Origin of the sequence: Frigoribacterium sp. CFBP 8754, assembly GCF_014841815.1 — a bacterium.
GTDB lineage: Bacteria > Actinomycetota > Actinomycetes > Actinomycetales > Microbacteriaceae > Frigoribacterium > Frigoribacterium endophyticum.
In genome coordinates, this window is record NZ_JACYUO010000001.1 from 1,218,116 (window position 1) to 1,416,317 (window position 198,202).

Annotated in this window: 168 protein-coding genes, 1 tRNA gene and 2 pseudogenes (1 of these 171 only partly in view); 61 read left to right on the top strand and 110 right to left on the bottom strand. The window is 73.8% G+C overall.

Going from position 1 to position 198,202, the window contains the following annotated elements:
* From dnaE to IFT72_RS05700, 21 genes and pseudogenes are all read right to left on the bottom strand, one after another.
* A protein-coding gene (dnaE, locus tag IFT72_RS05600; RefSeq protein WP_056055946.1) for a DNA polymerase III subunit alpha crosses the window boundary here: on the bottom strand, positions 1 to 2,728 show its 5' portion. It extends 737 nt beyond the left edge of the window; 2,728 of the gene's 3,465 nt are visible here — the first part of the coding sequence; the start codon lies at positions 2,726 to 2,728; its stop codon lies off the left edge, out of view.
* A gap of 98 nt (positions 2,729 to 2,826) precedes the next feature.
* Complete coding sequence (locus tag IFT72_RS05605) at positions 2,827 to 3,750, bottom strand: RluA family pseudouridine synthase (RefSeq protein WP_192045740.1); 924 nt, start codon at positions 3,748 to 3,750, stop codon at positions 2,827 to 2,829.
* Complete coding sequence (gene lspA / locus IFT72_RS05610; protein WP_197981077.1) at positions 3,747 to 4,367, bottom strand: signal peptidase II; 621 nt, start codon at positions 4,365 to 4,367, stop codon at positions 3,747 to 3,749. Before lspA ends, IFT72_RS05605 begins: the two co-directional genes overlap by 4 nt.
* Before the next feature lie 4 nt (positions 4,368 to 4,371).
* Complete coding sequence (locus IFT72_RS05615) at positions 4,372 to 5,184, bottom strand: DivIVA domain-containing protein (RefSeq protein WP_185232747.1); 813 nt, start codon at positions 5,182 to 5,184, stop codon at positions 4,372 to 4,374.
* Between the two features lie 160 nt (positions 5,185 to 5,344).
* Positions 5,345 to 5,635 carry a YggT family protein gene (locus tag IFT72_RS05620; RefSeq protein ID WP_056055064.1) on the bottom strand — a complete coding sequence of 97 codons (291 nt, stop codon included), beginning with the start codon at positions 5,633 to 5,635 and terminating at the stop codon, positions 5,345 to 5,347.
* Between the two features lie 78 nt (positions 5,636 to 5,713).
* Positions 5,714 to 6,250, bottom strand: coding sequence for a cell division protein SepF (locus tag IFT72_RS05625; RefSeq protein WP_056055069.1), 537 nt, complete (start codon positions 6,248 to 6,250; stop codon positions 5,714 to 5,716).
* Positions 6,251 to 6,288: 38 nt separating this feature from the next.
* On the bottom strand, positions 6,289 to 6,944 hold a 656-nt coding region (locus tag IFT72_RS05630; protein WP_206758282.1), incomplete at its 5' end, for a YggS family pyridoxal phosphate-dependent enzyme.
* Between the two features lies 1 nt (position 6,945).
* Positions 6,946 to 8,081 (bottom strand): annotated as a pseudogene (gene ftsZ / locus IFT72_RS05635) (cell division protein FtsZ); the annotation flags it as partial.
* 137 nt (positions 8,082 to 8,218) lie between these two features.
* Positions 8,219 to 9,370: an FtsQ-type POTRA domain-containing protein gene (locus tag IFT72_RS16590; protein ID WP_371741181.1), complete on the bottom strand. Its 1,152-nt coding sequence runs from the start codon at positions 9,368 to 9,370 to the stop codon at positions 8,219 to 8,221.
* Positions 9,367 to 10,797, bottom strand: coding sequence for a UDP-N-acetylmuramate--L-alanine ligase (gene murC, locus IFT72_RS05645; protein WP_192045742.1), 1,431 nt, complete (start codon positions 10,795 to 10,797; stop codon positions 9,367 to 9,369). Before murC ends, IFT72_RS16590 begins: the two co-directional genes overlap by 4 nt.
* Complete coding sequence (locus IFT72_RS05650; protein ID WP_192045743.1) at positions 10,794 to 11,957, bottom strand: glycosyltransferase; 1,164 nt, start codon at positions 11,955 to 11,957, stop codon at positions 10,794 to 10,796. Before IFT72_RS05650 ends, murC begins: the two co-directional genes overlap by 4 nt.
* Complete coding sequence (gene ftsW, locus IFT72_RS05655) at positions 11,954 to 13,153, bottom strand: putative lipid II flippase FtsW (RefSeq protein WP_235491181.1); 1,200 nt, start codon at positions 13,151 to 13,153, stop codon at positions 11,954 to 11,956. The genes IFT72_RS05650 and ftsW overlap by 4 nt, the downstream gene beginning before the upstream one ends.
* A 145-nt stretch (positions 13,154 to 13,298) precedes the next feature.
* A complete protein-coding gene (gene murD / locus IFT72_RS05660) occupies positions 13,299 to 14,870 on the bottom strand; it encodes a UDP-N-acetylmuramoyl-L-alanine--D-glutamate ligase (protein WP_371741182.1) in 1,572 nt (523 codons plus the stop codon).
* On the bottom strand, positions 14,867 to 15,970 hold the full coding sequence (mraY, locus tag IFT72_RS05665) for a phospho-N-acetylmuramoyl-pentapeptide-transferase (RefSeq protein ID WP_056055088.1): 1,104 nt from the start codon (positions 15,968 to 15,970) through the stop codon (positions 14,867 to 14,869). The genes murD and mraY overlap by 4 nt, the downstream gene beginning before the upstream one ends.
* Positions 15,967 to 17,373 (bottom strand): UDP-N-acetylmuramoyl-tripeptide--D-alanyl-D-alanine ligase, encoded by a 1,407-nt coding sequence (gene murF / locus IFT72_RS05670; RefSeq protein ID WP_192045745.1) that lies wholly within the window; start codon positions 17,371 to 17,373, stop codon positions 15,967 to 15,969. Before murF ends, mraY begins: the two co-directional genes overlap by 4 nt.
* The gene (locus tag IFT72_RS05675) at positions 17,370 to 18,923 is read right to left on the bottom strand and encodes a Mur ligase family protein (RefSeq protein WP_056055090.1); all 1,554 of its coding nucleotides are present in this window, start codon (positions 18,921 to 18,923) and stop codon (positions 17,370 to 17,372) included. The genes murF and IFT72_RS05675 overlap by 4 nt, the downstream gene beginning before the upstream one ends.
* A gap of 14 nt (positions 18,924 to 18,937) precedes the next feature.
* Positions 18,938 to 20,767, bottom strand: a complete 1,830-nt coding sequence (locus tag IFT72_RS05680) for a penicillin-binding protein 2 (protein ID WP_235491182.1) — start codon at positions 20,765 to 20,767, stop codon at positions 18,938 to 18,940.
* A 76-nt stretch (positions 20,768 to 20,843) separates the two neighbouring features.
* Entirely contained in the window at positions 20,844 to 21,497 is a 654-nt protein-coding gene (locus tag IFT72_RS05685) for a hypothetical protein (RefSeq protein ID WP_192045746.1), read from the bottom strand.
* Entirely contained in the window at positions 21,494 to 22,444 is a 951-nt protein-coding gene (gene rsmH / locus IFT72_RS05690; RefSeq protein ID WP_082514472.1) for a 16S rRNA (cytosine(1402)-N(4))-methyltransferase RsmH, read from the bottom strand. The genes IFT72_RS05685 and rsmH overlap by 4 nt, the downstream gene beginning before the upstream one ends.
* 103 nt (positions 22,445 to 22,547) lie before the next feature.
* Positions 22,548 to 22,979: a division/cell wall cluster transcriptional repressor MraZ gene (gene mraZ / locus IFT72_RS05695; protein ID WP_056055098.1), complete on the bottom strand. Its 432-nt coding sequence runs from the start codon at positions 22,977 to 22,979 to the stop codon at positions 22,548 to 22,550.
* A gap of 364 nt (positions 22,980 to 23,343) precedes the next feature.
* Complete coding sequence (locus tag IFT72_RS05700; RefSeq protein ID WP_056055956.1) at positions 23,344 to 23,748, bottom strand: DUF3040 domain-containing protein; 405 nt, start codon at positions 23,746 to 23,748, stop codon at positions 23,344 to 23,346.
* 96 nt (positions 23,749 to 23,844) lie between these two features.
* Between IFT72_RS05700 and IFT72_RS05705 the strand changes: the two genes are divergently transcribed.
* A complete protein-coding gene (locus tag IFT72_RS05705) occupies positions 23,845 to 24,966 on the top strand; it encodes a polyprenyl synthetase family protein (protein ID WP_056055101.1) in 1,122 nt (373 codons plus the stop codon).
* Positions 24,967 to 25,012: 46 nt separating this feature from the next.
* Here IFT72_RS05705 and IFT72_RS05710 read toward each other — a convergent pair whose 3' ends face one another.
* The gene (locus tag IFT72_RS05710) at positions 25,013 to 25,369 is read right to left on the bottom strand and encodes an Rv2175c family DNA-binding protein (protein WP_369814257.1); all 357 of its coding nucleotides are present in this window, start codon (positions 25,367 to 25,369) and stop codon (positions 25,013 to 25,015) included.
* A 179-nt stretch (positions 25,370 to 25,548) separates the two neighbouring features.
* On the opposite strand from IFT72_RS05710, the gene IFT72_RS05715 reads away from it, so the two are divergent.
* Together IFT72_RS05715 and pknB are read left to right on the top strand one after the other, a co-directional pair.
* Complete coding sequence (locus IFT72_RS05715; protein WP_082514372.1) at positions 25,549 to 26,904, top strand: LysM peptidoglycan-binding domain-containing protein; 1,356 nt, start codon at positions 25,549 to 25,551, stop codon at positions 26,902 to 26,904.
* A gap of 105 nt (positions 26,905 to 27,009) precedes the next feature.
* Positions 27,010 to 28,968, top strand: coding sequence for a Stk1 family PASTA domain-containing Ser/Thr kinase (pknB, locus tag IFT72_RS05720; RefSeq protein WP_197981281.1), 1,959 nt, complete (start codon positions 27,010 to 27,012; stop codon positions 28,966 to 28,968).
* Positions 28,969 to 29,045: 77 nt separating this feature from the next.
* On the opposite strand, the gene IFT72_RS05725 is transcribed toward pknB, so the two are convergent.
* Genes IFT72_RS05725 through IFT72_RS05735 form a run of 3 tightly spaced genes read right to left on the bottom strand, consistent with a single transcriptional unit; the run spans position 29,046 to position 32,146 of the window.
* Positions 29,046 to 30,419 carry a class II 3-deoxy-7-phosphoheptulonate synthase gene (locus tag IFT72_RS05725; protein WP_371741183.1) on the bottom strand — a complete coding sequence of 458 codons (1,374 nt, stop codon included), beginning with the start codon at positions 30,417 to 30,419 and terminating at the stop codon, positions 29,046 to 29,048.
* Positions 30,420 to 30,471: 52 nt separating this feature from the next.
* Entirely contained in the window at positions 30,472 to 31,161 is a 690-nt protein-coding gene (locus IFT72_RS05730) for a 1-acyl-sn-glycerol-3-phosphate acyltransferase (RefSeq protein ID WP_056055110.1), read from the bottom strand.
* Between the two features lie 34 nt (positions 31,162 to 31,195).
* Entirely contained in the window at positions 31,196 to 32,146 is a 951-nt protein-coding gene (locus IFT72_RS05735) for an ROK family glucokinase (RefSeq protein ID WP_056055112.1), read from the bottom strand.
* A gap of 99 nt (positions 32,147 to 32,245) precedes the next feature.
* Between IFT72_RS05735 and IFT72_RS05740 the strand changes: the two genes are divergently transcribed.
* Complete coding sequence (locus IFT72_RS05740; RefSeq protein ID WP_192045748.1) at positions 32,246 to 34,099, top strand: AMP-binding protein; 1,854 nt, start codon at positions 32,246 to 32,248, stop codon at positions 34,097 to 34,099.
* A 28-nt stretch (positions 34,100 to 34,127) separates the two neighbouring features.
* Here the strand turns inward: IFT72_RS05740 and IFT72_RS05745 are convergent, their stop codons facing one another.
* Positions 34,128 to 36,548: a hypothetical protein gene (locus tag IFT72_RS05745; RefSeq protein ID WP_192045749.1), complete on the bottom strand. Its 2,421-nt coding sequence runs from the start codon at positions 36,546 to 36,548 to the stop codon at positions 34,128 to 34,130.
* Between the two features lie 145 nt (positions 36,549 to 36,693).
* The gene (locus IFT72_RS05750) at positions 36,694 to 37,191 is read right to left on the bottom strand and encodes a peptide deformylase (protein ID WP_056055118.1); all 498 of its coding nucleotides are present in this window, start codon (positions 37,189 to 37,191) and stop codon (positions 36,694 to 36,696) included.
* Positions 37,192 to 37,294: 103 nt separating this feature from the next.
* Between IFT72_RS05750 and IFT72_RS05755 the strand changes: the two genes are divergently transcribed.
* Positions 37,295 to 38,107, top strand: a complete 813-nt coding sequence (locus tag IFT72_RS05755) for a ParA family protein (protein ID WP_056055961.1) — start codon at positions 37,295 to 37,297, stop codon at positions 38,105 to 38,107.
* A gap of 84 nt (positions 38,108 to 38,191) precedes the next feature.
* On the opposite strand, the gene IFT72_RS05760 is transcribed toward IFT72_RS05755, so the two are convergent.
* The 3 genes from IFT72_RS05760 to IFT72_RS05770 all read right to left on the bottom strand — a co-directional run bounded on the left by IFT72_RS05760 (position 38,192) and on the right by IFT72_RS05770 (position 40,120).
* Positions 38,192 to 38,740: a MerR family transcriptional regulator gene (locus IFT72_RS05760; protein WP_056055120.1), complete on the bottom strand. Its 549-nt coding sequence runs from the start codon at positions 38,738 to 38,740 to the stop codon at positions 38,192 to 38,194.
* A 157-nt stretch (positions 38,741 to 38,897) separates the two neighbouring features.
* Positions 38,898 to 39,596 carry a MerR family transcriptional regulator gene (locus tag IFT72_RS05765; protein WP_056055123.1) on the bottom strand — a complete coding sequence of 233 codons (699 nt, stop codon included), beginning with the start codon at positions 39,594 to 39,596 and terminating at the stop codon, positions 38,898 to 38,900.
* Positions 39,596 to 40,120 (bottom strand): FHA domain-containing protein, encoded by a 525-nt coding sequence (locus tag IFT72_RS05770; protein WP_056055126.1) that lies wholly within the window; start codon positions 40,118 to 40,120, stop codon positions 39,596 to 39,598. Before IFT72_RS05770 ends, IFT72_RS05765 begins: the two co-directional genes overlap by 1 nt.
* Positions 40,121 to 40,344: 224 nt before the next feature.
* Between IFT72_RS05770 and IFT72_RS05775 the strand changes: the two genes are divergently transcribed.
* Entirely contained in the window at positions 40,345 to 41,829 is a 1,485-nt protein-coding gene (locus IFT72_RS05775) for a S1C family serine protease (RefSeq protein WP_192045750.1), read from the top strand.
* Positions 41,830 to 41,944: 115 nt separating this feature from the next.
* Here IFT72_RS05775 and IFT72_RS05780 read toward each other — a convergent pair whose 3' ends face one another.
* Positions 41,945 to 42,877: an NUDIX hydrolase gene (locus IFT72_RS05780; protein ID WP_235491183.1), complete on the bottom strand. Its 933-nt coding sequence runs from the start codon at positions 42,875 to 42,877 to the stop codon at positions 41,945 to 41,947.
* 239 nt (positions 42,878 to 43,116) lie between these two features.
* Positions 43,117 to 44,070, bottom strand: coding sequence for a nuclease-related domain-containing protein (locus IFT72_RS05785; RefSeq protein WP_185232781.1), 954 nt, complete (start codon positions 44,068 to 44,070; stop codon positions 43,117 to 43,119).
* A 130-nt stretch (positions 44,071 to 44,200) separates the two neighbouring features.
* Between IFT72_RS05785 and IFT72_RS05790 the strand changes: the two genes are divergently transcribed.
* The gene (locus IFT72_RS05790; RefSeq protein ID WP_192045751.1) at positions 44,201 to 45,346 is read left to right on the top strand and encodes a glycerol dehydrogenase; all 1,146 of its coding nucleotides are present in this window, start codon (positions 44,201 to 44,203) and stop codon (positions 45,344 to 45,346) included.
* Positions 45,347 to 45,424: 78 nt separating this feature from the next.
* On the opposite strand, the gene IFT72_RS05795 is transcribed toward IFT72_RS05790, so the two are convergent.
* The gene (locus IFT72_RS05795) at positions 45,425 to 45,757 is read right to left on the bottom strand and encodes a PGPGW domain-containing protein (RefSeq protein WP_056055136.1); all 333 of its coding nucleotides are present in this window, start codon (positions 45,755 to 45,757) and stop codon (positions 45,425 to 45,427) included.
* 152 nt (positions 45,758 to 45,909) lie between these two features.
* Between IFT72_RS05795 and IFT72_RS05800 the strand changes: the two genes are divergently transcribed.
* The 3 genes from IFT72_RS05800 to IFT72_RS05810 are packed head-to-tail and all read left to right on the top strand — an operon-like array spanning position 45,910 to position 48,309.
* Positions 45,910 to 46,881 carry an aldo/keto reductase gene (locus IFT72_RS05800; RefSeq protein WP_192045752.1) on the top strand — a complete coding sequence of 324 codons (972 nt, stop codon included), beginning with the start codon at positions 45,910 to 45,912 and terminating at the stop codon, positions 46,879 to 46,881.
* Between the two features lie 13 nt (positions 46,882 to 46,894).
* Positions 46,895 to 47,773 (top strand): aldo/keto reductase, encoded by an 879-nt coding sequence (locus IFT72_RS05805; protein WP_056055142.1) that lies wholly within the window; start codon positions 46,895 to 46,897, stop codon positions 47,771 to 47,773.
* Positions 47,770 to 48,309, top strand: a complete 540-nt coding sequence (locus IFT72_RS05810) for a YbhB/YbcL family Raf kinase inhibitor-like protein (RefSeq protein ID WP_056055145.1) — start codon at positions 47,770 to 47,772, stop codon at positions 48,307 to 48,309. Before IFT72_RS05805 ends, IFT72_RS05810 begins: the two co-directional genes overlap by 4 nt.
* 37 nt (positions 48,310 to 48,346) lie before the next feature.
* On the opposite strand, the gene IFT72_RS05815 is transcribed toward IFT72_RS05810, so the two are convergent.
* Positions 48,347 to 48,853: a hypothetical protein gene (locus IFT72_RS05815; protein ID WP_192045753.1), complete on the bottom strand. Its 507-nt coding sequence runs from the start codon at positions 48,851 to 48,853 to the stop codon at positions 48,347 to 48,349.
* 128 nt (positions 48,854 to 48,981) lie between these two features.
* A complete protein-coding gene (locus tag IFT72_RS05820) occupies positions 48,982 to 50,310 on the bottom strand; it encodes an MFS transporter (protein ID WP_192045754.1) in 1,329 nt (442 codons plus the stop codon).
* A gap of 53 nt (positions 50,311 to 50,363) precedes the next feature.
* On the opposite strand from IFT72_RS05820, the gene IFT72_RS05825 reads away from it, so the two are divergent.
* The 3 genes from IFT72_RS05825 (at position 50,364) to manD (ending at position 53,449) form a co-directional block, all read left to right on the top strand.
* Complete coding sequence (locus IFT72_RS05825; protein ID WP_192045755.1) at positions 50,364 to 51,233, top strand: aldo/keto reductase; 870 nt, start codon at positions 50,364 to 50,366, stop codon at positions 51,231 to 51,233.
* Between the two features lie 70 nt (positions 51,234 to 51,303).
* Positions 51,304 to 52,146, top strand: coding sequence for an EI24 domain-containing protein (locus tag IFT72_RS05830; RefSeq protein WP_192045756.1), 843 nt, complete (start codon positions 51,304 to 51,306; stop codon positions 52,144 to 52,146).
* 64 nt (positions 52,147 to 52,210) lie between these two features.
* Positions 52,211 to 53,449 (top strand): D-mannonate dehydratase ManD, encoded by a 1,239-nt coding sequence (manD, locus tag IFT72_RS05835; protein ID WP_192045757.1) that lies wholly within the window; start codon positions 52,211 to 52,213, stop codon positions 53,447 to 53,449.
* A gap of 22 nt (positions 53,450 to 53,471) precedes the next feature.
* On the opposite strand, the gene IFT72_RS05840 is transcribed toward manD, so the two are convergent.
* From IFT72_RS05840 to IFT72_RS05870, 7 genes are all read right to left on the bottom strand, one after another.
* The gene (locus IFT72_RS05840; RefSeq protein WP_056055159.1) at positions 53,472 to 53,954 is read right to left on the bottom strand and encodes a VOC family protein; all 483 of its coding nucleotides are present in this window, start codon (positions 53,952 to 53,954) and stop codon (positions 53,472 to 53,474) included.
* A 70-nt stretch (positions 53,955 to 54,024) separates the two neighbouring features.
* Positions 54,025 to 55,512, bottom strand: a complete 1,488-nt coding sequence (locus IFT72_RS05845; RefSeq protein ID WP_192045758.1) for an NCS2 family permease — start codon at positions 55,510 to 55,512, stop codon at positions 54,025 to 54,027.
* Between the two features lie 65 nt (positions 55,513 to 55,577).
* The gene (locus IFT72_RS05850; protein ID WP_192045759.1) at positions 55,578 to 57,248 is read right to left on the bottom strand and encodes a biotin carboxylase N-terminal domain-containing protein; all 1,671 of its coding nucleotides are present in this window, start codon (positions 57,246 to 57,248) and stop codon (positions 55,578 to 55,580) included.
* Positions 57,245 to 59,020 (bottom strand): carboxyltransferase domain-containing protein, encoded by a 1,776-nt coding sequence (locus tag IFT72_RS05855; RefSeq protein WP_371741185.1) that lies wholly within the window; start codon positions 59,018 to 59,020, stop codon positions 57,245 to 57,247. Before IFT72_RS05855 ends, IFT72_RS05850 begins: the two co-directional genes overlap by 4 nt.
* Positions 59,017 to 59,808 (bottom strand): LamB/YcsF family protein, encoded by a 792-nt coding sequence (locus tag IFT72_RS05860; RefSeq protein ID WP_192045760.1) that lies wholly within the window; start codon positions 59,806 to 59,808, stop codon positions 59,017 to 59,019. Before IFT72_RS05860 ends, IFT72_RS05855 begins: the two co-directional genes overlap by 4 nt.
* Positions 59,809 to 59,955: 147 nt before the next feature.
* Complete coding sequence (locus IFT72_RS05865; protein ID WP_192045761.1) at positions 59,956 to 60,393, bottom strand: hypothetical protein; 438 nt, start codon at positions 60,391 to 60,393, stop codon at positions 59,956 to 59,958.
* A 79-nt stretch (positions 60,394 to 60,472) separates the two neighbouring features.
* Positions 60,473 to 60,874 carry a hypothetical protein gene (locus IFT72_RS05870; protein WP_192045762.1) on the bottom strand — a complete coding sequence of 134 codons (402 nt, stop codon included), beginning with the start codon at positions 60,872 to 60,874 and terminating at the stop codon, positions 60,473 to 60,475.
* An 87-nt stretch (positions 60,875 to 60,961) separates the two neighbouring features.
* Between IFT72_RS05870 and IFT72_RS05875 the strand changes: the two genes are divergently transcribed.
* Entirely contained in the window at positions 60,962 to 62,011 is a 1,050-nt protein-coding gene (locus IFT72_RS05875) for an LLM class flavin-dependent oxidoreductase (protein ID WP_192045763.1), read from the top strand.
* A 134-nt stretch (positions 62,012 to 62,145) separates the two neighbouring features.
* Here IFT72_RS05875 and IFT72_RS05880 read toward each other — a convergent pair whose 3' ends face one another.
* From IFT72_RS05880 to IFT72_RS05890, 3 genes are all read right to left on the bottom strand, one after another.
* A complete protein-coding gene (locus IFT72_RS05880) occupies positions 62,146 to 63,006 on the bottom strand; it encodes a hypothetical protein (RefSeq protein ID WP_192045764.1) in 861 nt (286 codons plus the stop codon).
* A 91-nt stretch (positions 63,007 to 63,097) separates the two neighbouring features.
* Positions 63,098 to 63,763: a response regulator gene (locus tag IFT72_RS16595; RefSeq protein ID WP_192045919.1), complete on the bottom strand. Its 666-nt coding sequence runs from the start codon at positions 63,761 to 63,763 to the stop codon at positions 63,098 to 63,100.
* A complete protein-coding gene (locus IFT72_RS05890; RefSeq protein WP_192045765.1) occupies positions 63,760 to 65,154 on the bottom strand; it encodes a sensor histidine kinase in 1,395 nt (464 codons plus the stop codon). Before IFT72_RS05890 ends, IFT72_RS16595 begins: the two co-directional genes overlap by 4 nt.
* Positions 65,155 to 65,232: 78 nt before the next feature.
* On the opposite strand from IFT72_RS05890, the gene IFT72_RS05895 reads away from it, so the two are divergent.
* The 3 genes from IFT72_RS05895 to IFT72_RS05905 all read left to right on the top strand — a co-directional run bounded on the left by IFT72_RS05895 (position 65,233) and on the right by IFT72_RS05905 (position 68,590).
* A complete protein-coding gene (locus tag IFT72_RS05895; protein WP_192045766.1) occupies positions 65,233 to 66,264 on the top strand; it encodes an NADPH:quinone reductase in 1,032 nt (343 codons plus the stop codon).
* Positions 66,265 to 66,363: 99 nt separating this feature from the next.
* Positions 66,364 to 67,395 carry an MBL fold metallo-hydrolase gene (locus IFT72_RS05900; protein WP_192045767.1) on the top strand — a complete coding sequence of 344 codons (1,032 nt, stop codon included), beginning with the start codon at positions 66,364 to 66,366 and terminating at the stop codon, positions 67,393 to 67,395.
* A 46-nt stretch (positions 67,396 to 67,441) separates the two neighbouring features.
* On the top strand, positions 67,442 to 68,590 hold the full coding sequence (locus tag IFT72_RS05905; protein WP_192045768.1) for an ATP-dependent DNA ligase: 1,149 nt from the start codon (positions 67,442 to 67,444) through the stop codon (positions 68,588 to 68,590).
* Positions 68,591 to 68,649: 59 nt separating this feature from the next.
* Here the strand turns inward: IFT72_RS05905 and ligD are convergent, their stop codons facing one another.
* A complete protein-coding gene (ligD, locus tag IFT72_RS05910) occupies positions 68,650 to 69,696 on the bottom strand; it encodes a non-homologous end-joining DNA ligase (RefSeq protein ID WP_192045769.1) in 1,047 nt (348 codons plus the stop codon).
* 162 nt (positions 69,697 to 69,858) lie between these two features.
* Here ligD and IFT72_RS05915 point away from each other — a divergent pair, with 162 nt between their 5' ends.
* From IFT72_RS05915 to IFT72_RS05930, 4 genes are all read left to right on the top strand, one after another.
* Positions 69,859 to 71,082 carry a glycosyltransferase gene (locus IFT72_RS05915; RefSeq protein WP_371741186.1) on the top strand — a complete coding sequence of 408 codons (1,224 nt, stop codon included), beginning with the start codon at positions 69,859 to 69,861 and terminating at the stop codon, positions 71,080 to 71,082.
* Between the two features lie 116 nt (positions 71,083 to 71,198).
* The gene (locus tag IFT72_RS05920; protein ID WP_056055189.1) at positions 71,199 to 71,678 is read left to right on the top strand and encodes a heme-degrading domain-containing protein; all 480 of its coding nucleotides are present in this window, start codon (positions 71,199 to 71,201) and stop codon (positions 71,676 to 71,678) included.
* Positions 71,679 to 71,730: 52 nt separating this feature from the next.
* On the top strand, positions 71,731 to 72,237 hold the full coding sequence (locus IFT72_RS05925; protein ID WP_192045770.1) for a hypothetical protein: 507 nt from the start codon (positions 71,731 to 71,733) through the stop codon (positions 72,235 to 72,237).
* Between the two features lie 317 nt (positions 72,238 to 72,554).
* A complete protein-coding gene (locus IFT72_RS05930; protein WP_192045771.1) occupies positions 72,555 to 73,154 on the top strand; it encodes a hypothetical protein in 600 nt (199 codons plus the stop codon).
* A 66-nt stretch (positions 73,155 to 73,220) separates the two neighbouring features.
* Here the strand turns inward: IFT72_RS05930 and IFT72_RS05935 are convergent, their stop codons facing one another.
* Complete coding sequence (locus IFT72_RS05935; protein WP_056055197.1) at positions 73,221 to 73,730, bottom strand: DUF427 domain-containing protein; 510 nt, start codon at positions 73,728 to 73,730, stop codon at positions 73,221 to 73,223.
* Positions 73,731 to 73,844: 114 nt separating this feature from the next.
* Here IFT72_RS05935 and IFT72_RS05940 point away from each other — a divergent pair, with 114 nt between their 5' ends.
* On the top strand, positions 73,845 to 74,888 hold the full coding sequence (locus IFT72_RS05940; RefSeq protein ID WP_192045772.1) for an NAD(P)-dependent alcohol dehydrogenase: 1,044 nt from the start codon (positions 73,845 to 73,847) through the stop codon (positions 74,886 to 74,888).
* A gap of 58 nt (positions 74,889 to 74,946) precedes the next feature.
* Here IFT72_RS05940 and IFT72_RS05945 read toward each other — a convergent pair whose 3' ends face one another.
* Together IFT72_RS05945 and IFT72_RS05950 are read right to left on the bottom strand one after the other, a co-directional pair.
* Positions 74,947 to 75,651 carry a prolyl oligopeptidase family serine peptidase gene (locus IFT72_RS05945; RefSeq protein ID WP_192045773.1) on the bottom strand — a complete coding sequence of 235 codons (705 nt, stop codon included), beginning with the start codon at positions 75,649 to 75,651 and terminating at the stop codon, positions 74,947 to 74,949.
* A 10-nt stretch (positions 75,652 to 75,661) separates the two neighbouring features.
* A complete protein-coding gene (locus IFT72_RS05950; protein WP_192045774.1) occupies positions 75,662 to 76,288 on the bottom strand; it encodes a helix-turn-helix domain-containing protein in 627 nt (208 codons plus the stop codon).
* Between the two features lie 80 nt (positions 76,289 to 76,368).
* Here IFT72_RS05950 and IFT72_RS16485 point away from each other — a divergent pair, with 80 nt between their 5' ends.
* On the top strand, positions 76,369 to 78,156 hold the full coding sequence (locus tag IFT72_RS16485; RefSeq protein WP_192045775.1) for an FAD-dependent oxidoreductase: 1,788 nt from the start codon (positions 76,369 to 76,371) through the stop codon (positions 78,154 to 78,156).
* A 138-nt stretch (positions 78,157 to 78,294) separates the two neighbouring features.
* On the opposite strand, the gene IFT72_RS05960 is transcribed toward IFT72_RS16485, so the two are convergent.
* The gene (locus tag IFT72_RS05960) at positions 78,295 to 81,429 is read right to left on the bottom strand and encodes a glycoside hydrolase family 2 TIM barrel-domain containing protein (protein ID WP_371741187.1); all 3,135 of its coding nucleotides are present in this window, start codon (positions 81,427 to 81,429) and stop codon (positions 78,295 to 78,297) included.
* Positions 81,430 to 81,625: 196 nt separating this feature from the next.
* Between IFT72_RS05960 and IFT72_RS05965 the strand changes: the two genes are divergently transcribed.
* Complete coding sequence (locus tag IFT72_RS05965; protein WP_185232821.1) at positions 81,626 to 82,282, top strand: TetR/AcrR family transcriptional regulator; 657 nt, start codon at positions 81,626 to 81,628, stop codon at positions 82,280 to 82,282.
* Positions 82,283 to 82,340: 58 nt separating this feature from the next.
* Positions 82,341 to 84,476 carry an ATP-dependent DNA helicase RecQ gene (locus IFT72_RS05970; protein ID WP_185232823.1) on the top strand — a complete coding sequence of 712 codons (2,136 nt, stop codon included), beginning with the start codon at positions 82,341 to 82,343 and terminating at the stop codon, positions 84,474 to 84,476.
* Between the two features lie 87 nt (positions 84,477 to 84,563).
* On the opposite strand, the gene IFT72_RS05975 is transcribed toward IFT72_RS05970, so the two are convergent.
* Together IFT72_RS05975 and IFT72_RS05980 are read right to left on the bottom strand one after the other, a co-directional pair.
* Positions 84,564 to 86,183: a molybdopterin-dependent oxidoreductase gene (locus IFT72_RS05975; protein ID WP_192045777.1), complete on the bottom strand. Its 1,620-nt coding sequence runs from the start codon at positions 86,181 to 86,183 to the stop codon at positions 84,564 to 84,566.
* A gap of 76 nt (positions 86,184 to 86,259) precedes the next feature.
* Entirely contained in the window at positions 86,260 to 86,541 is a 282-nt protein-coding gene (locus tag IFT72_RS05980; RefSeq protein ID WP_185232827.1) for a hypothetical protein, read from the bottom strand.
* A 62-nt stretch (positions 86,542 to 86,603) separates the two neighbouring features.
* On the opposite strand from IFT72_RS05980, the gene IFT72_RS05985 reads away from it, so the two are divergent.
* From IFT72_RS05985 to IFT72_RS05995, 3 genes are all read left to right on the top strand, one after another.
* Positions 86,604 to 87,734: an NAD(P)-dependent alcohol dehydrogenase gene (locus IFT72_RS05985; RefSeq protein ID WP_192045778.1), complete on the top strand. Its 1,131-nt coding sequence runs from the start codon at positions 86,604 to 86,606 to the stop codon at positions 87,732 to 87,734.
* 2 nt (positions 87,735 to 87,736) lie between these two features.
* Positions 87,737 to 88,231, top strand: coding sequence for a MerR family transcriptional regulator (locus IFT72_RS05990; protein WP_192045779.1), 495 nt, complete (start codon positions 87,737 to 87,739; stop codon positions 88,229 to 88,231).
* Between the two features lie 101 nt (positions 88,232 to 88,332).
* The gene (locus tag IFT72_RS05995) at positions 88,333 to 88,689 is read left to right on the top strand and encodes a hypothetical protein (protein WP_056055223.1); all 357 of its coding nucleotides are present in this window, start codon (positions 88,333 to 88,335) and stop codon (positions 88,687 to 88,689) included.
* 284 nt (positions 88,690 to 88,973) lie between these two features.
* Here IFT72_RS05995 and IFT72_RS06000 read toward each other — a convergent pair whose 3' ends face one another.
* The 4 genes from IFT72_RS06000 to IFT72_RS06015 form a co-directional block, all read right to left on the bottom strand.
* Positions 88,974 to 91,478: a glycoside hydrolase family 65 protein gene (locus tag IFT72_RS06000; RefSeq protein WP_192045780.1), complete on the bottom strand. Its 2,505-nt coding sequence runs from the start codon at positions 91,476 to 91,478 to the stop codon at positions 88,974 to 88,976.
* Complete coding sequence (locus IFT72_RS06005; RefSeq protein WP_192045781.1) at positions 91,475 to 92,305, bottom strand: HAD family phosphatase; 831 nt, start codon at positions 92,303 to 92,305, stop codon at positions 91,475 to 91,477. The genes IFT72_RS06000 and IFT72_RS06005 overlap by 4 nt, the downstream gene beginning before the upstream one ends.
* A 444-nt stretch (positions 92,306 to 92,749) precedes the next feature.
* Entirely contained in the window at positions 92,750 to 93,346 is a 597-nt protein-coding gene (locus IFT72_RS06010) for a hypothetical protein (protein ID WP_192045782.1), read from the bottom strand.
* 55 nt (positions 93,347 to 93,401) lie between these two features.
* Positions 93,402 to 94,547, bottom strand: coding sequence for an alcohol dehydrogenase catalytic domain-containing protein (locus IFT72_RS06015; RefSeq protein ID WP_192045783.1), 1,146 nt, complete (start codon positions 94,545 to 94,547; stop codon positions 93,402 to 93,404).
* Positions 94,548 to 94,751: 204 nt separating this feature from the next.
* Here IFT72_RS06015 and IFT72_RS06020 point away from each other — a divergent pair, with 204 nt between their 5' ends.
* The 3 genes from IFT72_RS06020 (at position 94,752) to IFT72_RS06030 (ending at position 99,750) form a co-directional block, all read left to right on the top strand.
* Positions 94,752 to 98,216, top strand: a complete 3,465-nt coding sequence (locus tag IFT72_RS06020) for a DEAD/DEAH box helicase (protein WP_192045784.1) — start codon at positions 94,752 to 94,754, stop codon at positions 98,214 to 98,216.
* 64 nt (positions 98,217 to 98,280) lie between these two features.
* Positions 98,281 to 99,039, top strand: coding sequence for an MBL fold metallo-hydrolase (locus tag IFT72_RS06025; protein ID WP_197981080.1), 759 nt, complete (start codon positions 98,281 to 98,283; stop codon positions 99,037 to 99,039).
* A 159-nt stretch (positions 99,040 to 99,198) separates the two neighbouring features.
* Entirely contained in the window at positions 99,199 to 99,750 is a 552-nt protein-coding gene (locus IFT72_RS06030) for a hypothetical protein (RefSeq protein WP_192045785.1), read from the top strand.
* Positions 99,751 to 99,976: 226 nt separating this feature from the next.
* Here the strand turns inward: IFT72_RS06030 and IFT72_RS06035 are convergent, their stop codons facing one another.
* The 12 genes from IFT72_RS06035 to IFT72_RS06090 all read right to left on the bottom strand — a co-directional run bounded on the left by IFT72_RS06035 (position 99,977) and on the right by IFT72_RS06090 (position 112,731).
* Positions 99,977 to 100,822, bottom strand: coding sequence for an HAD family hydrolase (locus IFT72_RS06035; protein WP_192045786.1), 846 nt, complete (start codon positions 100,820 to 100,822; stop codon positions 99,977 to 99,979).
* The gene (locus IFT72_RS16490; protein ID WP_371741188.1) at positions 100,819 to 103,716 is read right to left on the bottom strand and encodes a phosphoribosyltransferase domain-containing protein; all 2,898 of its coding nucleotides are present in this window, start codon (positions 103,714 to 103,716) and stop codon (positions 100,819 to 100,821) included. The genes IFT72_RS06035 and IFT72_RS16490 overlap by 4 nt, the downstream gene beginning before the upstream one ends.
* On the bottom strand, positions 103,713 to 104,954 hold the full coding sequence (locus IFT72_RS06045; RefSeq protein WP_192045787.1) for an HpcH/HpaI aldolase/citrate lyase family protein: 1,242 nt from the start codon (positions 104,952 to 104,954) through the stop codon (positions 103,713 to 103,715). The genes IFT72_RS16490 and IFT72_RS06045 overlap by 4 nt, the downstream gene beginning before the upstream one ends.
* A gap of 6 nt (positions 104,955 to 104,960) precedes the next feature.
* Positions 104,961 to 105,761 (bottom strand): hypothetical protein, encoded by an 801-nt coding sequence (locus IFT72_RS06050; protein WP_192045788.1) that lies wholly within the window; start codon positions 105,759 to 105,761, stop codon positions 104,961 to 104,963.
* 2 nt (positions 105,762 to 105,763) lie between these two features.
* Positions 105,764 to 106,315 (bottom strand): TerD family protein, encoded by a 552-nt coding sequence (locus IFT72_RS06055; RefSeq protein ID WP_056055253.1) that lies wholly within the window; start codon positions 106,313 to 106,315, stop codon positions 105,764 to 105,766.
* The gene (locus IFT72_RS06060; protein ID WP_192045789.1) at positions 106,315 to 106,854 is read right to left on the bottom strand and encodes a hypothetical protein; all 540 of its coding nucleotides are present in this window, start codon (positions 106,852 to 106,854) and stop codon (positions 106,315 to 106,317) included. The genes IFT72_RS06055 and IFT72_RS06060 overlap by 1 nt, the downstream gene beginning before the upstream one ends.
* A 3-nt stretch (positions 106,855 to 106,857) precedes the next feature.
* On the bottom strand, positions 106,858 to 108,102 hold the full coding sequence (locus IFT72_RS06065) for a toxic anion resistance protein (protein WP_243861375.1): 1,245 nt from the start codon (positions 108,100 to 108,102) through the stop codon (positions 106,858 to 106,860).
* Positions 108,103 to 108,155: 53 nt separating this feature from the next.
* Positions 108,156 to 108,734, bottom strand: a complete 579-nt coding sequence (locus tag IFT72_RS06070) for a TerD family protein (RefSeq protein WP_056055259.1) — start codon at positions 108,732 to 108,734, stop codon at positions 108,156 to 108,158.
* A 97-nt stretch (positions 108,735 to 108,831) separates the two neighbouring features.
* Positions 108,832 to 109,413 carry a TerD family protein gene (locus tag IFT72_RS06075; RefSeq protein WP_167259317.1) on the bottom strand — a complete coding sequence of 194 codons (582 nt, stop codon included), beginning with the start codon at positions 109,411 to 109,413 and terminating at the stop codon, positions 108,832 to 108,834.
* A 59-nt stretch (positions 109,414 to 109,472) separates the two neighbouring features.
* Entirely contained in the window at positions 109,473 to 110,066 is a 594-nt protein-coding gene (locus IFT72_RS06080; protein ID WP_056055264.1) for a TerD family protein, read from the bottom strand.
* A gap of 177 nt (positions 110,067 to 110,243) precedes the next feature.
* The gene (locus IFT72_RS06085) at positions 110,244 to 111,374 is read right to left on the bottom strand and encodes a DUF475 domain-containing protein (protein ID WP_056055266.1); all 1,131 of its coding nucleotides are present in this window, start codon (positions 111,372 to 111,374) and stop codon (positions 110,244 to 110,246) included.
* Between the two features lie 202 nt (positions 111,375 to 111,576).
* Complete coding sequence (locus IFT72_RS06090) at positions 111,577 to 112,731, bottom strand: NAD-dependent epimerase/dehydratase family protein (RefSeq protein WP_192045790.1); 1,155 nt, start codon at positions 112,729 to 112,731, stop codon at positions 111,577 to 111,579.
* 252 nt (positions 112,732 to 112,983) lie between these two features.
* Between IFT72_RS06090 and IFT72_RS06095 the strand changes: the two genes are divergently transcribed.
* The 5 genes from IFT72_RS06095 (at position 112,984) to IFT72_RS06115 (ending at position 118,725) form a co-directional block, all read left to right on the top strand.
* Positions 112,984 to 114,612: a threonine/serine exporter ThrE family protein gene (locus IFT72_RS06095; protein ID WP_255465449.1), complete on the top strand. Its 1,629-nt coding sequence runs from the start codon at positions 112,984 to 112,986 to the stop codon at positions 114,610 to 114,612.
* A 226-nt stretch (positions 114,613 to 114,838) separates the two neighbouring features.
* Positions 114,839 to 115,330: a GNAT family N-acetyltransferase gene (locus IFT72_RS06100; protein ID WP_192045791.1), complete on the top strand. Its 492-nt coding sequence runs from the start codon at positions 114,839 to 114,841 to the stop codon at positions 115,328 to 115,330.
* Positions 115,331 to 115,488: 158 nt separating this feature from the next.
* Positions 115,489 to 116,271 (top strand): excalibur calcium-binding domain-containing protein, encoded by a 783-nt coding sequence (locus IFT72_RS06105; protein WP_244634148.1) that lies wholly within the window; start codon positions 115,489 to 115,491, stop codon positions 116,269 to 116,271.
* 140 nt (positions 116,272 to 116,411) lie between these two features.
* Positions 116,412 to 118,214, top strand: coding sequence for a DEAD/DEAH box helicase (locus IFT72_RS06110; protein ID WP_192045792.1), 1,803 nt, complete (start codon positions 116,412 to 116,414; stop codon positions 118,212 to 118,214).
* 115 nt (positions 118,215 to 118,329) lie between these two features.
* A complete protein-coding gene (locus IFT72_RS06115; RefSeq protein WP_192045793.1) occupies positions 118,330 to 118,725 on the top strand; it encodes a hypothetical protein in 396 nt (131 codons plus the stop codon).
* Between the two features lie 31 nt (positions 118,726 to 118,756).
* Here the strand turns inward: IFT72_RS06115 and IFT72_RS06120 are convergent, their stop codons facing one another.
* The 3 genes from IFT72_RS06120 to IFT72_RS06130 form a co-directional block, all read right to left on the bottom strand.
* Complete coding sequence (locus IFT72_RS06120; protein ID WP_056055280.1) at positions 118,757 to 119,101, bottom strand: hypothetical protein; 345 nt, start codon at positions 119,099 to 119,101, stop codon at positions 118,757 to 118,759.
* 151 nt (positions 119,102 to 119,252) lie between these two features.
* Entirely contained in the window at positions 119,253 to 120,176 is a 924-nt protein-coding gene (locus IFT72_RS06125; protein ID WP_192045794.1) for an SseB family protein, read from the bottom strand.
* A gap of 97 nt (positions 120,177 to 120,273) precedes the next feature.
* Entirely contained in the window at positions 120,274 to 120,798 is a 525-nt protein-coding gene (locus tag IFT72_RS06130; protein ID WP_192045795.1) for a hypothetical protein, read from the bottom strand.
* 425 nt (positions 120,799 to 121,223) lie between these two features.
* Between IFT72_RS06130 and IFT72_RS06135 the strand changes: the two genes are divergently transcribed.
* Genes IFT72_RS06135 through IFT72_RS06145 form a run of 3 tightly spaced genes read left to right on the top strand, consistent with a single transcriptional unit; the run spans position 121,224 to position 123,436 of the window.
* The gene (locus tag IFT72_RS06135; protein WP_192045796.1) at positions 121,224 to 121,778 is read left to right on the top strand and encodes a hypothetical protein; all 555 of its coding nucleotides are present in this window, start codon (positions 121,224 to 121,226) and stop codon (positions 121,776 to 121,778) included.
* Between the two features lie 5 nt (positions 121,779 to 121,783).
* A complete protein-coding gene (locus IFT72_RS06140; protein WP_305798362.1) occupies positions 121,784 to 122,284 on the top strand; it encodes a very short patch repair endonuclease in 501 nt (166 codons plus the stop codon).
* Between the two features lie 57 nt (positions 122,285 to 122,341).
* A complete protein-coding gene (locus IFT72_RS06145; protein WP_192045798.1) occupies positions 122,342 to 123,436 on the top strand; it encodes a type I restriction endonuclease in 1,095 nt (364 codons plus the stop codon).
* Between the two features lie 240 nt (positions 123,437 to 123,676).
* Here the strand turns inward: IFT72_RS06145 and IFT72_RS06150 are convergent, their stop codons facing one another.
* Positions 123,677 to 126,979, bottom strand: coding sequence for a TM0106 family RecB-like putative nuclease (locus IFT72_RS06150; RefSeq protein WP_371741189.1), 3,303 nt, complete (start codon positions 126,977 to 126,979; stop codon positions 123,677 to 123,679).
* A 285-nt stretch (positions 126,980 to 127,264) separates the two neighbouring features.
* Between IFT72_RS06150 and IFT72_RS06155 the strand changes: the two genes are divergently transcribed.
* Positions 127,265 to 128,200, top strand: coding sequence for a hypothetical protein (locus IFT72_RS06155; RefSeq protein WP_192045799.1), 936 nt, complete (start codon positions 127,265 to 127,267; stop codon positions 128,198 to 128,200).
* A 180-nt stretch (positions 128,201 to 128,380) separates the two neighbouring features.
* Here IFT72_RS06155 and IFT72_RS06160 read toward each other — a convergent pair whose 3' ends face one another.
* The 3 genes from IFT72_RS06160 to IFT72_RS06170 are packed head-to-tail and all read right to left on the bottom strand — an operon-like array spanning position 128,381 to position 131,582.
* Positions 128,381 to 129,403 (bottom strand): LacI family DNA-binding transcriptional regulator, encoded by a 1,023-nt coding sequence (locus IFT72_RS06160; protein WP_192045800.1) that lies wholly within the window; start codon positions 129,401 to 129,403, stop codon positions 128,381 to 128,383.
* On the bottom strand, positions 129,400 to 130,155 hold the full coding sequence (locus IFT72_RS06165; protein ID WP_192045801.1) for a creatininase family protein: 756 nt from the start codon (positions 130,153 to 130,155) through the stop codon (positions 129,400 to 129,402). Before IFT72_RS06165 ends, IFT72_RS06160 begins: the two co-directional genes overlap by 4 nt.
* 2 nt (positions 130,156 to 130,157) lie before the next feature.
* Positions 130,158 to 131,582, bottom strand: a complete 1,425-nt coding sequence (locus tag IFT72_RS06170) for an amidohydrolase (protein WP_192045802.1) — start codon at positions 131,580 to 131,582, stop codon at positions 130,158 to 130,160.
* Positions 131,583 to 131,764: 182 nt separating this feature from the next.
* On the opposite strand from IFT72_RS06170, the gene IFT72_RS06175 reads away from it, so the two are divergent.
* From IFT72_RS06175 to IFT72_RS06195, 5 genes are all read left to right on the top strand, one after another.
* Positions 131,765 to 132,808, top strand: a complete 1,044-nt coding sequence (locus tag IFT72_RS06175) for a BMP family protein (RefSeq protein WP_167259332.1) — start codon at positions 131,765 to 131,767, stop codon at positions 132,806 to 132,808.
* A gap of 4 nt (positions 132,809 to 132,812) precedes the next feature.
* On the top strand, positions 132,813 to 134,348 hold the full coding sequence (locus tag IFT72_RS06180; protein WP_192045803.1) for an ATP-binding cassette domain-containing protein: 1,536 nt from the start codon (positions 132,813 to 132,815) through the stop codon (positions 134,346 to 134,348).
* Complete coding sequence (locus tag IFT72_RS06185; protein ID WP_192045804.1) at positions 134,348 to 135,451, top strand: ABC transporter permease; 1,104 nt, start codon at positions 134,348 to 134,350, stop codon at positions 135,449 to 135,451. The genes IFT72_RS06180 and IFT72_RS06185 overlap by 1 nt, the downstream gene beginning before the upstream one ends.
* Positions 135,451 to 136,770, top strand: coding sequence for an ABC transporter permease (locus IFT72_RS06190; RefSeq protein WP_192045805.1), 1,320 nt, complete (start codon positions 135,451 to 135,453; stop codon positions 136,768 to 136,770). Before IFT72_RS06185 ends, IFT72_RS06190 begins: the two co-directional genes overlap by 1 nt.
* A gap of 70 nt (positions 136,771 to 136,840) precedes the next feature.
* Entirely contained in the window at positions 136,841 to 138,088 is a 1,248-nt protein-coding gene (locus IFT72_RS06195; protein ID WP_192045806.1) for an amidohydrolase family protein, read from the top strand.
* Between the two features lie 43 nt (positions 138,089 to 138,131).
* Here IFT72_RS06195 and IFT72_RS06200 read toward each other — a convergent pair whose 3' ends face one another.
* Entirely contained in the window at positions 138,132 to 138,998 is an 867-nt protein-coding gene (locus tag IFT72_RS06200; RefSeq protein ID WP_192045807.1) for an AraC family transcriptional regulator, read from the bottom strand.
* Positions 138,999 to 139,090: 92 nt separating this feature from the next.
* On the opposite strand from IFT72_RS06200, the gene IFT72_RS06205 reads away from it, so the two are divergent.
* The 10 genes from IFT72_RS06205 (at position 139,091) to IFT72_RS06250 (ending at position 155,547) form a co-directional block, all read left to right on the top strand.
* Positions 139,091 to 142,513: a DUF5107 domain-containing protein gene (locus tag IFT72_RS06205; RefSeq protein WP_192045808.1), complete on the top strand. Its 3,423-nt coding sequence runs from the start codon at positions 139,091 to 139,093 to the stop codon at positions 142,511 to 142,513.
* Positions 142,514 to 142,522: 9 nt separating this feature from the next.
* Entirely contained in the window at positions 142,523 to 143,545 is a 1,023-nt protein-coding gene (locus IFT72_RS06210; protein WP_185232880.1) for a substrate-binding domain-containing protein, read from the top strand.
* A 79-nt stretch (positions 143,546 to 143,624) separates the two neighbouring features.
* On the top strand, positions 143,625 to 145,169 hold the full coding sequence (locus IFT72_RS06215; RefSeq protein WP_197981082.1) for a sugar ABC transporter ATP-binding protein: 1,545 nt from the start codon (positions 143,625 to 143,627) through the stop codon (positions 145,167 to 145,169).
* 14 nt (positions 145,170 to 145,183) lie between these two features.
* On the top strand, positions 145,184 to 146,230 hold the full coding sequence (locus tag IFT72_RS06220) for an ABC transporter permease (protein WP_192045809.1): 1,047 nt from the start codon (positions 145,184 to 145,186) through the stop codon (positions 146,228 to 146,230).
* 3 nt (positions 146,231 to 146,233) lie between these two features.
* On the top strand, positions 146,234 to 147,406 hold the full coding sequence (locus tag IFT72_RS06225; RefSeq protein ID WP_197981083.1) for a zinc-binding dehydrogenase: 1,173 nt from the start codon (positions 146,234 to 146,236) through the stop codon (positions 147,404 to 147,406).
* Positions 147,403 to 148,374, top strand: a complete 972-nt coding sequence (locus tag IFT72_RS06230) for a DUF4380 domain-containing protein (protein WP_192045810.1) — start codon at positions 147,403 to 147,405, stop codon at positions 148,372 to 148,374. The genes IFT72_RS06225 and IFT72_RS06230 overlap by 4 nt, the downstream gene beginning before the upstream one ends.
* A 346-nt stretch (positions 148,375 to 148,720) precedes the next feature.
* Positions 148,721 to 150,388 (top strand): DUF3375 family protein, encoded by a 1,668-nt coding sequence (locus tag IFT72_RS06235; protein ID WP_192045811.1) that lies wholly within the window; start codon positions 148,721 to 148,723, stop codon positions 150,386 to 150,388.
* Positions 150,385 to 151,299, top strand: a complete 915-nt coding sequence (locus IFT72_RS06240) for a DUF4194 domain-containing protein (RefSeq protein WP_192045812.1) — start codon at positions 150,385 to 150,387, stop codon at positions 151,297 to 151,299. The genes IFT72_RS06235 and IFT72_RS06240 overlap by 4 nt, the downstream gene beginning before the upstream one ends.
* On the top strand, positions 151,296 to 154,892 hold the full coding sequence (locus IFT72_RS06245) for an ATP-binding protein (RefSeq protein WP_192045813.1): 3,597 nt from the start codon (positions 151,296 to 151,298) through the stop codon (positions 154,890 to 154,892). The genes IFT72_RS06240 and IFT72_RS06245 overlap by 4 nt, the downstream gene beginning before the upstream one ends.
* 409 nt (positions 154,893 to 155,301) lie before the next feature.
* A complete protein-coding gene (locus IFT72_RS06250) occupies positions 155,302 to 155,547 on the top strand; it encodes a hypothetical protein (RefSeq protein ID WP_192045814.1) in 246 nt (81 codons plus the stop codon).
* 41 nt (positions 155,548 to 155,588) lie between these two features.
* On the opposite strand, the gene IFT72_RS06255 is transcribed toward IFT72_RS06250, so the two are convergent.
* The 11 genes from IFT72_RS06255 to IFT72_RS06305 form a co-directional block, all read right to left on the bottom strand.
* Positions 155,589 to 155,951 carry an SdpI family protein gene (locus IFT72_RS06255; RefSeq protein ID WP_192045815.1) on the bottom strand — a complete coding sequence of 121 codons (363 nt, stop codon included), beginning with the start codon at positions 155,949 to 155,951 and terminating at the stop codon, positions 155,589 to 155,591.
* An 83-nt stretch (positions 155,952 to 156,034) separates the two neighbouring features.
* Entirely contained in the window at positions 156,035 to 156,271 is a 237-nt protein-coding gene (locus IFT72_RS06260; protein ID WP_192045816.1) for a hypothetical protein, read from the bottom strand.
* Positions 156,272 to 156,281: 10 nt separating this feature from the next.
* Complete coding sequence (locus IFT72_RS06265; RefSeq protein WP_192045817.1) at positions 156,282 to 156,761, bottom strand: hypothetical protein; 480 nt, start codon at positions 156,759 to 156,761, stop codon at positions 156,282 to 156,284.
* Between the two features lie 113 nt (positions 156,762 to 156,874).
* A complete protein-coding gene (locus tag IFT72_RS06270; protein WP_056055353.1) occupies positions 156,875 to 157,309 on the bottom strand; it encodes a G5 domain-containing protein in 435 nt (144 codons plus the stop codon).
* A 180-nt stretch (positions 157,310 to 157,489) separates the two neighbouring features.
* The gene (locus tag IFT72_RS06275) at positions 157,490 to 158,140 is read right to left on the bottom strand and encodes a TetR/AcrR family transcriptional regulator (protein WP_371741190.1); all 651 of its coding nucleotides are present in this window, start codon (positions 158,138 to 158,140) and stop codon (positions 157,490 to 157,492) included.
* Entirely contained in the window at positions 158,137 to 160,140 is a 2,004-nt protein-coding gene (locus IFT72_RS06280) for a CocE/NonD family hydrolase (protein WP_371741191.1), read from the bottom strand. The genes IFT72_RS06275 and IFT72_RS06280 overlap by 4 nt, the downstream gene beginning before the upstream one ends.
* Positions 160,141 to 160,262: 122 nt before the next feature.
* Positions 160,263 to 162,020, bottom strand: coding sequence for a dipeptide ABC transporter ATP-binding protein (locus IFT72_RS16600; protein WP_371741201.1), 1,758 nt, complete (start codon positions 162,018 to 162,020; stop codon positions 160,263 to 160,265).
* Between the two features lie 83 nt (positions 162,021 to 162,103).
* On the bottom strand, positions 162,104 to 163,102 hold the full coding sequence (locus tag IFT72_RS06290; protein WP_244634150.1) for an ABC transporter permease: 999 nt from the start codon (positions 163,100 to 163,102) through the stop codon (positions 162,104 to 162,106).
* On the bottom strand, positions 163,099 to 164,175 hold the full coding sequence (locus tag IFT72_RS06295; protein ID WP_192045819.1) for an ABC transporter permease: 1,077 nt from the start codon (positions 164,173 to 164,175) through the stop codon (positions 163,099 to 163,101). Before IFT72_RS06295 ends, IFT72_RS06290 begins: the two co-directional genes overlap by 4 nt.
* On the bottom strand, positions 164,172 to 165,713 hold the full coding sequence (locus tag IFT72_RS06300) for an ABC transporter substrate-binding protein (RefSeq protein WP_371741192.1): 1,542 nt from the start codon (positions 165,711 to 165,713) through the stop codon (positions 164,172 to 164,174). The genes IFT72_RS06295 and IFT72_RS06300 overlap by 4 nt, the downstream gene beginning before the upstream one ends.
* 677 nt (positions 165,714 to 166,390) lie before the next feature.
* Positions 166,391 to 167,011 carry a G5 domain-containing protein gene (locus tag IFT72_RS06305; protein WP_192045821.1) on the bottom strand — a complete coding sequence of 207 codons (621 nt, stop codon included), beginning with the start codon at positions 167,009 to 167,011 and terminating at the stop codon, positions 166,391 to 166,393.
* A gap of 292 nt (positions 167,012 to 167,303) precedes the next feature.
* On the opposite strand from IFT72_RS06305, the gene IFT72_RS06310 reads away from it, so the two are divergent.
* Together IFT72_RS06310 and IFT72_RS06315 are read left to right on the top strand one after the other, a co-directional pair.
* Positions 167,304 to 167,819, top strand: a complete 516-nt coding sequence (locus IFT72_RS06310) for a GNAT family N-acetyltransferase (protein ID WP_192045822.1) — start codon at positions 167,304 to 167,306, stop codon at positions 167,817 to 167,819.
* A 417-nt stretch (positions 167,820 to 168,236) separates the two neighbouring features.
* Positions 168,237 to 170,279: a nuclease-related domain-containing DEAD/DEAH box helicase gene (locus IFT72_RS06315; RefSeq protein WP_206758283.1), complete on the top strand. Its 2,043-nt coding sequence runs from the start codon at positions 168,237 to 168,239 to the stop codon at positions 170,277 to 170,279.
* A gap of 45 nt (positions 170,280 to 170,324) precedes the next feature.
* Here the strand turns inward: IFT72_RS06315 and IFT72_RS06320 are convergent, their stop codons facing one another.
* From IFT72_RS06320 to IFT72_RS06330, 3 genes are all read right to left on the bottom strand, one after another.
* Positions 170,325 to 172,100, bottom strand: coding sequence for a DUF2075 domain-containing protein (locus tag IFT72_RS06320; RefSeq protein WP_192045824.1), 1,776 nt, complete (start codon positions 172,098 to 172,100; stop codon positions 170,325 to 170,327).
* Positions 172,090 to 172,410 (bottom strand): nucleotide pyrophosphohydrolase, encoded by a 321-nt coding sequence (locus IFT72_RS06325; RefSeq protein ID WP_192045825.1) that lies wholly within the window; start codon positions 172,408 to 172,410, stop codon positions 172,090 to 172,092. The genes IFT72_RS06320 and IFT72_RS06325 overlap by 11 nt, the downstream gene beginning before the upstream one ends.
* Before the next feature lie 127 nt (positions 172,411 to 172,537).
* Positions 172,538 to 172,614: transfer RNA gene (locus IFT72_RS06330), tRNA-Pro, on the bottom strand.
* Between the two features lie 68 nt (positions 172,615 to 172,682).
* Here IFT72_RS06330 and IFT72_RS06335 point away from each other — a divergent pair.
* The 4 genes from IFT72_RS06335 to IFT72_RS06350 all read left to right on the top strand — a co-directional run bounded on the left by IFT72_RS06335 (position 172,683) and on the right by IFT72_RS06350 (position 176,872).
* Positions 172,683 to 173,720 (top strand): HNH endonuclease, encoded by a 1,038-nt coding sequence (locus IFT72_RS06335; RefSeq protein WP_192045826.1) that lies wholly within the window; start codon positions 172,683 to 172,685, stop codon positions 173,718 to 173,720.
* 277 nt (positions 173,721 to 173,997) lie between these two features.
* A complete protein-coding gene (locus tag IFT72_RS06340) occupies positions 173,998 to 174,813 on the top strand; it encodes an ABC transporter ATP-binding protein (protein WP_192045827.1) in 816 nt (271 codons plus the stop codon).
* Positions 174,814 to 174,893: 80 nt separating this feature from the next.
* Complete coding sequence (locus IFT72_RS06345) at positions 174,894 to 175,961, top strand: aliphatic sulfonate ABC transporter substrate-binding protein (RefSeq protein WP_192045828.1); 1,068 nt, start codon at positions 174,894 to 174,896, stop codon at positions 175,959 to 175,961.
* Positions 175,962 to 176,011: 50 nt separating this feature from the next.
* Complete coding sequence (locus tag IFT72_RS06350) at positions 176,012 to 176,872, top strand: ABC transporter permease subunit (protein ID WP_192045928.1); 861 nt, start codon at positions 176,012 to 176,014, stop codon at positions 176,870 to 176,872.
* 48 nt (positions 176,873 to 176,920) lie between these two features.
* Here IFT72_RS06350 and IFT72_RS06355 read toward each other — a convergent pair whose 3' ends face one another.
* The 20 genes and pseudogenes from IFT72_RS06355 to IFT72_RS15955 form a co-directional block, all read right to left on the bottom strand.
* On the bottom strand, positions 176,921 to 177,415 hold the full coding sequence (locus IFT72_RS06355; protein WP_371741202.1) for a hypothetical protein: 495 nt from the start codon (positions 177,413 to 177,415) through the stop codon (positions 176,921 to 176,923).
* A gap of 107 nt (positions 177,416 to 177,522) precedes the next feature.
* The gene (locus IFT72_RS06360; RefSeq protein WP_192045829.1) at positions 177,523 to 177,981 is read right to left on the bottom strand and encodes a hypothetical protein; all 459 of its coding nucleotides are present in this window, start codon (positions 177,979 to 177,981) and stop codon (positions 177,523 to 177,525) included.
* A 71-nt stretch (positions 177,982 to 178,052) separates the two neighbouring features.
* Complete coding sequence (locus tag IFT72_RS06365; protein WP_192045830.1) at positions 178,053 to 179,861, bottom strand: hypothetical protein; 1,809 nt, start codon at positions 179,859 to 179,861, stop codon at positions 178,053 to 178,055.
* Entirely contained in the window at positions 179,858 to 180,199 is a 342-nt protein-coding gene (locus IFT72_RS06370; protein ID WP_156369946.1) for a hypothetical protein, read from the bottom strand. Before IFT72_RS06370 ends, IFT72_RS06365 begins: the two co-directional genes overlap by 4 nt.
* Positions 180,200 to 180,341: 142 nt before the next feature.
* On the bottom strand, positions 180,342 to 181,850 hold the full coding sequence (der, locus tag IFT72_RS06375) for a ribosome biogenesis GTPase Der (RefSeq protein ID WP_056055401.1): 1,509 nt from the start codon (positions 181,848 to 181,850) through the stop codon (positions 180,342 to 180,344).
* Between the two features lie 8 nt (positions 181,851 to 181,858).
* Positions 181,859 to 182,536, bottom strand: coding sequence for a (d)CMP kinase (gene cmk / locus IFT72_RS06380; RefSeq protein WP_056056002.1), 678 nt, complete (start codon positions 182,534 to 182,536; stop codon positions 181,859 to 181,861).
* Between the two features lie 137 nt (positions 182,537 to 182,673).
* Positions 182,674 to 183,786 (bottom strand): prephenate dehydrogenase, encoded by a 1,113-nt coding sequence (locus IFT72_RS06385; protein WP_192045930.1) that lies wholly within the window; start codon positions 183,784 to 183,786, stop codon positions 182,674 to 182,676.
* Positions 183,787 to 185,195: 1,409 nt separating this feature from the next.
* A pseudogene (locus tag IFT72_RS15950) lies at positions 185,196 to 185,987 on the bottom strand (pseudouridine synthase); the annotation flags it as partial.
* Positions 185,977 to 186,570: an SMC-Scp complex subunit ScpB gene (gene scpB / locus IFT72_RS06395; RefSeq protein ID WP_192045831.1), complete on the bottom strand. Its 594-nt coding sequence runs from the start codon at positions 186,568 to 186,570 to the stop codon at positions 185,977 to 185,979. The pseudogene IFT72_RS15950 and the gene scpB, both read right to left, overlap by 11 nt.
* Entirely contained in the window at positions 186,560 to 187,354 is a 795-nt protein-coding gene (locus IFT72_RS06400) for a ScpA family protein (RefSeq protein WP_371741203.1), read from the bottom strand. The genes scpB and IFT72_RS06400 overlap by 11 nt, the downstream gene beginning before the upstream one ends.
* 85 nt (positions 187,355 to 187,439) lie before the next feature.
* Positions 187,440 to 188,348: a ParA family protein gene (locus IFT72_RS06405; protein ID WP_192045832.1), complete on the bottom strand. Its 909-nt coding sequence runs from the start codon at positions 188,346 to 188,348 to the stop codon at positions 187,440 to 187,442.
* A gap of 58 nt (positions 188,349 to 188,406) precedes the next feature.
* On the bottom strand, positions 188,407 to 189,342 hold the full coding sequence (xerD, locus tag IFT72_RS06410) for a site-specific tyrosine recombinase XerD (RefSeq protein WP_192045833.1): 936 nt from the start codon (positions 189,340 to 189,342) through the stop codon (positions 188,407 to 188,409).
* Positions 189,343 to 189,364: 22 nt separating this feature from the next.
* A complete protein-coding gene (locus tag IFT72_RS06415; protein WP_056055410.1) occupies positions 189,365 to 189,934 on the bottom strand; it encodes an NUDIX hydrolase in 570 nt (189 codons plus the stop codon).
* The gene (locus IFT72_RS06420; protein WP_192045932.1) at positions 189,934 to 191,691 is read right to left on the bottom strand and encodes a CTP synthase; all 1,758 of its coding nucleotides are present in this window, start codon (positions 191,689 to 191,691) and stop codon (positions 189,934 to 189,936) included. Before IFT72_RS06420 ends, IFT72_RS06415 begins: the two co-directional genes overlap by 1 nt.
* 89 nt (positions 191,692 to 191,780) lie before the next feature.
* Positions 191,781 to 193,487, bottom strand: coding sequence for a DNA repair protein RecN (recN, locus tag IFT72_RS06425; protein ID WP_192045834.1), 1,707 nt, complete (start codon positions 193,485 to 193,487; stop codon positions 191,781 to 191,783).
* Positions 193,484 to 194,446 (bottom strand): NAD kinase, encoded by a 963-nt coding sequence (locus IFT72_RS06430; RefSeq protein ID WP_185232930.1) that lies wholly within the window; start codon positions 194,444 to 194,446, stop codon positions 193,484 to 193,486. Before IFT72_RS06430 ends, recN begins: the two co-directional genes overlap by 4 nt.
* Positions 194,410 to 195,237 (bottom strand): TlyA family RNA methyltransferase, encoded by an 828-nt coding sequence (locus IFT72_RS06435; protein WP_185234027.1) that lies wholly within the window; start codon positions 195,235 to 195,237, stop codon positions 194,410 to 194,412. Before IFT72_RS06435 ends, IFT72_RS06430 begins: the two co-directional genes overlap by 37 nt.
* A 59-nt stretch (positions 195,238 to 195,296) precedes the next feature.
* Entirely contained in the window at positions 195,297 to 195,506 is a 210-nt protein-coding gene (locus tag IFT72_RS06440; protein ID WP_192045933.1) for a hypothetical protein, read from the bottom strand.
* Between the two features lie 13 nt (positions 195,507 to 195,519).
* Positions 195,520 to 196,524 (bottom strand): HAD-IIA family hydrolase, encoded by a 1,005-nt coding sequence (locus IFT72_RS06445; protein WP_371741193.1) that lies wholly within the window; start codon positions 196,522 to 196,524, stop codon positions 195,520 to 195,522.
* On the bottom strand, positions 196,517 to 197,479 hold the full coding sequence (locus IFT72_RS15955; protein ID WP_371741194.1) for a hypothetical protein: 963 nt from the start codon (positions 197,477 to 197,479) through the stop codon (positions 196,517 to 196,519). Before IFT72_RS15955 ends, IFT72_RS06445 begins: the two co-directional genes overlap by 8 nt.
* Between the last annotated feature and the right edge of the window lie 723 nt (positions 197,480 to 198,202).

Genomic DNA, 198,202 nt, shown 5'->3' on the forward strand with positions numbered 1-198,202 from the left:
TGACGGCGGCCTCGACCGCGGACTCGTGGATCTCGACGAGCGCGCGGCGGGTCGATCCGAGGCTGTCGAAGGCCCCGGCCTTGACGAGGGACTCCACCGTGCGCTTGTTCGCGACGGGCAGCGGGACCTTGCGCAGGAAGTCGTGGAACGACGAGAAGGCGCCCTCCTTCTGCCGCGCTGCGATGACGTGGTCGACGACGTTGAAGCCGACGTTGCGGACGGCGCCCATGCCGAAGCGGATGTCGTCGCCGACGGCGGCGAAGAACCCGATCGACTCGTTGACGTCGGGCGGCAGCACCTTGATGCCCATGCGCCGGCACTCGTTGAGGTACAGGCCGAGCTTGTCGCGGGAGTCGCCGGTCGAGGTGAGCAGGGCGGCCATGTACTCGGCGGGGTAGTGCGCCTTGAGGTAGGCCGTCCAGTACGAGACGACGCCGTAGGCCGCCGAGTGGGCCTTGTTGAAGGCGTAGTCGGAGAACGGCAGCAGGATGTCCCAGAGCATCTTCACGGCGTCGGGTGAGAAGCCGTTGTCGAACATGCCCTGCTCGAACCCGGCGTACTGCTTGTCGAGCTCCGACTTCTTCTTCTTGCCCATCGCGCGGCGGAGGATGTCCGCCTGGCCGAGGGAGAACCCGGCGACCTTCTGCGCGATCGCCATCACCTGCTCCTGGTAGATGATCAGGCCGTAGCTCGTCGAGAGGATCTCCTTCAGGGGCTCCTCGAGCTCGGGGTGGATCGGTGTGATCTCCTGCGCGCCGTTCTTCCGCAGCGCGTAGTTGGTGTGCGAGTTCGCGCCCATGGGCCCGGGGCGGTAGAGCGCGATGACGGCCGAGATGTCCTCGAAGTTGTCGGGCTTCATCAGCCGGAGCAGCCCCCGCATGGGGCCGCCGTCGAGCTGGAACACGCCGAGCGTGTCGCCGCGGCCCAGGAGGTCGTAGGCCGCGCGGTCGTCGAGCTCGAGGTCCTCCAGGACGAGGTCGAAGCCGCGGTTCGTCCGGATGTTGTCGAGGGCGTCGTTGATGATCGTGAGGTTGCGCAACCCCAGGAAGTCCATCTTGATCAGCCCGAGCGACTCACAGGCCGGGTAGTCGAACTGCGTGACGATCTGGCCGTCCTGCTCGCGCTTCATGATCGGGATGATGTCGATCAGCGGGTCGCTCGACATGATGACGCCCGCGGCGTGCACGCCCCACTGGCGCTTCAGCCCCTCGAGCCCCAGCGCCGTGTCGAACACCGTGCGGGCCTCGGGGTCGGTCTCCACGACCGTCCGGATGTCGCCCGCCTCCTTGTAGCGGTCGTGCTGCTTGTCGAAGATCCCCGTGAGCGGGATGTCCTTGCCCATGACGGCGGGCGGCATCGCCTTGGTGAGCTTCTCGCCCATGCCGAAGGGGAAGCCGAGCACCCGACTGCTGTCTTTCAGGGCCTGCTTCGCCTTGATCGTGCCGTAGGTGACGATCTGCGCGACGCGCTCGTCGCCGTACTTCTCCGTCACGTACTGGATGACCTCGCCCCGGCGACGGTCGTCGAAGTCGACGTCGAAGTCGGGCATCGAGACGCGGTCCGGGTTGAGGAAGCGCTCGAAGATGAGGCCGTGACGGAGCGGGTCGAGGTCGGTGATGCGCATGGCGTAGGCGGCCATCGAGCCGGCGCCCGACCCGCGGCCGGGGCCCACCCGGATGCCGTTCTCCTTCGACCAGTTGATGAAGTCGGCGACGACGAGGAAGTACCCGGGGAACCCCATGCCCGTGATGACGCCGATCTCGTACTCGGCCTGCTTGCGCACGTCGTCGGGGATGCCCGCGGGGTAGCGGTACACCAGGCCCTTCTCGACCTCCTTGATGAACCAGGTCTCTTCGGTCTCGCCCTCCGGCACGGGGTACCTCGGCATGTAGTTCGCCGAGGTGTTGAACTGGACGTCGCACCGCTCGGCGATGAGCAGGGTGTTGTCACAGGCCTCCGGGTGGTCGCGGAAGAGGTGGCGCATCTGCTTCGCGGACTTCAGGTAGAACTCGTCGGCGTCGAACTTGAAGCGGTTGGGGTCGTTCAGCGTCGAGCCGGACTGGACGCAGAGCAGCGCGGCGTGGCTGGTCGCGTCGTGCTCGTGCGTGTAGTGCAGGTCGTTCGTGGCGACGAGGGGCAGACCGAGGTCCTTCGCGAGGCGCAGCAGGTCGCCCATGATCTGCCGCTCGATGCCGAGGCCGTGGTCCATGATCTCGGCGAAGTAGTTCTCGCGGCCGAAGATGTCGCGGAAGTCAGCCGCGGCCTTCACCGCCTCGTCGTACTGGCCGAGGCGGAGGCGCGTCTGCACCTCGCCGCTCGGGCAGCCCGTCGTCGCGATGAGGCCCTCGGAGTACTGGGAGAGCAGCTCGCGGTCCATGCGCGGCTTGAAGTAGTAGCCCTCGAGCGATGCCCGGGACGACAGCCGGAACAGGTTGTGCATGCCGGTCGTGTTCTCGGAGAGCAACGTCATGTGCGTGTACGCACCGGCGCCGGAGACGTCGTCACGCCCGCCGTCGCCCCAGCGCACGCGCGTCTTGTCGCCGCGGTGCGTGCCGGGCGTGATGTAGGCCTCGGTGCCGATGATCGGCTTCACGCCCGCCTCGGTCGCGGTCTTCCAGAAGTCGTACGCCCCGAACACGTTGCCGTGGTCGGTGACCGCGACGGCCGGCATGCCCTGGGCCGCGGCCTCCGTGATGAGCGGCTTGACCCTCGCCGCCCCGTCGAGCATCGAGTACTCGCTGTGCACGTGCAGATGGACGAATGAGTCTTCGTTCGAGGCCACTCGGCTCCCCGTCTCCTGGTGTTCCTGACTACTGGAGGAACAGCCTAACCGGCACGGAGGACATCGAGCGCGTGCTGCAGGTCGGCCGGGTAGGTCGACCGGTAGACCACGGACTCACCCGTGCCGGGGTGCCGGAACCCGAGCTGGACGGCGTGCAGCCACTGCCGCGTGAGGCCGAGCTTGGCGGAGAGCGTCGGGTCCGCCCCGTAGGTGGCGTCGCCGACGCAGGGGTGCCGCTGGGCGGCCATGTGGACGCGGATCTGGTGCGTGCGACCTGTCTCGAGGTGGATCTCGAGGAGGGACGCGGAGGGGAAGGCCTCCACGGTCTCGTAGTGGGTGACCGACGGCTTGCCGTCGACCACGACGGCGAACTTCCAGTCCGACGACGGGTGACGCCCGATGGGCGCGTCGACCGTGCCGGTCAGGGGGTCGGGGTGCCCCTGCACGACCGCGTTGTAGATCTTCTGCACGGTGCGTTCGCGGAACGCCTGCTTCAGCTCGGCGTAGGCGCGTTCGGTCTTCGCGACGACCATGAGCCCGCTCGTGCCGACGTCGAGGCGGTGGACGATGCCCGCACGCTCGGCCGCGCCCGAGGTGGCCACGGTGAAGCCCGCGGCGGCGAGGCCGCCCAGCACGGTCGGCCCCATCCAGCCCACGGACGGGTGCGCGGCGACGCCCACGGGCTTGTCGACGACGACGATCTCGTCGTCGTCGTGCACGATGCCGAGCCCGGGCACGTCGACCGGGACGACGGACGGCGCCTCCTTCGGGGCCCACGAGACCTCGAGCCACGCGCCGGCCTCGAGGCGGTCGGACTTGCCGACGGTGCGGCCGTCCACCTCCACGCCGCCGCTCGAGGCGACCTCGGCGGCGAAGGTCCGGCTGAAGCCGAGGAGCTTGGCGAGGGCGGCGTCGACGCGCTCACCCGCGAGGCCGTCGGGGACGGGCAGGGACCGCTGCTCGCTCATCGGGGCTCCGTCGTCGGGGTGGCCGCGACGTCGGCGTCGCCCGGGGAGGCGGTGGCCTGGCCCTCGACGGCGCGGTCGTCGGCCTCGGTGTGGCCCCCGCGCGGCGTCCGGCTGCCGTCGAGGCCGACGCCGAGCAGCGTCAGGAGGACGAGGAGGCCCATGCTGGAGACGATGAAGATGTCGGCGACGTTGAAGATCGCCGGCAGCAGCTTCGGGAAGTACAGGAAGTCGACGACGTGCCCCTGCCCGAACGACGGCTCCCGGAAGAGCCGGTCGGTGAGGTTGCCGAGGGTGCCGCCGAGCAGCATCCCCAACATGATCGCCCAGGCCACCGACCTGATGCGCTTCGCGAAGACGACGATGGCGACGACGACGGCCGAGGCGGCGAGGGAGAAGACCCACGTCGTGCCGCTGGCCAGGGAGAACGCCGCGCCGGGGTTCTTGACGAAGAGGAGCTGGAAGAAGGAGCCGAGCACGTCGACCGCCCGGCCCTCGACGAGGTCACGCGTGACGAGGTGCTTGGTGCCCTGGTCGAGGGCGTAGGCCACGACAGCGACGAAGGCCAGCGCCGCGATGACGCGGACGCTGACCTTCGCAGCGGGATCTCGAGGTGCCAAGACCCTAGTTGGAGCCGAAGCCCTGCGCGCTGGCGGGCTGGGGCTCAGAGGCGCCCTCGCCGTCGAGCTCGTGCAGCTGGCCCTCGATGTAGCTCTTCAGCTTCTGGCGGTAGTCGCGCTCGAAGGTGCGGAGGTCGTCGATGCGACGCTCCAGGCCCGTGCGCTCACCGTTCAGCTGCTCGAGGACCTCGCGGCGCTTGGTCTCGGCCTCGCCCACGACCTCCCGCGAACGGGCCTCCGCGTCGGCGACGACCTCCCGCGAGCGGTTCTCGGCGTCGCCGACGAGCTCCGCGGAGCGCGCCTCGGCCTCGGCCACGACACGGGCGGCGGTCGACTGCCCCTCGGCGATGAGCGCGTCGCGCTTCTCCGCGCCTTCGCGGACGTGCTCCTCGTGGAGGCGACGTGCCAGCTGGAGCAGGCTGTTGGTGCTCTCGGTCTCGTCGGCCGACGGGCCGGCGAAGGCCGGGACGGGCGTGACGGCGGCGGGAGCCGCGGCGACCGGAGCGACGGGCTCCGGGGCTGCCACCGGCTCGGCCTTCTCGAGGACCGGCTCGGGCGCGGACGCCGGCTCGGGCACCGACGCGGGGGCCGGAGCGCTGGCGACCGGGGCCGCGACGGCGGCGTCACGCTGACCGTCGCCGGCGGCGGACTCCGCCGAGGCGAGGCGCTGGCGCAGCTCGTCGTTCTCCGCGCCCAGGCGCCGGAGCTCGGCGACGACCTCGTCCAGGAAGTCGTCGACCTCGTCCTGGTCGTAGCCCTCGCGGAACTTGGTCGGCTGGAACCGCTTGTTGACTACGTCTTCCGGCGTCAAAGCCATTGCCGTCACCTCGTGAATCTGTTGGATCGTGTGATCGTGGTCTGGGTCGTGCACTACACCGTAGCGAACGATCGCCCGTCGGGACGGGGAGGGGCACCGAGGCCCCGCGGAGAGCCTACCCTCTCGGGCGGCGACGACGGGCGTCGCGCGCGGCGCCGTGTCAGATGCGGGCGAAGACGCCCATCAGGACGACGACCGCCAGCATGATGAGGCTCCAGCCGAAGTCGAGCGCGACCGAGCCGAGCCGGACCGGGGGCAGGACCTTGCGGACGGCCTTGATCGGCGGGTCGGTGACCGTGTAGGTCACCTCGGCGAGCACGAGCACGGCCCCCCGGGGCCGCCAGCCCCGGCTGAACGACTGGGCGAGGTCGAAGACGAACCTCGACCACATGAGCAGGAAGAAGACCAGGAGCGCGTAGTACACGATCGAGGAGATCAGGGAGACGATCATGGGGGTGTCATCAGCTCGCACGAGTCGGCGCGGCGGAGGCCGCGGGAGGGGGGCGGACGGCGGCTCGGCCGCACCCGGTCAGGACTGCGAGAAGAACGACGCCTCGATGTCGGATTCTACCTCAGCCTGCTCACCGCTCACTGCGATGTGGGCGGGCGACAGCAGGAACACCTTGTTCGTGACGCGCTCGATCTTGCCGAAGAGCCCCTGCGAGAGGCCGCTGGCGAAGTCGACGAGGCGACGAGCGTCGGCCTCCGTCATCTGGGAGAGGTTGATGATCACGGGGATGCCGTCGCGGAAGCTCTCGGCGATCGCCTGGGCGTCCTTGTACTCCCGGGGGTGGACGGTGAGGATCTCGTTCATGTCGTGGGGCACCGTGTTCTTCGTGGTCGGGGTCGTGGCGCGGCGGAGCGGCGTCACGGGGGCGCGAGTGGGGGTCGGGGCGGAGGCGGCGGCCGGCACGGCGACGGGGGCGACGGGCGACGGCGCGGCGGCGGGCGCGGCCGACCGTGCGGCAGGCTGGGCAGCGGCCTGCTGGGCTGGCTGCTCGTCGTACTCGAGCTCTTCGTCGGCGAGGCCCAGGTAGACCATCGTCTTGCGCAGGGGGTTGGCCATGGGGGTGTCCTCCGGATCGTGGATCGTCTAGACCGACATTAACCAGCGTCGGGCCGAGAACCCGTGATTGCCGTGCCGATGCGGAGGTGTGTCGCGCCCTCGGCGATCGCGTCGGCGAAGTCCTGCGACATCCCGGCCGAGATCTGGTCGGCGTCGGGCGCCACGGCCCGGACCCGCTCCGAGACGAGCCGGAGGCGCTCGAAGGCCGGGCGGGCCGGTGCGTCGAGGGGCGCGACGGCCATGACGCCCCGGAGCCGCAGGCCCGGGGTCGCGAGGACCCGCTCGACGAGCGCGTCCACCTCCGCCTCGGCGACGCCCCCGCGGCCGGGGTCGTCGGTGAGGTTCACCTGCACGAAGCCGTCAACCCACGTGCCGTCGTCCGACCCCAGCGCGTCGACGACGCTGGCGCGGTCGAGCGAGTGGACCGCCGCGGCGTAGCGCCGCGCCTGCCGGGCCTTCTTCGACTGCAGCTGGCCGACGAAGTGCCAACGGAGGCCCTCGAGGTCGGCCGTCTCCGCCGACTTGGCCTGCGCCTCCTGGTGTCGGTTCTCCCCGACGTCACGGACGCCGAGCGCGTGGAGCTCACGCACAAGCGACGCGGGGTGGAACTTGGTCACGACGATCGTCGTGACCGAGGCCGGGTCGCGCCCGGCCGCCCGAGCCGCGTCGGAGACGCCGGAGGCGACACGGGCGANTCGTCGTCGCCGTCGTCGAAGGCGGGGTCGGAGGCGCGGGTGGCCGCGGGCTCCTCCGGACGACGCCACGAGTGCGAGTCCGAGCCGGCACCGCTGTCGGCGATGGCCGAGACGCCGGGCACCGCGGCGGACGAGGAGCCCTCCGACTCGACGAAGCTCGAGCGACGCTCCTTCGACTTGGCCTGGGGCTCTCCGCCGTCGAAGCCCGCGGCGATGACCGTCACGCGGACCTCGTCGCCGAGGGTGTCGTCGATGACGGCGCCGAAGATGATGTTGGCCTCGGAGTGGACGGCCTCCTGCACCAGGCGAGCCGCGTCGTTGATCTCGAAGATGCCGAGGTTCGAGCCGCCCTGGATGGAGAGCAGCACGCCGTGTGCACCGTCGATGCTGGCCTCGAGCAGCGGCGAGGCGACGGCCAGCTCGGCCGCCTTGATGGCCCGGTCGGCACCGCGCGACGAGCCGATGCCCATCAGGGCGGAGCCCGCCCCCTGCATGACCGACTTGACGTCGGCGAAGTCGAGGTTGATGAGGCCGGGGGTCGTGATCAGGTCGGTGATGCCCTGGACGCCGGCGAGGAGTACCTGGTCGGCGGTGCCGAAGGCCTCCACCATGGAGATGCCGCGCTCGGAGATCTCGAGGAGGCGGTCGTTCGGGACGACGATGAGGGTGTCGACCTCGTCCTTCAGGGCTGCGACGCCCGCCTCGGCCTGCGCCTGACGACGCTTGCCCTCGAAGCCGAAGGGCTTCGTGACGACGCCGATCGTGAGCGCGCCGATCGACTTCGCGATCCGGGCCACGACGGGTGCGCCGCCGGTGCCCGTGCCGCCGCCCTCGCCGGCCGTGACGAAGACCATGTCGGCCCCGGCCAGGGCCTCCTCGATCTCCTCCGCGTGGTCCTCCGCCGCACGGCGGCCGACCTCGGGGTCGGCGCCGGCGCCGAGGCCCCGGGTGAGCTCGCGGCCGACGTCGAGCTTGACGTCGGCGTCGCTGAGCAGGAGCGCCTGGGCGTCGGTGTTGATGGCGATGAACTCGACTCCGCGGAGCCCGAGCTCGATCATGCGGTTGACGGCGTTGACGCCACCGCCGCCGACACCGACGACCTTGATCACGGCTAGGTAGTTGTGGTTCGTTGTCACGTCCGGGCCTCCGCTGGAACCTTAACTCTGTGATTGAAGGTCAAGGTTGTACATTGTATTCGAGTGGGTCAGTCACAAGGTATGGGTCGCGCCTCACCGCCGACCACTCCGAGACGGGCGTGTCGCGAAGGCCGGTCTCAGCGAGTGCGGATGATGCCGTTGTCGGGCGCTGAGACGTCGTACTCGACCGAGGCCGCCGGGTCGCGCTTCGCCTGGTCGGCGACGAGGCCGGCGAGCACCTGCGCCTTCTTCTCCGAGTGCTCGGCGCTGCCCCAGACGACCTGCTCCCCCGAGGTGAGGGCGAGCGTGACGTCGTCGGCCGTCGACGCCGTGACCGTGTCGACGGTGCTGCGGAGCGTGAGCGGCAGGGCGAGGAGCACCTCCGCCGCCGACCGGAAGGCCGTGCCGTCGAGGGGCGCGCCGCCGACGTCGACCTGCGGCACGCCGTCCTGACGACCGTCGAGGCGCTGCACGACGATGCCCGCGGGATCGACCAGGTCGACGCCGTCGGCCGTCGCCACCGTGGCGATCGGCTGGCGCTCGGTCACGCGGATGACGAGGGTGTGGGGCGGGGCGGTCTCGGTGACGTAGCTCGCGATGAGGGGGAACTGCTCCAGCTCGCCGGTGATGCGGTCGAAGTCGACGAGGGCCAGGGGCGTGCCGAGCTGGTCGTCCACGGCGGCCGTCACGGCGCTCGCGTCCACGCGGCTCGTGCCCTCCACCCGGATCTCCTGCAGGGAGAGGAGCGGCGAGAAGACGGCCACGGTCACCGACGCCACGAGGACGACGACGACCGCGCCGACGGCGGTCCAGGTGGCCCGCCGATGGCGCGAGCGGCGCGTGAAGCGACGCACCTCGGACTTCTCGACGCGGCGACGCTGACGCGAGGCCCGCCGGGCCGCACGACGCGCCTCCGCGGCTCTCTCGCGCGCGGCGGCCGCCGTCGTGTCGGCCGGCCCGATGCGCGGGGGCTCGGCCGGGCGCACGGCCTCGGGGCGACCGTCCGCCGGGCGGGCGTCCGCAGGCCGAGCGACCTCGGGGCGCGCCGCCGCAGGGCCGGCGGCCGCAGGTCGGCCAATGCGGGCCGAGCGGGAGGCGCGGGGAGGCCCGGTGACGACGGACACGGGGCCCGTGTCGACGTCGTCCGAGGCCCCGGGGGCCGACGCCGACGTCTCCGCGCCGCGGCGGCGCCGCGCCAGCCGGTCGGCGAGGGACGGTCGGCCGTGGCCGTCCGCCGGCGGCTCGGGGGCGGGCTCCGGGGGCGGCTCGAAGCCCTCGGGGCGCTTCACGCTCCGGTCTCCTCCGCGGTCGACGGGTCGGGGGCGGTGGCGGCGTCGAGCGCGCCGAGCAGCTGGGGCACGATGCGGTAGACGTCGCCGCAGCCGAGCGTGATGACGAAGTCGCCCTCCCGAGCGACCTCCGCCGTGCGGACCGCCGCGGACTGCCAGTCCGGCACGAAGTCGACGCGCTCGGGGTCGCGGAAGGCCCCCGAGACGAGCGCGCCGGTGACGCCGGGCTCGGGGTCCTCACGGGCCCCGTAGACGTCGAGGACGATCGTGTGGTCGGCCAGGCGCTCGTAGGTCTCGGCGAACTCGCCGGCCATCATCCGCGTTCGGCTGTACAGGTGCGGCTGGTGCACGGCGATCAGGCGCCCCTCCCCCACGACCGACCGGGCGGCCTGCAGCGCCGCGGCGACCTCGGTCGGGTGGTGGGCGTAGTCGTCGTAGACGCTGACGCCCCGCACGGTGCCGTGCAGCTCGAAGCGTCGCTCGGTGCCGCCGAAGGCCTCGAGCCCGCGGACGGCGGCCTCGGCCTCGACGCCGAGGCCCACGAGCACCGCGAAGGCGCCGGCCGCGTTCACCGCGTTGTGGTGGCCCGGCACGCGCAGCTGGACGGGCAGGCTGCGGCCGTCGTGGTGGAGCGTGAACGACACCGGCCCGCTCGACGCGACGTCGGTGATGCGGACGTCCGCCGACCCGTCGAGCCCGAAGGTCACGACCCGCGGGTGGTCGAGCGCCTCCGTGACCCGCCGGGCGCCCGCGTCGTCGCTCGAGATGACGATGAGCTCGGAGGCGGCGCCCGCGAACTCGACGAAGGCCCGGTCGAACGCCTCGTGCGACCCGTAGTGGTCGAGGTGGTCGGCGTCGACGTTGGTGACCAGCGCGATCGCCGTGTCGTAGAGCAGGAAGGAGCCGTCGGACTCGTCGGCCTCGACGACCACCAGCTCCTCCGAGCCGCCGGCGGCGCTCACGCCGAGCGACTGGATGACGCCGCCGTTGACGAAGCTGGGGTCGCGCCCGGCGGAGAGCAGCGCCGTCACGATCATCCCGGTCGAGGTCGTCTTGCCGTGCGCGCCGGCGACCGAGACCAGGCGCTGGCCGCCGATCAGGGAGGCGAGGGCCTGCGACCGGTGCAGCACGGGCACGCCGTCGGCGAGGGCCCGCTGGTACTCCGGGTTGTCCTGCCAGAGGGCGCCGGTGACGACGAGGGTGTCCGCGTCGCCGACGTTCGCGGCGTCGTGGCCGATCGCGATCTCGGCGCCGAGCTCGCGCAGGGCCGAGACCGACGCCGACTCGCGGATGTCGGAGCCGGTGACGCGGTGGCCCGCGGCCAGGAACACCCGGGCGATGCCGCTCATGCCCGAGCCGCCGATGCCGACGAAGTGGACGGCCCCGAGGTCGGAGGGGATCTGCTGCTGGAGGTCTGGCTTGATCATGCGTTCTCGGCGTCCGTCTCGGAGGGGATGGTCGGGGTCGCCGTCGATCGGCCGCGCGCGTGGGCGGCGGGGCGAGACGACGAGGAGGCGCGGTCGACGGCGTCGAGGACGAGGTCGACCGTGCGGTCGGTCCCGTCCAGCACCCCCACCGTGGCCGCGCGGACCGCCATGTCGGCGATCGCGGCGCGGTCGAGCAGCAGGCGCACGAGCTCCCGGTCGACCCACTCCGGCGTGAAGTCGGCGTCGGCCACCAGCAGGGCGCCGCCCGCCTCGACGACGTCGGTGGCGTTGAAGCGCTGCTCGCCGTTGCCGACGGGGTACGGCACCAGGACGGAGGGCAGGCCGAGCGCGGTGAGCTCGCTGACGGTCGCCGAGCCCGACCGCGACACGACGAAGTCCGCGGCCGCGAGGGCGAGGTCCATGCGGTCGCAGTAGCGCAGCAGGTGGTGCCCGGCCAGCCCGGTCGACCGGAGGTCGGACTTCTCGCCGGTGATGTGGAGCACCTGCCAGCCGGCGCCGACGATGCTGGCGGCGGACCGCGCGACCGCCTCGTTGAGGCGACGGGCTCCGCTGGAGCCGCCGGTGACCAGCACCGTGGGCAGCGCGGGGTCGAGGCCGAACTCGGCCAGCGCCTCCTGACGTCGTGCCCGGCGGTCGAGCGTCTCGATCTCGTCGCGGAGCGGCATGCCGACGCGACGTGCCCCTCGGAGCTTCGTCGACCGGAAGACGACGCCGACGTGGGGCGTGAGGAACGAGCCCAGCACGTTCGCCATGCCGGGCTTCGCGTTCGCCTCGTGGACGACCAGCGGGACGTGCTCGCGACGCGCGGCGACGTAGGCGGGTGCCGAGGCGTAGCCGCCGAAGCCGACCACGACGTCGACCGCGTGCTCGCGGAGCAGGCGACGGACGCCGTCGACGGCGCCCTTGAGCGCCCCCGGGAAGCCGAGCGCCGCCCGGGAGGGGCGTCGCGGGAAGGGGAGCCGCGGCACGGTGAGCAGCTCGTAGCCCCGCTGCGGGACGAGCCGGGCCTCGAGGCCCTCGGCGGTGCCGAGGACGAGGATCGTCGCAGTGGGCTCGCGACGCCGCAGACGGTCGGCCACGGCCAGGAGCGGGTTGACGTGCCCGGCGGTGCCGCCGCCGGCGAGGAGGTACGTGGTCATCGGAGAGACCCTACCCGCTGCCCGACGGGGGGCATGGGCACGGTCGGGTCCTCCGGTCGGCGGGCGAACGACAGCACCACGCCGATGGCGGCGAGGGTGACGATGAGCGCCGAGCCCCCGGCGGAGATGAGCGGCAGGGGGACGCCGAGCACGGGCAGCAGCCCGAGGACGACCGCGATGTTGATCAGGGCCTGGCCGATGATCCACGCCGTGACCGCACCCGTGACGACCCGCACGAACGGGTCGTTCGTGCGGCGGATGATCTTGACGAACCCGACGGCGAGCACGACGAAGAGCGCGAGGACGACGATCGCCCCGATGAGACCGAGCTCTTCACCGACGATGGCGAAGATGAAGTCGTTGTCGGCCTCCGGCAGCCACGACCACTTCGATTTCGAGTTGCCGAGGCCGACGCCGAACAGGCCGCCGGAGGCCAGGGCCCAGGTGCCGTGCAGCGACTGCCAGCAGGCGGCCTGGTAGTCGCTCGAGTCGGTGCAGCCGGACATCCACGCGGCGATCCGCTCGTTGCGGGAGTCGGAGCCCGAGGCGATGATCGGCACCACGGCGAGCAGGAAGAGCACGGGCACGGCGAGGAAGCGGAGGCGCACCCCGGCGAACCAGACGGCCGCGAAGACCAGGAGGAGCATGACCATCGTCGTGCCGAGGTCGCCGCCGAGGATGACGAGGCCCACCGACACCCCGACGACGGGCACGAGCGGGATCGCCAGGTGCTTCCAGTCGTCGAGGAGGTCGCGTTTGACGCTGAGGATCATGCCGAGCCAGACGGCCAGGGCGAGCTTGACCGCCTCGGACGGCTGCGCGCTGAAGGAGGAGCCGAGCTCGATCCAGTTCCGGTTGCCGCCGACCTCGTAGCCGAGGGGGGTGAAGACCAGGAGCTGGAGGACCACGGCCGCCAGCAGGATGTGCCAGGCCCAGCGCTTCCAGAACCAGATCGGCACGCGTGAGGCGATCAGCATGAGCGGCACGCCGATCGCGGCGTACATGCCCTGGCGGATGAAGGCGCCGAAGAAGGAGGTGTGCTTCGACGAGATGTACTGCTCGACGCTCGACGAGGAGAGCACCATGACGAGGCCCAGCACGACCATGAAGAGGGTCGTGCCGAGGATCAGGAAGAACGAGCCGGTCTCCGCGGCGAAGAGCTTCTTGACCGCGACGACGGCGGCGGCCTGCCGCACGTCGTGCGGGTGCGCGCCGTGCTCGCCCTCGCCGTGCCCCCGAGCCCCGCGCACGCCCGGGGGGCGGGCGGACGGCGGGGCTGCGGCGGGGGCCGACGGGGCGGCGGACCGGGTGCGCGGCGTCGCCGCGCGGGGACGCGACGCGTCAGTCGGTCGCCGGCGCGGGAGGCTGGACGGCAGGTCGGCCATCGGCGTCACCCCTCAGGTGCTCGTGGACGGCGGCGGCCCAGGCTCGGCCGCGTGCCGTGTAGTCGGTGAACTGGTCGAAGGACGCCGCGGCCGGTGCCAGCAGCACCGTGTCGCCCGGGAGCGAGGCCTCCGCCGCGAGGCGGACCGCCGTCGGCATCACCCGCTCAGTGTCGGCCTCGTCGACCTCGAACACGGGGACGTCCGGCGCGTGTCGCCGGAGAGCCTCGAGCACGACCTCGCGGTCGACGCCGATCACGACGACGGCACGGAGGCGGTCGGCGACGTCGGCGACGAGCGGGGCCGGGTCGACTCCCTTGAAGGTGCCGCCGACGACCCAGACGACCGAGGGCGCCGACGTCAGCGAAGCCCGGGCCGCGTGCGGGTTGGTGGCCTTGGAGTCGTCGACGAAGCGGACGCCCCCGGCCTCGGCGACGAGCTCCGTGCGGTGGTGGTCGACGCGGAAGCCGAGCACGGCCTCGCGGACGGCCGCGGGGTCGACGTCGACGGCCCGCACGAGGGCGGCGGCGGCGAGGACGTCGGCGACGAGGTGGTCGGCGCCGAGGCCGACCGCGTCGAGCTCGGTCGTGGTCGCGAGCTCGAGGGCCCGGTGACGCCGGTCGTCGAGGAACGCCCGGTCGACGAGGACGCCGGCGTCGTCGTCGCCCGCGACGACCCCGAAGTCGCTCGGGCCCGGCGCGGAGAGCCCGAAGCCCACCGCGCGGCAGCCCTCCTCGACGTCGGCCTCCTCGACCATGCGCAGCGTGGCGTCGTCGGCCTTGTTGTAGACGCAGGCCACGACCGTGTTCTCGTACACCTTGGCCTTGGCGTCGCGGTAGGCGCGGGCGCTCCCGTGCCACTCGAGGTGGTCGTCCTCGAGGTTGAGGCAGACGGAGGCGCGGGGCCGGAGGGCGCCCGGGCCGGCGGTCGGCAGCTGGTGCAGCTGGTGGCTCGACAGCTCGACGACGAGGACGTCGAACCCGTCGGGGTCGCGGACGGCGTCGAGCACCGGCACGCCGATGTTGCCGCACGCGGCGGCCCGGCGACCGCCCTGGGTCGCCATCGCGGTGGCGAGCTGCGTCGTCGTCGTCTTGCCGTTCGTGCCGGTGACGAGCAGCCAGTCGGCCACGCGCTCCGTCTTGTCGCGCAGGCGCCAGGCGAGCTCGACGTCGCCCCAGACGGCCGCGCCGCTGGAGGCCGCCCAGCGCGCGAGGGGGTGGTGCGGGGCGAAGCCGGGCGAGATGACCACGAGCTCCGGGGCGAGCTCGACGACGGCGGCCGGCGGCTCCTCCATCGCGGGGTCGAGCACCAGCTCAGCGCCGATGAGCGACAGCAGCTCGGCCCGGTCGTCGTCGACGGTCGGGGCCAGGACGACGACGCGCGCGCCGAGCTCGGCGAGCGTGTCGGCCACGGCGAAGCCGGTCACGCCGAGGCCGAGGACGAGCACGCGGAGGCCCCGCCAGTCGGCGTGCCAGCTGCTCAGGCCGTCGAGGCGCGCGGCCAGGGCGGGGTCGAGGGTCGCGTCGCTCACGAGGTGCGCGAGATCCACTCGAGGTAGAACACGCCGACGCCGGCCGCGACGAACAGGCCCGCGATGATCCAGAACCGCACCACCACCGTGACCTCGGCCCACCCCTTGAGCTCGAAGTGGTGGTGCAGGGGGCTCATCAGGAAGATCCGTTTGCCCTTGGTGATCTTGAAGTAGGCGCGTTGCAGGATCACCGAGCCCGTGACGACGAGGAAGAGGCCGCCGATCAGGACGAGGAGCAGCTCGGTGCGGCTGAGGATGGCGAGGGCGGCCAGTGCGCCGCCGAGGCCGAGCGAGCCGGTGTCGCCGAGGAAGATCTGCGCGGGCGAGGTGTTCCACCACAGGAACCCGATGAGACCGCCGCAGATCGCGGCCGCCACGACCGCGAGGTCGAGCGGGTTGGCCACCGTGTAGCAGGCCGACCGCGTGGTCTCGTCGAGGCGCGTGCTGAAGCACGACTGGTTGAACTGCCAGAAGCCGATGAAGATGTACGACGCGATGGCGAGGATGGACGACCCCGTCGCGAGGCCGTCGAGGCCGTCGGCCACGTTGACGCCGTTCGAGGTGCTCACGGTGATGAGCACGACCCAGATGAGGAAGAGCCCTCCGCCGATCACGCTGCCGAACACCATGAAGTCGAGCCACGAGATGTCGCGGATGCCGGAGATCGCGGTGGAGGCGGGGGTCAGGCCGTTCGCGTTGGGGAACGACAGCGCGAGGACGGCGAAGACGGCCCCGACCACGACCTGGCCGGCGATCTTCGCCCAGCCGCCGAGCCCGAGGCTCCGCTGGTTGCGGACCTTGAGGAAGTCGTCGAGGAACCCGACCGTGCCGAGCCCCACCATCATGAACAGCACCAGCAGCCCGCTGAGCGTGAGCTCGTCGCGCGCCACCAGGTGGCCCAGGAAGTAGCCGATGACGGTGCCGAGGATGAGGACGATGCCGCCCATGGTCGCCGTGCCGCGCTTGGTGTGGTGCGACTGCGGGCCGTCGTCGCGGATGAACTGGCCCCAGCCGAGGCGGTGGAAGAGCCGGATGAACAGCGGCGTCATGAGCAGGGTGAAGACCAGCGAGAACCCGCCGGCGATCAGCAGCGCGATCACTCGGTCACCCCCGCGAGGCGGTCGCCGAGGAAGCGCAGGCCCGCCGACTTCGACGACTTGACGAGCACGACGTCGCCCGGGCGCAGCTGCTCCCGGAGCAGCTCGTAGGCGGCGTCGACGTCGTCGACGAGGACGGACTCGCCGTCCCACGAGCCCTCGAGCCCGGCCGCGGTCGAGATGTGGCGGGCGGCGTGGCCGACCACCACGAGCTGGCTGACGTTGAGCCGCACGACGAGGCGACCGACACGGTCGTGCTCCTCGCGCGCGGCGTCGCCGAGCTCGGCCATCTCGCCGAGGACGGCGATCGAGCGGCCGCCCTCGGGAACGATCTGGACGAGGGTCTTGAGCGCGGCGGCCACGGAGTCGGGGCTCGCGTTGTACGCGTCGTTGACGACGGTGACGCCGTCGCCGCCGTCGAGCACCTCCATCCGCCAGCGCTCGGCGCGGGCGACGCCCTCGAGCACCGTCGCGGCGCGGTCGAGGTCGAGGCCCCACTCCCCCGCGACCGCGAGGGCGGCGAGGGCGTTCATGACGTGGTGCTCGCCGAGGATGCGCAGCGACACCCGTCGGGTCAGGTCGCCGTGGGCGAAGGTGAAGGAGGTGCCCTCGGCCGTCACGTCGACGTCGGAGGCACGGTAGTGCGCCGACGAGGAGAGCCCGAAGGTCACCACGCGCGCGGCCGTGACGGACGCCATCCCGGCGACGCGGTCGTCGTCGGCGTTGAGGATGGCCGTCCCGGTCTCGGGGAGGTCGGTCACCATCTCGGACTTCGCGGCACGGGTGCCCTCGATGCCGCCGAAGCCGCCGGCGTGGGCGAGGCCGACCTTCAGCACGACGCCGGTGTCGGGGCGGGCGATCTCGACGAGGCGGGCGATCTCGCCCGGGCCGGAGGCCCCCATCTCGACGACGAGGTACTCGGTGTCGTCGTCGATGCGGAGCATCGAGATCGGCGCACCGACGTGGTTGTTGAACGAGCCCTGGGGAGCGACCGTCGCGGCGACGTCGCCGAGGACGGCGCGGAGCATGTTCTTCGTGCTCGTCTTGCCGTTCGAGCCCGTCACGCCGACGACGCGCAGGGCGCCGCGGCGGCGGACCCGCTCGACGACCGCGGCGGCCAGGCGGGAGAGCGCCGTGACGCCGTCGTCGACCACGACGACGGGCACGTCCACGTCGACGGCAGCCTCGGCGACGACGAGGGCGGCGCCGCGCTCGACGGCGGACCCGACGAACAGGCGGCCGTCGGTGACCTCGCCGCGCAGGGCGACGAAGACCGAGCCGGGCTGGACCAGACGGGAGTCGGTCTCGACCGAGCCGGACACGACCTGCTCGGCCCGCGACTCCTGCCCGGGGGCGAGGGAGCCGCCCGTGATCTCGACGATCTCGGCGACGGTGAGGGCGATCACTCGGCCCACCCGGCCTCTCGCAGCGCCGCTCGCGCCTCGTCGCGCGCCGAGTACGGCGTGCGCTCGCCCCGGATGTCGCGGTAGTCCTGGTGGCCGGGCCCGGCCCAGAGGATCGAGTCGCCCTCGTCGGCCAGGCCGACGGCGGTGCGGATCGCGGCCTCGGGCGGGCTGACCTCGTGGATCTCGTGCTCCGGGAAGGCGGCCCGGGCGGCCTCGACGAGCGTCGTGCGGATCGCCTGCGGGTCCTCGAAGCGGGGGTGGTGGTCGGTGACGACGAGGACGTCGGAGCCCGCCGCCGCCACGCGCGCCATCTCGGCCCGCTTGGTCTTGTCACGGTCGCCGTCGGCGCCGAACAGCATGATGACCTTGCCGGGGGTGAACCGGCGCACCGCCGCGAGCGTGGTGAGGAACGCGTCGGGGCTGTGCCCGAAGTCGACGTAGACGCTCGGGCCCCGGTCGCCGGAGACGCGCTCGGTGCGGCCGGGCAGGTACGCCACGATGCCGTCGTCGGCCGCGAGGGCCTGCTCGATGGCACCGAGCTCGAAGCCGGCCTCGACCAGCATGACGAGCGCGAGGGCCGCGTTGGCGACCATGTGCCAGCCGATCAGCGGCACCCGGGTGACGAGCTCGCGGGACTCGGGGCCGGTGAGGCGGAACTCCGTCCACGCGGCCTGCTCGTCGAGGATCTCGACGCGCCAGTCGGCCTCGACCTCGGGGAGGATCGTGATCGTGGTCAGCGGCACGCGCGCGCTGTCGACGACGCGCTGCCCCCACGGGGAGTCGAGCGAGATGACCGCGCGGCGCGAACGGTCGGGCTGGAAGAGCGGGAGCTTCGCCTGGAAGTACTCCTCCATGTCGGCGTAGTCGTCGAGGTGGTCGTGGCTGAGGTTCGTGAACGCGGCCACGTCGAAGACGAGACCGTCGACCCGGTTGCGGCTGAGCGCCTGGGCGCTGACCTCGACGGCGACGGCGCGGACCTCGCTCTCGCGCATGCGGGCCAGCAGGGCGTGCATCTCGCTCGCCTCGGGGGTCGTGAGACGGCTGACGACCGTGAGGTCGCCGATGTGGCGCTCGGCGGTGCTGCTCAGCCCCGTCACGAGGCCGAGCTGACGGAGGACGCCCTCGAGGAGGTAGGAGGTGCTGGTCTTGCCGTTGGTGCCGGTGACGGCGAAGAGGAGGGGCGAGTCGGTGCCCTCGCCCGTGCGGTAGATCCAGGCGGAGACGTCGCCGAGGGCCGCACGCGGCGAGTCGACGAGCACGACCGGGAGCCCGACGTCGCGCGCGATCTCGAGGCCGCGGCGGTCGGTCATCAGGGCGACGGCGCCGCCGTCGCGGGCCTGGGCGGCGAACTCGGCGCCGTGCCGGTGCTCGCCGGGCACGCCGACGTAGAGGTCGCCCGGGTGCAGGTCGCCGGTGCTCAGCGTCACGCCGGTCACCTCGACGCCGTCGAGGGAGCCGTCGTGCTCGAGTCCGAACTCGCTGACCAGCTGGCCGAGCGACCTCGCGGACGGATGTTCCGGTCGGAGGACCGGGGGGATCCGGGCGTTCAAAGAATCCTCTTCTCTCACCAGGTCTGGGGGATGACCGGTGCGGGCTCCGTCGACGGAGGGACGCGGTACATCTCGAGGACCTGGGACATGATCTTGTTGAAGGTCGGAGCCGCAGCAGCCGACGTCTTGATGGTACTGGGCTTGGTGAACGTCACGACGACGACGTACTGCGGGTCCTCCGCGGGGGCGAGGCCGGCGACCGAGACGATGCGGTCGGAGCCGTACCCCGTGCCGTCGGACTTCGCGACCTCGGCGGTGCCGGTCTTGGCGCCGACGCGGTAGCCGGGGATGGTGAGGACGTCCTTGAGGTCGCCGTCGCTGACGACCTTCTCGATCATGTTCACGGTCGAGTCGGCCGCGGCGGGAGAGACCGCCTGGACGCCCTCGGTGCTCGGGGCCATCGTCACGGTGCCGTCGGGAGCGGTGCAGCCCTCGACGAGGGAGGTGGGGAGGCGCAGGCCGTGGTTGCCCAGGGTCTGGAAGATGCCCGCGACGTGCACGGCCGTCGTCTGGACGCCCTGGCCGAACATCGTGTTGATGCTCGTCTGCTGGTCCCAGTCGGAGGCGGGGCGGACGCCCGAGGTCGGCTCGCCGAGGAAGCCCACGGCGGTGGGCTCGTTCAGGCCGAACTTCACCATGTAGTCACGGCGCTGCTCCGCCGACAGGTTCTGGCCGAGCAGCGAGATGCCGACGTTCGAGGAGTCGCGGAGCACGCCCGTGAGGGTCAGCTGCTCGGTGGGGTGGAAGGTCGCGTCGTGGATCTCGCCGCCCCACGGGAAGGTGCGCGAGTAGGGCACGGTCACCCGGCTGGTGGGAGCGGCCTTGCCGGAGTCGAGGAGCATCGCGGCCGTCATCGCCTTGAAGGTGGAGCCGGGCTCGTAGGACGACGTGAACGCCTTCGAGCCGAGGTCCGCGACGTCCTTCGTGAGGTTCACGTCGTTGGGGTCGACCGCGGGCCAGTCGGCCACGGCGAGCAGCTTGCCCGTCTTGACCTCCTGGACGACCGCCGTGGCCGACTCCGCGCCGATCGCCTGGGCCTGCTCGGCGACGGCCTGCTGCGCCATGTACTGGAGGTCGGAGTCGATGGTGAGCGCCAGGGTGCCGCCGGGGGCCGCCTCCTGCGTGGTCACCGTGCTGCCGGGCAGCTGCACGCCGTCCGCGCCGCGCTCGTAGGTCTGGAGGCCGTCGGTGCCGGCCAGGCACTGGTCGGCGCTCAGCTCGAGCCCCGCCTGGGGGCCGTCCGTGCCGATGAAGCCGGTGAGGTTGCCGGCGACGGAGCCGTTCGGGTACGAGCGGGCCGACTGGCGCTCGTAGTAGAGCCACGAGACACCGCTGTTCTTCAGGTCACGGACCGCGCGGAAGGCGTCGACGTCGACGCCCTTCACCAGGTAGGCGAAGTTCGCCTCGGGGTCGTCGGAGATGCTCTTCTGCATCGCGGCCTCGTCGCCGCCGGTGATGTCGGCGACGCGCGCCAGCACCTGCTCGACGGTGAGGGGCTGCTTGGAGGTCGTCCCGTCGGCCGCGGTCTCCGTGACCGTGACGTCCTCGGCGAAGGCCGGCGCGGCCGTGATGTTGTAGCGGGTGACGCTGCCCGCGAGGACGGTGCCGTCGGAGGAGACGATGTCGCCCCGGTCGCCGTAGGTGACCTGACGGATCTCGCGCTTGTTCAGCGACTGGGCATTCAGCTCGGAAGCCTGGACGATCTGGATGTCGGCCAGCCGGACCACGAAGACGCCGACCAGCGCGATCACCACGGCCATCGCCAGGGTCGCGCGGAGTCGGCGGCTGCGGAGCTCGCTGTGCGGTCGGCCGCGACGGCCGCCGGTGCGGGGAGCAGGGTTCACGAGAGGTTCCTCACCGCGGACGGGCCGTCGTGCACCCACCGCTGTCGTCGTCCGGCACGCCCTCGCGGGCGCGCCGCTAGCGGGTCTCGGGAGCCGCCAGCTGGTTCGGGGCCGAGGCTACCGACGCATCGGCGTTCTGCGCGCCCGCCGCGCCCGGCGCGGCGGAGTCGGCGGCGGGAGCCGCGGCGGCGCCCGTGGCGTCGGCCGGGTCGGCCGTCGACGAACCGGCGGCGGCGCCGTCGGCGGCCTCGGCGGGGGCACCCGCCGGCGGCTGGGTGACGAGCGGGACGCCGTCGAGCAGCGTGTTCGGGATGAGGTTGTCGGTGCCATCCGCCGCGCCGTCGGCGGGGGCGGGGACGCCGTGCACCGCACCGGTCGTCGGGTCGAGGTAGACCGGGTTCGAGTTGCGCACCATGCCGAGGCGCTCGGCGTTGTTCGCCACGTTCTGCGGCGACGACAGCACGTCGAGCTGCTCGGAGTACTTCTGCTGGTCGCGGGTCAGCTCGGACTTCTCGGCCTGCAGGTCGGAGATCGTGTAGGCGCCGTCGCTCAGGGCGATGCTGATGGCGAGCTGACCGAGCAGCAGGACGAAGAGCGCCGCCGTGGCCACGAGCGCGTAGGCGATGCGCGGGCGGGCCCGGCGCTGCGCCCGGGTGGTGACGATCTCGACCGGAGCCCGGCGGGGGGCGCGGGCGGGCTGCGGGATCGGGCTGACGGCCGCGGTGCTCATGCTGCTCTCCGGATTCGTTCTGCGGCGCGGAGCCGCACGGGTCGTGCTCGGGGGTTCTCGTCGATCTCGGCGTCGGTGGCCAGCTCGGCACCCCGCACGAGGAGCTTGAACTCGGGGCGGTGCTCGGGCAGCTCGACGGGCAGCCCCTGGGGGGCCGTCGACGTCGTCCGGGCCGCGAGCTCGCGCTTGACGAAGCGGTCCTCGAGCGACTGGTACGCGAGGACGACGATGCGCCCGGCCTCGGCCAGGCGGTCGAGGGCCGCCGGCACCGCGGCCTCGAGCGAGGCCAGCTCGCCGTTGACCTCGATGCGCAGCGCCTGGAACACGCGCTTGGCCGGGTGACCGGCCCGCTGCAGGGCCATGGGCGTCGCCGCGATGAGGAGGTCGACCAGCTGGCCGCTGCGGACGAGCGGCGCCTCGAGGCGCTGCTCGACGATGCGGCGGGCGTAGCGCGGGGCCAGCTTCTCTTCTCCGTACTGGTAGAAGATGCGCCGCAGCTCGGACTCGGGGTACTCCGCGAGGATCCGCTCGGCCGTCACCGGGGCGGTCGGGTCCATGCGCATGTCGAGCGGGGCGTCCTTGGAGTAGGAGAAGCCGCGCTCGACCCGGTCGAGCTGGAGGGACGAGACGCCGAGGTCGAAGAGGACGGCGTCGACGGTGTCGTAGCCGAGGCCGTCGAGGGCGTCGGCCACCCCGTCGTAGCGGGTGTGGACGAGGCGCGCCCGCCCGCCGAAGCCGGCGAGCCGCTCCCCCGCGATGGCCAGCGCCTCGGTGTCGCGGTCGAGGCCGACGACGGTCAGCTCGGGGAACCTCTGCAGCATCGCCTCGCTGTGCCCGCCCATGCCGAGGGTCGCGTCGACGACGACGGCGCCGGGGCGCGACAGGGCGGGGGCGAGGAGCTCGAGGGTGCGCTCGAGGAGGACGGGGGTGTGGATCTGTTCTGCCATGGCGACGACGGTCTCGGGCTCCCGGGGCCTGATCCCCATCCCTCACGACCTGGCACCGGGGAAGGTGCGCCAGGGCGGACGGCTGGGAGTCAGGCTCGAGGAACTAGAAGAGGCCGGGGATCACCTCCTCCGTGGTGTTGGCGAACGCGGCCTCCTGGGCCTCGTAGTAGGCGTCCCACGCCTCGGTGGCCCAGATCTCGGCACGGTTGCCCGCGCCGATCACGGTGAGCTCACGGCCGAGGCCGGCGTAGTCGCGCAGCTGCGCGGGGACGGTGACGCGGCCCTGCTTGTCGGGGACCTCGTCGCTGGCACCGGAGAGGAAGAGGCGCATGTAGTCGCGGCCCTCCTTGCTCGTGATCGGTGCCTGTCGGATGCGGTCGTGCATGCTCTCGAACTCGGCCTGGCTGAAGACGTAGACGCAACGCTCCTGGCCCCGGGTCATGACGAGGCCGGAGGCCAGCTCGTCACGGAACTTCGCGGGGAGGATGATGCGGCCCTTCTCGTCGAGCTTGGGCGAATAGGTGCCGAGGAACATGCCCTCTCCCCCTTCGCCCCCGCACCCGGTGGCACGTGCCTCCACTTTACTCCACATCGCACCACTCAGCAACGAGAAACGGCCCCGGAGGCGCGGGTCGCCCCCTCCGATCCGCTCCAGTTCGGGGGTCACGAGAGTGGAGGACATCGGGCGTGCCCTGGGCGCGGCGGCGGGCCGGGAGCCCTCGAGCGGCCGCGGGCGCGCCCGCCGCAGGCGTCGGTGGAGCGAAGTGGAGGCGGGGTGGACGCGACGTGGAGACCCGTGGCCGGAGGCGACGCTCGCGACGACACCCCGGACACGACGAAGGGGCCGGCCCGGAGGCCGACCCCTGAGGTCGTGGTGCGCCGCGTGCGCGGGTGGGGCGTTACCGCCGGTCGCCGTCCTGTCGACGGTCCCAGCGGTCGGAGAAGCGGTCCATCATGCTGCCGCCACCGCCGCGCTGCGGGCGAGCCGCCGACGGACGAGCCGAGGTCGTGGGGGCCGGGGCGGGCGCGCCCCTGCGGCGAGGAGGTGCGATCGCGAACAGCGCGCCGGCGACGAGGATGACGAAGCCCAGGACGCCGACGAGCGGCCCGATCGGCGGCGTACGGAGGATGACACCGGTGACGATGACGGCGATGCCGACCAGAGCTGCGAGGACGCCCACGACGACCATCGTGTAGTTGGGACGGCCGCGGCCGCCGACCGTCGCCACGAAGTCGGAGTCGTTGCTGTAGAGGCTCCGCTCCATCTCTTCGAGGAGGCGCTGCTCCTGCTCGGAAAGCGGCATGGTGTTGTTCCCTTCGAACACAGGCCCCTCGGCCTCGGGATCGGCGCGATCGGTACGTGCGAGTCTATGCCTGGCCCCTGTGGCTAGGCTAGGCGCGTGGCTGAGAGTACGCGGTTAGTGGACGTCGTCCAAGAGCGCATCGACGCGTTCCTCGAGGGGCAGCGTCCTGCGCTCCGGAGCATCGCTCCGGACCTCGACCCGTTCGCCCTCTTCTCGAGCGATCTGCTCCGGGGCGGCAAGCGGTTCCGCGCGCTGTTCTGCTACTGGGGGTGGCAGTCGGTCGCCGGGCTCGACGTGGGCTTCGACCCGCTCGCCCGCAGCGTCGACGAGCGCTCCCTCGACGCCGTGATGGCCGCCTCCGTCGGCCTGGAGTTCTTCCACGCCGCCGCCCTCGTCCACGACGACATCATGGACAACTCCGACACCCGGCGCGGGCTGCCCGCGGCGCACCGTCGGTTCGAGGCCCTGCACCGCGACGGCGCGTGGCTCGGGTCGCCCGGGGCGTTCGGCACCTCCGGCGCCCTGCTGATGGGAGACCTGCTGCTCGCCTGGAGCGACGAGCAGGTGAGCGCCGCCCTCGACTCCCTCGCCTCCCGCGACGCTGCACGCTCGGCTCGCCGCGAGTTCAACCGGATGCGGACGGAGGTGACGGTCGGCCAGTACCTGGACATCCTCGAGGAGGGCGCGTGGCGGAGCGTGCCCGACGCGGAGCTCCTGCCGCGCGCCCAGCGCGTCATCGTCTACAAGTCGGCCAAGTACAGCGTGGAGGCGCCCCTCACGATCGGCGCCGCCATGGCCGGCGGGAGCGACGAGGCCCTCGCGGGCCTGCGCGCCTTCGGCCTGCCGCTCGGCATCGCCTACCAGCTGCGGGACGACATGCTGGGCGTGTTCGGAGACCCCGCCGTCACCGGGAAGCCCGCCGGGGACGACCTCCGCGAGGGCAAGCGCACCGTCCTGGTGGCGACCGCACGGCGCGAGCTGCCGTCGTCGGCGGTGCGGCTGCTCGACGAGCTGCTCGGCGACCCCGACCTCGACGACGACCAGATCGGCGTGCTGCAGGCCACGCTCCGCGAGAGCGGGGCGGTCGACGCGGTGGAGCGATCGATCTCGGACCAGGTGGAGCGGGCCCTGCAGGCCCTCGACCGCGCCGACCTGGCGCCGTCCGCCCGGTCGCAGCTGGCACGTCTCGCGGAGACGGTCACCCGCCGCGACTACTGAGCGTCCGTCGCCGACCGGGAGGGCCCGCCAGCCGGGCGCGGCCGCGCTAGAGCAGGCTCTGGGCGACGCGCCGCACCTCGGCCTTCCGGCCGGCGCGCAGCGCGTCGACCGGGCTGGTGCCGAGCGACTCCTCGACGGAGAGCATCCAGTCGATCGCCTCGTCGTCGGTGAAGCCGTTGTCGGCGAGGACGGTCGCGGTGCCGCGCAGCTCGTGCATCGGCTCACCGTCGACGACGAAGACCGCGGGGACCTTCGTGACGCCGCCGACCTTGGTCGCGAGCAGCACGTGCTCCTCGACGAGGCGGTGCACGCGGCTGACGCTGACGCCGAGCATCTCGACGAGGTCGGGGACGGTCAGCCACTCGGCGTCGGCGAACCAGGGCTTCTGGGAGAGATCTGTCACGTCACAACCTTGCCACGGCCGAGCCGCGGAGGGGAACGTCGTGCGCGCCGAGTCACATCCGTCACTCCCGTCACACTGATTGACTTGGTTCTCCTTCTGTGTCAGCTTGGTGCGATCGAGACATGTCGCCGGGGGCCAGGCCACGGCCGTGTCGGACTCCCCGAGCCGAGGATCACCTCATGAACGACAACGCCCCGACCGGCACGACCGCCGCCGCCACGACCACGGCGGGCACGGCCTTCGCGCGGCCCGCGCTCGTGCCCGACGACGGCCGCGCGATGAGCAGGGTCGCCCGCTCGATGCTCAACACCGTCCCGATCGTGCTCGCGGGCTCGATGGCCCTCGGGCTCACCGGCCCCGTCGCCTCGGTCGACCACGCGCCGCGCCCCGTGAAGGAGCCTCACGCGACCCCCCGCCCCACGCTGCCGACGACTCCCCCGGTGGCCGAGGCAGCGCAGGAGGCGGTGGTCCAGACCGCGGCCGCGACCGCCCCGTCGAGCTACACCGTGAAGTCCGGCGACACCGTCGCCAGCATCGCGGGCTCGTTCGGCCTCAGCACGGCCAGCGTCCTCGCGCTCAACGGCCTGAGCTGGAAGTCGACCATCTTCCCCGGGCAGACGCTGAGCCTGGTGGCCGGCGCCGTCGCGGCCCCCAGCGTCCCCGTGAGCAGCACCCGCGCCTCCTCGTCACCGACCCGCTACACGATCGCCCGCGGCGACACCCTCAGCTCCATCGCGGGAGCCCACGGCGTCAGCACGAGCGCGCTCCTGCAGGCGAACGGGCTCTCCTGGTCGAGCATCATCTACCCCGGCCAGCAGCTCGCCCTGCCCGGTGCCGCCGCCCCCGCACGCAGCACGCCGGCGCCGACCACCTCGACGCCGCCCGCCGCGTCGACGGGCTCCTCGTCGTACATCATCCGGTCGGGCGACACCGTGGCGTCGATCGCGGCCCGGACGGGCGTCAGCACGAAGGCGCTCCTGGCCGCCAACGGCCTCAGCTTCACCAGCACGATCTACGCCGGGACGACGCTGACGATCCCCTCCACGAGCAGCACGGCGAGCGGCACGACGTCGGCCCCCGCGACGACCGTCGTCGCCACGTCGGCGACGCCCCTCACGGTCGGCACCGCCCTCACCGCCGAGCAGCAGGGCAACGCCCGCACGATCATCCGCGTCGGCCGGGAGCTGGGCGTGGGCGACCGCGCGATCGTCGTCGCCCTGGCCGCGGCGGCGCAGGAGTCGAGCCTCCGGAACATCGACTGGGGCGACCGCGACTCGGTGGGCCTCTACCAGCAGCGCCCCAGCACGGGGTGGGGCACGGTCGCGCAGCTGACCGACCCCGTCCACGCGACCAAGCTCTTCTTCGGCGGCCGCACCAACCCCAACGTCGGCAAGACCCGGGGCCTCCTCGACGTGAAGGGCTGGTCGGGCATGTCGCTCACCGCCGCGGCCCAGGCCGTCCAGCTCTCGGCGCACCCGACCGCGTACGCCAAGTGGGAGGGGCCCGCCGCCTCCTGGCTCGCGACCCTGGGCTGAGCCCCGCCGACGCGCGCGTTCTTGCTGCCCCGCCGGTGAGTCCGCGCTGCCCGCGCCGGGCGAGTCCGTAGAATCTGCGGGGTGAGCGTGAACCAGACTGACCCGATGATCGGCCGTCTCATCGACGATCGTTACCAGGTCCGCTCACGCATCGCCCGGGGCGGCATGGCCACCGTGTACCTCGCCACCGACCTGCGGCTCGAACGTCGCGTCGCGATCAAGATCATGCACGGCCACCTCGCCGACGACGCCTCCTTCAAGGAGCGCTTCATCCAGGAGGCCCGCTCGGCCGCCCGGCTCGCCCACCCCAACGTGGTCAACGTCTTCGACCAGGGGCAGGACGACGACAGTGCGTACCTCGTCATGGAGTACCTGCCGGGCATCACGCTGCGCGAGCTGCTCCAGGACCACTCCGTGCTCACGAGCGAGCAGGCGATGGACATCCTCGAGGCGGTGCTGGCCGGCCTCGCCGCCGCGCACCGCGCCGGCATCGTGCACCGCGACCTCAAGCCCGAGAACGTGCTGCTGGCCGACGACGGCCGGATCAAGATCGGCGACTTCGGGCTCGCTCGTGCCGCCACCGCGAACACCGCCACCGGTGCGGCCCTGCTCGGGACGATCGCGTACCTGTCGCCGGAGCTGGTCACGCGCGGCATCGCCGACACCCGCAGCGACATCTACGCCCTCGGCATCATGCTCTACGAGATGCTCACCGGCGAGCAGCCCTACAAGGGCGAGCAGCCGATGCAGATCGCCTACCAGCACGCCAACGACACGGTGCCCGCACCGAGCCTCGTCGCACCGGGCGTGCCGGTGGAGCTCGACGAGCTCGTGCTCTGGGCCACGGCCCGTGACCCCGAGCACCGCCCCCGCGACGCCCGCGCGCTGCTCGAGCAGCTCGTCGACGTGCAGCGGGCGTTGGCCGACCCGGCGGGCGCGAGGCCCCCGCAGCGCACGATGGTGCTGCCGCCCGCCCCCGCGACGTCGCCGACCTCGGCGACGTCCGTGCTCCCCCACGGTGCGACGGGCGAGACGCACGTCCTCCCTCGGGCGCGCCACCGGACAGGGCCCGTCCCGCCCCCGCAGGCCGCCAACGTCGACAAGCTCGCCGCGGTGGCTGCCCGTCGTCGTCGCCGGGGCGCCGTGTGGCTCTCTCTCGTCGTCGTGCTCGCCCTGCTGGCCGGCGGCGCCGGCTGGTGGTTCAGCGCCGGACCCGGCGCGCAGGTCGCCGTCCCGGACGTCGCCGGCCAGGACCCGGCCACGGCGACGAGCGCCCTGGAGGCCGCGGGCCTCACCGTGGCGGGCGACCAGCGGCCCGACTTCTCCCCCACCGTCCCGGCGGGCCAGGTCACGGGGACCGATCCGTCGGCCGCCTCGCGCATCACGCGGGACCGCCCCGTCACGCTCCTCGTCTCGCAGGGCCCCGAGCAGCTGGACTTCCCCGTGGTCGTCGGACTGTCCGAGGACGACGCCCGCTCCGCCCTCGGGCAGTTCACCGTCCAGGACTCCGCCCGGCAGTTCGACGACTCCGCCCCGGAGGGCACCGTGCTCGCCGTCAGCGGCGTGGACGCCGCCGGCGCGCCCGTCGATCTCGCCGCCGCCCCGCAGTACGGCGATCAGCAGCCGGTGACCCTCACGGTCTCCGCCGGCGCCGTCCCGGACGTCAGCGGCCAGCCGCTGGCTGATGCCCAGGCGGCCCTCGCCGCCGTGTCGCTGACCGGGGTCGAGGCGGGCACCGAGTTCAGCGACACCGTCGCCTCCGGCTCGGTCATCCGCAGCGCGGCCCAGGGCGAGGGCGCCGTCGTCCCCGGCGCCTCGATCGACCTCGTCGTCTCGAAGGGGCCGGCACCGGTCACCGTCCCGGACGTCACGGGCAAGACCATCGACGACGCCGTGGCCGACCTGCGTGCCCTCGGCCTCCGCGTGACCTACGACAAGTGCACGAACTTCACCTGCGCCTTCTTCGACTGGGAGGCGCGCCTCACCGTCACCGCGACGGACCCCGCCGCGGGCGGCACCGCCTCTCGCGGCTCCACCGTCACCCTGAGCTACCGGGTCGAGTAGCTCGCCCCCGACACCTGACGCCCCGCCCTCTCGAGGAGGACGGGGCGTCAGGCGCAGGGGGATGCGGGAGGCGCGGGTCAGACGGCCGCCAGCTCCTCCGCGACGAGGAAGGCGAGCTCGAGCGACTGCATGTGGTTCAGGCGCGGGTCGCAGAGCGACTCGTACCGCGTCGCCAGGGTGGCCTCGTCGATGTGCTCGGACCCGCCGAGGCACTCGGTCACGTCGTCGCCGGTCAGCTCGATGTGGATGCCGCCGGGGTGGGTGCCCGCGGCACGGTGCGACTCGAAGAAGCCCTTGACCTCGTCCATGATCTCCTCGAACCGACGCGTCTTGTAGCCCGTCGGCGTCGTGAGGCCGTTGCCGTGCATCGGGTCGCTGACCCAGAGCGGCGTGGCGTCGGCGGCCGTGATGGCCTCGAGGAGGGGCGGCAGGGCGTCACGGATCCTGCCCGCGCCCATGCGGGTGATGAAGGTCAGGCGGCCGGGCTCGCGGTCGGGGTCGAGCACGTCGATCAGCCGCAGCATGTCGTCCGGGGTCGTGGTCGGGCCGAGCTTGACGCCGATGGGGTTGCGCACCCGAGAGAGGAAGTCGACGTGGGCGCCGTCGAGGTCTCGCGTGCGCTCGCCGATCCAGACGAAGTGGGACGAGAGGACGTAGGGCGTGCCCGTGCGGCTGTCGATGCGCGTCATGGGGCGCTCGTAGTCCATCAGGAGGCCCTCGTGGCTGGTGTAGAACTCGACGCGCTTGAGCTCGTCGAAGTCGGCCCCGGCGGCCTCCATGAAGCGGATGGCCTTGTCGATCTCGCGGGCGAGGTTCTCGTACTGGGCGTTGGCAGGGTTCCGGGCGAAGCCTTTGTTCCAGCTGTGCACCTGACGGAGGTCGGCGAAGCCGCCCTGCGTGAAGGCCCGGATCAGGTTGATGGTCGAGGCGGAGGTGTGGTACCCCTTCACGAGGCGTGCCGGGTCGGCGCGCCGGGACTCGGGCGTGAAGTCGTAGCCGTTGACGATGTCTCCGCGGTACGCGGGCAGGGTCACGCCGTCACGGGTCTCGTCGTCGCTCGAGCGGGGCTTGGCGAACTGGCCGGCCATGCGGCCCATCTTGATGACGGGCATCGACGCGCCGTAGGTCAGCACGACCGCCATCTGGAGGATGGTCTTGACCCGGTCGCGGATCTGGTCGGCCGTGGCCCCGGCGAAGGTCTCGGCGCAGTCGCCGCCCTGCAGCAGGAACGCCCGCCCCTGCGCCGCGGCGGCGAGCCGCTCGCGGAGGGTGTCGACCTCGCCGGCGAAGACGAGGGGCGGCAGCGTGGCGAGCTCGGCCGAGGCGGCCTCGACGGCCGCGCCGTCGGGCCAGCGGGGCTGCTGCTTGATCGGCAGGGTGCGCCAGTGGTCGAGGCCCTCGAGCACGTCGGCGTCGGCGATGGCTGCGAACGGTTCAGGGGGCTGGACCACGGTCGTCCTTGCGTCTCGGCGGGGCGGAGCCAGTCGGTTCCGACGAGCGAGCTTATCGCGAAAGGGCGGCGCGCTTCTCCTTGACGGAGGAGGCGTAGACGTCGGCGTACTCCTGGCCGCTGAGGGCCGCCAGCTCGTACATGATCTCGTCCGTGATCGACCGGAGGATGAACCGGTCGCCCTCCATGCCCTCGAACCGGCTGAAGTCGAGCGGCTCGCCGAAGACGACCCCGACCCGACGGATCTTCGGGATCTTCGTGCCGGTCTGCATCACCTTCTCGGTGTCGATCATGGCGACCGGCACGACCGGCACGTGCCCCTCGAGGATCATCCGGGCGACGCCGGTGCGGCCCCGGTAGAGGCGGCCGTCGGGGCTGCGCGTGCCCTCGGGGTAGATGCCCAGCTGCTCGCCCCGCGCCAGGACCGCCAGGCCCGTCGCGAGCGACGCCTCCGACGCCTTGCCCCCCGAGCGGTCGATGGAGAGCTGGCCGGTCGCGGTGAAGAAGAGCCGCATGGCCCAGCCCTTGACGCCGCGCCCCGTGAAGTAGTCGCTCTTGGCGAGGAAGGAGATGCGGCGCTCGAGGGCCAGGGGAAGGAAGATCGAGTCGACGAACGACAGGTGGTTGCTCGCGAAGATGACGGCACCGGTCGCGGGCACGTTCTCGAGGCCGCGCACCCACGGGCGGAAGACCGTGAGGACGAGCGGGCTCGCCACGAACGTCTTGAGGAACCAGTACAGCATCGGGCGGAGCCTCTCTTCTCTGAGCGGTCGGAGCCTAGCGGCTCGCGGCGTGCACCCGCGCGAGGTCGGCGGCGCCGACGACGCCCGCGTCGTTGACGAGCTCGGCGATGACGAACTCGGGCTCGGGGTGGTAGCCGCGCGCCGGCAGGTGCTCGAGGTAGGCAGCGCGGACGGGGGCGAGCAGCAGCTCGCCGGCCTGGGCGACGCCTCCGCCGAAGACGAAGACCTGGGGGTCGAGGATCGCGCTCAGCGACGCCGCGGCCTGGCCCAGCCAGGTGCCGAGCTGGCGGAGGGCCTCGAGGGCGCCCGGGTCCCCCGCCGTGAGCAGGTCGCTCACGTCGTGGCCGGTGAGCTCGCCCTTGCGCGTGCGGACCTCGGCGAGGGCGCTGCCCACGCCGCCCTGGTCGGCGACCTCGCCGGCCATGCGGAGGAGTGCCCGGCCCGAGCCGTACTGCTCGATGCAGCCGCGGGCCCCGCAGCCGCAGGGCAGGCCGTCGGGGACGATGCGCATGTGGCCGAGCTCGCCGCCCGTGCCGAAGCCTCCGCGCATGAGGCGGTCCTGGGCGACGACCGCCCCGCCGACGCCGGTGCCGATGGTGAGCATGGTCATGTCGCTGGCGAGGCGCCCGGCGCCGAACCGGAACTCGGCCCAGCCCGCGGCGTTCGCGTCGTTGTCGATCGTGATCGGGAGGTCGATGCGCTCCGCCAGGCGGGCGCGCAGGGGCTCGTTCCGCCACGCGATGTTCGGCGTGTAGTAGACGGTCGACTGCGAGGCGTCGATGAAGCCGGGGGCGGCGACGCCCGCGGCGACGACGTCGGGGTGGGCGGCGCGGAGGGCGGTGATCATCTCGACCACGGCGTCCACGATGGCGGCGGAGTCGCCGGCCGGGGTCGGCACGCGACGCTCCTCGACGATCTCCCCGAGTTCGGTGACGACGCCACCCGCGATCTTCGTACCACCGATGTCGATTCCGATTGCCTGCACGAACAGGGAGTCTAGCCTCGCCCCGCCCCCGGGCTCGCCACCGGACGGGCCGGTCCGGCTAGGGTGTGGTGACCGTCGTTCGGTACCGAAGGAGCTGCCGTGAACGAGCACACCACCCCCCTGGCCGTCGAGCCGGACCCCGCTGCCAACGCCACCGACCTCCTGGTCGAGCGAGCGGCCCTCACCCCCGACGCTGCCCTCTTCGCCGTCCCCGACGGCGTCGGCGGCTGGCGTGACGTCACCGCGGGCGACTTCCTCGCCCAGGTCCGGGCCCTCGCGAAGGGCCTGGTCGCCGCGGGCGTCGAGCCCGGCGAGAAGATCGGGCTGATGTGCCGCACTCGCTACGAGTGGACGCTGGTCGACTTCGCGACGTGGTTCGCGGGCGCCCTGCTCGTGCCCGTCTACGAGACGAGCGCGCCGAGCCAGGTCCACTGGAACCTCAGCGACTCCGGGGCCACCGCGGTGATCGTCGAGACCGCCGACCACTTCGCCAAGTTCGACGAGGTCCACCCCGAGCTGCCCGACGTGCGGCACGTCTGGCAGATCGACCTCGGCGACCTCGAGAAGCTCGCGGCGTCGGGCGGGGGCGTGCCCGACGAAGAGATCGAGCGGAGGCGACGCCTGGCCACCGCGGCGGACGTCGCGACCATCATCTACACGTCGGGGACGACGGGCCGACCCAAGGGCTGCGTGCTGACCCACGGGAACTTCGTCGAGACGAGCCGCAACGCCGCCGTCGCCATGGGCGAGGTCGTCGCACCCGGGTCGTCGACCCTGCTGTTCGTCACCACCGCCCACGTCTTCGCGCGCTTCATCGCCGTCCTCTCCGTGCACGCGGGGGTCAAGGTCGGGCACCAGGCCGACACGAAGCAGCTGCTCCCCTCCCTCGCGTCGTTCCGGCCGACCTTCCTCCTCGCCGTGCCGCGGGTCTTCGAGAAGGTCTACAACTCGGCGGAGCAGAAGGCGGAGGCCGGCGGGAAGGGCGGGGTGTTCCGGCGGGCCGCGGCCGTCGCGGTGGCCCACAGCAAGGCGCTCGACGCCGGCGAGGTGCCCCTCGGCCTCAAGCTCCGCTTCGCCCTGTTCGACCGGCTCGTCTACAGCAAGCTCAAGAAGGCGATGGGCGGCCGGATCCGGTACGCGGTCTCCGGCTCCGCCCCGCTCGGCACGCGCCTCGGGCACTTCTTCCGCAGCCTCGACATCCGCGTGCTCGAGGGCTACGGCCTCACCGAGACGACGGCCCCGGCGACGGTCAACCTCGTCTCGCGCTTCAAGATCGGCACGGTCGGCCCGGCGCTGCCGGGGGTCTCCGTCCGCATCGACGACGACGGGGAGGTGCTCGTGCGCGGCGAGAACGTCTTCGCCGGCTACTGGCGCGACGAGGCGGCGACCGCCGAGGTGCTGCGCGACGGCTGGTTCCGCACGGGCGACCTCGGCAGCCTCGACGACGAGGGGTACCTGACCATCACGGGTCGGAAGAAGGAGATCATCGTCACCGCGGGCGGGAAGAACGTCGCCCCGGCGGCCCTCGAGGACCCGATCCGGGCGAACCCGCTCGTCGGGCAGGTCGTCGTCGTCGGCGACCAGAAGCCGTTCGTCAGCGCCCTCGTGACCCTCGACGCCGAGATGCTGCCCGTCTGGCTCAACAACGCGGGCGAGGCGGCGGACATGCCGCTGGCCGAGGCCGCCCGGCACCCCAAGGTGCTCGCCGAGGTGCAGCGGGCCGTCGACGTGGCGAACGACGCCGTCTCGAGGGCCGAGTCGATCCGCAAGTTCGTGGTGCTGCCGGTGGAGCTTACCGAGGCCGCGGGCCACCTGACGCCGAAGATGAGCGTCAAGCGCGCGGTGGTCGTGCGCGACTTCGCCCAGGAGATCGCCGACCTCTACACGGTCTTCCCGACCACGGAGTCCGTGCGCACCGTCCCGGACGCCCCGACGGGGCGCCGGGGCCGGTGACCCCGGCGCACTCCCCCGCCGAGGCTCCTCAGACCGCCCGACAGGACAGCGTCGGGTTCTCTCCTCCCGCGTCGTCGATCGCGTAGACGCACACCGTCGATCCAGGCCGTGCCGTGACGGTCCGCTCGAAGCCGTGCGCGCCGCCCCACTCCGGGTAGGCGCGAGCGATGTCGGTTCGCTGAACCGACGCGGAGGTCGTCCCGGCGGCGCGGCCGTCGACGTAGACGTGCACGTCGATCGAGCGCGCCGTGTCGGGGTCGAGCGCCCAGCCCCGTACGGTCACCTGGTCGCCCGAGCGGACGGCTGTGTCGAACGCCCCGAGCGGGCGTGGGTCGAGGGTCACCGTGCGGCAGCCGAGGGCGGTGTTGGTCCCTCCGGCCGTGTCGATGCCGTAGGTGCACGCCTGGTACGTCCCGGCCCCCCTGGCCATGTCCACGCGGTAGCCGTGGGACTCGCCGTAGGACGGCCACGAGCGTGCGACGTCGGGGCGTGGGCGGTCGGCGGTGCCCTGCACGCCCTTCGCGCCCGCGTACAGGTGCACCGCGATGGGATCAGCCGCGTCCGGGTCGAGCGCCCAGCCCTCGGCCCGGAGTCCCCCGGGGATGCGCACGACCGTGTCGAGGGCACCCACGGGAGCCGAGGTGACGTCCACGTCACGGCAGCCCAGGTCGACGTCCTGGCCCGGCCCGACGTCGACCGCCACCGCGCACACGCTGTGCCGTCCGGAGGCGAGGGCCACGGTGGCGGTCCACCCCGTCCCGAGCGGCGCCCTCGGCACGGACCGTTGGACGTCCGGGCGGGGCTGCCCGGTCGTGACCGTCGTGAGGAGACCACCGCCGCGACCGTCCGTCAGACGCACCTGCACGGGCTGGGTCGTGTCGGGGTCGTGAGCCCAGCCCCGCAGGGTCGCTCCGCCGGGCCCTCGGACGATCTGGTCGACGCTGCCGCGCGGATCGCGAGCGACGTCCCGGAGCATCGTCACCGCCGTCCGGGAGAAGGCGAGGGCTCCCCCACCGGCGGGGTGCCGGAGGACGACCTCGACGCGGTACGACCCCTGGGGGCGACTGCCGAGGTCGAACGGGACCGAGTTGACGCCCTGCGCGACCGCGACCCCGGACGCGATCGTCTCGTAGGGCGTCCCCGGCGCACCCGTGCCGACCTTGACGTCGGCCGTCGTGCCCGGCACCCACGCCGCGTCGTGGAACCGCACGGTCGTCGCCTGCCGTGCCTCGGGATCGGCGCGCAGCGAGAAGGACCGCAGGTTCCACGTCGCCGCGCCCGGGTCCTCGTTCGGATCGAACCGGAGCGACGTCACCGTCTGACCGGCCCAGCCCACCCGCGGCCCGCCGGACTCCGGGTCCGTGACGTCACCGGCGGCGAGGTCGAGCGAGACGGTCCTCCCGTTGGCCCGCGACCACGTGAGGATGTCGTCGCTGACCTGGGGAGTGGTCGTCGAGGCGGTGTTCCAGATGACCCGGGCCATCTTGCCCCCGCCAGGGGTCTCCTCCAGCGAGAACGGCTCGTCGTAGGTGAGGTCGAAGCTCAGGTGGTGGAAGCGCGACGCGTCGAACGGCGAGACCGGGAAGAGCACCTGCGGGTCGTTCCGCACCGGAGACCCGTTCGTGGCCGTCATCCCCCGGGTGCCGTAGCCCGACACGCCGGCGTTGACGACCCGCACGCCCGGGACCGCGGACGTGAACGTCCACGGCGCCCCGCGCTGGGCACTGGCGAGGTCCTGTCCCTCGGACGGGACCGGGCTGTCGACCACGGGGATCGGGATGGGGTCGATGGTGACGTCGGGCCAGGCGCCGGGCGGGAGGCTCCCGTGCGGCCTCTCGGGCGCGAACAGCCGCATCCAGTCGAACGACGCGGAGACGGTGGCGGCGCCGTCGGGGAGCACGACGGGCTGCACCACGAGTCCCGTCACCTTCGTCGACGTCCACGGCACCTTCGCCGCGAGGACCGACGACGCGTCGAGACGGACGTCGTACACGTGGTCGCCGGGCACGAGCGGGAAGGTGAGGCCACCTCCGCACGCGGCCGAGAGCGATCGGCAGGTGAACCAGTACACGGCGCCGATGCCCCGGGCGGGCTGGTCCATCCGGAAGGACAGGTGCCGGTACCGGGACGAGTCGACGGGGGCGACCGCGCCGTCGCGGCCGTAGGGGAGCGACCCGGCGACGCTGGCGACGGGCTGGAACGTGGTCCCCGGACGGATCGCGATCGACATCCGGCCCCCGGAGACCGACAGGGACGGGGAGTTGGTCAGGTCGGTGTTCTGGTCCTCGGCGTTGGAGTAGTCCCACGGATCCCCGTAGGCCTCCGACGCGAAGTCCGGCGACTCGACCTCGACCGGGACCGCGGCGCTGGCCGGGCTGACGACAGCCACCTCCGGGACGAGCACGAGGGGCACCGCCAGGGCCGCCCCCGCCACCCACGCAGCGATCACCCGACCGCGTGCCGTCTTCCGTGCGTTCCCGCTGTTGTTCGCAGACCTCATGACAGGCTCCCTGATCCTGGACGTCGTCGCCCCCGGCCCCACTGTAGGTGGCGGTGCCCGCGGACCGGAACGCCCCGTGCGGGGTGCATCCGCCCTACGCGCGCCACCAGTCGCTGGCCCGGATCTGGCGCATCGCGTCGCGCTTCGTCTCGGGCTCCAGGGTCATCACGTAGAGGGTGCCGGCCAGGTGGTCCGTCTCGTGCTGCAGCGCCTGGGCCATCAGGCCCGTGCCCTCCAGCACCACGCGGTCGCCGGCGAGGTCGACCCCCTCGACCCGGGCGTACGACCACCGCGGGGTGGGGAACCAGAAGCCGGGCACCGAGAGGCAGCCCTCGTCGACGAGCTCCCGCTCGCCGGAGGCCTCGACGACCACGGGGTTGAGCACGTAGCCGACCTCTCCGTCGACGTTGTAGCTGAAGGCGCGCAGGTCGACCCCGATCTGGGGCGCGGCCACGCCGGCGCGCCCCGGCTCCCGCACGGTGTCGAGGAGGTCGGCGACGAGGGAGTCGAGCCGGGGGTCGCCGACGACGACGGGGTCGGCCGGGGAACGGAGGACGGGGTCGCCGAAGAGGCGGATGGTTCTGACGGTCACCCCCCTACTCCACCATGCCGCGCCCCCTCCGCGCGTCCACCCGCCGCGTGCCGCGCGGACGACGTGCAGGCGTCTCGACGCCGGGGACGGTATCGTCGTGGTCGTGCATGTACTCAGCGTCAGTTCTCTCAAGGGCGGCGTCGGCAAGACGACCGTGACGCTCGGGCTCACATCGGCGGCCTTCGCCAAGGGCCTCCGTACCCTGGTGGTCGACCTCGACCCGCAGTCCGACGTCTCGACGGGCCTCGACATCACCGTCGCGGGCCACCTCAACGTGGCCGACGTCCTCGCCTCCCCCAAGGAGAAGACCGTCCGCGCCGCGATCGCGCCGAGCGGCTGGACAAAGGGCCGCCAGGGCAAGATCGACGTCATGATCGGCAGCCCGTCGGCGATCAACTTCGACGGCCCGCACCCGTCGATCCGCGACATCTGGAAGCTCGAGGAGGCCCTGGCGAACGTCGAGGCCGACTACGACCTCGTCCTGATCGACTGTGCCCCGTCGCTCAACGCGCTCACCCGCACCGCCTGGGCCGCGTCCGACCGCGTCACCGTCGTGACCGAGCCCGGCCTGTTCAGCGTGGCCGCGGCCGACCGCGCGCTCCGGGCCATCGAGGAGATCCGTCGCGGGCTGTCACCGCGCCTCCAGCCCCTCGGCATCATCGTCAACCGCGCGCGCGTGCAGTCCATCGAGCACCAGTTCCGCATCAAGGAGCTCCGCGACATGTTCGGCCCCCTCGTGCTGAGCCCCCAGCTGCCGGAGCGCACCTCCCTGCAGCAGGCCCAGGGCGCCGCGAAGCCGCTCCACGCGTGGCCCGGCGAGAGCGCCCAGGAGATGGCCCGTAACTTCGACCAGCTGCTCGAGCGCATCATGCGCACGGCGAAGATCGGCGACTACGCGGAGCCCGCGGCCCGCTGATCGACGGCGCCCCTCCACGACGACGGCCCCCTCGCCCTTCACGGTGACGAGGGGCCCGTCTCGACGTGGAGGCCGGCGGGCCGGTCAGCTGGCGCGGGTGCCGCGACGCGCCGCGAGCTCGTCGGAGGGGTCGGCGGCGGGCGTGCTGTCGAGCTCGACGAGACTGGTCTCCACCTCGCGGAGGACCTTGCCCACGGCGATGCCGAAGACGCCCTGGCCGCGGCTGACGAGGTCGATGACCTCGTCGTCGGACGTGCAGAGGTAGACGCTGGCGCCGTCGCTCATCAGCGTGGTCTGCGCGAGGTCGTTGACCCCGGACTCACGGAGCTGGTTCACGGCCGTCCGGATCTGCTGCAGCGAGATGCCCGTGTCGAGGAGGCGCTTCACGAGCTTGAGCACGAGGATGTCGCGGAAGCCGTAGAGGCGCTGCGAGCCGGAGCCGGCGGCGCCGCGGATGGTGGGCTCGACGAGCCCGGTGCGGGCCCAGTAGTCGAGCTGGCGGTAGCTGATCCCGGCGGCGCGGGCGGCGACGGTGCCGCGGTAGCCGCTGTCGGAGTCGAGCTCGGGCAGGCCGTCCGTGAACAGGAGTCCCAGCTCGTAGCGGGAATCCTCGGGGGACCCTGACTCACTCATGCAGCTGCCTTCCACTGTTCTTCGTCCAGACCCGTAACGTTCAACATCGGGTTGATGGTTTGACCAAGACCCAAGGTACCCACACGAGGCGTCGGACGAGGCGACATCCGCCCGGAGCAGTCGGCGTGTCGAGGATATTCCTCCGCCGCCCCGCCGTCTACGTGTCGAGGCGCTCGAGGGCGGTGCGGAGCAGCGCGCCGCGGACGACGTCGAGCTGCTCGGTGATCTCGCGCGAGAGCTCGGCGACACGGGCACGGCCGGCGGCGTCGCGGCGACGAGCGACCGACGAGAGCGCGTTCTCGACGAGGCCCAGGTCGCGTTCGACGGAGGATCGGACGCCCCGGAGGTGCCTCGGCTCGATGCCCGACCGCGACAGCTCGACGAGGGCGGAGAGCATCGTCACGGCGTCGTCGCCGTACACGTCGGACGGGGCCACGAGGGAGGCGCTGATCGCGTCGTCGAGGAGGCCCGCGGAGGCGCCGGTGCGGTCGAGGAGCTCGTCGCGCGTGACGCGGCGGGGGTGCGACACGATCGACACGGGGGCCGAGCCGGTGGGCAGCGAGGTGGGGCGGCCGGCGTCGAGGTCGTCGAGGTGCTGGCGGATGACCTTGAGCGGCAGGTAGTGGTCGCGCTGCAGGCCGAGGATGAAGCGCAGGCGCTCGACGTCGGCCGGCGAGAACTTGCGGTAGCCCGAAGGCGTGCGCACCGGCGTGACGAGCTGGCGCTCCTCCAGGAAGCGCAGCTTGCTGTTGCTGAGGTCGGGGAACTCCGACTTGAGCCGCGCGAGCACCTGGCCGATGGTGAGCAGGTCGACGGGACCCGACTCGGCGGAGCGAGCGGCGGAGGAGCGGGGCACTACCCGATCGCCAGCTTGGCGAGGTCGACGCGCGAGGCGTAGAAGGTCAGACGGAACTTGCCGACCTGCACCTCGGCGCCGTCGCTGAGCAGGGCCTCGTCGATGCGGGTGCCGTCGAAGTACGTGCCGTTCAGCGAGCCGAGGTCACGGACGGTGAACGTCGTGCCCGAGCGGCGGAACTCCGCGTGCTTGCGGCTGACCGTCACGTCGTCGAGGAAGATGCCCGCGTCGGGGTGGCGACCGGCCACGGTGACGTCGGAGTCGAGGAGGAACCGGGCGCCGATGTTGGGGCCGCGGCGGACCACGAGGAGGGCGGACCCGGAGGGGAGGGCCGTGACGGCCTCGCGCTCGTCGGTGGAGACGCCGCCCTCGAGGGCGGCGAGCTGCGCCTGGAACTCCTCGTTGAAGCTGAGGGTCGTGTCGACCCCCGACGGTGCCGGGTCGGACGCGTGGCCCTGGTGAGCACGGGTGTGAACGTCGTCACCGTCGTGCGTGCCGGGGACGTTGTTGTCGGGCTCTGCCATCGTGGACCTCCTTCGGCGTCCCAGCGTATAGGAACTCGGACCGCCGACGGGAACCGGATCCGCCCTCGGAGGCCGCCCGGGGGCGACGGGGCGTCCGAGGGCGACGCCCTTCACGGCTCCTCCTCATGCGACTCCCGACGCGTTCATGGACTCGTCATCGGGAACGGACAGGGTGCCGACGTCTGATGGGGGCACGTCACCACGACAGCCACAGGAGGCACCCCATGGACCACCCCGAGCGCGACGAGAACGCCCGCACCGACGACGGCACGGACGACGTCCGCCAGCCCGCCCCGACGACACAGCCCGCCCCGACGCCGTCGGCCGCCGGCGACGGCTCGCCGACCGCCCACGTCCTCCCCCACGTCACGGGCTCGTCGGACGCCCGGTACGTCTCCGCGGCCCGCCCCGTGGCCGACGACGGGCACCAGTCGTACGACGCGGCTCCCGGCACGGCCGTGCCCCCGACCTTCGCCGGGCCGGGCGCGTCGCCCGTCGCCGCGGCGGGCCGTCGACGCTCCCGGCGCTGGCTCGCGCTGACCGGGGCCGCCGCCGCGGTCGTGCTCGTGGCCGGCGGCGCCGGTGCGGGAGCCTGGGCCGTCGGCCGCACGGCCGGCGAGGCCGCCGCGGCCTCCGCGGCGGCCCAGCGGCAGGCGCTCGAGCTCGCTCCGCAGCTGCTCGGCCCTCGCTCGGGCAGCACGGGCGGCTCGGGGAGCGCTCAGGGCGGCACCGGCAGCGCGCTGCCGGGCGACGGGACCCAGGGCGGGACGGGCACGACCGAGTCGTCGGCCGTGCCCGCGACGGAGGCGGAGACCGCGGGCGTGGTCACCATCGTCTCGACGCTGAACTACGACGAGTCGTACAAGTCGGCCGGCACGGGCATGGTCCTCACGGCGAACGGGCTCGTGCTGACCAACAACCACGTCGTGCAGGGGTCGACGAGCATCCAGGTGACCGACGAGGCCTCCGGGCGGACGTACACGGCCGACGTCGTCGGCACCGACGCGACGAACGACGTCGCCGTGCTCCAGCTGCGCGACGCGAGCGGGCTCACCCCCGTGACGTTCGACGACTCGGGCGACGTCGCCGTGGGCGACGCCGTGCACTCGACGGGCAACGCGGGCGGCACCGGAGACCTCGTGACGGCGACGGGCACCGTCCTGTCGACCGACGAGTCGATCCAGGTCCAGAGCGAGTCGGGCACGGGGACGGAGTCGCTGAGCGGGCTCATCGAGCTCCGGTCGGACGTCGTCTCGGGCGACTCCGGCGGGCCCCTCCGCGACGCCTCCGGCGACGTCGTCGGCATCGTGACCGCCGCCTCCTCGGGGACCACCCCGATCACGGGCTACGCGATCCCGATCGACGACGCGCTCGACATCGCGCGCCAGATCGAGTCCGGCACATCGAGCTCGACCGTGCAGATCGGCCTCCCCGCCTTCCTCGGCGCCGAGATCGCCAGCACCGCCACGGGCGGCGTCGCCGGCGTGCCGATCGCCGGCACGGTCGACGGGAGCGCGGCGGAGTCGGCGGGCCTCGTCGCCGGCGACGTGGTGACGGCCCTCGACGGCACGCCCGTGACCACGGCCCAGGCCCTGACCGCGGCGGTGACGGCGCACGCCTCGGGAGACCGCGTGACGGTCACCTGGACCGACGCGACGGGCGCCTCGCAGACCGCCACGGTCACCCTCGGGGACGGCCCCGCGGCCTGACCCGTGCGGCACCGCCGACGAGACGCCGTGGTCGCCCTCCGGGCGACCACGGCGTCGTCGTGTGCGGCGTGCGGTGGGCGGCGTGCGGTGGGTCGCGTGCGGCGCCGCCGGCGCCTCAGCTCGCGGGCAGCGCGTCGAGGGCCGCGAGCAGGCGGCCCGGGCCCACCACGTCGGCCCCCCGGGCCCGTACCCTGTCGCCGAGCTCGCGGTCGGCCGTCACGACGACGACCTGTCCGCCGCCGGTGCGCAGGCGGTCGACGACCTCGACGATCGCGGCGTCGCCGTCGGCGGGCGCCCGCACGACCGTGACGGGGTGGGCCGCGGTGCCCGAGGTGCGGGCCTCGGGGCCGTCGGCGGTCTCCGCCGCGCCCCGCGCCTCCCCCTCGAGGACGACGGTGACGTGCGGCCACCAGGAGGTCGCGGCGCCCGCCCCGGTCGGGGGCTCCGCCAGCACGAGGTCGGCCGGCAGGCCCGTGCGGGCCGCGGCCGAGAGCGCCCCGAGGAGGCGCGTGGCGGCCCCGGCACGGTCGCGCCACCAGCCGTCCGGGCGAGAGCCCACGACGTTGGCCGCGTCGACGACGAGGTGCGGGGCGAGGTCGAGCTGGGCCTCGAGCCCCGGCCAGGACGCCGCGAAGCCGGGGTGCAGCGGCAGGGCCGCGACGTCGGCGCGGGGCACCCAGGCGAGCTCGATGCTCTCCGCGTCGGAGATCACGGCCTCGAACGGCCGCTCGACCCGGGCCACGACGGTCGTGTACGACCACGGCGGCACCTCGAGCACGGACTCGAACACGAGCCGCAGGGCGTCGCCGGGCACGGCGGCCTCCTCGCCGCTCTCGCGGAGGGCGCCCTCGACCGCGGTCTCGTCGAACTGGCGGGCGCCGCCCGGCAGGCCCCAGGTGCCGCCGTGGTGGCTCCACTCGACGCGGTGCTGCAGGAGGACGCGGTCGTCGGCGTCGACGACGAGCAGGCCGGCTGCGCCCGCTCGGCCCCAGAAACGTCGGCCGTCGGAGGTCTCGACCCAGCCGTCAGCGGGTCCGTGGATGGTCACCCCGCGAGCTTGCCACACGCCGCCGGGAGCGGACCCGGCGAGGTGGCGGGCACGACCCATCCGATCCGGCGGAGGCTCCGAACGAGAACCCGGGGGCTGGTCCGGAACCCGATGTCGGACCATCCCCCACCCTCCCGCCCGGGGCGGGGACGACGAGGTCGCCGCCCGGGGCCGGGCCAGGGCCGCTGGTCGACGCGTCAGCCGGGCGCTCCGTGGAACGATCGGGCGGCCGCCACGGCCTAGACGAAGCGGATGGACTGCTGCAGTCGCTCGCGCACCTCGAAGACGTCGCTGATCGAGGTCCGGTCGCCGAGCTCGGGCCCGTACGTCAGGACGTGCGCCAGCAGCGACCGACGCAGCACCCAGGTGGAGCCGCGTCGACCGCGGCCGACCTGCTCGAGGGCCGGCGGGAAGTCGTCGTCGGGCACCACGATCAGCTGGTGCGTGAACGAGACGCGCGTGGCACGTCGCACGGCGCGGGCCTGGCGGGTGAGGTCGCGCACGGGCTGCTCGTGCTCGGGCACGCCGCTGCCGACCAGCTCGCCCCGGGAGACGACGAGCTCGCTCCCCCAGTCGGACGACTGGACGGCGAACAGGCCCGACGGGCCGAGCACGACGTGGTCGAGCTTGCCCTCGTCGCCGGCGTCGACGTCGCTCCAGATCGTGTAGCCGATGCCCAGGCCGGTGACCACGGCCACGGTCGCCTCCTCGGCGAGCGCGTCCGCCAGGACGTGGCGGATCTCGGGCGGGGCGGTGCGGACGAGCTGCTCGTCGTAGGGGTCGTCGAGGGGCACGCCGCGACCGACCCACTCCCGCATGAGGTCGAGGTACCGCTCGCGGTTGGCGCCTCCGGGGTGGCCGTGCACGCGGGCACGCGGCTGGGAGCCCGTGCGCGGAGCGTCGCGGGCCGGAGGGGCCCAGCTGAACGGGGCGCCGCCGGCGGTGCCGGGCCCCGGGGCGCGGGACCCTGACGTGGCGGGGCCGCGGCGGCGGTCGTAGGCGGCCCGCGCCTCCGGAGTCCCGACCTGCTCCCAGGCGAGCTGGAGGGAGCGGAAGGCCGCCGCGCTGCCGCCGAGGTCGGGGTGCGTCTCGCGCGCGAGGCGGCGGTAGGCGCGGCGGAGCTCGTCGTCGCTGACGCCGGCGGGCACGCCGAGCACCTCGTACGGGGTCGCGGAGGCGGGGCTGGGCGTCACCCGACGGACTTTACCGGGAGGGGCCTGAACCGCGGGTCCCGGCCCGCCGGGAGGCGGCTGGGCGTCGCCAGGGGCCGTCCAGAGCCGCCGCGTACCGTCGGGCCCGACCCCGTCGAGAGAGGAAGACACGATGACCACACCGGTCCGCACCGTCATGAGCCCCGCCCGCTACGTCCAGGGGAAGGACGCGATCACCCGCCTCGGCGAGTTCGTCGCCGCCATCGGCTCGTCGCCCCTGATCGTCTCCGACGACGTCGTCTGGGGACTCGTCGGCGACGCCGTCGAGACGAGCTTCGGCGGCTCGGAGCTGCGCGTCGAGAGGGTCGGCTTCGGCCGGTTCGCGACCCCGGCCGCCATCGACGAGCTCGCCGGGCAGATCCGGTCGACCGAGGCCGACGTCGTCGTCGGCATCGGGGGCGGCAGCGTCATCGACGCGGCGAAGGCGGCGGGCCACCTCGCCGGCGTCCGGTGGGTGAGCGTGCCCACGGTCGCCTCGACCGACGCCCCGACCTCAGCCCTCGCCGTCGTGTACTCGGAGGAGGGCGAGTTCCTCGAGTACCGCTTCTTCCCCCGGAACCCGGACCTCGTGCTCGTGGACACCCAGCTCGTCGCGAACGCCCCGGAGAAGTTCCTGGTCGCCGGCATCGGCGACGCCCTGGCGACCTGGCTGGAGGCGCGGGCCTCGTCGCGGGCACACGCCACGACCATGGCGGGCGGCCTGGCGACGAAGACGGGCGTGGCGCTGGCCCAGCTGTCGTGGGAGATCATCCACGAGAACGCGTTCTCGGCCCTCGAGGCGGTGCGCGACCACGTCGTCACGCCGGCCCTGGAGGACCTCGTCGAGGCGAACACGCTCCTCTCGGGCCTCGGCTTCGAGTCGGGGGGCCTCGCCGCCGCCCACGCGATCCACAACGGGCTGACCGCGGCTCCGCAGACGCACGGCCTCACCCACGGGCAGAAGGTCAACGTCGGCTCGATGACGCAGCTCGTGCTGGAGGGCGCTCCCCGTCAGGAGATCGAGGAGTTCGTCGTCTTCACCACCCGCGTCGGCCTGCCCAACACCCTCACCGAGATCGGGCTCTCCGTCGACGACCACGACGAGCTCCGGGCGGTGGCGGAGGCCGCCACGGTGGAGTCGGAGACGATCCACTCGATGCCGTTCCCCGTGACGGCCGACGACGTCGTCGCGGCGCTCACCGCGATCGAGCGGCTCTCGCGGAGCATCCGCGCCCAGGCCGGCCTGCCCGAGCCCGTCGCGTACGTCGCTCCGCACTAGGCGGACCGACGACGAGAGGGGCCCCCTGCGCAGGCAGGGGGCCCCTCTCGTCGTCGGCTGACCGGCCCGCGCCAGGGGTCAGGCGGCCCGGGCGGAGCGGGCGACGCGCCAGGCCCGCCAGCGCAGGTGCAGCCGGCGGCCGAGCCGTCGCACGGCCTGCGTGACCCGGTGGGCCGCGGGGAACTCCGTGCCGAGCACGGCCACCCCGACGAAGACGATCAACCACCCCGGGCCGGGCAGCGGGACGAGCACGAGCCCGAGGGCCACGACGAGGAGGCCCACGAGCGCGACGAGCACCTTGTAGGCGACGCGGAGGCGCGGCCACGCGTCGAGGCGGGCCCTGGCCGCGACGTAGCGGTCGCGGGCCCGGGCGCGTCGGGTGCCGGAGGCGGTGGTGCTGCGGGTCGACATGCCCCGACGGTAGGCGGTCGGGCTGGCAGGGCCCGCCGTGCCGCCTGCCAAGCGCCTGGGCACGCGGGGGTCAGCGGGCCCGCGGGCCGGCGCAGGTGGGGATCAGGCACCAGCTGTGAGCGGTCACCGGCCCGAGGGCGTAGCCAGGAGCCATGGACTACACACATCTGGGACGCACGGGGCTGTCCGTCTCGAGGGCGGTGCTCGGCACGATGAACTTCGGGCCGCAGACCTCCGAGGCCGACTCCCACGCGATCATGGACCGCGCCCACGACCTGGGCGTCAACTTCTTCGACACGGCGAACGTCTACGGCTGGCAGAAGGGCGAGGGCGTCACCGAGCAGATCATCGGCCGCTGGTTCGCCCGCGGCGGCGGCCGCCGCGAGAAGACGGTGCTCGCCACCAAGCTCTACGGCGACATGAGCGACTGGCCGAACGGCGGGAAGCTCAGCGCGCTGAACATCCGGCGGGCGCTGGACGAGAGCCTCACGCGGCTGCAGACCGACCACATCGACCTCTACCAGTTCCACCACGTGGACCGGGAGACGCCGTGGGAGGAGATCTGGCAGGCGATGGAGGTGGCCGTGCAGCAGGGCAAGGTGCTCTACGCCGGCAGCAGCAACTTCGCCGGCTGGCACATCGCGCAGGCGCAGGAGGCGGCGAAGGCCCGGCACTTCACCGGCCTCGTCAGCGAGCAGTCGATCTACAACCTCATCGTCCGCGACGTCGAGCGTGAGACCCTGCCGGCGGCCCGCGCCTACGGCCTGGGCATGATCCCGTGGTCGCCCCTGAACGGCGGCCTGCTGGGCGGAGTCGTCCGGAAGGCCGACCAGGGCGTCCGGCGCCTCGAGGGCCGGGCGGCCGAGTACGTGGCCGAGCACCGTGACCAGCTCGAGCGCTACGAGGCCCTGGCCGACGACCTCGGCCACGCCCCGGGCGAGCTCGCCCTGGCGTGGCTGCTGCACCAGCCGGGCGTCACCGGGCCCATCACCGGCCCGCGCACGATGGAGCAGCTCGAGTCGGCCGTCGCGGCCGTCGACATCCGACTCGACGACGACGCCCTCGGGCGCCTCGACGAGATCTTCCCCGGGCACCGCACGGCGCCCGAGGACTACGCGTGGTGAACAGGAGAACAGCATGAGGACACGGACCATCGGAGACGTCACCGTCAGCGCGATCGGCCTCGGGGCGATGCCCCTGTCGATCGAGGGCCGGCCGGAGGAGAAGCAGGCGGTGGCGACCATCCACGCCGCCCTCGAGCAGGGCATCACCCTGATCGACACGGCCGACGCCTACCACCAGCCCGGCGCGCACGAGGTCGGCCACAACGAGTCGCTCGTCGCCCGGGCGCTCGCCAGCTACCACGGCGACACGTCGGACGTGCTCGTCGCGACCAAGGGCGGCCACCTCCGCCCCGGGGCCGGCGACTGGTCGCAGAACGGCGACCCGGCCTACCTGAAGGAGGCGGCACGCGCGTCCGCGCAGCGCCTCGGCGTCGAGACCATCGGCCTCTACCAGTTCCACCGCCCGGACCCGGCCGTGCCGTACGCGGACTCGATCGGCGCCCTGGCGGAGCTGCTCGACGAGGGCGTGATCCGCATGGCGGGCATCTCGAACGCCGACGTCGACCAGATCCGCCTCGCGAACGAGGTGCTCGACGGCCGTCTCGTGTCGGTGCAGAACCAGTACTCGCCGGCCTTCCGGTCGAGCGAGGTCGAGCTGGCCCTCTGCGACGAGATGGGCATCGCCTTCCTGCCGTGGAGCCCCCTCGGCGGCATCACCGACGCGGCTGAGCTCGGGTCGAAGCACGCCGTCTTCGCGGAGATCGCGAACGCGCGGCGTCTCAGCCCCCAGGTGCTGACGCTCGCCTGGGAGCTCTCGAAGAGCGAGCTCGTCGTGCCGATCCCCGGCTCGCGACGACCGCAGACCATCATGGACTCGGCGACGGCGGCCACGGTCAAGCTGTCGGCCGACGAGATCCAGCGGCTCGACGCCGCGGCAGGAGGAGACGAATGAGCGACCCGCGCACGAACCCCTACGACAGCATCTCGGAGGTGCCGTCGTTCACGCTGACGAGCACAGACCTGGTCGACGGCGGCGTGCTGTCGACGCCCCAGGTGAGCGGCATCTTCGGCGCGGGCGGCGAGGACGTCAGCCCGCAGCTCTCGTGGTCGGGCGCCCCCGAGGGCACGAAGGGCTACGCGGTGACCGTGTACGACCCCGACGCCCCCACGGCAGCCGGCTTCTGGCACTGGGCGGTCGCCGACCTGCCCGCGACGACGACCTCGCTGCCCTCCGGGGCCGGTGACGACGACGGCTCGGGGCTGCCCGAGGGCGCCTACCAGCTGCCGAACGACGCGGGTCTCCGCCGCTTCCTCGGCGCGGCGCCACCGCAGGGCCACGGGCCGCACCGCTACTTCGTCGCCGTGCACGCGCTCGACGTCGAGACGACCGGCGTCGACGCCGGCGCCACGCCCACCCTGTTGGCCTTCACCATCCGCGACCACACCCTGGCGCGCGCGGTGGTGCACGCCACCTGGGAAGCGGCCTAGCCGCACACGGGCCCCNCGCTGGTGGTCGGGCCGCCGCTCAGTGGTGGGGGTTGCGCATCATCACCGGCCGCTGGTCGGGCAGCAGGCCGGCCATGCCGTCGGGCAGCACGTGCTCGGCCAGCTCGCCGCTGAGCGGGCGGGCCGGGGCGAACCCCGACGGCGACCGGTGCACCTGACCGTGCAGCCGCAGCCCGCCCGACGCCAGGCGATCGGAGACCCCGCGGGCCCAGGTCGAGACGGCGAGGTCGTCGAGGTCGGACTCGAGGGCCCGCTGCCAGACCAGCGCCAGGCCGCGCGCGCGACAGGCCGACGCCTGGTCGCGGAGCAGCCGCTCGAGCACGTCGACGTCGCGGCCGTACGGGAGGCGGGGCTGGCCGCGGAGGCGCAGCACGCTCTGGCAGGGCTCGCGCGCCACGTCGACGAGGACGACGTAGAGCAGGTCCTCGTCGCAGGGCTCGTCGCAGACGACGGCCGCCCACTCCTCCAGGGTGGTGGCGGAGTCGCGGTCGGGCAGGCGGGGGACGATTCTCTCGGTGGGGGTCATGCCGACCACCGTGGCGGCCCGGAGCCGAGGGAGGCGGCGGCCGCCGCACGCCCTGGGGACCACCCGCGCGGCGCCCCGGTGTGGAGGGACGCCCCTCAGCCACCCTGGGGAGAGACCGCGGGGCCTGCCTACGCCTGCCCGGCCCCGGCCCCGGCCCCGCGCCGCCGGTGCTCGGCGTCGACGGCGTCCGCCCGCAGCTCGGCGAGGCGGGCGCGACGGGCCACGCGCTGCAGCACCGCCGCGACCACGGCGGCGAGGACGACGAAGGCCCCGTACGCGCTGAGCACGGCGTCGAGCCCGTCGACGGGGACGAACACGCCGGCGAGCACGCTCGGCACGCCGAACGCCAGGTAGCTCGCCACGTAGACGCTCGACAGCACGCCGGCCCTCGCGTCGACGGGCGCCTCCGCGAGCACGAGCCGCAGCGCCGCCTGGAACCCCGCGCCGAACCCGACGCCGCCGACCACGGCCGCCACGACGAACAAGGGCACGGAGGCCGTCCAGAGCGCCGCGACGATGCCGATCGGACCGACGACGAGGGCCACGACCCCGACGCGCAGCGCCTTCGCGGCGTCGACGCGCTGGATGGCGAGCCCCGTCAGCGCCCCCGAGCCGGTGAAGAGCGCGATCGCGGCCCCGGTCAGCGCCGGGCTCGACACGTCGAAGGTCGTCCGCAGGATCGTGCCCGCGAAGGCGAGGAACATGCCGCCGAGGCCCCAGCTCGCGATCATGCAGCCGACGACCGCGACGAAGACGCGTCGCGCCTCCCCCGGCACCGTGACGGTGGGCACGAGCGACCGCAGGGCCCCGGAGGCGCGGGGCACGCGCTCGGGGACGAACGCCACCGCGACCCCGCACGCCACCATCGCGGCCGCCAGCACGAGGAAGACGAGGCGCTCGGGCAGCGGCCCGAACTCGACGAGGAGCCCGCTGGTCAGCGCCCCGACGGTGAGCGCGACCGGCGGGGTCACGCCGTTGAGGAAGGCTGCGAGGGCGGGGCGGGAGGCCGGCTGGTGGTCGATCATGCCGGCGCCGAGGGCCCCGGTCGCGAGGCCGATGGCGAGGCCCTGGAGCACGCGGGCGACGACGAGCGCCAGGTCGCCCGTGGCCACGGAGAAGACGAGCATCGCCGACACGGAGACCGCGAGGCCGGCCAGCACGAGGGGCCGACGCCCGACGTGGTCGGAGAGCCGGCCCGCGGTGAGCAGGGTCGCCAGCAGGCCCGCGACGTAGACCGCGAAGACCACCGTCAGCGCGAGCGGCGAGAGCGACCACTCCTCCTGGTAGATCGGGTAGAGCGGCGACGGGGCCGAGCCGCTCGCGACGAGCACGAGCAGCGTGAGGGCGTACACGACCAGCCCCGCCGACCCTCCGCCGCCGCGGCCGCCGGGCCGCCGAGAGGCGCGGGGGCGGGGGACGCTGCCGGTGGCGGGCTGGGCTCGTTCTGTCGTCTGCACGGGGAGGGCCAACCGCCCGGCCCGCCCGCGTGTTCCCGGCGCAGACTGGTCGGGTGACCACGACCGCCCCGCCCACCGTGACCTTCCCCGACGGCCGCACCGCCCCCGCCCTCGGCCAGGGCACCTGGTACCTCGGCGACGACCCGCGCCGCCGCGCCGCCGAGCTGGAGGCCCTCCGCACCGGGCTCGACCTCGGCCTCACGCTCGTCGACACCGCTGAGATGTACGGCGACGGGGCCGCCGAGGCCCTCGTCGGCGAGGCGATCGCCGGCCGCCGCGACGAGGTCTTCCTGGTCAGCAAGGTGCTGCCGGGCAACGCCAGCCGCCGCGGCACCGTCGACGCCTGCCACGCGAGCCTCCGACGCCTCGGCACCGACCGTCTCGACCTCTACCTGCTGCATTGGCGGGGCGGCCACCCTCTCTCCGACACGGTGGAGGCGATGGAGGCACTGGTCGAGGAGGGCGCCATCGGCGCCTGGGGCGTCAGCAACTTCGACGTCGACGACCTCGACGACCTGGCCGTGGCGACCGGCACCGGCGGCCCGGCCCGCGCCTCCGGCCCCCACACCGACCAGGTGCTCTACAACCTCGCCCGCCGCGGCCCTGAGTTCGACCTGCTGCCCCGGCTGCGCGCCGACGGCGTGCCGCTGATGGCGTACTCCCCCGTCGACCACGGCGAGCTGCTCGACCACCCGGTCGTCGTGTCGGTCGCCCGCGACCTCGGCGTGACGCCGGCCCAGCTGGCGCTCGCCTGGGTGCTGCGCCTCGCCCCGGACGTCTGCGTCGCCGTGAAGGCCGGCAGCGTCGCCCACACCCGCGAGAACGCGGCGGCGCTCGACGTCGACCTCGACGACCAGGCGTTCGTGCAGCTCGAGCGGGCCTTCCCCGCCCCGACCTCGGCCGTGCCGCTCGAGGTGCTCTGACCCGCGACCGGCCCGCGACCGACCCCCGACCGACCCGTCCCGCGTCGGCGACGCCCGGTACGCTCGGCCCATGTCGGTCATGCGCGAGTTCGGGTCGGGCGCGGCCCTGCTCGGCCGCGGGCTGCGCCTCTGGGGCACGTCGCCGCGCCTGATGCTGCTCGGCGCCGTCCCCGCCGTGATCGTCGGCCTCGTCTTCGTCGGGCTGCTCGTGCTCGTCAACGGCTACGCCGACGACGTCGCCGTGGCGCTCACCCCGTTCGCCGACTCGTGGCCCGAGTGGGAGGCCCGGGTCGTCCGCCTCGTCATCGGCCTCGCCGTGGCGGCCCTCGCCGTGCTGCTCGCCGTGTTCACCTTCACCGCCGTGACCCTGCTGGTGGGAGACCCGTTCTACGAGAGGATCTGGCGGCACGTCGAGCGCCACGAGGGCGACGCCCCGGCCGACCTCGGCACCGGGTTCTGGCGGGGGCTCGCGAAGAGCGTCGGCGACTCGCTGCGGCTGCTGCTCGCGACCGCCTCGATCGGCCTCCTCCTCTTCGTCGGCGGCTTCGTGCCCGTCGTCGGGCAGACGGTCGTGCCGGTGCTGGCCGCCGTGACCGGCGGGTGGTTCCTCACCGTCGAGCTCACCGGCTTCGCGTTCGACGCCCGCGGCCGGACCCTCCGCGAGCGGAGGCGCGCGCTGGGCCTCCGACGGGCGCACACGCTGGGCTTCGGCACCGTCACCTGGCTCTCGTTCCTCGTGCCGTTCGGAGCCGTGCTCGTGATGCCGGCCGCGGTCGCGGGGGCGACCCTGCTCGCGCGGGAGGCCGACGCCGCCGCCCGCGGTGCGGCGCCCGCGCTGTCCGCACCGCCCACGCCGCCGTCTCCGCCCACCCCGCCCGTGCCGACCGTGCCGCAGAAGGGCCGAGCGGGCTGACGCCCGGCCGGGCGGCCTGCCAGACTCGGTGGCACCACGCCCGCCGACGAAGGAGTCGCCCCGCATGAAGATCGACAAGGCCGAGGTGATCGTCACCAGCCCGGACCGCAACTTCGTGACCCTCAAGCTCACGACCGACGACGGGGTCACCGGCCTCGGCGACGCCACCCTCAACGGCCGCGAGCTCGCGGTCGTCGCCTACCTCTCCGAGCACGTCGTGCCGCTCCTCCTCGGCCGGGACGCAGCCCGCATCGAGGACACCTGGCAGTTCCTCTACCGGAGCGCCTACTGGCGGCGCGGCCCCGTCACGATGGCCGCGATCGCCGCCGTCGACGTCGCCCTCTGGGACATCAAGGCGAAGGTCGCCGGCATGCCGCTCTACCAGCTGCTCGGGGGCGCCTCCCGCACCGGCCTGCTCGCCTACGGCCACGCCTCCGGCAAGGACCTCCCCGAGCTGTTCGACAGCGTGCGCGAGCACCAGGAGCAGGGCTACCGCGCGATCCGCGTGCAGACCGGCGTGCCCGGGCTCACGTCGATCTACGGCATCGCCTCGAACGCGACCTTCGACGCCAACGCCGGGGTGCGCTACGACCACGAGCCGGCCCAGCGCGGAGCCCTGCCGAACGAGGAGGACTGGGACACCCGCTCGTACCTGCGCCACGTGCCCACCGTCTTCGAGGCCGTGCGCGCCGAGTTCGGGCCGGAGATCCCCCTCCTGCACGACGGCCACCACCGCATGACGCCGATCCAGGCCGCGTCGCTCGGCAAGAGCCTCGAGCCCTACGACCTCTTCTGGCTCGAGGACGTCACGCCCGCCGAGAACCCCGAGGCCCTGCGCCTCGTGCGGCAGCACACGACCACGCCGCTCGCGATCGGCGAGATCTTCAACACCGTCTGGGACTACCAGCAGATCATCCGCGAGCAGCTGATCGACTACGTGCGGAGCGCCGTCACCCACACCGGCGGCATCACGCACCTCAAGCGGGTGCTCGAGTACGCCGCGCAGTACCAGATCCGGTCGGGCATGCACGGCCCGACCGACATCTCGCCGGTGGGCATGGCGGCGGCGATGCACCTCGGGCTGTCGATCCACAACTTCGGGATCCAGGAGTACATGCAGCACGGCTCGCGGACGGACAGCGTCTTCCGGCAGTCGTTCACGTTCGAGGGCGGCATGCTGCACCCGGGCGAGCAGCCGGGGCTCGGCGTCGAGCTCGACGTCGACGAGGCCGGGAAGTACCCGTACGAGAAGGCGTACCTGCCCTACAACCGACTGGCCGACGGCACCGTCCACGACTGGTAGCCCCGGGGAGGCGCGGGTCGGGTCAGGTGCCCGCGTAGGCGGCTCGCAGGTCGTCGACCACGAGTCGGCCCATGCCCATCATGGCCGCCATGGCCCGGGCCGCCCCCTCCGGGTCCGGGCCGCCGAGGGTCTCGCCGAGGGCGCTCGGGACGATCTGCCAGGAGAAGCCCCAGCGGTCGGTGAGCCAGCCGCAGCGGCCCTCCTCGCCGCCGTCGGCGACGAGGGCGTCCCACAGGCGGTCGAGCTCGGGCTGGTCGGAGACCGGCACCGAGAACGACACGGCGTCGGAGGGGGCGTGCCCCGGCCCGCCGTTCAGCCCCTGGAAGCCCTGGCCGTCGAGCTCGAACTCGACCACGAGCGCCTGGCCGGCGAGGGCCGGGTCGGGGAAGTCGTCGGGGTACCGGGAGACGTCGGTGACACGGGAACCGGGGAAGAGCGAGACGTAGAACGTCGCGGCGGCCTCGGCCTCGCCGTCGAACCAGAGCACGGGGGTGATGCGGGGCACGGTGCGCCTCCTCGGTCAGGGGCGGCAGCGTCGTCGCCGCCGCGTGCCGCCCACGGTACCGCCGCCCCGCTCAGCCGACCAGGGCCTCGATCGGGCCGCGCACGAAGTAGACGAGGAACCCCAGCGACACGATCCAGAGCAGCGGGCTGATCTCGCGCGCCTTGCCGGAGGCGGCCCGGACGATCACCCAGCTGATGAAGCCGACGCCGATGCCGTTGGCGATCGAGTAGGTCAGCGGCATGGTGATGATGGTGAGGAAGACCGGCAGGGCGACGGAGAAGTCGGTCCAGTCGACGTCCTTGATCTGCGAGACCATCAGCGCGCCCACGATGACGAGCGCGGAGGCGGCCACCTCGAGCGGCACGACCTGCGTCAGCGGCGTGAAGAACATGGCGAGCACGAAGAGCAGGCCGGTGACGACCGAGGCCGCGCCGGTGCGGGCGCCCTCGCCGATGCCCGAGGCCGACTCGACGAAGACCGTGTTCGACGACGAGCTGGTGGCGCCGCCGGCGATCGCGCCGACGCCCTCGATGACGAGCGCGCTCTTGAGGCGGGGGAAGGTGCCGTCGGGTCGGGCGACGTCGGAGGCCTTGGCGAGGCCGGTCATCGTGCCCATCGCGTCGAAGAAGTTCGTGAAGACCAGCGTGAAGACCAGCATCACGGCCGAGAGGACGCCGATGCGGGCGAAGGCGCCGAAGCTGATGTCGCCGATGAGCGACAGGTCGGGCAGGGCCACGATCTGGGTCGGCATGACGGGGGCGTTGAGGTTCCAGTCGTCGAGGTTCTGCCCGTTCGACGTCGGCACCTGGAAGATCGCCTGCAGCACGATCGCGATGACCGTGGTGGCCACGATGCCGATGAAGATCGCCCCGCGCACGCGGCGGGCCATCAGCACGCCGATCACGACGAGCCCGATGACGAAGGTGATGGTCGGCAGCGTCGCGACGGAGCCGGCTGAGCCGAGCTGGAGGGGCGGCGACGCGGAGCCGCTGGTGCGGACGAAGCCGGAGTCGACGAGCCCGATGAACGCGATGAAGAGGCCGATCCCGACCGTGATCGCCGTCTTGAGCGCCGCGGGGACGGCGTTGAAGATCAGGCCGCGGAGGCCGGTGACGGCGAGGATCGTGATCACGAGGCCGTTGATGACGACGAGGCCCATCGCCTCGGGCCAGGTGACGTCCTGCACGACGGTGACCGCGAGGAACGAGTTGATGCCGAGGCCGGCCGCGAAGGCGAACGGGAGGCGCGCCACCGCCCCGAAGAGGATGGTCATGACGCCCGCGGTGAGGGCGGTGACGGCGCCCACCTGGGCGTTCTGCAGCCAGCCGCCCGCGACGTCCTGCGCGGCCTGGTCGGCGCTGAAGCCGCCGAGGATCAGCGGGTTGAGGATGACGATGTACGCCATCGTCACGAAGGTGACGACGCCGCCGCGGATCTCGCGGGCCCAGCTGGAGCCGCGGGCCGTGACCTCGAACCAGGAGTCGAGGCGTCCGGCGACGCCTGGGCGGGGTGCCGGCGCGCCCGTGGGCGCGGACGACGACGAGACGGGAGAGGACATGGCGGCGGCTCCGGTGGTGCGGGGGACGGTGCGGGCACGCGCTCGGCTCTGGGCGCTCTCCCAGCTTACGGGGCCGTGACGTGTCCCCCGTCGTCGGGGCGGTCGACGGGGTCGTCCTCGCCGACGACGGCGGCGACCATCGCGGCCACGACCTCGACGTCAGCCAGCTCGGCGGGCAGCACGACGGGGACGCGGCGGCCCGCCACCTCGACCCAGGTGCGCAGGACGACGGGCGTGGCCCGCGCCTCCGGCGTCCGGACCGCGAGGCCGTCGAGCCAGGGGCACTCCGTCTCGATCCAGCGGGTGTGCACGGTCGGGGCCTCGTCACCGGGCGGGGCGAAGGCGGGGTCGTCGAGGAGGCGGCGGTGGAAGGGCGCGGAGGTCGCCGGGCCGTCGACCACGAGGTCGTCGACGGCGCGCCGAGAGCGGCGCAGCGCCTCGTCGCGGTCGCGGCCCCAGACCGAGAGGGTCATCAGCAGCGAGTCGCGGCCGGGCGGGACGTCGTCGCCGGGCGCCACGCCGGCGTCGACGCGGACGCCCGGCCCGCCGGGGAACTCGAGACGGGCGACCGGGGCCGGGGCCGGCAGGAAGCCGCGGCCCGGGTCCTCCGCCGTGACGCGGAACGAGAGGGCGTGCCCGAGCACCGGCGGGGCGGCGGCGACCTCGAGGGGCCGCCCGTCGGCGAGCAGCAGCTGCTGCCGGACGAGGTCGACGCCGGTCGTCAGCTCGGTGACGGCGTGCTCGACCGACAACGCCGTGCCGACCTCGAGGAAGGACACCTGCCCCGCCTGCGAGACGAGGAACTCCACGGTGCCGGCGCCGCGGTACGACACGGCCCCGCAGACGGCCGTGCTGACGTCGACGACGACGGCCAGCTGCTCGTCAGTGAGGAAGGGCGCCGGGGCCTCGGCGAGGAGCTTCTGGTGCCGGCGCTGCACCGAGCACTCGCGCGTACCGACGACGACCACGCCGCCCTCGCCGTCGCCGAGCACCTGGGCCTCGACGTGCCGCGGCCGGTCGAGGTACTGCTCGACGAAGCACTCCCCGCGGCCGAAGACGGCGACGGCCTCGCGCACCGCGCTGTCGTGCAGGTCGGCCACCTCGTCGAGGCGACGCGCGACGCGGAGCCCCAGGCCGCCTCCCCCGTTCGCCGCCTTGAGGGCGATCGGGAGCCCGTGCCGCTGCGCGAACGCGACGGCCTGGTCGGGCCGCCGCACCGGCCCGGAGGTGCCCACGACGAGCGGGGCGCCGACCGAGTCGGCGAGGGCGCGCGCGGCGATCTTGTCGCCGAGCACCTCCATCGTCGCGGGGTCGGGGCCGACCCAGGTGAGCCCGGCCGCGACGACGCGGCGCGCGAACTCGGCGCTCTCGGAGAGCGGGCCGGCGCCCGGGTGCACCGCGTCGGCGCCGCTGCGCACGGCGGCGTCGAGCATCGCCTGCATGTCGCGGTAGGCGTCGGGGCGGCCGACCGGGGGCGTGCCGACGGCGGTGCCGACTGCGGTGCCCCCGCCGGGCGAGCCGCCGACGGGGCCGACGGCCGGGGCGGCGTCGACCGCCGAGCCGGCGTCGAGCGCGTCGACGGGCTCGAGCGCCCAGGCCTCGTCGGCCGCGCGCACGTGCAGGGCGGCGGCGTCGTCGGCCGTGTAGACGGCGACCGAGGGCAGCTGGAGGTCGGCGCAGGCGCGGGCGATGCGCACGGCGACCTCGCCGCGCTCGGCGATGAGGAGCTTGATCACCGTTCCGTCCCCCGCTCGGCCGCGAGGCGCTCGTCGAGGTGGTCGTCCTGCCGGTCGCCGCGGCGGCCCCGCCCGAGGTCGGGCCCGGGCACGACCCGGAACCGCACGCGGGCGCCGATCGGCACCTGGGCCGCGCGGTCGAGCTGGTCGCCCACGACGCACGCGACGACCGGGTAGCCGCCCGTCACGGGATGGTCGGCCATGAAGAGCACGGGGTGGCCGGAGGGCGGCACCTGCAGGGCCCCCGACACAGTGGCCTCGCTCGGCAGCTCGGCGGGCAGCCCGTCGGCGACGAGGCGCTCGAGGGGCCGCTCGCCCTCGAGCCGGAGACCGATGCGGTTCGACTGCGCGGTGACGGTGAAGCGCTGCTCGGTCAGCAGCTCGACGGCCTCGGGCGTGAACCAGTCGTCCCGCGGGCCGAGCACGACGTCGAGGAAGGTCACCTCGTCGGGCGCCGAGACCGTGCGCTGCACGTCGGGCGCCGCCGCGGCGACGCTCTCGGCCCAGGCGCGGCCCACCGCGAGCTCGTCGCCGACGCGCACCCGCTGCGGGCCGAGCCCGGCGAGCACGTCGCCCGAGACGCTGTCGAGGACGGGCTCGGCCTCCCAGCCCCCACGGACGGCGAGGTACGAGTAGACGCCCCGGGGAGGCGCCCCCACGGTGAGCAGGTCGCCGTCGTCGAGCGCGAACGCGGCGCCCACCACGGCAGGGCGCGGGCCAGCGGGCCCGGTGACCGTGATCGGCACGGGAGCGCCCGCCACGGCGAGCACGAGGTCGCCGCGCGCCGTCGCCTCGAGGCCGCCGTAGGCCAGCTCGAGCGCGGCCGAGCCGGTGGCGGCGCCGACGAGGCGGTTCGCCTCGCGGAGCGCCCGGTGGTCCATCGCCCCGGAGCGGGAGACCCCGAGGCCGGAGCGGCCGGGGCGGCCGAGGTCCTCGAGGATCGTGTGCGGGCCGGGGCGGTCGACGAGCAGGGCCCGGTCGGGACGGGGCGGCGGCGCGACCGGCGACGACGCGGCCTGCGACGACGCGGCCCGGGTCGACGCGGAGCGCACCACGGCCCCGTCGGCCGGCGCCACGGCCGCGTCGGGCCGGTCGCCGGTGCTCGCCGTGACGTCGACGAAGCGCACCCGCATGCCCGGCTGCAGCAGCGCGGGCACCCGCTCGGCGAGGTCCCAGAGGGCGACCTCGGTGCGGCCCACGATCTGCCAGCCGCCCGGGCTCTCGCGCGGGTAGACGCCGCAGAACTCGCCCGCGAGGGCAACGGCGCCGGCGGGCACGTGGGTGCGGGGCACGGCCCGTCGCGGCACGGCGAGGGCGGGGTCACCGCCGGAGAGGTAGGCGAAGCCCGGCGCGAAGCCGGTGAAGGCGACGGTGTGGACGGCGCCGGTGTGGCGGCGGACGACCTCCTCGACCGTCAGCCCGCTGAGCTCGGCGACCTCGGCGAGGTCGTCGCCGTCGTAGTGCACCGGGATCTCGACGAGGCGCCCCTCGGTCGCGGCGTCGCGCGAGCTCGGCAGCGACCGGATCACCGAGAGCAGGGAGGTGACCGGCAGCAGCGCGGGCAGGAAGCGGACGGCGACGGTGCGCGGCGCGGGCACGACGTCGAGGATCCCCGCCACGGGCTGCGCGAGGAGCGCGCCGAAGAGGGCCAGCGACTCGTCGAGGTCGGCGGTCTCGATGAGGACCCCGTCCGTGCCGAGGGGCAGGATGCGCGGCTCCCGCGGGAGGCCGCTGTGCCGGTCGGCGGAGCCGGAGCGGTCGTCGCCGCTCACGCCGACGCCCCCGGGACGGTGACGAAGGAGTGCAGGGCGACCCCCGCCTCCTCGAGGCCGGTGCGGACGGCACGCGCGACCTCGACCGCGTCGGGCGAGTCGCCGTGCACGCAGACCGTGCGCGCGTCGACCTCGACCTCCTGGCCGTCGACGGAGGTGACCCGCCCCGTCTCGACGAGCTGGAGGACGCGGTCGCGGATCTCGGCGGGGTCGTGCAGCACCGCCCCGGGCTCGCGACGGGGCACGAGCTCGCCCGACGCCGTGTAGGCGCGGTCGCCGAAGGCCTCGGGCACGGTGACGAGTCCCGCGGCGGAGGCGCGGCGGAGGAAGGCCGACCCGGCCAGCCCCACGACGGCGAGCGCCGGGTCGACCCGCAGCACGGCCTCGACGACCGCGTCGGCGTGGGCGGCTCCGCGGTCGTCGTCGCGGGCGATGGTCGTGTAGAGCGCCCCGTGCGGCTTGACGTACCGCACGGCCGTGCCGGCGGCCCGGGCGAGGCCGTCGAGGGCGCCCACCTGGTAGGCGACGTCGCCCACGAGCTCTGCGGGCGAGGCGTCGAGGTAGCGGCGCCCGAAGCCGGCGAGGTCGCGGTACGACACGTGCGCGCCGACGACGACGCCGCGCCGGTGCGCCTGCCCCACGACCCGCAGGAGGGACTCGGGGTCGCCGGCGTGGAAGCCGCAGGCGACGTTCGCGCTCGTGACGACGTCGAGCAGGGCCTCGTCGTCGCCCAGGGTCCACCGGCCGAAGCCCTCGCCGAGGTCGGCGTTGAGGTCGATGGTCGTCATGATGGGGCCTTCCGTGCGGCGGGGCCGTCGGTGGGGGGCGGGGTGGGCGGCGTGCGGTGCCGAGCGCCGGGCGGCCGGGCGGTGGTCAGCCCGGTCGGTCGGCGTCCACCGTACCGGCAGGTACGGTCGCGCCCGGTGGGAGCGCGTTCAGCCGGCCCGCCGCACGAGCAGGGCCCGCGTCACGAGCGGCACCTGGAGCGGCAGGCGCACGAGGGTCACGACGCGGCGCACGCGGGAGGCGCGGGCGCTGTGCAGGGACCGCGTCGCCATCGACACGTTGGCCGGGAACACGGCGACGAACAGGGCCGCGGCGAGCGCGCCCCCCACGCGCCGGGTGGGGCGGGAGGCCAGCGCCGCCGCGATGACGAGCTCGGCGACCCCGGAGGAGACGGTCCAGAACCGCGCGGAGCCGGGCATGCTGCGCGGCACGACGGCGTCGTAGGTCGCGGGCGCGACGAGGTGGAGGACGCCGCTCCCGCCGAGGGTCGCGGCGAGGAGGCGGGCGGTGCGGGCGGCGGAGGCGTGCTCGGTGCGGGCGGCGGCGGTGCGGCCGGGGCGACCGGGGCGGGGGCGTCGGGGGCTCATGCGGTCCATCTTCCTCGCCCGCGACTCCTCGGTGCCTGCCCCGCGCCTGCTCCGCGCCGGCCCGTGCCCGGGGCGTGCCTCAGACGGCGGGGGTGCGGCCCGAGCCGCCGAAGCGGATCGAGACGTCGAGGCGCCAGGCCTTCGGCTCGCCCGTGACGTGGGTCGTGCCGACGAAGCGCAGCCGGTCGCCCGCGCCGAGGCTGAGCACGCCGTGGACGTCCTCCCGGCCCTCGAGCCAGAAGGCGATGTCGTGCTCGTCGAGCAGGTCATCGTCGACGGTCGCGCCGAAGGTGGCCCCGTCGAACTTGAGGGGCACGTCACGGAAGTGCAGGCGGGGCGGGGCGTCCGACCAGTCGACGTCGGCCGGCAGGCGCTCGGCGACCACGGTGGCGTCGACCACCCCGTCGCTCCCGAGCATCACGGACGAGGCGCGCAGGTCGATGCCGAGGTCGTCGCCGTCGACACGGAATCGGTTCTCCACCCCGCCCACGCTAGCGGCGCGGCCCCGTCCCGTCACCTGTGCCGTCCGGACGGAATGGGGGCGGGCCCCGCGGGGTTGGCGCTGAGCATGGAGAAGAGCATCGGGTTCCTGTCGTTCGGGCACTACCAGGACGTCCCGGGGTCGAGGACCCCGACCGCCCGGGAGGCGCTGGTCCAGTCGATCGAGCTGGCGGTCGCCGCCGAGGAGATCGGCATCGACCAGGCGTCGGTGCGCGTGCACCACTTCGCGAGGCAGCTGGCCAGCCCGTTCCCGCTGCTGGCCGCCATTGCGGCGCGGACGAGCCGCATCGAGCTCGGCACCGGCATCATCGACATGCGCTACGAGAACCCGCTCTCGATGGCCGAGCAGGCCGCGGCCGCGGACCTGATCAGCGCGGGTCGCCTCCAGCTCGGCGTGAGCCGGGGGTCGCCCGAGACCTCGCTGCGCGGCTACGAGGCGTTCGGCCACGTGCCCGTCGACGGCGAGACCGACGCGGACATGGCGCGTCGCCACACCGCGCTGTTCCGCTCCGCGATCGCGGGCGACGCCGTCGCGACGAGCGACCCGCGCATGACGGGCTGGTCGAGCCCGCTCGCGATCGAGCCGCTCTCCCCCGGGCTCGGCGAGCGCATCTGGTGGGGCTCCGGCACCCGCGCGACGGCGACGTGGACGGCCGAGCAGGGCATGAACCTGATGAGCAGCACCCTCCTGACGGAGGACACCGGCGTGCCGTTCGACGAGCTGCAGGCGGAGCAGATCGCGCTCTACCGCGAGGCGTGGGCCGCCGCCGGGCACGCCCGTGAGCCGCGCGTCTCGGTGAGCCGCAGCGTCATCCCGATCACGACCGACGAGGACGTCCGGTACTTCGGCGTCCGCGCACAGCAGGACTCCCGCGACCAGGTCGGTCTGCTCGACGGGGTGCAGTCGCGCTTCGGCAAGAGCTACGTCGGCGAGCCCGACGTGATCGCCGCGCAGCTCGCCGGCGACGCGGCCGTCCGGGCGGCCGACACCGTGCTGCTCACCGTGCCGAACCAGCTCGGGGTCGACTACAACGCCCGGCTGCTGCGCACGGTGGCCGACCACGTGGCGCCCGCGTTCGGCTGGGCGCCGGCGCACGCGGCGACGCGCCCGCGCTGACGAACGCGCGGGCGGGCAGTGCGGGCACGTCGCGCGGGCACGCCGCGCGACACGGCGACGAGGTGCCCCGCCCTGTGGTCTCCGGGAGTCGGAGGCCGCAGGACGGGGCACCTCGGTGAACCAGCGTCGGCGCGTCAGCCGCCGATCGGCGTCGGGTCGACCGGGTTCGGCGGCACCGGCAGCGAGCCGCGGATCTGGTTCTGCGCCTGGCACTGGCTGGTGCAGTTGGTCGCGCCCGCGCTCAGCTCGATCGCGTCCTCGCCGAGGACGCCGCCGAGGCGGCCGCCGGGCTGCACGAGCCACTTCGTGACGGTGCCGCTCTGGAACGTCTTCGTCGCCACCTGCGGGCTGTCCTTGCCGAGCAGCATCTGGTGCGCCCCGGACCCCGAGGTGACCGCGTCGACCCCGTCGCCGAAGTTGACCTTGCCGGTGTACTGGTTGACGAAGTAGAAGACGCCGGGCGCGAGGGTGTGCACGTACTCGACGGGCGCGGCGAACTCGGCCTCCATCTGGAAGATGCCGCCCTGCGCGCCGTCCTTCGCCTGGATCTTGAACTTCCCGGCCGACGTGCTGAAGAGCAGCGTCAGGGTGTCGTCCTTGACCTCGAGGGACTTGATGGTCGCTCCCGCCCGCTGGGCCGGCGTCAGCGTCGGCACCTTCGAGGCGAAGACCACGGTGGGCCCCGTCACCATGCGCTGCGTGTCGGGCGCGCCGGTGAGCGTGTAGTCGTAGACGCCGAGGGTCGCGACGTCGACGTCGAAGCCGTTGTTCACGCCCCGCACGGCGATGCGGGCGGACGGCGCGAGGTCGGAGAGCTTGAGGCTGCGGCCCGGCGCGGGGTCGTAGGTGGTGCCGCCGACGGTGACGGCGTAGTTCCCGCCGGCGCTGGTCTTGCCGGAGGCGCTGGCCGGGGCGGCCGACAGGGCGAGCGACCCGGCGACGACGGCGACGACGAGCACCGCGGCGCGGGCGGAGCGGAGGAGTGACGAGGGCATGGTGGGGGCCTTCCGAGGAGGGTGTGCGGCCAGCTCCGGCCGCACACCGAGTCTCGGCGGGCGCTCGCCGCCGCACCATCGGACCTTGGTACTAGTACCCGTGATCCCGGGCCCAGAGCGCCGCGCTCGTGCGGTCCGCGACGCCCACGCGGCGGAAGATGCTGCCCACGTGGGCCTTGACCGTGCGCTCGGCGATGCCGAGCTCGTGACCGATCTGGCGGTTGGAGAGCCCACGCCCGAGCAGGCGCAGCACGTCGGCCTCCCGACCGACGACGACCCGCGCATCCGGCGGGCCACCCTCGCCCCGGCCGCCCGGGTCGGCGACGGGGACGGCAGGAGTCGCGGCGCGGGTCGGCAGGAGCGCCCGCGCCGCCCTCGGGTCGAGCGGTGCGTCGCCGCGCGCCGCCGACCGGACGCCGTCGAGGACGGTCGCCGGGTCGGCGTCCTTGAGCAGGTAGCCCGTCGCCCCGGCGGCGAGGGCGCCGTGCACGGTGACCGCGTCGGGGAACGAGGTCAGGACGACCACCCGTGCCGACGAGCCGCCGTCGATCAGCCGTCGCGTCGCCTCGACCCCGCCGATGCCCGGCATCGACACGTCCATCAGCACGACGTCGGGAGCGAGGGGCGGCACGAGGCGCAGCGCGGCCTCGCCGTCCGCCGCCTCGCCGACGACGCGGACGTCGTCCGCCCCGTCGAGCAGGGCGCGGAGCCCCGCCCGCACGAGCGGGTGGTCGTCGACCACCACGACCGTGATCACGGTGCCCCGGTCGTGAGGCGCCACCGGCTGCCCCGGCCCGGCGCGGTCGCGAGCTCGAGGGTCGCCTCCGCCTCGGCGGCGAGGTCGCGGAGCACGCGCAGCCCGAAGTGGGCGGGGTCGGGCCGGTCGAGGAGCGCGGGGTCGAAGCCGACCCCGTCGTCGGCGACCGTCACGACGGCGCCCGGCCGGCCTGCCGGGGCGGCCACGCGCACGGTGCACGACGAGGCCCTGGCGTGGGCGACCACGTTCACCAGCGACTCCTGCACGACCCGGAAGACAAGGCGCTGGTGGTCGGCGGAGAGGGCCCTCGCGACGTCGGGGTCGACGTCGAGGCGGACGGGCACGCCGCGCGCCGACGCGGCCTGGGCGAGGTCGACGAGGGCCGGCTCGAGCCCCGACGCGGCGAGGCTCGCCGGGTAGATGTCGACCAGGAGGCTGCGGAGGGCGCCCACGCTGCCGCGGACGGTCGCGGCGACGGCGTCGAGCCCGTCGGCTGTCGCCGGGTCGCCGCGGCGTCGCGACGCGGCGGACTCGGCCGAGACCGCGAGCGAGGTCGCGACGAGGTCCTGGACGACGCCGTCGTGGAGGGCGCCCGCGATGCGCCGCCGCTCGTCGCCGCTCGCCTCGAGGGCACGCTCGAGCAGCGCCTCACGGTGGCGGCGAGCGCCCTGCAGGGCACGGAGCAGACGAGCGAGCACGGGGAGCAGCAGCAGCACGACGAGCAAGATGCTGCCGATGGTGATGCCCGCGAAGCCGACCCACAGCTGGCCGCTCCGCTGCACGACCTCGTCGTAGCGGAAGTACACCTCGGCGAGCAGCGGTCGGCCGCTGGGCGTGCGGACGGAGCGGTAGGCCTCGAGCAGGCGGCCCTCGTCGCGTTCGTAGACGTTCTCGGGCTCGGTGAGGTCGCTGACCTCCGACTCGACGCCCGAGCCGCGGAGGGCCTCGAGGTCGTCGTCGCCGAGCTCGAACCGCTGGCCGATCAGCCGGTGCTCGTCGCTCCAGACGACGCGGCCGGTCTCGTCCCAGATCTTGACCCGGGCGATGCTCTCGCTGAGCACGTGGTCGCGGACGACGGCGTCCATGACGGCGACGGCGGTGGGGTCCCCGTCGACCAGGGCGTCGGTGAGGTCGGGCTCGATCAGGGCGTCGCCGATGCGGTCCGCACGGTCGGCCGCGTCGGCCACGGACTCCGCCTCGGCGAGCCGCCGGGCGGCGATCAGGGCCGCGACGGAGACCGCAACGATGACGAGCACGGCGACGACCGCGACCCAGACCACGACGCGCCCGGCGCTGGGGTCGTGCGGCGCCGACGACGACGACCCGTCGCGCCGCGTGACGACCCGCCACGGCGGGGCGCCGGCACCCGCCTCCCCCTGAGGACTGCTCATGCGACCATCCTGCCCCGGCGGAGGCGCACCTCCGAGCCGACTCGACGTCGGAGCCCCGCCCCGGAGCAGACTCGGGGCATGAAGTCGATCATCTACACCGAGACCGGTCCCGCCTCCGACGTGCTGCACCTCGTCGACCGCGACGTGCCCGAGCCCGCCGCCGGCGAGGTGCGCGTGCGCGTCGTCGTGTCGGGCGTCAACCCCACCGACTGGAAGTCGCGCCAGGGCTCCGGCCCCGGGGAGGCCACGCCGTACCCCGAGGTCACCCCGGACCAGGACGGCGCGGGCGTCGTCGACGCCGTGGGCGAGGGCGTCACCGACCTCGCCGTCGGCGACCGGGTCTGGTCGTTCATCTCCGCGAACGGCCACGCGACCGGCACCGCCCAGGAGTACACCGTCCTCCCCCGCGAGCGCGTCGTCCCCCTCCCCGACGGGGCCTCGTTCGACCTCGGCGCGAGCCTCGGCGTCCCCGCCATGACGGCGCACCGCGCGCTCACCGTCCACGAGGACGGGCCCACGCGCCTGTCGCCCGGCGCGCTCGACGGCGTCACCGTCCTGGTCTCGGGAGGCGCGGGCGCGGTCGGCCACGCCGCGATCCAGCTGGCCGCCTGGGCCGGAGCCACGGTGATCACCACGATCTCGAGCGACGAGAAGGCGGCCCTCGCCCGCGCCGCCGGTGCCCACCACGTCGTGAACTACCGCGAGCAGGACGCGGCCGCCGAGATCCGCCGCCTCGCCCCCGACGGCGTGCAGGTGGTCGTCGAGGTGTCGATCCGGCAGAACGCGGAGCTGGTGGCCGCGGTCGTCGCGCCCCGCGCCTCCGTCGCGATCTACGCGAACGACGGCGGCGACGAGGTCTCGCTGCCGCTCCGCGCCAACATGGGCACCAACACCCGCTACCAGTTCGTGCTGCTGTACACGGTCGGCGAGGACGCCCTCCAGGCCGCCGCCGAGGACGTCACGGCCGCCGTGCGCGACGGGGCCCTGCCCGTCGGCGAGGAGGCCGGGCTGCCGCTCCACCGGTTCCCGCTCGAGCGGACCGCCGCCGCGCACGAGGCCGTCGAGGCCGGCGTGACCGGCAAGGTGCTGGTCGACGTCGCCGCCGAGTGAGCTGACGCACGGCGAGGTGACCCGTCCTGGGCCCGGGGCAGCCCCGGCGGCCCAGGACGGGTCACCTCGGGGGTGCGGCGCCAGCGTTAGGCTCGCCAGGTGCCCGCTTCCGCCCCGATCAGCCCCGTGCAGGCCGAGGCGCTGCGCACCCGCACGCTCCCTCCCCTCGAGGAGGTGCGGCACGGCGTCTGGTCGCTGTCGTCGACCGTGGGCGACCGCGTCGAGGGCCACTCGTTCAGCTACCTCGTCGAGGGCTCCGACGGCTCCCTCGTGCTGATCGACCCGGGCTGGGCCGGGCCCGACGCCGTCCCCCGGCTGGAGGCGGCGCTGCGGTCGGTCGACCACGAGCTCTCCGACCTGACGCTCGTCGTGGTCACCCACCTGCACCTCGACCACCTGGGGGCCGCTGACGACGTGCGCCGCGCCTCCGGGGCCCGGGTCGCGATGCACGCCCTCGAGGCCGCCGCCCTCGACCGGCGCGCCGCCGACGACGCCGACGTCGCCCGCTGGGGCGCCCCCCGGGAGCTGACGGAGGCGCTGGTCGCCTCCTGGGGGTCCGGTCGCGCCCTGCCCGTGGTCACCCCCGACCTGCTGCTCGCCGACGGCGACGAGCTGCCGGTCGCGGGCCGCCGCCTGCGGGTCGTGCACACGCCGGGCCACACCGCCGGCCACCTGTGCGTCGTCGAGCCCGAGCAGCGCCTCGTCTTCACCGGCGACCACGTGCTGCCGACGATCAACCCCGGCATCGGCCTCGGCGGCCGCACCGCGTCGAACCCCCTCGACGACCACCTCGCCTCGCTGCGGGCGATGGTCCCCCTCGACCGGCCTGGAGCGGACGCCCTCGAGGTCTGCCCCGGCCACGAGTACCGCTTCGTCGGCCTGGCCGAGCGGGCGGAGGCTCTGGTCGCGCACCGTGCCGACCGCACCCTCGACGCGGTGACCGCGCTCGACGCCCTGCACGCCGAGGGCGCGGGCGAGGCCTCCCCCACGGTCTTCGAGGTCGCCGAGCGCATGACCGGCTGGCGCGGCGGCCTCCGGTCGATGACGGGCTTCGTGCTCGCCTCCGCGCTCGCGCAGACGGAGTGGCACCTCCGGTCGGCCGGACGCGGCGACGAGCTCGCGACGGGCTGAGGACGCCTCCCGGGCCGGAGTCGACGACCCGGGCCAGACTCGGCGCATGACCACCGACTCCCCCGCTCGCGACGCCGACGCCGACGCCGGCACCGGCACCGGCACCGGCACCGACTCTGACGCCCGCGCCGCCGCCGCCGTGCCGTCGATCACCGACCCCGTCGCCCCGATGCTCGCGAAGGCCGTCGCGGCCGTGCCCGACGCCGACAGCGTCGAGGGCGGCCTGTCGTACGAGCCGAAGTGGGACGGCTTCCGCGGCCTCGTCTACTTCGACGGCGAGACGGTCGAGCTCGGCAGCCGCGGCTCGAAGCCGCTCACCCGGTACTTCCCCGAGCTCGTGGCCGCGCTCGCCGAGGGGCTGCCCGGCCCGTGCGTGCTCGACGGCGAGATCGTGCTGCGGCAGGGCGAGCCCGGCGACGAGCGGCTCGACTGGGACGTCCTCTCGCAGCGCATCCACCCCGCGGCCTCGCGCATCGCGACGCTCTCGGTCTCGACGCCGGCCTCGTTCGTCGCGTTCGACCTGCTCGCCGAGGGCGACGAGAGCCTCTCGGAGCGCCCCTTCGGCGAGCGCCGGGCCGCGCTCGAGCACCTCCTCGCCGACGCCGCTGCCCCGCTGCACCTGAGCCGCACGACCACCGACGCCGAGGTCGCTCGCCGCTGGCTCGTCGAGTTCGAGGGCGCCGGGCTCGACGGCGTCGTCGCCAAGCCCCTGGCGAGCCCCTACCGGCCGGGCAAGCGCACGATGCTCAAGGTCAAGCACCACCGCACCGCCGACGTCGTCGTGCTCGGCTACCGGGTGCACAAGAGCGGGCAGGGCGTGGGGTCGCTTCTGCTCGGGCTGCACGACGCCGACGGCGAGCTCCGGAACGTGGGAGGCGCCTCCGCGTTCTCGGACGCCCGTCGCCTCGAGCTCGTCGACGAGCTGGCCGACCTCGTCGTGCACGACGACGACGGCGGGGTCGCTCACGCCGAGACCGACCGCAGCCGATTCTCGTCGGGAAGGGACGTCTCGTACGTCCCGCTCCGCCCCGAGCGGGTGGTCGAGGTGCGCTACGACCAGATGGAGGGGCAGCGGTTCCGCCACACGGTGCAGGTGGCCCGGTGGCGGGCCGACCGCGAGGCGCGCTCGTGCGGGTTCGACCAGCTGGAGGTGCCGACGGCCTACGACCTGGGCGAGGTGCTCGTCCGGGCCTGACGCGTCTGCGAGGCGCCTTCGGGGGCCGACCCGCGACTCCTGCCGCGCTGCTCTCGGGCCTACTCGACCTCCTCGACCGGCGCGACCTGGTCGCCCTGCGGCGCCGCCTTCGCGCGGCTGGGCTGGACGCGGGGCGGCTCGCCCGGCATCTTCGGGAAGTCGGGCGGGAAGGGCAGCTCGCCGAGGCCCGCCTCGACGTCGCGCTCCCACCAGCCGAGCAGCCCGTCGATCGTGCCGGGCTCGTCGTGCATGTGCTCCCACGGATCGCCCGTCGCGGCGAGGCGGCCCGGCACGGTGAGCACGGTGTGCGCCGCCGGGTCGGTCGCGTCGAGCTCGCTCCACTCGAGCGGGGTCGAGACGGAGGCGCGGGCCAGCGCCCGGGGAGACCAGGCGCCCGCCATGGTGCGGTCGCGGTTCGCCTGGTTGTAGTCGACGAAGACGCGGCGGCCCCGCTCCTCCTTCCACCAGTTCGTGGTCACGGCGTCGGGCATGCGGCGCTCGAGCTCGCGCGCCGCGGCGATCACCGCGTGCCGCACGTCGAGGAACTCCCGGGTCGGCTCGATCGGCGCGAAGACGTGCAGGCCGCGGTTGCCGCTCGTCTTGACGAACGCGGTCAGCCCGGCGTCGGCCAGCACGCGCCGGAGCTCGTGCGCCGCGGGCACCGCGTCGGAGAAGTCGGTGCCGGGCTGGGGGTCGAGGTCGACCCGGAGCTGGTCGGGCAGGTCGCTCGCCCCGGCCCGCGAGGCCCAGGGGTGGAAGACGACCGTGTTCATCTGCGCCGCCCAGACGGCCCCGGCCGGCTCGTCGATGACGAGCTGGGGGTGCGAGCGCGCGCTCGGGTAGGTCACGACGACGCTGCGCACGTGGTCGGGAGCGCCGCGGGGCGGGTTCTTCGAGAAGTAGTCGTCGCCGTCGACCCCGCCGGGGAACCGCTGCAGCGAGATCGGGCGGTCGCCGTTCGCGCGGACGAACGCGTCGCCCACGTCGACGAGGTAGCGCGCGAGGTCGAGCTTCGTCACGCCGAGGTCGGGCCAGAGCACCCGGCCCGGGCTCGAGATCCGGACCTCACGGTCGCCCACCTGCAGCATCGTCGCCTCGCTCGCCATGCCTCACCCTAGCTCCGGGGCCCGGGGCGGGGCCGGGCGGGGCGGGCTCGGCTGGGCCGGGCGAGCGGGGCCGGGCGAGCGGGGCGGGGCGAGCGGGCAGGCAGGGCCCGGCGGGTGCGAGCGGCGCGGGGGCGCCCGCCGCGGGGCGGGTACGCTCGGGCGGTGACCTCCCCCCTCCGCATCGCGCTCGTCTCGCTGCACACCTCCCCCGGTGCCGAGCCCGGCTCGGGCGACGTGGGCGGCATGAACGTCGTCGTGCGCAACCAGGCCGAGGCCCTCGGCGCAGCCGGGCACCGGGTCGAGATCCTCACCCGGCGCTCGTCGCCCGACGGGCCCGACACCGTCGAGCTCTCGCCCGGGGTCACGCTGCGCGTCCTGACCGCCGGCCCGACCGAGCCCGTCACGAAGGGCCGCCACGAGGAGTTCGTCGACGAGTTCCGCGAGCGCCTGGCCGAGCAGGGCCCCTGGGACGTCATCCACTCGCACCACTGGTTCAGCGGCGTCGCCGCGCTGCCGGTCGCGCGCGAGCGCGGCGTGCCGCACGTGCAGAGCTTCCACTCGATCGCCGCGGGCGACGAGACGCCCCTCTCCGACGGCGAGCGTGCCGAGTCGCCCGGCCGCCTCGCCGGCGAGGCCCTGCTCGCGCGGGAGAGCGACGCGGTCGTCGCGATCAGCCGCGCGGAGGCCGAGACGGTCGCCACGCGGCTCGGCGGCGACCCGGCCCGGCTCTGGGTCGTGCTGCCCGGCGTCGACGCCGAGCTCTTCCGGCCGGCGACGCCGGGCGTGCCCCGCTCCGACCGGCCCTACGTCGTGGTCGCCGGTCGGCTCGAGCCGCTGAAGGCGCCCGACCTCGCCGTGGCCGCGGTCGCGGCCGTCCCCGCCGACCTGCGCCCCGAGCTGGTCATCGCCGGCGGAGCCAGCACCGAGCACGCCGGCTACGAGCACGAGCTGGAGGACCTCGCCGCCCGCCTCGACCTCGACGTGCGCTTCCTGGGGCCGCGGACGCGAGCGGGCCTCGCCGCCCTGCTCCGCGACTCCCGCCTGGTGCTCGTGCCCTCGCACTCCGAGACGTACGGGCTGATCGCCCTCGAGGCCGCCGCGAGCGGCGTCCCGGTCGTCGCCGCCGCGTCGGGGGGCCTGCGCGAGTCGGTCGTCGACGGCGTCACCGGCGTCGTGCTCGACAGCCGCGACCCGGCCCGCTGGGGCGAGACGTTGACCCGCCTGCTCGGCGACGACGCGACCTGGCAGCGCCTCGCGACCGCCGCCCGGGAGCGCGCGCTCGAGCACCCCTGGTCGCTCTCCGCCGCCGAGCTGGCCGACGTGTACTGCCGCCTCACGGGCAGCGACGACTGCACCGAGCTCGTGGCCGCGGGCGGGCGGCGCTGACCTCGCCGCACCGCGCCGACGCCCACCAGGACGGCGCTCAGGCCGCCCTCCGGCCCGCGGCCCTAGGCTCGGGGCGGGCGACGACGCCCGCACCACCCGACTCCCCGGAGGCACCCATGACCGACGACACGCTGCTGCGCACCCTCGAGGAGCAGGAGGAGCGCCTGACGTTCCGCCGCTTCACGACCGAGACCGCCCTCGACCTCGGCGCCCACGTGCTCGCCGAGGCCCGCCGCCGTCAGCTGCCCGTGGCGATCGCGGTGATGAAGGGCCGGCAGCGCGTCTTCCACGCCGCCCTGCCCGGCACCTCGCGCGACAACGACGAGTGGCTCGACCGCAAGGCCCGCGTCGTCGAGCGCTGGGGCCAGAGCTCGTACCGCGTCGGCGAGACCTTCCGCGTCGCCGGCTCGACCTTCGACGAGAAGTCGCGGCTCGACCCGGGCGTCTACGCCGCCCACGGCGGGGTGTTCCCCGTCATCGTGCGCGGCGTCGGCCCGGTCGGCTCGGTCGGGGTCTCGGGCCTGCCCCAGGCCGACGACCACGCCCTCGTCGTCGAGCTCGTCGAGGACTTCCTCGCCCACGGCTACGACAGCTGACCCGACCGACGACGGCACGACCGACGGCACGACACCGACCGAGGGAGGCGCGGTGAGCGACGACGAGGCCACGCGCGCGGCCGCGGCACTGGCCGGGCTGCTCGGCCGCACGGTCGCCGAGCTGGCGGCCCGCGACGCCCGCCAGGAGTCGCTCGCGACCGTGAAGGCGTCACGACGGCTGCTGCTCGTGCACACGTCGGCCTCGCTGCTGCCGGCGGGCCGGGCCTGGCGCCTCGGGGTGCTGCTGCTCAGCCCCGAGGGGCAGGTCTGGGCGACCGGCACCATCACCCGCGCCACCGAGCCCAAGCGCGAGCAGCACCTGTCGGCCTCGGTCGAGGAGCGGCGCGACGCCCGACGGGCCGCGTCGCGGAGGTTCGCCGAGGGCGAGGTCGTCAACTACGGCCACGTGCCGGTGCGGACCGACGCCGAGGCCCTGCGCTCGGGTGCGGCCGAGCCCCTCGTGCTCGTCGGCGACGCCGTGCACGTGCGCTGGGGCCGCGGCCCGGGCGAGCTGCGCGAGCTCGGCGCGTACCTCGCCGACCGCGCCGACCTCCTCTGAGCCGCGGTCGCCCGCGCCCGCCCTGCCCCGCGCCTCCCCGATCCCTGCCCCGCGCCTCCCGCGCTTCCCCGATCCCTGCCCCGCGCCTCCCGCGCCCGCGCGTCCGCCGCCCTGCCGCTCGGGCACCACGTCTTCGCAGGCGAACCACGCCGCGGCGTGGTTCCGGTGCGAGGACGTGGTTCGGCACGAGACGGAGCGACGGGCCAGCCCGCGCCGCTCAGCCCGTGGGCTGACCCGCGCCCGGCGCTGCCGCGGTCTGCCAGCTGTCTCGCCTAGCATCGGGAGCGACCCTGGCCCGACCCCCTGGAGGACGCACCGTGCGCCGTCTGCTCATCGCCGCCTCCGTCGTGTTCTGCCTCGGGGCCGTCGGGCTCGTCGTCGCGGTCGCGATGGTCGTGTCGTCGCTGAGCGCTCCCCGTGACGAGCCGACCGCCGCCGCGGTCACGAGCCAGCCGACCTGCCCCGACGTGCCGCCCGTGCAGATCGGCACGATCTCGGTGCCCGCCGGCCCCGTCGCCGGCTACTGCCAGGACCGCCTCGTCAACGCCGCCTGGATCATGGAGGCCGCCAAGGCGCAGGGCATCGGCACCCACACGCAGGCCATCGGCGTGATGACGGCGATGGGCGAGTCGAGCCTCCGCAACATCGACCACGGCGACGACGTCGGCCCCGACAGCCGAGGGCTCTTCCAGCAGCGCGACAACGGGCTCTGGGGCACCTACGAGCAGCGGATGGACCCGTACACGGCCGCCACGATGTTCTTCACGAAGCTCGTGCGCATCCCCGGCTGGAAGGAGCTCTCGCCCACCGAGGCCGCCCACGCCGTGCAGGTCAACGCCGACCCCGACCACTACACGCCGTGGTTCGCCGACGCCGAGGTGGTCGTCGCCGAGCTGACGGCGCGCACGACGCCGTAGCCGCCGGACGCGGCGACACGCACGGCGTCGCCGGGGCCGCCGGGGCCGCCGGGGTCGCCGGCGTCGCTACCAGCCCATCGTGCCGGGCGCGCCCTTGAACGGGCCGACGACCGACGCCGTGATCCAGCCGCCGTAGAAGTCGCCCTCCTGGGCCTGGACGACCTCGCCGTCGATCTCGCACGAGTCCATCCGCCCCGGGTAGAGCGCGACGTGGTCGACGAGCACCTCGTAGCCCGCCCACGGGCTCGGGTACGTCCAGCCGGCCGAGGAGGCGCGGGCCCCGCCGCCGACCACGTCGACGTACTTCGCTCGGCCCTTGTACTCGCACATGCTCGTGCCGGAGGCCGGCTGCAGGGCCCCCTCCGTGAAGGCCGTGCGCGGCAGGTACCAGACCGGCGGGTGGCTCGTCTCGAGCACCCGGTACGCCGCGGTCGTGTCGGCGACGACCTGGCCGCCGAGGCGGACGACCACCCGCTCGGAGCGGGCCTCGACCCGCGGGGGCCGGGGGTAGTCCCAGACGGACTCCTGGCCCGGGCCGGGCTCCTGACGGCGGACGGGCTCGCGCTTCGCTCTCATGCCGCCATCATGCTCGCGGCGGCTCGGAGGCCGCTGCCCGGGCACCTGAGCTTGGGCTGCAGGTGTCGCACATCGGGCGGACCACCTGGTTCGGTCAGGTCTACCGTGCACCCCATGAAGGCACTCCAGTACACCCAGGTCGGTCAGCACCCCGTCGTCGTCGAGGTCGAGAAGCCCTCCCCGGGGCCGGGGCAGGTGCTGATCCGCGTCACCGCCGCCGGCGTCTGCCACAGCGACGAGTACGTCATGAGCCTCTCCGAGGAGGACTACACGGCGCAGGGCTACCCCCTGCCGCTCACGCTCGGGCACGAGGGCGTGGGCGTCGTCGAGCAGCTCGGCGAGGGCGTCGAGCACGTCTCGGTCGGCGACGCGGTCGCCGTCTACGGGCCGTGGGGCTGCGGGCGCTGCCACCAGTGCGCGCAGGGCAAGGAGAACTACTGCGTCAACGCCGCCGCCGAGGGCATCAAGCCCCCCGGGCTCGGCGCCCCCGGCTCGATGGCCGAGTACATGATCGTCGACGACCCGCGCCACCTCGTGCCGCTCGGCGACCTCGACCCGGTGGAGAACGTCTCCCTCACCGACGCCGGCCTGACCCCGTACCACGCGATCAAGGCGTCGCTGCCGAAGCTCGGGGCCGGCACCTTCGCCGTCGTCATCGGCACGGGCGGCCTCGGGCACGTCGGCATCCAGATCCTCAAGGCGCTCTCGGGCGCGCAGGTCATCGCCCTCGACGTCAACGACGAGAAGCTCGAGCTGGCGACGCACGTCGGCGCCGACCACGTCGTGATCAGCGACGAGCACGCCGCGGAGGCCGTCCGCGCCCTCACCGGCGGCGTCGGCGCGAACGCGGTGTTCGACTTCGTCGGCGCGCGCCCCACGATGGCCACGGCGGTCGCGGTGGCGGCGACGGAGGCGGACGTCACGATCGTCGGCATCGGCGGCGGCACGGTCGAGCTCGGCTTCGGCTCGATCGCGTACGACGCGGCCGTGCGGGTGCCCTACTGGGGCAGCCGCAGCGAGCTGATAGAGGTGCTCGACCTCGCGCGCGCCGGTCGGGTGAGCGTCGAGACGCAGCGCTACTCGCTCGACGACGCCCCGTCGGCCTACGAGGCGCTCGCGGCCGGCACGGTGCGCGGCCGGGCCGTCATCGTCCCGTAGCGGCGGGCAGGTCGGGGTCGGGCTAGCTGGGCGGGCCGAGCTCGACGGGCCGGTGCGGTCAGCCGGCCCGGCTCGGCCCCCCGAGCTGGTCGTCGAGCCACTCGGCGCAGTCGCGGGTCCACGCCGCGGCGGGCCCGGCGCCCTCGGCGAGCCCGAGGCCGTGCCGGCCCGAGGCGTAGACGTGCAGGGCGTGCGGCACTCCGGCCTCGGCGAGGGCCGCCCCCATCAGGTACGCGTGCTCGACGGGCACCGTCTCGTCGTCGGCGGTGTGCCACACGAAGGTCGGTGGGGAGTCGCGGGTCACCAGGGCGTCGAGCGACGTCGCGGCCCGGAGGTCGTCTGGGGCGTCGAGGCCGATCAGCGCCGCGCGCGAGCCGCCGTGGGTGGGCGTGCGCATGGAGACGACCGGGTAGGCGAGCACGACCAGGTCCACCCGCGCCTCCCCCGTGGCTCCGGGAGCGAGGGCAGCGAGGCCCGCGGCGTGGCCGCCGGCGGAGAAGCCGAGCAGGCCGACGCGCTCGTGGCCAGCCCCCCGGGCGGCCCGGACGGCCCTGCGCACGTGCTCGAGGGGGCCGGGGTGCCGCGTGTCGAGCGGGTACCGGACGACCTCCGCGCTGTGCCCGAGAGACCGCAGCCACTCGGCCACCGGCTCGCCCTCGTGGTCGGCGAGGTGCTGGTAGCCCCCGCCGGGCAGGACGAGGACGTGCAGCGGGCGGGCGGTCGGCTCGGGGCTCCGGGCGTCGGCCGGGCGGTGGTCGGTCACGGGCAGGACGCTACTCGAAGCGGCCGGGCGGCGCCGCCCGGACGTGCATGCGCTCGCCCTGGCGGCCGAAGAGGCTGAGGAACTCGACGTCGCCGGGCCCCACCCGGCCGAACCAGTGCGGCGTGCGGGTGTCGAACTCGGCCGCCTCGCCCGCGGGCAGCACGAGGTCGTGCTCGCCGAGCACCACGCGGAGCCGGCCCTTCAGCACGTAGAGCCAGTCCCAGCCGTCGTGCGTGCGCAGCTCGGGAGTGCCCTCCGGCACCGACGCCGGGATGACGTGCTTGAACGCCTGCAGGCCGCTCCCCCCGCGCGACAGCGGCAGGATCGACCCGCCGCGCCAGGCGACGGCCTTGAGGTGCACCCGCGGGTCGCCCGTCTCCGGCGCGCCGACGAGCTCGTCGAGCGGCACCCCGTGCACCCGGGCGAGCGGCAGCAGCAGCTCGAGCGCGGGGCGGCGCTGCCCCGACTCGAGGCGCGACAGGGTGCTGACCGAGATGCCCGTCTCGGCGGAGAGCTGGTCGAGGGTCGCGTTCCGGGCGGTGCGCAGGGCGCGGAGGCGCGGGCCGACCCCGGCGAGGACGGCGTCGGTGTCGTCGGCCGGGGCGGGGGCGGTCGGGCCGTGTCGGTGCGTGTCCATGCCCGCATCTTGCCACTTCGGCAAGAGAGCTTGTCACCGACGGAGGCGCGGGGCGACCATCGAGGCAGGAGGTCACCACCATGACGAACGACCACAGCACCCCCGCCCCGAGCGGCTCCCCCGACCCTGCCCGTGACGCCGGTCACGCCGGTGACGCCCCCGACGTGGTCCGCGACGTGCTCGTCGTCGGCGGCGGCGCCGCCGGGCTCAGCGCGGGCCTCACGCTCGCCCGCGCCCGCCGCGACGTCGTCGTCGTCGACGCGGGCGAGCCCCGGAACGCCCCCGCCGCGGGCGTGCACGGCTTCCTCACCCGCGACGGGATCGCCCCCGCCGAGCTGACGCGCCTCGGCCGCGCCGAGGTCGAGTCCCACGGCGGCGAGGTCGGTGCCGGGACGGTCACGGCCCTCGACCGCGTCGAGCCGGCCCCGGGAGTCGCGGCCCGCTTCCGGGCGTCCGTCACGCACGCGGGCGGCCGGGTCGAGACCGTCCTCGCCCGGCGGGTCGTCGTCACGACCGGTGTCACCGACCAGCTGCCGCCCGTGGCCGGCCTCGCCGAGCGGTGGGGCCGGGACGCCGTGCACTGCCCGTACTGCCACGGCTGGGAGGTGCGCGACCGGCTGATCGGCGTGCTCGGCGGCGGGCCGCTGTCGGTGCACCAGGCCCTGCTCTTCCGGCAGTGGAGCGATCGCGTGGTGCTGTTCCTCAACGACGCGGTGGAGCCCACGGAGGAGGAGTGGGAGCAGCTCGCCGCGCGGGGCATCGGTGTCGTGACGGGAGCCGTCACCCGGGTGCTCGTCACCGACGACCGGATGAGCGGGGTCGAGCTCGCGTCGGGGCGCACCCGCCCGGTGGAGGCCCTGGCGCTCGGGGCTGCCCTGCGCGTGAACTCGGACCTGCTGACCGGGCTGGGCGTCGAGCAGGAGCCCCACCCGCTGGGCGTCGGGCTCGTCGTGCCGTCCGACCCGGCCACCGGCGCCACGACCGTCCCGGGCCTCTGGCTGGCGGGCAACGTCGCCGACCCGATGATGCAGGTGGTCGCTGCGGCGGCGTCCGGCGTGAGGGCGGCCGCCCTCGCGAACGCCGACCTCGTGGCGGAGGACACCGCCCTCGCCGTCGCGGCCCGGCGGGCTCCGTTCAGCGCGGCCGCCGAGTCGGCGGGCACCGCCCGGCTGCTCGGCGAGCGGCGGCACGGGGTCGCGTCCCGGTCCGGCGACGCCGACGGGCCCGCACCGGGCCGCCCCGAGCAGGAGGTCTTCGACCGCGCGTACTGGGAGGAGCGCTACGGCTCGGAGGGCTTCACCTGGAGCGGCGAGCCCAACGCCCAGCTCGTCGCCGAGACGGTCGACCTGACGCCCGGGCGGGCGCTCGACGTCGGCAGCGGCGAGGGCGGCGACGCGATCTGGCTGGCCCGGCGGGGCTGGACGGTGACCGGCACCGACATCGCGGAGGCGGCGCTCGCCAAGGCCGCCCGTCGCGCCGACGCCACCGACCCGGCCGCCGCCGCCCGGATCACCTGGGAGCAGCACGACGTCACGGCCTGGGCACCCGAGCCGGGCGCCTTCGACCTCGTCTCGGCCCAGTTCATGCACCTCGCCGACCCGGAGCGGGCCGTGCTCTTCCGGGCGCTCGCGGCGGCGGTGGCTCCCGGCGGGACGCTGCTCGTCGTCGGGCACGACCTCACCGACGACCCGGAGCGCATGGCGCACCGGCGTGACCTCATGTTCACGGTCGACGACGTCCTCGCCGCGATCGAGGGCGAGGGGCTCGAGGTCGAGGTGGCCGGGGCGCGCGAGCGAGCCGCCACCTCGGCGCACCATGGAGGCGGCCCGATGCGTGACGTGGTCGTCCGCGCGCACCGCGCCTCCTGAGCCCGGCCGCCGAGTGGTCGCGATCTGCTGCTCCCTACGGGGGGACGAGCCGTTCGTGACCACTCGGCGTGCACGGTCCCGACCGACCGACCTCGCGTCGCCCGGGCTGCCGGGCTGCCGGGCTGCCGGGCTGCCGGGCTAGCCCAGCGCGCTGAGGCGGAGGCGCAGCGCGTGCGCGCCGGGGCGCAGCACGTGGGGCGCCGACACGTCGGGCCCGCAGGCCCGGGAGCCGAGCCCGTGCTGTGCGGCGTCGAGCCACAGGTGCGTGGCCGTCGGCGCCGGCAGCTCGTGCGGGTGCGCGGCCGCGTCGACCTGCTGCGCGGTGTGGCGGCGCAGCGTGAAGCCGGGGCGACGACCCGCCGTGTCGGGCAGGGCCTCGACGCGCAGCCACGCGCCTCCCTCGGCGGTGGCGAGGTCGAGCTGTCGGAGGTCGCTGCGGTGGCCGCTCTCCTGCGGGCGCGCGTAGTCGACGACGAGGTCGTCGACCGCCGACTCGAAGCGGCCGACGACGGCGGCGTGCCGCGAGTCGGGGTACGACTCGGCCGGTCCGGTGCCGAACCACGAGGCCCGCTCGACGTCGACGGGCAGGTCGAGCCGCACGCCGACGCGGGGCCACGTGACGTCCCAGCCCGCGGTGGGCACGAGGTCGAGGGCGAGCCAGACGTCGTCGCCGTCGAGCGTCCAGCGCTCGTCGACGGTCACCGCCTGACCGGCGTCGGCCGCCGCCCAGCGCGTGCGGACCTGCACCGAGGTCGGCGTCGTCGAGACGGCGAGCACGCGGCCCGTGAGGCGGTCGAGGCCGGCGCGGCGCCAGACCGTCTCGGCGCTCGGCTCGAGGCTCTCGAGGTAGCGGTCGCTGCGGTGCCGGTCGCGCATGACGTCGGCGTCGCGGTCACGAGGTGCCCACCAGTGGCCGCGGTCGTTGTCGGTGGGGGCGCGCCACAGCTCGAGGCGGGGCCCGTCGACCGGCCGGCCGGCCAGGGCGACCAGACGGCCGTCGACGAAGCTCGCGGGGCCGAGGTCGAGCCGACCGGAGGCGATGCCCGCCGCGGTGTCGAGGGCCGTCGCCACCGTGGGCCGCGGCGCGGCCGACGCGACCGGGGCGGAGCCCGGCAGCGTGAGGTCGAGCTGCGCGGTCGAGACGACGTGGCCGGCCGGGGACCAGGCCGCGTCGGCGACGGTGACGACCTCGATCGTCAGCCAGGTCTCGCCGAGGGCCGCGACCGGCACCTCCGGCAGGGCGAGGCGCGCGACCTCGCCCGCGGCGAGGGCCCCGCCGTCGAGGCCGACGACGTCGAGCACGCCCGAGGCCGCCTCCACGCCGTCGTGGGCGACCGACCAGCGGAAGGCCACGTCGGAGGCGTCGGCCGAGTGCCGCCGGTTCGACACGACCACGACGGCCCCGCCGCCCTCGACGGCCTCGAACCGCACCCGCAGGGGCGTGACGACCTGGGCCCACTCGGCGAGGCCGGGCGACGCCGTGTCGTCGCTGAGCACCATGCCGTCCATCACGAAGTTGCCGTCGTGCACCACCTCGCCGAAGTCGCCGCCGTAGCCGAAGAACTCGGTGCCGTCGGCCGCCCGCGTGCGGATGCCGTGGTCGCGCCACTCCCAGACGAAGCCTCCGTGCAGGCGGGGGAACTCGTCGACGAGGTCCTCGTACTCGTCGATCGCGCCGGGGCCGTTGCCCATCGCGTGGACGTACTCGCAGAGGAGGAACGGCTTCGAGCGCTGGCGGGCCGCCTCCGCCGCCGTGGTGCCGAGCAGGGGCACGCTCTCGTCGCCGGCGCCGATCGCGCGCGTCTCGTCGACGAACGAGTACATGCGCGAGTAGACGTCGGTGTAGGCGCCCGTGTAGTCGCCCTCGTAGTGCACCGGGCGGCCGGCGTCGCGGGCGTGGGTCCACGCGGCCATCGCGGCGAGGTTCTGACCCGTGCCCGCCTCGTTGCCGAGCGACCACATCACGATCGACGGGTGGTTCTTGTCGCGCTCGACCGTGCGCACCATCCGGTCGACCAGGGCGTCGTGCCAGGCCGGGTCGTCACTGGGGTTGCCGACCCAGGCGCCGCGCTCGAAGCCGTGCGTCTCGAGGTCGTTCTCGAGCACGACCCAGAAGCCGTACTCGTCGGCCAGGTCGAGGAGGCGCGGGTGCGGCGGGTAGTGCGACGTGCGGATCGCGTTCACGTTGTGCCGCTTCATCTGCTCGAGGTCGCGGCGCGACCACGCCTCGTCGAACACGCGGCCGCGGTCGGGGTGCGTCTCGTGCCGGTTCACGCCGTGGAACACGACGCGGCGGCCGTTGACGGTGAAGAGGTCGCCGTCGACGCGGACGGTGCGGAAGCCGAGGCGGAGCGAGATCGTCTCCGCTCCCCCGGCGCTCGTCACCGTGGCGTCGTACAGGCGGGGCGTCTCGGCGCTCCACGGCGCGACGCCGTCGGCGATCTCGACCGGGGCGACGTCGGCGGGCGACGACCAGGTCACCTCGACGCCCAGCTCGGGCACCGCGAGCACCACCGGCCAGGCCGCGGGGCCGGCCGTGACCTCGGCGACGATCGATGCGCCTCCCTCGGGCTCGCCGGCGGCGCCGTGCCACGGCGTCTGCAGCCAGACGTCGTCGAGGCCGCCGACCGGCCGCGCCTGCAGCGTGACGCTGCGGAAGATGCCGGGCAGCCACCACTGGTCCTGGTCCTCGACGTAGCTCGACGCCGACCACTGGTGCACGCGCACCGCGACGACGTTCTCGCCGGGGCGGACGACGTCGGTGACGTCGAACTCCTGCGCGAGGCGGCTGCCGACGCCCATGCCGACCTCGACGCCGTTGACCCAGGCCACGTAGCGGGACTCGACGCCCTCGAAGCGGAGCAGCACGCGCTCGGCGCCGGCGAAGCTCGCGGGCAGCGTGAAGCGGCGGCGGTGGTCGCCCGTCGGGTTCGCGTCGGGCACGGCGGGCGGCTCGGTCGGGAAGGGGAACTGCACGTTGGTGTAGATCGGCAGGCCGCGCTCGCCGTCGCCGGTCAGCACCCAGTGCGACGGCACCGCGATGGTCTCCCAGCCGGAGTCGTCGTGGTCGACCGCGGCGAAGTCCGTCGGGCCCTCGCCCTCGGGCAGGACGCCCCGGCCGCCGGGCGTGCCGGGCGCGCCGGCCAGCAGGCGGAAGGCCCACTCGCCGTCGAGCGAGACGGTCGGGGCGTCGGTGTGCAGCGCGGAGCGGGCGGGGCTGCGGAGGCCCGTGCCGGGGCCCGTGTCGGTGAGGTACGAGGCGGTGGTCGTCACGGGACGAGTCCTTCCGGGGCCGCCGCGGGAGGGCGTCGACCGTGCTGAGGGGGGCGGGCGGGGCGGCCGTCGACGACGACCGGGGCGCAGGCGCGGGCCCCCGGCGACGTGGGCGGGACGCGACGACGCTAACACAGTGTCGAGTGGTCGCTCGAAATTCACGGGGCACGTCGCCGGGCGTCGTAAGCTGCCCCGCATGACCGCCTCGCCCGCCGACCCCGCCGCCGCGCCGGGCAGCGCCGACGCCCCGCGGGCTCGCCGGGGCCCGTACGCCAAGTCGGCGGAGCGCCGGGCCGCGATCGTCGCGGCCGCGTTCGAGGTGTTCGCGGCCCACGGCTACGCGGGGGGCTCGCTGCAGAAGGTCGCCGACGTCGTCGGCATGAGCCAGACGAGCCTGCTGCACTACTTCCCCACCAAGAGCCACCTGCTGCTCGCCGTCCTCGCGCGCCGCGACGAGGTCTCGGCGGGGCCGATGCCGGCGACGCCCGCCGAGGGCTCGATGGTCGAGGCCGTCGTGCGGCAGGCCCGCGCGAACGAGTCCGTGCCGGGGGTCGTCGAGCTCTACGCGGTGCTCTCGGGCGAGGCCGTCACGGCGGGCAACCCGGGCCGCGACTACGTCTCCGCCCGCCTCGCCGGGCTCCGTCGCGAGTTCGGCGACGCCTTCCGCGGGCTCGAGGCGGCCGGGCTCCTGCGGCCCGGCGTCGACCCCGACCGCGCCGCGACCGCCCTCGTCGCCCTCTGGGACGGCCTGCAGCTGCAGTGGCTGCTCGCGCCCGACGAGGTCGACGTGCCGGGGCAGCTGCGCGACCACCTCGAGCTCGTCGTCGTGCCGGAGGCGCCCGCCGCCCCCTGAGGCCGGCGTCGGCCGGGCCGGGGCCGGCAGGGTCGGTGGTGCGTGGCACCATGGCCCGATGACCGACACCGCCGCCCCCGCCGTGACCGACGTCGACGCCGAGGCCCTCGAGCTGCTGCGACGCCTGACCGGGCGTGACGACGCCGTCTTCCACGACGGCCAGCTCGAGGCGATCCGCGCCCTCGTCGCCGACCGCCGACGCGCGCTCGTCGTGCAGCGCACCGGCTGGGGCAAGTCCGCGGTCTACTTCATCGCCACCCTGCTGCTGCGCCGTCGCGGCACGGGGCCCGCCCTGCTCGTCTCGCCGCTGCTCGCGCTGATGCGCGACCAGGTGGCCGCGGCCGCCCGGGCCGGCGTGCGGGCGGTGGCCCTCAACTCGGCGAACGCCCACGAGTGGGCCGACGTGCAGCAGGCGCTGCTCGCCGACGAGGTCGACGTGCTGCTCGTGTCGCCGGAGCGCCTCAACAACCCGAGGTTCCGCGACGAGCAGCTGCCGCTGCTGGTCGACCGGCTCGGCATGCTCGTCGTCGACGAGGCGCACTGCATCAGCGACTGGGGGCACGACTTCCGCCCCGACTACCGGCGCCTCGCCGAGCTCATCCGCACGCTGCCGGCCGGCGTGCCCGTCCTCGCCACGACGGCCACCGCGAACGAGCGCGTCGTGGCCGACGTCGAGGAGCAGCTGACCGAGGGGCCGGAGACCTCGGTCCTGACGATCCGTGGCTCGCTGGCCCGCGCCTCCCTGCGGCTGGGGGTGCTCGACCTGCCCACCTCGCGCGACCGGCTCGGCTGGCTGCTCGCCCACCTGGGCGACCTCGCGGGCAGCGGCATCATCTACACGCTGACCATCTCGGCGGCCGACGACACCGCCCGGCTGCTGCGCGAGGCCGGCCACGACGTCCGCTCGTACACCGGCCGCACCGACCCGGAAGAGCGCGAGCAGCTCGAGCATCGCCTCAAGACCAACGACCTCAAGGCGCTCGTCGCGACGAGCGCGCTCGGCATGGGCTTCGACAAGCCCGACCTCGGCTTCGTGGTGCACCTCGGCGCGCCGTCGTCGCCGGTCGCCTACTACCAGCAGATCGGCCGCGCCGGGCGCGCGACCGACAACGCCGACGTGCTGCTGCTGCCCGGGCGCGAGGACCGCGAGATCTGGCAGTACTTCGCGACGGCGTCGATGCCCTCCGAGGCGCGCGCGAGCGCCGTGCTCGCTGAGCTGGGCGAGACGCCGCTCTCGACGCCGGCGCTGGAGGCGCGGGTCGACATCAAGCGCACCCCGCTCGAGCTGCTGCTCAAGGTGCTCGACGTCGACGGCGCCGTGCACCGCGTGCAGGGCGGCTGGGTCTCGACCGGGCGGCCGTGGGTCTACGACCGCGAGCGGTACGACCGGATCGCGACCGCCCGGCTCGCCGAGCAGGAGTCGATGATCCGCTACGAGGAGGGCGCCACCTGCCGCATGCAGATGCTCCAGCTCGACCTCGACGACCCCGCCGCGGTGCCGTGCGGCCGGTGCGACGTCTGTGCGGGCCCCTGGTACCCGAGCGACGTGACGAGCGACGCGGCCGCGTCGGCCGCCAGCTCGCTCGACCGCGTGGGCGTCGAGGTCGAGCCGCGGGCGCAGTGGCCCACCGGCGCCGACCGGGCCGGCGTGCCCGCCAAGGGCAAGATCGCGCCCGACGAGCGCGTCGAGCAGGGGCGGGCCCTCGCGCGCCTCACCGACCTCGGCTGGGGCACGACGCTCCGGGAGGTGTTCGCGCCGTCGACGCCCGACCAGCCCGTCACGCGGGCGCTCGTCGACGGCTGCGTCCGGGTGCTGGCCGACTGGGGCTGGGCCGAGCGGCCCGTCGGCATCGTCGTGATGCCGTCGCAGGGGCACCCGCAGCTCGTGGCCTCGCTGGGCGAGGCCCTCGGCCACGTCGGGCGGCTGCCCGTGCTCGGCCAGCTGACGCCGACCCGCCAGCGCTCGTCCGACGCCCCGCGCGGCGGCGGCAACAGCGTCTACCGCCTCGCCGACGTGTGGGGGTCGGTGGAGGTCGGCCCCGAGCTCGCCGCGGCCCTGGCGGCCACGCCCGGGCCCGTGCTGCTCGTCGACGACCTCGTCGACAGCCGGTGGACGGTCACCGTCGCGGGGCGCGAGCTCCGTCGGGCGGGTGCCTCCGCGGTGCTCCCGTTCGCGCTCGGGGTCGTCGCGTAGCGCGCGGGCCGGGCGGCGGGCCCGACGAGCGCCGGGCCCGACGAGCCCGACGAGCGCCGCGCTGGCCCGGCTCGGTGAGCGGTGGTCTCAGCGCACCGTGACCTGGTGCTCGTCCCAGCCCTCGGCGCCGTTCGGGGCGGGGGCCATGCGGGCCTCCCGCTGCACCTCGCCGTCGGCGCCGGTCGCCCGGACCCTCACGGTGTGCCGCCCGCTCGTCGCCTCCCAGCGGTGCACCCACTGCACCCAGGTGTCCGCCGAGACGGAGTCCGCGAGCTGGGCGTCGACCCACGGCTCCTCGTCGATCTGCACCTCGACGCGCGCGACGCCCGTGTGCGGGTGCCACGCCACGCCCGCGATCGGCACGGTGCCGGCGTCGACCGACGTGCCCGACGCCGGCACGTCGACCCGCGACTCCAGCTTGACCGGGCCGAGGGCGTCCCAGCCGCGGGGCGTCCAGTACCCCTCGGCGTCGGCGAAGCGGGTGACCTCGAGGTCGACGACCCACTTCGTCGCCGAGACGTAGCCGAAGAGGCCCGGCACGACCATGCGCACGGGGAAGCCGTGCTCCTGCGGCAGGGGCTGCCCGTTCATGCCCACGGCGAGCAGGGCGTCGGTGCCCTCGTCGGTGAGCACGTCGAGCGGGGTGCCCGCAGTGAAGCCGTCCTCGCTGGTGGAGAGCACCATGTCGGCGCCCGCCGTCGGCACGGCCCGGGCGAGCAGGGTGCGGATCGGGTGGCCGAGCCAGAGGGCGGTGCCGATCAGGTCGCCGCCGACCTCGTTCGACACGCAGCTGAGGGTGGCGAGGTGCTCCTCGAGGGGCAGGGCGAGCAGCTCGTCGAACGAGACGACGATCTCGTTCTCGACGAGGCCGTGGATGCGCAGGCTCCACTCGGCGGGGTCGATCGAGGGCACGCGGAGAGCCGTGTCGATGCGGTAGAAGTCCTCGTTCGAGGTCACGTAGGGCGTGATGCCGGGCACGTCGAGGGAGGCGCCAGCCGGCACGGGCTCGGCGGTGACGGCCGCCTCCGGGAGGGCGATGCCGTCGCGCAGGGCCGCGACGTCGGCGCGGCCCGCGTTGATCACGCGGGCGCCGGCGCCCACGACGACCGCGACGGCGCTCGTGAGCCCGATCGCGGTGAGGAAGCTGCGGCGCTCGACCGGGGCTCCGCCGAGCGGCGGCGTGGGCTCGGTCGCGGCGGCCCAGCCGGGGGTGGTCGAGAGGCGCCAGCGCCACAGCCGTCGGAGCAGGCCGGGCAGCACCACGACCGCCACCACCGTGCCGATCACGGCCGGGGCCGCGTCGAGGCTGCCGCTGCCGGCCCGGGTGAGCACCGCGGCGACCGCGAGGGCCCCGCCGACGCCGAAGACGACACGGCCGAGCGGCGGGCGGTGCTGCTCGGCGACGCCGGCGAGGCCCGTGACGATGACGAGCACCACGGCCATCAGCACGCCGAGGGCGACCTTGTCGCCGGTGCCGAACAGGCCCACCATCGTGTCCTTGGCGGCGGCCGGCGCGAGGTCGATCACGGCGGAGCCGACGGCGAGCAGCGGGCTGCCCCCGGGCCCGGTGACGACGGCGGCCGCCTCGGCGGCGCCGGCCCAGGCCACGAACGAGACGACGCCGGCGAGGGCGGACCACCCCGAGGAGGCGCGGGGCGGCATCCCCGCGGAGGCGGGCTCGACGGGGGTCTCCAGGCGCACGGACATGCCCCGAGGCTAGGCCCGGGGACGGGGAGCCAGCTGACGGCGGCGCGACCCGTCAGCGGTCGCGACGCCCTGGGGCTCAGTCCTCGTCGACGAGGCTCTCGGTCAGCTCGACGATGAAGGCCGCCGACGACTCCGACCCGGCGGCCGGCTCGACGTCGTCGGGCGCGTCGACGACGAGCAGCGGGATGCCCGGGCCGAGCAGCAGCTGCGCCATGTGGGCCACGCCCTCGAGGCGGCAGGCGACCGGCACGCGGAAGGTGCGGTCGTCGTCGCTGAACTCCATCGCCGCGGCCAGCAGCACCTCGGCCAGCTCGTCGGTCACGACCAGCTCCTGGCCCGCGTAGTACAGACTCTTCATGCGCCCACCCTAGGGGCGGTGGCCCTTGCGCTGGAGTGCACTCCAGCTCCTACGGTCGACCCATGAGGACCACGACCGCCCACGCCCTGCTCGCCCCCGGCGCCCCGCTGCAGGAGGTCGCGCTCGACCGCCGCGACCTCCGCCCCGACGACCTCGCCGTGCGGGTCGACTTCTGCGGCGTGTGCCACAGCGACCTGCACGCCCTCGAGCAGGCCGGGCCCGGCCAGCTGCCGCTCGTGCCGGGCCACGAGTTCGTCGGCGAGGTCGTCGCCGTCGGCCCGGCCGTCACCGGCTTCGCCGTCGGCGACCCGGTCGCCGTCGGCAACATCGTCGACTCCTGCGGCACGTGCGAGAACTGCCTCGCCGACGAGCAGTCGCTCTGCGTGGAGTTCCCGACCCTCACCTACGGCGGGCGCGACCGCCACGACGGCAGCCGCACCCAGGGCGCCTGGTCGGGCGAGTACGTCGTCCGCGAGTCGTTCGCCTACCACCTGCCCGCGGGCCTCGACCCGGCGGCCGTCGCCCCGCTGATGTGCGCGGGCGTGACGACCTGGGCCCCGCTCGCCCGGGCGGGCGTGGGGCCCGGCGACCGGGTCGGCGTCGTCGGGCTGGGCGGCCTGGGCCACCTCGCGGTCAAGTTCGCCGTCGCCCGGGGCGCCGAGGTCTCCGTCTTCACGACGTCGCCGCGCAAGCGGTCCGACGCCCTCGCGCTCGGCGCCGTCGAGGTCGTCGTGTCGACCGACCCCGCGGCCATGGCGGCCGCCGCCCGGCGCTTCGACCTCGTCGTCGACACCGCCTCGGGCGACCACGACCCGTCGCCGTACCTCGAGACGCTGCGCCGCGGCGGCACCCTCTGCATGCTCGGCATCCCGCCGCAGTACAGCGTCTCGGCGATGAGCCTGCTGCCCCACCGGTCGTTGACCGCCTCGGGCAGCGCCGGCCGGGCCGACACCCAGGCGATGCTCGACTTCGCGGCCGAGCACGGCGTCGTCGCCGACGTCGAGGTGCTGCCGGCCGCCCGGCTCGCCGAGGCCCTCGACCGCCTCGCCCACAACGACGTGCGCTACAGGTTCGTCCTCGACCTGCGACCGGGGGCGGACTCGCAGGCGGCCGCGGCGGCCTCGCCCGCCTCCGCCGCCGACGCCGGGGGCGCACGGGCCTCGGGCCGCTGGGAGGACGGACGTACCCTGTGACGATGACGCTCGCGACGCCTCCCCCGCTCCGTCCCCTCGACGGCGAGGCGGGTCGCGCCCACGACGCGGCCGACCTCGATGACGTCCTCGAGGAGGCGCGGGTCGCCCCGGTCGGCATCGGTCGCGTCGCCGAGGCGACCGGCCTCAGCGTCGACGCCCTGCGCTGGTACGAACGGGAGGGTCTGCTCCCCCTCGTCGGGCGGAGCGGCGACGGTCGACGCCGGTACGGCCCGGCCGCCGTGCGGTTCGTCCGGCTCGTCCAGGCGCTCCGGCGGACGGGCATGCCCGTCGCGGACGTGCGCGCCTTCGTGCAGGCGGGCCGGGGCGAGCTCGCGACGCACCCCGTTCGGCTGGCCCTGCTCGAGGCCCAGGTGACCGCGATCGAGCAGCAGATGGCGCAGCTCCGGGCCGACCTCGGCGTGCTCACCGCGAAGTGCGACGACTACCGCGGCCTCATCGCGCGCGGGCTCGACTGCGAGGACGAGGTCGGGGACTGAGCGCGAGATCATGCGCGGGCACGAGCGTGAGCGCGAGCGGAGTCGGCGACCGCCGCGGCCCGGCAGCGCGCGGCCCCGACGCCGTGCCGTAGCCTCGGCCCATGGCTGACGAACGTGCACCGCAGATCGTGACCGGCGACCCCGACGTGACCCGCGCCTCCCTCGAGCTGAAGCTCCCGGCCGCGCTGCTGCCGGGGCTCGTGCGCCGGGCCGTGCAGTCGACGCCCGGCTTCAGCGTCACCTCGGCCGACGAGGAGGGCGCCGAGCTGCTGCGCCGCAGCGCGACGGCGAGCGACCGCGACGTCGTGCGCCTGGTGTTCACGCCGACCGACCAGGGCATCCGCGTGACCGGCGAGGTGCACTCCCCCGCCGGCACGATCGGCGCGAGCGTCAAGAAGCGCGACGCCGACACGACGGCGCTCTTCCAGGCGATCGCCTCGGCGGCCGGGCCCTTCTAAGCAGGGCTCCGCTTCCACGGAGGCATCGGCGCACGGGGCCGCGATCGGCAGGGACCGATCCGCACCGCGGGCCCAGCCCTCGACGCGACCTCGGGAGACCCGCCAGCATCGCTCATCCACTCCGGAGTGGATGAGAGATCCGGGCCAGCACCTCCCGCCGGCCCCGGGCCCGGGCCGCCTCGGTCGCGGAGCAGCCGTGGCTCGGGCCACCGCCAGCCCCCGGCGGGTGCGTGTCCTCGCGTGCCGGTCAGCGCCCGCCCGCCCGGGAGGACGACGACCCGCCGCTACGACGTCGTGTCGTCGTCGTCGTACCGGTCGATGCTGATCGTCGGGATCGACGCCGTGATGACCGAGCCGTCGGCGCGCATCAGGCCGCGCAGGTCGCTCGTCGTCGGCACCTTCGTCGTGATGCGGGGCCCCTGGTCGTCGAGCGCCACGCGCACGGGGAGCTCGCCGACCTCCACCCGCTCGCCGCGGACGCCGACGCTCACGCCGGTGCCCTCCTCGACCGTGAAGACGATCTCGTGCTGCGCGAGGTCGACGCGCACCCGCGACCCGTGGATGGTGAGCTTGAAGCTCAGCTCGTCCCAGTCGGCGGGCAGGCGCGGGTCGAAGGTGATGTCGCCGAGGTAGTCGCGCATGCCGCCGTAGCCGCTGACCAGCGCGCTCCAGATGCCGCCCGTCGAGGCGACGTGCACGCCGTCGGCCGTGTTGCGGTGCAGGTCGGCGAGGTCGACGTACAGCGACGACAGGAAGTACTGCTGCGACAGCTGGTGGTGGCCCACCTCGGCCGCGATGATCGACTGCACGACGCCCGAGAGGGTCGAGTCGCCGGTCGTCAGGGCGTCGTAGTACTCGAAGTCGCGGAGCTTCTGCTCGGCGGTGAACTCGTCGCCCTGGAGGAAGAGCGCGAGCACGACGTCGGCCTGCTTCAGCACCTGGAAGCGGTAGATCACGAGGGGGTGGTAGTGCAGCAGCAGCGGGCGCTTGCTGGCCGGCGTCGACTCGAGGTCCCACAGCTCCTTGTCGAGGAACTGCGCGTCCTGCGGGTGGATGCCGCGGTGCTCGTCGTAGGGGATCTCCATCGCCTCGGCGGCGACCTGCCAGCCGGCGACCTCGTGGTCCTCCAGGTCGAGGCGGGTGACCATCCTCGAGTAGGCGGCGGGCGACTCCTCGGCAAGGCGGGTCACGTAGCGGACGGCGGCCCGGAGGTTCGCGCGCGCCATGACGTTCGTGTAGAGGTTGTCGTCGACGACCGTCGTGTACTCGTCGGGGCCGGTGACCCCGTCGATGTGGAACCGCTGGTCGCCGTTCGAGCGCCAGAAGCCCAGGTCGGCCCAGAGCCGAGCGGTCTCGACGAGGATGTCGACGGCGCCGCGCTCGATGAAGTCGAGGTCGCCGCTCGCCTGGACGTACTGGCTCAGGGCGTGGCTGATGTCGGCGTCGATGTGGTACTGCGCGGTGCCGGCGGCGTAGTACGCCGACGACTCGAGGCCGTTGATGGTGCGCCACGGGAAGAGCGCGCCGCGCTGGTTCAGCTCGACCGCCCGGTCACGGGCCGCGTCGAGCATGCCGAGGCGGAAGCGCAGGGCGTTCCGGGCGACGTTCGGCGCCGTGTAGGTGAGGAAGGGCAGGACGTAGATCTCGGTGTCCCAGAAGTAGTGCCCGCCGTAGCCCGAGCCGGTGACGCCCTTGGCGGCGACGCCCTGGCCGTCGGTGCGCGCCGTGGCCTGCGCGAGCTGGAAGAGGTTCCAGCGCACGGCCTGCTGCACCTCGGGCTGGCCGCCGACGACGACGTCGGTGCGGGCCCAGTAGTCGTCGAGCCACGCGCGCTGCTTGTCGAACATCGCCGACGGCGGCTCCTCGGCGACGCGGTCGAGGGTGCGGTCGCAGCGGTCGGCGAGCTCGCGCGGGGGCACGCCGCGGCTGGTGTGGTAGGTGATCGTCTTGACGATGCGCGTCGAGACGCCGGCCTTGGCCCGCACCCGGTACACGTGCTTGGCGAGGTCGTCGTCGATCGACGACGACTCGTCCCACTCGTTCTCGGTGTCCATGACGTGGTCGGCGCCGACCGCGATGGTCATGCCCGAGTTCGACGTGCGGTAGCCGAGCACCGCACGCGTGCCGCCGTTGCGCTTCAGCACCGGCTGGAGCACGCGCGAGTCGAAGGCCTCGGCACGGCGCGGGTCGAAGGCGCCGGCCGCGGCGCGCATGCCCGCGTGGTACTCGTCGCCCATGTCCTGTCGGTTGAGGATCTGGCTCGAGATGAGCAGCGACGCGTCGGCGTCGAGCACCGTCACCTCGTACTCGATGATCGCGAGGTGGCGGTCCTCGAAGCTGACCAGGCGACGGCTCGTGACGAGCACGCGCTTGCCCGAGGGGGTGCGCCACTCGACGTCGCGGGTGAGCACGCCGTCGCGGAAGTCGAGGCGACGCGTGTGGTCGAGGATGTCGGCCTCGAAGAGCACGAACGGCTCGTCGTCGACGTAGAGGCGGATCACCTTGGCGTCGGGCACGTTGACGATGGTCTGGCCGACGCGGGCGAAGCCGAAGGCCTCCTCCGCGTGGCGGATCGGCCACGTCTCGTGGAAGCCGTTGACGTAGGTGCCGAACGAGTGGCCGCCGCGCCCCTCGTCGGGGTTGCCGCGGAGGCCCAGGTAGCCGTTGCCCACGGCGAAGATCGTCTCGGTGACGCCCTCGTCGCCCTGCACGTACTCGTCCTCGACGAGCGCCCACTCGTCGACCGGGAAGCGGTGCCGGTCGAGCGGGTCGGTGGTGATGGTGTTCACGAGGGGTCCTCCGCGTCGCTGCTGGTCGTGTCGCTGCTGGTCGTGTCGCCGGCGCTGCCGGAGCCGGTGGAGTCGCGGGTCGCGCCGAGCGCGTCGACCACGTCGCCGAGGTCGTCGACGACCACGTCGGCGCCCGAGGCGAGCAGGGCCTCGTGGCCGGCCCCGCGGTCGACGCCCAGGACGAGGCCGAACGACCCGCGCCTCCCGGCCTCGACGCCGGAGGTGGCGTCCTCGACGACGACGCAGTCCTCCGCGGTGAGGCCGAGGCGGCGGGCGCCCTCGAGGTAGGTGTCGGGGGCGGGCTTGCCGGCGATGCCCTCGGCCGCGGCGACGGCGCCGTCGACGACGACCTCGAAGCGGTCGCGGAGGCCGGCGGCCTCGAGCACGGGCACGGCGTTGCGCGAGCTCGAGACGACGGCGACGTGCACGCCGAGCGCGATGGCCCGGTCGAGGAAGGCGACGCTGCCCGGGTAGGGCTCGACGCCGTTCTCGGCGAGCTCGGCGGCGAAGACCGCGTTCTTGCGGTTGCCGAGGCCGCGCACGGTCTCGGTGTCGGGGCTGTCGTCGTCGTGGCCCTCGGGCAGGGTGACGCCGCGGGCGGCGAGCATGGCGCGGACGCCGTCGAAGCGCGGTCGCCCGTCGACGTGCTCGAAGTAGTCGGCGTCGGTGTACGGGCCGAGGTCGTGGGCGGCGAACCACTCGGAGAAGAGGCGCGACCAGGCCCGCATGTGCACCTCGGCGGTCGGCGTGAGCACGCCGTCGAGGTCGAACAGGAGGGCCCGGAGCTCGCCCAGGCGCGAGGAGTCGCGGGGCAGGAGGGAGGACATGGCGCGGTTCCTTCGGTGGATCGATGTCGGTCGGGGCAGGTGCTCGGGAACGACGTCGGTCCGTGGCAGCTCTCGGTGCTCCGGCAGGGATCAGGCCGGGGTCGACGAGCACGGGGTCGGACTCGTCGCGACAAGTGTGGCACCCCGTGAGGGGCGCGCGCGCCCACCCGGCCGAGGGTCGTCCGCCCTCGGGACGACGACAGGGCACGACCGCGCCGGCGGTCGTGCCCTGTCTGGCGCTGGCGTCGCCCTGCGACTGAGCTTCACGGGCAGGGGTGCAGTACGACACCGGCCGGTGGGAGCGCTGAACGCTTCCAGCCCGTGGAACGGTACGCCCTCACCCGCGGTGTCACCCAGGTCGCGGTCAGCGGGGTACGCGGCGCGCCCCGCACCGCCCCGAGCTGTCCCCCGTCGCGCTCTCGGGGTCTCACTCGGGCTGCGTCCTCAGCGGAGGGCGCGGACCACCTTCGCGACGCCCCGCACCGCGACCACCCCGGTGACGACCCACGGCCCGGCGACGATCAGCGGGTCGAGCCAGCGGTGGCGGCGGTCGACGCGGGTTCGGTCTCGCGACGTGGCCCGCGCCTCCTTCCGGGCCTCGGCCGTGACGCCGGTCTCGCGCAGCAGGTCGTCGGGGCGCCCGCTGACCAGCGACCGCAGGTGGGCGCCGGTCGAGTCGACCCGGTCGCCGACGACGAGCAGGAGCCAGTGCGCGAGCCGGCCCTCGCTGTAGCGGTCGTACGCCACGCGGCGGATCGCGCCCGAGAGCCCGTGCAGAGGCTGCGCCGTGCCGAAGACCGGCGTGACGAAGGCGTGCTCGATCGAGCGCCCCCGCCCCTCGCCGCCCGGCTGCCGCTCGGGGAACTCCCAGTGCGCTCCAGAGGCCCCGGGCGCGTACTGCAGCTTCGGGTGCGAAGGGCGGTCGGCCGGGTCGAGGTCGGCGCCCCAGCCGGGCACGCGGGCCCGGAGCTGCTCCTGCGTCGGGACGGCACGGGGCTTCGAGGGGAGGTAGGCGAGGGGGACGTCGTCGTGGTCGCTCATGGGGGCCTCCAGGTGCAGGGATGTGGGGGTGGGTCGTGAGGGTCGGCGGGCGGAGTCAGGCGCCGGGGAGCACGAGGGTCTTGAGGTTCCCGTCGAGCTTCGCGGAGAAGAGGTGGTACCCCTCGGCGATGTGCTCGAGCGGCACCCGATGGGTGACGACGTCGCTCGGCCGGAAGTGCCCGGCGCGGATGTACTCGAAGAGGCGCGGCAACTGGCGCTTGACCGGCGCCTGGTTCATGCGCAGCGTGAGGCCCCTGTTGAGGGCGTCGCCGATCTTCACGGCGCTGGGGATGGGGCCGTAGGCGCCCAGGACGGAGACGGTGCCGCCCTTGCGGACGCCGTCGATCGCCCAGTTCAGAGCGACCGGAGAGCCGCCCTGCAGCTTGGCCTTGGCGCTGGTCAGGTGCTGCAGGAGGTCGCCGTCGGCCTCGGCGCCCACCGCGTCGATCACGACGTCGGCTCCCAGGTAGTCGGTCTGCTTCTTCAGCTCGACGACCACGTCGTCGTGCTCCGCGAAGTTGATCGTCTCGGCGTGGGCGAAGGTGCGGGCCTTCTCCAGCCGGTACTCGAGGTGGTCGACGACGATCACCCGCGCGGCGCCCATGAACCACGCCGACCGCGCCGCGAAGAGGCCCACCGGCCCGGCGCCGAGCACGACGACCGTGTCGCCCTGGCTGATCTCGCCGAGCTGCGCGCCGAAGTAGCCGGTGCTGAGCGCGTCGGTCATCAGCAGGGCGTCCTCGTCGGCGATGTCGTCGGGGATGATGCTCGGCCCCACGTCGGCGAACGGCACGCGGACGAACTCGGCCTGGCCGCCGTCGTAGCCGCCCGTGGTGTGCGAGTAGCCGAAGATGCCGCCGACGGCCGTGGCGTTCGCGTTGACGTTGTGGCAGTTGGACCACAGCCCGCGCGCGCAGAACCAGCACGAGCCGCAGTAGATGTTGAAGGGCACCATCACGCGGTCGCCCCTCTTCAGGGTCTCGACCGACGACCCGACCTCCTCGACGACCCCGATGAACTCGTGGCCGAAGGTGTGCCCGATCCGGGTGTCGGGCATGAGCCCGTGGTAGAGGTGCAGATCGGAGCCGCAGATCGCCGCCAGCGTCACCCGGACGATCGCGTCGTTCGGGTGCTCGATGCGCGGCACGTCCTTCTCCTCCACGCGGATCTTGTACGGCCCCCGGTAGGTCATCGCTCGCACGGCTCGTCCTCCTTCGTCGTCGGGCCCGGCCCCTCGGCGCGGCGCCCCTGGTCGACGCCAGTGAACGACGGGAGTCGCGGTGAGGGCCGACCGCGCCGGGGGCCTTGCCTGCGCGGCCCGTCCCCGGTTACCATCTTCGGCGGCCTCGCCGAGGCTGGTGCGCGGCGGCGACGGGTGTCGGCGGTCGCTGCGAAGATGGTCGTCATGCCCCTCCTCGACGTCGCGCCGCTCGTCGACGCCGTCGACGTCATCCGCTTCGTCGGCCCGCGCCCCTTCGCCAAGGGGCGGCAGTACTCGCGCGAAGACCGGGTCCGCGACATCACGTACGACCCCGTCGACCAGGTCGTCACCGGCACCGTGCGCGGCAGCGCCGCCGAGCCCTACCGGTGCGAGATCGTCCTCCAGCCGACGCGCGGCGAGCAGAGCCGCCCCTCGCGCAGCACCTGCACCTGCCCGCTCGGCGGGGACTGCAAGCACGTGGCCGCCGTGCTGCTCGCCAACAACGCGGCGGCGCTGGCCCCGCCCGCGGCCGCGCCGCTCGGCGACGACGGCGACCTCCCCTCGCCCCGGGCCGGCGGCGGCGCGACCGGCGACGCGGCCCCCTCCCCCGACGACTGGCGCGCTCGGCTCGGCGGCCTCACCGGCCGGCCGGCGCCCCGCGACGCCCGCACCACCTCCATGGGCCTGCTGTTCGAGCTGCGGCCGCGGGTCGCCCCGCCCCGCAGCGCCCGGTGGGACGCCCCGCGCGTCGACCGGCACGAGCGCTCGACGGGCGGTCTCGGCGGGGGCCTCGTGAGCGGCAGCTCCCTCGCGGGCGCGGGGGGCGCCTCCCCGGCTCCGGTCCGGCCGTCGGGGGCGGCGAGCTGGCGTCTGGGCGTGCGGCCGGTCAGCCTCAGCCCGACGGGCAACTGGGTGCGGGGCGACCTCACCTGGACGTCGCTGCCCTACCAGATGAACCGGCTCGCGATCGGGGCGGAGCAGCATGCCTGGTTCGGGCAGTTCGCCGCCCTGCACCGGTCGGTGCACGCCTCGTACGTGCCGGGCGAGGCCGACTGGCTGATGCTCGACGACTTCACGAGCCCGCTGCTCTGGCCCCTGCTCGCCGAGGCCCGCCGGCTCGGCGTCGCCCTCGTCACCGGCAAGCGCGCCACCGACGTCACGGTCGCCGCCGGGGCCCGCGTCACCGTCGACGCGCGCACCGTGCCGGGCCGCGGCCTCGTGCTGAGCGCCGGGGTCACGGTCGACGGCGAGCCGCACGCCGCCGCCGACACGGGCACGATCGGCGACCACGGCGTGTACGTGGCGACGCCCCAGCCGCACCTCGCCGTCGTGCTCGCCCCGACCGTCGCCCCGCTGGCCCCCGAGCAGAGGCAGCTGCTGACGAGCACGGCCGAGATCACGGTGCCCGAGGCCGACGCCGAGGAGTTCCTCCGCGACTGGTACCCGGGCCTGCAGCAGGCGGTCGCCGTGACCAGCCGTGACGAGTCGGTCGCGCTGCCCGAGGTGCTGCCTCCCCAGCTCGTGCTCACGGCCTCGTTCAGCGCCGGCGACGCTCTCGCCCTGACCTGGCGCTGGGTGATCGCCGGCCGCACCGAGCCCTTCTCCGCGCACGAGACGTCGCTCGACCTGGAGGCGCTCGGCGTCCCCGCGCGCGGGGCGACCCTGAAGGGCGTCGCCGCCGCCGAGTTCGTGGCCACCCGCCTGCCCGAGCTCGAGGCGCGCGACGACCTCCGCGTCGTCGTCGACGGCGAGCGCCCCGACTACCGCGAGCTCACCGAGGCGCCGCACCTGACGGTCACCACGGTCGAGACCGACAAGAGGGACTGGTTCGACCTCGGGGTGCTCGTCACGGTCGAGGGGCGGACGGTGCCGCTCGTGCCGCTGCTCACGGCCCTCGCGAGGCGGCGCGACAAGATGCTGCTCGTCGACAAGTCGTACCTGTCGCTCGCCCACCCCGCCTTCGACGAGCTGAAGCGCTTGATCGACGAGGCCACCGGCCTCGACGAGTGGGAGGCCGGGCCGCGCATCAACCGCTACCAGGCCTCGCTCTGGTCGGAGTTCGACGACCTCGCCGACGCGACGGTGCAGGCCGACGCCTGGCGGAGCGCCGTGGGCGGCCTGCTCGAGCTCGCGGCCGGCGACCAGCTGCCGGGCGTGGCCGACACCCCCGTGCCGGCCGGCCTCGACGCCGAGCTGCGGCCGTACCAGCTCGACGGCTTCCGCTGGCTGGCGTTCCTGCACCAGCACGGCCTCGGCGGGGTCCTCGCCGACGACATGGGCCTCGGCAAGACGGTGCAGACGCTGGCGCTCGTCGCGCATGTGCGCGAGGAGGAGGCACGGGCGCACGGGCGCGAGGTGGAGGCACGGGCGCACGGGCGCGAGGAGGAGGCTCGCGAGCGGGAGGCGCGGGCCGGGTCGACGGGGCGCCCCCCGTTCCTCGTGGTCGCGCCCACCTCGGTCGTGCCGAACTGGGCGTCGGAGGCGGCGCGCTTCACCCCCGGGCTCCGCGTGCACGTCATCACGGAGACCGAGGCGAAGAGCCGACGGCGGCTCGCCGCGGCCCTCGCCGGCGGCGACGTCGACCTCGTCGTCACGTCGTACGCGCTGTTCCGGCTCGACGCGGCCAGCTACTCCCGGCACGCCTGGGCGGGGCTGGTGCTCGACGAGGCGCAGTTCGTCAAGAACCCCTCCTCGCAGGCGCACCGCCGCGCCGTGGAGCTCGAGGCGCCGTTCAAGCTCGCGATCACGGGCACGCCGCTCGAGAACTCGCTGACCGACCTCTGGGCGCTCTTCCACGTCGTGGCCCCGGGGCTGCTCTCGACGCACGTCCGCTTCTCCGACGACTACGTCAAGCCGATCGCGACCGGTGAACGACCGGAGCTGCTCGCGCGGCTGCGGGCGCGCATCCGGCCCCTCATGCTCCGCCGCACGAAGGAGCTCGTCGCCGCCGACCTGCCCGCCAAGCAGGAGCAGCTGCTGCGCGTCGACCTCGCCCCGGCGCACCGCGAGCTGTACGACGCGTTCCTCCAGCGCGAGCGCCTCAAGCTGCTCGACCTCATCGACGACCTCGACCGCAACCGGTTCATCGTCTTCCGGTCGCTGACGCTGCTGCGCATGCTCGCGCTCGACGCGGCCCTGATCGACCCCGAGTACTCCGACGTGCCCTCGGCGAAGCTCGACCAGCTGCTCGACGAGCTCGACGACGTCGTGGCCGAGGGGCACCGGGCCCTGGTCTTCAGCCAGTTCACCTCCTTCCTCGGGCGGGTGGCGGAGCGCCTCGAGCAGCGGGGCACGGCGCACGAGTACCTCGACGGCTCGACGCGGCGACGGGGCGAGGTGATCGAGAGGTTCAAGGGGGGCGCCTCCCCCGTGTTCCTGATCAGCCTCAAGGCGGGCGGCTTCGGGCTCAACCTCACCGAGGCCGACTACGTGTTCATGCTCGACCCGTGGTGGAACCCCGCGTCGGAGTCGCAGGCCGTCGACCGCACGCACCGCATCGGGCAGACGAAGAACGTCATGGTCTACCGGCTGATCGCGAACGACACCGTCGAGGAGAAGGTCCTCGCGCTGCAGCAGAAGAAGGCCGCGCTCTTCGACGCGGTCGTCGACGACGACGCCGTCTTCAGCTCGGCGCTGACGGCCGACGACATCCGCGGGCTGCTCGACTAGGCGGTCGCGCCCCGCCGTGTCAAGGCGTCACCGGCCCGCGCGCCCCGGTGCTTGCGTGGGAGCCATGTCTCCCCTGCGCCCCCGTGCCGTGCTCGACCGCGACGTCGCCCCCGGGGTGCACCGGCTCGAGCACGCCGACACGAACCTCTACCTCGTCGAGCACGGCGACCGCGTGCTCATCGTCGACGCGGGCCTGCCGGGGGTGTGGCCGCACCTCGTCGAGTCGCTCTTCGAGCTGGGCCACGGCCTCGGCGACGTCGACGGCGTGCTGCTCACGCACGCGCACTTCGACCACGTCGGCACGGCCCGGCGGCTGCGCCAGCAGTGGGGGCTGCCCGTCTGGGTGCACCCGGACGACGCCCGGCTCGCGCGGCACCCGTACTCGTACCGGCACGAGCGGCCCCGGTGGCGCTACCCCGTCGAGCACCCCGCCGCGGTGCCCGCGCTGACCCGCATGGCCCTGGCCGGTGCCCTCTCCGTGCCCGCCGTGCTCGACACGCGCCCGATCGCGGAGGCGGCCCTGCCCGAGGGCGCTGTGCTGCTCGAGACCCCGGGGCACACCGACGGCCACGTTTCGCTGCACCTGCCCGACCGCGACGCGGTCATCGTCGGCGACGCCGTGGTGACGCTCGACCCGTACACGGGCCGACGGGGCCCGCAGATCGTCGCGGGCGCGGCGACGGCCGACAGCGAGCTGGCCCTCTCGTCGCTCAACCGGATCGCGGCCACGGGGGCGCGGGTGCTGCTGCCCGGCCACGGAGCGCCGTTCCGGGGAGGCGCGGCGCAGGCGGTCTCGGAGGCCCGGCGCCGCGGGGCGCACTGAGGGCCCGAGCGCGCTGGGGTGTCGAGCGCGCTGAGGTCTCGGACTCGCTGAGGTCCCGGACTCGCTGAGGCGCGTGCCGGGGCGACCGACCACGGGTCACCGCGCCGCGCCTCCGAGGACGCCGACAATGCGAGGGACCCTCCGCGTAGCGTCACGCGCATGGACTCCGACGACTCGACCGCACCGCGCACGCCCGAGCAGGACGCCGCCGAGCTCGCGCTCGCGATCGTCTCGCACGCCACCGCCATCACGCAGGAGGACGACGCGGCCCTCGACGCGAGCGACGAGAACCTGCGAGAGGTCGTGGCGGGGCAGACCGACCAGCCCCTCACGGAGCGGCAGCAGGAAGTCGTCACGACCCTCGGCACGGCCGGCGGGGCCCTCGCGGCCGGCCTGAGCCACGCCCTGGCCGACGCCCGCGGCGTCGACGCCGCCGAGGTGCTCGGCGCGACGGCCCGCTCGGTCGTCGCCCACGCCCGCGACGGCGAGGCGCTCGACGACGCCGTGCGTGACGCAGCCGACGACGAGCTGGCGGCACGGCGCGGCGGGGCCCCGTCGCCGTCGGACGACGACCTCGAGGCCGCCGACCCGCGCCGGGGCACGCTGCCCGAGGGCGAGGCCGACCGCCGTGACCTGCACGACGCCGGCGACCAGGGCCAGCGCTCCTCGGGCAGCGACAGCCAGCGCGGCGAGGGCGACTCCCCCCGCTGACGCTGCTCCCCCCCCCCGGCTCGCCGGCCGAGCGCCCGGCCCGCCCCAGCCCTGCCCTGCCCTGCCCGGCCCGGCCCTGCCCTGCCCTCCGCACCGAACCAGTCCGCCGAACCACCGACTGATCAAAGAACCACGTCATGGCGTGGTTCGTTGATCAGTCGGTGGTTCGCCGGCGTGACGAGTGGGCCGATGGCGGACGAGGGGCGGCGGGCGGCGGGGCCGGGCGCTACGCGGAGACGGGTGCGGGGGCGCGGGCCGCGTCGGCGACGACGGTCGACATCCGCCTCAGCAGTTCCTCGCCGGCCAGCACGCCGTCGGCGTCGGTCACCGTGAGGTGCGACGCCGTCCAGCCGAGGTCGTGCAGCTCGCCGTGGGCAGGGCGGAAGGCGTGGTCGGCGACCTCCAGCATGCCCTGGTCGAGCAGCGAGTCGCCCGCGGCGAGCACGAGGTCGGCGCCCGTGCGGGCCCGCACCTCCTCGAGGGCCGCCGCCTTGGTGACCGGGCTCGGCACGCAGTAGACCTTCCGGCCCTGCACCGAGACCGTCCAGCCGAGTTCGTCGCAGCGCGCGGCCAGGTCGGCCACCGCCGTCTCGGGCATCTCGGCACGGTCGACGACCGCGTAGACGAAGAGGTCCTCCGCGACCTTGACCGAGAGCGTCCACGTGCTCCAGTGCGCATCGGTCAGGAGGGCCTCGACCTGGGCGAGGGGCGCGCACTCCTCCGCGACGCGGGCGTCGAGCCGTCGTCGCCAGTCGAGGTCGGGCACGCCGTCGACGAGCAGCGCGCCGCCGTTGGTCGTCACGGCGTGCGTCGGCCGGACGCCCGGCAGCCGCACGCGCTGGTACTGGGCCACGGTGCGCGTCGTCACCGGGACGAGGTGCGCCGCGGCCGCGAGCGAGACGAGCAGCCCCTCGGAGGCGCGGGTCGTGAACGAGATCGGCACGCCCCCGTAGACCTCCGCCACGAGCAGGTCGGGCGCGTCGCGGTCGTCGCCCTGCAGGCGCAGCGCGGCGGCGGAGTAGATCAGGGTGCGGTCGAGGTCGCAGGCGACGACCACGGGGGCGCGGCTCATCGGGCACCTCCGTCGGTCGAGGAGGTCGGGGCTGGCTCGGCGCGCACGGCGCGCCCGTCGGCACCGGTCGCCCCGGCGGTGTGCACGGGGTGGATCAGCCCGACGCAGCTGTAGGGCAGCTCGTCGACGACCTCCACCGGCACGCCGCGCTGCTCGGCCAGCAGCAGCACGTGGCGGACCTCGTCGAGGGCGTCGGCACGCACGAGCACCTTCCAGGGGATGCGCCGCAGCAGCACGCGGGTCGTCTCGCCCACGCCGGGCTTGACGAGGTTCACGTCGTGGACGCCCTGCTCGGCGCTGATGCGCTCGACGGCCTCCCAGCCGGCCCAGGTCGGGCCGGCGGCCCGGTCGGGCTCCGTCGCCGCGGCGGCGACGCGGCGGTCGACCTCGTCGACGACGGCGTCGAAGCGCGCCGAGACCGTGTCGACGAAGGCGCGCGACACGTCGGCGTCGGCGAGCTCGGAGTAGAACTTGCCGCCGTGGAAGTCGTGGTCGCCGATCAGCCGGCGGTTGTAGACCGTGCGCGACACGAGGCCCGAGACCGTCGAGTTGAGGCAGGCGGACGGGATGAGGAAGTCGTCGCGGGTGCCCCAGGTCGACGCGCAGCGGCCCGGGTCGGCGAGCACGGCGAGGTCGTCGCCGAAGCGCACGCCGTCGGTCTCCTCGAAGCGCGCCAGCGCCTCGGTGAGCTCGCGGGTGATGGCGCCCTTGCCCGTCCAGCCGTCCACGAAGACGACGCGCGCCGGGTCGTGGTGGGCGACCAGCCAGCGCAGGGCGACCGGGTCGAGGCCCACGCCGCGCACGATGCTCATCGTGAGGTGCGGGGCGTCGACGCCGCGCACGCGGGCGGCCCAGCGGCGCATCAGCACCCCGACGGGGGTGCCGGCCCGCGCGAGCGAGACGAGCACCGGCGCCTGGTCGCGGGCGGCGAGCACGAGGTCGGTGACGACCCCGACGGCCGTCGCGACGCGGTCGGCCGACCGGGCCAGCGCCTCCTCGTACAGGGCCTGGTACTCGGGGGTGGGCTGGTACTCGATCGGCAGCGACTCGGCGTAGTTGGCCGTCCCGCCCTGCAGCGTCGCCTCGCGCTCGTGCGCGGGCGCCTCGAGCTGCGCGTCGCCGAGGTCGGTGAGCAGCCACGAGACGTCGTCGGCGTCGTACGAGCCGAACGCCGGGCCGACGAGCGGCTCGGGCAGGCCGGGGCGCTCGGCCAGCTCGGGCAGCTCGTCGGCGGGGCGCGACGCCCCGGTCGGGGCGGCGGGGGCGGTGGAGGCGGGGCTGGGCTGCACGGCGGATCTCTCGGTGAGGCGGTCGGCGGGGCGGGCGGGCGCGGGGGCGAGGGCGGGGGCGGGGGCGGGGGCGGGGGCGGGGGCGGGGGCGTCGTCGGCCGCCGCGAGCAGCACGACGAGCACGTGCTCGGCGACCTCGCGGAGCGCCTCGGTGACGCTCCCGGCGCCGACGAGCTCGGCGGGGTCGGTGCCCGGCTCGGGCATCAGCACGACGACGCGCGGCCGCGCGCCGGCCCGCGACAGGTTGTAGGCGTGCCGCGGGCCGGGGCCGTCGAGGGTCACGTCGTGGCTGCGGAAGGTGACGCCCGAGGCGACCGCGTAGTCGGGGCGGTCGAGCACGGCGATGGGCGACCGCGTGGTCGACGAGGCCCGTGTGGGCACGTGCCCGTCGAGCTCGTGCGCGACGGCGAGGGGGACGGAGAGGAACTCCTCGGTGCCGAGCACGACGACCGGGTCGTCGCCGCGGACGCCCTCGCGCAGCTCGGCCGGCAGGGCGTCGAGCACGGCCGCCACGACGCCGCGCACGTCGACGTCGGCCGTCGCGGCCGCGGCGTCGACCCCGAACCGCTCGCTCCGCACCGGGGAGACCACGTCGCGGAGGTCGAGCAGCGCGACGGCGTCGGCCGCCGAGTCACGGCGGGGGGTCGGCACGGCCTCGCCGAGCCCGGCCGCCACGTCGGCCCCGACGGTCAGCACGTCGGCGGGCAGCTCGACGCGCCCCTGCCCGAGCGCCACGACGTCGACGCGGGTGCCGAGCTCGCGCGCGACGGCGTCGAGCGCCGCCCGGTCGTCGTCGCCCCGGAGGTCGACGAGGGCCGCCACGACGAAGCGCTCCTGCGGCACCCGCGCGTGCAGGTCGCGGACGGTGTCGACCACCGTCGCCCCGGTGCTCAGCTCGTCGTCGACGAGCACCACGGTGCCGCCGGCGCGCAGCCGCGACGGGTCGGTCGGCAGCAGCCGGTGGCTGGTGGCGTGCGAGTGGGCCTCCTCGAACGCGCCGAAGGCGACCGCGCCCGCGGGGTCGTGCCGGGTCGAGTGGAGGTACCACGAGCCGAGGGCGTCGGCGACGAGGCGCCCGAGCCCGGTCGCCGTCTCGGCGTAGCCGAGCGTCGCGACGCCGGGGTGACCGGTGCGGAGGGCGGCCAGCTCACCGCGCAGGGCGGCGAGGTCGCCCCGGAGTCGCGCCCGCGCCTCCCCCTCGGCCTCCCGCTCGGCCAGCAGCCTGGTGAACTCGCCCGCCAGCCGCCGGAGCTCGGCACCGCGGGTGCCCGCGTCGCCCTTGCCGAGCGCGAGGTCCGCCGCCGTGCCGAGCAGCTCGCCCGCCACCACGGCGAGGCCGGGGACGGTCGGCACGTGCTTGGCGAGCACGGTGGAGACGAGGAGGTGCGCCCGTCTGGGGTTCCGCCGGAGCGCGAGGCCGACGAGGAGCTCGACGGGCACCAGGCCGTCGCCCTCGGAGCGCACGACGATGCCGACCCGGTCGTGCACGAAGCCGCTCTCCGGCGACATCGGAAGGGCGGGCGGCGTCGAGGCAGCGACGGGTGCGGCGGCGGCGGGCGCGGCGGACCGCACCGCCTCGGAGACCGGCCCGGCGCTCGCGCTCACGCCGCGCCTCCGGCCAGGCTCAGCGAGGTCGCCCGCATGCTGAGCTCGAGCAGGTCGACGTACGTGGTCTCCTCCGCAGCCACCCCGAAGGCCGCGGCGCGCAGCAGCGTGCGCTCGGCCCAGGCGCGGTGCGGCTTCATCTCGTTCATCTTGTTGCGGTACGGCGAGGCGACCGCGCCGCCGCCCTGGCGACCCGTGATCGCGAGGGCGTCGTGGTACTCCTCGTGGCTGACGACGCTCATCGCGTGCACGAGCGCCACGTGCGACGGGTGGATGACGGTCTTGCCCGTGATGCCGTTCGCCTGGTCGAGCGCGATCTCGCGCAGCAGGCCGTCGAAGTTCTCGAGCAGCAGCCGGCGGCGCAGGTCGACGTCGTCGGCCTCGACGAAGGGCGTCATGCGCAGCTGGGGGCGCAGGAGGCGCTCGGTGTCGGCGTAGTGCTCCCAGACCGGGCCGCTGATGACGAAGCCGCGGTCGTGGCGCCCCAGCCGGTTGACGATGTCGGCGATCATCGACGCGACGACGCCGACGTCGTAGATCGTGAGGTCGCGCGACCGGCGGAGGCCGAAGGCGCTCGAGAGGTCGGTCGCGCCGATCCGGACGGCGAGCACGTCGTCACGGTGACGCTGCAGCACGTCGGTGATGCCCTCGAGCGCCGCGGTGCGCGTCTCGGCGTGGATCATCACGGGCGACTCGAGGATGGGCATGACCCGGAGCCGCCGACGGGCCGCGTCGCCGCCCTGGTCGAAGCGCTCGTGGATCTCGTGCAGCACGGCGAAGAAGTGGTCGGCGTAGCCGTCCTGGTTCTCGAACTTCGGCAGCACGAAGCCGCTGAGCACGTCGAGCGCGGAGCCCGACCGCTCGGCCACGCGGAGCATCTGCTCGGGCGTCCGCACGCGCACGAAGAGCAGGGGCGCGGGCAGCGGCGCCGCGTCGGGCGCGAGGTCGCCGGCCTGCTCACGGTGCAGCTCGGCCAGGGCCGCCACCACGGCGTCCTCGGCCTGGTCGACCTCGTCGTCGGCGACGCTGTCCTCCAGGCAGAGCACCATGCTCATCACGCCGCGGGCCGCCTGCTTGTGCACCGCGCCGACGAGGTCGGGGCGCGTGCCGGGGCAGTAGAGCGTGGCCCCGAGGGCCACCGCGAGAAGCGGCGCGGGCGACGAGAGGTCGAGCCGCTGCGGGATCGTGTGGAAGACGAGCGACAGCTGCTCGTCGCTGAGGAAGCCGAAATGGCGCATGGGCGATCATCTCCCGTTCGGGGCGCTGTCGCCGGGTCGCTCGGGGATCGAGTACCCGAATCTCTGGTGGACGAGAGGTGGCGTGAGGGTGTCCGGCAGGGTCACCCGGCGCAGCTCGAGGAGGCCGTCGACGACGAGCACCGCCAGCGCGACCCGCTCGCCGGGCTCGGCCGGGTCGACCGAGAGGCGGCGGTCGCCGTGCAGCTCGACCTGCAGCCACGCGCCGTCGCCCGCGACGACCAGGGCCCGGCGCAGCTCGCGCACGTGCCGCAGGGTGACGAGCACCTCGTCGCCGTCGAAGGCCACGAGCGGGCGGTTGCCGCTGGTCGTCACGACGTCGCCCATGCGCTGGCCGGTCGAGAACGCTGCCCCGTCGACGAGCTCCGTGCTCTCCCACACGGCGTGCACGCCGCCCGTGACGACGAGCGTGCCGATGGCCGACCGCCGCGGCGAGAGCCGCACGACGGGGTGGTCGCGGCTCAGTTCGCGGACGTCGGTGACGTCGGGCGCGGGGAACGGCGCGGGGCGAGCGGGGCGAGCGGGGCGGGTCGGGCCGGTCGCACCGGACGCGCTCGACGCGGCGGGCGGCGTCGAGCTGCGGGGGCCACCGAGCGACAGGCCCGAGGAGGCGCGCCCCGGGTCGCCGACCCGCGCCTCCGGAGCAGGGGCGGGACGAGCCACGGAGACCGGAGCCGAGACCGGCGCCGGTGCCGGCGCCGGCGTGGCGGGGACGTCGGGCACCGCGACCTGCGGCTTCACCCGCCGTCGCAGGAAGACCAGGTCAGTGCGCGTCGGACGCTCGGCCACGGCTAGAGCGTGACCTTGTAGTCGCGGGCCACCCCGGCGAGGCCGGTGGTGTAGCCCTGGCCGAGGGCGCGGAACTTCCAGTCGTCGCGGTGGCGGTAGAGCTCGCCGAAGAGCATCGCGTTGATCGCGTGGTTCTCGTCGCTCGGCACGACGAAGCGGACGAGGTCGCGGCCGTCCTTCGTGGCGACGCGCATGCTCGCCTGGCGGACGGCCCCGAAGGTGCCGAGGCCGCGGCGGTCGGGGTCGACGTAGACGACGAAGACGATCTTGGCCACGTCGTCGGGCACGAGGGCGAGGTCGACGTCGATCTGCTCCTGGTCGGCGTCGCCGTCGAAGGCGACGGCGCCGTCAGCCGAGACCAGCTGGTTGAAGAACACGACGTCATCGCCGGTGCGGGCGGTGCCGTCCGCGCCGCAGAGCACCGCGAGGGGCACGAGCTCGGGCTGCGGGCCGCGGCTCGGCGTGGTCTGCCACGAGAAGCCGACGAGCAGCTCGTGGACGTCGGGGTTCTCGGCGGTCAGCGCGGCGTTGCTGCCGGGCACCATCTCGCCCATCAGGGTCCTTCCAGTCGGAGGGTCGGCTCGTCGAACTTGGAGCGGAGGAAGCGGCCGTGGGTCGACAGCTCCTCGATCGCGCCGAGCCTGACCTGGTTGGTGAAGTCGAGCACGGTCTCGTGGACGATGCCGAGCTGCTCGACGAAGAGGGCGGTGGGGCGGGAGTCGTCGGCGCGGTCGGCCGCGGGCAGCGAGAGGTAGCGGCCGAGCGGCGTGGGCACGTGGTCCTCGACGAGCTGCTCCATGAGCACCCGCTGCTCGGTCGAGGCGCCCTGCGACTCGATCAGGGCCGCCGACTCGCGGAGCACGTCGACGATCTGGAGCAGGCGCGAGGTGACGAGGGTGGGCAGGCGGCCTCCGCCGGCGTCGATCGAGCGCGCCAGCTCCTCGAGCCGACGGGCCTCCGGCGTCGTGGCGCCCTGCCCGAGCGCCGACGCGACGGCCTCCCCGGCCGCGGCCACCGCCTCCCCCGGGGTCGACGACGGACGCGCCGGGACGGAGTCGTCCCGGTCGCGCCCGAAGATCCTGCCGAAGACCATCGACTAGGCCGAGGGGCCGCCCAGCGCCGGGCGGGCGGTCGCGCCGCCGAGCTCGGCGGCCTCGCCCTGGCGGCTGCGCTCCAGGTAGGGCTTGGCCCGGGTGATGCCGGCCTCGAGGGCGGCCACCGTGCCGGACATGTTCTGCGCGGCCTGCGAGCGGAAGGAGTCGATCGAGTCCATCGTCGCGAACACGTTGTCGAAGGCCTTCTGCAGCGTGTCGACGCTGACGCCCGACGACGACGCCTGCTCGTGGATGCGGGCGGTCTGGTCCTTCAGCATCTCGCTGGTCTGCAGGATCATGTTGTTCGTCGTCGTGTTGATGGCGTCGATCTGGTCGAGCACCATCTTCTGGTTGGCCAGGGCCGCCGCGACCGTGACGGCTGTGCGGAGGGCGGCGATGGTCGTCGTGCGGGCCCGGTCGACGCCCTTCACCAGCTCGACGTTGTTCTTGCGGATGAGGTCCATGGCGAGGTAGCCCTGCACCGACACCGCCAGCTGGGTGAGGATGTCCTGTCGGCGCTGGCGGATCGGGAAGAGGACGTCGGCCTCGAGCTTCTGCGCCTGCTCCAGCTGGCCGGAGGCGCGGGCGGAGTCGATCTTGGCGGTCGCGGCCTGGTCGAGGGCGTCGGCGAAGACGGCGTACTCGCTGAGCTGCCCCATCGTCTCCCACAGCTGCTGCTTCTCGCCGGCCAGGGCCGCGTTGTCCTTCAGCAGCTCGTCCTTGCCCGACATGAGCGACTTGATGATCGCGTCGAGCTGCGTCTGGGCCGACTCGTACTTCTGGAAGTACTTGGCCAGCTTGTTCCCGCCCGGGATGAACCCGAGGATCTTTCGGCCCACGCCGAGGTCGGCCTGGTTCGGCGTGAGGTCCTCCACCGTCGACCGCAGGTCGCCCAGGGTGTTCGCGACCTTGATCTGGGCGCTGTCACCGCCGCGCTTGGCCCCCGCGACCGACGAGCTCGACCGCTCGAGCATGCGCGTCGAGTAGCCGCTCGACGAGGTCATCTCGGCGCTGGCGAGGCTCGAGATGCCCTCGACCTTCTCGGTGAACTCGGGCGCCCGCGGGTCGAGCGTCGACACGTCGCGGATGAACTCCTGCGCCTGGCGCCGGATCTCGACCTGGCGCTCCTCCGGCACGGGGATCATGCCGGGCGCCGTCTCGGGCTCGACGATCGCCGGCGCCTCGGGTGCGCGCAGGACGAGCTCGCCGCTCTCGTCGGGGTCGGGAGGGGTGAGGGTCATGCTCATGGGTGATCCGATCCTGAGGTGTCGACGGGGTGGAACCGGGTGGTGGGGGCGGCTCAGCCGAAGGTGACGCCGAAGTCGCCGGCGATGCCCGCGAGGCCGGTGGTGTAGCCCTGGCCGACGGCCTTGAACTTCCACTCCGAGCCGCTGCGGTAGACCTCGGCGAAGACCATGGCGGTCTCGGGCGCGGCGTCCTCGCTGAGGTCGAAGCGGACGATCTCCTTGTCGTCCTGGTCGAGCACGCGGCAGTAGGCGCCGCGGACCTGGCCGAAGTTCTGGCGGCGCTCGTCGGCCTGGTCGATCGAGACCGCGATGACGACGCGGTCGACGTCGGCCGACACGCTCTGCAGGTCGATCGAGATCTGCTCGTCGTCGCCGTCGCCCGCGCCGGAGCGGTTGTCGCCGAGGTGCTTCACCGAGCCGTCGGCGGCCTCGGTCTGGTTGTAGAAGATGAAGTCGGCCGACGAGCGGACCTTGCCGGCCGGACCGACGAGGAGGGCCGAGGCGTCGAGGTCGAAGGCCTCGCCGCTGGTGGTGCGCGGGTCCCAGCCGAGGCCGACGGTGGCGACGGTCAGCCCGGGGCTGGTCTTGGTGAGCGAGAGGTTGTTGCCCTTGGCGAGCGAGAGTCCGGCCATGGTGTCGTCCTTCTGTCGTGGTGGTGCGCGTACGGGGTGCGGTGGTGCTGGCGGTGCTGGTGCTGGTGCTGGTGGTGCAGGGCGGTGCGGCCTTGGCTCAGTCGAGCACGATGCCGAAGTCGGTGGCGATGCCGTAGAGGCCGGTGGAGTAGCCCTGGCCCACGGCGCGGAACTTCCACTCGGCGCCGTGCCGGTAGATCTCGGAGAAGATCATGGCCGTCTCGGAGGCGGCGTCCTCGCTGAGGTCGTAGCGCACGACCTCCTGCCCCGTGTCTTCGTTGACGACGCGACAGAACGCGTCGCGCACCTGCCCGAAGTTCTGCCGACGGACGTCGCCCTGGTCGATCGTGACGCAGATGACGATGCGGTCGACGTCGGCGGGCAGCAGCGACAGGTCGATGCGGATCTGCTCGTCGTCGCCGTCGCCCTCGCCGGTGCGGTTGTCGCCGAGGTGGGCGACGGAGCCGTCGGGGGTGGCCAGCTGGTTGTAGAAGATGAAGTCGTCCTGCGACCGGACCTTCCCATCGGCGCCGAGCAGCAGCGCCGAGGCGTCGAGGTCGAAGGCCTGGCCGGCGGTGGTCCGCGGGTCCCAGCCGAGGCCGACGACGGCACGGCTCAGGGTCGGGTCGGCCTTGGAGAGGGAGAGGTTGTGGCCCTTGGAGAGGGTGAGGCTCGCCATCGATGTGTTCCTTCCGTGCGGGGTGCCTGGTGCGGGGCGCTGTCGGCTCGGCCGACGACCTAGAGCGCGGCGGCGGCGGGGCCGACGAGCTCGGGCACGGCCCGGCCGTTCGCCCGCTCGCCGATGGCGGTGAAGGTCCAGCCCTCGGGCGTGCGCGCGACCTTGGCCATGATCATGGCGGTGTGCGTGCCCGAGTCGGTCAGCTGGTAGCGCGCGACCTCGGGGCTGCCGGCGGTCGAGTCGTCGACGACGCGGCAGAACGCGTTCTTGACGAGGTCGAAGGTCTGGCGGCTGTAGCTGCTGATGACGAAGACGATCTGGCTGACGCTCGGCGAGACGCGGGTGAGGTCGATCATGATCGTCTCGTCGTCGCCGTCGCCCTCGCCGGTGAGGTTGTCGCCGGTGTGCCGGGCCGAGCCGTCCTTGCTTGCGAGCTGCTGGAACCAGACGAGGTCGAGCACCGCGCCGTTCGCGTCGAAGAAGATCGCCGAGGCGTCGAGGTCGACGTCGGCCTCCTTCTTGAGGCCGCCGAAGAAGCCCTTCTTGGCCGGCGTCGCGCTGTCCCAGCCGAGGCCGAGGCGCACCTTCGACAGCTGGCCGCCGTCGGCCTTCTTGAGGCTCAGCGACTGGCCCTTCTGCAAGCTCAGACCCATGATGTTCTCCTTCGATGATCGTGGTGGAGAGCTGCCGCGAGGCCCGCTCCTCCTGTTCGTTGCCTGTGTGACTGGTGACATCCTGTCCGAACGACCTGGGCTGGTGCTGACCGCGGGCGATGGAGCAGCTGTCGGAGCCCTGTGACCGGGGAGGCGCGGAACGGCACCCGGAGCCCGCTAGCGGGAGGCGGTGACCGGCGCCTCCGCCGCCTCCTCGCGCGCCACGCGCCGGTTGCGCACCAGCGACGACGCGAACGCGGCGAGGATGAAGACGACCCCGATGAGTCCCGTGACGACCTCGTTGACGTGGACGCTGATCGACACGAGCAGGATCGTGGCCAGCGCGCCGATGGCCCAGTGGGCGCCGTGGTCGAGGTAGACGTAGTCGTCGAGCGTGCCGGCCCGGACGAGGAAGACCGTGAGCGAGCGGACGAAGATCGCGCCGATGAGGCCGAGGCCGAGCGCGATGAGGATGGGGTCGCTCGTGATGGCGAACGCGCCGATGACCCCGTCGAACGAGAACGACGCGTCGATGACCTCGAGGTAGAGGAAGAGCAGGAAGGCCGCCCGGCCCACGACCTTGCCGCCGGTGTTGCGCGGCCCACCGGCGCTGATGCGCTCGGCGCGTGCGGCGACCTCCTCGGGGTCGATGTCCTGGTCGTCGTCGTCGTCCGACACGTCGAACAGCGCGCCGAGGCCCGTGACGAGGAAGTACGCGACCATGCCGAGCGCGCCGGCGACGAGCACGACGGCCTGCTTCTCGCCCGCCGCGAGGGAGGCGACGACGAGGGCGACGAGGCCGATGACGACGGAGGCGCTGCTCAGCTTGCCGACCCAGGCGAACGCGAGCTCGGGGATCTTCAGCCAGCGGATGTCGCGGTCCTCGAACATGAAGTCGAGGAAGAGCATGAGCAGGAAGATCCCGCCGAAGGCCGCGATCTGCGGGTGCGCGTCGTTGAGGATGTACGCGTAGGTGCCGGGCTCCTCGATGCTGCCCTGCTCGAGCGCGAGGCGGATCGCCTCGACCGGGTTCAGCTGGGCCGTGACGGCGACGATCAGCAGTGGGAAGAGGATCCGCATGCCGAGCACCGCGATGAGGATGCCCACGGTGAGGAACATCTTCTGCCAGAAGGCGCTCATGCGCTCGAGGATGCGGGCGTTGACCACCGCGTTGTCGAAGCTGAGGCTGATCTCGAGGATGCCGAGCACCGCGACCAGGATCAGCGCCTCGACGCCGCCGTAGACGAAGCCCACCGCGAGGGCCAGCACCGTGACGACCAGCGACCCCGCGAACGTCTTGAAGAACACCTGGCGACTCCCCCTCGGCCGGTCGTGCCGGCCTGCTCGTGACCGTGCGGGCCCGGGCCCCCACGGGGTGCCCCGGCCGTCGGCCCGGGCACCCGCCGAGTATATGGGCGTGCCGCGGCCTCGGCACGGCGGTCGTGCACATCGTGCAGCCGGGCCGGGCCGGTGGTCGGCCGAGGCCGGCCGGGCCCGCCGGAGCGCGGGGCTACGGGATGAGGCGCGCCTCGCGGTAGCGGGTGAAGAGCCGGGCGAAGGCGGTCTCGGTGCGGACGAAGCCGAGGAAGCCGGCCTCGCGGCTCTTGCCCATGTCGGTCACGACCTCCATCTCGCGGCCGAGGTCGGCGTCGGTGTGCCACCACGAGGCGACCCGGGAGAGGTCGGCCTCCGCCAGGCCGAGGCGCCCGGCGATCTCGGCCCAGTCGGCCTCCCGCCCCGCGAACTGCTGCTCGAAGGGGCGCGGCGCCCCCTCGTAGCCCTGCACGAGGGCGGGGTCGACGCCGAGGTGCTCGGCGAGGCGCGGCCACATCCAGCGCCACCGGAACACGTCGCCGTTGACGACGTTGAACGGCTCGTCGGCGCCGGCCGGGTCGGTGGCGGCCCAGACCATGTGGTCGGCGAGCAGGCCCGCGTCGGTCATGTCGGTGAGCGAGTTCCACTGCGTCTCGCTGCCGGGGAAGGTGAAGGGCAGGCCGAGCTCTCGGCTGAGCGTGGCGGCGGCCGCGACGGTCAGCCCCATGTTCATGGCGTTGCCGACGGCGTAGCCGATCACCGTGTGCGAGCGGTGCACCGACCAGGTGAAGCCCTGGCGCTCGGCGGCCGCGAACAGCTCGTCCTCCTGCGCGTAGTAGAAGTTCGGGGTGTCGAGCCGCGGCTCCTCCTCGTGGAAGGGCGTGTCGGGCATCTCGCCGGCCGCGTACGCCTCGAACGGCCCGAGGTAGTGCTTGAGGCCGGTGACGAGGGCGACGTGCTGAAGGGGCGCGTGCGCCAGGGCCGCGAGCAGGTCGCGCACCATGCCGGCGTTGACGGCGATGTTCTCGGCCTCGGTCTCCTGTCGCGACCATGCCGTGAAGAAGACGTGCGTCGGCCGTTCGTCGCGGAGCGCCTCGGCCAGGCTCTCCGCCCTGCGCAGGTCGGCGGCGACGCCGCGCACGCCGGGGGCGGAGGAGGCGCGGCGCGAGAGCGCGAGGACCTCCCACCCGTCGCGCGTGAGCGCCTCGACGAGCGCGGTGCCCGTGATGCCGCTGGCGCCGACGACGAGCGCGGTGAGGTCGGCCTCGCCGGAGGCGCGGGCGGGGCCGGGCCCCGCCTCGCCCTCGGTCGACGGGCCGGTGGTCGTGGGGGTGGTCGTGTTGTCGGTCACGTGTCGTGAAAGTACGCGGCGCCGCTCCGTGTTCCCCCACAGCCCCGCCCGGGCGCGTCGCCCGACCGGCCGCCCCACGGTCCACGGGCCGTCCCCCGGTCGCGCTTACAGTGGAGGGACGCCCCCGGGCCGACCCGCCAGACCGATCCGCTCGGTCGCCCGACCGAACGGAGCGCTGATCGCGCTGAGCACCACCTCGACGACCCTCGCCGGCCTCGGCGGCCCGACCCGCGCCTCCTCGGGGGCCCGGCCGTGAGCGACGGCCCCCGCGCGTACGACCCGCCGCCGCGGCCGGTCGCGCCCGAGACGACCGCGCCCTCGCCCGCGACCGCGGTGACCCCGGCCGCGGGCGCGCCGCTCCGCGACCCGTCAGCGCCGCCGCCCCCGCGCCGGGAGGCCGCCTCACCCGCGGGCAAGCCCGCCGCCCGCCCGGCCCGGCAGCGCCGCCGCCGGGTCAACCCGCAGGAGATGCGCGACGTCCGCGCCCGCCTGCGCGGCACCATCTACGAGGGCACGACCCCGCAGCACGGCCGGCTCGGCGACCTCTACTCGCCCCGCCAGATCGTCGACTTCTGCCTCGACCTCGGCGAGGTGATGCTCGCCTCCGGCGCCGACGTCCGCACGGTCGAGGTGGCCATCGTCGCCGTCAGCACCAAGTGGAACCTCGCCCCGCTCGAGCTCGACATCACGGGCACCGCGATCACGCTGCAGTACGCGCCGGCCGAGGGTCCGCCGCTCGTCAAGATGCGCGTGGTGAGCGCGGAGGGCAGCGACCTGCACCGGCTGTCGCTCGTCTACCAGATCGTCGACGAGCTGCTGCACGACGACCGCGACATGACGAGCGCCGTCGAGGGCCTGGTCGAGGTGCTGCAGTCGCCGCCGCGGTGGCCGTCGTGGATCACCGACGGGGCCATGGGCCTCTTCGGCGTCTCGGTCTCGCTGCAGGCCGGCGGCTCGATCGTCGGCGCCGTCGGGGCCTTCGTCCTGATGATCGGCGTCATGACGCTGGGGCGCTGGCTCGCGCGCAAGGGGATCCCGCAGTTCTTCGCGGTCGTGCTGCAGTCGGCCTGCGTCGCCGCCCTCGGCACCCTCGCGATCTGGGCGGGGGCGATGCCGGCGGGCAGCGCGGCGGCGATGGTGGCCGCGGTGGTCGTGCTCATCCTGCCCCACGTGACGATCGTCACCTGGGCGCAGGACGCCATCTCGGGGTTCCGGGCCATGGCCGTGTCGCGTGCCCTCGTGATCGTGCTGATCGTGGCGGGCATCGTCGTGGGGATCCCCGGCGGCCTCGCGCTCACCTCGGGCGTCGCGCTCGAGGTCGACCCGACCGACATCACCCTGCGGTCGCTGCCGATCTGGCTGCTGCTCATCACCACGTTCTTCGCCGCCGCGGCCACCGCGGTGACGCAGGGCGCCAACGCGCGCGTGATGCCGGTCGCGATCGGGGTCGCGATCGTCGGCACCGTGTCGCTCTGGGGGCTGAAGCAGCTCGGGCTGCCGCTGCTCGGCGCGACCTTCCTCGTCGCGGTGCTGCTCGGGGCGCTCAGCACGGTGGTCGCGGCGCGGCTGCGGGTCTCGGCGACGGCGATCGCGGTGCCGGCGTTCTGCGGCTCGCTGCTGCCCTCGCTGGCGGTGGCGTCGGCGCTGCTCAACTTCATGGCGGGCACCGACGGCGCGGCGGTCGACTTCGTCGCCTCGATGTCGACGACGCTCGCGATCGGCGCCGGGCTCGTGCTCGGCAGCCTCCTCGCGACGCCCGGCGCGCGCCGCTACCTGCGCCGTCGCACGAAGCGCGTCGTCGTGCAGTCGCAGCGGCTCGACACGTCGCCGATCGCGATCGTGCCGCCGGCGCCGGCCGTGCCGCCCGTCCCGCCGACCTGAGCGCGCGGCGCGACGCCCGGCGGCGGCGGCAGCCCGCGGGCAAGCGGCCCGGGCCGGGCTGGTCGTCAGGCACCACGTCCTGGCCTGCGAACCACGCCGCGGCGTGGTTCCCCTGCGAGGACGTGGTTCGTCCCGCCCGGGACGTGTCCGGCCGGGCCGGGCAGCGGGGTCGCTAGCCTGGCGTCGGTCGTGCACCGCGGCGCGGCCGGACCCCCAGGAGGCGCTCGTGACCACCCAGCTCCGTGCCGCGACGGCCGACGACGCCGAGTTCCTGGCCGAGGTGCTGTTCCAGGCCTTCACGTGGCGGGGCCAGCCCGACGGCCTCGACCGCGCGGGCCTCCGTCAGAGGCCCGAGATCTGGCACTACGTGGCGGGCTGGCCGCGGGCCGGTGACGCCGGACGCGTGGCGGTCGTGGACGGGCACCCTGCCGGTGCCGCCTGGTGGCGGACCTTCGACGAACGCGACCGCGGCTACGGCTGGGTCGCCGACGACGTCCCCGAGCTCAGCATGGGCGTGGCGCCCGCGCACCGTGGTCGCGGTCTCGGCGGGCAGCTGCTCGACGCCCTCGTCGCCGACGCGCGCGAGGCCGGCCTGCCCGGCCTGAGCCTCTCGGTCGAGGACGGCAACGACCCGGCGCGTGCCCTCTACGAGCACCGCGGCTTCGTCCCCGCGGGCCGCGACGGCGACTCCGACACCCTCCTGCTGCGCCTGCGGTGATCAGAGCACGCCCGCTCCCACCAAGCCCCCCTTGTGGGGGTCGGGCCGGGGTGTGATCTGAGTTAGCTTCACGACTGCGCGTCGTCCGCGGCTGACCCGAGCCGCGCCTCCCCGAGGGGCCCCGACGTGACCCGACCGATCACGACCTCCGGAGAACCATGCCTGCCCTCGACCCCAAGACCGGTCTGCCCACCCGACGACGACTGGGCGTGCGACACGTCGTGCTCGCGCTGATCGCGCTGCTCCTCCTGATCGTCGCCCTGTCCAGCGGCGTCAGCGGCCTGTTGATCATCGCGGGGCTCCTGCTCCTCCTCTTCGGCGTCTGGACCTTCGCCACCGGTCGGCGCAGCCTGCTCGGCCTCAGGTCGCGCCGCGCCGGGGCGCTGACGGCCGTCGTGGCTCTGGCGGCGCTGATGGTCGGCGGCGTCGTCGCCCCCAGCTCGGAGGACGTCGCCGACGCCTCCGGCCCCGCGTCGCTGGTCGGTGCCAGCTCGAGCGGGCAGGCCACGGCCGAGGAGGAGCGTGCGGACGACGCGAAGGAGGAGAAGGAGCGGATCGCCGCGGCGAAGGCCGCAGAGGACCAGCGCAAGCGCGAGACGACCGAGGCCGCCGCGTCGGCGAAGGCGGAGGCCGACGCGGCCGCGGAGGCCGCGCGGGTCGAGGCCGAGCGCGTCGCGGCCGAGCAGGCTGCGGCGGCCCAGGCCGAGGCCGACCGCGTCGCCGCCGAGCAGGCAGCCGCTGCGGCTGCTGCCGCGGCCGCCGCGCAGGCCGAGGCAGCCCGGGCCGCGGCCGCTCCCGCGCCCGTCGCCGCCCCCAGCAGCACGTACTACAAGAACTGCGACGCCGTCCGGGCCGCGGGTGCCGCGCCGATCAGGGCGGGCCAGCCCGGCTACGCCAGCCACCTCGACCGCGACGGTGACGGGGTGGGCTGCGAGAACTGACCCGGTCGGGCCCGATCGCGGCCCGGGCGGGCCCGGCCGGGCCCGCCCGGGCCGCGGATCGGGGCGCTGGAGTACAGTCCGCCCCGATCTCCCGGCACGCCCCGGTGTCGATCAGGACGTCGACCCTCTACCCTTGCAGGATGAGCCCCACCGAAACGCGCGACGAGATCGACGCCGACACCCCCGACTCTGCGCCGACCTTCTCCGACCTGGGGCTCAGCGATGCCGTCCTCAAGGCCGTGAAGGAGATCGGCTACGAGACCCCCTCCGCCATCCAGGCGGCCACCATCCCCACCCTCCTGTCGGGTCGCGACGTCGTCGGGCTCGCCCAGACGGGCACCGGCAAGACGGCCGCCTTCGCGCTGCCGATCCTCAGCCGCCTCGACGTCTCGGCCAAGAAGCCGCAGGCGCTCGTGCTCTCCCCCACCCGTGAGCTCGCGCTCCAGGTGTGCGAGGCGTTCGAGCAGTTCGCCTCCGGCATGCGCGGCGTCCACGTGCTCCCCGTCTACGGCGGCCAGGCCTACGGCGTCCAGCTGAGCGCGCTCCGTCGCGGCGTCCACGTCGTCGTCGGCACGCCCGGCCGCATCATGGACCACCTCGCGAAGGGCACGCTCGACCTCTCCGAGCTCAAGTACCTCGTGCTGGACGAGGCCGACGAGATGCTCAAGATGGGCTTCGCGGAGGACGTCGAGACGATCCTCGCCGACACCCCCGACGACAAGCAGGTCGCGCTCTTCTCCGCGACGATGCCGCCCCAGATCCGTCGCATCTCGAAGCAGTACCTCAACGACGCCGAAGAGATCACGGTCAAGCAGAAGACCACGACCTCGGCGAACACCACGCAGCGCTACCTGATGGTGTCGTACCCGCAGAAGGTCGACGCCCTCACGCGCATCCTCGAGGTCGAGAACTTCGAGGGCATGATCATCTTCGTCCGCACGAAGAACGAGACCGAGACCCTCGCCGAGAAGCTGCGGGCCCGCGGCTACTCCGCCGCCGCCATCAGCGGCGACGTGGCGCAGGCCCAGCGCGAGCGCACGGTCAACCAGCTCAAGAGCGGCAAGCTCGACATCCTCGTCGCGACCGACGTCGCGGCCCGTGGTCTCGACGTCGACCGCATCAGCCACGTCGTCAACTACGACCTGCCGATCGACACCGAGTCGTACGTGCACCGCATCGGCCGCACCGGCCGTGCCGGGCGCAGCGGCGCGGCGATCAGCTTCGTCACGCCCCGCGAGCGTCGCCTGCTCGGCGCGATCGAGAAGGCCACGCGTCAGCCGCTGACGCAGATGCAGCTGCCCACGCTGGAGGACGTCAACGTCACGCGTCTCGCGCGCTTCGACGACCAGATCACGGAGGCGCTGGCCCAGGAGAGCCGGATCGCCGCCTTCCGCGACATCATCGGCCACTACGTCGAGCACCACGACGTGCCGGAGGCCGACGTGGCCGCCGCCCTCGCCGTGGTCGCCCAGGGCGAGACGCCGCTGCTGCTCGACCCGAAAGACGAGCGACCGGCCCGGCGCGAGCGTGACGACCGTCCCGCTCGTGACGACCGCGGCGGCGACGACCGGGGCGGCCGCTTCGACCGCGACGACCGTGGCTCGCGCCCCGAGCGCGACCGCGGCCCCCGCACGTCGAAGCCGATGACGGCCTACCGCATCGAGGTCGGTCGTCGTCAGCGCGTCGAGCCCCGCCAGATCGTCGGCGCCCTCGCCAACGAGGGCGGCCTCAGCCGTGACGACTTCGGCGCGATCCAGATCCGCCCCGACTTCTCCGTCGTCGAGCTCGCCTCGGACGTCAGCAAGGAGATGCTCGACCGTCTCGTCGACACCCGCATCAGCGGCGTGCTCATCGAGATCAAGCCCGACCGCCGTGGCGGCGGCTCCGGTGCGCCCCGTCGCGACGACCGCGACGAGCGCCCCCGCAAGCCGCGCCACTCGTAGGCTCGGCTCCGCCTCCCCGGACGGCGCCCGCTCGCAGGTGACTGCGACGGGCGCCGTCCGTCGTCCCGGCCCCGACCGGCCGTCCGTCCGTCCGTCACGTCGCCCTGGAGTACCCGTGGTCCCCCTCCTCGCTGCTGCACCGTCCGGCCCCACCGGCACGGGCGCCCTGTTCGGCGTCGTGCAGACGACGCTCACCATCGGCAGCGTCGTGCCGCTGCTGCTCGGGGTGGTGGCCCTCGTGCTGTGGGCCAGGATGCGACTCCGTCGCCCCGACCTGGCCGGAGACGACGACGGCGGGCAGCGACGTCACGACCTGGGGCGGGTGAGCCTGCTCGGAGCAGCCTTCGCCCTGGTGCTGCTCGCGATCGGCGAGGTCGTCGTCGGCTACGGCCGACCGGGCGGCGTCGTCGGGGCGTTCGGCGACGGCGTCTCGCCGCTCGTGCCGGTCGCGGCGGCCCTCACGGTCGTCGCGGCGGTCGTCTTCGCGCTCTCCCCGGCGCCGCGGCGCTGACGAGCGCCGGCCTCCGGCGTCAGCGCCGCCGTCAGCCCTGTCGGCGCCCGGTCAGCCGTCGCACGCTCTGCACGACGCCGAGCACGCACATGGCGGGCGCCAGCCAGATGAGCACGCCGCCGAGCCCGCTCTCGGTCGACCCGAGGCCGGCCGGGTCCTGCGTGAGGAGGCGCGACACGACGAGCAGGACGACCCCGGCGATCGCGGTGAGCAGCGTGCCGACGGCGGCGAGCCCGAAGACGCGCAGCCCGCGACCGCGGATCATCGCGACGACGCCGTCGATGAGGAACGACGCGACGAGCGGCACGCCGACCGCGAGGGCGACCAGCCCGGCGATCATGAGGAGGACGGCGACGAAGCTCTCGGGGTCGAGCACGGCACACCTCCTTCGTCTGCGTCGACGTTAGCGAGGGCGTGCTGGGGGAACGCCCTCGGCGAGGCGACGGGTGTCGGCGGGGCGACCCGCGACTCCCCCCGTCCGGCCGCGCCGGGGCCCGCGATCGTCCCGGACGGCCCCGGGGGCGAGGTCAGCGGTCGGCGAGGGCGCGCAGCTCGTCGGGCGTGACGGCGACGGAGCGCTCCCCCGGCTCGACGACGACGCCGGCGTGCCCCTCGGCGAGCGCCACGCCGGCCAGGTCGGCGAACGAGACCGCCCGGGCCGTGGAGCCGGGCGCCCAGGCCCAGGCGGCCGCCGGGGTGGCGTGGACGACCGACCAGGTCTCGCCCTGCTCGCCGGTGGCCGTGGCGACGACGGTCGAGGTGGCTTCGCCCTCCGGGTCGCGCTGCTCGACCTCGGCGACGTACAGCGACGGCGAGGTGCGGAGCAGCTCGAGCATGTCGGGCCAGGCGATGGTGCGCTCGGCGAGCGCCCGCGCGACGGGGACGGAGGCGGTGACGTCGTCGCCGAGGCCCCGGCGGAGCTCGTCTGAGTAGGCGATGAACTGCGTCTCGGGGGTGCCGGGGTCGAGGGCGAGCCCCTCGTACTCACGCACGGCCTGGTCGACGACGACGGCCGCGGGCTGGGCGAACGGCACGGGGGTCTCCCCGTCGCGGTAGCGGGCGAGGCGGTCGGCGCTGGTGAAGGCGAGCAGGAGGCGCTTGCCGGCGTTGTCGGTCTGGTGAGCGATGGCGACGACGTCGCCGTGCTGGGGCCCCGCGGCGGGGTCGGCGAGGGTCGAGCGCGTGAGGTCGACCAGCAGCTGGCCGGCGGTCAGCTCGGCCATGACGGCGCCCAGCGTGACGGAGTTCTTCTCCCGCCCCCACCCGGTCAGGGCCTGCTGCAGGGCGGTGTGGACGACGGGCCCCGAGGAGTCGCGGGTCGGCTGCCCAGCCTCCGTCACCTCGGTCTCGGCGCGGCTGGCCTGCGCGGGGCCGACCTCGTCAGCCTGCGACTCCGTGCTCGGGGGCGCCTCCGCGGGTCGGACTGACGTGCGGCGCGAGAAGAGACCCATGGAGACGAGCCTACGACGGGTGGGCGCGGGGCCCGGCCAGTCCGTGCCGGACGGCGACTCGCGGTCCTCGCCGTCGTTCGACCGGCAGCAGCCGGCATCAGTAGGTGTCGTGGACCGATTCATCGTCGCGGAGCAGGAAGCAGCGGGACGCGGACGCGACGTGGAGTTCGTCCGCGTCGCTGACCCGGGCGACGAACGCCAGACCCTCGGGCCCGGAGACGAGGATGCGCTCGCGTTCTCCGTTGTCGTCGACCGTCGACCGGAAGCCCTCCTGGGACGTGAAGCCGGTCGCGACGGCGTCGAGGACGTCGTGCTCGGAGCGGCTGCCGTCGAGCTGGAAGGTCGTGCGTCCTGTCCACTGGTACGTCGTCTCAGAGCACGACAACAGGACTCCGTCGGGCTTCTGCTCCGTCGACAGGACCTCTCCGGGAGGAAGGGCGTCCGCCACGCTGATCTCCAGGGCCTGGGTCTCGGCCTTGGCCTTGGCCTGGTCGACCGTGAGGTCCTGGTTCATCTCGCCCTCTCCCTGCGACGTGCACGCGACGAGGGTCGTGACGATCAGGACCGCGGAGCCCAGCGACAGCATGAGCCCCCGCGACGGCGAGAGTGCCGTGAGCTTCATGGCGCCGTTCCCTTCTCGATGCGTACTCCCCGGCACGAGCCACGAGGTTCGGTCCCGTCGTCCGTCGTCCGTCGTCCGTCGGCCCTCTGCCGCTCTGCGCAGGGCTGCGGCGAACCCGCCCTCGGCGCTCACCGTCCCCAGGGCGTCGTCGGCCGCCGTCAGCGCCCCGTCGATCGCCCCCGAGGCCTCGTCGAGCTCCCTCGTGACGTCGGCGGTGACGTCCGAGATGCCCCCACCTCCATCGAGTACTCCACGGGCCCCACGCTAACGGCATCTCGGTCCCCGCGGAACGATCGGTCCGTTTCTCCACCTCACGGCGTCCGCGGAGGTCACCCGCCCCTCCCCCGAGAGGAGTCGCGGGCCTGCACCCACAAGCCGTCCCCGACGCCCCCGGCTCGGCCTCGTTCCCGCCCTACCGTCGCCGCATGATCATCGAAGCCGGGTACGACCTCCACCAGATCCTGATGCCGACCGTCCACGAGAGCCGGGCACGGGGCGAGCACGGGCCCCACGACAGCCCGCTGTGGCTGCTCACCCTCGACCGCGACCTCCGGGTGCAGTACCTGGTGCAGGTGACGCCCGACATGCGCGGCCGCCCCGCCGACGAGAGGGAGGCCATCGCCGCGGCGCTCGACTGCAGCGACCTCTTCGCGGTGAGGTGGCTCGTCTTCGCGTGGTGGTCGCCGACGGTCGCTCCGGTCGACGAGAGCTGGCAGCGCCACCTCGACGACGAGGCCCTGAGGGCCGCCCCCGAGCTGGCCGACTACGAGCTGCTCGGCACCGTGGTGTACGACGACGAGGGCTTCGCGTGCACCTTCCCGCGGTTCAGCTTCTGCGACCACGACGAGGGGCTGCCCGTCGCGGCGGTCATCCACGGCCGGCACCCGCGCGGCTGCGACTGCCTCGCCTGCGAGCAGGCGCGAGTGCGGCGCGCCGAGCGGGAGGAGCGGCGAGAGGCGGCACGTGGGGGCTCGGCCTGACCAGCCTGCCGCGTCCGGCCACGGGCGACTTCGAGTCTGACGACGAGACCCGGCGCCGCATGAGCCGGATCCGCCGTCGTGACACGCGCCCCGAGCTCGCTCTGCGACGCGGGCTGCACGCGAGGGGCTGGCTGTACTTCGTGGACCGCCCCGTGGCGGGGGTCTCACGGTGTCGCCCCGACCTGCTCTTCCCGCGCCTCCGCGTCGCCGTCTTCGTCGACGGCTGCTTCTGGCACTTCTGCGTCGAGCACACGCACCTGCCGATCGCGAACGCGGCCTACTGGCACGCCAAGCTGCTCGCCAACCGGCGGCGCGACGTCGCCCACGACCACGAGCTCAGCTCGGCGGGGTGGGCGGTCGTCCGGGTGTGGGAGCACACGCCCCCGGCCGAGGCGATCGACGCCGTGGAGGCGGTGCTGCGGCGCGCGGCGGCGGACGCCCGACACGACGAGGGTGACGAGGAAGCTGAGGCCCTAGAACTGGGGACGCATCAACGACCTGTCTGACCGCTGACCGCACACGCGCGCCCCTAGAGTTTGAGCAACTGTCACAAGGGAGTACTCGTGGATTTCGCCGAACGTCTCGCAGCCCTCGCGCTCAAGGTCAAGAACCAGAGGGAGGCGATCCAGACTGAGGAAGCGACGAAGAACGCCTTCATCATGCCCTTCATCTCGACCATCCTCGGGTACGACGTCTTCAACCCGCTCGAGGTCGTCCCGGAGTTCACCGCCGACGTCGGCGTGAAGAAGGGCGAGAAGATCGACTACGCGATCATGCGCGACGGTGAAGTACAGATCCTCATCGAGTGCAAGAAGTCGACGGAACCTCTCAAGATCGAACATGCTTCGCAGCTGTTCCGCTACTTCGCCGTCACCAACGCTCGCATCGCGGTGTTGACCAATGGCGAGTCGTACCACTTCTACACAGACCTCGACGCACCCAATCGCATGGACGATAAGCCGTTCCTGGTGCTCGATCTCTCTGACATCGACGAGACCCTGCTCCCTGAGCTGAGCAAGCTCACCAAGGACGTCTTCGATCTCGACTCGGTCATCAGCGCGGCCGAGGAACTCAAGTACGTGGGCCAGCTGAAGAGGGCGATCGCAGCCCAGTTCCGCGAGCCGACGGACGAGTGGATCAAGTTCTTCGCCACCCGCGTCTACGAAGGCAGCTACACGCAGAAGGTCCGCGAACAGTTCACGAGCCTCGTGACGAAAGCTTCCAAGCAGTTCCTGAACGAGCAGGTGAACGACCGCCTCAAGACTGCCCTGGGCTCCACGGCTTTCCCCTCGGCGCCGATCGAGACGTCCGCCGACGCCATCAGCAGCGAAGCCGTGGTCGAGGCCGATCTCGACCGCGACACCGAGATCGAGACGACGCTCGAGGAGCTCGAGGGCTACCAGATCGTCAAGGCCATCGCCTGTAGCGAGGTCAAGCCGCAACGGGTGGCGCACCGCGATTCGAAGTCGTACTTCGCGATCCTGCTCGATGACAACAACCGGAAGCCGATCGCTCGTCTTCACTTCAACGGCAAGAAGCAGAAGTACCTCGGCGTGTTCGACGCCGAGAAGGCCGAGACGCGCTTGCCCATCGACTCCCTGGACGAGATCTACGAGCACGCAGACGCCATCCGCGCCTCGATCAAGAACTACGTGTGACGCCGAGGCCCGACGGGGCACCGAGCTAGGGCATCGCCGCGGCGCTCGGCCGCGGTCGGCCGCTCGCCGAGATGAACCCTGTTCTTGCAGGGGAACCCTGCCGCGGCGGGGTTCCCGTGCGAGAACGGGGTGTCCCACGGGCCGGAGCGGCGCGCGCCGCCCGCGGGACACCCGCAGGCCAGCACGGCGCGCGCCGCCCGCGGGCCAGCACGGCGCACGCCGCTCCGCCCCGCGCGCGCGTCAGCGCCGCTCGACCAGCTCGATGAACCGCGACAGCGTGCCGAGCCCCGCGATCGACGTGGGCATCGAGCTGGCGAGCGCGGACGAGTGCACGAGGTACGCCGCCCACTGCGCGCGGCTGATGCCGACGTTGAGCCGGTTGGGCATGAGCAGGAAGTCCAGGCCGCGCGGGATGTCGGCGGCGCTCGACGCGGCCAGCGAGACGATCGCGACCACCGCCTCCCGCCCCTGGAAGAGGTCGACGGTGCCGACCGTCGTGCCGGTCAGGCCGGCGGCGTCGAGCGCCTCGCGGATCACGGCGCCCTGCGCGTTGTACGGCGCGACGACGATCACGTCGTCGTCCGTCAGCCGACGCGTGCCGTGCTCGTCCGACCACTCCCGACCGACGACCGACCGCGCGAGGTCGACCACGCGTTCGGCCTCCTCGATCGACGACGTCGTGTTGCCCGCGTGCTCGACCGGTACGGCGTGCAGCCCGGGTTCGACGCCCTCGAGGTGCCGCTCGGGCGCCCGCGACTCGAGCGCGCCCTCGTACGAGAGCCGCGACACCGGCGCCGTCACGGCGGGGTGCATCCGGTACGTCCGCGACAGGAAGTAGCCGAGCTCCGGCGGCAGCACGTCGTGCCCGTCGGCGAGCCAGCCGAGCGACGACGTGTCGACGGGCTCGGGGTGCGATCCCTGGCTGACCTGCGGCAGCTGCTGCGGGTCGCCGAGCAGCAGCAGGCGCTGCGCGGCGACGGCCGACGCGATCGTCGGCGCCAGCGAGAACTGACCGGCCTCGTCGACGACGAGCAGGTCGAGCGAGTGCCGCGCGACGTAGTCCGGGTTGGCGAAGGTCCAGGCGGTGCCCCCGACGACTCCGCCGGTCTCGCCCGGGCCGGTGAGGAACTCGGCCAGGCCGGCCCCGTTCTTCACGGGCGTCCACGCGGCGGCCTCGACCGCCTCCGCACTCGCTCCGCTCTTCGGCACCTTGACGACCAGCGCGGGGTCGACGCCCTTGCCGACCACCGCCTCCAGGAAGTTCTCGACCACCGCGTGCGACTGGCCGACGACGCCCACGCGCCAGCCGTGCTGCCGCACCAGCCGCGCCACGACCGTCGACCCGACGTAGGTCTTGCCCGTGCCGGGCGGGCCCTGCACGGCGAGGTACGACCGGTCGAGGCCGAGCAGCGTCGCCGTGACGGCGCCGACGGTGTCGTCGCCGTCGACGGGCACGACCCCGCCCCGCGGGGGGACTCGACGCAGCAGGTCGAGCGCCGCGTCGTCGACGAAGGCGGGCAGGTCGTCGAGCACCGAGCGACCCCACTCGGAGATCGCCGCGGGCTGCGGGGCCGCGCGCGGGGGCGCCGCCGGCGTGATCGCGAGCGGGAACGCCTCGTGCGGGTCGGCGCCCCCGGGCAGCGACTCCTTCACGAGCATCACGACGCCGTCGTGGTCGGCGTCGACGTCGAGCACCGCGACCCGCGACGTCGCGCCGCGCAGGCCCGGCCCCGACGCCGTGATCGAGGGAGGCAGCGGGGCGTCGTAGACGAGGTGCGGCGCTCCCCCGGGCGTCAACCGGCTGCCGGGCGCGAGCGAGCCCCTCAGCCGCAGGTCGCGCGACAGGGTGCGGGCGCGCGGCAGCTTCTCCCAGTCGCGGACCACCTCGGCCTGCTCGACGACGAACACGTCCCGCGTGTCGGCCCACTCGTCGAGCGGGTCACGGAGCCGCCCGAAGTGCTCCTGCCAGAACGTCTTCGCCTCGCGCCGGTGGTAGTCGATCGCGGCCGCCGCGAGCGCGAGGGCAGTCTGGTCGGGCGTGCGGTCGAGCGGGTCGACGTCGGCGAGCAGGGCCGACAGCTCGACGAAGACCGGGTCGGGCTCGGCGCGCACGCGCTCGTCGTCGACCAGGGCGACCGCCTCGTCGGTCGTCGACCCGGGCGGCACGAACGACAGCAGCCAGTCGCGCAGCCGGAGCGTCGACCGGCAGTCGTACTCGTTGTAGTCGGCGACCTGGTCGAGCCGCGCCTGCCCGGCCGGGTCGCCGGCCCGCACCGCCGCGATCGCCTCGACGTAGGCGGTGATGCTGTCGGCGCCGTTGAGGACCCCGTCGCCGTCGCGGAGGTCGCCGCCCATGTAGAGCGGCTCCAGCTTCTTGATCGAGTAGCTGCGCGAGCCGACGACGAGCGCCTTGCGCACCACCGGGTAGAGGTCGACGAGCACACCGTCGCGCAGCAGGTCGTCGACCTCCTCCTCTCCGACGCCGTGCCGGGCCGCGAGCGAGAGCAGGTGGGTCCGTTCGTAGGAGGCGTAGTGGTAGACGTGCATGCCCGGGTGCGCCGCCCGTCGCTCCCGCACGAAGGCCAGGAAGTCGACGAGCGCCTGCCGCTCGGCCCGCAGGTCGTGCGCCCAGAAGGCGGTCGAGCGAGCCTCGACGTCGACCAGCCCGAAGAGGTAGTCGAGGCCCCAGGTGCCGCCGTCGCCCTCCGTGTACAGCGGGTCGCCCTCGAAGTCGAAGAACACGTCGCCGTCGTCGGGGGCGGGGATCGCCGCGAGCGCCCCGGGGTCGACGAGACGCACCTCGGGCACGCCGCCCTCGCTCGCGACCTGCAGCTGCGCCTGGGCGCGCAGCCGCGACAGGGCTGCCCCGCCCACGCCCGGCACGCTGCCCGTGCTCCGGGCGAGGGCGTCGATGCTGTCGACGCCCGACGCGATCAGCGCGGCACGCTGCCCGAGGCTGAGGCCGGCGACGAGCACGAGATCGCGGTGCGCCTCGACCTGCGCCGCGCACTGCGAGCACCGGCCGCAGGCCGTCACCCCGGGTGCGCCCCAGGGCAGGGCCGAGGAGGCGCGCTGCCGTCGCTCGACCGCGTCGCGCAGCCGAGACCGCTGGGCCCGGTGCACGGGGGCGATGTCGGCGAGCTCGTGCGTCGACCGCGACCCGTCGCCGAGCACGAGGTGCACCTGCGCCCCCACCGGCACCCCTAGTGCCGCGATCTGCTCGGCGTAGGCCGCGAGCTGGAGCAGAGCGGGGATCTTCGCGTGCCGGGCGAGCTTGGTGTCGTAGACCTCGTACTCGCCGGCGTCGTTGCGCACGAGGAAGTCGGAGAAGCCGATGAAGGTCGGGTCGTGGAACGTCGCCTGGTAGAGCACCGGCACGCCGTCGCGCATCGCCTGCTCGGCGGCCGCGGCCGCCGCCGGGTAGCCCTCCCGGGACGGGCGCTCGAACTCGACCACCTCGTGGCTCGCGCGCAGCTGCTCGAGGAAGCGCACCTCGTGGTCGTCGCCCATCCGCGCCGTCCGGTCGAGCATGGCGTCCGACACGGCGTCGATCCGGTCGATGCGCCCCAGGGCGGCGTCGAGCCGCCGGAGGAACGCCCACTCGCACGCCGCCCAGGTGGTGAGGTCGGACGGGCTGGTGACGACGAGGTCGGTGTCGGGGTCGATGTAGATGAGGTCTCCTTGATACCGCTTCTGAGGCTGTCGTCAGCGGTACCTGAACCTATCGACAGCATCCGACACCGCAAATCTACTTTTGGCACTGGACTACGTCAGTTGGGGCACATGCTCGATCGCCGAAAAATGAGCAATAGTCACTAGGATTGCGTCATGACACTCGTAGCCGTTTGGGTTCAAAAAAACGAAACACTGAGGCAACTGAACGTCGTTTCTGACTCAAGGCTTAGCGGAGGAGAGTCGTGGGACGCCTGCCCGAAGGTTGTCCCCTTGCCCCGGCCAGCGACGGTCATCGCTATGTCGGGATCGGCGACGGAAGCCTATGCATTCTTGCTGCAGGCGATCAATGCCTGCACCCTGCTTGACGGGCACGTCAGTGGCCGCACGGATATCAGCTACCTGGCCCGAAAGCTCAAGGACGTCTATTCGGACAGCCGCAACCACGTGAAGGATCTCCCCAGGACGCAGAGCAAAGCTGATACGCCGACACTTGATGTGGTGTTGGCGGGTTGGTCATGGCGACGTTCTCGCTTTGAAGGATATTCGTATTCATACGGGACCGATGGCAGCCTGGAAATGAAGAGGCTGTCCGAACTGGACGAAGATCGCCGATACGGAATCTATTTCTTCGGAGACGCCGCGCCATTCGCACGTGGCCGATCGCGAGAGCTACTGCGTGAGCGGGGCCTCTGGCCAGTCGCTGACGGTATTGCGGTACCCCCCGCTTACCAGTGGGAGCCCCTAGAAATCGTCTTAGAAGCCGTCCAGAATCCCGACTTGCGAACCGTCGGCGGAGTGCCTCAGATCACGAGTGCCTATCAGTACGGCGAAACTGAATCCTTTGTTTGGGAAGACGATCAGCAAGCGCGGTTCTACGGCGGGCGCCCGATCCTGGAGAAAGAGCGCTCGGACCGCCGAATTCTTTCTATGAACGACGGGGCTGCCCGAGTGAGATTTTCCGAGAGCGCGTCAGTATCTCCGGCTCAGGATGTACGTGATGCAAAGAAACCCAACGTGCTGACAGACCCACCCACTCCCACCGAGACAGCGGGGTGCAACGAGTTCAAAGACCCGCGCGAACCTCAATAATTGCTGTCGTCGCTCAGCGGGCAAAGGCGCTCCGATCTGCCCCCGGACGAGCTGCCTCTAGCCAGCCGTGTGGCGCTTCCGCCCCCTACGTGCCTAACTCGATTAGTTCGCGGAGGGGGAGGCCTCTCATCATTTTCGACCGACAGCGGGGGCGACTCCCCCGGGCTCCCGGAGCCGCGGTCAGCGGGTCGAGCGTCCGTGCAGCAGCCGGGGCGCGAGCGTGACGCGGCGGGCGCCGCCCGAGTCGTCGCGGTCGCCGCTCGCCAGGGCGTCGAGCAGCAGCCGCACGGCCTCCCGGCCCATGGCGGGCCACGGGTGGCGGAGCGTCGTGATCTCGCGCTCGTCGTCGCCCTCGACCGACGACACGTCGAGCAGGCTCGCGACCTGCACGGCCCCCGGCACGTCGACGCCGTTGAGGCGGAGCACCGTGACCAGGCCGTGCGCCACGTCGTCGTTCGCGCAGACCACCGCGTCGAGCCGTGCGAGGTCGCCGCTCGCGACGAGCTCGTTCGCGGCGGCGACGCCGCCGGCGAGCTCGGCCCTGGCCGGTCGCGCGCCGTCGAACCGCACGCCGCGCAGCTCGCACGAGGCCCGCACGGCCGCGATGCGTCGGGCGTCGGCGGGGTCGGCCGGCGACAGGCCGACGGTCACGAGCTCCGTCGCCCCGCCGTCCGCGAGGGCGCCGACGAGCAGGTCGGTCGCCCGGTTGTCGTCGAGGCCCACCGAGTCGGTGCCGTCGCCGAAGATGTGGCGGCCCACCTGCACGACGGGCACGCGGTCGGCGGCCGCGACGGCGTCACGGCTGACCTCCTCCGTCGGGGGGCAGATGACGAGGCCGTCGACGCGTCGGCTGAGGAGCGACTCGACCGTGCGGGCGTCGTGGTCGTCGCCCTCCGCGGAGTACCGCAGCACCAGCGAGAGCCCGGCCTCGTTGAGGGCCTCGCTGACCGACTCGATCAGGGCGGAGAGGAAGCCCGTCGTGTACCGGGGCAGGATGAGCCCGACGGTCTCGGTGCGCTGGCTCCGCAGGGCGCTGGCGACGGCGTTGTGCCGGTAGCCGAGCTCGGTGATGGCCTTCCGGACCGCGCGGGCCCGGGCCTCCGAGACGTGCTGGGCCCCCGAGAGCACGCGCGAGGCGGTCGCGATCGACACCCCGGCCTCCCGGGCCACGTCGACCAGGGTGGGGACGGACGTCGGGCTCACCGCGCCTCCGCCCGGCCCGCGAGCACGCCGGCGACGAAGTCGTCGAGGACGGCGAGGCACCCCTCCACGGTCGCGGCGAGCAGCCGCTCGCCCTTCTCCGCGGTCGCGAGGGCGGGGTCGCCGAACACGCCGCTGGGCGAGAACGGGTGCAGCGGCATCGGCGCGGTGCCGAAGTGCGACGGGAACACCGGGTAGCAGGCCTCGTACCGGTCGGGGTGGACGTCGTCGGGAGCGAGGCGCAGCATGATCGAGGTCTCGACCTCCTCCGCGTGGGCCAGGCCGGGCGCCGCCGGGGCGCTCTCGCGCACCTCGTCGATCGCCTCGGCCATGCCGGGGTGGTCGAGCGTGACGACGGGCAGCACGCCCTCCTCCGTGAGCTGCTGGGCCGCGACGAGCAGCGGCGCCCGGTTGCCCCAGTCGCCGTTCACGACGACGAGGCCGCCCGCGCCCGACGCGGCGAGCGCCCGCCCCAGGTCGACGACGATCGCGGTGACCGTCGCGGCCGAGAGCGAGAGCGTGCCCGGCCAGCCCGAGGTGCCCCAGGTCGCGCCGTAGTGCACCGGCGGCAGCAGCACGGCGTCGAGCCGCTCGGCCAGGCGGCGGGCGACCTCGACGGCGGTGGCCGTGTCGGTGCCGAGGGGCAGGTGCGGCCCGTGCTGCTCGTGCGCGCCGACGGGCAGCACGGCGAGGCCGGCTCCGCGGCGGTGGGCGGCGGCCACGTCGGGCCAGGGCGTGTGGTCGGCGTCGATCATCACTAGGGAGCGTACGTCTGCACGGTGCGGCCGTGCGACCGGTCGGTCAGCCCGGGCAGGCGCTCGTTCATCTCGGTCATCAGCGGCCCGAGGTCGACGTGGACGAGGCGGCCGTGCTCGACGACGACCCGGCCGGCGACGATCACGGTCTCGACGTCGCTCGCCCGCACGCTGAGCACGAGCGCGGCGGCGAGGTCGTTCATCGGCTGGAGGTGCGGCTTCCACGGGTCGATCAGCACGACGTCCGCGGCGAACCCGGGCGCGAGCGACCCGAGGTCGTGCTCGCGCCCGATGACGGCGGCGCCCTGGCGGGTCATGAGGTCGAGGGCGTGGGCGCTCGTCATCCAGGTGGCGTCGCCCGTGTGGGCCTTCTGTACGAGGGCCATGGTGCGGGTGCTCTCGAGCACGTCGAGGGTGTTGCCCGACGCGCAGCCGTCCGTGCCGATCCCCACCGGCACGCCCGCGTCGTGCAGCAGGCGGATCGGCGTGGGCCCGTGCGTGTGCTTCTGGTAGACCTTCGCGCAGCACGCGACGCCGACCCGGTCGGCGACGGGCGCCAGCCACTGCAGGTCGCTCTCGACGATGCCCGTCCCGTGCGCGATCAGGGCTCCCGCGTCGAGCACGCCGGTGTCGTGCAGCACCTGGATCGGCGTCGCCCCGCGCCGGGCGAGCGACGACTCCGTCTGGTGCATCGTCTCCGACGCGTGGATGTGCGTCCGCACCCCGATAGCCCGCGCGGCCTCGGCCGTGCGGGCCAGGTCGGCGTCGTCGACGGTGTAGACGGCGTGCGGCCCGAGCATCGTGGTGATGCGCCCGCCGGCCGCGCCGTCCCACTCGGCCGCGAAGGAGGCGCTCCGGTCGAGGCCCTCCGCGCCCTGCGACGAGAAGAAGGTGCGGGCGAGCACGGCCCGCATGCCGCCCTCGTCGACCGCCGTGGCGATCTGCTCGGTCGAGAAGTAGTGGTCGGCGACCGTGGTCACGCCCGCGAGCAGCATCTCGGCGACCGCGAGGCGCGCGCCGAGCAGCACGTCGCGGTCGGTGAGGTTGACCTCCATCGGCCAGATGTGGTCGTTGAACCAGGAGGCGGTGGGCACGTCCTCCGCGGAGCCCCGGAAGAAGGTCATCGACGAGTGGCTGTGGGCGTTGACCAGGCCGGGGATCGCGACGCGGCCCGGCGCGTCGACCACCCGGGCGCCGGCGAGGTCGGCCGGGCCGAGGTCGGCGTCGGGCACGATCCAGGCGATGACGCCGCCCGCGACGCCGATCGCCTGGTCGGCCACGAACACGGCCGGGGCTGGTCGCCCGGGGTCGCCGGGGTCGAGGTCGGGGTACCCGACCGGCGGCCGGACGGTCGGCGCGAGCACGGTCACGCGACGGACGACGAGGTCGACGGGCACCGGAGCGGCGCCGGGAGCTGCGGGGGTCATGTCGCCAGCGTGCCACGGACGCGGGAGTCGCTGAGAACGTTTACCCGACTCCTTACGTCCCCGAAACACGTCGGTAACACGAGCCGGTCTACGGTTGCAGCACCCCTGCACCCCCTCGGAGCCGATCCTGCGAGCGCCCGAGGCCACCTGCCGTGAAAACGTTCACAGAACCGGAGCACCCCATGCCCCTGCGTCGCCCCCGTCGCCTCCTGATCGTCTCGGGAGCCGCGCTCAGCGCCACGCTCCTCCTCGCCTCCTGCTCCGGCCAGACGGCCGCGACGGCCCCCTCGGCCGACCCCGACGCCGCGACGGTCGCGCTGCTCTACGGCACGACGGGCGACTACTCGATCATGGACGGCGGCTACGCCGGCTTCACCGCGGCGCAGGAGGACCTCGGCTTCAACCCCCTCGAGCTGTCGAGCCCGAACACCGACGACTACCAGGACCGCCTCGACCTCGCCGTCTCGCAGGGGGCCGACCTCGCGGTCGGCATCGGCTTCCAGTTCGCCCAGCCGATGGGCGACACCGAGCACCCCGACACGGCGTTCGTCGACGTCGACACCGACATCGGCACCGAGATCGACGGCGTGACGACCATCTCGTTCGCCGCGAACGAGTCGTCGTACCTCGTCGGGGTGGCCGCCGCGCTGACCTCGACCACCGGCCACATCGGCTTCGTGGGCGGCGTCGACCAGCCGTCGATCCAGAACTTCTTCGTCGGCTACGAGGCCGGGGCGAAGAGCGTCGACCCCGACGTCGTCGTCGACTCCACCTACCTCTCGCCGCTCGGCGACTTCACCGGGTTCTCCGACCCGACCAAGGGCAAGGAGGCCGCCGCCTCGATGTACGCCGGCGGCGCCGACGTCGTCTACGCGGCCGCCGGCGGCTCGGGCCAGGGCGTCTACGAGCAGGCCGCGGCCGCGAGCACCGACTCCGCCAAGGTCTGGGCGATCGGCGTCGACGGCGACGCGTACGCGCAGGTCGACGACGACATCAAGCCGTTCATCCTCACCTCGGCGCTGAAGAACGTCGACGTGGCGGTCCAGGACGTCATCACCTCCTTCGACGAGGGCAGCCTCGAGCCCGGCGAGCAGGTCTTCGACCTGGAGACCGGCGGCGTCGGCTACTCGACGAGCGGCGGCTTCGTCGACGGCATCGCCGACCAGCTCGAGGCGGCGAAGACGGCCGTCGTCGACGGCGACGTCACCGTCCCGACGGCGCTCTGAGACCGTGGGGGCGCAGGAGGCGGCGGTCCGGCTGACCGGGATCGTCAAGCGCTTCGGGACGTTCACCGCGAACGACCGGATCGACGTCCTCGTGCGCCCCGGCACGGTGCACGCCGTCGTCGGCGAGAACGGGGCCGGCAAGTCGACCCTGATGAAGGTGCTCGCCGGCGAGGAGCGCCCCGACGAGGGCACGGTCGAGGTCGAGGGAGTCGCGCACGACTTCCGCTCGCCGCGCCAGGCCCAGCAGGCCGGCGTGGGCATCGTCCACCAGCACTTCCTCCTCGCGGGCGCCCTCCGCGTGTGGGAGAACGTCGTCCTCGCCGACGAGCCCGGCTCGGCCTGGCGCATCGACGCGGCGGCGGCCCGCCGACGCGTCGGCGAGCTGGCGTCGGCCAACGGCTTCGACGTCGACCCCGATGCGTTCGTGTCCGACCTCGGCGTCGGCGACCGGCAGCGGGTCGAGATCCTCAAGGTGCTCTGGCGCGAGGCCCGCGTCATCATCCTCGACGAGCCCACGGCCGTGCTCGTGCCGTCGGAGGCGACCGCGCTCTTCGCGTCCATCCGCGCGCTCACCGCGAGGGGCGCCTCCGTCGTCTTCATCTCGCACAAGCTCGACGAGGTGCTCGCCTTCGCCGACGACATCACGGTCATCCGGGCAGGGCGCGTGGTGGGGCGGACGACCGCGGCCGAGACCACGCCGCGCGAGCTGGCCGGGCTGATGGTCGAGGTCGCGATGCCGACCGTGGAGCCGCGCAGCACGCCGCCGGGCGACGACGTCGTGCTCGCCGTCGAGGGGCTCACCGTCGGCCGCCCCGGCGAGCGCCCCCTGGTCGACGACCTGTCGCTCACCGTGCGCCGGGGCGAGGTCGTCGGCGTCGCGGGCGTCGAGGGCAACGGCCAGTCGGAGCTGCTGGCAGCGCTGCTCGGCCGGGTCGAGCACACGGGCAGCGTGTCGCTCGGCGGGCGCGTCATCGACGACCTGCCCACCCGCGAGCGCCGCGCGCTCGGGCTCGCGTACATCCCTGAGGACCGCCACCGCGACGGGGTCGTGCTCGACCTGAGCCTCGCCGAGAACGCCGCGCTCGGCTACCAGGGCCGCGCTCCGATCCGTCGGGGCTGGTGGTTCAGCCGCTCGGCCGCCACGGCGGCGGCCGCCGAGATCATCCGGCGCTTCGACGTGCGCGGCGGCACCCCGTCGACCCGCGCCCGGGCGCTCTCCGGCGGGAACCAGCAGAAGTTCATCATCGGCCGCGAGCTCGGCTCCGACCCGACGGTGCTCGTCGCGGCGCACCCGACCCGCGGCGTCGACGTCGGCGCGCAGAGCGCCGTCTGGCGCGAACTCGTCGAGGCCCGCGACGCCGGCCTCGGCACGCTGCTCGTCTCGGCCGACCTCGACGAGCTGCTCGCCCTGAGCGACCGGCTGCTCGTCATGTACGGCGGCCGCGTCGTCGCCGAGCTCGACCCCCGACACGTCACCGCCCTCGACCTGGGAGAACACATGACCGGCGCCCACGCCCCCGCGACGGGAGGGGCGAGCTGATGCGCCGCGTCGTCGTCACCGCGGCCGGGCCCGTCGTCTCGGTGCTGCTGGCCCTCGCCGTCACCGCCCTCTTCCTCACCGCCGGCGGCTACAGCGCGTCGAGCGCCTTCTCGGTGATGTGGTCGTACGGCACCCAGCCGGCCTCGCTCGTCGCGAGCCTCGACTCGGCCGTGCCGCTCTACCTCGCCGCGGTCGCGGGCGCCTTCGCGGTGCGGATGGGCCTCTTCAACATCGGCGTCGACGGGCAGTACCGCATGGCGGCCCTGGCCGGCGCGGTGGCCGCCGCGTCGCTGCCCTTCCCGCTGGCGGTGCGCCTGCCCCTGACCCTCCTGATCTCGTGCGCCGTGGGCGCCGGCTGGGCCCTCATCCCCGCCCTGCTCAAGATCCACCGCGGCGTCAACGAGGTCATCACCTCCATCCTCCTCAACGCGGTCGCGACCACCGTCGTCGCCGTGCTGCTCAGCGGCGTCTTCCGGTCGGGCGGCGGGCAGAACACCGGCACGGCCATGATCGACGCCGGCGGCCTGATGCCCGCCCTGCCCGGCACGGGCAGCGGGCAGGGAGCGGTCTCGAGCTTCGTCGTCGTCGCCGTGCTGGTCGGCGTCGTGTACCACCTCGTCGTCGACCGCAGCCTCTTCGGCTACGGCCTCCGGGTCGCGGCCCGGTCGCCCGAGGCGGCCGAGTCGGCCGGCATCCGGGTCGACCGCAAGATCGTCCAGGCGATGCTCGTCAGCGGCGCCGTCGCCGGGCTCGTCGGGCTGCCCCACGTGCTCTCGGTCGCCGGCCGCTTCGACGGCACGCTGCCGACCGACCTCATGTTCACCGGGCTGGCCGCGACCCTCCTCGGCCGTCAGCACCCGATCGGCATGGCGCTCGGCGCGTTCGTGCTCGCCTTCGTCGAGCGCAGCAGCCAGGTGCTCGGCCTCGTGCAGCTGCCGACCGAGGTGGGCCAGGTCTTCCTCGCGGTCGTCCTGCTCTCGTCGGCCGTCGGGTACTGGCTCACCGAGCGCGTCGACCAGCGCGTCGCCCTCGCCGCCGCCGTGCGCCGCCGCCTCCGGGCCGCCCGCACCCCCGACGCCGCCCCGACCGGAGGAGCCTCCTGATGAGCACCGGCACCGATCCCCTCGCCGCGGTGACCCCCTCGGGGGCCGGGCCCGCCCGCGCCTCCGTCGACCGCCTCCGCCCGTCCGCGCGCCACGTGCGCGCAGCACTCCGCTGGACCCTGCTCGGCCTCGGCCTGCTCATCCTCGCCCGCTACCTGGCCGACGCCCCCGGCATCACGGCGTCGGCGACCTGGGGCTCGGCCCTGCGGCTGACCGTGCCGATCGCCGTCGTCGCGATGGGCGGCCTCCTCTCCGAGCGCTCGGGCGTCATCAACGTCGGCCTCGAGGGCATGATGATCGGCGGCACGTGGACGGCCGGCCTGCTCGGCGCCGTCGCGGGCCCCTGGGCCGCCCTGGTCGGCGGCGTCGCCGGCGGGCTCGTCTTCGGGGTGCTGATGGCGGTGCTCTGCATCGAGATGGGCATCAACCAGCTGATCGTCGGCGTCTCGATCAACGTCATCGCGGCGGCCGTCGCGCGCTTCGCCTCCGACATCGTCTTCAGCGGGATGGACGGCGGCACCATCGCGCGGTCGCCCCGCATCGGCGCGGACGTGCCGCACCTGTCGCTGCCGTTCGTCAGCGGCGGCCTCGGCACGCCCGATCTCAGCCGCGCCATGGAGGCCTCCGAGCTGCCCGTCGTCGCCCAGGTCGGCGGCCTCGTCGGGGGCCTCACCCGCGACGTCTCGCTCGCCGCGGTGATCGGCCTGCTGATCATCCCCGTCGTCGCCTGGGTGCTCTGGAAGACGCCGTTCGGCCTCCGCTGGCGCGCCGCCGGCGAGGAGCCCGCGGCCCTGCAGGCGCTCGGCGGCAGCGTGCACCGCACGCGCTGGATCGCGGTGCTCGTCGGCTCGGGGCTCGCGGGCTTCGCGGGCGGCTACCTCACCCTCATCTCGCAGGGGTACATCGAGAACCAGACCGCCGGCCGCGGCTTCATCGGCCTCGCGACGCTGATCTTCGGCAACTGGACGCCGTCGGGCGTGTTCTTCGGCGCCGCCCTCTTCGGCGTCAGCGACGCCGTCGGCATCGGCCGGCCGGAGACGCTGCGGGCGCTCGTGGTCGTGCTCGCCGTCGTCTTCACCGCCCTCGGGCTGCTGCGGCTGCGCCGCACCGTGCCCGGCCGCAAGCTGCGCGAGGGCCTGCCGCCCCTGGTCGTGGGCGTCGTGCTGCTCGTCGTGTTCGTCGCCGTGCCGCTGCCCGCCGCGGTCTCCAGCGCCACCCCGTACGTCGTGACGCTGGCGGTGCTGGTCGTCGCGGGCACCCGCATGCGGCCCCCGGCGGCGCTCGGGCGGCTGGTGCCGCGACGCACGCGCCGCAGCTGACCCCGTCCTGCCCCGTCCTGCCCCTGCCCCTGCTCCTGCTCCTGCTCCCCCGACCTCTCGAGGACCCACCGTGCTCCACCATGCCTCCCCCACCTCCCTCGCCGGCGTCGACGTCTGGGACGGCCACGGTGCCCTCGGCCCGAGCACCGTCAGCTGGGGCCCCGCGCGGCCCGGCGTCGCGACGGACGCCGTGGTCACCGAGGTGGAGCCGGCAGAGCCGTCGGCCCGCTTCGAGGGGCTGTCGCTCGTGCCCGGCCTCGTCGACACCCACGTCCACCTGATCGGGAACGCGGGAGGCGCCTCCTCGGGGTTCCTGACCTGGCCGCTCGTGACGCCCCCCACCGAGCAGGTGCTGCACGGCCTGGCCCACGCCCGGCGTGCCCTGGCCGGCGGGGTCACGACCCTGCGCGACCTGTCGGCCGACGAGGTGCAGTTCTCGCTGGCGCGCGCCGTGGAGGCGGGGCTCGTCGAGGCGCCGCGGATCCTCGCGCACGGCATGGTGAGCATGACGGGAGGGCACGGCGACATGTTCGTGCCCCCGGGCGTCGACCCGCGCCTCCGGAAGCCCACCGCCGACGGCGTCGACGCCTGCCGCGCCCTCGTGCGGACGCACGCGCGCGCGGGAGCGACGGGCATCAAGATCGCGACGAGCGGCGGGCTGCTCTCCGAGGGCGACGCCCCCTCCTGGCGCAACCACACGAGCGCCGAGATCGACGCGATCGTCGACGAGGCGCACGCGCTCGGCCTGCTCGTCGCGGCCCACGCCCACACCGCCGAGGGCATCCGCGTGGCCCTCCGCGCGGGCGTCGACTCGATCGAGCACGCCACGCAGCTCGACGGCGACCTCGCCCGGCAGGTCGTGGCGGCGGGGCTGCCCGTCGCCCCCACGCTGCTGATCAACGACGCCATCGCCGAGGGCTCGGTGCCCGTCTCGGCCGAGCAGCGCGAGACGGCGGCCGCGCTCGTCGCGACCCGCGACTCCGCCTTCCGCGCCGCCGCCGACGCCGGCGTCGACTTCGTGCTCGGCACCGACGCCAACGGGTTCCACGTCGCGTTCGGCGACCAGATGCGCGAGCTGCGGAGGATGGGCGACGTCTTCGGCTGGTCGCCCGAGCGGGTGCTCCGGGCGGGCACGTCGCGCGCGGCGGCGGCGATCGGCCGGTCGACGCAGCTCGGCCGCGTGGCCGTCGGGGCCGCCGCCGACTTCGTGCTGCTGCGCGGGCGCCCGTGGGAGGACGCCGCGGCGCTCGACCCTGACGCGATCGTCGCGGTCGTCGCCCGCGGGCGGGTGGTCGCGGGGGCGCTGCCCGCGGCCTGAGGACGGCGCCGCCCGCCCTGTGCGGGCCGGCCCGGCCCTGACCTCAGCCCTTCCGCTGCGCCCGGTACCCCACCGGCGTCGACCCGTGCAACGCCTTGAACTGGCGCGAGAAGTAGAAGGGGTCGACGTAGCCCACCCGCTCCGCCACCAGCCCGACCGGCAGGTCGGTGGTGTCGAGCAGCTCCCGGGCCCGCGCCATGCGCAGCTGCGTCTGGTACCGCAGCGGGGTCGACCCGGTCTCCGCCTTGAAGCGCGCCGCGAAGTGCGACGGGCTGAGCCGGGCGAGGGCCGCGAGCTCCTCGACCGAGACGCGCTCGGTGACGTGCTTGCGCAGGTAGTCCTGCGCCTGCTCGACCGCCGACTCCCGCGGGCTGCCGACCCGGCGCTCCGAGCAGAGCAGGGCCATGAGGTGCCACGCGGCGCCCGACGCGGCGAGCACGCTGGCGAAGGTCTGGTCGCGCTCCATCGCCTGCACGACCTCCTCGATCAGCGCGACGACGCGGTAGACGTCGGTGAGCTGCCGCACCGGCGCCGACGCGGTCAGGCCGGCGACGCGGAGGAACTCGGCCAGGTCGCGCCCGTCGAGGTGCAGCCACCAGAGCGTCCAGGGCGCCGCGTCGTCCGAGCCGTACTCGTGCGCCGTCTCGGGCGGCACGACGACGACCTGCCCGGCGCTGACGACGTGCCGCACGCCGCCGACCTCGCACCAGCCGCCGCCGCGCACGCAGACGAGCACGACGCTCTGCGGCACCCCGGCGGGGCGGGCCATGCCGTGCGCGCGAGCCTCGGGGAAGTACCCCGCGTCGGTCACGACCAGGTGCGACGTGCCCGGCTGCATGAGGGCGGTGCGCACCGCCTGTCGGGGCATGACGAGCAGCCGCTGCCCGGGGAAGCCGTCCTCGATGGTCATGGGTCGATGATGGCGGGCGATCGTCGTTTCGTCCAGGGACGCCGGTGGATCGGGCGTTCCGGAGGCGCGGTTCGGCTCCGTACGCTGGCCCCATGCTCACCGCCGAGTCGAGGTTGACTCTTCCCCCCGTGCCCGCTGACCAGGCCTCGGCAGGCGTCGCCGCCTGGTCGGAGCCCCTCGTCGTCGACACCTACCTGCCGGGCGAGCCCGACAGGTACCCGGCCTTCCTCGACTCCCGGGTCTACCAAGGATCGTCCGGGCGGGTCTTCCCGCTGCCGTTCCACGAGCGCATCGAGGCCGAGAAGCGGCCCCACGCGTGGGACGCCGTGCACCTCGAGAACGAGTGGCTGCGCCTCGTCGTCCTGCCGCAGCTCGGCGGCCGCATCCACGTGGCCTACGACAAGACGGCCGACTACGACATCTTCTACCGCAACAACGTCGTCAAGCCCGCGCTCGTCGGCCTCGCCGGGCCCTGGATCTCCGGCGGCGTCGAGTTCAACTGGCCCCAGCACCACCGCCCCGCGACGTTCCTCCCCACCGACGTGTCGATCGAGCGCGAGGCCGACGGGGCCGTCACCGTGTGGTGCTCCGACCACGACCCCTTCGCGCGGATGAAGGGCATGCACGGCATCCGCCTGCGGCCCGGCTCCTCGCTGATCGAGGCCCGCGTGCGGCTCTTCAACCGCAGCGACGAGACGCAGACCTTCCTCTGGTGGGCGAACGTCGCCGCCGCGGTCAACGACGACTACCAGTCGTTCTTCCCGACCGACGTCCGGCACGTGGCCGACCACGCGAAGCGCGCCGTCGTCGACTTCCCCCGGGTCGCCGGCGAGTACTACGGCGTCGACTACCCCGCGCGCGTCGACGCCGACCACCCCGACGGCGACCGGCTCGACTGGTACCGCAACATCCCGGTGCCGACCTCGTACATGGTCACGCACACCGACGACGACTTCTTCGGCGGCTACGACCACGGCCGTCGGGCCGGCTTCGTCCACTGGGCCGACCGGGCGATCTCCCCCGGCAAGAAGCAGTGGACGTGGGGCGACGCTCCCTTCGGCTGGGCCTGGGACGACAACCTCACCGACGGCGACGGCCCCTACGTCGAGCTCATGGCCGGCGTGTACACCGACAACCAGCCCGACTTCTCCTTCCTCACGCCCGGCGAGACGAAGACCTTCAGCCAGTTCTGGTACCCGATCACCGAGATCGGCCCGGCTCACCAGGCGACGCGCGACGCCGCGCTGCGTGTCGACCTGGCCGAGGAGGGGCCCGCGGTGCTCCGCGTCGGCCTCGCCGTGACGCACGCCCACCCCGCCGTCGACGTCGTCGTCCGGGCCCGCGACGGCCGGGTGCTCGACCAGCACCGCGTCGCCGTCGCGCCCGGTTCACCCGCGGTGCTCGACCGCCCGCTGCCCGAGGGCTCGGTGCTCGACGACGTCCTGGTGGAGGCGCGGGCCGAGGGGCGCGTGCTCGTCGCGGTCGACGGCCGCAGCGTGGCCGCCCAGCTCGACGCCGAGGCCGGCGCGGACGGCACCGACGGCCCCGACGGCACCGGCACCGTCGACGCCCCGGCCGCCGCGGTCGCTCCGCCGGCCCCCGCCGACGTCGCCACCGTCGACGAGCTCTTCCTCGTCGGCCAGTACCTGCAGCAGTACCGCCACGCGACCCGGTCGCCCGAGCCGTACTGGCGGGAGGCGCTCCGTCGCGATCCCGGAGACGTGCGGGTCAACGTCGCGCTGGCGACGCTCCTGCACGACTCCGCCCGCTGGGGCGAGGCGCTCGACCTGCTGCGCACGGCCGTGACGCGCCAGCTGGCCTGGGCACCGAACCCCGCCGACGGCGAACCGCTCTACCGGCTCGGCCTCGCCCTGACCCGTCTCGGCCGCGGGGCGGAGGCGCAGGAGGCGCTGGCGAAGTCCGCCTGGAACGCCGCCTGGGCCGGGCCCGCCTCGCTGGCCCGCGCGCGCCTCCTCGGCCGCTCCGACCCCGCCGCCGCGGAGCAGCTGCTGCGCGCCGTGCTGCGCCGCGACGCCGACAACCTGCAGGCCCGCGACCTCCTCGTCCTGACCCTCCGCGACCTCGACCGACGCGAGGAGGCCGACGACCTGCTGCACGAGACGCTGGCCCTCGACCCGCTCGACCAGTGGGCCCGGCACCTCGCCGGCCGGGTCCTCTCCGACGACTCCCCCACCCTGCTCGACGTCGCCCTCGAGTACGGTTCGGCGGGGTACCTCGACGAGGCCCTCTCGGTGCTCGACCTCGCCCAGGCGCAGCTCCCCCGCGCCGCGCAGGGCCAGGTGAACGTGGGCCCCCTGCTCGGCTACCACCGCGCCTCCCTGCTGGCCCGGGCCGGCCGCACGGCCGAGGCCCGCCGCGCCCTCGTCTCGCTGCACGCCGTCGACGCCACCCGCTGCCTGCCGTCGCGGCTCGACGACGTCACCGTGCTGCTCGAGGCCGTGCAGGTGGTGCCGGCCGACGGCCTCGCCTGGTCGCTTCTCGGCAGCTGGTACTACGCCCACGGCCGCGGCGCCGACGCCGCCGACGCGTGGCGTCGGGCTCTCCAGGGCGACCTCGACGACGCCCAGGCCGCGGTCGTCGAGCGCAACCTCGGCGTGGCCGCCTACAACGTCGCCCACGACCCCGAGGCGGCGGCCGAGCACTACGCCGCGGCCCGCCAGCTCCGGCCCGACGACTCACGCCTGCTCTTCGAGAGCGACCAGCTCGCCGAGCGCCGTGGCGTGCCCGCGGCCGAGCGACTCGACGCCCTCGAACGGCAGTCGGCCCTCGTGCTCGAGCGCGACGACCTCAGCGTCGTCCGCGCCCGGCTGCTCACCGCCGTCGGCCGTCACGACGACGCCCTCGCCGCGGTGCGGGCTCGTCGGTTCCAGCCCTGGGAGGGCGGCGAGGGCCAGGTGCTCGGCGCCTGGGAGGCCGCCTCGCTGGCGGCCGCCCGCGAGGCGCTCGCCGCGGGCGACGCCGACACGGCGCACGACCACGTCGTCGCCGCGCTCGAGCCCCCGACGACCCTGGGCGAGGCCCGCCACCCCCTGCAGACGACGGCGGAGCTCCACCTCGCCCTCGGCGACGCCCTCGCCGCCCGCTGCGACGACGACGCCGCCCGGTGGGCCTGGCGGCAGGCGGCGGACGCCACGGGCGACTTCGCCGGCATGGCCGCCCAGGCCTTCACCGAGCGGAGCGCCGCGTCGGTCACCGCCCTGACCAGGCTCGGCGCCGACGACGAGGCGCGGGCCCTGCTCCGCCGGTTCGACGCGTTCGTCGACGAGCTGGCCGCCACCCCGGCCGAGGTCGACTACTTCGCCACCTCGCTGCCCACGATGCTGCTCTTCCAGGACGACCCGCAGCAGGGGCGCGACGCCGAGGTCACCCGGCTGCGCCACGTGGTCGCCGAGCTGTGGACGGGGCTGGGCCACGAGCCCTCCCCCGTCGACCCCACCACCCCCGACCCGACCGCCCCCGCGGTCACGTCCGGCGACGACGCCGGGCGCCCCTAGGAAGGAACCATGACCACCATGTCGACACCGATCAGGCCGAGGGCGCGACGCCGCGTCCTCTCCGCCGCCGCGCTCCTCGCGGCGGCCGCCGCCCTCGCGGGCTGCTCCATCCCCAGCGCCGACGGCGGCGAGGGCGGCGCCGAGCGCATCGGCGCCCTCTACCTCGACTCGCAGGGCTTCTACGGCGGCGTCAAGAAGGGCGTCCAGGACGCGGCGGACGCCGACTCGAAGAAGGTCGACTTCCTCGAGTCGACCTCGGCGGGCGACGTCTCGAAAGAGAGCTCGTTCATGAACACGCTCACCTCCTCCGGCGTCAGCGCGATCATCATGTCCGCGGTCTCGACCGACGGCAGCGTGCCCGCGGTGCGCCAGGCCAGCGAGGCCGGGATCCCGGTCATCTGCTACAACACCTGCGTCAGCGACGACGCCGTCGACCAGTACGTCACGGCCTGGGTGCTCGGCGACCCGCTGAAGTTCGGCGGCGACCTCGGCACGCAGGCGGCGGCGTACTTCACCGAGGCCGGCATCACGGCCCCGAAGATGGGCGTCATCAACTGCGAGCAGTACGAGGTCTGCCAGCAGCGCTTCAAGGGCTTCTCAGAGGCCCTGACCGCAGCGCTGCCCGGCACGGTCTTCGTCGCGAACCAGGAGGGCGCCGAGGTCGACCAGGCGGTCTCGACCGCCGAGCAGATGCTCAGCGCGAACCCCGACCTCGACGGGCTCTACGGCGAGGCCGGCGGCGCGACCGTCGGGGCCTACAAGGCCGTCCAGACCCGCGGCCTCACCGGTCAGGTCGCCGTCTTCGGCTCCGACATGACGTCCGACATCGCGGCCGAGCTCGCCGACGGCTCCGTGCTCAAGGCCGTCGTCGACATCAGCGGCATCGAGGCGGGCAAGCTCGCCTTCGCCGCCGCGCAGGACGCCATCGACGGGAAGACCCCCGACGAGAAGGTCGTCGCGGCGCCGATCGACCTCTACCTGCCCGCCGACGCGGCCGGGTGGACCGAGACCCACCCCGACGGTCTCCCGTGATCGGCACGGTGAGCCCGGCCCCCGCCGGGCTCACCGTCGCCCCTCTCATCCACCACCACCCGATCCCCGGAGGATCCCCTTGTCAGAGTCGACAGCCGACACCCCGATCGCGCCGCTCGATCCCGCCCGCGACCGCGGCGCCCCCATCGCCGAGGCCCGCGGCGTCAGCCAGGTCTACCCCGGCGTCACCGCCCTCGACGGGGTCGACTTCGCCGTCCACGCCGGCGAGGTCCGCGCCCTGCTCGGCCAGAACGGCGCCGGCAAGTCGACGTTGATCCGCCTGCTCAGCGGCGTCGAGACCCCCAGCGCCGGTGAGGTCCTGCTCGGCGGGCAGCCGCTCCGCGACGGCGGCGTCACCGCCGCCTCCGCCGCGGGCGTCGCCACGTGCTACCAGGAGCTCAGCCTCGTGCCCGGCGTCACCGTCGCCGAGAACCTCGCCATGGGCCGCTGGCCCCGCGGCCGGTTCGGCATCGACACCCGCGCGATGGTCGAGCGGGCCCGCGCGACCTTCGAGCGCCTCGGGGCCGACATCGACGTGCACGCCGAGGTCGCCGGGCTCACGCTCGCCCAGCAGCAGATCGTCGAGATCGGCCGTGCCCTGCAGGACGACCCGCGCCTGCTCATCCTCGACGAGCCGACGAGCGCGCTCGCGGCGGCGGAGGTCGACCTCGTGCTCGACACCGTCAAGCGGCTCGCCGCCCAGGGCGTCGCGGTGCTCTACGTCAGCCACCGGATGGACGAGATCCGTCAGATCGCCGACACCGCGACCGTGATGCGCAACGGCAAGGTCGTCGAGACCGTCTCCATCGCGGGCAGCGACACCGCCCACATCATCGAGCTGATGATCGGCGCCGACCCCGAACAGCGGGCCGTCGCGACGCGACCGGTCACCTCGGGCGAGGTGCTCCTCCGCGTCGACGACCTCGACGTGGCCCCGAAGCTCCGGGGCGTCAGCTTCGAGGGCCGGGCCGGCGAGGTGCTCGGCATCGCGGGGCTCCTCGGCTCCGGGCGCACCGAGCTGCTCCAGGCGATCGCGGGCTTCCGGCCGGCGACGGGCGGCACCGTCTCGATCGCGGGCTCCGTCGTCGACCGGCCCACCGCCTCCCGCATGCTGGCCCTCGGGGTCGGCATGACCCCGGAGGACCGCAAGGGCCGCGGCGTCGTGCCCGGCCTCGGCATCGACGAGAACATCGTCATGAGCGACTTCGGCCGGGTCACCCGGGGAGGCGCGCTGTCGGCCGGGGCGATCGCCACCGCCACGAAGGCGCTCGCCGACCGGCTCAGCATCAAGGCGCACGACCTCTCGCGCCCGATCAGCACCCTCAGCGGCGGCAACCAGCAGAAGGCGGTCATCGCCCGCTGGCTGCACGCCGACAGCCGGGTGCTCCTCCTCGACGAGCCCACCCGCGGCGTCGACGTCGAGGCGAAGGCGCAGATCTACGAGATCATGCGCGCCGTCGCCGACACCGGCAAGCTCGTCGTCTTCGTCTCGAGCGAGATCGAGGAGCTGCCCCTGGCCTGCGACCGCGTGCTCGTCCTCCGAGACGGCGGCCTCCGCGAGGAGTACCGCGCCCCCGACATCTCCCTGCCCGTGCTGCTCCAGGCCTCCATGGTCTCGAGCTGAAGAAGGACGACCCGATGACCTCCACGCTCGACCCCACCACCACCTCGGCCACGCCCGGCGACCGCCACCGCGGCGGCGCCGTCGGCCGCGTCCGCGACGCGTTCCGTCGCAACACCACCCTCGTCAACATCGTCGGCCTGCTGGTCGCGATCGTCGTGCTGTACCTCTACCTGATGTTCAACGCGGTGGGCTTCTTCACCGTCGCCAACCAGAGCGGGCTGCTCCGCGACGCCGCGCTGATCGGCATCGCCGCGACGGGCATGACCCTCGTCATCATCGCCGGCGAGATCGACGTGAGCACCGGCCCGGCCGTCGCCCTGTCGTCGGTCATCGTCGCCGTGGCGATGACCCAGTGGGGGCTGCCCGCGCTGCTCGCCATCCTGATCACGCTCGTGGTCGGGGCGGGCTGGGGCGCCCTCGCCGGCGTGCTCCGGGCCCGCTTCCTCGTGCCGTCGTTCATCGCGACGCTCGGGCTCTGGAGCGTGCTGCGCGGCCTCGGCCAGTTCAGCACCGACGCGCTGCCCGTGCCGCTGCCCCTCGACGAGCCGGTCATGCCCTTCCTCACCGGCACCGTGCTCGGCGTGCCGACCCCGGCCGTGATCATGATCGTCGCCTTCCTCCTCTTCGCCTTCGTCGCCCGCAAGACGGCCTTCGGCCGCTCGGTCTTCGCCATCGGCGGCAACGCCGCGGCGGCCCGGCTCGCGGGCATCAAGGTCGCCCGGGTGCGGGTGCTGCTCTTCGCGATCATGGGCATGCTCGGCGCCCTGAGCGGCGTGCTGCTCGCCGCCCGCCTCGGCTCGGGCAACGCCGGTGCGGCCAACGGCCTCGAGTTCGACGTCATCGCCGCGGTCGTGATCGGCGGCACCGCGATGTCGGGCGGGCGCGGCAGCCTCGTCGGCACCTTCCTCGGCGTGATCTTCATCACGCTGATCGGCAACGGGCTCGTGCTGCTCGGCGTCGACTCCTTCCTCCAGAGCGTCGTGCGCGGTGTGATCATCGTGCTCGCCGTCCTGCTCAACGTCACCCTCTCCCGCAAGCGCGGGTCGATCGAAGAGAGCTAGGCCATGACCACCACCGTCCCCTCCCCCGAGGCCGCGACCCGCGCCTCCTCGCCCACCGGCACCATGCAGGGCGTGTTCCTGCCCGGCGACGGCACCGCCGAGCTGCGGACGCACGACGTGCCGACGCCCGGCCCCGGGCAGGTGCTCGTGCAGGTCGGCGCGAGCGGCATCTGCGGCAGCGACATCGGCTTCATCTACAACGGGTACAAGACGCACAAGGGCCTCGACGGCGCGCCCGCCTACAAGGGCGTCGTCGCGGGCCACGAGCCGTGCGGGCGCATCGTGTCGTCGGGGCCCGGGGTCACCCGTTTCGGCGTCGGCGACGACGTCATCGTCTACCACATCCAGGGCTGCGGCCGGTGCCGCAACTGCCGCGCGGGCTACTTCATCAGCTGCACCGACCAGCCGCACAAGGCGTCGTACGGCTGGCAGCGCGACGGCGGCCACGCGGAGTACGTGCTGGTCGACGAGTCGACCTGCGTGCCCCTGCCCGACGGACTCTCGTACGTCGACGGCGCGCTGATCGCCTGCGGCTTCGGCACGGCCTACGAGGGCCTCCGCCGCACGGGCGTCCACGGAGGAGAAGACCTGCTCGTCGTCGGCCTGGGCCCGGTCGGCCTCGCCGCCGCCATGCTCGGGCGGATGCTCGGCGCCCGCCGCGTCATCGGGGTCGAGCGGTCGGCCGAGCGCATCGAGTTCGTCCGCGCGACCGGGCTCGTCGACGACGTCGTGCTGGCCGGCGGCGACGCCGTCGAGAACGTGCTCGCGCTCACCGACGGCGTGGGCTGCCAGGTCACCGTCGACTGCTCGGGCAGCACGCCGGGTCGCCTCACCGCGGTCGAGGCCGCGGCGGAGTGGGGCCGCGTGGGGCTGCTCGGCGAGGGCGGCCGGCTCGAGACCGAGGTCTCGGACACCCTCCTGCACAAGCAGCTCACGATCACCGCGTCGTGGGTGACGTCGCTGCAGGGCATGGAGGACGTCGCGCGGATGATCGCCGAGGGCGGCCTCAGCCCCGAGATCGTCGTCTCGCACACCCTGCCGCTCACCGACGCCGACGGGGCCTACCGGATCGCCGCGGCCGGCGCGACCGGCAAGGTCGTGCTCGTGCCGGCCGGCGCCCCGGTGCGCGAGGAGCCCGCCGCCCGGGCCACGACGATCGGTCACCCCGCCTCGTGACGGTGCGGGTCGAGTCGGTCGGTGCCGGGGAGGCCGACGGCCTCCCACTGATCAAGGTCGTGGCCGGCGAGCTGGCGCTCGCGTTCGCGCCGACCTGCGGGGGGCGCCTCCTCTCGCTCGTGCACGGCGGCCGGGAGCTGCTCTGGCGCGACCCCGCCCTGCTCGACGGCGCGCTGCGGCCGGTCGTGCCGGTCTCGACCTGGCCGACCGGCGACGGCGGCATGTCGACCTGGGCGAACGTCGGCGGATCGAAGACCTGGCCCGCCCCCCAGGGCTGGTCAGGCCCCGACGAGTGGGCCGGGCCGCCCGACCCCGTGCTCGACTCGGGCACCTGGTCGGCGTCGTGGACGGTCGACGAGTCCGTCGCCGTGGTCACGCTCACCAGCCCCGACGACCCACGCTCAGGCCTGCGGGTGACGCGCCGGTTCACGGTGCGTGACGGGTCGACGCGCCTCGACCAGCACGTCGCCTTCGAGAACGTGTCGTCGACGACCCGGCGGTGGGCTATCTGGGAGGTCTGCCAGGCCGACACGGCCGTCGGTGCCGCCTCCCCCTCCGCCGGGTCGTCGGTGGTCGTGCCCCACGACCGGGCCGCCGACGAGCTCGACCTCGGCACGTACGAGGGCGAGCTGCCCAGCGGCCGACGCGGCCACGACGTCGTCCTGCCCCTCGGCACCGGCGTCGCCAAGCGGGGCTACCCCGGAGCCTCGGGGTCGGTCGCCCTGCACGACGAGGGCGGCCCCGTGCTCGCGCTGTCGACGACGCCCGCGACGACGGGCACCTGGCCCGACGGCGGCGCGAAGGTCGAGGTCTGGCTCCAGCGCCCGACGGTCGAGCCGATCGCGTCGCTGGAGGGGCTCCACCCGTCGGCGCACCTCGTCGAGCTGGAGGTGCTCGGGCCGCTCGAGACCCTGCAGCCGGGCGACGCGTCGACGCTCGAGATCGAGTGGCGGGTCGGGCCGGCGTAGCCGGCCGATCCGGGCCGAGGTGCGACGACGTCGCCGAGGTGCTCCGCTCGGGGCCCGACGCGGCGAGCACGTGCGCCCGCCCCGACGATCCGTGCAGGCGGGTCAGCGTCCCCCCGGGCGGGTCAGCGCCCCTCCGGGCGGGTCAGCGTCAGCGACGCCGAGCAGTGGGGCGGGTCCACGTCCCTCTGGGCGGGTCGGCGCCGACCCGCCCATGAGGACACCGACCCGCCGCACCCCACCACGAGCCACCCGACGGCCCCGTGACGGCACCGACCGGGCCGCCCGCGTCCGGCGCCCCACCGCCCCCGCGGTATCGTCGTCCGTCGACGATCAGGGAGGCTGGGCAGTGGAAGAACCGTCGGGGCACGACGCCCTCAGCCGCGACGGCGTGCGCGAGGTGTTCGGCACCGACCCCACCTGGGCGCTGCTGCGCAGCTCGAACAGCCGCTGGATCCTCCCCCTCTTCTCCCGCCACCTCGAGCGCGCCGAGGGCCCCGTCTCGGCCGACTGGTTCCACCAGGCCGTCGCGGAGGCGCTGGCCGAGAACGCCGCGGAGGCCGCGGCCGGCGAGACGGCGAGCGTCAGCGACACCACCCCCGGGGAGGCGCCCGCGGGCCCCGCGGAGACCGCCGACCTCCCCGAGGCCAAGACCCCGGCGGACTACTGCCGCGGCTGGGTCGACAGCCGGTGGCTGATCCGCACCCGCGCCTCCGGCGAGGAGGACGGCCAGGCCGCCCGGGCCCGCTACCGCCTCTCGCCGCACGCCCTCAAGGCGCTGCGCATCGTCCGCGAGCTGGCCGAGGCCGACAACGCCGTCTCCGAGGCCCGCTTCGGCAGCATCGCGCACGCCGTCCGCCAGCTCGCCGGCCTCGCCGACCCCGACCCCGCGTCGCAGGTCGCCCGGATCGACGAGCAGATCGCCGAGCTGCAGCGCCGCCGCGACGAGGTCGAGCGGCACGGCCCCGTCCCCGCGACCGCCGACGTCGTGTCGCGCCAGGTGCGCGAGGTCGTGCGGCTGACCGCGTCGCTGCCCGAGGACTTCCGCCAGCTCAGCGCCATGGTCGAGCAGCGCCACCGCGAGGTCGCCCGCCGCGCGACCCACGAGCACGTCGGCAAGGGCGCGCTCGTCGAGCAGTACCTCCGCGAGAACGACCTGCTCGAGCAGACCCCCGAGGGCCGCGCCTACCGCGGCTTCGCCCAGATGCTCTCGTCACGCGAGATCGACGTGATGCGCGCCGACATCGACAAGGTGCTGTCGCAGCCCGGCGCCGCCGAGCACCTCACCGAGCGGCAGCGTGAGCAGCTCGAGCAGCTGATCTCGTCGCTGCTCGCCGAGGAGCAGTCCGTGCAGGAGACGTACGGGCGCTGGACGTCGTCGCTCCGCCGCTTCCTCAGCCGGTCGGGCGCCGAGAAGCACCAGCGCCTCCTGACCCTCGCCGAGCGCGCCCTGCACGCCGGCGCCGCCTGGGCCGAGCGTCGCCCCGGCGCCGCGGTGCTGCCCGAGGACGTGCTCGGCCTCGGCCCGGTCGACGTCGTCGACGTCAGCCAGGTGCAGCTCTGGAGCGAGCGCGGCCGCCCCACCGTCGAGGTGCGCGTGGCCGAGGGCGACGCCGCCCTGCCCGCCGCCGACCGCGCCGCGCTCCGCCTCACCGCGGGCACCAGCCCGGCGGCCGTCGCCGCGACGATCGACCGCCTGCTCGACGAGGGCGACGGCCGTGACGAGGTCACGAGCGCCGACGTCTACCGCGCCACCGAGCCCGAGTTCCGCCGTCTCGCGCTCGTGCTGAGCATGCTCGACCTCGCCGTCGAGCGCGGCGTCGTCACCGACGAGACCGAGTCCGTCGTCCTCACCCCCGACGACCCGTCCGGCACCGGGGCCGGAGCACCCCGGGGAGGCGCCCCCCGCGAGGTCACGCTGCCCCGGTTGGTCTTCACCCGGGACGCACCCCCGCCCGGCGCCGACGCCCCCGCCCCCGACGACACCGCCCGCACCCTCCAGGGAGACCCCGCATGACCGCCGCCCCGACCGACGACCTCCGCCCGGCCGACGCGACGCCCGGCGCGGCGGCCGACGCGACGACCGACGTGGCGCCCGACTCCGACGACGCCCCCGCCCGCCCCGTCTCCGACGAGCTCCCCCTCGCCGGCCGCAAGGCCCTGGTCACGCTGATGACGCACCGCTTCATCAGCCGCGCGACGCAGAAGGAGGCGTGGGCCGGCCTCCTGGCGCACGAGCCGGAGATCCGTGCCCGCCTGGCCGAGATGTTCCTCGAGCTCGAGGTCGACCGCGGCTACGAGGTCGCCTTCAAGCGCCAGGTCGGCGGCGACGACGCCCCCGTGCTGCTGCGGCGCGAGAAGCCGCTGTCCCGTGACGCGTCGTTCCTGCTGATCTTCCTGCGCCGCGAGCACGCCTACGCCGACGGCGACGACGACGCGGTCGTGGTGTCGCGCGACCAGGTCGCCGAGTTCCTCGGCCGGTTCCACGACGACACCGCCCACGACGAGGTGCGGGCCCTGCGCCGCGTCGACGCCGCGATCGCCGCGATGGTCGCCCGTGACCTGCTCGAGCCCGAGCCCGACGACCCGTCGCTCTTCGTCGTCGCCCCCGCGATCGTGCCGCTCGTCCGCCCCGAGCAGCTGCGGCACTTCGAGCGCGTGTACCTCGAGGCCGCGGGCGCCGAGCCGGAGGCCGGTGCGCCCGCGGCGAGCGCCGCCGCTCCGGGCGAGGTGGACGAGCCCGACGAGCTCACCGACCTCGACCCCGACCCCGAGCTCGACGCGGGTGACGACCTGACCGAGCTCGACCCCGACGCCGCGCACGACGCCGGTGACACGCCCGCCCCCGACGACGCGCCCCGCGCCTCCGACACGGCCCTCGACCTGCCGCTCGACCTCCCCCTCGACCCGGAAGCAGACCAGGCATGACCCCCGCCTCCCCCGCCGACGCGCCCCGCGCCTCCCGCACGCCCGTCGAGGCCGGCACCGCCCCTGCCGTCCCCGCCGACGCGACGGCCGCCACCACGCCCGCGCCCCCCGTCACCCCCGCGCTCGACGTCGACGTCGAGCCCGACGACACCCCCGACCTCGGCATGTTCCACTCGGGCCAGTACCGCATCGAGCTCGTGCAGCTGCTCAACTGGGGAAGCTACGCGGGCCTGCACCGCATGCCCGTGGGGCGGGGCGGCATCGCCATCCTCGGCCCGACCGGGCGGGGCAAGTCGACGGTGCTCGACGCGATGGCCGCGGTCATCATGCCGAACCCGCAGGAGTTCAACCGGGCCGCCCGCGACGACTCGCGCCAGCGCTCCGAGCGCACCGTCTACAGCTACGCGCGGGGCAAGACCGACGAGGTGCGCGACGCCGACTCCGACCGCACGACGACGCGGTTCCTGCGCCCGCTGGGCGAGTCGTTCGCGAGCGGCGCCGCGATCACCTGGAGCACCGAGCTCGGCGAGACCCTCACCGCCGTGCGCCTCGCCTGGATCGGCCCCGACACCGCCAGCCAGGACGACGTCACGCAGGCGAGCGTCTACCTGCTCGTGCGCGGGCGCTTCGACCTCAGCCGGCTGACCGACGTCCGCCGCGACGAGACGAGCACGTCGCCGCTGACGAAGAGCTCGCTCACGCGGCTCGTCGACCCGGCGCACGACCTCGTCACCTACTCACAGCCCGAGCTCCGCGTGCAGCTCTGCGCGCGGCTCGGCATCGGCGGCAGCGACGAGTCGCAGCTGAAGGCGCTGACGCTGCTGCGGCGGGCGCAGGCGTCGAAGGGCGTCTTCTCGATCGACGAGCTGTTCAAGCAGTTCGTGCTGACGCAGCCGAAGGCGCTCTCGCGGTGGGAGACCACGCTGGCGACCTACCGCGAGGCGTCGCAGCTCTACGACGTGTTCGAGACGACGCGGCGGAAGCTCGACGTGCTCGAGCCGGTGCCCGGCCTCGCCGAGCGCTGGCGCACCGCGGGCGACGACGCGACCGCGAAGCGCCGTCTGCTGGCCGGCGGCGACGACGAGCCGCGCCGGCTCGACGTCTGGCTGGCCGAGGCGGTCGGCAGCTGGGTCGGCGGCGAGGTCGACCGGGTCCAGACCGAGAAGCGCGGCCACGTCGAGACGAGGAGGCGCGCCGCCGAGGCCGCGGAGGCCGCCCTCCGTGCCCGTGAGCAGGCCCTGGCGCAGATCGCCGACCTCGGCGGCGACCCCTCGCACTCGCTCCGTGAGCAGGTGCGCTGGGCCGGGGAGGCTCTCGGTCGCGTCGAGAAGGAGCACCGCCGGTTCGCCGCCCCGCTCGAGGGCGTCGGCGAGTCGGTGCCCACGACCGCGGACGAACTCGAGTCGCTGCGCACGCGGGCGACGGAGCTCGCGGCCGAGGAGGCGGCGGCCCGCCGCGAGCACGACGAGCTGCGCGGCGACCTCGCGGCCCGGATCGCCGAGACGCGGCGGTCGGTCGGCGAGCGCCAGCGCGAGAAGGAGTCGTTCGAGCGGCGCCGCAGCAACGTGCCCGACGACGCGGTCGAGCGCCGTCGGCGCATCGCCGACGGCACGGGCGTGCCGGTCGCCCGGCTGCCCTACGCGGGCGAGCTGTTCGAGGTCGCCACGGAGCACCGCGACTGGACGACCGCGATCGAGAGGGTGCTCGGCGACCTGGCCACGCACCTCCTCGTCGACCCCGACGACTTCGACGCCGTGCGCCGCTTCGTCGACCGGGAGGACATGCGCGGCCGCGTCACCCTCGTGCCCGCGACGCCGGGCCTGACGCCGACGCGCACGCCCGTCGCGCGCACCGTGCCGTCGATGCTCGTGTTCGACGAGGCGAGCCCGTTCGTGGGCTGGCTGCGCGACGAGGTCGTCGACGACCGCAGCGTGCTCTGCGTCGACGACGCGTCGGCGCTCGACGACCCGCTGCCCGTCGGGGCGAAGGGCGCCGTGACGCGCTCGGGCCTCCGCACCGGCTCGCGTCGTCGGGTGACGAAGGACGACCGGCGGGTCCGCTCCTGGATCGGCCTCGACAACACCGGCCGGGTCGCCGAGCTGACGGCCGAGATCACCGTGCTGACGGAGTCGCTCGACGCGGCGCGCGCGGAGTGGGACGCCGCCGAGACGGTCGCCACCGCCCGCCGCACGGTCGTCGAGACCGTGGCGCGCGCCGCCGCCGTGGAGTGGTCGGACGTCGACCCCGCGCCGGCGCGGGCCCGTCTCGCCGACCTGCAGGCGCAGCTCGAGCGGGTCGCGGTCGAGCGCCCCGAGGTGACGGCGCTGCAGGCCGAGGCCGCGGCGCAGGACGAGGCGCGGCTCGAGGCCGTGCGTCGCGGGGCCGAGGTTCAGCAGGTGCTCGACCAGCTCGAGGCGACGCACGCGACGCTGGTCGACATCGAGGACGCGTTCAGCGACGCCTCGGGCGCCGACCCGCTGACCGACGACGAGCGGGTGCTGCTCGCGCCGCTGCCGTTCGCGGCGCCGCGCGAGGTGGCCGACGTCGAGCGCACGCGCCGTGAGGCGGCCGCGCAGCTGCGGGCGCAGGTCGACGCGCACGACCGTGAGCGGACGCAGCACGAGCTCACGCTCGAGCTCGTGTTCACGCGCTACCTCGAGCTCGACCCGAACGCCGGCTTCGACGCGTCGATCGAGAGCCTGCCGGCCGTGCTGGCGATCCACCGGACGCTCGTCGACGACGACCTCCCGAACGCGAAGCAGCGCTGGCTGGCGAAGGCCGGGGCGAGCGTGGGCGACAGCCTGCGGGCGCTGCTCGTGCAGATCGAGGAGGACGGGCACGTCATCCGTCGCGGTGTCCGGCCGATCTCGCAGGCGCTGGCCGCGATCGAGTTCCGGCAGGGGTCGACGCTCGACATCGAGCCGCGGCCGGTGTCGAACAGCGACCTGGCGGAGTTCAAGCGGACGCTGCGCGAGCACACGGGCGGCGGTGCCGGCGGCGGTTCTGCGGCTGGCGCGGGCGGCTCTGCGGCCTCGGCCGTCGATCCGCGTGACCCCGCCGAGATCGAGCGCCGCTTCCTGCGCCTGCGTCGCGACCTGGCCAGCCTCGAGGAGCGCTCGAAGTCGGGCGAGGCCTGGCGTCGCCGGGTGCTCGACGCGCGCGAGCACTACCAGTTCCGGGCGATCGAGACGAGGCGTGACGGCACGCAGATCGTGCACGAGGGAGTCGCGGGCAAGTCAGGCGGGGAGGGCCAGGAGCTGATCGCGTTCGTGCTCGGTGCCGCGCTGCGCTTCCGGCTCGGTGACGGCACCGACCGGGTGCCGACCTACGCGCCGATCGTGCTCGACGAGGGCTTCGTGAAGGCCGACACGGAGTACACCGGCCGGGCGCTCTCGGCGCTGCGGTCGCTGGGCTTCCAGCTGGTCGTCGGAGCCCCGCGAGACAAGGTGAACGCCTTCGAGCAGCACGTCGAGAGCGTCGCCTACATCTCGAGCGACCCGGTCAACCCCGAGCTGTCGCGCATCTACCCCCTCACGATCCGCGAGGCGATGGAGGTCGAGCGCCACGGCCTCGACCCCGCCGCGCTGGCCTAGCCCGCCGAGTGGTCGCGATCTGCTCCTCCCGCCCCTCGGGAGCAGCAGTTCGCGCCCACTCGCCCCGCGCCTCCCCCTCTCCCCCTCCCAATTTGAGAGGGATCTGTCCCCGCCGAGTGGACAGGCGTCCCGTCCCCTCCGAATCTGAGAGGGATCGGCGCCTGACGCACCGGTGAGCCCGGAGGAGTCGCGGGTCGGCACCCGGATCCCTCTCGCTCTCCGCAGACCCTAGGCTCGGCCCGTGCTCTTCTCCCCGCCGCCGGAACAGCCGCCGTCCGACCCGGCGCTGGTGGCGCCCACCCTGTACCGGATGTCGCTGCCGGGCGAATCCGGAGTCGTGCGTGGCTGGTTGTCCCTCTCGAGGGCGTGGACCTGGGACGTGGAGGGCCCCTGGTGGAGGCGGCGGCGCGTGAGGCCGCACCTGTACGGCGAGTGGGCCCTGAACTGGAACGAGGACCTGGACTACTCCGTGTTCTACGCACACCCCGACTACTGGAACCCGCACGCCTGCGGCCTGCCGCTCGACGCCCCGGACCTCGCGGAGATCGACCGTGGCGAGTTCACCTTCAGCGATCGTGTCCTGGCGCTGGAGCCCGTCGACCTCCATGACGAGCCCGACGTCTGGCGGGCCCGCTGGGAGTCCTGCGCGGGCTGACCCGAGTGCGGCCCGGCTGGCGGACAGGGCCGCCCGTCAGCTCACCGCCCGGCGACCTCGGCGTCCCGCTCGACGCGCCCCGCCGCCCGGTGCGCGGCGACCCCGCCCACGGCTGTCCCGACGAGCAACGCTCCGCACCCGGCGAGGATGCTCGCCGCCGCCTCCCCGTCGGTCCACCCCGTGACGAGCGGCAGCACCGAGGCGACCGTCGCGACGGCGCACCCGACGACGACCGCCGGCAGTGCCGCGCGGTGCCCGACCTGCCAGGTGGCCGCGGACTCCATCACCGACGGGATGCGCAGCCCGGCCAGGGCGTTCGAGGCGAGGCGCCCGCGGGCCGCGGCGGTGACGACCGCCACGACGAGGACGTTGCTGAGGACGAGGATGACGACGGCGACCAGCATCGCTCCAGGCTAGGTCCGGGCGCCTCCGCGGCGCCTCCCCCGTGCGATCGAGCGGCGAGCGAGCGGCTGCCGAGCGGCAGGAGTCAGCAGGTCGGCATCGGCTCAGCCGCGGCGGACGCGATGCGCTCCTCGGTCCAGTAGGTCGGGCCGTTGACCGGGGCGGCCGTGGCGACGACGGGCCCGGCTTCGCCGTCGCTGACAGAATCCGTCGAGCCCCCGCCGCACGACGACCCGCCGAAGACGACGACCAGCACGACGAGCACCACGGCGACGACGAGCACGCCCGCACCCACCCCGGTGACCACGCGCTGCAGCTGCATGACGCTGAGCCTAGGCGGCCGGAGCGGCGCCGTCGCCTGTGGTGCTGGTCTGCGGTGTCGTCGCGGGCTTCCCCTGTGACATCCACACCGCCCAGAGGGCGCCCGCTGCTCCCCCGATCACGCCCACCACCACGCCGGCCACCGCCTCGCCGGGGTGATCCGACCAGAAGTCGGCGGCCTGGAACAGGCAGGCCACGGAGGCGCCCCCGAGCACGCTGGCGACCGTGACCGTCACGACCGCCCGGCCCCGCGACTCCGGCCGGCCGAGCGTCACGAGACAACCTGCTCCCCACGAGGCGAGTGCGGCGACGACCCCGACGAGGGTGCCCGCCACGAGGAACCAGAACGAGAAGTAGCTGAGCATGAGCGCGTCACCGCCGAGCGGATCGTCGGCGGTGAGCAAAGAGACGACGATGCCGGACGCACCGCCCCCGAGCACCCCGCCCCACACGACGTGGCGCATCCGCAGCGGTCTCAGTCTCGTGCTCATGTCACCCCCGACGTCAGATCCTGACCGCGACGACCGCGGCCCCCACTCGACGTCCATGCTCACAGTCTCGACCACGCGGCGTCCTCGCGGGGGCGCCTCGGCGAGAGCGGTGCTCAGCGTCCGCCGACGCTGACCTCCTGGGCGACGGGCGCGACGACGGTCAGCTCGCTGCGGAGCACGCGGCGAAGCTCGACCCCGTCGGCGGTGACGACGTCGTAGCTGCGGACGACGCTGCCCATGTGGCCCTCGTGGGTGACGACGGAGGTGCCCGAGTCGAGCTCCGGGTCGGTGTAGGTCGTGGTGGTGAAGGCGACGGGCTCGGTGACGTCGACGCGGGTCGTGCTGATGACGGCCCCGGGAGGCGCGGTGGGCGCAGCCGTGGAGGTCGCCTCCGGTGCCGTGGGGGCCGTCTCGGCCTCAGCGCTGGTCTGCGCTCCCATCGTCTCCGCGGTCGCGCTGACCCCGCCGCCGATGACGATGCACGCCGCCAGCACGCCGGCGCTGCGCAGCACACGGCTCTTGGTCGTCATGTCGTTCCACCACTGCATCACTGTCGTTCTCCGAGTATCTGACGACTGTCGGGTAGCCGTCCTCTCGATGCTGGCCGGTATGCGCGGCGGGCGGCACACCCCGTTCGGGTCGGGAGGCCGCGGGGCTGGCCCCAGTCCGGGGCAGCACCGCCCGCGCCCGCGGCCGCACTCCGGCTCCGGCTCACGAGGAGGCGGCGCTCACCGCCGGAACCGCGCCCCCGTCTCCTGCTCCAGGAACACCCACATCCACTCCAGAGCCCGCCTCGGCGTCAGCCCCGGCGCCTTCTGCGCGAGCTGCGTCGCCACGCCGTCGCTGTAGGCGGCGAGCTTCAGCGCCAGCTCGGACGCGTCGTCGACGGCGAACGTGCCCGCCTCGGCACCGCGCCGGAGCGTCCGCGTGAGGCACGCCTCCCACACCCGGATGCGGTCGACGTACTCGGCCGCGACGGCGGGCTTCCGCGCCACGGCCGTCCAGTAGTCCGACCAGAGCCGCCAGTGCTCGTCGGTCGCGTCGGTGTCCTGGAAGAGCGGCTCGACGAGCATCCGCACCCCGTGGACCGCATCGGGCTCGGCGTCGACCGCCTCGATCACCGCGGCGTAGAAACGAGCCGTCTCGAGCACGACCACCTCGTTGAGGATCTCCGCGACGCTCTCGAAGTGGTACGTCACCGTGCCCACCGAGACGCCCGCCTCCGCCGCGATGTCGCGCAGCCGGGTCGCCCCGAGGCCCTCGCGCACGATCACCGCGCGCGCCGCCTCGACGATCAGCGCCCGCCGCTCGGCCGGCTTCCGCCGCGTCGCCGCGCCGGTCACCGGAGCAGCACCTGCACCTGCACCCGCCCCGCTCACGCCGACGTCCTCGGCACGCGGTCCTCGAACCACCGCTCGGCCACGAGCACGACCTCAGCGTCCGGCCCGCCGTCGCGGGCCCACGCCCGCACGTCGTTCTCGACGACGAACTCCGTCGCCGTCGCGGTCAGCCGCGACGACGTCTCGAGCCACGCCTTCCACTCCGGCTTCTCCAGCCCGATGCGCCACTGCGACTCGGCGGTGGCGGACAGCGGGTCGCCGTCGACGATCCGGTACGTCTCGCGGCTGTCCTCGGTGAAGACGAGCCCGTCGGGGTACTCGCGCCCGCCGCCGTAGCCGGGGTCGACGTCGAGCGTCCACTCCCCTGTCTCGACGTCGTGCGTCACGCTCCGCTGCGGCAGCGACGACGCGGCGGGCAGCCTCCGCACGGCGAGCGGCTCCGCGTGCGACGGCGGCGCGAACCGCACGCCGTCGTCGCCGGTCCGCGTCCACACCGGCAGCGTCACCGAGCTCTGCGCCGGGTCGACGACGAGCGTCGCCTCCTCCGCGCGGGGCCACACCCAGGGCCAGTAGGTCGACGACAGGGCGACACGGAGGCGGTGGCCGGCCGGGAAGGAGTGCCCGGTCGAGACCAGGGCGACGCTCACCACCTGCTCGACCCCCGCCTCCATCGGCACGGCCCGGTCGCGCCCGTGGCGCGCGTCGAGGTTGAGCACACCGCGGGTGATCAACGTCGAGCTGCCGTCGGGAGCCACGTCGCAGAGCCGGACGATGACGTGCGCGTGCGGCACGTCGCTCGTGACGGCGAGCTCGACGACGACGTTCCCGAGCACGTCCAGCGGCACCGCGCCCGCCCCGACGGGCAGGTCGAAGCACACCGACCGCCCGTCCTCCGCCCGCTGGTCGGGCGGCAGGTCGGTCGCGTTGCCGAACGGGAAGAAGCGCCCGGCGTCCATGCCGGTGCTCTGCGGCGAGCGCACGACCACGGTGCCGTCGGCGGACCCGGCGGGCGGCGCCGCGAACGACCCCAGCGGCACCGCCCGCGCCTCCGTCGCCGCCGACGGCCACGCCTCCGCGGCGACCCACCGCCCGGTCCGCGACGCGTAGTACGTCGCGGGAGGCTCCGAGTCGTTGATCCAGGCCCGCAGCGCCGGCTCGTCCTCGACGCCGTTGGGCTCGGCCAGCAGCCAGCGGTCCCACCAGCGGAGCGTCTCCTCCAAGAACCCGATACCCGGGCCCGGAGCCAGCCCGCGGTCCGGGTACTGGTGCGACCACGGCCCGATGATCCCCTTGACCGGCGCGTCGAGGTTCGACACCAGCCGCAGCACCGCGTCGCGGTAGGGGTCGGCCCAGCCGCCGACGGCGAGCACCGCGGCCGTGATCGACGAGTAGTCCTCGCAGACGCTGCCGTGCCGCCAGTAGTCGTCGCGCTCCTGGTGCGCCAGCCAGGTCGGCGTCATCGGCACGTTGTGCTCGAGCCGTTCGTGCCAGCGGGCGATCCAGTCGGCACCGACCACCTCCGGCCGGGGAGGTCGCGAGTTGAACGCGAACATCGTGCCGCCCCACGACGCCATGTCGATGCCGAGCACGGCGCCGCCGATGTAGTGCACGTCGTTGTCGTAGCGGTCGTCGGTCGAGCACACCGTCACGATCGCCTTGAGCGCGGCGGGGGCCCTCCCCGCGAGCTGCAGGGCGTTGAACCCGCCCCACGAGATGCCGAACGCGCCGACCGCGCCCGTCGACCAGGGCTGCGCGGCGAGCCACTCGATCAGGGCGATGCCGTCGTCGAGCTCCTGCACCGAGTACTCGTCGTCGAACAGGCCGTCCGACGACCCCGTGCCGCGGATGTCGACCCGCACCGACGCGTACCCCCGCGCCGCGTACCAGGGGTGCCGCTCGCTGTCGCGCGGAGCCGTCCAGTCGTCCAGCCGGTACGGCAGGTACTCGAGCAGCACCGGCACCGGGTGCTCGACGACCGGCGCCCAGATGCGCGCGTGCAGCCGGGTCCCGTCCGGCAGCGGCACCCACTCGTCCCGCACGCTGACGTCGTACGAGGGGCGTGGGTCCTGTGGGAGGCGAGGGTCGTGTGGGAGGCGCCCGTCCGGTCCCGTGCCGACCCCCGCCTCCTCGCCGGCCGCCGTCCCCGGCAGGCCCGACCCGCTCACAACGACTCCCAGCGCGCGACGCGGTGGCCGTCGCCGTGGTCGTCCCACCCGCCGGCGTCGCGCCAACGCGGCCGGGCGTCGCCGACGGCGGGCAGCTCGGTGGTGCCCGGGTCGAGCGTCGCCTCGAGCAGCGTGCGCGTGTACGGGTGGTTCGGGCCGCGGAAGACGTCCTCGGTCGAGCCGATCTCGACGATGCGCCCCCCGGTCATGACGGCGACGCGGTCGGCGACGCCGCGCACGACGGCGAGGTCGTGGCTGATGAAGAGGCAGCTCAGCCCCTTCTCGTCGCGGAGCGTCGTCAGCAGGTCGAGCACCCCCGCCTGCACCCGCACGTCGAGCGCGGTCGTGATCTCGTCGGCGATGATCAGGTCGGGCCCCGCGGCGAGCGCCCGGGCGATGCCGACGCGCTGACGCTGCCCGCCCGAGAGCTGGGCCGGCAGCCGCGCCGCGAAGTCGGGCGTGAGGCCGACCTCGACGAGCAGCTCGGCGACCCGCTCGCTCGTCGCGCTGCCCGTGAAGAGCTTCAGCGGGCGGGCGATCGCCGCGCCCACCGTGCGACGCGGGTTGAGCGAGGTGTCGGCGTTCTGGAAGACGAGCTGCACCGACCGGCGCAGGGCGAGGGTGCGCCGGGCGACGGGCTGGGTGAGGTCGCTCTCGACGCCGTCCGAGCCGTGGAAGGCGAAGCTGCCCGACTCGGCGGGGATCAGCCCGGCCAGGGCGGTGGCGAGCGTCGACTTGCCGCTGCCCGACTCCCCCACGACGGCGAGGGTCTCGCGCCGGCCGATGTCGAACGAGACGCCGTCGACGGCCGCGGGCAGCGAGCGCCCGTAGCGCACGACGAGGTCGCGCGCGGCGACGACCGGAGGTGCCGCAGGCGCAAGGTGCGACCCGCCTCCCGCCGACTCCTCTGCGTGCCTCCCCAACCACCGACTGATCAACGAACCACCCTTTGACGTGGTTCTTTGATCAGTCGGTGGTTCGGCGCCGGCGGCACCCGCACCGGCGGCTCCGGATGCGCGCGGGATGCTCGCGAGCAGCTCCCGCGTGTACTCGTGCCGCGGGTCGGCGAACAGCTCGGCGGTCGGCCGGTGCTCGACGATCTCGCCGTCGCGCATCACGGCGATCTCGTCGGCCATCGTCGACACCACCCCCATGTCGTGGCTGACGAGCACGATCGCCATGCCGAGCTCGACCGCGAGGTCGCGGATCAGCGCGAGCACCGCCGACTGCGTCACCACGTCGAGCGCGGTGGTCGGTTCGTCGAGCACGAGCAGGCGGGGTCGGGCGGCGACGGCCATGGCGATGGCGATGCGCTGCTGCTGCCCGCCCGAGAGCTGGTGCGGGTAGCGCCGCACGATGGTCTCGGGGTCGGGCAGGCGCACGTGGCGCACGAGCTCGAGCACGCGGTCGTGGCCGCCGGGCAGGCCGTGGCTCTCGAGCGCCTCCCGCAGCTGCTGGCCGACGCGCATCGAGGGGGTGAGCGCCTGGCCGGCGTTCTGGGCGACGAGCGCCGCGGTGCCGCCGCGCAGCGCGCGGGTCGCGGCCGGGTCGAGCGCGAACACGTCCTGCCCGTCGACGGTGACGCTGCCGCCGACGATGCGCGAGCCGCGCCGCAGGTGGGCGAGGAGCGTGCGGGCGACGGTCGACTTGCCGCTGCCGCTCTCGCCGACGAGGCCGAGGGCGCGGCCCGGCTCGACGGTGAAGCTGACGCCGCGCACGACGGGCACCTCGCGGCGCCCCGCGGCGTACGAGATCGAGAGGTCGTGGACGCTGACGACCGGGTGGAAGGCGGTGCCGGCGACCCGGCCCGCGCCTCCGACGGTCTGGGGTGCGGTGGTCACGAGACGGCTCCCTTCTGGGCCCGGTCGATGCCGAGCGACTTGCTGAGGCCGTCGGCGCTGAGGTTCAGGCCGATGACGAGGGTGGCGAGCGCCACCACGGGGGCGAGCGTGCCGAGGGGCACGACGGTGAGGGCGGTGCGGTTCTCCTGCACCATGAGCCCCCAGTCCGGCGTCGGCGGGTTCGCGCCGAAGCCGAGGAACGACAGGGTCGAGATGAGCAGCACGATCCACGAGGCGCGCATCGCGTACTCGACGAGAACGACGTCGGTGACGTTGGGCAGGATCTCGCGGAACACGATGCTCAGCGGCTTCTCGCCGCGGGCGCGGGCGGCGGTGACGTAGTCCTGCGTGATGACGGTGCGGGCGGCGCCGCGCACGACGCGGGTGACGGCCGGGGCGTAGACGACGGTGACGGCGAGCACGATCACCCAGAGCCCCGAGTCGAACACGGTCACGACGACGAGCAGCGCGAGGATCGACGGCACGCTGAGCAGCGCGTCGACGATGCGCATGACGACCTCGTCGAACCAGTTGTCGGCGTAGGCCGTGACGCAGCCCAGCACCGTGCCGATGCCGACCGCGATGGTCGTGGCGAGGAAGGTGACGAGCAGGGCGTAGCGACCGCCGTTCAGCGTGCGCGACAGGATGTCGCGCCCGTACTGGTCGGTGCCGAGCCAGTGCGACCAGCTCGTGCCCGTGAGGGCGGCGGTCGAGTCGGTGGCGACGGGGTCGTGGCCGGCGATCCAGGGCGCGAGCACCGCGAGCACGACGTGCAGCGCGATGAGGCCGAGCCCCAGGCTGAGGGCCGAGGAGGCGCGGAGGCTGCCGGTGAGGCCGGTCGCGGCACTGCGCAGTCGCGTGCCGACCGTGCGCGGGGCGGCGGGCTGTGCGGACGACACGGCCCGCGCCTCCTCGGTGCCTGTGCCGGTGCCGGTGCCGGTGCTGGTCTTGCTGCCGGTGCCGGTGCTGCGGCTGGTGGTGTCGCGCGGGCTCATGAGCGGGCCTTCCGTCGGGTGCGGAGCCTCGGGTCGAGCGCGAGGGCGATGAGGTCGGCCGCGAGGTTGCAGACGACGTAGACGAGCGCGCTGACGACGGCGATGGCCTGGATCGTGGGCAGGTCGCGGGTGAAGACGGACTCGAGCATGAGCTTGCCCATGCCGGGGTAGTTGAAGACGTTCTCGACGACGACCACTCCCCCGAGCAGCCAGGCGACGTTGAGCGCGACGACGTTGAGGGTGGGCAGCAGCGCGCTCGGCACCGCGTGGCGCCAGACGACCTGGCGGGTGGTGAGGCCCTTGAGCTCGGCGGTGGTGACGAACTCGGAGGCCATCACGTCGATGGTCGACGAGCGGGCGGTGCGGACGATGTAGGCGGCCATGGCGAGCGTCAGCACGATGACGGGCAGCCACACGGCGGGCAGCAGCTCGGCGATCGTGGCGCTGTCGCCGCGCAGCACGACGGCCGGGAACACCGGGATCGCGACGGCGAAGAGCAGCACGAGGATGGTCGCGACCATGAACTCGGGCACGCTCATCACGATCAGGCTGATCAACGAGATGGCGTGGTCGCTCGAGCGTCCGCGACGCACGCCGGCGATGACGCCGAGGGTGAGCGACAGCGTGACGCCGACGAACATCGCCGGCACCGCGATGAGCATGCTGTTGCGGAAGGCGATGAGCAGGTCGGGCCCGACGGGCGCGCCGCTGACGAGCGAGACGCCGAAGTCGCCGTGGCTCGCGCCGAGCAGCCACTGGCCGTAGCGGGCCCAGACGTTCTGGTCGAGGCCGAGCGTCTCGCGGAGGGCGGCGACCGCGTCGGGGGTGGCGTCCTGGCCGAGCAGCTGCTGCGCGACGTCGCCGGGCAGGGCCTGCACCGCGAAGAAGACGAGGAAGGAGGCGAGCAGCACGGTGAGCAGGGCGGTGCCGACCCGGCGGGCGACGAGGGCGAGGGTGGCGAGGCCGGCCCCGCTGGGTCGGGAGGTGCTGCGGGGCGTGGGGGCGCCTCCTCGGCTCTCGGGGGGCGTGGCGCCGGTGCCGGTCGTGTCGGTGCGGGTGTCGGAGGTGCTCATGCGCGGAGTCCGATCTGGAGGTAGTCGAACTCGAAGCCGAACTCGCGGTAGTTGACGACGTCGCGGCCGAGGCCGACGAGGCGGTCGCCGAACATGGGGGTCATGTCGGCCGAGTCGTCGACGATGACGCGCTGGGCGTCCTGGTAGAGCATGCGGCGACGGTCGTCGTTCATCTCGGCGCGGGCGGAGTCGAGCAGCCCGTCGAAGGTCGGGTTCGACCAGGCGCTCTCGTTGTACGACGAGCCGGTGCGGAAGATCTGGTTGAGCAGCTGGTCGATGGGGCGCCCGGTGAACCAGTAGCTGACCATGAGGGGCTTCTGCATCCAGATCTGCGTGTAGTACGAGTCGGAGGAGGCGTTGCGCACCACGAGGTCGATGCCCGCCTCCTTGACCTGGTCGCGGTAGGCGACGGCCATCGGGGTGAAGACCGATTCGTAGCTGGAGGTGTAGATCTCGGTGCGGAGCCCCTCGCGGCCGGCCTGCTTGAGCAGCGCCTTTGCTTTGTCCGGGTCGTAGGCGCGCTGCTCGTCGAGCCAGACGGCCTGGGTGGGAGGCACGGGGTTGTCCCAGCCGGGGCTGCCGGTCCCCTGCAGGGCCGTGTCGACGATGGCCTGGGGGTCGTAGGCGAGCTTCATGGCCTGGCGGACGAGGGGGTCGCTGAACTCGGCGGAGGTGTGGAGCATCGGGATCGTGTACCACTGCGCGTTGGCGGAGCGGGCGACGGTCGCGGTGCTGGAGGCGCTGACGACCTGGGCGGTGGCGAAGTCGAGGTTGGTCTGCGAGATGAGGTCGATCTGGCCGGCGAGGAGGGCGTTGACGCGGGCGGTGGTGTCCTGGATCGAGTAGAAGTCGATGCCGTCGAGCACGGGGCGCCCGGCGAAGTGGTCGTCGAAGGCCTCGACGCTGCCGGTGCCGGCGGGCTCGAAGCTGCTGAGCTTGAACGGCCCGGTGCCGATGCCGGTGGTGCCGATCTCGCCGGCGCTGCCCGCGGGGATGACGTAGCACTGGTACGCGGTCAGCAGCGAGGGGAACTCCGCGTTGGCGGTGAGCAGCTCGAAGCGCAGGGTGAGCGGGTCGGGGGCGCTCATGCTGCCCGGGCCGATCATGGCGGCGAGCACCTCGCCCTGGGGCGAGGCGGTCTCGGGGTCGAGGATGTGCTCGATCGAGTAGATGGCGTCGGCGGCGGTGAAGCGGCGGCCGTCGTGGAAGGTGACGCCGCGGCGGAGGCGGAACGTCCAGGTGACGCCGTCGGGGGTGGCGGACCACTCCTCGGCGAGGTCGGGCACGGTGACGCCCTGCTCGTCGAGCTTGACGAGGCGGTTGTAGAGGGCGCCGAGGTACTCGTAGGCCGAGAGGGAGCTGGCGGAGTCGAGGGTCTCGGCGGCGCTCGCGGCCGGGCGTGCGATGCGCAGGCGTCCGCCGCGGGCGGCCGTGCCGGTGGCGGCAGCCTCGGGGATGGTCGGGGTGCTGCGGGCCGGGGTGCACCCGGCGAGGGTGAGCAGGCCGAGCCCGGCGAGGCCGGCGGCGCCGGCGATCACGGAGCGCCGGCTCGGGCCGCGGGCGTCTCTGCTCTCGGGTCGGTGTTCGGGGACGATCGGTGTCATTCGGGATGGCCTTCCGTTTATCGTTCGGGTGAACGATAGGGGAAGGTCGCGCTGGCGGCGAGGCCGCAGGGTCGTAGGAGGCGCGGGTCGGCTGCGCACTCTGCACCCCGCGATCCCCGCAGGCACGGGGCTCCCGCGTGCCCCGCCCCCTCTTCTTCCGGCCCCCGAAGGTTCACGCAGTCGTTACACGACCTCTCTGCAGCTAGGTCTTGTCACGCCAATCAATACAAGCGCGACGACCTACGTGAGGCATTGTCAGTGGTGACCCCCAGAGTTCAGGTGGGCGGCAACCCCGCCGCCCGCCGAGACAAAGGAGTCACCCATGCGAGTTTCGCCGTACTACTCGATCATCCAAACCGACCCTGACGTGCACCATGTCTTTGACAACTGCCCGAACGGCCAGCAGATCCCCGCCGCCAACAAGCGCGCTGGCAAGAACAACTGGCCGCTCTGCGGCAACTGCGCCCGCATGTGAACGAGAGGGGGAGGTGATCTCGCTCACCTCCCCCTCTTATCCCGATTCCTCCGTCGCTCAGATGACGAAGACGAGCCGCCGCCGCGGATGCTCGCCCACTAGAACCGCCAGCGTGAACGCAAGGTCTAGAGGCGATTCATCGGTCGCAGGCGACGCCGTCCCCATCCCGATCCAGGTCGTACACGTCGCTGCCGACGATCGTCACCGGGCCCTGGACGTAGGCCGGCCCATTGCCGCTGCCGCCAGCGCAGTCGACGTCGGAGGCCACGGGCACGCACGCTCCCGAGTAGTTGGCGTCACAGCTGGATGCGGCGGGTGCAGGGGCAGCGATAGGTGCCGGAGCGACGTTGGGAACACGTGTACCGACGCTCGTGACCTGCTGCACCGGCGCGACGACGGCGGACTGACCAACGAGGCTTCGTGACGTCTCCACGTCGTCCGTGTACGTCACGTCATACGTGAGGACCATCGACCTGTTCTGGCCCGTGACGGTGACAGCATCCTGACCGATGTCACGAGTCGCGTCGTCGACCGAGACGGCGTCGAATGGCACGACCTCGGTGACGTCCTCCTGCTCGATTGTGACGACGGGAGTCGGGGAGGGTGACACCTGGACGACCGAGCCGGTCCGGGCGCTCTCAGCCTGTGCCGCGTCGCCGCATCCCGTGAGCCCCAGGACCAGCAAGAGCCCCGCTGTCACAGCAGCGCCCTGGACCGCGAGCCTCCCCATCGTGTTCGTCGTTCGGCGGTGCGTCATCGAAGGCCCCCTGACCTGAGGGACGTCACGATGACGCCCCGAGCGACCCTCACTCACGTAGAGCGGAGGAGAGAACCCCCATTCCGGGTCCGGTCATGACGAGAGCCGCGAGGTCATCGTTCGACGGGGCGATGCTCGCGGGGGCCGCCAGGACGATCGCGGACCGTGTGACCCCGGGCACGGAGCAGGAAGACTGCACGCCAGAATCAACTCCATGCCCCTGGTCCGCGTCTCCCCCTTGGCGACCTCCGATGCAGGGCCTCCGAACGTCGCGTCGACCCCGACCGTTTCGATGTCAGCCGACCTCGGCGACCTCCGCGACCTCCGCGCCTTCCTCGCCGCGTCCGACCTCACCCTCGCCGGTCTCGACGTCCCCTCGCCGCGCCTCCACCTCTGGATCGACCGCGACCCTACCGGCACGATCGTCGGCAGCACCGGCTACGAGTCGAGCGCCGACGGCACCCAAGCGCTTATCCGCAGCGTCGCCGTGGCGGCCTCCGGACGGACCCGCGGCGCCGGCGCCCGACTCGCTCGCCACGCCCTCACCCGCGCCGCCGCAACGGGAGCCGACCACGCCTGGCTCTTCTCTCGCCGCTCCGGACCCTTCTGGCAGAAGCTCGGCTTCGCCCCCGCCGACCGCGACGCCCTCGCCGCGGCCCTCCCAGACGCCCACCAGGTGCAGCTCTTCCGCGCGACCGGCCAGCTCGCCCGCGAGGTCGCCTGGTCGCGCCCCCTCGCCGACCTCCGCCCGACGATCCCTCGGGAGGCGCCGGTGACCTCCGACACGGCTGCCCGGCCTGGCAGCTGACCTCGATGGCACTGGCACTGGCACTGGCACTGGCACTGGCACTGGCACTGGCTCCGGGTGACTCACGAGTCTTGTGAAGCGCGCCCGATGCCGTCAGGACGAGGTCTGTCCGCCCTTAGTTCGTCCCCTGCTTGAGTCATTTAAGAGAGCGAACACGAAGAGGGGACGGCATCCCGACTCAGCCCCAGGTCTCGGCATCAAGCCCTGATTCGATGACCACCGAGAGCCCGTCCAGACGGCGCTGCGTCGAACACTGGTTCCCCCCTCAACTGGGTCCGTACGATAAACCGAGCCCCCGGCGCTCCCATGTGAGCATGGTTTCGAGGCGGACCCCGACCAGGTTTGCCTCGAACATGGGGGAACGACATGGCCGCAGCAGGAGCATCCGCGCGAGAAGAAGCGCATCGTCAACAGGCTTTGGCCGAAGCGCACGAGCAAGCGGCGGCCGAAGCACGCGACGCCGCCGCCCGCTACGGCCTCGCCGGCATCACCGAGAGCCGCGTCGCCAGCGTCCTCGCCCCGCTCGCCGCCGTCGGCTACACGCTCCTCCCCGACCGCGCCTGGCCGGGGAGCCGTCGCAGCGGCGCCCAGGTCGATCTCATCGTCGTCGGCCCGTCCGGCGTGCACATCGTCGACACGAAGGCGTGGAAGGAGGTCTCCATCCGCGGCGGCCGCATCTTCCGAGGCCAGGCCGATGTGTCCGACGACCTCGCGAACATGGCCGACCTCGCGCACAACACCGAGGCGCTTCTCGCCGAGGTGGGCCTGGCCGCGACCGAGGTGCACGCCCTCGCCGTACTGGCGGGCCACCGAGGCATCAGGGAGACGGTCGGTCCCGTGACCGTGATCGGCGAGCACGACGCCCTCCGTCACGTCACCTCGCCCGGCGCCCGCCTCACCTCGTTGCAGGTCGACACGGTGCTCCGTCGCGTCCTCGACCACTTCCCGGTGTTGCGGACGTCCTCCGCCATCGACGTCACCGTGCCGGAGCCGGTCCTCACTCGACCGACCGATCCCGTCGACACGGCCGAGCTCATCACCGCCGAGGAGGTCAACGCAGCCCTCCTCGACGGGGTCCTCGAGGCTCCCATCGAGACGTGGATGTCGTTCCTCGACCCGGCACAGGCCAAGCTCGCCCGCCGCAGCTTCAACGGCCCAGCGCGCATCCGCGGGTCCGCCGGCACCGGCAAGACCGTCGTCGGCCTCCACCGTGCCGCCTACCTGGCCCGCGGAGGGCAAGGCAAGGTCCTCTTCACGACTTTCGTCAAGACGCTCCCCGTCGTGCTCGAGAACCTCTTCGTCAGGATGGCTCCCGAGGTCGCGCATCAGGTCGAGTTCACGAACATCCACAGGTTGGCGCTCCGCATCCTCAGAGATCGCGGCACGTCTGTCCGCATCGACCCGAAGGCGGCTGATGCCGCGTTCGCCGAAGCGTGGGCAGGGAGAAGCGAAGGGGGCACTCTCGGCTCCTCGAGGATGTCCTCCGACTACTGGCGAGACGAGATCACCTACGTCATCAAGGGCCGCGGCATCCGCACATTCGAGCAGTACGCGGACCTGGCGCGCGTGGGACGCAGGCACCGCCTGACGGTCGATCAGCGCAGGAGCGTCTGGTCCCTCTACGAGCGCTACGACGCGGGACTCCGTCGACGGAAGGCGATCGACTTCGCGGACGTCATCCTGATGGCGCTCTCCAGCGTCAGAACCACGCCGATCACGGGGTACGGCGCTGTCCTCGTTGATGAGGCGCAGGACCTCACCTGCGCCATGGTCGCCTTCCTCCACAGCCTGGTCGGAAACCGGCCCGATGGTCTTACCCTCATCGGCGACGGCCAGCAGACCATCTACCCCGGGGGCTACACGCTCTCCGAGGTCGGGATCTCCCTGAGCGGTCGAGGAGTCGTCCTCGACGTGAACCACCGGAACACAGCGGAGATCCTCGCCTTCGCGAACGCCGCAGTGCTCGGTGACGAGTACGCGGACATCGAGGGAACGGGCCAGACCATCGACGGTGTCGAGACCGTCGAACGTACGGGCCCAGCGCCTGTACTCTCCAGGCACGAGACCTGGGCCGAGCACGACGCTGCCGTCGTCGAGCGAGTCCGCGACGTGATGCACCTCATCGGCGTGAGGCGGGGTGACATCGGCGTCCTGACCGCCACGACCTGGGACGCCACCACCATGAAGGCGTCACTGGTCGCCGCCGGCATTCCCGCCATCGATCTCCTCGACTACGACGGTCAGCACACGGACGCCGTCAAGGTCGGAACAGTGAAGCGAGCCAAGGGCCTCGAGTTCAAGCAGGTGCTGCTGGCGCGAGTCAAGGCGGAGCTGCTGGAGCACGACACGCCTGCACCCTCCTCGGAGACGGAGCGAGAACGCCGCGAGCTCGACCGGCGGGAGCTGTACGTCGCGATGACCCGGGCCCGCGACGGCCTCTGGGTCGGCACGCGCACATAAGACGTGTTCCCGGTGCCGTGAGAGCAAGCGGCCTCAGGGCCTCGCTCAGGTCGAGAAGTAACGCCTCACGTAGGCACGCATCCCTGCATCGACGGCATAGATGTACGTTCCCCTGATCCCCCGCGTGAGCAGCACTCCGTAGATGTTGCTGATGAACTCACGCAGCTCGCCGTCTGTGTAGGACCGCCCGAGTTGCTTGTTGTTCTCTGCACCCTTGGTGTCGAAGTACGAAGCGCGATCGATGAAGAGTTCGTCGCGGTCGACGTCGTACCGGAGGTCTCGGCCGATGACGACGCCGGCATAGTTCAGGTCGTAGCCCTGGACGGTGTGGATCGACCCGACCTCCTCCAGCGCTCCGCGCGAGGCGATCCAGTCCTTGGACGTGCCGTTCCACTTCAGGGCGACGCCGTCGAGCTCGATGTCGGCTGCCTCGGGGTCCTTCCTCGAAGCCCACCGCCAGGCGTAGCCCGCAACGAGTCGGGCCAGGCCGTGCTCAGCATCACGTGCTCGGATCTCCTCGTGCATCTTCGCCAGGTCGTCGAAGACCCGGAGGTCATAACCCTCGAAGCTCCTGGGCACGACGTCGCCCACGGCGTGCCCCGCACGAGCAATCCGGAGAACGTCCCGCACGTATCCCACGTAGTCAGCGCCGGCCTGGACGCGCATCTGCGTCGATAGCCGATAGTGCCGCCCACGGGCGTGCGCGTCTTCGAGAAGCTCGACGACGGACTCCTTCGACAGATCGGCCGGCCGCACGCTCTGGGCCTCGTCGACGAACAAGATCTGGTGACGGCTCTTGGCTCGGATCCAGTCGAGCTGCGTCTTTGAGAGGTCGTCAGCGCCGTAGAGGCGTTCGTTGATCAGCGGGAACTTCGCGTTGAGCACGCCCGTCGACTGGTTCGCCCGCTGATTCAGACGATGGGCTTCATCGACCAGGAGCAGGTCCCAGTCACCGTCGGACTGACCGACCTCGAACGGCGTCAACACCATGGCTGGGTCGAGCCCAGGCGTCTTGCGGAACACTCGCTTGATCGACTCGCGGAGTGACTGCTGGGGCACGACCATGCCGACGCGCAGATCCGCCAACAGAGCCGGGTACTCACCCAAGAAGAAGTCGGCGAAGAGCGAGTCCCCGTCGAAGTCGTCCGAAGGAGGCGTGGAGCCGATGTCGACGAGCAGCTTGAGCAGGTAGATGGCGACGACGGTCTTGCCCGTGCCCGGGTGCCCCTGGATGACGATCGTGTCGCCCCGCGCTTCGCGGAGGTCGACGAAGAGGCCTTCGAGGATGTCCTCAAGAGCTGCGGCTTGGTCTTGCGTCAGAGCCTTGAACGGCGACAACTTGAAGAGATCGCTGTTCTCGATCTCTGGGATCGGCCGCGTGAAGACTCCCTCGGATCTGAGCTGCTGCACGACGGCCGTGAACAGGCCTCGGTACCGCTCACGGTCGTAGTAGTTGGCCGAGGTGATGCCGTCGTTGCGGTTCAGCACGCTGTAGGCGCCATCGGCTGAGAACAACTGGATGAGCCTCGACTCCAGGTCGAGGCACGCAGACTTGTTGAAGGTCTCATCGACGACTACTCGGACTGTGTCGAGCTGGCGCTTGTCCGGGCTCGCGAGATGCTGCCTCATCCGACCCGCACCGTTACGGGTCTCGCCCACGTAGATGTCTCTCAGCCGTTCGTGCGGGTGCCGGCTGGTCCGGTGGGGCCTGGACTGATCGAGGACGTAGACGACAGGCCAGTCCACGTTGCGCGCATCGGTCAGGGCCCAGAGGTCGATGGCCTCTCGGTCGAAGGGAACTCGGACGATCTCAGAGGGCATCGTATTTCGTGCTCCGACCCCGGGCTTTGTCCACAGGATATTTCTCCCGAGTGACGGCGAGTTTCTGCAGAACGATCTGCTCCGGGTCCACGCCGAGCTTGTCAGCGAGGAGCAGACAGTAGGTCAGCACGTCCGCCAACTCGTCCTGCACGCGGTCAACGTCGAATTCGGCTCCCCACTGGAAGCACTGCAACAACTCGCCGGCCTCGACGGCGACGCTCTTGGCCAAGTTCTCCGGTGCGTGGAACTGCTCCCACTGACGCTCCGCAGTGACCGCCTTGATCGCATCCATGGTTGCCCTGCCAGTCATGCGACCGACCGTATCAGTGGCATTGACCGAGCTCGGCAAGCGGGGACGCTCGCGGTGGAATGGCCCATTCCCTGCCGTGGCCTTTACGCGCTAACACCGGCACCCGCGATGCGACGCATGAAGTAATTGGTCGGGCTGACAGGATTTGAACCTGCGACCCCTTGACCCCCAGTCAAGTGCGCTACCAAGCTGCGCCACAGCCCGAGAATTCGTTTCCGAAGAAACAATTTCTTGGTGTTGCCCCGACCGAGGCAACCCGACAAGCATAGCGGATGAACGGGCGCCGTCTTGCCACCTGTAGCTCCGGCGCAGGATGGCGTGGCGACGGCGCCGGTCACCCAGGACTGAGCAATGATCGACTCGTGACGATTGCGACGTGGGTCGAGACGGAGGCCGCTCGTCGGTCGGCACTGTGGCGTGAGCTCCTCGCCCGGGGCGGAGCGCGACGACTCAGTCCCAAGGACGACATCGAGGCGAGAGGGCTCTATCGCGGCCAGGCCGGCATCTTCGCCGACATGAAGGCCGAGTGGGCGAGGGACGGACCGGGGCCCGTCGCGCTCACGCTCGTCCACACTGGCACCTCTTATGACGACGACCTCACGGACGAGGGCCTGCTCTACCACTACCCCTCGACCAATCGTCGGGGAGCGCACGATTCGAACGAGATCACGGCCGTCAAGACCGCGCAAGCTCTGGGCCTGCCGGTCTTCGTCATCTCTCCCGAGCCCGGGGCCGCTTCACTGCGCCGAGTCCGCCTCGGCTACGTCGGCGAGCACGACGACGCCCAGCGAGTCTTCGTCGTCACGTTCTTCGACGAACCGCTTCCCCTGCCCAGACCCTCTGAGCTCCCCGCCGACGACCGTGCCCTCATCCTCTTCGAGCAACTCCCCACACGCACGACGCGCCTCGTCGCTGAACGCCCCAATCAGCTGCGCTTCCGCATCCATGTCCTGCAGCGCTACGGACCGCGGTGCGCCTTCTGCGACATCGACTCCGAGCACCTCGTCCAGGCCGCTCACATCGCCCCGAAGAGTCTCGGCGGCATCGATGAGGCCGCCAACGGTCTTCCACTCTGCGCCAACCACCACCTGGCATTCGATCGCTTCCTGGTCATCGTCGACCCCGACACGCAGCGACTGAGCTACGCGCCGGGCACGGATGCCGAGGCCCTCCGCATCACGCGCGAGGCCCTCACGCACCTGCCTCAGCGTCCGAGCCCGAGGGCGTTGGACGCCCTGTACCGGACCAGGGCCGCACAGAAGGCGATGAGCCGATGGTCGAGGCCGGGTGACGACCGCGACGACGCCTGAGGCCGGCACCGTCACCCCTCCTTCAACCCGTCTGCGCGATCCCCGTCACGACGTGCCGCTGCAGGAAGAGGAACATCACGATCACCGAGTTCGCCCGAACACCAGAACCGCCGCCGGGGCGATCTCGTCGGCACCCGCCGCCACGAGGAGGCGCGGAACGTGTTACGCAGACCACCGATGACAGGCGCGCCCCGCGCCCCCGAGCCCCGCTCGCCTCTGTTGCGCCCCGTTACGGGCACCGCGCGGGCAGCGCCGCCCGCGCCCTACCGTCGTGCCCATGCCCGCTGACCCGACCACCGCCTCCCGCGCCCTTCCACTGCGCCTGCGCGGAGTCGGCCGCACCTTCGGGCGCGACGTGCTGCGCGGGCTCGACCTCGACGTGACGGCCGGCGAGATCGTCGCCGTGCTCGGCCCGTCAGGCTGCGGCAAGTCGACGCTGCTGCGGCAGATCGGCGGGCTCGACCAGCCCGACGTCGGCACGGTGCGCATCGCCGACGACGTCACGCGACCGGCCGACCAGCGGTGCGCGGTCGCGTTCCAGGAGCCGCGCCTCCTGCCCTGGCGCACCCTCCGCGGCAACGTCGCCCTCGGCCTGCCCCGGCGACGGCCCGACGGGTCGTCGCTCACCAAGGCAGCGAAGGAGGCGCGCCTCACGGAGCTCCTCGACCTCGTCCAGCTCGGAGCAGCGGGCGACCTGCGCCCCCGCGAGGTCAGCGGCGGGATGGCCCAGCGCGCCAGCCTCGCCCGGGCCCTCGCCCGCGAGCCCGCTGTCTTGCTGCTCGACGAGCCGTTCGGCGCCCTCGACGCCCTCACCCGGCTGCGCATGCAGGACCTGCTGCTCGACGTCCACGCCTCCCTGCCGACGACCGTCGTTCTCGTGACGCACGACGTCGACGAGGCGCTCTACCTCGCCGACCGCGTCGTGCTGCTCGCCGACCTCGCCGCGAGCGCCGGAGGCGCGACCAGCGTCCAGCGCATCGTGACCGTCCCGGGTGGCCACCCTCGCGACCGCGACGCCCCCGAGCTCGCCGCCCTCCGGCAGGAGCTGCTCGAGGGCCTCGGCGTCCACCGCGCCCACGCCCGGACCGCCTGACCGGCCACCCGCCCCGGCCTGCCGCCCACGACCACATCACCCCCACCACCAGCCCCGCCCCCGACAGCACGGAGACGACCATGACCCGCCACCGCACCTCCCCCTCGCGCCGCACCCGCGCCTCCTTCGCGGCCCTCGGCATGACGGCCGTCGCGGCCCTGGCCCTCACGGGCTGCGTCGCCGGTGAGGACTCCGACGGCGACGCGGCGGCCGCGGCCGGCGGCGACGCCAGCGCCAGCACCGCGGAGTGGAGCGCCGACACCCTCGACATCGACTTCGCCACCTACAACCCGCTGAGCCTCATCGTGAAGGACCAGGGCTCCATCGAGGACGCCCTCGGCGACGACGTCACCGTCACCTGGACCCAGTCGGCCGGCTCCAACAAGGCCAACGAGCTGCTGCGCGCCGGGGCCGTCGACGTCGGCTCGACCGCCGGCTCGGCCGCCCTGCTCGCCCGCTCGAACGGCTCCCCCATCAAGACGATCGACATCTACTCGCAGCCCGAGTGGTCGGCCCTCGTCGTGCCCGGCGACAGCGCGATCACCGACGTCGCCGACCTCAAGGGCAAGACCGTCGCCGCGACGAAGGGCACCGACCCCTACTTCTTCCTGCTGCAGGCGCTCGAGGCGAACGGCCTCAGCCCTCAGGACGTCACGGTGCAGAACCTCCAGCACGCCGACGGCCGCGCCGCCCTCGAGAACGGCAGCGTCGACGCCTGGGCCGGGCTCGACCCCATCATGGCCGCGAGCGAGGCCGAGTCGGGCACGAAGCTGCTCTACCGCAACGTCGACTTCAACACCTACGGGTTCCTCAACGCGACGGAGTCGTTCCTCGACGAGTCGCCCGACCTCGCGCAGGTCGTCGTCGACGCCTACGAGGAGGCCCGCACCTGGGCCGAGGAGAACCCCGAGCAGACCGCCGACATCCTCGCCGGGGTCGCCAGCATCGACCCCGCCGTCGCGACGAGCGTGCTCGAGCGCACCCACTTCGACGTCGACCCGGTGCCCGGCGACGACCAGCGCGCCGTGCTCGAGAAGGTCGCGCCCATCCTCGTCGAGTCGGGCGACGTCGCCTCCGAGGGAGCCGTCGACGACGCCCTCGACTCCCTCTTCGACGACACCTACGCGAAGGCCGCGACGGCGTCGTGACCGACCAGTCGCTCCCGATCGACGGCCGCCGGGCCGAGTCGCTCGCCGTCATCGAGGCCGCGGCCGCGGACGCGCGCGCCGGCGGTGCTGCCGGGTCCGGTGCCGGGGCCAGGTCGGGCTCGCAGGAGTCGCGGGCCGGCACCCCCGCACCGGCCCGCTCCCGGCGCCGCGGCCTGGCACTGCTCGGGGCGATCCTGCCCGTCGCCCTCGTGCTCGCGTGGGTGCTCGCCACCACGGTCGGCGACCTCCCGGCCTACAAGGTCCCCTCGCCGCTCGACGTCTGGACGGCGGGCGTGCAGCTCGCCGGCACCGGGCAGCTCGGCCAGTACGTCGCGATCTCGGTGCAGCGGGTGCTGATCGGCTTCGCGGTCGGCTCGGTCGTGGGGCTCGTGCTCGGCGCGGTGGTCGGGCTGTCGCGGGTCGGCGAGGCGCTGCTCGCGCCGTCGATCGCCGCGGTGCGCGCGGTGCCGTCGCTGGCCTGGGTGCCGCTGCTCATCCTCTACCTCGGCATCGGCGAGGACTCGAAGATCACCCTGATCGCGATCGGTGCGGCCTTCCCCGTGTTCACCACGGTCGCCGGCTCGCTCCGGCACGTCGACCCGCACCTCGTGGAGGCGGGCCGCGCCTACGGCCTCGGCCCCGTCTCGCTCTTCGCCCGGGTGCAGCTGCCAGCCGTGCTGCCGTCGCTCGTGTCGGGGCTGCGGCTGGCCCTGGCGCAGTCGTGGCTGTTCCTCGTCGCGGCCGAGCTGATCGCCTCGTCGATGGGCCTCGGCTTCCTGCTCAGCGACTCGCAGGCGAACGGCCGCGTCGACCGGATGTTCCTCGCGATCATCCTGCTCGCCGTGCTCGGCACCCTCACCGACGCGGTGCTGAACCTGCTGCAGAAGGTGCTGCTCCGCCGCTGGCGCTAGCCGCGACGGCAGCAGCAGCGGCGACGGCGACAGCAGCGCCGACACCCGTCAGCGCCGGTCGCGCCCGCCCTTCGCCGGCCGCGGGAACGCCTCGCGCATGTGGTCGCTGGTCAGCAGGTCGCCGATCCCGATCATGATCAGCGAGAAGACGATCTGCTCGACGACCATCCAGAACGGGTACAGCCCGGGGATGGTCGCGACGACGAGCGTGACGATCGGGAAGATGCGGCTGAACAGCCTCAGCCGGGCGTAGGCCCACCACCAGCCGAGCTGCGCGCGCCAGGCGAAGACGTAGAGCGTCGCGGTGAGGAAGAGCACGACGGTCGACCGGAACCAGACCGCCCACGGCACGTGCTCCCCACGCGCCGTCAGCACGGCCGCGATGAAGATCGCGGTGAGGCCGACGACGGTCTCGGCGAGCAGCAGCCAGCGGATGCCCATGAACGCCCGCACCGTGCGCGGGTGCTCCCGCATGTCTTCGTGGATGACGTAGCTCGCCTGCCGCCCGCCCGCGAGGCGGTCCAGCCGGAGGCGCCGCCACAGCTCGTCGGCCGCATCGCTCAGCCGCGTGGTCGCCTCGGCACCCTCCCGGGGTCGCACCACGCCGTCTCGCACAAGTCGCACGACCCCATCGTGCACCATCCCGCCCGCTACTCCGCGCGGATGTCCCACGGGTAGCCGTCGCGCTCGGGCACGAGCTCGAAGCAGGGCCCGAACGACATGATCTGGACGACGTCGCCGAGCATGCCGACCATGTAGCTCTGCGCCCCCGACCCCACGAGGTAGAAGCCGTCGCCGGCCTGGCGGGGGTCACCGACGACGACCGAGAACTCGGAGGCACGCGCCCACGTCGCCCGGAGACGCTCGGCCATCTCCTCGAGGTCGGGGGGCCGCGACACCCGCACCGTCGTGTGGCTCGCCCACGAGACGCCCCCGTTCGAGCAGTCCATGATGACGCCGCTCGTGTCGGGCTCGACGGCGAGCACCAGCTCGGCGGGCACGAACGAGGCGAGGTCGGCCTCGACGGCCTTGACGTCGACCTTGATCTCCGCCAGCGGCTGCCGCGAGATCGGCACCGGCGTCCGGTCGGCCCGGGGCCCTGTCAGCATGGAACATCCTCCCGTCGCCACCGCGACCGCCGAGGCCACGGCGACGACCGCGACCCACCTCTGCAGCGCCCTCATCGGGGCCACACGTCCTTGCGCTCGAGCTCCGCCAGCAGCTGACCGAGCACGAGCCTGTTCTCGACCTCGGTCGTCGCGACGAGGCCGTGGTTGGCCGCGAGCACCTCGAACCACTCCGTGACCGGCGAGCCGAGCTCGAGAGCGCGGTCGCCGTCGCTCTCGAACACCTGGTCCTCGAAGACCACCATCGACTGGGGGTCCCTCCCTGCGTAGACACCGCCGGTCGCCTGGGCCAGCCCGAGGGCGTCGCGGTAGCGCAGCGAGTCGTACTCGGTCGACGGGTCGGGCTGCCAGTCGTCCACGGCGCCCGCCCCCGCGAGCGACACCACGTGGTCGTACCGGGCCCCGGCCACCTCCGAGGCCAGCACGTCGGCGAGGCCCCAGCTGTGCCCGACGGCGACCTCGACGGGCGGCGCCGACCGGAAGAGCGGGTCGGCGTGCAGGCCCCGCTGGAAGGCGGCCAGGCGGTCTCCCGACTCGCGGGCGTAGCCCTGGTCGTTCGCCTCGAGCAGGCCGGGCACGAGGCCCATCGTCTCCGTCGGGGCGACCACGCCGCCCCCTCCGGGGAAGCGGCCGTCCTTGTAGACGAAGGCGACGCTGTCGACGGAGTCGGTCTCGACGAGCCAGGTGCCCACCGACTGCGTGCCCCCGCTCTCCGCCCAGAACCCCGTCATCTCCGAGAACGTGCCGGGCACGTACGTGTACACGCGCTCGGGCGGAGCCTCCCAGTCGCCGACCATCTCGACGATGCGGTCGCCCTCGCGGTCCCACGTGTAGAGCTGCACCGCCGGCGGCACCGCCGCGGCGCGCGACAGGTACTCGTTCTCCCGCCGCAGCGCCGTCACGAGCCCGTCCATCACGGCGCCTCGCTCCGGGTCGTCGAGCACCCCCGCGATCGTCCGCTCGTTCTCGGCGATCTGTCGACGCGCGGCGATCCCATTGGCCCGGACGCGGGCGCCCGGCGGCAGGCCGTCCAGTGCGCCGAAGAGGCCGGGCGCCCCCGCCAGCAGCGCCCGCTGCGCCGCGGAGAAGCCGTCCTCGTCGAGCGCGACGTCGACGCCGAGCGACTCCCACCAGCCGCGCACCTCCTCGGGCGCCGCCTGGCCGACGAGCACGGCCAGCAGCGGCACGTCGGCCAGCAGCGACGCCAGCTCGAACGGCGTCAGCCCCGTCACGACCCCCAGCGCACCCTCCGGGCTCGTGACGCCGCGGGCGGCGTCGGCGGCCTCGACGAGCGCTCCGACCGCTCCCCCGCCGTGCAGGGCCGAGAGGAGGCGGTGGTCGGCTGCCCGCCGCCGATCGACGAGCTCGGCCCACCGTCGCCCCACCACGCCGAGCTCGGCGACCGCGTCGACGATCCGCCGCTCGAGGGCCGACCGCTCGACGTGCCGGTGATCGGCGGGCGTCGAGACCCCGGGCAGATCGACCCGCAGCTCCGCCTCCGCCTCGAGGACGACCAGGGTGGCCGACGCGTCGTCCCGCGCCTCCTCCGCCCTCGCCCGCGCCTGCTCGAGCAGCCGCTGAGCGGCGGCGATGTCGACGAGCTCCCTCGCGTAGCCCTCGAGGGCGGCGCCGTGCTCGTCGACCGTCGACAGAAGCACGTCGAGCTCCCGCACGATCGCCTCCGCCTCCGCGACGAAGGCACGACCCGACTCGGCCTGCCACGAGGTCGCCGCCCACTCGCCACAGCGCACCGCGTGGTAGCGCCCGAGGTCGAGGTCGTCGACCTTCTCCCGTCGCCGGCGCGCGAGCCGCTCGACCTCGCCGGCGTCGCCCCGCCCGGGGTCGCCCTCGTGCCCGGTCACCGTCGACCGCCCCCTGCCACGCCCGCCACGCCCGCCGTGCCCGCCGCCCCCGTCCGGCCCGCCACCACGCCCACCAGCGACTCGTCCGCCGCGCGCAGCTCCTCCGCGAAGCGGCGCGGCAGCCGCGCCGCGTCCGTGATCGCCGCGACCAGGCGGTCGACCCGGCGTGCCAGGTGGCGGCTCACCTCCGCGAGGGCGGCCGCGACCTCGCCCGAGCCGAGCGCCGCCGTGCAGTCGCCCGTCAGCTGGTGGGAGAAGGGCAGGTCGTCGCGCGCGTGCGCCATCACCTCGGCCATCTCGCCCAGCGCGTCGAGATCGACGCTCACCCCTGTCGTCATGCCGCGGCCCTCCGCATCTTCGTCGATATACGTCATGTGACGTACGGACGACCCTAGCAACACGAACGCCCGGCGTGGACGGGGTCCACACCGGGCGTCGTGCTCCAGCGGCTGTGAGGGGAACGGCCCGGGGGCCGCCCGGTCAGGGGCGCTTGCGCTTCTCGCGCACCCGCATGTTCACCGTGATTGGCGTGCCCTCGAAGCCGAAGATCTCGCGCAGGCGACGCGTGATGAAGCGACGGTACTGCGGGTCGAGGAAGCCGGTCGTGAACAGCACGAAGGTCGGCGGGCGGTTGGCCGCCTGGGTGCCGAACAGGATGCGCGGCTGCTTGCCCGAGCGCAGCGGGTGCGGGTGCTCCGCGACCAGCTCGGCGAGCAGGGCGTTGAACTTGCCGGTGGGGATGCGGGTGTCCCACGAGTCGAGCGCGAGCTCGAGGGCGGGCACGAGCTTCTCGAGGTGGCGGCCGGTCCGGGCCGAGATGTTGACGCGCGGCGCCCACGACACGTGGTCCAGGTCTTGCTCGATCTCGCGCTCGAGGTAGCGGCGGCGGTCGTCGTCGAGGAGGTCCCACTTGTTGAAGGCGAGCACGAGCGCGCGGCCCGACTCGAGCACCAGGTCGATGATGCGGAGGTCCTGCGTCGAGATCTGCTCGGTGACGTCGATGACGACGACGGCGACCTCGGCCTTCTCCAGCGCCGCCGACGTGCGGAGCGACGCGTAGAAGTCGGCGCCCTGCTGCAGGTGGACGCGCTTGCGGATGCCGGCGGTGTCGACGAAGGTCCACACGCGGCCGGCGATCTCGACCTGCTCGTCGACCGGGTCACGGGTGGTGCCGGCCAGTTCGTTGACGACGACCCGCTCCTCCCCCGCGGCCTTGTTCAGCAGCGAGCTCTTGCCGACGTTCGGGCGCCCGAGGATGGCGACGCGGCGGGGGCCGCCGATCTCCTCCTTCGCGACGGTCGAGACGGCGGGCAGCTTGGTCATGACCAGGTCGAGCAGGTCGGCCACGTTGCGGCCGTGCAGCGCCGACGCGGGGAAGGGCTCGCCGAGGCCGAGCGACCAGAGCGCGGCCGCCTCCAGGTCCTTCCGGGCGTCGTCGCTCTTGTTGGCGACGAGGATGACGGGCTTGTGCGAGGCACGGAGCATCCGCACGACGGCCTCGTCGGTGGCGGTCGCCCCGACGTTGACGTCGACGACGAAGAGCACGGCGTCGGCCAGGTCGACGGCGATCTCGGCCTGGAGCGCCACGGACCGGTCGATGCCGATCGCGCCGGGCTCCCACCCGCCGGTGTCGACGAGGGTGAAGCGGCGCCCGCCCCACTCGGCCTTGTACGAGACGCGGTCACGCGTCACGCCGGGCTTGTCCTCGACGACGGCCTCGCGGCGGCCGAGGATGCGGTTGACCATCTGGCTCTTGCCGACGTTGGGGCGGCCGACGATCGCCAGCACCGGCAGGGCCGGCGCGTAGGTGAGCGCGTTCGGGTCCCACTCGCCGCCGTCGAGCACGTCGAGGTCGGTGTCGTCGAGCTCGTAGTCGGCGAGGCCGGCGCGGAGGGCGCGGGCGCGCTGCTCGGCGTCCTCGTCGGGGATCGTCTGGATCCGCTCGACCATCGAGTCGTCGAGCGCGGGGTACTTGTCGTCGTCTGCCATGGAGGCTCCTAGGAAGTGGGGGTGCTCGTCTGCACGAGCTCGACCACGGCCTGCACGGTCTGGTCGAAGTCGAGGTGGGTGGAGTCGACCGTCGAGACGCCGGGGGCGGCGGTCATGAAGTCGACGACCTTGCTGTCGAGCCGGTCGCGGGTCGAGAGCTGCCGAGCGGTCTCCTCGGCGCTCTGCCCGGTGACCTCGGCTGAACGCCTGGCCATCCTAGCTTCTTCGCTCGCCGTCAGCAGGATCCGCACCTGGGCGTCCGGCGCGACCACGGTCGTGATGTCCCGGCCCTCGGTGACGATGCCGGCCTTGTCGGTCGAGGCGATCACGCGACGGAACAGGTCGACCATGTAGCGCCGCACCTCCGGCACCTTCGCGACGTGGCTGACGGCGCCGGTGACGCGGGGCGTGCGGATCTCGTCCGTCACGTCGACGCCGTCGACGGTCACCGAGGAGGCGCGGTGCGGGTCGATCTCGATCGCGTACCGGAACGAGGGCAGCGCGCCCACGATCGCGTCCGCGTCGTCGAGGTCGACGGCCGTCTGCAGGGCGTGCAGGGCGAAGGCCCGGTAGGCGGCGCCGGTGTCCTGGTAGTCGAAGCCGAGGGCGATCGCTGAGGCGCGGCTGACGCTCGACTTGCCGCTGCCGGCGGGGCCGTCGACGGCGACGACGACGTGGCGGTGCACGGCCTCGGCGGTCTCGTCGCGCAGCTCGGCGGTGTGCGCCTCGCCGGCGGGGCCGCCGACGCCGTGCTCACCCGGCGAGCGCTCCACCCCGAGGTCGGCACCGGTCAGGTCGGCACCGGCGCCGCCGTCCGTGGCGCTCACGCGACACCTCCGACGACGGTCCAGCCGCGCTGCTGCAGCTCGGCGACGAGCCGGTCTTCTTGTTCGGGCACGATGGACACCTCCGCGAGTCCGACCAGCGCGCCGGGCGAGTGCTCCAGCCGCAGGTCTTCCAGGTTGACGCCGATCTCACCGATCTCGGTGAGCAGGCGGGCGAGCTGGCCCGGCGTGTCGTCGACCATGACGACCACCGAGCGGAACTGGGTCGACTGGCCGTGCTTGCCGGGCAGCCGTGAGACGCCGGCGTTGCCGGCTCCGATGAGGTCGGCCACGGCGCGCCGCGCGCCGGGGGCCGAGGGGGCGTCGAGCGCCGTGACGACGCCGTCGAGGTCGTCGCGCAGCTCGCGGAGCACCGCGGCGACGCGCGGCGCGTTCGCCCCGAGGATCTGCACCCACAGGGCCGGGTCGCTGCTAGCGATGCGCGTGACGTCGCGCACCCCGCCGCCGGCCAGGGCGAGGGAGGCGTCGGGCGCGTCGCGCAGACGCGCCGCCGTGAGGCTCGCCACGACCTGCGGCACGTGGCTGACGAGGGCGACGCCGGCGTCGTGCTCCTCCGGCGTCATCTCGATCGGGGTCGCCCCGAGGTCGAGCGCGAGGTCCTCGACGAGGGCCGCGCGCCGGTAGCTGATCTCGTCGTGCCCGGCGATGACCCACGGGCGGCCGACGAAGAGGTCGGCGCGGGCCGAGACGGCCCCGCCGCGCTCGCGCCCGGCCATGGGGTGCGAGCCGATGTAGCGCGAGACGTCGGCGCCGAGCGCGACGAGCTCGTCGAGGGGCAGGCCCTTGACCGACGCGACGTCGGTGACCAGCGCCTCCGGGTGGGCCTGCAGCTCGCGGTGCACGATCTCGGCGGTGACGTCGGGCGGCACCGCGACGACGACGAGCACGGGGGCGTCGTCGGCGGCGGGCACGCGGCCGGCGCCGTAGTCGACGGCGAGCGCGCGCGCCGACGGCGAGACGTCGTCGAGCACGACGTCCACCCCGTGTTGGCGCAGGCGCAGGCCGATGCTGGTGCCGAGCAGGCCCGCGCCCACGACGCGCACCTGGCCGGCGAGGCGGCGGCTGCCGTCGACGAGGTCCCCGACGGTCACCGCCGTCGCCGGCTCAGGCAGCGTCGAGGAGTCGCGGGTCGGGTCGGTCACGACCGGCCGCCTCCCCGGGGCCCACGGCCGTCGCCGTCGGGGCGGCCGCGGTACGGACGGTCGCCGCCGCGGTCGTCGCGCCGGTCGTCACGGCCGCCACGGTCGTCGCGGCCCTGGTAGCCGCCGCGCGAGGGCCCGCCACGGTCGTCACGACCCTGGTACCCACCCCGCGAGGGCCCGCCACGGTCGTCACGACCCTGGTAGCCGCCCCGGTCGCCCGAGCGGTCGTCGCGACCCTGGTAGCCACCGCGCGAAGGCCCGCCACGGTCGTCACGACCGTGGTAGCCACCCCGCGACGGTCCACCACGGTCGTCACGACCCTGGTAGCCACCACGGTCGCCCGAGCGGTCGTCACGGCCCTGGTACCCGCCACGCGAGGGGCCACCACGGTCGTCGCGACCCTGGTACCCACCCCGTGAGGGCGCACCACGGTCGCCCGAACGGTCGTCGCGACCCTGGTATCCGCCGCGCGAGGGGCCGCCACGGTCGTCACGCCCCTGGTACCCACCCCGCGACGGCGCACCACGGTCACCCGAGCGGTCGTCACGACCCTGGTACCCGCCGCGGTCGCCCGTGCGGTCGTCGCGGACGGGGTACTCGCGGCCTCCGCGGCCGGCTCCGGGGCCACCGGCGCGGACGCCGGAGGGACGGCCCGTGCGCGGGTCGCGGTTCGCGTCGCGGTTCGGGTAGCCCGCCGCGCGCTCCTCACCGGCGCTCAGCGGACGGTCGCCGCCCCGCGACGCACCGCCACGGTCGTCGCGGGAGACGAAGCCCCCGCGCTCAGGACGCGAGCCACGGTCGTCGCGCGACACGAAGCCACCGCGGTCGGGCCGCCCGACACGGTCGTCGCGACCCTGGTAGCCACCACGGTCGGGTCGCCCGCCACGGTCGTCGCGACCCTGGTAGCCGCCACGCTCGGGTCGCCCGCCACGGTCGTCGCGACCCTGGTAGCCACCACGCTCGTCACGGGCAGGACGCCCGCCGCGGTCGTCACGGCCCTGGTACCCGCCACGCTCGTCGCGCGCGGCCGGACGGCCACCACGGTCGTCGCGACCCTGGTACCCACCGCGGTCGTCGCGCGCCGGGCGCGCACCGCGCTCGTCGCGGGGCTCGCGGCGGCCGGCCTGCTGGCGGCGCACCTCGGCCCGGCGCGACGGAGCGGCCGAGGCGTCGCCCTTGAAGCCGGACGGCCCGCGGCGGCGCTTCGCGTCGCGAGCGTCGGTCTCGGGATCGAACTCCTCGTCGTCCTCGTCGTAGTACTCCTTCTCGACCTCGGCCTCGTGGAGGGGCACCTCGACGACGTCGGCCTCGTCGACCGGCGCGTCGGCGCTCTCGGTGACGGGCATCGCGTCGACGCGGGGCGACGGGGAGGCGTCGCGCGAGATGGTGAGGATGGCCCCGAGCTCCGCCTTGTTCAGCGAGCGCATGTGGCCGACCTTGAGCGTGCCGAGGTGCAGCGGCCCGAACGACCGGCGCACCAGGTCGATGACCGGGTGCCCGACCGCCTCGAGCATGCGGCGCACGACGCGGTTGCGCCCCGAGTGCAGGGTGATCTCGATGAGCGACGAGTCGGCGGAGCGCGACAGCCCCGCGCCTCCCCCGACCACCGCGGCCTTGTCGGCCGCGATCGGGCCGTCGTCGAGCTCGACGCCCGAGAGCAGCTCGGCGATGACGGCCGGGGTCACGAGGCCCTTGACCTTGGCGATGTAGGTCTTGGTGACGCCGAACGACGGGTGGGCCAGGACGTGCGCGAGCTCGCCGTCGTTCGTCAGCAGCAGCAGTCCGCTGGTCTCGACGTCGAGGCGGCCGACGTTGAACAGGCGCTCCTCGTAGTCGCTGGTGAACTGCGTCAGGTCGGGGCGGCCGTTCTCGTCGCTCAGGGTGCTGACGACGCCGACCGGCTTGTTCAGCATCACGTAGCGGCGCGTCGAGTCGAGCTGCACGGCCGTGCCGTCGACGACGACCTTGTCGGTCGCGGGGTCGATGCGGCGACCGGCCTCGGTCACGACCTTGCCGTTGACCGTGACGCGGCCGGCGGCGATCAGGTCTTCCGAGACGCGGCGCGAGGCGACGCCGGCGGCGGCCATGACCTTCTGGAGGCGCTCGCCCGAGGGCAGGTCGTCAGAGGTGGGGGTGGTGTCAGTGGGCATCGTCGAATCCTCCGGATCCGTCGGAGAGGAGCGGGGAGATCAGCGGGAGCTCGTCGAGCGAGCTGATGCCGAGGTGGGTCAACAGGAGTTCCGTCGTTTCGTAGGTGGTGGCGCCCGTCTCGGGATCGGTGGACGATTCCGTGACCAGGCCTCGACCCAGCAGCGTGCGGACGACCGAGTCGACGTTCACCGCGCGGATCTGCGCGATGCTGCTGCGGGTGATGGGTTGCTTGTAGGCGATGACCGCCAGCGTCTCGAGAGCCGCCTGCGACAGTCTGGACGGGTTCTGCGTCATCACGAAATCCCTGACGACGGGGTCGTGCTCCTCGCGGACGTAGAACCGCCAGCCGACGCCGACCTCGCGCAGCTCGAAACCGCGCCGCACGCCGCCGTCCACGCCGTCGAAGTCGGCGACCAGCGCCTCCACCGCCCGGCGCACGACAGAGACGGGCTCGCCGACCGCGGTGGCGAGGTCGACGAGCGACTGCGGCTCGTCCGCGACCATCAGCAGCGCCTCCAGGCGCCGCTCGACGGCCACGGCGACGGTCGTCACAGGGTCAGTCGTCACAGGGTCAGCCGTCATAGTCGGCCCCCAGCGCGGCGAGGCTCTCGTCCGTCCAGGTCTCGGCGACCCAGCGCACGCTGAGCTCCCCCAGCGGCTCGATCTGCTCGAACGACACCGACCCGTGCCGGTAGAGCTCGAGCAGCGCGAGGAAGCGGGCGACGACGACGCCCTTGACGTCGACCCCGGAGACGAGCTCGCGGAAGGTCAGCAGCCCGCGCCCGCGCAGCAGCGCGACGACGACGGCGGCCTGCTCGCGGATGCTGACGAGCGGCGCGTGCAGGTGGTCGAGGCCGATGGTCGGCACCTCGGCCGGGGTCAGCGCGAGCGTGGCGAGGGCGGCGAAGTCGTCGGGCCTGAGGGTCCAGACGAGCTCCGGCGTCGTGACCCGGTACTTCTCCTCGAGCCGCACCGACCGGGCGTGCCGTGCGGCCTCGGCGACCGACCGCTCGGCGAACCACTCGGCGGCGAGCTTGAACGCGCGGTACTGCAGCAGGCGGGCGAAGAGCAGGTCGCGGGCCTCGAGCAGGGCGACGTCCTCCGCGTCGACGAGCTCGCCCTGCGGCAGCAGCCCGGCGACCTTGAGGTCGAGCAGGGTCGCGGCGACGACGATGAAGCCGCTGGCCTGGTCGAGGTCGGCGTCGGTGTCGAGCCGTCGGAGGTGGGCGAGGAACTCGTCGGTGACGGCGCTCAGCGCGACCTCGGTGACGTCCATCTCACGCTTGCTGATCAGTGTCAGCAGCAGGTCGAACGGGCCGGTGAAGTTGTCGAGGGCCACGGCGAAGCCGGGCACCTCCGGCGGCACGGGCGCGTCGCCCCGTGCCGAGGCACCGCCGTGCGCGACGTCGCTCCGCCCGGGAGCGACGCCGACCGTCACCGTCGTGGCCGGCTCAGGCTGCGGCACCACGCGCGATCAGCTCTCGGGCCAGCTGGCGGTACGCCTGGGCCGCGGGGTGCTCGGGCGCGAACTTCGTGATCGGGGTCCCGGCGACGGAGGCGTCGGGGAACTTGACGGTGCGGCCGATGACGGTCTCGAGCACCTCGTCGCCGAACGCCTCGACGACGCGCTCGAGCACCTCGCGGCTGTGCAGCGTGCGCGAGTCGAACATCGTCGGCAGGATGCCGTCGAGCTCGATGGCGGGGTTGAGCCGGTCGCGCACCTTCTCGATGGTCTCGACGAGCAGCGCGACGCCGCGGAGGGCGAAGAACTCGCACTCGAGCGGGATGAGCACGCCGTGCGCCGCGGTGAGGGCGTTGACGGTCAGCAGCCCCAGCGAGGGCTGGCAGTCGATCAGGATGACGTCGTACTCGGCGCTGACCTGGCGGAGGATGCGCGCGAGGATCTGCTCGCGGGCCACCTCGTTGACGAGGTGCACCTCCGCGGCGGAGAGGTCGATGTTGGCCGGCATGACGTCGAGGCCCTCGACGCGGGTCGGCACGATGACGTCGTGCGCGTCGCGGACGGCGCCGATCATGAGGTCGTAGATCGTCGACTGGTCGTGCGACTGCACGCCGAGGCCGGCGGTGAGGGCGCCCTGCGGGTCGAAGTCGATGGCGAGCACGCGGCGGCCGTACTCGGCGAACGCGGCGCCCAGGTTGATGGTCGTCGTGGTCTTGCCCACGCCGCCCTTCTGGTTGCAGAGCGTGATGATGCGCGCGGGGCCGTGGCTCGCCAGCACGTCGGGCGTCGGGAACTCGGTGCGGGGGCGCCCCGTCGGGCCGTTCGCGGGGACGGCCGCCGGAGCGCTCTCGAAGAGGGCGGGTGTGCTCGGGGTCGGCTGGGTGCTCACGGGCTCCATAGTACGAGCGCCCCCGAGCGGGGCGCGGCTGCCGCGCCCGGCCCGTGCACAGGAAGCCTCATGCGGCAGGTGAAGGTCTGACGGCCTTCCGGGCCCGGGGGTGGGCAGTCGAGTACATGTCGCGGAGAGCGTCCGCCGTGACCAGCGTGTAGATCTGCGTCGTGGCCACCGACGAGTGCCCGAGCAGCTCCTGCACGACACGCACGTCGGCCCCGCCCTCGAGCAGGTGGGTGGCGAACGAGTGGCGCAGCGTGTGCGGCGACACGTCGAGGCCCAGCTCGGCCCGGTCGGCCGCGCCGCTGATCACCAGCCAGGCGTTCTGCCGCGAGAGCCGGGCGCCCCGCGCGCCGAGGAAGAGCGCGGGGGTCGCGTCGCCCCGGGCCGAGAACTCGGGCCGGCCGCGCACCAGCCAGGCGTCGAGCGCCCGCCGGGCGTAGCTGCCGAGCGGCACGAGCCGCTGCTTGCCGCCCTTGCCGAACAGCCGCACGACGTCGCCCGCGACCACGTCGTCCACGTTCAGCGACACCGCCTCGCTGACCCGGGCACCGGTCGCGTAGAGCAGCTCGAGCAGCGCCTTGTCGCGCACGCGCGCGGGCTCGTCGCCGTCGGTCGCGGCGAGCAGCGCCTCGACCTGGGCGACCGAGATCGCCTTGGGCAGCCGCGACGGCAGCTTGGGCGGCCGGGTCGTGGCGGCCGGGTCGACCTCGAGCAGCCCCTCCTCCACCAGGAACCTGTGCAGGCCCCTCACCGACGACAGCACCCGGGCCACGCTGGAGGCGCTGAGCGGCTTCTCCGGCCGGGTCGCCAGCGCGACGGGGAACGACGCCACGTCGCCCGGCTCGACCTCGTCGACCGAGTCCCGCCCGAGCGCCGCCAGGTGCGCCTGCCAGAGCACGAGGTCGCGGCGGTAGGCCGCGGTCGTGTTCGGGGAGAGGCCGCGCTCGACGGTGACGTGGCGCAGGTACCGGGCCACCGCCTCCTCGACGGTCGTCACGGCCTGCCGCCCCGTCGGGCCGTCAGCGGGCCGCGACCGCGGCGAGCGCCGCGATGCTGAGGATGGAGTTGTGCAGCCGGCCGGCGAGCACGCCCTCCACGACCTCGTCGAGGCTGACCCACCGCGTCACGATGTCGGCCTCCTCGTCGGAGCGGTCGAACGCCCCCTCGGTCGCGCTGACGCCCGTGGCCCGGTAGACGGTGACCATCTCGTCGTTGCCGCCGGGGGAGGTGTGGAACGAGACCAGCTCGTCCCACGTGGTCGCCTGGAGGTCGGCCTCCTCCATCAGCTCGCGCTTCGCGGCGTCGAGCTTGCTCTCGCCCTCGGCGTCGAGCAGCCCCGCGGGCAGCTCCCAGTCGCGCGAGCGGATGGGGTGGCGGTACTGCTGGATGACGAGCACGCGGTCCTGGTCGTCGACCGCCAGGACGGCGACGGCGCCCGTGTGCGCGACGTACTCGCGCACCATGGGCGAGCCGTTGTAGTCGACGGTGTCGCGGACGACGTTCCAGACCGCTCCCTCGAACACCGTCTCCGAGCTCGTCACCTCGGGGGCCGCGGGCTCGTCGCGCAGCAGCTCTCCCTCGGCGCCCATCAGGCCACGACCTCGGCGGCGTCCGTCGCGCCGGGCGTGGCGCCGTCCGCGTCGTCGGCGAAGAGCTTGCTCGAGTTCTGACGCTCGAGCGACGCCTCGACCAGGCCGCTGAAGAGCGGGTGGGCGTGGTTCGGGCGCGAGCGCAGCTCGGGGTGCGCCTGCGTGCCGATGTAGAACGGGTGCACGGCGCGGTCGAGCTCGACGTACTCGACGAGGGTGCCGTCGGGCGACGTGCCGGAGAAGACCAGGCCGGCGTCGGCGATCTGCTGGCGGTACTGGTTGCTGACCTCGTAGCGGTGGCGGTGGCGCTCCTCCACGAGCTCCGAGCCGTAGAGCTCGGCGGCGAGCGAGCCGGTCTGCAGAGCGGCCGGGTAGAGGCCGAGGCGCATGGTGCCGCCGAGGTCGCCGCCCGCGATGATGTCGACCTGCTCGGCCATCGTCGCGACGACGGGGAACTCGGTCTCGGGGTCGAACTCGGACGAGGAGGCGCCGGTCAGGCCGGCCTCGTTGCGCGCGTACTCGATGACCATGCACTGCAGCCCGAGGCAGAGGCCGAGCGCGGGCACGCCGTTCTCGCGGGCGAACTTCAGCGCGCCGAGCTTGCCCTCGATGCCGCGGATGCCGAAGCCTCCGGGCACGCAGATGCCGTCGACCTGGCTGAGCGCCTTCGCGGCGCCCTCCGGGGTCTCGCAGTCGTCGGAGGGGATCCACACGAGCTTGGCCTTCGCCTGGTGCGCGAAGGCGCCGGCCCGGAGCGCCTCGGTGACGGAGAGGTAGGCGTCGGGCAGGTCGATGTACTTGCCGACGAGGCCGATGGTGACCTCGTGCTTCGGCTGGTGCACCGCGTCGAGCACGGTCTGCCAGCCCGACCAGTCGACCTCGCCGGCCTTCTCGGCGAGGCCGAGGTGGCGGATGATGTAGCTGTCGAGGCCCTGGTCGTTGAGCATCGACGGGATGTCGTAGATGCTCGCGACGTCCTTCGCGTTGACCACGGCGTCCTCGTCGACGTCGCACATCAGCGCGATCTTGCGCTTGTTGGCGTCGCTGACGGGACGGTCGCTGCGGAGCACGAGAGCGTCGGGCTGGATGCCGATCGAGCGGAGCGCGGCGACGGAGTGCTGGGTGGGCTTGGTCTTCTGCTCGCCCGAGGCGCCCATGTAGGGCACCAGCGAGACGTGCACGAAGAAGACGTTCGACCGGCCGAGCTCGTGGCGCACCTGGCGGGCCGACTCGATGAACGGCTGGCTCTCGATGTCTCCGACGGTGCCGCCGACCTCGGTGATGATGACGTCGGGCTTCAGCTCGCCCTCGGCCTGCTGCCGCATGCGGCGCTTGATCTCGTCGGTGATGTGCGGGATCACCTGGACCGTGTCGCCGAGGTACTCGCCGCGGCGCTCCTTGGCGATGACGGTCGAGTAGATCTGGCCCGTGGTGACGTTGGCGGCCTGGTCGAGGTTGATGTCGAGGAACCGCTCGTAGTGACCGATGTCGAGGTCGGTCTCGGCGCCGTCGTCGGTCACGAAGACCTCGCCGTGCTGGAAGGGGTTCATCGTGCCCGGGTCGACGTTGAGGTACGGGTCGAGCTTCTGCATCACGACGCGGAGGCCGCGGGCGGTCAGCAGGTTGCCGAGGCTGGCGGCCGTGAGGCCCTTGCCGAGCGACGAGACCACGCCGCCGGTGACGAAGATGTGCTTCGTGACGGCCGCGGGAGCGGCTGCCGTGGACGAGGGGACCTCAGAAGGGCCACCCCCGTCGATCGAGGAGGAATCAAGGCCCGAGTTCTGTTCGTTCACCACGGGGTTCCATCCTATGTCACGCGGGGGCCCGTCGGCACCCCGCTGTCGGGTCACGGGCGCCGGTCGGCGCCGGCGGAGGCCAGCTGGAGGAGCTCGCGGGCGTGGTCGAGCCCGCTCGCGCTGTCGGGCAGGCCCGAGAGCAGGCGTGCCATCTCGGCCACGCGCTCGTCGCCGTCGAGCTGCTGGACGCTGCTCGCGGTGACCTCGCCCGAGGCGTCCTTGACGACGCGGAGGTGGTTCGTGGCGAAGGCGGCGACCTGCGCGAGGTGCGTCACGACGATCACCTGGGCCCGTTCGGCGAGAGCCGCCAGGCGGCGGCCGATCTCGATGGCCGCGGCGCCGCCGACGCCGGCGTCGACCTCGTCGAAGACGAACGTCGGCACCTCGCTCGACCCGGCCATGACGACCTCGAGGGCGAGCATGACGCGCGAGAGCTCGCCGCCCGAGGCGCCCTTGCCGAGCGGGCGCGGCTCGCTGCCCGGGTGCGGGCGCAGCAGGAGCGCCACGGCGTCGGCCCCGGACGCGCCCAGCTCGCCGCGGGGCGAGACCTCGACGACGATCTCGGCGCCGGCCATCGCCAACGCGCGGAGCTCCGCGCTGACCCGGCTCGACAGGTCCGCTCCGGAGGCGCGGCGCAGGTCGGTGAGGACGCTCGCCCTGGCCTCCGCCTCCGCCCGGAACTGCTCGACCTCGTCGTCGAGCTGCACCAAGCGGTCGTCGTCGCTGTCGAGCTCGACGAGACGGCGGCTGCCCTCGTCGAGCAGGCGCAGCGCGTCGTCGACGGTCGGGCCGTGCTTGCGGAGCAGCGAGCCGATCTCGGCCCGCCGCGTCTGGACGACCTCCAGGTCGCCGGCCGCGTCGGCGTCGAGGCTGCCGAGGTAGCTGGAGAGCCGCGACGACGACTCGCTGACCTGGACGCTGACCTCGGCGAGCAGGTCGGCGATCGGCTGCAGCGCGGCGTCGTGCGGGGCCACCCGCTCGACCTGGCGCCGTGCCTCCTCGACGAGCGAGAGGACGTCGCGGGTGCCGTCGACCGCGTCGGTGGACAGGATCTCGTGGGCCAGCCCGGCGGCGAGCCTCAGGTCTTCGGAGTTGCTGAGCCGCTCGGCCGTGGCGTCGAGCTCGTCGAGCTCGCCCGCGACGGGCGAGACCGCCTCGATCTCGTCGATCGCCTCGCGCAGCGCCTCGGCCTCGGCCCGGCGGGCGTCGCGGTCGCGGGTGATCTCGTCGAGCTCCGCCCGCGCCGCTTGCCAGGCGTCGTAGGCCGACCGGTACGACGTGGCCGCCTCGGCGAGAGGGGCGCCGCCGTGGGCGTCGACGGCGGCGCGCTGCGCCTGCGCCGACTTCAGCCGGATCTGCTCGCTCTGACCGTGCACCACGACGAGGTGGTCGGCGAGGTCGCCCAGGACGCCGATCGGGGCGGTGCGCCCGCCCACGACGGCCCGGCTGCGGCCCTCCGCCGAGACGACGCGGCTGAGGAACAGCTCGCCGTCGTCGACGTCTCCCCCGGCGTCGCGCACGCGCGAGACCACCGAGCCCTCCTCGGGCACGACCCAGCGGCCGTCGACGACCGCCTGGGCGCTGCCGGAGCGGACGATGCCGCTCTCGGCCCGCTGGCCGAGCAGGAGGCCGAGGGCGGTCACGACCATGGTCTTGCCCGCGCCGGTCTCGCCGGTGACGGCCGTGAACCCGGGGCCGAGGGGCAGGGTCGCCCGCCCGATGACGCCGAGGTCGCGGATCGCGATCTCCTCGATCACTCGGCGGCCGCCTGGTCGGGCCCGCGCCAGCCGGTGACCGGGAGGTGGAACTTCGCCACGAGGCGGTCGGTGAACGGCCCCTGGCGGAGGCGCGCCAGCAGCACCGGCTGCGTCGAGCGGGTGCACTCCACCCGGGCCCCGGGCGGCAGGTCGTGCTCGCGTCGGCCGTCGCACCAGAGGATGCCCTTGGCGTCGGTGCGGTTCATCACCTCGACGGCGAGGGTGGAGTCGGGGCCCACCACGAGCGGGCGGGCGAAGAGCGCGTGGGCGCTCAGCGGCACGAGGAGCAGCGCCTGCACCTCGGGCCAGACCACGGGGCCGCCGGCCGAGAACGAGTAGGCGGTCGAGCCGGTCGGGGTCGACATGACGACGCCGTCGCAGCCGAAGGAGGAGAGCGGCCGCCCGTCGACCTCGATGACGACCTCGAGCATCCGCTCGCGGGACGCCTTCTCGACCGTCGCCTCGTTCATCGCCCAGGTGCGGTAGACGACCTCGCAGTCGGTGGTGACCGTGACGTCGAGGGCGAACCGCTCCTCCACGTCGTAGTCGGCGGCGAGGACGCGCTGCACCGTCTCGGTCATCTCGTCGCGCTCGCTCTCGGCGAGGAAGCCGACGTGGCCGAGGTTGACGCCGATGATGGGCGACCGGGTGCCGCGCACGAGCTCGGCCGCGCGGAGGATGGTGCCGTCGCCGCCGAGCACGATGACGCACTCGAGCTGGTCGGCCAGGACGTCGTCGCCGAGGATGTGGACCTCGCCGACCTCGGGGGCCGCGACGCGGATGTCGTTCCACTCGTCGAGGGGCAGGACGGGCACGACACCGGCCGCGCGCAGGAGGCCGCAGACCTCCAGCGCCGCCCCGATGGAGTCCGGTCGCCCCGTGTGCGAGACGACGAGGATGTGTCGTGTCGAAGTGATCTCTCTCACGCTCCCGTCGTGGTGTCTGCCGTGCTCAGCCATTCTGTCGGATTCGTCCCGGTCGAGGCCGAGAAGTGCACCACGTACTCCTTGTTGCCCGCCGTCCCGACGATCGGTGAGGGGATGAGCCCCGCCGTGCCGAGGCCGAGGTCGTGGGCAGCCCAGAGCACGGTCGTCACGGCCTCGGCGCGCAGCGCCGGGTCGTGCACGATGCCCTCGCGGACGCCTTGGCGGCCGACCTCGAACTGCGGCTTGACGAGGAGGACGAAGTCGGCGCCGGTGCCGAGCGACGCGGTGAGCGCGGGGAGGACCATCGTCAGCGAGATGAACGAGAGGTCGGCCACGACGAGGTCGACGTCGTCGGCCCGGTCGGTGAGGCCGCGCAGCTGCTCGGCGGTGAGGTAGCGGGCGTTGACGCCCTCGACGACGGAGACGCGGCGGTCCGAGCGCACCGACGGCGACAGCTGCCCGTGGCCCACGTCGAGGGCGACGACGTGCTCCGCGCCGCGCTCGAGCAGCACCTGGGTGAAGCCTCCGGTCGAGGCGCCCACGTCGAGGGCGGTGCGACCAGTGGGGTCGACGCCGAACGCGTCCAGGGCGCCGACGAGCTTGTGGGCGGCGCGGCTGACGTAGTGGTCGAGGCCGGCGACCTCGACGCGGTCGGTGACCGAGACACGGGCGGAGGCCTTGACGGCGCCCGTGCCGTTGACGGTCACGAGGCCGTCGGCGAGCAGCCGGGCGGCGTGGGTGCGGGACCGCGCGAGGCCCCGGCGGGCGAGCGCGGCGTCGAGGCGCTCGTCGACGGCCTCGGCCGCGACCGGCTCGTCGGCCACGGGCTCGGGCGCCGAGGTGCCGCGTCCGGAGCGGAGGGGCTTCCCCGAGGCGTCGACCGTCACCGGGGGCCTGCCGCGCCGTCGGCCGTCGTGCCCTCGAGCACGCCACGCAGCTCGTCGTGGAGGGCGGCGAACGAGTCGGCCCGCGACTCCAGCGGGGACCCCTCGACCTGGCGGAGGCGCGCCTCCAGGCCCGGCACCGCCGGCGGACGGTCGTCCGTGCGCTCGCGCTCGGAGCGCTCGTGCCCGGGGTCGTCGATCTGCTGCATGGTGGCGTCCACCCTAACCGTCGGGGTGGAGGGCCGGGTCGATGTCGAGCCCGTAGATCGCACGCCCCGTGCCCCACACGGCGGCGGCGCCGGCACGGAGCAGGTCGACGGGGTCGGGGCCGGGCGTCATGACCCGGACGGTGCCGCCGCGCACGGCGACGCTCGCGCCGCGCACGGTCACGACGTGCACGTCCCCCTCGTCGTGCTCGACGACCTCGGGGTAGGGCTGCGAGAGCTCACGGAGGTCGCCGAGCACGAAGTCCGGCCGCGACCGCGCGTCGGCGGCGAGGAGCTGCTTGGCTCCGTCGATGCCGGTGAGCACCAGCACCGAGACGAGGCCGGCCTCGTTCGCGCCGACGACGTCGGTGTCGAGGCGGTCGCCGATGAACAGCGCCTTCGTGGCGCCGAAGCGCTCGACGGCAGCGTGGTAGATCGGGGTCTCGGGCTTGCCCGCGGTGACCGGCAGTCGCCCGACGGCCGTGTGCACGGCCGACACGAGGGTGCCGTTGCCGGGAGCGGTGCCGCGCTCCTGCGGGATGGTCCAGTCGGTGTTCGTGGCGATCCACGGGATGTCGGCGGCCAGGGCGTACGACGCCTCGGCGAGGTCGGCCCAGCCCACGTCGGGGCTGAAGCCCTGCACGACGGCCGCGGGGTGGTCGTCGGCCGACCGCGTGACGACGAAGCCCTCCTGCTCGAGCACGGAGGTCAGGCCGACCCCGCCCACGACGAGGACGGTCGAGCCGGCCGGCACCGCGTCCGCGAGGAGGCGCACGGCCGCCTGCGGGGAGGTCACCACGTCGTCCTCCCCCACCGCCAGCCCGTAGCCGGAGAGCTGCTCAGCCACCGTGGCCGCGGTGCGCGACGCGTTGTTGGTGATGTAGCCGACACGGTGGGTGCGGGAGGCGGCGGTCAGGCTCTCGACAGCGTGCGGCACGGCAGCGCGGCCCCGGTACACGACGCCGTCGAGGTCGGCCAGCACCGTGTCGACGCCGTCGAGCGGCGACGGACCGTCAGCCACGGTCGTCGGCCTGCTCGTCGTGGGACTGCTCGTCCTGGGGCTGCTCGTCCTGGGACTGCTCGTCCTGGGACTGCTCGCCGTCGCCGTGCTCCTCGCCGCCGTGGTCTTCCTCAGCGTCCTCGTCGTCCGCAGCCTCCTCGTCGTCCGCAGCCTCCTCGTCGTCAGCAGGCGAGTCGACGACGTCGTCCGTCCCCTGCTCGTCCCCGGCAAGGGCATCCGCGTCCCCGGGGTCCTCGTCGTCGGAGGTGACCTCGGCGGTCACGCCCTCGACGTCGATCCACTCGTCGTCGAGGTCGACCTCGAGCTCCTCCTCGACGATCTCGACGGTCTCGAGGTCGTCTGCGCCGGCGAGAGCGTCGAGAGCAGCGGACGCGCGCTCGGAGAGGGCACGCCACTCGTCGCCCTCGGACTCCCGACCGAGGTCGTCGAGCACCGTCGCGTACGCGTCGAAGAGCGCAGGGCTGTACGAGAAGGCCTTCTTGCGGTCGAGCTGGGGTATCTCGAGCTCACGCAGGGCGGCGTCGGGCTGACCGAGATCGAGGCGCGCGCCCGACATCGCGATGGCGAGCTGCACGCGGACGGGAACGTCGAGCGTGGCCACGTCGACCGAGCGGCCCAGCTCGAGGGCGCGCTCCGGACGCTCGAGGCCTCGCTCGCTGTCGACCATCAGGGGCAGGTGGTCGTCACGACCGGAGATGCGACGGTAGGTGCGCAGCTCGCGGAGGGCCATGGCGTAGTCGCCGACGGTGTAGGCCGTGATGGCGATCGTCTCGCGCACGACGCCGATGCGGCCGGCACGACGACCGGCCGAGAGGGCGTGCTTGTGCGCCTCCTCCGGGTCCTCGTCGATGAGGCGACCTGCCATCACGAGGTGCTTGGCGACCCAGTCGGCGTTCTCCTTGCTCAGCGTCTTGAGCTCGCCACGAGCGACCTTGTCCAGGTCGCGGGGCTCCACGTCGTCAGGGACGTGGGCGACCTCCTGGGCCGGCCGGACGGACTTCAGGCCGTACGGGTCGCGCTCTTCCGGTGTCTGGCGATCCCGCGAGTTGAAGGAGTCGCGGCCACCGCCACGACCGCCGGCTGCGGCCCCGCGGCCGGGCGCGCCCCGACGGTCGCCCCCGCCCGGGCGGTCGGACCGCTGGCGGCGGTCGCCGTAGGACGGACGGTCCGAGCGCTGCGGGCGATCACCCGAAGGGCGGTCGGACCGCTGCGAACGGTCACCGTACGACGGGCGATCTGACCGCTGCGGGCGATCACCCGAAGGGCGGTCGGACCGCTGGGAACGGTCACCGTACGACGGACGGTCAGAACGCTGCGGTCGGTCGCTGGACGGACGATCGGACCTCTGAGGCCGATCTCCCTGACGGGGGCCAGAACCCGACCGGCGGTCAGCCGAGCCGCGCTGCCCATCGGGGCTGCCCTGTGCCGGGCCTCGCGCGTCACGGCGTCCGCCGTCACGACCGCTGCCGGAGCCTGTGGAGCCGCCAGAGGAAGGGGAACGTCGGGGCCGGTCGTCTCGGTCGTCGTCGCGGTCGCTCACAGAGGTTCTCCTCGGGTCTTCTGGCTGCTGTTGTGTTGTGGCGCCCCGACTCTATCTCAGGGCCTTCGCCCGGGAAGGGCGGACAAACACGAAAGGCCCCTCCTGTGGAGGGGCCTTTCGGTGTGCCAGTCATGCTGG

Coding starts and splice junctions, on each gene's coding strand:
- IFT72_RS06045 (WP_192045787.1), bottom strand. CDS start 104,954: ATGCGCCATTTCGGCTTCCTCAGCGACGAGCAGCTGTCGCTCGTCTTC.
- IFT72_RS05790 (WP_192045751.1), top strand. CDS start 44,201: ATGACCACACCGGTCCGCACCGTCATGAGCCCCGCCCGCTACGTCCAG.
- IFT72_RS05950 (WP_192045774.1), bottom strand. CDS start 76,288: ATGGACACGCACCGACACGGCCCGACCGCCCCCGCCCCGGCCGACGAC.
- IFT72_RS05990 (WP_192045779.1), top strand. CDS start 87,737: ATGACGCTCGCGACGCCTCCCCCGCTCCGTCCCCTCGACGGCGAGGCG.
- IFT72_RS06010 (WP_192045782.1), bottom strand. CDS start 93,346: ATGAGCGACCACGACGACGTCCCCCTCGCCTACCTCCCCTCGAAGCCC.
- IFT72_RS06035 (WP_192045786.1), bottom strand. CDS start 100,822: ATGAGCCGCGCCCCCGTGGTCGTCGCCTGCGACCTCGACCGCACCCTG.
- IFT72_RS05810 (WP_056055145.1), top strand. CDS start 47,770: ATGAGCGACCCGCGCACGAACCCCTACGACAGCATCTCGGAGGTGCCG.
- rsmH (WP_082514472.1), bottom strand. CDS start 22,444: ATGGCAGAACAGATCCACACCCCCGTCCTCCTCGAGCGCACCCTCGAG.
- IFT72_RS06125 (WP_192045794.1), bottom strand. CDS start 120,176: ATGGGTCTCTTCTCGCGCCGCACGTCAGTCCGACCCGCGGAGGCGCCC.
- IFT72_RS06290 (WP_244634150.1), bottom strand. CDS start 163,102: ATGAGCCCGCGCGACACCACCAGCCGCAGCACCGGCACCGGCAGCAAG.
- IFT72_RS05965 (WP_185232821.1), top strand. CDS start 81,626: ATGACCGCCTCGCCCGCCGACCCCGCCGCCGCGCCGGGCAGCGCCGAC.
- IFT72_RS06245 (WP_192045813.1), top strand. CDS start 151,296: ATGACCCCCGCCTCCCCCGCCGACGCGCCCCGCGCCTCCCGCACGCCC.
- IFT72_RS05880 (WP_192045764.1), bottom strand. CDS start 63,006: ATGCCCTCGTCACTCCTCCGCTCCGCCCGCGCCGCGGTGCTCGTCGTC.
- IFT72_RS06105 (WP_244634148.1), top strand. CDS start 115,489: ATGCCTGCCCTCGACCCCAAGACCGGTCTGCCCACCCGACGACGACTG.
- IFT72_RS06325 (WP_192045825.1), bottom strand. CDS start 172,410: ATGACTGGCAGGGCAACCATGGATGCGATCAAGGCGGTCACTGCGGAG.
- IFT72_RS05995 (WP_056055223.1), top strand. CDS start 88,333: ATGGCTGACGAACGTGCACCGCAGATCGTGACCGGCGACCCCGACGTG.
- IFT72_RS06415 (WP_056055410.1), bottom strand. CDS start 189,934: ATGGGCGCCGAGGGAGAGCTGCTGCGCGACGAGCCCGCGGCCCCCGAG.
- IFT72_RS06305 (WP_192045821.1), bottom strand. CDS start 167,011: ATGACGCACCGCCGAACGACGAACACGATGGGGAGGCTCGCGGTCCAG.
- IFT72_RS06295 (WP_192045819.1), bottom strand. CDS start 164,175: ATGAGCACCTCCGACACCCGCACCGACACGACCGGCACCGGCGCCACG.
- IFT72_RS05685 (WP_192045746.1), bottom strand. CDS start 21,497: ATGAGCACCGCGGCCGTCAGCCCGATCCCGCAGCCCGCCCGCGCCCCC.
- IFT72_RS05860 (WP_192045760.1), bottom strand. CDS start 59,808: ATGACGACCATCGACCTCAACGCCGACCTCGGCGAGGGCTTCGGCCGG.
- murC (WP_192045742.1), bottom strand. CDS start 10,797: ATGATCAAGCCAGACCTCCAGCAGCAGATCCCCTCCGACCTCGGGGCC.
- IFT72_RS05875 (WP_192045763.1), top strand. CDS start 60,962: ATGGAGAAGAGCATCGGGTTCCTGTCGTTCGGGCACTACCAGGACGTC.
- IFT72_RS06255 (WP_192045815.1), bottom strand. CDS start 155,951: ATGCTGGTCGCCGTCGTCATCCTCGTCCTCAGCAACGTCCTCGTCGTG.
- IFT72_RS06030 (WP_192045785.1), top strand. CDS start 99,199: ATGGACTCCGACGACTCGACCGCACCGCGCACGCCCGAGCAGGACGCC.
- IFT72_RS06020 (WP_192045784.1), top strand. CDS start 94,752: ATGCCCCTCCTCGACGTCGCGCCGCTCGTCGACGCCGTCGACGTCATC.
- IFT72_RS06260 (WP_192045816.1), bottom strand. CDS start 156,271: ATGCAGCTGCAGCGCGTGGTCACCGGGGTGGGTGCGGGCGTGCTCGTC.
- IFT72_RS05985 (WP_192045778.1), top strand. CDS start 86,604: ATGAGGACCACGACCGCCCACGCCCTGCTCGCCCCCGGCGCCCCGCTG.
- IFT72_RS06055 (WP_056055253.1), bottom strand. CDS start 106,315: ATGGGCGAGATGGTGCCCGGCAGCAACGCCGCGCTGACCGCCGAGAAC.
- IFT72_RS05905 (WP_192045768.1), top strand. CDS start 67,442: ATGACCACCGACTCCCCCGCTCGCGACGCCGACGCCGACGCCGGCACC.
- IFT72_RS05620 (WP_056055064.1), bottom strand. CDS start 5,635: ATGATCGTCTCCCTGATCTCCTCGATCGTGTACTACGCGCTCCTGGTC.
- IFT72_RS05865 (WP_192045761.1), bottom strand. CDS start 60,393: ATGAGCCCCCGACGCCCCCGCCCCGGTCGCCCCGGCCGCACCGCCGCC.
- IFT72_RS05605 (WP_192045740.1), bottom strand. CDS start 3,750: ATGAGCGAGCAGCGGTCCCTGCCCGTCCCCGACGGCCTCGCGGGTGAG.
- IFT72_RS06340 (WP_192045827.1), top strand. CDS start 173,998: ATGCCCGCTGACCCGACCACCGCCTCCCGCGCCCTTCCACTGCGCCTG.
- IFT72_RS06155 (WP_192045799.1), top strand. CDS start 127,265: ATGACACTCGTAGCCGTTTGGGTTCAAAAAAACGAAACACTGAGGCAA.
- IFT72_RS06025 (WP_197981080.1), top strand. CDS start 98,281: ATGTCTCCCCTGCGCCCCCGTGCCGTGCTCGACCGCGACGTCGCCCCC.
- IFT72_RS06200 (WP_192045807.1), bottom strand. CDS start 138,998: ATGACCATCGAGGACGGCTTCCCCGGGCAGCGGCTGCTCGTCATGCCC.
- IFT72_RS05970 (WP_185232823.1), top strand. CDS start 82,341: ATGACCGACACCGCCGCCCCCGCCGTGACCGACGTCGACGCCGAGGCC.
- IFT72_RS05935 (WP_056055197.1), bottom strand. CDS start 73,730: ATGAGAGCGAAGCGCGAGCCCGTCCGCCGTCAGGAGCCCGGCCCGGGC.
- IFT72_RS06110 (WP_192045792.1), top strand. CDS start 116,412: ATGAGCCCCACCGAAACGCGCGACGAGATCGACGCCGACACCCCCGAC.
- IFT72_RS06205 (WP_192045808.1), top strand. CDS start 139,091: ATGCTCACCGCCGAGTCGAGGTTGACTCTTCCCCCCGTGCCCGCTGAC.
- IFT72_RS05800 (WP_192045752.1), top strand. CDS start 45,910: ATGGACTACACACATCTGGGACGCACGGGGCTGTCCGTCTCGAGGGCG.
- IFT72_RS05805 (WP_056055142.1), top strand. CDS start 46,895: ATGAGGACACGGACCATCGGAGACGTCACCGTCAGCGCGATCGGCCTC.
- IFT72_RS06405 (WP_192045832.1), bottom strand. CDS start 188,348: ATGGAGCCCGTGAGCACCCAGCCGACCCCGAGCACACCCGCCCTCTTC.
- IFT72_RS05760 (WP_056055120.1), bottom strand. CDS start 38,740: ATGAGTGAGTCAGGGTCCCCCGAGGATTCCCGCTACGAGCTGGGACTC.
- IFT72_RS06060 (WP_192045789.1), bottom strand. CDS start 106,854: ATGGTCTTCGGCAGGATCTTCGGGCGCGACCGGGACGACTCCGTCCCG.
- IFT72_RS05830 (WP_192045756.1), top strand. CDS start 51,304: ATGTCGGTCATGCGCGAGTTCGGGTCGGGCGCGGCCCTGCTCGGCCGC.
- IFT72_RS06210 (WP_185232880.1), top strand. CDS start 142,523: ATGACCACCATGTCGACACCGATCAGGCCGAGGGCGCGACGCCGCGTC.
- IFT72_RS06130 (WP_192045795.1), bottom strand. CDS start 120,798: ATGAAGCTCACGGCACTCTCGCCGTCGCGGGGGCTCATGCTGTCGCTG.
- IFT72_RS06080 (WP_056055264.1), bottom strand. CDS start 110,066: ATGGGTCTGAGCTTGCAGAAGGGCCAGTCGCTGAGCCTCAAGAAGGCC.
- IFT72_RS06220 (WP_192045809.1), top strand. CDS start 145,184: ATGACCTCCACGCTCGACCCCACCACCACCTCGGCCACGCCCGGCGAC.
- IFT72_RS05715 (WP_082514372.1), top strand. CDS start 25,549: ATGAACGACAACGCCCCGACCGGCACGACCGCCGCCGCCACGACCACG.
- IFT72_RS05895 (WP_192045766.1), top strand. CDS start 65,233: ATGAAGTCGATCATCTACACCGAGACCGGTCCCGCCTCCGACGTGCTG.
- mraZ (WP_056055098.1), bottom strand. CDS start 22,979: ATGTTCCTCGGCACCTATTCGCCCAAGCTCGACGAGAAGGGCCGCATC.
- IFT72_RS05890 (WP_192045765.1), bottom strand. CDS start 65,154: ATGAGCAGTCCTCAGGGGGAGGCGGGTGCCGGCGCCCCGCCGTGGCGG.
- IFT72_RS05980 (WP_185232827.1), bottom strand. CDS start 86,541: ATGAAGAGTCTGTACTACGCGGGCCAGGAGCTGGTCGTGACCGACGAG.
- IFT72_RS05845 (WP_192045758.1), bottom strand. CDS start 55,512: ATGTCCTCTCCCGTCTCGTCGTCGTCCGCGCCCACGGGCGCGCCGGCA.
- IFT72_RS06190 (WP_192045805.1), top strand. CDS start 135,451: ATGAGCACCGGCACCGATCCCCTCGCCGCGGTGACCCCCTCGGGGGCC.
- IFT72_RS05940 (WP_192045772.1), top strand. CDS start 73,845: ATGAAGGCACTCCAGTACACCCAGGTCGGTCAGCACCCCGTCGTCGTC.
- IFT72_RS06440 (WP_192045933.1), bottom strand. CDS start 195,506: ATGCAGCAGATCGACGACCCCGGGCACGAGCGCTCCGAGCGCGAGCGC.
- IFT72_RS16485 (WP_192045775.1), top strand. CDS start 76,369: ATGACGAACGACCACAGCACCCCCGCCCCGAGCGGCTCCCCCGACCCT.
- IFT72_RS06175 (WP_167259332.1), top strand. CDS start 131,765: ATGCCCCTGCGTCGCCCCCGTCGCCTCCTGATCGTCTCGGGAGCCGCG.
- IFT72_RS06165 (WP_192045801.1), bottom strand. CDS start 130,155: ATGATCGACGCCGACCACACGCCCTGGCCCGACGTGGCCGCCGCCCAC.
- pknB (WP_197981281.1), top strand. CDS start 27,010: ATGATCGGCCGTCTCATCGACGATCGTTACCAGGTCCGCTCACGCATC.
- IFT72_RS05625 (WP_056055069.1), bottom strand. CDS start 6,250: ATGGCCAACCCCCTGCGCAAGACGATGGTCTACCTGGGCCTCGCCGAC.
- der (WP_056055401.1), bottom strand. CDS start 181,850: ATGGCAGACGACGACAAGTACCCCGCGCTCGACGACTCGATGGTCGAG.
- IFT72_RS06270 (WP_056055353.1), bottom strand. CDS start 157,309: ATGCAGTGGTGGAACGACATGACGACCAAGAGCCGTGTGCTGCGCAGC.
- IFT72_RS06370 (WP_156369946.1), bottom strand. CDS start 180,199: ATGACGACAGGGGTGAGCGTCGATCTCGACGCGCTGGGCGAGATGGCC.
- IFT72_RS06135 (WP_192045796.1), top strand. CDS start 121,224: ATGATCATCGAAGCCGGGTACGACCTCCACCAGATCCTGATGCCGACC.
- IFT72_RS06265 (WP_192045817.1), bottom strand. CDS start 156,761: ATGAGCACGAGACTGAGACCGCTGCGGATGCGCCACGTCGTGTGGGGC.
- IFT72_RS06240 (WP_192045812.1), top strand. CDS start 150,385: ATGACCGCCGCCCCGACCGACGACCTCCGCCCGGCCGACGCGACGCCC.
- IFT72_RS06430 (WP_185232930.1), bottom strand. CDS start 194,446: ATGGCTGAGCACGGCAGACACCACGACGGGAGCGTGAGAGAGATCACT.
- ligD (WP_192045769.1), bottom strand. CDS start 69,696: ATGGCGAGCGAGGCGACGATGCTGCAGGTGGGCGACCGTGAGGTCCGG.
- IFT72_RS05615 (WP_185232747.1), bottom strand. CDS start 5,184: ATGGCTTTGACGCCGGAAGACGTAGTCAACAAGCGGTTCCAGCCGACC.
- IFT72_RS05795 (WP_056055136.1), bottom strand. CDS start 45,757: ATGTCGACCCGCAGCACCACCGCCTCCGGCACCCGACGCGCCCGGGCC.
- IFT72_RS06170 (WP_192045802.1), bottom strand. CDS start 131,582: ATGACCCCCGCAGCTCCCGGCGCCGCTCCGGTGCCCGTCGACCTCGTC.
- IFT72_RS06320 (WP_192045824.1), bottom strand. CDS start 172,100: ATGCCCTCTGAGATCGTCCGAGTTCCCTTCGACCGAGAGGCCATCGAC.
- IFT72_RS05650 (WP_192045743.1), bottom strand. CDS start 11,957: ATGACCACGTACCTCCTCGCCGGCGGCGGCACCGCCGGGCACGTCAAC.
- manD (WP_192045757.1), top strand. CDS start 52,211: ATGAAGATCGACAAGGCCGAGGTGATCGTCACCAGCCCGGACCGCAAC.
- IFT72_RS05730 (WP_056055110.1), bottom strand. CDS start 31,161: ATGCTGTACTGGTTCCTCAAGACGTTCGTGGCGAGCCCGCTCGTCCTC.
- IFT72_RS06225 (WP_197981083.1), top strand. CDS start 146,234: ATGACCACCACCGTCCCCTCCCCCGAGGCCGCGACCCGCGCCTCCTCG.
- IFT72_RS05920 (WP_056055189.1), top strand. CDS start 71,199: ATGACCGACGACACGCTGCTGCGCACCCTCGAGGAGCAGGAGGAGCGC.
- IFT72_RS06360 (WP_192045829.1), bottom strand. CDS start 177,981: ATGCTGACAGGGCCCCGGGCCGACCGGACGCCGGTGCCGATCTCGCGG.
- IFT72_RS06005 (WP_192045781.1), bottom strand. CDS start 92,305: ATGTCCTCCCTCCTGCCCCGCGACTCCTCGCGCCTGGGCGAGCTCCGG.
- IFT72_RS06070 (WP_056055259.1), bottom strand. CDS start 108,734: ATGGCCGGACTCTCGCTCGCCAAGGGCAACAACCTCTCGCTCACCAAG.
- IFT72_RS06065 (WP_243861375.1), bottom strand. CDS start 108,102: ATGAGCATGACCCTCACCCCTCCCGACCCCGACGAGAGCGGCGAGCTC.
- IFT72_RS05770 (WP_056055126.1), bottom strand. CDS start 40,120: ATGGCAGAGCCCGACAACAACGTCCCCGGCACGCACGACGGTGACGAC.
- IFT72_RS05975 (WP_192045777.1), bottom strand. CDS start 86,183: ATGTCCGTGCGCCTGGAGACCCCCGTCGAGCCCGCCTCCGCGGGGATG.
- IFT72_RS05775 (WP_192045750.1), top strand. CDS start 40,345: ATGGACCACCCCGAGCGCGACGAGAACGCCCGCACCGACGACGGCACG.
- IFT72_RS06345 (WP_192045828.1), top strand. CDS start 174,894: ATGACCCGCCACCGCACCTCCCCCTCGCGCCGCACCCGCGCCTCCTTC.
- scpB (WP_192045831.1), bottom strand. CDS start 186,570: ATGACGGCTGACCCTGTGACGACTGACCCTGTGACGACCGTCGCCGTG.
- IFT72_RS05700 (WP_056055956.1), bottom strand. CDS start 23,748: ATGCCGCTTTCCGAGCAGGAGCAGCGCCTCCTCGAAGAGATGGAGCGG.
- IFT72_RS06075 (WP_167259317.1), bottom strand. CDS start 109,413: ATGGCGAGCCTCACCCTCTCCAAGGGCCACAACCTCTCCCTCTCCAAG.
- IFT72_RS06335 (WP_192045826.1), top strand. CDS start 172,683: ATGAACGGGCGCCGTCTTGCCACCTGTAGCTCCGGCGCAGGATGGCGT.
- IFT72_RS06310 (WP_192045822.1), top strand. CDS start 167,304: ATGTCAGCCGACCTCGGCGACCTCCGCGACCTCCGCGCCTTCCTCGCC.
- IFT72_RS06185 (WP_192045804.1), top strand. CDS start 134,348: ATGCGCCGCGTCGTCGTCACCGCGGCCGGGCCCGTCGTCTCGGTGCTG.
- IFT72_RS05815 (WP_192045753.1), bottom strand. CDS start 48,853: ATGACCCCCACCGAGAGAATCGTCCCCCGCCTGCCCGACCGCGACTCC.